This window comes from Sediminibacterium sp., assembly GCF_019264485.1.
Classification (GTDB): Bacteria; Bacteroidota; Bacteroidia; order Chitinophagales; family Chitinophagaceae; genus Sediminibacterium.
In genome coordinates, this window is record NZ_JAHVAA010000015.1 from 57,672 (window position 1) to 268,649 (window position 210,978).

Sequence of the window (210,978 nt, forward strand, 5' to 3'; positions counted from 1 at the left end):
CTGCCCTCCATCATTCCAGTATGCTTTATACCCGTTATATTCCTTCGGATTGTGGGATGCAGTACATACCACCCCGCCCTGGCAACCCAGGTGTCTGATGGCAAAACTCAACTCAGGTGTAGGCCTCAACGCTTCAAAAAGGAATACTTTTATTCCATTGGCCGCGAATACATTGGCAGTAGTTTCTGCAAAAAAACGGCTGTTGTTCCGGCTATCATGAGCAATGGCCACTTTGATCTCTGCACCTGTATAAGATTTTTTCAGGTAATTGGCAAAGCCTTGAGTGGCCATACCGATGGTATATTTATTTACCCTGTTGGTTCCAACACCCATAATACCGCGAAGTCCGCCCGTACCAAACTCAAGGTTCCTGTAAAATGCATCTGCCAGTTCATCTGGCTGGGTTTCCTGCATTTTGCGTATGGCATCTTTTGTAGCTGCATCATAATTTCCATTAAGCCAGCTATTTACTTTTTCCAATATGGCAGCATCCATAAATGATTGATTTTATAATTGCTTTGATTGAATATAATAAGTTTGGAGATATTTTGTTCATTTTCCCTGTAAACGCCTGGATAACATACCCTTTCTCAGGAAATATAAGCCCCTTCCACCTGACCTTCTCTCACTTCTACCTGAATATGGTCCTGTATGGTTGTGGCAACAGATAAGCCTACAAAATCGGGTTTTACCGGGAAGAGTTTATGCATACGTTCCACCAAAACCAATGTCTGGATGGTTTTTGGGTGAAATTCCAGCAAAGGTTTTAATGCATACAAAAGTGTTTTGCCACTATTGGTTACATCATCTGTAATAACCACATGCATGCCATTCAGATCGACTGATGTGTTAATCTCAACATCCCGGGGCATAGATTTATCCAGCGATAAAGAGGCAGTGAGTATATCATTGGAAATATATTCTTTAAGACAGGTTGCTATTTGTTCAGCGATTACGGTACCGCTGTTACGTATACCCAATATCACAACCGGTGTAAGGTCTCCGTTGAGTTGTTCGGCCAGTTCAAGGGCCATACGATGTAGTTTACGGTTAGCGGTTGCTTTATCGAGGATATAATTACGTTCAGGCATGAATCGGGTTTATCTCTCAAATGTAACAACAATAAAAGCAATCAACAATCACCCGGTCAAACAATCAAAACTATTATCTTAGCACCATCAAGCCTTGCTTATGCAGTATATCCAGCAAATTATATTCGTTGCAGTTTCGGCAGTATCAATCTGGTTGTTTGCACGGAAAGCCGGTGAAATACGCCGGAACATTTTTCTGGGGAAAGACGAAAACCTGAACGATTACCCTTCCCGGCGCTGGAAGAACCTCTTGCTGCTGGCATTTGGACAAAAAAAGATGTTTTCCAATCCATTGGTCGCCATCATGCACTTTATTATTTATGCCGGATTCATTATCATCAACCTCGAAGTATTAGAGATTGTATTAGACGGTATTTTAGGGAAGCACCGTTTATTCGCCGCACCATTAGGCAGTCTATATAACTGGTTGATCAATGCCTTTGAATTTCTTGCTGTGGGTGTGCTACTTGTTTGTATTGTTTTCCTTTGCCGCAGAAATATCATCAAACTGAAACGGTTTATTGGCAAAGACCTGAATGGTTGGCCTCGCTCAGACGCCAACTATATTCTTTTCACAGAAATAGTGCTGATGAGCCTGTTTCTTACGATGAACGTTACCGACCTTGTTTTACAGGGAAGAGGCAATAGTCATTACCCGGTAACAGGACAATTTTATTTTTCCGGCTTGCTCAGTAACTTATTCACCGGGCTAAGTGATGGAACACTGGTTACCATTGAACGTATTTGCTGGTGGCTGCATATTGTTGGCATATTTGCTTTTTTGAATTACCTCCCTTATTCCAAACACCTGCATATTATGCTGGCCTTCCCCAATGCTTATTATGCAAGACTTGAAGTACAGGGTAAGATGAAAAATATGCCCAGTGTACAGAATGAAGTATTATATGCCATGCAGCCCGAAACAGCCCCTACCGATGCTGCACCACCTGCTCGCTTTGGTGCAAAAGATATTTTCGACCTGAGCTGGAAAAACCTGATGGATGCTTATAGCTGCACAGAATGTGGCAGATGTACTGCTGCATGCCCGGCCAATACCACAGGCAAATTATTAAGCCCAAGAAAAATCATGATGGCCACCCGCGACCGCATGGAAGACGTTGGTAAAAACATCAATGCCAATAAAGCATTTGTGGACGATGGCAAATCATTATTACACGATTATATTTCTGTGGAAGAGCTGAGAGCCTGTACCACCTGTAATGCCTGCGTGGAAGAATGCCCGGTAAGCATTTCACCTTTGGAAATTATTCTCGAACTACGCCGTTCCCTGATTATGGAAGAAAGCAATGCACCACAGGAGTGGAACGGGATGTTTAGTAACATGGAAAATAATTTTGCCCCCTGGAAATTTTCACCTGATGAAAGAGACCAATGGGCAGCAGAATAAATAAGAAATGAGGAACATGGAATAAGGAATCTTGAAGTAAAGCCAGATTTCCTTTCATATTCCTTATTCCCTATTTCTTATTTCATGTTTCAATCCATTTGTATGACACTTTCTCCCTTTCCATTTTCAATTACTGATTTCAAAGATGTGGCACCTGAACTTCACCAGGGTATTACCGGTGTTGCAGAGTGGAAGATTATCCGTAGAGATGATATACGCATCAGACTGGTTATTTACTCACCCGAATACCTTGCCGATCACTGGTGCAGCAAAGGCCATATCATTTTCTGTGTTGATGGTGAAATGGAAACTGAACTGGAAAATGGAACAAAGCATGTATTAAAGAAGGGGCAGGTTTATACTGTTGGTGATCAGTCAGACGCCCATCGTACCTATTCAAAAGAGGGCTGTATTCTTTTTATTGTAGACTGAATTATATCCAGGGCTTGTATACCATCCTGTACAATTGAATCAATGCAGTAATGATAAAGATTACTCCCATGATCTGGTTTAATGTTTTATTACTGGTATTATTCTTTTTAACCAGCCAGTTACCGCCATGGATATAAAGAGCCAGTCCTCCAATAGTACCCACCCCTGCTCCTGCCGTAAACATATTAAACGCTTCAGGAGTTACCGGTAATACTTTTGTCTGAATCATGGTAGAAGTCCATAAAAACCAGAAAGGTATCTGAATCGGATTAAGTGCACTCATCATAAGTCCGAGCAGAAAACGATGTAATTTATTATCCAGTATCACTGATTTTTTTTCTGAAGCCTGTTTTCTGGCAGACAGGAAAGAAAGTACCCCAAGTACTAAAAACAAGACTACTGTTACCCAGCCCAGTGCCACAAACCAACTGCGGTGCTTCACTACCCAATCCATACCTGTAAGGGCAAAACGCAGGTAAAGCATTTCCACAATGGCCACGCCAATGGCAAACATCCAGGCCTTTTTAAAGCCTTCCTGTATACCAATCTGGGTGGAAGTGATACTCATATTGCCTAAAGGCAATTGCCCGAGAAAACTAATCAATGCAGCGATAAAAAAAATATACGTCATATGGCAACTAAACCTTGCAATAATAACAATAGCCTGTGAATATAACTATCCCTTGTGAAATTAGCGATTATAGTGCCTCTAAAAGGGCATTTTCATTTACATTCGTAAAAACTTTTGCTATGAAAGTGATGACCATGGCTGAAATGGCAATGAATGGAGAAACACCCGAAGTATTGTTTTGGGTAGGCTGTGCAGGTAGTTTTGATCAGCGTGCGCAAAAGATTACTAAAGCTTTTGCAAGTATCCTTGATAAAGTAGGATTCAGTTATGCCATACTGGGTAAAGAAGAAGCCTGCACCGGCGACCCCGCACGCAGGGCAGGTAATGAATTCCTGTTCCAGATGATGGCTTACCAGAATATTCAGGTATTGAACGGGTATGGCATCAAAAAAATCGTTACCACCTGTCCCCACTGTTTTAATACCCTGAAAAATGAATACCCCGAGCTGGGCGGAAACTATGAAGTCATTCATCATACCACCCTGTTACAGCAACTGATAGATGAAGGACGTATTAAATTAAAAGAAGGGGGCAGTTTTAAAGGAAAGAAAATTTCATTCCACGACAGTTGTTACCTGGGGCGTGCCAATAATATTTATGAAGCTCCGCGTAAAGTACTCGAAGCACTGGATGCAGAACTCGTAGAAATGAAGCGCTGCAGAAGCAAGGGACTTTGCTGTGGTGCAGGCGGCGCTCAGATGTTCAAGGAAGATGAGCCAGGTGATAAACGAATTAATATAGAAAGAACAGACGAAGCATTGGCTACTGGTGCGGGTTTTATTGCAGCAGCATGTCCATTCTGTAATACCATGATGACCGATGGTGTAAAGAACCGGGAGAAAGAGCAGGAAGTAGAAGTATTGGATATAGCAGAGATGGTAGCGCAGAGTATGATTTAATGGCAGATGTCGGATTTCTGATATCTGATGCAGGATGTCGGATATGATGGTAATCACCTATTCATTCTTAGTATGAATGCTGTTATAATTTTTTTCAAAAAGGGAACGGAGCAGTTTCGCTGGCGGTATTTTTCCTGGAAAAGAATGTGCTGGCTCAGCCTTTTTTTGTTTGTCTTTTTTATTGGCTGGCGTTTATTATTTCAAAAAGAAGCTGCTGAAGAGCTTGCTTCCCCCCGTCTGTTCAGACACTTTAGCCTTGCCATTTTCATGGGTTTCATATCCGCTTTCTCAAAACCACCTGAAACAGAGACTGACTAACCCCAAAAGAATCTGACATCAGAAATCAGCCATCTGCCATCCATAAATCAAACCTGCTATCTTTGTCCTATGGATCTGAACTACCAATCTTTTATCCCCGCCGATTTTCATCCCGGCTCACGTGTGTGGGTGTACCAGTCTTCGAGATTATTTCTCATCAGTGAAGCATTTGAAATTGAAAATATATTGAAAACGTTTACCAGCCAGTGGCTGAGTCATGGCACACCTGTAAAAGGATACGCCAATCTCCTCTTTGGCCAGTTCCTTGTTTTTATAGCCGATGAAACAGCAACAGGGGTAAGCGGTTGTAGTACCGACAGTTCTGTTCGGGTGGTAAAAACGATTGAAGAACGTTTCAAAGTAAGTATGTTCGACAGACAGCAGCTTGCCTTTGTAGTGAAAGATAAAATACAACTGATACCATTGGCGCAATTCAGTTATGCACTGGAGAATAATTTTATCAATCCCGACACGCTTTATTTCAATAACCTGGTAGCCACAAAAACAGAGTTGATGGAGAAATGGTTGGTGCCCGTGAAAGAGAGTTGGTTGAACGGGAGGATACACAAAGTGTCCAACTAATTCTGTACTTTCTTTTTCTTAAACAGCGGGCGCATCCATTCCGCAATCAAACCCACAGCTGTAGTACTGATACCAAGAGCAAGTGATTGTTTCAATTCAACACCAAAGCCCCAATAACTTAAGGCAAATAACAGAAACCCAATGATTGCCGAAGCAATTACAAGACTAATCTGGTATTTCATGTTTTTTATTTTACAGTAAAATAGAATTAATATTTTATATTATGGAGTGAATGGGATAAAAATACCTGATAGTATGAAGAATAGATTTTAAGCCACAGATTCACAGATTATATTTAACACTTATCAGGCTTTACTTGCTTTTTGCAAAGCTGCTTTTTTGTCTTTCTCACTCAGTTTCGATTTCTGTACCACCCTGTTTAGCTGGTAACTTACCGATAACCTGAAATTGCGGGTATTGCTTGAATTGAAGCTCTCCAGATTGAAATTAGCACCATAAGTATAAGTAGTATAACGCTGGGTTGTAAACGGATCTATCGCATTAAAACTTACAATCAATCTTCGTTCAAAGAAACGATGCTGTACACCCAGGTTCATGTTTACATTGCTCCTGCTTCTTCCCTGCGGATTGGCAAAGTTGCTGAAACGAATGCTTCCTTCAAATGTAAGTACGTTACTGGGCGTAAACGTATAATTGAAACTGCTGTAAAAACTATTCCCGTCGCGGTATTTATATAATGTTTTTTCTGCGGTACTGTATCGGTTCATGGTATACCCCATACTGGTATTAATACGCCACTGCCGACTGATGGTATAACCACCCCAGATACTGGCTTCATATTCTTTTCTGTCGGCAATATTCAACCAGCTTACTTCTGTTTTACCACCACCAATCAGGTTACGGATAGAGTTAAACACATCTCTGAGTTTATTATAGCCTACCGAGGTATTGATGTAATATTTCCCCTTGATCCAGCTTACTGTCCAGTCGAAATTATCAGACAAAGTAGGTCGCAGGTAGGGATTACCAAAGCGGAGATTATAGGGATCACTGTAATCCACATTCGGATTCAGTTCGCCAATACCCGGTCTGCGTATAGTTGCTCTGTATACAACAGAAGTGTTCAGTGTTTTATTAAACTCTTTGCGCAAGGTAAAATTGGGTAAGAGGTTCCAGTATCCATTGTTTACATTGGTACTATTGCCTTTAAAGAAAGTGAAACCCATGGCAGTATGTTCGGCCTGTAGTCCCATATTCAAACGCCAGCCTTTGGCCATCTGCAATCCAAAGCCAGCCCTTGCCGTAAAAATCTCCTGACGAAAGGCAAAATCATTACTCAGCAGGTCATTGGGTATAAACAGGCTGTCTGATTTCCTCAGAAAACTTGTATTTAAAGTGTTATGAAAATAAGAGCGATTATAGGTTACGCCCGTTGAAAAATTACTCCCTTTTTTCTTCAGGGGTTTATTATAATCCACCCTTGCAGAAACAGAGCGGTTATAATTATCGAAGAATTGCGACTGTGTGGAATCAATACCTGTGGGCGACAAATCGGGTTGCAGGAATTCCTGGAAAAAACCACGGTCATTATTGTTCTTATTAAAATTGGCATTTAAAATAACCCTTAAAAATTCAGCAGGATTTTTTGCCTTGTGGGTATAAGATAAAGAAGCATTGTGTCCATAACCCTCCCCTTCACTCCGGTTGGTACGGGTACTGTATCGATATACTTGTTTGTCTTTATTTATATTGGTAAAAGTGCTATGACTTTCGTTATCATAATAATTCAGGTTACCCTGGTATGTAATATTTAACTGGTTTCTTTTATTGAGTTCAAAATCGCTTTGCACCCGAAGGTTGGGTCGGATATTTCTATTTTCAAATGCACCTGTATTGTTAAAGTAATTGACAGAATCCTTGTATATATTTTCGCGTTTGGAATAGCTGTTACCCGTTAATATACTTCCGCCAATACCTGCGGTAATATTCAGTGAGAAAGGTTGTGTACGGTAGCTTGCATTCAATGCAATATTGCCCTCTCCCCTTGTACCCCCACTTATTGTTGTTCTACCCACCCATCCTATTTTTCCTTTTTTGGTCACAATATTAATCACACCACCTGTTTCTGTTGCGTATTGCGGTGGTGGATTGGTCATGATTTCTATTTTCTCGATACTGCTTCCAGGCAGACTTTCCAACAGATCCTGCAGTTGTTGTGCATTCAGCTCTGTGGGTTTATCATCGATTAATATCTTGGGTTCTTTTCCCTTGAGTAAAATTTTACCGGTAGGGTCATTATTAATCAATGGCATATTTTTCAATAACTCTGCTGTTGTAGCACCGCCACTCAATGCACTCTCGCCAACATTATAGGTAATTTTATCGTCTTTGTTTTCAATCAACGGCTTCTCTGCATAAACAATCACTTCATTCAATGCGCTTGCCGCATCACTTAGTTTAACATCTCCGAGATTAAAATCATATCGTTCGGGCCTGAGATAAATACTGTCAATCTGCGTTTCGGCAAAACCCACCATATTAACAATTAAACGGTAATATCCCAAGGCAAGTTTACTAAACTCAAATGCCCCATTCTTATCGGCAACCTTGCTCATTTTTTTTGTGGTGTCGGCTAATAACTGCAATTGTACACTGGCAAATGCCAGTGGCTTACCCGTTTTAGATTCCAATACATTACCAATAACAAGCCCCATTTGAGCACGGGGTTTATCTTCTGTTTTTTGGGCGAATAGTGATGGAGTACCCAATAGGAATACCCACAATAAGTAAATTCTCAAGGTTTATCGATTGCTTGTCAACAAAATAAAGATTATTGGGTTATAATCACCGGGAAATTAGATAATTGGTTCTATCCACCGGAAAATCGGGGAATGGGCTGTTTTACCGGCTCTTATTATATTCGCAGCCAATTAAATTCAGTAAACAAAATGTACAAGATATACGGCATCCCCAATTGCGACACCGTGAAGAAAGTGTTCACCTGGATGAAAGAACAGAAAATAAGTTTCGAGTTCCATGATTATAAAACCATGGGCATTACTGAAAAGGAGTTAAAAAACTGGTGCGAACAGGCTGGCTGGGAAACCATTTTCAATAAACGATCCACTACCTATAAAGAATTATCACCCGAAATACAAGCTTCCATTACCAGTGCAGCAAAAGCCATTCCGGTGATGCTCGTACATGCCAGTATCATTAAGCGGCCTGTTATCACTAAGGGCGATGAAGTAATATTGGTTGGATTTGATGCGAAGAAATATGCTGAAGTATTGTTAAGTAAGAGATGAATAGTGAGTAGTCAGTAGTGAGTAGTGAGTAGTGAGTAAATAAGTAGATGTTCACTACTGACCACTCACTACTCACTATTTCAATATTTCCTTTAACTTCTGTTGTAAAAACTGCTCTCTGAGATCACGTGCGATAATTTTTCCATCCGGGTCAATCAGCATATTGGCAGGGATGCCCTGTATGCGGTATAATTGTGCTGCTGCGTTGTTCCAGTATTGCAGATCACTTACATGGGTCCAGGTAAGATTATCAGCTTTAATGGCCTGTAACCAGCTACTACGTTCCTGATCGAGCGAAACCCCCAATACAGTAAAGTTTTTGTCTTTGTAAGTATTGTACGCCAACACCACATTCGGATTTTCCATTCTGCAGGGTCTACACCAACTGGCCCAGAAATCAACCAGTACATATTTACCTTTGAAGGAAGATAATTTTACCGGATTACCATCCACATCATTCTGCGTAAAATCAATCGCCTGTGTACCTACACTGCCAATTTTGGCATCAGCAATCATTTTTGCAACTGTTTCTGAATAAAAACCTTTCTGTGCAACAGGTTGCAGTTCATTGTACCGTGCTTCTAATTCATTGATACTTTCATACAGCGGACTTACGGCAAATAATACAAACGGACTTACAGGCGATTCAGGATTACTCTTTACATAACTGGCAGCATCAGCCAATACAATGGCTTTGTACTGATTGAACAGAGAAATAAGCGAATCTCTTTTTTGAGGTTGTGTAGATTGATTGATGACAGAAGCCAGGTTATTCAATTTATCTTTTGTAGGGTTAAATTTTACCCTGAAACGTTCATATTCTTTCTGAACAGCAGAGCCCATAACAACTGCTTCGCTAAGCTTAGACAACTCTCCATCCAGGGTTACCCGGTCATTGCTGATGAACAGATCGAGTTGTTCATTCCTCTTCACAAAACCTACCTGAACCAGTTCAGGATTTTTTAATCTGCCTTTTAACAGAAAAGCTCCATTCATGGCTTTGCCGGTAGTGAGCGTTTGTCCGGTTACACCATTGCTGAGAAACACAACTGTATTATCCGGAAGACCTTTAATAATACCTTTAATCTCAAAAGAATCTACCCCTATCTGTGCCAATAAACTGCATGGCAACAATAATAATAACAAAAGTTTTTTCATACTTATCTTGAATGTCTTTTTTTCAATATATCTATCACAGACCCTAAGTTATGACCTTTGACGTTAAGTAAAAGTAAATAATGGAACAGCAGGTCGGCCGCTTCATTCAGGAAGAGTTCTGTATTGTCGTCTTTGGCTTCGATCACCAGTTCTACAGCTTCTTCTCCCACTTTTTGTGCCACTTTATTGATGCCTTTTGAAAACAGTTTGGCTACATATGATTCCTCCGGAGAAACCTGTTTCCGTAAACGGATAATATCTTCGAGATAGAGTAAAAAATCTTCACTATGGTTTCTTTCACTCCAGCAGGTATCGGCACCGGTATGACAAACAGGTCCGAGCGGATGTGCCTGTATTAATAAAGTATCATTATCGCAGTCTACCGACATACTTTTCAGTTCGAGAAAATTACCACTCTCCTCTCCTTTGGTCCAGAGCCTGTTTTTGCTGCGGCTGAAAAAAGTAACTTTCCCAGACTGTTCTGTTTTTGTCAGTGCTTCCTCGTTCATGAAACCAAGCATCAATACTTTATGTGTATTAAAATCCTGTACAATCGCCGGCACCAATCCATCCACATATTTCGCAAAATCTACTTTCATACAATAATCATTAATCGGTTCTTACAATGTGAGCAACTTTTGGGGCCTGGCGGTTAGTCTTTAGCTGTTAGCTATTGGCCATTAGCAGGTATAAAGCATTTGGTAACTCTAAAAGATACCACCATCCTTTACCTTTACCTTCACCCCCTTCCTACTACTTGTGTCTTATTCCTTGTTTCTTATTTCTTATTCCTTATTTCCTCATCCTTACTCCCTGTCCTGCAAGATAATCTTTCAATTCCGGTATACCGATTTCTTTAAAGTGAAAGATGCTTGCTGCCAGTGCTGCATCAGCTTTTCCTTTTGTAAACACATCAGTAAAATGCTGCATTGTACCACCACCACCGGAAGCAATTACCGGAACAGATAAAGTACCTGCCAGGGTTGCTGTAATGTCTAAGGCAAACCCTTGCTTAGTGCCGTCATGATTCATAGATGTAAGTAATATTTCACCGGCTCCCAGATCAACGGCCTGTCTCGCCCAATCTGTGCATAAGGTATCTGTTTTTACCCTGCCCCCATTCAGGTATACATACCATTGACCATCTGTTTCCTGTTTAGTGTCAATCGCCAGTACTACACACTGTGAACCGAATTCTTTTGAGAGATCTGCAATCAATTGCGGATTTTTATAGGCAGCTGTATTAACAGATATTTTATCAGCACCATGCTGCAGCAGTACCTGTACATCTTCCACACTACTGATACCTCCTCCAACAGTAAACGGGATATTGATATTCTGAGAGATACGGTTCACCAGTTCACTCAATGTTTTTCGTTTTTCATTGGTAGCAGTTATATCAAGAAAAACCAGTTCATCGGCCCCTGTTTTAGCATACAAAGCTCCGAGCTCAACAGGATCACCGGCATCACGGATATTTTCAAAGTTGATGCCTTTTACTGTGCGGCCATCTTTAATATCGAGACATGGTATAATTCTTTTTGTCAGCATCTTATAAACTAATTTCTTACTCCTATGCGTAAACTTTGTTATCTCATGTTCTCTGCGGTCCCTTCCTTCGTCAGGATGACGTGAGGAACCCCACCGCAGAGAACGAGAGGAAGCAGAGGCTTCGCAGAGTCATTTAATTATTTTTATCTGTTGAACTTTGATAATTCTTTTAAACTGATCCTGTTTTCATAGATGGCTTTACCTACGATGGCACCTGAGCAGCCTGCTTCACGCAATACTTCAAGATCACTCATACTACTCACACCTCCACTTGCGATAAAATGAAGTGATGGAAACTTTTCAAGGATCTGTTTATATAAAACAACAGAAGGCCCTTCCAGTTTACCATCTTTACTTACGTCGGTACAAAACAGTTGTTGTATACCAAGCCCTATGTATTTTTCTATAAAATCATAAATCCATACATCAGTTGTCTCTAACCAGCCCGACACAGCGATTTTCTCATCTTTTACATCAGCACCTAAAAGAAATTTATCGGCACCATATTTTTGCATCCACTCAATAAAAACGTTTTCCTGCTTCACAGCAAGACTGCCGATAGTTGCATAAGCTGCTCCTGAATTGAACACAACAGTCAGGTCTTCTTCTTTTTTTATACCTCCTCCAAAGTCGAGGATTAAAGATGTTTTGCTTGTTAGTTGCTCTAATACTTTCCAGTTTTTTACTGCACCTGCTTTAGCGCCATCTAAATCAACCAAATGCAATCTTTTCAGCCCCGCATCCTCGAACTGCAAAGCTACTTCCAGCGGATTTTCATTGTACACTGTTTTCTGGCTATAGTCTCCCTCTGTGAGGCGAACACATTTGCCATCAATAATATCTATTGCCGGAATAATTACCATTTTGATTTAATCAGAGCTTTAAAAAATTAGTCAATATTTTTTCTCCTACCACTGCACTTTTCTCCGGATGAAATTGAACACCATAAAAATTATCCCGGTGTAAGGCTGAGCTATAGGGTTGAATATAGTCGGTAGTAGCAATCGTATGCTCACCTTTTGCTGCATAATAGCCGTGTACAAAATAGCAATAACTGTTTTCCGGCACCATATTAAACAAGGGTGTTTTTACATCTGAAATTGTATTCCATCCAATTTGCGGCACTTTTAAGCCTGTACCTTGTTGTGGTTTAAATTGTTTTACTGCTTCATCAAAAATATTCAGACAGGTGGTGTCATTCTCTTCCGAATGTCTGCACATTAGCTGCATACCCAGGCAAATACCCAATACAGGTTGCTGCAAACCTATTATAAGCTGATCGAGTTTTCTTTCCCTGAGATAGTGCATAGCTGTACTTGCTTCACCCACACCGGGAAAAATTACTTTATCGGCAGATGCAATCATCTCATGATCGTCTGTAACTGTTGCGGTGGCACCAATCCGTTCCAATGCATAACGAACCGACTGTATGTTTCCCGCATTGTATTTTATGATTACCAGGTTCATATCTTATTTTAATACCTGTTCCAGGAATTGTTTTGTTGTAGTACGAATATCTGTACCCTGTTCCAGTGCTTTGATATAAGCCGATCCAATGATGGCGCCATTGGCATATTTACAGGCTGCTTCAAATGTTGTTTTGTCTTTAATTCCAAAACCAACCAGTACCGGATTTTGCAATTGAAGCCCTCTGAGTTTTTCCAGATAAGTTTCTACAAGACTGAAATCTTTATCATTTCCCGTGGTAGCCGATGAACTTACTGCGTATAAGAAACCTGTGCTTAATGTATCCAGTTTTTTTATCCGCTCCTGGCTTGTTTCAGGTGTAACAAGGAAAATAAAATCAAGCCCATACTTTTTAATGATCGCTCCGTAAACGGTTTCATATTCATATTCTGGAAGGTCGGGTAATATCAGACCATCTACTCCAACAGCAGCAGCTTCTCTGCAAAAATTCTCAAACCCATACTGTAATACAGGATTCATATAGCCCATCAGTAGCAGGGGAATATTTGTTTTAGCGCGCAGTTCTTTTAATTGTTCAAACAGTACTGTTATTCCCATTCCATTTTGCAAAGCAATGGTACTACTTGCCTGTATTACAGGCCCGTCGGCCAGCGGGTCGCTATAGGGCATCCCAAGTTCTATTAAATCGGCTCCGCTCTCTTCAAGAGCCAATATGATATTGATTGTATCATTCAACTGCGGATAACCTGCTGTGCAATACACATTCAGTACCCTTTCTTTTTTTTGCTTGAATAAATGCTGTATCCTGCTCATTGGCTGTTAACGAATTTTATAAATGTTGCATATAAGTTGCCAGGTCCTTATCACCTCTACCACTCAAACAAATCACTATCCTGTCTGTGTTTTTTAAATTTAATTTATCGAGTACAGCAAAAGCATGTGCCGTTTCCAGTGCCGGAATAATACCTTCTGTTTTACTCACATGAAAAGCAGCTTCCAGGGCTTCTTCATCAGTAGCACTTAAAAACAAGCCTCTACCACTTTCAAACAGATAGGCATGTAAAGGGCCAATACCGGGATAATCCAACCCTGCTGAAATGCTATGTGGTTCTATTACCTGTCCGTCTTCAGTCTGCATCAGCAAACTCTTACTGCCATGTAAAATACCAGGCTTACCTAACTGAGTTGTGGCCGCACTCATTCCACTATGTACGCCATGACCTGCAGCTTCCACTGCCACCAGTTGTACAGTTGGCTCATCCAAAAAATGATAAAATGCACCAGCAGCATTGCTGCCACCACCTACACAGGCTATCACATGTGTTGGCAGCTCTGTTCCTGTTTTTTCTTTTAACTGTATCCGCGTTTCCTTACTGATGACACTTTGAAATTTCGCTACCATATCGGGGTATGGATGCGGGCCTACTACACTGCCGATAATATAATGTGTATCGTTCGGGTTATTGATCCAGTCGCGGATCGCTTCATTAGTGGCATCTTTCAGGGTTTTACTACCACTTTTTGCCGGCACTACTGTTGCCCCCAGCATTTTCATTCTAGCTACATTGGGTGCCTGACGTTCAATATCTTTCTCGCCCATGTAAACAATACACTGAATTCCTTTTAAAGCACAAACAGTAGCAGTTGCCACCCCATGCTGCCCTGCACCAGTTTCAGCTATGATCCTTGTTTTGCCCAATCGCTTAGCCAATAATATCTGACCAATGGTATTATTGATTTTGTGTGCACCGGTATGACAAAGATCTTCTCTCTTCAAAAAAATTGTAGCCCCGGTTTCTTTACTAAGTCTTTCTGCATGAAACAAAGGTGTTGGTCTGCCTACATAATCTTTCAATAATGTTTCAAACTCGGCTTTAAAATCCGGGTCATTCATTATGGCAAGGTATTGTTCCCTTAATTCTGTCACATTACGGTGTAACATTTCGGGGATATAAGCCCCTCCAAACTGTCCGTAATAGCCCTGCACATCCGGTTGCTGATAAGTAGTTGCCATTGATTATTGTTTTGGGCATAATACTATGCCTTCATTAAAATTGTTTTATTGCCTTTATAAATTTCTCTACTGCCTGCATGTCTTTCAAACCCGGTATGGTTTCAAATTTGCTGTTTACATCAATGGAAAAAAGATCTTTTGCTACCGGATCTTTGGCAAAACCTGTCAGTTCTTCCACATCATCCGGACCAATTCCACCACTCAGAAAAAAGGGTTTGTTGATGTTAATTCCCTTCAGCATAGACCAATTAAATTTCTTACCTGTTCCTCCATAGCCCGTCCCGTCGGTATCAAACAAAAACATATCCGCTATTTCCTGATAGTCTTTTATTTTCCATAATACCTGATCATCCTCACGCAGCCTGAATGCCTTGATCACACCTACATAGTCTGCCACTTTTTCACAATACTTGGGTGTTTCATCTCCATGTAGCTGAACCAGGTGTAATCCGCAATCATCTACGGCCTGTAACAATTCTTCCACAGGAGCGTTCACAAAAACACCCACTTTATTAATATGTTGTCCTTTTATTTTTTTTATTTCGGGTCTTGGCATATGCCTGAATACATATCTGGGCGATTTGGGGTAAAATATAAAACCCGCAAATTCAACTCCCAGTGCATCCAATTGCATTACTTGTTCGGTATTGGTCATACCACAGACCTTAATTCTCATGTTATTTTGCTTTTAGTTGATGTATAAAATCAGCAAAAGCAATCGAAGGTTTTGATTCTTTCATAAAGTTTTCTCCGATGAGAAAGCCCGAGAACCCGGCATTCCGTAAAGTTACGATTGTATCCACATTACTGATACCACTTTCTGCTATGGCTGGTTTTCCCGCAGGAATATGATCAATCAAGTGTAATGAGGTCTGAATGTCTACTTCAAAGGTTTTCAGGTTGCGATTGTTGACTCCCACCATGTCTACCATATCGCTGATATGCCCCAACTCTTCTTCATTATGAATTTCCAGTAATACTTCCATACCCAGCCCTTTGGCACAGGCGCCCAATTCGTTTACTTCATGAGGATTTAAACAGGCAGCTATCAGCAGTATCACATCTGCCCCCATTGCCTTGGCTTCATAAACCTGGTATTCATCAATCATAAAATCTTTTCTGAGAATAGGAATATTATTGAACCGGGCTTTCTCCAGATCGGCTGTCGTACCTCCAAAGAATTCAGTATCTGTTAGTACCGATATTCCGGCTGCATATTGTGCATAAGCACTGGTAACTTCTTCCACTGAAGCATTGGCATTGATAATACCTTTTGAAGGCGATTTTCTCTTGTATTCTGCAATAATACCTGTTTTAGTATCATCTGCGAGGAAACCGGTGAGTGAAAAAACCGGTCTTACAAAATAAGGTTGTTGCTCCAATATGTGTAATGGTGTGGTTAGCTTTCGCTCCTCTACTTCTTTTCTTTTCTGTGCAACAATGGTATCGAGTATATTCATTTTATTGCAGGTTGATTAATTTTTCCAGTGCCTTGAATGCTTTCCTGGTTTCAAGACTTTCTACAGCGGCTGAATAGGCAGTTTCATAGCTATTATATTTACCGGTACAATAAAGGGCCATAGCAGCATTGGCCAACACTACAGCGTTCTGTGCCCAGCTTCCTTCTCCTTTTATGATACGTGTAAATAATTTTGCTGCTTCTTCTACTGTATTACCTCCATAAATATCTTCTGCTGTCACCATTCGCTTACCCAGTTGCTCCGGTGTCATGATTCTTTCTCCGGTATTGGTTATTACTTTGGTATCGTTCGTCAATGATATTTCATCATACCCGTCAAGACTGTGAATGATGGTAAATGCATTTCCTGTTTCCTGAAGGAGATAATTATAAATACGGGCCATTTCAAGGTTATATACACCTACCAACTGGTATGCTGGTGTTGCGGGGTTTACCATCGGCCCCAGCATATTAAAAAAAGTGCGGACACCAAGATTTTTACGTATTGGGCCCACTACTTTTAATGCCGGGTGAAACAATGGTGCATGAAGAAAACAGATATTGGCCGCATCCAGTTCTTTTTTTAGTTCATCAGTATTATTCTTGAACCTGTACCCAAGCTGTTCCATTACATTCGACGCCCCGCTTACCGATGATGCTCCATAATTACCATGCTTGGCCACCTGCTGACCCGCGCCTGCTACAATAAAACAGGACAGGGTTGAAATATTGAATGTGTTTTTGCCATCTCCTCCGGTTCCAACAATATCCATTACTTCATGTCCGTTCATATCTACTTTCACAGACAGTTCCAGTAATGCGTCTCTGAATCCATGTAATTCCTCAATGGTAATGCTCCGCATCAGGAATACCGTAATAAATGATGCAATCTCCGATTCATTGAATTGTCCGCCAGACATCTGCAACAACACTTCTCTTGCTTTCTCACGGCTCAGTGTTTTATGTTCGAATAAATATTGTAATAATTTTTTCATATCTGCTATTTGTCATTTTGTAACCGATACTCCCTATTAATTAGCTCTTTAGCCAGTTGCGTAATATTTTTTCTCCGTCAGGTGTTAATACACTTTCAGGATGAAATTGTACTCCCTGTACATCATAGTTTTTATGTTGTAATGCCATGATATAATTGTGTTCATCTCTTGCCGTAACCTCCAGTTCAGCCGGGAAATCTTCTTCACTAATAACCCAGCTATGGTACCTGCCCACAATCAGTTCTTTGTCAAAACCCTGAAAAACATCATTAGCCTTTGGTTGGCGCTTTGCAGTCTGTAACTGAATGGGGGTTGCCACGCCATGATAAACTGTAGTAAGGTTTAGCAGTTTGCCTCCGAATGTTTCTCCTATTGCCTGGTGACCCAGACAAACCCCCAGGATTGATTTTACCGGGGCATATGCTTTAATCAATGGCAATAATAATCCTGCCTCCGCAGGTACTCCCGGACCTGGCGATAAAATAATTTTATCGAAAGCGTTCACTTCTTCCAGCGTTACCTGATCATTTCTTCTCACGGTTACCTTTGTATGAATAATCTTCTCTACCAGGTGAACCAGGTTATAAGTAAATGAATCGTAATTATCGAAAACAAGGATGTTCATTAAGTTTGATTTTCTGTCTTAAGATACTTTTCGGGGTCTCTGATTTTTGATTTAACTTTTTACAGTGCTTTTACACTGCTTTTATACAATGCTTTGAGCAATTCCGATCGCTACTTTGAGGGCATTCAGTTTATTGTTTACTTCCTGCAATTCACTTTCTGGATTTGATGCTGCTACAACACCTGCACCTGCCTGATAATAGAGTGTATTGTTTCTACTGAGAAATGAACGGATCATGATGGCATGATTGCAACTGCCATCAAAACCCATAAATCCAATGGCGCCGCCGTAATAACTTCTTGCTGTTGGCTCATAACCATCAATCAACTCCATTGCCTTGAATTTGGGAGCACCACTCAATGTTCCAGCTGGAAAAGTTTGTGCCAGAATAGCAAAAGGGTTATGCCCGGCAGGAACTTTGCCCATAACTTCACTCACCAGATGAATAACATGACTATAATATTGCACCTGTCTGTAATGACTTACTTGCACATCGGAACAGGCCCTGCTAAGGTCATTGCGGGCAAGATCCACCAGCATTACATGTTCTGCATTTTCTTTGGCATCATCTAATAGTTTGGCTGCCATTTGCTGATCTACCTCATCATCGCCGGTTCTTTTAAATGTACCTGCAATCGGGTGAACAATTGCCTTGCCTCCCTGTATTATCAATTGAGCTTCTGGTGATGACCCCATCAGTTTATATTCTCCATAATCAAAAAAGAATAAATAAGGTGAAGGATTCACTGTTCTTAATGCCCTGTACACATTAAATTCATCACCCGTAAATGATTGCTGGAAACGTCTACTTAATACAATCTGAAACACGTCGCCACGAAGACAACTTTGAATTCCTTTCTGTACCATTGACCGGTAGTCTTCATCAGTCATATTGGATGTTTCTACTCCTCTGGCTTTGAAAGGATATACAGGTACATCTTTACTTCTGATCAGCGACTCTACCATTGCCAATTCAGACTCAATACCACTGATCCTGTTCTCACAAATAAATAATTCATCCTTAAAATGATTGAATACAATCACATACTGGTATAAACGATAACGCATTAATGGTATGGCCGAATCTGCTGATACCGGTTTTTTTAACTGAATGGTATCAAAAAAACCAACTGCATCAAAACAACTGTACCCAAAGAGTCCCTGTGCAAAAGCAGCTTCTTTTTCTGGTGCAGGTTGTATTTCAAAGCGCTGCATAAAATTCCACAACTGAACAGGTACTGTTGACTTATCACTGATCGACAGTTTTTCAGGTTGCTGGGCAGGCAATTTAATTTCCATTGTTTCTGCCGAACGTATTTCAACACCGGCGATGGCATTGATACAGATAAAGGAATAACTGTTCTCTGCTGCATGGTGATCGGTACTTTCGAGTAAAACCGTATCACGAAACCTGTCGCGTATACGTAGGTAAATCCCTACCGGCGTATACACATCAGCCAGTAATTTTTTAACGCTCGTCTGAATCTGGATCTTTTTCATGTTTCTTTTTTGAACCCGGTATTATACTAACAAAAAACCCCGACAATGTCTGTCGGGGTTTCTGAATATGATTCATACAGTACTGGCTATGCCATTACAATCCCCGATCGGAGTTTGAATGCCACCACCACTGACTGTTGATTGTTCTTTTCATTGTGTTGCAAAAATGGGGTAGTTGGGTAATACAAACAAATTTTTTTTCCATCATAGTTTGTTATTTTCAGGAAAAACCAAGTCCTGTGGTCATATTTCGCCATTTTCTGATTTTTATCCTGCTCAGCGCAAGCCTCTCTGTATCAGCAACACAAACAACCGATAGTTTTTTACTCATTAAAGCCGACCATTTGTTTGATGGTGAGCAAATGCATACCGGATGGGGCATTTGGGTCCAGGGGCAGAAAATTGTAGCCGTAGGCCCGCTTTCGGGTCTGCCAACGCATTCCCCGTATAAAACTTTTGACCTGAAAGGAAAGACATTATTACCCGGATTGATAGAAGGGCATTCTCACCTGTTGCTTCATCCTTACAATGAAACGAAATGGGACAAACAGGTAATGGATGAATCTGATGCCGAAAGGGTTGCAAGGGCCGTTGTTCATGCCCGTTCTACTTTAATGGCAGGGTTTACCACTGTGCGAGATTTAGGTACCGAAGGAGCAGGTTACGCTGATGTGGGATTAAAAACAGCTATTGAAAAAGGTATTATCCCCGGCCCCAGAATGTTGATTGCTACCAGGGCAATAGTAGCCACCGGTAGTTATGGTCCGAAATTAGGCAACCTGAATCACCAGGTTATAAAAGGTGCGGCAGAAGCAGATGGTGTGGAAGGGCTTACAAAAGAAATCAGGCAACAAATGGGCAATGGTGCTGATCTGATAAAAGTATATGCCGATTACCGATGGGGCCCCGACAATACACCTGCCCCTACTTTTACACTTGAGGAATTGCGTAAAGCAGTTGAAGTTAGTGCGAGTGCAGGCAAACAGGTGGTAGCGCATGCCAGTAACATTGAAGGAATGAAAAGAGCTGCATTGGCCCGCGTAAGCACTATTGAACATGGAGACTATGGCAATCATGAAGTATTTGATTTAATGCTAAGAAACAATGTGGCACTCTGTGCTACTCTTGGTGCAACAGAAGCTACCGCTACTTATGATGGCTGGAAAAAAGGAATCATGCCTCCAACTGACCGTATAGCTGCAAAGAAAAAAAGTTTTCAACTTGCATTACAGAAATCTGTCACCATCTGTTTTGGCGGTGATGTGGGTGTATTTACTCATGGTGATAATGTTCGGGAAATGGAACTGATGGTTGAATATGGCATGAAACCTGTTGATGTCATTAAATCTGCCACCTCCATTAATGCTAAGGTGTTTGGTATTGGTGATAAAATCGGCCGGCTGCAAAAAGGTTTACTGGCAGATATGATTGCGGTTGACGGAAATCCTTTGGAAGATATTAGTGTAATGAGGAAAATAGTATTGGTGATGAAAGAAGGAAAAATTTATCTCCACCCATAAATATAAATCTTATGTACAAGATACTGAAGAGTAACCTGGTTAGTATTTGTTTTCTGCTGGTGGCTACTGTTTTTGGGAAAGACAAAGAAAACCCGGACGCCATCATTGGCACCTGGCTGAATGCTTCCGGTAAGGGTCATATACAAATTTATAAACAGGGTAATAAATTTTATGGCAAACTGGTTTGGTTAAAAGAGCCCAACGATGAAAAAGGCAACCCGCGCGTTGATTCCAAAAACCCAAATGCCGCTTTAAAAACCAAACCGCTTATTGGCGCTGTTATACTTCGTGATTTTGTGTTTGATGATAATGAATGGAACAGTGGCAGAATATATGATCCGCAAAATGGCAAGGAGTATAAATGTTTTTTACGTTTAAAAGATGACAGAACATTGAGTGTAAGAGGTTATATTGGCGTTTCCTTACTGGGCAGAACAGAAGTATGGACCCGTATCAATCAATAGTTTTTGAACAATAAAATACTGATATTACCCCCCCATCTTATAGAGCAGGTTAAATGGGATGATTGTGTACACAACCATCTCAATGGCCTTATTTATGGACAATATGATTACTTAGACAGCATCTGCGATCACTGGCATGGTATTGTTGTGGGAAATTATGAAGCTGTAATGGCTTTACCCTGGAGAAAGAAGTATGGATTCAGGTATTATTATACGCCCCCTTTTATGCAGCAACTGGGCATAATGGGCAACCTGGATGCAGTAAATCACGATACACTGGCAAGAGCTATCCGTCAATTTGCATGGTATGGCGACCTTCACCTGAACTTCAGTAATCATCAACTGGCTTCTGCGTTACAGTCGAAAAATAAAACCAATTTCATCATCAATCTCAAAAATGGTTTTGAAGCCATACAAGCCCGGTACAGCAACGATCTGAAACAAATACTTCAAAAAAACAGTCAGGGTCTTTTATACAGCAGAGACGACAATTTTCTGCCTGCTATTGAATCTTACCGTGAATACTATGCTGCACGTATGCCACATGTTAGTGAAGATGATTTTTTGAGGTTTTCGGTATTGTGTAAGCAGCTGGCCAACCGCAGCGACTGTATCGTCAGATCGGTGCGCAATCATCGAGGAATCATGCTATCTAATGTTTTGCTGTTAAAAGACAAGAAAAGAATCTACCATCTTTTTAATACAGTTACTCCGGAAGGAAGAACACAACATAGTAATCACAAACTCATCAATCAGGTCTTGCAGGAGTTTGCCGGTCAGGATTTATTATTTGATTTTGAAGGGTCGGAGCTTGAAGGCGTGAGCACTTTCAATAAAAAATTCGGCGGACATATCCAGCCTTATTTTCACTACAAGAGAAATTTGCTGAGAGGAGTTTAAAGTATTCCCTGAGAGGCAATAACCTGCTCGGCAATAATCAGGTCTGCGGGTCTGGTAATTTTTATATTGGTAAACTCTCCTTCTATGAGGTATACTTCTTTTCCTGAGGCTTCTACTACTGTTGCTTCATCTGTAAATTTTTCTTCAAAAGGTCTGTCAAATGCAGGAAGTAATAATTCACTCAAAAAAGTTTGTGGTGTCTGTATAATACGTACCTGGTTACGATCAATTACCTGGTGCTGCTGGCCGTTGACAATCCGTATACTGTCTGTTGCTGCTACTGCAGGAATAGCACTGCCTTTATTCAATGTTTGCTGATAACACCGTTTAATAAGATCATGGCTGACAAGACATCGAACACCGTCATGAACAAATACCACTGCAGGTTCTTTTACCAGTAACAGCCCATTCTTTACAGACTGAAAACGGCTATCGCCTCCTCTTGTAATTTTAACTCTTTCGGTCGCCTGCAAATCCATTATTATTTCATTACCTGCTTTAATATGCTCTTCTGGTAATACAAGGATTATTTCTAGATCAGTCCATGTTTCGAGGAAACGTTGAAGGGTATGATGCAACAATGGTTTCCCGTTCAGTAGCAGGAATTGTTTGGGTATGGTGGCCCCCATTCTCTGACCGGTTCCGCCGGCTACGATAACAGCAATTTTTTGCATAATAGTTGATCTAAAAAAAGGGAGCTACAAAAGCAGCCCCCTCCTTTTCTCATGTGTATCAGTTCTAATCAAATATAATTATTTGTAAATAAAAACTCCACTTCTTCCCTTACTATTTTTCATACCACGGTACATTCCGGCACTGTTAAAAACCATAGCGGCATTACCTTCTGCATCAACACCAATCATACCACCTTCTCCTTCCAGCTTCATGAGTTTATCGTGCACCACTACTTCCATCGCTTCCTGCAAACTCAGTCCTCTGTATTCCATCAGGCAACTCACATCGTAAGCTGCCACGGTTCTGATAAACATTTCGCCATGTCCGGTACAACTGATGGCACAGGTTTTATTATTGGCGTAGGTACCACTTCCAATCAGTGGACTATCACCAATACGTCCATATTTCTTATTGGTCATTCCGCCAGTAGAGGTTGCACCCGCAATATTTCCTTTTGTATCGCAGGCTACGGCTCCTACCGTACCAAATTTTTTATCCCGCATCAGTTCTTCCAGGTGATGATTGGTATGATCAAGTGAATAATTATCTGAATCGCGGATGGCTTTCCACTGGTCGTATCTGAACTGGGAGAAAAAGTATTCATCGGGCTCCAGTTTTATACCCTGTTTAATGGCAAAATCATTGGCCCCTTTACCGCTCAGGAATACATGGTTACTGTTACGCATTACTTCTGTAGCCAGTTCTATCGGGTTTCTTACATTCCTGATGGCTGCAACAGCACCGGCTGCAAGTGTTGAGCCATCCATAATAGCCGCATCCATTTCCTGTAACCCCTTTTTTGTGAATACTGAACCACGCCCGGCATTAAAGAGAACATTGTCTTCCAACACAACTATGGCTGCTTTTACCGCATTAACAGCCGTTCCTCCCTGTTCGAGTACTGCATAACTTATGTCTAAAGCCTGTTGCAATCCCGTCTGGTATGCCTGCTCAAGTTCCGGGGTCATGTCTTCTTTCAAAATAGTTCCCGCCCCGCCGTGTACCACAATGGTGAAATTCTCTGTCATAGTTCAATGTTAAAGCACCCGAAATTAGACATTTAGAAAAGGGAGAATATCGAATTGTTTCAAAGAAACGTTAGATATGGTTTAATGAACGGAGGAAAATGGTGAATAGTGAACAGTAAGTGGTCTGTAAAAAAAACAACTCACTTCTCACCCAACACCTCATTCTCCAAGCAGCAGTTCACATTCCTGCAACAGTCTTTCCTTATTAATAGCTGCTGTACCTACTTCTTCGCAAACAAGTCCGCCTGCAATATTGGCCATTTCAGCTGCCAGGTGCATGTCTTTCGTTACCGCATAACATAATGAAGTAACTGCAATAACCGTATCGCCCGCACCACTTACGTCGGCTATATTGCGAATATGTGTAGGTATAATTCTATGTGCTGTTTCGTCCTGATAAAATACTCCCTTTTCAGACAGTGTAATCAAAGAAATATGGTGTTGCAAATGCTGTTGTAACGTTTCGTGAATCTGTTTGAGGGATGAGAGATCAATAGTATCTGTTAATAAATTTAACCCTTCTTTTACTTCTTTCAGGTTGGGTTTAAATATGGTTACTCCGTGGTAGGCCAGAAAATTTTTTTTCTTTGGATCAACCGCTGTAATTATATTTTTTGCTTTGCACAGAGCAATCACTTCTTTTATAATCCGTGGTGTGAGTACACCTTTATTATAATCCTCGAGTATCAGTACCTGTGGCTTTTGTATTTCGATACAAAGCTTTACCTGTTCCAGTAATATGTTTTCTGTTTCCGTATCAATATCAGTGGTAATTTCTGCATCAAGACGCATCATTTGCTGATTACGGCTCATGACACGTGTTTTATTTGTGGTTACCCTGTTGGTGGCTTTTTTGATGTATTGTGTATCGATATTTTTCTCCTGTAATAACTGTATCAGTTGTTCGCCATCAGCATCTGCTCCTATCACAGCGATCATGGTTGTTTTTGCACCCAGCGAAGCTGTATTGAGGGCCACATTGGCTGCACCACCCACACGCAGTTCTTTTCGTTTCAGTGCCACAACGGGTACAGGTGCTTCGGGTGAGATACGGTCTACCGAACCCCACCAATAGGTATCAAGCATTACATCACCGAGAATGGCAACACGTGTATTGCTAAAATCTGCAAAAAGCTGTTCAAAGTTCATCAGGCTTCCTGTTTCTTATTTCGGACTGCAAGATAATACAAAGGAATACCAATCAGCGTAATGGCTAGTCCCCAAAGTGAATAAGTAGGCGAAGACCATACCAGGCCCACACAAAACAATGAGGCCAGAATGATATAGATGATGGGTAATACCGGATAACCGAATGCTTTGTAAGGTCTGGGCAGATCAGGTTGTTTTTTACGGAGTATAAAAATACCGATGATGGTGAGTACGTAGAATATCACTACCACAAAAGATACCATCGTTAACAGGTCGCCATATTTACCACTCAAACACAAGAGTGATGCTACCAGACATTGTATCCATAACGCATAGGCCGGAACAGCATTCTTATTGAGTTCTGCTGTCTTTTTAAAGAATAAGCCATCCTGTGCCATGGTATAATATACACGGGCGCCAGCCAGGATAAGACCATTGTTGCAACCAAAAGTGGAGATCATGATCATCACGGCAATTACAATGGTGCCTGCGTTACCAAATATCTGGTTGGCAGCAGTTACCGCTACCCTGTCGTTTTCAGCAAATGCAATAGATTGTAATGGCAATACATGCAGGTACATGAGGTTAGCAGTAATATAAATCAATGTTACAATCAGTGTACCCAGGAAGAGACTTAGTCCAATATTACGTTGCGGGTTTTTGATTTCGCCTGCAATAAACGTTACGTTGTTCCAGGAGTCGCTGCTGAAAATAGAGCCTACCATGGCAGCGGCTACAGCGCCAATTAATACCGCGCCCGATATAGGTTTCCAACCTGTGGCTTGTAAGGCTCCACCTGCATCTTTACTACCCATATCCTGCATGGCCGATAATCCTGTTTGCCAATTCTCCGACCAGAAACTTTGTTTAGCCAACAAGAATCCAAATACAATCAATCCGAATAAGGATACCAGTTTGGTGACCGTAAATGTACTCTGGATAATCTTACCTCCCTTTACGCCACGGGTATTGGTATAAGTGAGAAAAGCAATCATGGCAATGGCCAGTAACTGGGCCGCCGATATTTTTATAAAACCCAGATCGGCAATAATATTTTGTTCGCTCACAGAAGGTATCAGGTAAGCGGTAAACCTGCTGAATGCTACACCTACAGCAGCGATGGTAGCTGTTTGTATTACAGAGAAAAAGCTCCACCCAAATAGAAAGCCCACAAGCGAATTATATGCTTCTTTGAGGTACACATATTGTCCGCCGGCTTTAGGGTACATAGCGCTCAACTCACCATAACTAACGGCTGCAGTAATCGTCATAAAACCTGTAATCAGCCAAACCAGCACGAGCCATCCGGCACTACCCACATTTCTGGTGATATCTGCACTTACAATAAAAATACCCGATCCTATCATACCACCTGCAACAATCATGGTGGCATCAAATAAACTCAGGGTGGGTTTAAACGAAGGGTTCGTATTACTCATATGGTTGCGTAGTTAGGAGTTCAAGATAAGGAAAAAAAGATTCAGGGAACAAGTGTCAGGCTGCAAGAGATCGTGATGAATTCCGCAACATCAGGTATTACGGGCAGTGTTAATTTGCAAGGGATCAATTTGGATAAAATCCGTTTAGAAGCGGATAATTTTAGATACTGCCATTCGTTTTCCAACCTACGTTAAAACCTTTCCTTACAGTACATACTTACCCCACAAACAAAAAACGCATGAACCAAAGTCCACGCGTTTCAGATATTTCCTCCAAAAAGCTAGCAGCTAGTAGCTAACGGCTAGCAACTTTCTTCCTACTGCTTCTTCTTATACTTCTCATTCAACCCTTTAATTACATCTGTTGTAATATCATAAGCTGAATCTTTATAGTAGAATGCCAGCGACTCTGAGTTATTTCCTACAATAAAAGCATATCCTTTTGAGGTATTGTATTCTTTCAGGTAATCACTTATTTTCTGGCGCACATCGAGCATCTTTTTCATGCTCTCATCCTGCATTTCATTATTCATCATCTGCTCCTTGCTGTTATAGGTTTTCTCCATCTGCATCAGTTCCTGCTGCTTGCTGTTAACTTCGGCCTGAGTCATGGTTTGCGCAGAACGCTGCAGGTCCTGGTATTTGGCAGCAAAAGCTTCTTTTAACTGGTTCAGTTGTTTGCCGTTTTCCTGGGCTTTGGCCTGAATGGAATTACTTACTTCTTTGTAATAAGTAAAATGCGCCTCAATAGAATCAATCTCAAAATATGCGATCTTAAAATTACCCTGTGGTACTTCTTTAGTTCCACTTACCACACCTGGCTTACCATTTCCACCCGAAGAAAACTGAAGGTAAAATAACACAGCCACTGCAATCACTAAAGCAATATTTAACCCGATCGTAAAATTTTTCATGTGTCGATTTTTATTGGTTTTAGCCATATGGAATTCGCCTGCAGACAATTAAGTTGGTATCAACAACTGGGCTGGCTTATTTCATGAACTGATTTTTAGGTAATAAAATTAAACGCTTTTGTTCCCGTTTTTTTCCGGGATGACAAGATTAACAATAAATATCAGAATACAAAAACCCTGTATAAGTAACTCAATGGGTACCTGAAAAAAAGTAGGAAGTTTTCACTTCCTACTTTAACATTTATATACTTTCCTTTCGGAATCTTACTCGTCATCGTCAAAGCTCATCGCTTCGCGGGTGGTTGCTAGTACCTCGTATTCTTCCTTGCTACCAACGATCATGTTCTCGAACTCTTTCTGTCCTGAACCTGCAGGGATGAGGTGACCAGTAATCACATTCTCTTTCAGACCCAGCATTGCATCGGTCTTACCCTGTATAGCAGCCTGGCTCAATACCTTGGTTGTTTCCTGGAACGACGCGGCTGAAATCCAGCTCTGTACGCCCAATGAAGCCTTGGTAATACCCAGTAATACAGGTGTTGCAGTAGCAGGTTTGGCGTCACGTACATCAACAAGTTTCTTATCGGCTCTGCGGAGGATTGAGTTTTCTTCTCTCAACTCACGCAGGGTGATGATCTGACCCGCTTTCAGCTTAGCGCTTTCACCTGCATCGGTTACTACTTTCTTGTCATAGATCCTGTCGTTCTCTTCAATAAAGTCGAAGCGATCTTCCAGGTCCTCCTCCAAAAATTTAGTATCACCTGCATCTACGATTTCTACTTTCTTCATCATCTGACGTACAATCACTTCAATGTGTTTGTCGTTGATTTTTACACCCTGTAAACGATATACTTCCTGGATCTCATTCACTACGTACTCCTGTACGGCGAATGGACCTTTAATAGCAAGGATATCTGCAGGTGCAATTTGTCCGTCAGACATTGGCGTTCCTGCTTTCACAAAGTCGCCATCCTGTACCAGGATCTGGCGGGTCAATGGAACCAGGTATTTTTTCACCATACCGTCTTTCGATTCTACGATGATTTCTCTGTTACCACGTTTTACGTTACCAAATGCTACCACACCATCAATCTCACACACGATTGCAGGATTACCCGGGTTACGTGCTTCAAACAACTCAGTTACACGAGGCAGACCCCCTGTGATATCTCTCAGCTTACCGAGGATACGTGGAATCTTCACCATCACCTGTCCGGCTTTCACTTCATCGCCTTCTTCTACAGCAATGTGTGAGCCTACTGGCAGGTTGTATTGTTTGATTTCTTTTCCTTCCACGATAATGGTAGGAATCTTGGTTTTGTCTTTGGTTTCAATAACCACTTTTTCGCGGTGACCTGTTTGTTCATCGGCCTCATCGCGGTAAGTGATACCATCGAGTACATTTTCAAATTTGATGGTACCATTCAGTTCTGCAACGATTACGTTATTGAACGGATCCCATGTACAGATCATATCTCCCTTTTTCACCTGCTGTCCGTCTTTCACATTCAGCGTTGCACCATAAGGTACGTTATTGGTGATCATAAGACGGTCGTTTTTCACGTCCATGATCCTTACCTCACCGGTACGACCAATTACGAGTTTCACTTTATCGCCATCATTGTTCAGTGTATCTACAGTACGCAGACCATCGAACTGGATAGTACCGTCGAATTTAGCAGGCAGACCAGATTCTACTGATGCAGAACCCGCAACACCACCCACGTGGAAGGTACGCAGTGTAAGCTGTGTACCAGGCTCACCGATAGACTGTGCAGCGATGATACCTACTGCATCACCTCTCTGCGTGATATAACCTGTTGCCAGGTTTTTACCATAACATTTCACACACACACCACGTTTGCTTTCGCAAGTGAGTACAGAGCGGATCTCTACGGTTTCAATACCTGCATCTTCAATGGCTTTTGCATCTTCAGACGATATTTCTTCACCTGCAACAATAATCAGCTCTTCTGTTACCGGATGATAGACATTGTGTAATGAAGTACGTCCTTCAATTCTGTCGGCCAGTGGTTCGATCACATCTTCATTATCTTTTAATGCTGTTGTAGCAATACCACGTAATGTGCCGCAATCTTCTTCAGAAATTACCACATCCTGTGATACGTCTACCAGACGACGGGTCAGGTAACCGGCATCGGCTGTTTTAAGGGCCGTATCTGCCAGACCTTTACGCGCACCGTGGGTAGAGATAAAGTAATCCAATACGTTCAGACCGCTTTTGAAGTTCGACAGGATCGGGTTTTCAATTACCTCACTTCCTGTACTTCCACTTTTACGGGGTTTCGCCATCAGACCACGAATACCTACCAGCTGTTTTACCTGCGTTTTACTACCACGGGCACCTGAATCGAGCATCATGTAAACAGAGTTAAACCCTTGCTTATCATTCTGCATTTCGCGGATCAGGGTTTCTGTGATACGTGTATCCACACGGCTCCAGATATCGATCACCTGATTATAACGTTCGTTATTGGTGATCAGACCCATGTTATAGTTTTCCCATACTTCTTCTACTTCTGCTTTTGCATTTTCCAGCAGTTCATTCCTCATATCGGGAACGATCAGGTCGTTCACGTTGAATGACAAACCACCACGGAAGGCCATACGGAAACCGAGTGTTTTGATATCATCGAGGAACTTGGCCGTCTTAGGCACATCAGTAATCTTAATGATATCACCAATGATTTCTCTCAGGCTTTTCTTGGTCAGCAATGCATTGATATAACCCACTTCAACAGGTACATGCTGGTTGAATAATACACGACCAACAGTTGTGTCGATCAGTTTTTTTACCAGTTTACCGCTTTCGCGCACATTTACTTTCACTTTAATATTGGCATGCAGATCTATTCGCTGTTCATTATAAGCGATGATCACTTCATCCATACTATAGAAAGATTTACCCTCTCCTCTTACGATCTCTGTTTCAGTTGTTTTCTTACCCTTGGTGATATAATACAGACCCAGTACCATGTCCTGAGAAGGAAGGGTGATAGGTGTACCATTCTGTGGGTTAAGGATATTGTGTGAAGAAAGCATCAGCAACTGTGCTTCCAGTACTGCGGCATTGCTCAATGGAACGTGTACCGCCATCTGGTCACCATCGAAATCCGCGTTGAACGCTGAAGTAACGAGCGGGTGAAGTTGAATCGCTTTACCTTCTACTAATTTTGGCTGGAAGGCCTGGATCGACAAACGGTGCAGTGTTGGGGCACGGTTTAACAATACAGGGTGTCCTTTCAGGATATTTTCAAGGATATCCCAGATTACAGCTTCTTTACGGTCTACCAGTTTCTTGGCCGACTTCACTGTTTTCACGATACCTCTTTCAATCAATTTGCGGATCACAAATGGTTTGAACAGTTCTGCCGCCATATCTTTTGGCAGACCACATTCATGCATTTTCAGTTCAGGACCTACCACGATAACCGAACGACCAGAATAGTCAACACGCTTACCTAAGAGGTTCTGACGGAAACGACCTTGTTTACCTTTCAATACATCTGACAATGATTTCAGCGCACGTCCACCTTCCGCTTTTACCGCATTTGATTTACGGCTGTTATCGAAGAGTGAATCGATGGCTTCCTGCAGCATACGTTTTTCGTTACGCAGGATCACTTCCGGTGCTTTAATTTCCAACAATCTTTTCAGACGGTTATTACGAATGATCACACGACGGTACAGATCATTCAGATCTGAACTCGCAAAACGACCACCATCCAATGGAACCAACGGACGCAGTTCAGGTGGAATAACAGGAATGTATTGCATTACCATCCACTCCGGACGGTTGGTGATTCTTGTGCTTGCATCGCGGAATGATTCCACTACGCTCAGACGCTTTAAAGCATCTGCTTTACGCTGCTGAGATGTTTCAGTAGCTGCAGCATTACGCAGAGAGAAACTTAACCCATCAAGGTCAATTCTTTCCAGCAATGCATGAACTGCTTCAGCACCCATTTTAGCGATGAATTTCTGTGGATCATCATCGGGCAGGTACTGGTTATCTTTTGGCAAATTGTCCAGAATATCCAGGTATTCTTCTTCCGTCAGCAGATCACCCATGTTCAGGTTTTCTTTTACGCCACCCTGAATAACCACAAATCGCTCATAATAGATGATGGTCTCTAATTTCTTAGAACTCATACCTAAGAGATAACCGATTTTATTAGGTAAACTTTTGAAATACCAGATATGCACTACAGGAACCACCAGTTTGATGTGTCCCATGCGTTCACGACGAACTTTTTTCTCTGTTACTTCCACACCGCAGCGGTCGCACACGATGCCTTTGTAACGGATACGCTTATACTTACCACAGGCACATTCGTAATCCTTTACTGGACCGAAAATCCTTTCGCAGAACAATCCGTCGCGTTCTGGTTTGTAAGTACGGTAGTTAATGGTTTCAGGCTTTAGTACTTCGCCAAAACTTCTTTCCAGGATACTGTCTGGCGATGCCAGGCTGATCGTAATCTGGGAGAATGTTGGTCTGGGGCGATTGTCTCTTTTAATGGCCATATTTTTAAGCTTCTAGCTATTAGCTGCTAGCTACTAGCTGTATTTAAATTTTAAAAAAGATTAGTATTCGCAAAAAGCTAGCAGCTAGTAGCCAGAAGCTAGTAGCTGCTAATTTCTCTTATTCAAATTTCAAGTCAAGACCCAACCCTCTCAGTTCATGTACGAGTACATTGAACGATTCGGGTACACCTGCGCGCGGGATATTGTCTCCCTTCACGATGGCTTCATAGGTCTTCGCCCTTCCGATGATATCATCAGACTTCAGCGTCAGCAATTCCTGCAGGATGTTGGCTGCACCATATGCTTCCAGCGCCCAAACCTCCATCTCACCAAAACGCTGTCCACCAAACTGCGCCTTACCACCCAACGGTTGTTGTGTGATCAGACTGTATGGTCCGATAGAACGTGCGTGCATCTTATCATCAACCATGTGGTGCAGTTTAATCATATAGATTACACCCACAGTTGCTTTCTGGTGGAAACGTTCTCCGGTTTCACCATCAAACAGATAAGTATGTCCGTTTCTTGGAATGCTGGCGTCTTTACAATATTGCTCAATCTCATCAGTGCTTGCACCATCAAAGATTGGCGTTGCAAATTTCACACCCAGACGTTTACCGGTCCATCCTAAGATGGTTTCATAAATCTGACCCAGGTTCATCCTTGAAGGTACCCCGAGTGGATTCAGTACGATATCAACCGGTGTACCATCATCCATGAACGGCATATCTTCTGCACGTACGATTTTCGCAACGATACCTTTGTTACCGTGACGACCCGCCATCTTATCACCCACTTTCAACTTACGTTTTACAGCGAGGTACACTTTGGCCAGTTTCAATACACCTGCAGGTAACTCATCACCAATTGAAATGTTGAACTTCTCACGCTTGTAACGTCCGAGTTCTTCATTGTAACGGATGCTGTAGTTGTGCAATAAAGTATTGATCTGATCATCGGTTTTTGTATCACCAGTCCAACCCAATGGATTTACATTCTGGTAATCGATAGTGCTAAGGTTCTTTTGATTGAACTTGGCACCTTTACCAATCAGCATTTCACCAAAGTTGTTGCTTACACCTGTAGATGCTTTGTCTTTCAGCAAAGTCTGCAGTTTATCCAGTAACAATTCTTTGATAGATTCTGTATTCTGCTGGTGTACTTTTTCTACTTTCTCCAACAGCGCTTTCTCACGGATCTTGCCATTCTTATCTTTCTTCGCGCGCTGGAACAGTTTCTTATCGATCACCACACCTTCGGTACCATTTGGTGCTTTCAGTGAAGCATCTTTTGCATCACCTGCTTTATCACCAAAGATGGCACGTAAGAGTTTCTCTTCCGGAGTAGGATCTGATTCACCTTTTGGCGTGATTTTACCGATCAGGATATCACCTTCTTTAATGGTGGCACCAATACGGATAATACCATGCTCATCGAGGTCTTTGGTAGCTTCTTCCGATACGTTAGGTATATCTGGCGTCAGCTCTTCCTCACCCAATTTGGTATCACGTACTTCCAGTTCGTATTCATCAATGTGGATCGATGTAAACAAATCTTCACGTACTACTTTCTCACTGATTACAATCGCATCTTCAAAGTTGTAACCCTTCCATGGCATGAATGCCACCTGCAGGTTACGACCCAATGCCAGTTCTCCATCTTTCGTTGCATAACCTTCAGTTAAGAAGTCGCCCTTCTTCACTTTCTGTCCTTTTCTTACGGCAGGACGCAGGTTGATACAGGTTGCCTGGTTGGTTTTGATGAATTTGGTAAGCTTATATACCTGCAGATCATCATTAAAGCTGATCAGACGATCAATATCGTTTCTGTCGTAACGAACATGAATTTCGTTTGCATCTACAAACTCCACCACACCATTACCATCAGCATGAATCTGGATACGTGCATCGCGTGCTGCTTTTCCTTCCAGACCAGTACCTACGATAGGCACTTCCGGACGGATCAATGGTACAGCCTGACGTTGCATGTTTGATCCCATCAACGCACGGTTGGCATCATCATGTTCGAGGAACGGAATCAGGGAAGCACTCAAACCAACAATCTGGTTAGGCGCAACGTCCATATATTCTACATCCTCTTTATCTAAAATCGGGAAGTCGCCCGTTTGACGGGAAACTACTTTATCTTCTGCAAACTCACCTTTCTCTGTCAGCGGAGAGTTACTCTGCGCAATTCTCGCAGTGTCTTCTTCTTCTGCACTCAGGAATGTGAGTTCTTTCATGTTTACTTTACCGTTCTCTACTTTACGATAAGGCGTTTCAATAAAGCCCATATCGTTGATAGATGCGTGTACGCAAAGTGTCGAAATCAGACCAATGTTTGGTCCTTCCGGTGTTTCAATGGTACACAAACGGCCATAGTGAGAATAGTGTACGTCACGTACCTCGAAACCGGCACGCTCACGACTCAGACCGCCTGGTCCGAGTGCTGAAATACGACGTTTGTGTGTAATCTCACTCAATGGATTGGTCTGGTCGAGGAACTGCGACAACTGTGAGGTTCCAAAGAAGGAATTGATTACAGATGACAGTGTTCTTGCATTGATCAGGTCAACCGGCGTAAATACCTCGTTATCGCGAACGTTCATACGCTCACGGATGGTACGAGCCATACGGGCCAGACCTACACCAAACTGTGCATAGAGCTGCTCTCCTACGGTACGAACACGACGGTTGCTCAGGTGATCGATATCATCAATCTCTGCTTTCGCATTGGTTAAGCGAACCAGGTATTTGATGATCTCAATGATATCCTGCTTGGTCAATACTTTTTTCGTCAGCGGATATTCAAGGTTCAGCTTGCGGTTAATTTTATAACGGCCTACTTCACCCAGGTCATAACGTTTGTCTGAGAAGAACAGTTTGTCGATGATACCACGCGCTGTTTCATTATCAGGCGCATCGGCACCACGTAACTGGCGATAGATATGTTGTACCGCTTCCAGTTCACTGTTCGAAGTATCTTTATTTAAGGTATTGTATATGATGGCATAATCACCACCCACATCTTCTTTCTGGATGAATACACTTTTGATTTCCATTTCGATGATGGTTGCTATAGCTTCCTCATCTAAAACAGTATCACGTTCCATCACGATTTCGTTACGCTCAATGCTTACCACTTCACCGGTATCTTCATCCACGAAATCTTCTACCCATGTTCTTAATACGCGGGCAGCCAGTTTTTTACCAACATGGTGAGCCAGTGTTTTCTTATCGGCTTTCACCTCATCGGCCATACCAAAGAGTTCCAGGATATCCTTATCGGTTTCAAAACCAATAGAACGTAATAGGGTTGTTACCGGGAATTTCTTCTTACGGTCGATGTAGGCATACATCACATTATTGATATCGGTAGCAAACTCCATCCATGCACCTTTGAAAGGAATAACACGGGCAGAATAAATTTTGGTACCGTTAGGGTGTACAGACTGACCAAAGAATACACCGGGTGAACGGTGTAACTGAGATACTACCACACGCTCGGCTCCGTTGATTACGAAAGTACCACGGGGTGTCATGTACGGAATATTTCCGAGGAACACATCCTGAACGATGGTCTGGAAATCTACGTGCTCTTCATCATTACAACTTAAACGCAGTTTTGCTTTTAAAGGCACAGCGTAAGTAAGACCACGCTCCATACACTCATCGAGTGTGTAACGGGGCGGATCGATGAAATAATCCAGGAACTCCAGTACGAAAATGTTACGCGTGTCTGTAATAGGAAAGTTTTCCTTGAACACACGGAACAAACCCTCCACATTACGTTTATCGGGTGTTGTTTCTAACTGAAAAAATTCTCTGAATGATTCTAACTGGATGTCGAGCAGGTCAGGGGCATCAGCCAAATGTTTAGTTTTACCGAAGCCGACCCTGTTGTTCAATGTAGTTGTAGACATATTTGTGTAAAACCGGTTTAGATACGATAAAAAATTGGGGAGAATGGTGAGATTCTCTTAACGTACAATCGGCGCATTCATCATTCAAACGTCAATGATAAAAATGTCCACCCGCTAAATTGCCCAAAATTAAGGATGGCAAAGGTATGAAATGGATAAGCAATCGCAAAAACAAATTTATACGTGAATGGTCAATGGTGAATGGGGAGTGAGTAGTGAGGAGTCAGCAGTGAGTAAGTATATGATAATCAATAGATTAGATTTTCTTATTGCCGAAACAGACACAATCCCCACCCTTGCAGTGATCTTACGGTGGAATAGCAAGTTAACCACAGAGTAGCAAAGAGTAAAACACGGAGTTTCACGGAGGTAGAACTAGTAACGTTTAGCTGCTACATAGAAAACCTCCATGAAACTCCGTGCCACACTCTGTGCTACTCTGTGGTAAAAAAAATCACCAAATCCTCGCCCGCTGATCAACTGCACGGAAAAGTTTATTCTTCTCCGTTACCCCAAATGCCTGATAGAATGGCTCGAAATTGGCCAATGGGCCGTTTACCCTGAATTCTTCCGGACTATGCGGATCGGTGGTAATACGGGTACGCATACTCTCTGGTCTGTCAACCAGCCTCCAAACCTGTGCATACCCCAGGAAGAAACGTTGATAGGGAGTAAAACCATCTATTTTCTCGTTACCCTGCCCCTGTTTGGTGAGTTTGAATGCATCGAAAGCAATGGCAAGTCCGCCGATATCTGCCAGATTCTCTCCTAATGTGAGGGCGCCATTTACATGCAGACTATCTAAAACAGTGTAAGCATTGTACTGCTCTACAACCCCTTTGGCTTTTGCATTGAACTTTTCGCCATCGGTTTTGGTCCACCAGTCGGTGAGGTTACCCTGCGCATCGTACTGACGACCCTGGTCATCAAAACCATGGGTTATTTCATGACCAATCACCATACCGATGGCTCCGTAATTGATGGCATCATCTGCTTTCAGTTCAAAGAAGGGGAATTGTAAAATACCTGCAGGAAAAACAATCTCATTGAAAGTAGGATTGTAATAAGCATTTACAGTAGGTGCCGTCATCTGCCATTCTGTTTTATCAACCTGCTGACCAATTTTGGCAATGCTTTCTTTATAATCATGTTTGGCAACACTGCGCATATTATCGTAAAATGCAGTCCGGGAAATAACAACATCATCATATGTTTTCCATTTATCGGGGTAACCGATTTTTTTCATGATGGTTGATAATTTTTCCTGTGCTTTCTGTTTAGTAGTATCACTCATCCAGTCCAACGCAGTGATGCGTTTACTGAAAGCTGTCTGCAGGTTATTTACCAGTTCATCCATTCTTTTCTTTGCATCGGCCGGAAAATATTTCTGTACGAATATTTGTCCGAGTAAATCTTTCAATCCATTATCTGTCATATTCACCATTTTCTTCCAGCGGTCTTCCTGCACTTTGGCGCCGGAGAATAATTTATTGAAAGAAAAACGTTCATCAACAAAAGCCTTACTCAATAAGGAAGCATTGGATGCGATATAATCATAACGAACTTTACTTTTCCATACATCTATCGGCTCACTGGCCAGCAAAGCGCTCAAGGCTTTGTAATAACCGGGCTGACTCACATTAATACTATCTGTTTTGATACCCATTTTCTGCAGGGTATTGCTCCAACTGATATTAGGCGCTATTTTTTCCAGTTCGGCCACAGACATTTTATTGTAATTACGAATAGGGTCACGCAGTTCTACAGGAGCCAGATGCGATTTAGCAATGGCTGTTTCCAGTTTCAGGATAGCTGCAGCTTGTTGTGTTGCTGTTTCTTTAGACACACCCGTAAGCACAAAATAATTGGCAATATGTTCCAGGAATTTTTGTCTTTGTGCAACTGTAGTAGAATCTGTTTTGGTATAATAATCTTTTTCGGGCAAGCTCAACCCTGTCTGGTAAAGACTCAGGATATTTTTACTGCTGTTTCTTTCATCGGCGCCAATATAAATGCCAATCAGGTCGCCATCGCCTTCCATGTAACTTTCTGCCAGCAGGTTAATCAGTTCCTTATAATCTTTAACGGCATCTATTTTAGACAGCATGGGCTTGAGTGGATCGTAACCCGCTTTTTCAATCGCTGCCGTATCCATTCCACTGGCATAGAAATCGCCTACTTTCTGTTCGGGGCTGCCAGATGTATGATCGGTTTTGGCAGACACTTCATCTAAAATGGTTCTTAGTTTTTTCAGGTTCTCGTCGTACAGGGTATAAAAGCTACCCCACCCGCTCTGGTCATCAGGAATTACACTGTTTTTAATCCATGTGCCATTGGCATACATGAAGAAATTATCGCCGGGATGAATAGTTGTATCCATGCCGGCTTTATCGAAATAACTTGACTGATCTGTGTTGTTTTTACAGGAAGCAAATAATAAAACGGCTCCTGCAATTGCGGGTATGATTTGTTTCATAGCGATGTTTTAGTTGGATAAATATGGGTAATTATTGGGGAGGAGCAAAACCGTTTAACATTTTGAGGGCAATGGGTGGTGCAAACTTGGCATTATTATTTTGGTCAGTATTACTTCCTGTTTCCACAGTAATATCTTGATTTTCAACAGAGTGATTTCGTTGCATATGTCTTGAGGGTTGTGTATATTTATGAGTAGTCGGTTATCTTATTTCGACATCATCAACTTTAAACATAAAAGAAACAGACTATATTAATAAAACATACCATCATGAGAAAAAACAAAGCCATTTTCCTGTTGGTCGTATTAAGCATATGGCTTAATGCATGCTCCGACAGTAAAGAGAATAAAATTGCGGAGACTTCAAACGGCGATCTCACCAAAGAAACCTTTTCAATCAACAATCTGGTAAAGGAGAATAAACAGGTGCCAGACAGCATTATTGAACGACTGAATGCACAGCATCACCAGTTGAAAGTTCTGGAAAGACGTACGATACCCGGTTCATTTATTAAGGCGGGGATGAAATACTTTTCCGACCATGCCGTTAAGTTGGATAAGCTTCCCGTTATTAATCCCGGCCCCGGAGAATATGTGCATGTTATGGAAGGGCAGCACCATGGCTACAAAAATCTTACCATAGGAATTACGGAAACTTTTCCTGGTGGGGCACCGCCAATGCATTCGCATGAAGGAGAAGAATCGCATGTATTGCTGGAAGGAGATATTCTTTATGCATTAGGTGATACAATGTTTACCATCAAAGCACCTTATATGGTTAATATACCTCCGGGTGTACCGCATGCATTTAAAAACATTGGTAATAAAACAGCCAATATGGTTGTTATCTTCCCTACCAATATCTGGAAATATGATGTGCTTGACTATTTCCCTTTCGCCAAGGACACAACAAAATCAGTGTCCCGGTTTACCCAGTTTAAAAATAAACAACTTGCAATGAAACAATAATGGCTTAAAAATAACAGTTGAGTATTAACTTTTGGAAAGTTCCGAAACTTTCCAAAAGTTTCACCGAGGCTACTCAGATAAATGCAACATTCCTGTACAGAAACGATATCAAACATCAAACATTCCCCCCTATCCCACTTTTCGTTTTACCGGCTTCTTTATTTCTTTTCTACTATTCACCGGAACCACCAATGTATACGGCCGATTAAACGCCTCCTGAGAAACCTTAAAATACTCCGCCAGCTTTCTGATCACTTCTTTTGAAAACCCTTTTTTGTAGTGCAGAATATCAGATACATACCCTTTACTGATGCCCAGTATTTCAACCATATCTTTTGCTTTCAGATGATGATCGTTCATGAAAGACTGTAATAGTTGAACAGGATCAAGATCGGTAGCAGAAAGATGTGCAGCATCCCATTTTTCAATGAGCAGGGTGAGCAGTGCAATTTCATCTTTGGTGTTTCTGTCTTTTGCCCCAGAGAATACCAGTTCTTCCAGTGTATTGCAGTAGGCTGCATACTGGGTTTTGCTGGTAATAACTTTATATTTTAATGTTTCCATGGTATTTATTTTAGTAGTTACTGATAGTATATTGTTCTCCTGCTTTGTGCATTTTCTTTTTGTATGCATCAACAGTTTCTCATCTTATCAGGTGAACTTTCATAACAAAGATGATTTTTTTCTTATAGTTCACAAAATGTGAACTATAGTTTATTAACATTTACCTCTAAATATATCCATACAATATTCATTAGTGTAGGTTTATCCGATTAAAAACGGATATAGAAAAGTTGTAGTTAAGTGTACTATGTGAGAGGCGGATTCATGTGCAAATTGATTATTTTCACTTTACCATATTGCAAATCTTTAACGCTATAACCTATCGTTCAAAGTATGAGATTTGTATATTTACGCTGCATGATCAATTAAACTATGAAAACATTTTACTGCTGGACTACCATACTCCTTTTTTGTATTAGTAATACAGGTTTTACGCAAACCAAATCACTTAACGATACGGTATATCATTCCAGCCACCTCATCATCACCCGTTTGGCAAAACACAGCTATGTACATACGAGTTATCTGTACACCAACAGTTTTGGTAAAGTGCCCTGTAATGGCATGATTGTTCTTCACAAAAATGAAGCGGTAGTTTTTGATACCCCGGCCAACGATACCAGTACAGCAGAATTAATTAACTGGATTCAAAAGGATTCAAAAAGCAGGATCAATGCCATCATACCCACCCATTTTCATGACGACTGCCTGGGTGGCTTAAAAACCTTCCATCAATACCAGATTCCCTCCTATGCAAATAACCAGACCATTTCACTGGCAAAAGCACAACAGTATCCGGTTCCTGCCCATGGTTTTGCTGATGAGCTTACGCTAACTGTAGGAGGAGAAAAAATATATACCCGATTTTTTGGTGAAGGACATACAAAAGACAATGTGGTGGGCTATTTTCCTACAGATCAGATACTTTTTGGTGGTTGCCTTATTAAAGAACTCAATGCCACAAAAGGTTATCTGGGTGATGCCAATGAAAAAGCATGGTCAGCAACCGTAGAAAAAATACAAAAGAATTATCCTGATTTAAAACTGGTGATCCCTGGTCATGGCAAACCCGGTGGTACAGCACTATTGAAATACACCATACAGTTATTCCTGCAACAGTAATACCTGCCTGTATTACATCAAAGGGCTTTCCTAATTCATTTTTTATTAAATTGAATTCCGGTTCCTATCATATACCCTTTGATTATACAAGCCATGAAGAAAATCTATTGTCTGTTCATTGCAGTTGCACTAACGCCATCTCTCTTTGCCCAGGTTTCAAAAGCACCAGCCTACCCATTGGTTACCCATGATCCTTATTTCAGTATCTGGAGTTTTTCTGATCAACTGAATGAGAGTGCAACAAAACATTGGACCGGTACAGATCATTCCCTGCTTGGATATGTTTCAGTAGATGGTAAACTCTATAAATTTCTCGGTGCCGCTCCCAAAAAAATGCAAGCGCTTTTACCTAACAGCGACTTATCAGCCTATGAATGCAAATTCACAGAAACAAAACCTGATGACAACTGGCAACTGCCTTCTTTTGATGACGCTGGCTGGCAAAACGGGAAAGGTATGTTTGGTTCAAAGAATATGGATGCTACTACTGAATGGAACAGCAAAGAAATCTGGTTCAGACGTTCGTTCACAGTAACAGAAAAAAACTTTAACCAGTTGCTGCTGACTTTAAAATACGATGACAATATTAAAGTATACCTGAATGGCGAAAAAATTTATGAAGCAGGCTGCTGTTCTTCCAATAAAGAAATAATGCTGTCGAAGGAAATAGCAAACAAAATCCAGATAGGCAGGAATACACTGGCAGTATATTGTGAGAATACCGGTGGACCGGGAATTATTGATGCAGGATTATACAACCTGTTACCAGATGAGCCGGTATTACAGGCCACTCAAACATCGGTGAACATAAGCGCCACACAAACTACTTATCAGTTTACCTGTGGAGGGATAAATCTTACTGTGAAATTTTTATCTCCTCTACTGGCGAACAATCTCGATGTGTATTCGCGCCCCATCAGTTATATCAGTTCTATAGCCAACACCAATGATGGGAAACAGCATGACGTAAAAGTATTTTTTAACAGCAGTTCCGATATTACCCGTAATAAACTCAGTCAGCCAGTAAGTACCAAAACCAGTAAATACGAATCATTACTCATTCAAAAAACGGGTACGGATTCGCAGGAGGTTTTAAAAAGAAAGGGGGATGATGTTCGTATAGACTGGGGTTATTCTTATACCGTCGTAAAAGATGAAAAAGGGGTACAATTATCGCAGCCTGCTCATACCCCTTCCTCTGCGCCTGATATATCTTCCGTTTGCAACCTGAAAATGGACTATGGCAAACTGGGTGCTACGCCTGTTTCCAAAACTATTTTACTGGCTTATGATGATCTGTATTCCATTCAGTATTTCAATAAAAATTTAGAAGCCTGGTGGAAGAAGAATTTTACATCTACAGAAGATATGCTGAAAAAATCGATGGATGAATTTAAAAGTATTGAAGCCATTTGTACACGTTTCGATCAGCAGCTTTATACCGATGCATTAAAAGCGGGTGGAGATTACTATGCAAAGCTTTGTGTATTGGCCTATCGTGAATCATTAGCGGCACATAAGCTGGTGAGAGGCGCAAACAATGAAATATTATTTCCACAGAAAGAAAATTTCAGTAATGGTTCTATCTGGACAGTGGATGTTACTTATCCTTCAGCGCCGCTTACATTAATTTATAACCCTGCATTGTTAAAAGGCATGGTAGAGCCCATTATGGAATACAGTGAATCGGGAAAGTGGACCAAACCCTTCCCGGCACATGACCTGGGTACTTATCCACTGGCCAATGGGCAGACTTATGGAGAAGATATGCCGGTGGAAGAATCGGGGAATATGATTATTCTCACAGCTGCTATTTGTAAAGCAGAAAAATCATTAGCGTTTGCTAAAAAACACTGGCCATTATTAAGTCAGTGGGTTGAGTTTTTAAACAAGGATGGATTTGATCCTGCCAACCAGTTATGTACCGATGATTTTGCCGGGCATCTTGCACGTAATACCAATTTATCGATGAAAGCCATTGTAGGTATTGGAGCTTACGCACAGATGTCACAACAGTTAGGTAAAACAGAAGAAGCAGCTAAGTATCAGAAAATCGCACGCGACTATGCAGTAAAATGGATGCAGATGGCTGATGATGGCGATCATTATACGTTGGCTTTTGATCAGAAAAATACCTGGAGCCAGAAGTACAATCTTGTTTGGGATAAACTACTCAACCTAAACCTCTTCCCTGCTTCCGTATACCAAAAGGAAGTAAAGTACTACCTCACTAAACAAAACAAATACGGTTTACCCTTAGACAGCCGGAAAACCTATACCAAGAGCGACTGGATTGTATGGACCTCCGTTTTAGCTGATAAGGATAAAGACTTCCAATCACTGATTGATCCTGTTTATAAATATGCCATCGAAACGCCCAGCCGTGTACCCCTCAGCGACTGGCATGAAACGATCGATGGGAAACAGGTGGGTTTTCAGGCAAGAAGTGTGGTGGGGGGATATTTTATTAAGCTGCTGGAGCAGCAATGGAGGAGATAAGCTGCAAGCCACAAGCTACAAGCCGCAAGCTATAGGGATAAGATACAACTACGCTATCAAATACTTGTAGCTTGTAGCTTGCGGCTTGAAGCTCAAAAAAAAGCCGCCCCAAAATGGAGCGGCTATATTTTTTGCTTAACAGCTTGTGAAATTACTTCACTTCTACTTCAGCACCAGCTTCTTTCAGCTTAGCAACGATATCGTCAGCTTCAGCTTTAGAAATACCTTCTTTTACTGGTTTTGGAGCACCGTCAACCAGGTCTTTTGCTTCTTTCAGTCCAAGGCCAGTTAATTCTTTAACGATTTTAACTACACCCAGTTTGCTTGCACCACCGCTTACGAGGATAACATCAAAAGATGTTTTCTCTTCAACAGCAGCAGCTCCACCGCCGTCGCCAGCAGCAACTACAACTGCAGCAGCAGCTGGTTCAATACCGTAATCAGCTTTCAATACATCAGCTAATTCCTGAACTTCTTTTACTGTTAAGCCTACTAATGTTTCGGCTAATGATTTTACGTCTGCCATTTTGTTTCAATTTTTTCCGCCTTCATTCCCTGTAAGAGTCCGGCGGATGGTTTAAAAAAATTTGATCCTTATTAATTTGAAAATTCGGGAATTTGAAAATTTGAAAATGAGCAAACCCCTTAATTTTCAGTTAACACAATTTGTTTTGAAAGTCTGTCATTTGAAACATTGAAATGGTTCTCCATTTTCAAATTTCCAAATCTCCAAATTTTCAAATTACTCCGCGCTAGCGGTAGCCTGCTTCTCATGGTGGTGCAATAATGCAGCCAGTACACGTTTAGCGGGAGACTGCAACAATCCGATTACTTCACCGATCAGTTCATTCTTCGTCTTGATCTGTGTAAGTGTTTTCAGGTTGTTATCGCCTGTGTAAACATCACCATTGATGAACGCAGCTTTCAGCACTGGCTTATCGCCATTGCTTGATTTACGGAAAGAGCTGATGATCAATGCTGGTTCTTTTGGATTCTCTGAAAACATCAATGCAGTTACATTATTCAGAGACTCATAAACACCTGCATATTTTTCTGCATCCAAAGACTCGAGGGCCTTACGGATAAGGGTATTTTTTGCTACTTTCATCTCTACCTGCTTATCAAAGCAGGTACGACGCAAAGTAGATACTTGCGCTACAGTCAGCGATTCTGTATCGGTGATGTAGAAGTTATTGTATTGAGCGAATTTCTCTTTCAGAATTTCGATCACCTCATTTTTTTGATCTTTTGTCATATCTGATCTTTTTTAAAAACCCAGGTCATTTCCATCTCGCCTGAGGCGAGAAAGGATCACCAGGAATTAGTTCATTAATGATTTGGTGTCTAAAGCGATACCAGGGCTCATGCTGCTGGCCATACTCACACCTTTCAGGTAAATACCTTTGGCAGAAGATGGTTTCAGTTTGATGATTGCATTGATCAGTTCAGCACTGTTCTCAGCAATTTTCTCAGGAGCAAATGATACACGTCCGATAGAAGCGTGAACAATACCTGCTTTATCAACCTTGAAGGCAATCTTACCACCCTTCACCTCATTTACCGCAGCGGCAACATCATTGGTTACAGTTCCGGTTTTAGGATTGGGCATCAGGTTACGTGGACCTAATACTTTACCCAGCTTACCAATTTTTGGCATTACTGCTGGAGTTGCAATGATAACATCGATATCTGTCCAACCACCTTCAATTTTGGTGATGAATTCATCCAGCCCTACAAAATCGGCACCAGCTTCTTTGGCAGATGCTTCTTTATCAGGCGTACAAAGAACCAGTACTTTTTTAGTTTTACCGGTACCATGTGGTAATGATACAGTACCACGAACCTGCTGGTCTGCTTTCTTAGGATCTACTCCCAGACGGATATGCAGGTCAACAGAGCTATCAAATTTGGTACAGTTAATTTCTTTTACAAGTGTAGAGGCATCCTTCAGGGAATAGGCTTTATTCTTATCCACCTTGGCTGCTGCTACTTTTCTTTTTTTAGTCAGTGACATTTTTTACAGATTAAAAGGTGAATAAATTAATTGTTTTCCCATGGGGCTTTACCATCTACAGTCAATCCCATACTGCGGGCAGTACCGGCTACCATGCTCATGGCACTGTTCAGGGTGAAAGCATTCAGGTCAGACATCTTGTCTTTCGCGATTGCTTCTACCTGATCCCAGGTTACTTTACCTACTTTCTGACGATTGCTTTCTTTAGATCCTTTCTGGATCTTAGCTGCTTCCATTAACTGAACGGCAGCGGGAGCGGTTTTGATGATGAAGTCGAACGACTTATCAGCATAAACAGTGATCAAAACGGGAACTACTTTACCCATTTTGTCCTGAGTTCTGGCATTAAACTGCTTACAGAACTCCATGATGTTAACACCCTTCGAACCAAGGGCTGGACCTACGGGAGGTGCTGGATTGGCTTGTCCGCCTTTTACCTGCAACTTCACATAGCCGGTGATTTCTTTGGCCATTGCTTTTTGATTTAATTGGTTATAACGTCCAGATTTTATCGGGACTCCCAAACTCAATCATTCTTTCAAAAAAAAGAACTTTTGGGGCGGCAAAGGTAAGGAGGAGGTGCGGGATTTCAAAGAAAAAGAGCAGAAAAGCTGTCAGCCGCTAGCTACTAGCTTCTAGCTTTGAGTAAGTCAATCGGTAAATGATTGATAATCAATTAAAAAGGTGAGACATAAGAATGCCTCACCTTTTATTCGTTGTTTAACACTGCTATATTAGCTGGCAGCTAGAAGCTAGCAGCCAGCAGCTCTCCTACAGTACCAATATCCCTGCTGCCTGAATCACAATCTCCTTCTTGGGTTCGGTGATTTTGGCAATTTCGTCTTTGCTTTTACCGGCATCTTCCGCAAAATGCTTCAGTTGTTTTACTGATGTTGTGGTTTGGGTGGCTATACCGTCAATCACTATCTTCTTACCATTCAGAATCACCGGAACGGCAAATTTATGGTCCTTCATACGAACCATCATATTACCATTGGGCGACTGTACTTTGATCCAGCAACCCTCTTTCTGGCAAACTTCTGTTACTACACCTACTATTTTGGCTTCATGAGGTTTTCCCTCTTCTTTGGTCGACATCACTTTTACAAACTCTTCAATAGATACTGCATTATCGGCAGTGGTGGCTTTACCAAATTTGGCACCGGCTTCTGCGGGTACTTGTGGGGGCTGTGCGCTCAGCATATTTACGGCAAATAATGCAAAAGCCGCAATCAATAATTTTTTCATGCAATCCTTATTTGTTGTTAATGATAGTTGAGCAGTTTTTACTGTCTGCTACAAAGATACAACCATCAATAACACGTTGCAACACCGCTGGTCATAATACCTTTATTGGAAATTATTGACCCTTTAAACGCTTCTCCTGCAGTATTATTCTTCATACTTGTTTTTCCTCTCATCTGCACCAAAGCCAAGTGCCAGTTCTTTTAGCTGGTATGTAATGCGACGAATAGGTACATCTCGATAATTGGATAGCACAATTACGGTCAGATTATCGTTCCTGTAAAAATGAAAATTTGAAATAAATCCATTCATCGTACCTCCATGCCTGATGAGTTTTCCGGCATCCTCCCCTTCCTGCGAAGTTTGGTAAGGTTGTATACGGAAACCATACCCATAATAACCCCAATCCTTTCCTGTGCCATCAAACAGCTGTGAAAGACTCTCCCCATTGAGCAACGCTAACCGCCCCAAGGCTTTTCTCCAATTGAAAAGATCTGATGTAGTTGAGTAAATATCACCTGCTCCAAAAGCATAAGCAACCGAATTATGAACCCTGCGAAATATTCCATTCACCGTCCTGTACCCTATTGCCCTGTTCGCTGGTGTATTTGTCAATCTTTCCATACCAGTATACTGCATACCCGCTGGATTAAAGATAGCCGTCTGCAGGTATTGCTGATAACTGGTACCCGTTACCGATTCAATAATCATAGCCAATATGGCATAGTTGATATTGGTGTACTGGTATTTTTCACCGGGCTGAAAACTTCTTTTCGATTTATTAATAATCGCAAGCAGTTCTGCCGGAGTAATATCCATTATTTCATACTCTGTAAGGTTATCAAAACTTGATTCTAGTCCGGATTGCTGTTTCATCAGGTAATGAATGGTTAATCCATCTGCCAGTTCTTTTTTCAGACCGGGCAGATAGGTAGTTACAGGCATTTGCAGATTGAGTTTTTTTTCTTCCACAAGTTTCATCACGGCTACTGCAACAAAAGACTTGGTTAATGAACCGATTAAGAATTGCGTGCTGATCGTATTGGGTATCCCCTTCTCAACATCAAACATTCCATATGCTGCATGATGTATCACTGAATCGCCCTTTGCCACCAGAACAGTTCCCTGAAAATGTGTGCTTGTCAAAATGGATTGCATATACGACTCCATCTTGTCGTTTTTTATTTCACGAACCACATTTTTATCTTCTGGTTGGCTGTTTACAGATTCCAGATCCATTGAAAACAATACGCTGGCGATTTTCCATACCCCGTTTTGTTTAATCAATCCCCAACTCTCTTTCCCCCAGTTTCCTTTTTTACCATTCGACCAGAAGCTGTAATCAAATGTTACCGACCCGATTGTTCCATCTTCCACAATTACAGGTTGAATAAATTTCTCCTGCTTGGTTCCACCTTTCATTACCGACCTGAACCATGTTCTGAAATCAGACACACGGTATTCAGGCGCTTTTGTGTCGTTTAACAGACGTTGCCGCTGTGTGGCTGGTTTCCATACCCCTACCCATGTCACAGGAACATCAGCAAAAAAGGAAAACATCTGCGTAGAATCTCTTGTTTCAATGGCTTTCATAAAACCCTGCAATAGCATGTTAATTTCAGGATGCTGAACAGAAGTATTTTGCGAATTGGCCCTGAATACTGTTACCAGAAAAAAACAAATGACCATAGTGCTTTTACAACATTTCATAGTGTAGATATTCATTGTATTTATTTTTTGGGAATCATAAACGTCTTGGCTACAATAAAAAAGAAATATCCTGCGAATCTCTCCTTCGTTTGATTTTGAGTAACACTTATTCGACGAGTTGCCTTTTCGCAGCAACAAACAATTCTATTTCAGTTTTACACCTCCGTTTTGCTTGTTGATATGCGATTTCACTTATTTCGTCTACAAAGGATGATCCGGCTCCAACATTTTTCTATTTTTATAGATATTGCAAGTCACATGAAATTGAAAAAAGAGAACAAATATTTACTGCATATTTTATTCTGGCTGGTTATTTACATTGTGTACCTCACCCAGTACATTTTCAATGAAAGATCAGATACTCTCCGACACGAGTTCAGCACATATGACAGAGGGCTTACTGTTTTCTTTCACCTGCTGGCGGTAATAGCAGCCAGTTATTTTAGCGTTATCAGGGTTCTTCCTTTCCTGTTTGATAAGAAGCAAATCATACGTGGTGGCATTGAATTATGTGTGGGTATTTATATCATCGCAATACTCAGCAGGTTTTCGGTCGTATATATACTGGAACCCATATTGGGTGGAAACTTCGGGGAGCAGGAATCGATCCTGCAAATACTTGGTCAGCTTGCAATACTTTTCAAATATTATATCATTAGTATTGTTTCGGGCGCACTTCCTTTTATCATTTTTCATCTGTTGATAGACAGACAGCGTATCATGAGGGAACAGGCGGAGATTGAAAAAGAAAAAATCAGTGCAAGACTTGATGTACTCAAAGCCCAGATCAATCCTCATTTTTTATTCAACACACTCAATAATATTTATTCACTCGCTGTTCAGCAGTCAACTGAAACAGCACCAACCATCGACAGGCTTTCACAATTACTCGATTACCTGTTGTACAGGTGTAATGCCAACTATGTTTCATTGGATAATGAAATCCAGTTCCTCAGAAATTATCTTGACCTTGGTAAAATGAGATTTGGCAATCGCTTAAGTATACAGTTTCTACATGAAACAGACAGGCCTTATACCATTCCTCCTCTGCTATTGGTTCCTGTAATTGAAAATATGTTTAAACATGGGGCAGAACAAACAACAGGGCCTACTGCATTCAGCATTAGATTAAAAGCTGAAAACAATCAATTAACTTTAATTGCCACCAATAATTTTATACCCGGTGAAAATAAGGTTTCAGGTATTGGCCTGTCAAACCTCAAGCAAAGACTTGACATACTTTTTCCCGGCCATTATATATTGAAGGTTGTAGAGAAAAATGAAATTTTTGAAGTAAAAATGCAGGTTCCACTGGTATGAATGCAACATGTTTAATTGTAGATGACGAGCCACTGGCAATTCAATTATTGCAGAAGCATATTCATGAATCGGGTTTGCTTGAACTGAGTGGCTCCTGTGCACATGCTATGGAAGCAAGCGCTTTCCTGAGAACCAATAAAGTTGATTTGATTTTCCTTGATATTCAGATGCCAAAACTAACAGGCATAGAATTACTCAGGATGCTAAAACCTGCACCTGCCGTAATTTTCACCACCGCTTACCGTGATTATGCAATGGAAGGTTATGAACTGGACATTGTAGATTACCTGCTAAAACCAATCAGCTTTGAGCGTTTTATGGCATCTGTAGAAAAATTTTACAGAAGAAGGAACAATAACACTGTTGAAGTTGCTGCAAGCAATCATTTGTTACCACAAAAATTAATACTGCTTCAATCCGGCACAAAAACTTATCAGGTGAATGAAGCAGATATCGTTTTTATTGAGAGTTTAAAAGATTATATCCAACTGCATTTTACAGATGGAAAGAAGCTCATGATCAAATACAAAATCGGTCAGTTGGAATATGAACTCTCTTCAGATTTTTTGCGCGTGCATAAATCTTATATCGTACACAAAAACAGAATTACCGTTTTCAGCAGCCAGACAATCGAACTCGGTAGCTTTTCCGTTCCTGTTGGCAACCATTATAAAGGCTTTGTAGAAGAACTACTGAAAAAATAAGATCATCCACCTATTGGGGTAATGGCACACCAGCTTTTGCAAAAATCTCCTTTATCTCCTGTTGAATAGGCATCCTTCGCATCGGTGGTACATTGGCTCCACCAGTATTACCTACCGGCACGGTTCCTACAAATGACTTTACACCTCCTATCAGTAACCTCGGTATCTGACCTATCACTTCTTTTACACTTTTGATGCGACAGCCAAATACCAACATTTTCCAGTGTACCAAACTGTGGTGATACGGATAGCATTGTCCGATTACATGCGCCCTCTCGAGATAATTCCATGCCCCGGTAAGGTCTTTGTTCTTCATCGCCGTAGCATAGTCATTTAAAGACTGTTTGAAAAAAGGTTTCAGGGAACCTGGCATGGTTGTGTAGAATTTCATACCTTTTTTTACTAAGTTAAGACCTCTTCTCTTAACTGAGATAACGGATACAGAAAGATTTTCAGTTAATTTTATTCAACCGATAAGCTAGTATTCATGTCATCATTATTAGGTACTATCATCACCAGTACACCCGACATCAATGATCCCAACTTTGAGAATACGCCTATTCTGATTGTAGAACACAACGACAGGGGCGCTGTTGGCTTTATTGCACATTTGCCTTTGATGAAGAATTTGAATGAGCTTGCTGAATTTACACAGTATCCACCTGTTCCACTCTTTATAGGTGGCCCGGTTGATCAGGAAAATCTCTTTTTTTTACATCGCCGACCCGATTTAATTGAAGGCGGGCTGCTTATTAAAGACGGAGTTTATTATGGTGGCGATTTTCAGCAGGTGCTTGCTCATCTTAAAGACCAAACTTTAGCTGAAAAAGATATCCGCCTGCTCATTGGGTATGCGGGGTGGGATCCGCAGCAACTGGAAGAAGAGATTAAGGAAGGTAGCTGGGTCATTACTAATCAACCTGCTTTTGATGCATTTGATTAGTACATCAGGCATCAAGCAAAGTCTGTATATCAAATTTCTGCATTTTCAGGAATGCCTGAATAACCCTCGGCCCTTTTTCAGGATTGCTCATGAGTTCTGAGAGAACAGCAGGAACAATCTGCCAGGAAACACCGTACTGATCGGCCAGCCAGCCACACATATCATAGCGCCCGCCGGCTCCCAGTGTTTCCCAGAAATAATCGATCTCTTTCTGGTCATCACATTCTACCACAAATGAATTTCCCGGCGTAAAATCATACTCATGTTGCAGGGTACTGCTCATCGCATTCATGATAAAACCATTGAGTTTGAATTGTGCAAACAACAAGGTTCCGTTGCCCATTCCTGCTTCGGGTGGATAAGGCATATCCATCAGTTGCATACTATTGGCAAATGTGTTCATATAGAAATTCCTTGCCGCCGCCACCTGTGCATTTTTTTTATTCACGAACAAGAGGTTAGGCACAATTTTCTGTTCATTGTTAATCTCTTCCACATCAAGCTGCCAGTTTACTCCAAACCGGTCCTGCACCCATGCATAACGTGGGCTCCAGTCGTATTTACCAATTGGCATCAATACATTCCCTCCTTCTTTCAGTGCTTCGTATAAACGATTGATTTCTCCCTCACCATTACAATACACGAAATATGATACCGCAGGTGTAACCTTGTATTTGGGTCCGCCGTTGAGTAACATAAAAACAATACCTCCGGCTGTGAACCTGGTAACAATTGGATTTGATTCGAGTATGCTTGCCTTATTAAATATTTCACAATAAAATGCAGCAGCTTCCTGTGCATTGTTATTGAACCATATGCAAGGATAGATTGGTTTTGACATTTTATTTGACATTTAAGGGATAATGGTACCCTATCAGATTTTCAACAATTGGTAGGATTTGATATTTTTTTCAGACATTATATCAAGTACCGATACAATTTGCTGATAACCGGTTTCTTTGGTACAAACGATATTAACGACTGGCTGCTGTAACAGGTTTGTTTTGGTAGCAAGTTCCCGTCTCAGATCGGCATATGCAATTTTAATTTTCTTTCCTTCTACTACATAATACACTTCATTTTTTTCAAGAAGCAAACAATGCGCTAAATCGGCAGTTTTTGCTTCTTTCATTCCACTGAGGGTATTGTCAACGGGTTCAGATATTACACTTGTAAGAACAAAAAATGAAACAGACACAAGAAACAGAGCTATCATCACCATTACCAGCACGCGAAAAGATGTACGTGAAATTTTCATGGCAGTATGTTTTATTACGATGATGAATTTACTATTTTTTTAGCAAAAAAAAGGCCGTCCTGATTGGACGGCCTTTTAAATATCTGTATAAACTAACTGAGTTTTTCTACCTGCATATAGTTGAGTTCCACAGGTGTTGAACGACCGAAGATTTTCACGGTTACTTTCAGTTTTTTCTTTTCGTCGTTTACTTCTTCAATAACACCATTGAAGTCGTTAAATGGACCTTCAATAATTTTAATGGTTTCGCCGATAATGAATGGTTCGCTCATGGTTGCACCCTGATCGTTCATTTCATCTACCTTACCCAGCATTTTGTTTACTTCACTTTTACGCAATGAAATGATATTGCCTTTTGAGCCTTTACCATCGGTAAGGAAGTGCATAACATTGCTGATATTGCTGATATGCTGTACGATATCATCATTCAGCTTACCATTCAATACTTCCATCATTACATAACCGGGAAAATAGTTTTTTTCGCGCATTACTTTTTTACCGTTCTGCACTTTGTATACTTTCTCCATCGGAAGGAAAATCTGTTTAATAATTTCCTGCCAGCCACTGCGAATAATGTCTTTATCCAGGTATTCTTTCACCTTACGCTCTTTACCACTTACCACGCGCAGTACATACCATTTGGTATTTTCAGGCTGACTGGTTTCAGTGGTTTCAACAGCGTTATTATCTACTACTGATGCTTCCATGTTCTCTTACTTGAATAATGAGTAAATCAACTTCAGCAACTGGTTGCTGGAGAAATCCATCACCCAAACCATCGCGGTGATGATAACGGTAGCTACCAGTACAATAACGGTACTTTGCTGAAGTTGTAACCAGGTTGGCCAGGTTACTTTCTCCATCAACTCACGGTAGCTCTCTTTGAAGTATGTGGCGATTTTGTTCACTTGTACAATTTGAAAATTTGAGAATTTGAAAATTTGAAAATATTGAGTCTTTCGGTTAAAATTTGATATTGAAAACATTTCCCTTTCAATTGCGCAGCAATGGAAGGTGCTTCATTTTCAAATTTTCAAATTCTCAAATTTTCAAATTATCCAGCACGGGCACTAGGATTCGAACCCAGATCAAAGGTTTTGGAGACCTCTATACTAACCGTTGTACTATGCCCGTATACCCCTAACCCCTAAAGGGAGTAAAGGTTTTTTTATTAACTACAAAGTACTTAGTTCCCTAAGTACTTTGCAATTATAAAGGTAATAAACTTTTTCCAACATCCCCTTTAGGGGACAGAGGGGAGCTTATTTAACGATTTCAGTAACCTGACCGGCACCTACGGTACGTCCACCTTCGCGGATAGCGAATTTCAGACCTTTTTCCATAGCGATCGGCTGGATCAGTTTTACAGTAAGACCGATGTTATCACCAGGCATTACCATTTCTGTTCCTTCAGGTAAAGTACACTCACCAGTTACATCCGTAGTACGGAAGTAGAACTGAGGACGGTATTTGTTAAAGAATGGAGTGTGACGTCCACCTTCTTCTTTGCTCAATACGTAAACTTCTCCTTTGAAATCAGTGTGTGGAGTGATGGAACCTGGCTTACAGATTACCATACCACGACGGATATCTTTTTTCTCAATACCGCGGAGCAGCAGACCGGCGTTATCACCTGCCTGACCTTCATCCAACAGTTTCTTGAACATTTCAACACCAGTTACGGTAGAAGTTAATGGAGATTCCATCAGACCAACGATCTCAACACCTTCACCTACTTTAATGATACCACGCTCAATACGACCGGTTGCAACGGTACCACGACCTGTGATAGAGAATACGTCTTCCACAGACATCAGGAATGGCATATCGATTGGGCGGGGAGGCAATGGAATGTAAGTATCTACAGCTTCCATCAGCTCATCTACTTTAGCTACCCACTGTGCTTCACCAGCAAGAGCGCCGGTTGCAGAACCCTGAATAATTGGAGTATTGTCACCATCGAAACCGTATGAAGTCAGCAATTCGCGGATCTCCATTTCAACCAGTTCCAATAATTCAACGTCATCAACAAGGTCAACCTTATTCATGAACACTACAATACGAGGTACACCTACCTGGCGGGCCAGCAGGATGTGCTCTTTGGTTTGAGGCATCGGACCATCAGTCGCAGCCACAACCAGGATAGCACCGTCCATCTGAGCGGCACCGGTAATCATATTTTTCACATAGTCGGCGTGACCTGGACAGTCAACGTGCGCATAGTGACGATTAGCAGTTTGATATTCTACGTGTGCAGTATTGATAGTGATACCACGCTCTTTTTCTTCCGGAGCGCCATCGATCTCATCATACTTTTTAGCCGTTGCCAGACCTTTCTTAGATAAGATGTCCGTAATGGCAGCAGTCAGGGTGGTTTTACCGTGGTCAACGTGACCAATGGTTCCAACGTTTACGTGAGGTTTCTCCCTCTTAAAGGTCTCTTTAGACATTTTTATCGGTTTTTAGTTGTGTTTTAAAAATCTAAGGCTTTCGCCGTTTGTTTAACTGTTTATTTACCCGCTCTGCGGATCACATTTCTTTCGCTGCTTGAGCCGTTAGTGAGAATCGGACTCACGACCTCTTCCCTACCAAGGAAGTGCTCTACCACTGAGCTACAACGGCTTTTAAATCTCTTTAGCTGTTGTGTTTTTCTTTTCAAAAAAAGAACTCACGACCTTCCCGATTACATCGGGATGCTCTACCACTGAGCTACAACGGCTTTTTAATCTCTTTAGCTGTTGTTTTTAAAGAACTTAAAAATGAGCGGGAGACCAGGCTCGAACTGGCCACCTATAGCTTGGAAGGCTATCGCTCTACCAAATGAGCTACTCCCGCTTGTTAATTTGAAAATTTGAGAATTTAGAAATTTGGAAATGTTTATAAAACACTTCGTGTTTTTAAATTATCAGGTTTCAAATACTTATAAAGAACTTACTAAAATCAACAATCCGATCATTTTCAAATTTCCAAATTCTCAAATTTTCAAATTGTCCTGTGGGCAGAGTAGGGTTCGAACCTACGTACTCGTGAGAGAACAGATTTACAGTCTGTCGCCTTTAACCACTCGGCCATCTGCCCTTAATTGATCCGTTATTTTAAAGAAATAATTGTGTTATTCTATTATTCCAATCCAATAAACCACCAATTTTCTAAAGAACTGAGCCGAAGATGGGACTCGAACCCGCGACCTGCTGATTACAAATCAGCTGCTCTACCAACTGAGCTACTTCGGCTTGTTTTGCTTCATTTATTCAGTATAGATCGTTTAAAGGTCCGCGACCTCCCCGATAAAATCGGGATGCTCTACCAACTGAGCTATATCGGCTTTTATTTGTGAGAAATTCGACCATAAAAACAAGGTTTAACCCTCCATTTTTTTCAGTTGCTGATTCTGCACAATACAAAGAACTACCCGTTTTTGGGATGGCAAAGGTAATGGAAAACTTAATTCAGCAAAATTTTGGTTGGAAAATTTTCAGGTAGTTATTCACAAGAGGAAAAAAGCTGCTAGCTGCCAGCCGCTAGCTACTAGCTTTTTTTCCTACTGGAAGCTAGTAGCTAGCGGCTGGCAGCTCACAAAAAAGCCCCGGCTTTTTGGGCCAGGGCTGGGTAATTTTACGCTGCTAATTTTTCTTTTTTTCGTTTGATCTGTGAAACAATAGATTCCATGGCTGAATCGAATGACTCTTCGAATGACTTTGACGAGGCCTTCACAAAAAAATCATGCCTCGGTACGTGCACCCTGATCTCCGCAATCTTGTCTTTAATGGTGTGTACCACATTGTCAAGCTTCAGAAACACATCCACTTTCAATATCCGGTCGTGAAAAGTGTTTAGCTTGGTCAGCTTACGTGATACATACTCTACCAATTTGTCATCTGCATCGAAGTGCACGGTTTGAATGTTAACGTTCATAGCAACTCACGTTTAATCGGTGAAAAAATTATGTGAAAGATCTTATTTGCTGAGGGCTTGTTCCGGGGTTTTAACCCCGTTTCTCATAACAAACAAGTTAAACCTTTCGAATGAAAAAAAGAAATAAACAAGTGAATTTTTAGAAAGATTTAGAAGAAAAATCATCACCAAAAAAAGGGGCTTGAAAAATCACCTGCGAATCAATAAAAAACATATCAAACTCAACCACATCTATCCCCAGTTCTCACTTTCGGACTTACCCCCTACGCCTTCGGATGCGCTTTCTTAAACACTTCTTTGAGTTTTTCAATGGTATTATGGGTATATACCTGCGTAGCCGCAAGGCTGCTATGCCCCAGGAGTTCTTTTACTGCATTGAGATCGGCTCCATTATTCATTAAATGGGTGGCAAAACTATGCCGGAGTATGTGCGGACTCTTCTTTTGTATCGTGGTTACGGCAGCAAGGTGCTGTTTTACAAAACTGTATACCTGTCTTGGCTGCAGCGGTTTGCCCTTTTCGGTGAGGAATAATCGGGGGTCTCGTTCTTCCTGCTGCACAGGTTTCTCTTTTATATAAGCTCTAAGTGATTGTACCAGCACCGGAGACACAGGTATAATTCGCTCTTTATTTCCCTTTCCCAGTACTTTTACCTGTTTCAGTGAATCATCTAACTGGCTTTCTTTTAAACCTATCAACTCGCTTAAACGCATGCCTGTGCCGTAAAAGAGTTCCAGCACCAGTTTTTCAGTTCTCCCCTTCCAGTCGTCTGAAAATTCCACATAATCAAAGAGGGTCTTCATGTCTTTCTCCTCCACAAAAGCCGGCAAACGCTTATTGAGTTTGGGAGATACGATGGTTGTCATGGGCGACTGCTGTATGACCCCGTTTTTTAACTGAAATTTGAAAAAGGATTTAAGAGAAGAAATTTTCCGGTTCAGGCTCCGGCTCTCAAGTCCCTCCTCCTTCATTTCGGCCAACCAGCTCCTGATAAACATGGCCGTTATGGCAGGTACTTCAGGCGAATCGAACTGACTGGCCAGGTAGCTGAAAAACTGCTCCAGATCGGTCTGGTAGGAAATAAGGGTATGTTGGGAATATCGCTTCTCGAAGCGGAGATGATCGAGAAAGGGTTGTATGACAGGGCACCTGGGTTGGGACATAAAAAAAGTAGCCTAAAGTTACAAAACTCAGGCTACTGAATATATTCTGCTTCGATAAAAGGAATTATCCCTCGATCTTGCCGCTAGCGATCTGCTGCTTATAGATGGCTTTCAACACTTCACCACGACGTCTAACAGACGGCTTGGTGAATGCCTGACGCTCTCTTAACTGCAACAGAGTTTTACTTTTTTCAAACTTCTTTTTGTACTTCTTGAGAGCCTTGTCGATGTTTTCGCAATCTTTTGAATCAATAATAAGCATAACGATTATACCTCCTCGGGTGTTTTTTAGGATGGCAAAGATAGTAGTATCATCAGAAATACACAAATACTTTTAAAATTTTTTGATGTCAGATGTCAGATGGCAGATTTTTAAATCTGCCATCTGACATCTGACATCTGATATTTAACTTGCGTCTATGTTTACAGGCATAATAGAATCTATCGGAAAAATCGTGGGGCTGGAGAAAAATGGCAGTAATATTAGTTTTTGGGTGGAATCTTCTATTTCGGGGGAACTGAAGATCGACCAGAGCCTGAGCCATGAGGGCGTTTGCCTCACCATTGATGCCCTCGATCAGGGCCGTCACCGGGTAACTGCTATTGAAGAAACCCTGAAAAAGACCAATTTATCGGGATGGGAAACCGGTAGCATCCTCAATCTGGAAAGATGTATGCTGATGAATGGCAGGCTCGATGGACATATTGTTCAGGGTCATGTTGACTGTACCGCTACCTGTTTAGAAAGGATAGAAAGAGAAGGTAGCTGGGAATTCAAGTTTCAGATTCCCGAGCAATTTGCACACCTGATCATTGAAAAAGGGTCTATTGCCATCAATGGCACCAGCCTTACCTGTTTTGAAGTGGGTACCGATCATTTTAAAGTAGCCATTATACCCTATACGTATGCACATACCAGCATTCACCGGGTAAGCAAAGGGTCGGTGGTGAATATTGAGTTTGATATTCTGGGGAAATATATTGAGCGGATGAGGGGGTTAGGGGTTAGCTATTAGGGATGGATGTTAGCGCATTTATTGAAAAAGGGGCCGACAAGGTACTGACTACTATTGGACCGACATTGAAGAAACATTGAGAAACTATTGAGAAAACATAGGAAATACAATAGAAAACCATTGAGAAAGCATAAGGAAAACATTGAGCAACCATTGAAAAATGCCGGGTATATTTTCAAATCATCCCCGCCTTTCTGTTGCGCACAGAGGGGGTAATAGCCCGTTTCACTTTTCACCTTTCTCTTCCCAAACCAAGTAAAAGGTACAGGTATTCATTGAAAAAGAGACTGTCTACCTACTGAGTGGGTATAGACAGAGATACGAGAGGCATAAGGGAACCATAAGAGAATGATAAGAGAATGATAAGAGAATGATAGTGAAACCATAGGAAAACCATAGGGAAGTGATAGTTGCCTTGTACTGATTTTTCACTTTTCACCTTTCACTTTTCTCTTATGTCTCCCCCTTACACAGTCTTCCCTTTCAATGCCTGACCAACGGCCTTATCCATGGCACGTTCAGCAAAGGGGCGGGTTACTTCGTTTAATTCTTCTATTTTATTGTGAATCATGTTTTTATCGTCCATAGTTAAAGCTAATTGTAAGGCCTGCATGGCGTTGGCTGTCAGTAAAACCTCTTTATTTGACAAGAGCTCGGGGTTTTTCGTCATAAATTTTTCCGTCGCGTCCAAAATCTGTTCTCCCTCGGTACGGGCTTCCACAAGGGCGCGCGTAACCATATCATCTTTGGCATGAGTAATACTGTCCAGCAGCATTTGTTCCACTTCCTGATCGGTTAAACCGTATTGTGGTTTTACTTCAATACTTTGTTCTGCTCCACTACGTAACTCTTTGGCTTTCACTATTAAAATACCATCTGCATCAATTAAAAATTGCACTTCAACCTTGGGTAACCCAGCAGGCATTCCGGGGATGCCGGTTAGACTAAATTCTGCCAGTTTCCTGTTATCTTTCACCAGGTCGCGTTCTCCCTGAAATACGGAGATACGCATTCCGCTCTGGCCATCTTTCTGGGTAGTGTACTGGCGTCCCACCCGGGTTGGTATTTTGGAGTTCCTAGGGATCAAGACATCCATCAACCCTCCCATGGTTTCAATTCCCAGACTGAGGGGGGTAATATCGAGCAGCAGAAAATCGGTATTGTTTCCTGCCAGTATATCGGCCTGTACTGCTGCGCCAATTGCCACTACTTCATCGGGGTTTACCTCATCATTTACAGGTCGGCCAAAAAAAGCACTTACGGCTCCTTTTACGGCCGGAACACGTGTACTGCCACCCACCATTACCACCGTATCAATATCCTGCTGTTTTAATCCGGCATCTTTTAACGCTTGCTCACAACAGCCAATCGTTTTATCTATCAATGGCCTGATCAGTTCATTGAATTCAACTTTATTTATGGTTAACACATCGCCATTCAGGTCAGTTTCGAAACTATCATGACTGCTCAAATGCTTTTTGGCTTCTTCTGCCCTGAGCCTTAACGATTGAACCAGTTGTTTATTGATTTTCAAATCATTATCAGCTATACTTGCTTTTTTAGTCCAGTTCTGAACGATCGTTCTATCAAAATCATCGCCGCCTAAATAGGTATCTCCATTGGTACTGAGTACTTCAAAAATACCATTGGATATTCTCAGGATGGAGATATCGAAAGTACCGCCACCCAGATCGTATACGGCTATGGTTTTCTCCTCCTCTTTATTCATACCAAGTCCATAAGCCAAACTTGCCGCTGTGGGTTCATTTACAATACGGAGCACATCGAGTCCAGCCAGTTTACCGGCATCGCGTGTAGCCTGTCGCTGGGCGTCATTAAAATAGGCGGGTACCGTTATAACAGCCTTGGTTACGGGTGTCTTCAGTATATGTTCGGCTCTTTGCTTGAGCTCTTTCAGAATATAGGATGATAGCTCAATGGGTGAATAGAATTTATCGCCCACCTGTACTTTTACCAGACTTTCGGTATCATCATCAATTACTTTATAGGAGAAAAAGTCTGAATGTTCTTTAATATCCCGGTAACTCTTACCCATGAGTCTTTTGGCACTGAAAATGGTATTGGTGGGGTCTGTTTCCAGGTACTGACGGGCTCCTTCTCCTACTTCTGCGTTTCCAAAAGCATCAAAATGCACCACACTGGGTACCAGGCTGCTGGTATTAAACTCCCGTAATGCCACGGGCACTTTGCTCTCCGGGTGAATAATGGCCACCAGGCTATTGGTGGTTCCCAAATCGATACCCACTATCATCTCAGCCTGTTGTAAACTGCCGGTTGCTATATTAATGCCAATCTTTGCCATATTTATTTCAATAAGCTACAAAAATAAGCGATTACCGGGGAGGAGGATTTCGTTTTTGGAAAGAAGCGGAGAAGAAACAGAAGAACAGAGAAACATCCAACTTCGAAATTGGATATTCGATGTTTCGGCATATGTGTAGCCACGACACAAGGTAGAATGTGGATAAAAATAAATAACATAATTTAACGGGACACTAAAACTCCCGCATTATGAAATTTGACTTTTACAAAACTGTTATCGTATTATTATTGGCGGCTCTTACTTTCTATATGTTCAAGCTATCCAAAACAATAGAGTTAAATGCTAAAGAGAACGCTAAGGCAGGGAGATTTGTGCCGATTGGGAATTTAGTATTAGATACACAAACAGGGGCTACTTATAACGAAGGAAAGGTTTATTCTGACCCCATAATAAAATAGGGATAGACCGAAGCCTATCCCCTTGATCCATTAATTAGGCTGCTTTTTTTAGTTTAGCCCAGAAGTGCCAAACTGTTTTTCCCTTTGGTGGTGGTATTTTCTTACCTTTGACAGTAATAAACTTTGAAAATACCTCTACCTTGCCTTCGTGATTTACTTTTCTTAGTGCCACGTTGTTTAGGTTTAGAAGTTATTTAATGACCAACGTTTTAAGTGCAATGGTCTTTTACACTATCCCCGATTGGCGGCAACCTTTCAGGGATTTCTTTTTTATACATATAAATATGGCAAAAGCATCTAAGAAATTAACTCCAATGGAAAAACTTACCGCTGGGTATGAAAAATTCATAGAGGGTAAGAAAACAACAAGCAAAGGGAAAAAGGTCTTTGAAAAAACTATCAAAGCAGCCTCTAAGCCACATGGCTCAAAATAGTATCAAACATTATATCTTGCTTGTCCTTATTCATTAATCTGAAAGCTACCTCATCGGCATAAAGCTGAAGATATTTGACCGAAACGTGTATATGCGTTCCTTTGATAGTTCTCTTTAAATTACTCCAAGCGTTTTCTATTCCGTTGGTGTGAAACTCACCCCTTTTAAATTCGTTCTGTAAGTGATTAATAACCTCATGTTTCAGGTAATTAATGTCTAAGCCTTTATAGCCTAAATGGCTATCCGTTACAAGTATTGCGGAGGGGTCAACGTGTTTTCTTACTCTCTCTTTAAATGTTTTGGTATCGTCCATTACTTCAAAGATTACTTTCTTATCATCAGTAACAAATCCCATTACTCCGGCTTTGTTGTCGTTCCTTGTTCCATCTTCGTTGTAATATGTTGCTCTTTTCTTGCTATGCATATTATCAAACTTCATCCCAAAATAACTTTCATCTACCTGCACTTTGCCAGTCAATTTGCCGAGCCTGTTATTAGCCATAAGTATTTTAATTTGATGGCTCATTCTTAGTGCTGTTTTGTAGCAAACATTCAATTGCCTTTCCAGTTCTTTCGCAGCAACACCGTTGCGTGTTGTTGTTTGCAGAAAAATTGCATAAAACCAATAGGTTAATGGTGTAGTTGTTTTTTCAAAAACTGTGTCTTTTGTGGGATACACTTGTTGACTGCAATTAGGGCATTGATAAGACCTTCTATTCTTAACCCTTGTAAACTCTTTAGTGCTTTCACACTTAGGGCAAATAAGCCCTTTAAAACGTAACTGGAATATCTTGTCTAAGCAAGCATCATCATTAGGATAGTCGGTTCTAAATTGATCTATCGTGTAGCGTAATGTCATAGTAGTAAAATTTAACCGTCTTTTGTTGCTTTTACAGTATCTTTTACTACCTTTGTATAGTAAAAGTGTGGAGAATAACGGATTCGAACCGTTCAGGGAGGTTCTCAAAGCGCCCCTGCCGTACCCACGGATTCCCCTATTTTTATTGAACTCATAAGCCACTCACAGTCGCCGCCAAAGCAAGTGAGTGGTTTTTTTTATTTCATGCTGAACTTGGTATCAAAACCAGTTTCAACGTGCTTTTTGAATAGTGCCTTATCATCATTTTCTTTACTGTTTATACTTAATACGGTGGATATATTCTTAGCCGCTTTTACCTTATCTGCGTTCAATTTTGGGTCTAAGGCAAGTATTGCATCTATAATTTGACGCGAAGTCAACGGGTTTGGGCTATTCTTTAAGACAAAAGCTATCTTCCCGATATTAGTAGAGCCTTGCGGGTAATCGGTATTAGTTGTAGCCGGTTGCTCTACCTGTACTACCGATTTTGAGTAAACTGGCTCTTTTGGTGTTTTGCCCAATAGCTTGCTTATCATAGCTTCAATCTGTCTTTCTTTTACGTCAATCGAATTACGTTGCTCTCTTAATGCAACCAGCTTGTTATGGTAGAACTCTAACAGTTCGGGGGTTTCATTTTCGGTTACTGTAATGTCTATTGTCATATTTCTTCTTTTGTACCACGAAAATAATACCCAATTCTATACAATCCAAATTTTATAGAAACAATTTCTACTAATTCTATAATAATTTTCAACCAAGGGAATAAAAAAAGCCTCAAAAGGAGGCTTAAAAATAGCTTAAAACGTCTTGTGGTCATTTTATATCGGGGTTAATACATGTTTATATATTTAATATGTTCTATATAAACTCTATGGTATCGGGCTTATATAATTGGTCGAAGCCATAGAATTTGTATTTATCCATCAAATTACCATCAGCATTAAGCCATTCAGTTTTCACCCAATACAACCCTCTATCTGAAGTTTTAGGGCGCAATAATTTGATAGCATTGTGTTTGTTAAGGGTTCTTAGGGATTCTCGAACGCTATAAAGTGAGCCTGTCAACTCTTTATATTTATCCTGAATATCCTTTAGTTTACACGCAAACCCAATCATATCAATGATTGCAAGGATTTGAAACTTCATCTCTGCTTTGTATGGGAATATTTCAGGTTGTGGTGCTGTTAATAACTCTGCATTATTCGTATCTTCAATAACAGGCGTTTGAGTTAATGAAAAACTGTTAGATTTTATCTTTTTTATCAGCTTTTCAACCTCTGTTAGCTTACTGGATAATTCGTCTCTATCACGATATAATCCTTTGAGAATTAACTCTTTCTCTTGTGTGTCTTGTGTTGTCATAACTATGTGTTTCTATTAAGTTACAACAGCCACCTAAACAAACCAAACAGCACCTAACAATCTAAGGTGTTTAGAGGTGTGTTTGTGTTCTGACTACATATGTGCCGATGTTTCTCTGTTCTTCTGTTTCCTATTTCTCCACCACTTCCGTTCCGCTCACCCAATCGTGCAGGGGTTTACCGAGGAAAGGGATGAAAAAGAGGTCTATGATGGTTACACGGACGGCACTTCGGAGCAGTATTCTCCAAACAGCGGCTCTTCCCCCCTGTTTGTTCACCACTTTGGTATAGCTGAACCATTTGGCAGGTGTTCGCTGGAAAACAATCTCAAAAAAACTATAGTAGATAAACATCATCCCGAAAAATATCCACCCGAAATTAAGATACGGGTATCCCCAATACCGTACCTGAAACATCCAAAACTTATTAAATGCAAATGCCAGGATGAAGATGATCAGGGTGTCGATAAAGAAATTCAATATTCGGGTGCCTTCGCCTACTTTTCGCATGGGGCAAAATTAGTGAATGGTGAATCGTGAATGGTCAATAGTTGGCTGACATTTTAAAAAAAGATTCATCCTCCATCATTCACCATTGACCATTCCCCATTCACTATCTTTGCCGCAAACAAAAAGCAATGACCCTAATAGAAGAGCTGCGCTGGAGAGGGATGATTCAGGATATCATGCCCGGAACGGAAGAATTACTGAACAAGGAAATGGTTTCAGGATATATTGGTTTTGATCCTACGTCTGACAGTTTGCATATTGGCAGCCTGGTTCCTATATTATTACTGGTTCATTTACAGCGGGCCGGACATAAACCCATGGCCCTCGTGGGTGGTGCTACAGGTATGATTGGCGACCCCACCGGCAAAAGCGAAGAACGTAATCTTTTGAGTGAAGAGATACTGGCTTTTAATCAGGATGGCGTTCGCAAACAATTAGAGAAATTCCTCGATTTCGACCCTTCCAAACCCAATGCAGCAGAAATGCTGAATAATTACGACTGGTTCAAAGGCATCAGTTTCCTGAACTTTATTCGTGATGCCGGCAAACATATTACCGTGAACTATATGATGGCCAAAGACAGTGTGAAGAAAAGACTTGAGGGCGATACAGGCATGAGTTTTACCGAATTCACTTACCAGTTGATTCAGGGCTATGATTTCTACTGGCTCTACCAAAACAAAAACTGCAAACTGCAAATGGGTGGCAGCGACCAGTGGGGCAATATTACCACCGGCACCGAACTCATCCGCAGAAAAGCGGGTGGTGAGGCATTTGCCTTTACCTGTCCGTTGATCAGAAAATCGGATGGTGGTAAGTTTGGCAAGACCGAAAAGGGAAATGTATGGCTTGACCCTAAAAAAACATCCCCTTACCAGTTCTACCAGTTCTGGCTGAATGCCAGTGATGAGGATGCCAAAACCTGGATCAAAATATTTACGCTCCTACCTGTTGCAGAAATAGATGCCCTCATCAAAACACATGATGAAGCTCCCCATCAGCGAGCTTTGCAGAAAAAACTGGCCGAAGAACTCACCTGTTTTGTGCACAGCCGTGCCGACTACGATTTTGCGGTTAAAGCATCCGATATTCTCTTTGGCAATGCCACTACCGAATTATTACAAAGTTTGAGTGAGGAACAATTATTACAGGTACTGGAAGGTGTACCCACCGTTGAAATCAACAAATCACAACTGGAAGCCGGTTATGATCTTATCGGTTTTCTGGCTGAAGCAGAGATATTCCCCAGCAAAGGCGAAGCCCGTAAAATGTGGCAGTCTGGGGGCGTTGGACTGAATAAAGAAAAGATTTCTCCCGATAAAACCACCCTTACGCATACCGACCTGCTTCAGGGAAAATATTTACTGATTCAGAAGGGGAAGAAGAATTATTATTTGGTGGTGGCGAGATGAGTGAGTAGTCAGTAGTGAGTAGTGAGTGAAGAACAAGATATTTACTTGGTTTTATTGGCGGCGAGCCTGTGCTTTTTAAAAGTATGGCTTTATAAATTATTAAAATTACTCACTACTCACTACAGACTACTCACCATCTGACTATGAAAATCTATTTCCTTTCCGGTCTTGGGGCTGATGAGTCTGTTTTTAGCGCATTGCATTTGCCGGGGGTAGACAGGGTTTACCTGAACTGGATGGAGCCGCTGCCGAAAGAAACCATAGAAGCCTATGCACAACGGATGGCTGACCGGATTACAGAACCCAATCCTATTATCATTGGTCTTTCTTTTGGCGGTATGATGGCGATGGAAATTGCCAAACTTATTCCTGTTAAACAGTTGATACTTATATCGAGTGCCAAAACACGTAAAGAACTTCCAACCTATTTTGCTGCATGCATTTATATTCCGCTGCATAAATTATTGCCTTTACAGGCAGTGGCATACAGCAATACATTAATGGGTTTCTTTTTTGGGGTGAGAACTGCTACACAAAAAGAGCAGTTGAAAAATATTATCCGCAATACCACCAAAGGATTTAATCAATGGGCCATCAACGTTTTGGTAAACTGGAAGAACCAACAGATCAATGCACCCGTATTTCATATTCATGGTAATGCTGATAAGCTGCTACCCCTGTCTTTTGTACGTCCAGATATTATTATTGAAGGAGGCAATCATTTTATGATCATGCAGAAAGCAAAGGAAATTTCAGCGCATATTCAGCAGGTGCTCTTAAAGTAATGAGTCCGGGAGACCGGAAGTCGGAAAGACCGAAAGAGAATGGCCCCGATGAAATTGTCTTCCGGACTTTCGGTCTCCCGGTCTTTCGGACTATTTTGCCACTGAATGCACAGAGGAGCACAGAATTATTGTTTGTTTGAGTTAATGCTTCTCCAGAACTGACGAATGGCTCTTAGTTCAGCATCAATATTATCTGTCATAGTAGAATGACCTGCGTCCATAATCTCCACAAAAGATGAAACCGGTACGAGACTTTGATAGTACATAACCGTTGCAGGCCGTGCCGCATCGTATTCACCTGCCGTAAACAACACAGGAATTTTCAGCTTATTCAGGTCTGCTGTGCGGTCATAGTTTTTCAGGTTACCTGTTGCCACAAATTCTTCCGGCCCCCACATATGTCTGTACACGTTGAGCGCCTGATGGTGCTGAGAACTATCTACATAAGGTGAGAGTGGCTGTTTGCGGTTATAAAAACTGTTATAGTAAAGTGTCAATGCGGTGGCGAGTTGTAAAGAATCTGTCTTTGCTCCTTTAGCCATTGCTTCGAGGGTATTGCGTATACTATCGGGTAATGATTGCATGAGTATGGCAGCATCTTCTACCCAGGTTTTTGTACGTATACATGGACTTGCCAACACCACAGACCTGATGTTCTCCGGATGTTGCAAATAAAAATCCATCGCCAGCATGGTACCAAAGGAATGACCGTAGAGATCGTACTCCTTTATGTTCAGGTGTTGTAATAATGCAGTTACCTGATCAACATGGTGCTGCATATTCATCAAACTGGTATCGGTAATTTTATCGGAACGTCCGCAACCTAATTGATCGAAGATGATGACGGGACGATCTTTTGCAATAGAATCGGCCAATGCTGTAAGATAATAACTGGTAAAACCGGGACCGCCATGTAACATGAGCAGTGGTATTTCACCCCCCTTACCTACAACTCGATACCATATTTTTCCCCCTTTTACATCGAGGTAGCCGGTACGCGGGTTTAATGTTTTAAATCCTTCTGAGGTACAGCTAAATTGCAAAATCATAAGTGCTGCGAGAAAGAAGAGAATTTCTTTTTTCATGGTGTATGCGCATAAATTATACAGATCCAAAATTCCAACTCACTACTGACTACTCACCACTCACTTTCTTAATCACTTTCCACATCGCTTCCGCCACCACTTTGTTTCCTTCATCGTTCAGGTGCACGCGATCGTAGGTAAGTATTTTTGAATCCAGGTTATTGGGATTATTTGCTTTGCTGTAGTTAAGAAAGATAGAACGCAGATCAACCAGAGGCAATTGATTGTCTGTCGAGAATTTCCTGATCCAGTTACTGTAATGATTGAGTTCTCCATCCTGCGGATTACTACTGTCATGTCTTTCACCAATAACTGCCGGTGTACAGAGAATTACTTTTGCACCTGCCACCTGTAATTTCTTAACCAGTGCTGTATAGAATTTTCCAAATTTATCGAAATCAGTTCCGGTCCCCATCATACTCTTGTGCCAGATATCATTTACACCGATATACACTACAACAATATCGGGTTGTAATTTCAGTACATCTTCTTCCATACGCAGGTAGAGATCGTACACTTTATTTCCGCCAATACCTTTACCGATCAGTTCATATTGTGTAACCTTATCTTCATTACGAATCAGGTCTTCGATTACACGGATATAACCATTGGGCTTAACTCCCAACTCAGTAATGGAGTCACCAAAAAAAACTACTTTCTTTTTCTTATCAGAACGATAAGATGACAGAATAAACATCGCAGCGATGAAGAGCGTTAAGAGAATGAGTTTGTTCATTGTAATTTGAAAATTTGAAAATTTGAAAATTTGGAAATGAAGCCCCCCTTTCACTTTTCACTTTTCACTTTTTTCACCACTGAGTTACACAGAGTTTGGCACGGAGTTTCACAAAGGGTTCTTCTATCTCTCACACCCTCTCACGTTTCACGTCTCACCTCACACGATTCCTCAATACACATCCGTCATCACCGGCGTGGTTGCCGTCCCCATTTGCTCTACAAAAGTTCTTTCATTCACTAAGTATCCATTGCCTTTGGCGCAGAAATGCACTTTCAGGTTTTCAATGGTAATGGGGTTTCCTTCGGGTATATCGGCCATATTACTATGTCGTATTTCGTGACCGTCTACAATAATCACCAGACCACTGCCAATGGCTTCCATGCGGTTGCCACGGGTAATGAGCATGCCGGTATCTTCTCCCAAACCAATACCAATACAGGATGGGTTGGATGAAACCGCCTGCGCCAGACGGGCAAAACGACCCCGTTTTTCAAAGTGAGAATCGAAGATAACGTTGTCCATAAAACCGAGACCGGTAGTAATTTTTACTTCCCCCTTTAAATGGGCTCGGGTGGCATTGCCTTCATAAATCATGGTATTACTCATGGCCATGGCACCTGCTGAAGTACCTGCAATTACAAATGTTTCATGCTGGTAACGATCGTGAATGGTTTTCAGGAAACTGGTACCACCGAAGATGGCGGTGAGTCGCATCTGGTTACCTCCACTGAACATGACTGCGGCACAATTGCGAACTCGCTGTACATAATCTGGTCGCATGGCATCTTCGCGGTTGCGGATATGCATCACGCCAATATCGGTACAACCGATTTTACTGAATGCATGTACATAATTATCGCCTACTTCCTGCGGAATGGTAGATGCGGTGGTTATGACTTCTATACGGGAGTCGGTACCACCTGTTTCTTCAACGATTCTGCGGAGGATACCCAGTTCAAAAAAATTGAGGTTATTACGGTGAACTTCTCCTTTTTCCAGATCCGTCCCTTTATCTTCTGCACCGCCAATAGCGATCAGCTTGCCTTTTGGAATACTCATGCCCTTTAAGTTCGTTCCAAACAAAAATAAGTGATTTCAACGGGTATGCCTTATTTGAAAATGTACTATATTCCATATCCTGCTCAATGGGTATTTACTGTGTATAAATAGCAGCCAAATCAAAACAACTGTATGAAGATTGAAGAGATTAAAGTATTACGTGGTCCAAATTATTGGAGCGTGCGAAGACCCAAGCTGATCCAGATGAAGCTTGACCTCGAAGAACTGGAACAACGCCCTACCAATACCATCGACGGTTTTCTATCCCGTCTCGAAACCCTTTTTCCATCCATGTATTCACATCGTTGCAGTGTAGGCAAACCGGGTGGATTTTTTGAAAGGGTAAAAGAAGGTACCTGGATGGGTCATGTAATTGAACATATTGCCCTCGAATTACAAACGCTGGCGGGTATGAACTGTGGTTTTGGTAGAACACGCGGCACAGGTAAAGAAGGCGAATACTATGTGGTATTTAATTATATGGAAGAAGATGCGGGCGCTTATGCCGCAAAAGCTGCTGTAAAAATAGCACAGGCACTGGTAGATGCAACAGCTTACGATTTGTCGGCCGACATTCAACGCTTACGTGAAATCAGGGAAGACACCCGTCTGGGCCCCTCTACCGGATGTATTGTAGATGAAGCGGCCAAACGTGGTATTCCATATATCCGACTGAATAAACAAAGTCTGGTGCAATTGGGTTATGGCGTTCACCAGAAACGCATACGCGCCACTATTGCCAGTACCACTTCGAATATTGCGGTAGACATCGCCTGTGATAAGGAAGAAACCAAAAACCTGCTCGAAGCGGCTGAAATTCCGGTACCCAGAGGCACGGTCATTCGTACCGAAGCCGGACTGGAAGAAGCCGTGGCCAAATATGGTTATCCGCTTGTCATCAAACCCATTGATGGCAATCATGGTAAAGGCAATACCACCAATATCACCACCTGGGAGCAGGCTGTAAAAGCACTGGAAGCCGCCAAACAATATGGTCGCTCGGTGATTGTAGAGAAGTTTATTACGGGATTTGATTTTCGGGTGCTGGTCATCAATTACAAATTTGTATGTGCCGCCTTACGCACCCCTGCTTCTGTTGTGGGCGATGGTGAACACAATATTCAATGGCTGATTGATGAAACCAATAAAGACCCTCGCCGTGGTTATGGGCATGAGAAAGTGCTCACTCAAATTACCATCGATCAGTTTACACAAAAGATGCTGGATGAAAAAGGATATACACTGGATACCATTCCTGCCAAAAGCGAACAGGTCTTGCTTAAACCCACGGCCAATCTCAGCACCGGAGGTACTTCTACAGATGTTACGGATGAAGTGCATCCCATCAATATTGTTTTAGCAGAACGCATTGCCAAAATTATCGGACTGGATATCTGTGGTATTGATATTATGGCTCCCGATTTACGTGCCCCCATTTTTGAAAACGGTGGTGCGGTACTCGAAGTAAATGCTGCACCCGGTTTCCGTATGCATATAGAACCCGCTGAAGGTTTACCACGTAATGTGGCAGAGCCTGTCATCAATATGTTATTTCCGCAGGGCTCAGATGGCCGCATACCCATTATTGCCGTTACTGGTACCAATGGTAAAACCACTACTACCCGACTCACAGCCCATATCTGTAAAACAGCAGGTCGCAAAGTGGGTTATACTACCAGCGATGGTGTATACATCCAGAACCAGATGATGATGAAGGGTGATTGTACAGGTCCGCTGAGTGCCCAGTTTGTATTACGTGACCCGACGGTTGATTTTGCGGTGCTTGAATGTGCCAGAGGTGGCTTACTAAAAGCCGGACTTGCTTTTCAGAACTGTAATGTGAGTATTGTTACCAATGTTACGGCCGATCATTTAGGACTGGGCGGTATTGATTCACTCGAACAAATGGCCCGCGCCAAAGCCGTAATACCCGAAACCACTTTTAACCATGGTTTTGCCATTCTGAATGCCGATGACGACCTGGTGTACAATATGCACAAAGGACTCACCTGTAATGTGGCTTATTTCAGTATGGATGAAAACAACCCACGCATTCAGGAACATTGCCAGAAAGGTGGATATGCGGTGGTGTTTGAAAACGGTTATGTATCTATCCTGAAAGGCACCTGGAAGATAAGGGTGATTAAAGTGAGCGAAATTCCGATTACCTACGGTGGTAAAGCCATTCACAATATCATGAACACCCTCCCAGCCGTTTTAGCTACTTACCTGTTTAAAGATATCAGTATAGAAGATATTCGAACGGCACTCACCAGTTTTGTGCCTTCTCCTTCCCAAACACCGGGTCGTTTGAACCTGTTTGAGTTTAAACATTTCAAGTTCCTGGTCGATTTTGCCCATAATCCGGCCGGGCTCGAGCTGCTCTGCGATTTTGTGGGTAAGATGGATGGTCACCCCAAAGTGGGCATCATCAGTGGCACGGGCGACCGCCGTGATGAAGATATCCGTGAGCTGGGGCGTATTTCCGGCCGGAGTTTTGATGAAATCATTATTCGTCAGGATAAAAACCTGCGTGGCCGTACCGCCGAAGAAATTGTGAACCTGCTGGTTGAAGGCATTAATGATACCAAAGGCAAAGACATTCCCCTTACCATCATCTACAACGAGAAAGAAGCCATTATGCACGCCTACAACACCGCCAAACCCGGCTCGCTCATCACCATTATGTGCGATGTGGTGGCGGAAGCGCTGGACCTTATAAAAGCACTCAAAGAAGCGGAGGAATAGAAACAAACAGAGGAACAGAGAAACAGAGGAATATCCAATGTCCAAATTGGGAGTTGGATATTCCTCTGTTTCTCTGTTCTTCTGTTCAATGCAGCTAAAAAATTTGGAACAATTCCCCTTCCCCCTTATTTTTGCACCCCATTCAGAAATGAAGGGGTCGGATTGCCCGATAGTATAAGGGTAGTACAACTGATTTTGGTTCAGTATGTCTTGGTTCGAATCCAGGTCGGGCAACAATCCAAATTAAAAACCGCTGTAAGTCTTATACTTATGGCGGTTTTTCTTTTTAGTTCACACATAGTTGACACAAATACTTCAGAGATTTAACTTTTTTAGATAGTAAATACCAAACTAACTCAATAACCTATTTATTTAACCTCGCTTGAAAGAAAGAAATGGTAGTAAAAAAAGATTCGGTATCTCTTATAGTAATCACAAATATATTGTTACGAACAGTAGTTAACTCAACGCCATCTTCTCCTTCAAAAATATACCCTGTTCTAGAACGTGAGAATCTCAGCCCCCACCCTCCAAATTGACTCAGCGGTTTAATAGATGTCTTTTCAATTTGCTTAATATCTTCCCATAAAACTACTTCTTCCTTTCTTTGCAATCCTTTAATTTGAAAAGAAATACCACTTTCATTTACGTGTAAAATCAATTGTATAGTTTTCAAAAAAAACCAGCTAACTACACAGATAATTACTGATACAATCAAACTAGTTAATACTGCATTTTGCGATAACCCAGAAATGTATAATATCCCAGGAGCCAAAAGAGGTAAAACAACTAATAAACTTGCTTTAGTTCTGACCAAGCTCTGTTTTTCAGTAAATTCCATTTTGCTTTTTTAATAAATATATAAATAAAATAGAATAACACTACGTTCTCAAAAAGCAAATCACCGATTAAGATTTTGATTCAATTATTTTTTACACCCTATGCTTTTCTAATCGATTGATTAATAAAATATTACTCTAAAATAATCCACAAATCATGGATAAATCTCTTTGAAACTGAAACGAACGTAACTCAGTTCCGACAACGAAGAAAGCTTCACAGAAATGTGGGGCTTTTTCTTTTGAGAACAGCCCTCTATGTAAATTTTAAGAAAGTTTCGGAATCTAGAAGATAAAAGAAATCATCACTTTAAAGAAGGGAAAAATCATCTGGCTAATTCTTCTGCAACAAAATCAATTTCCTCCCTTTTAAGAAAATAACCTTTGATGCAATTGGGATTGCGGACACAAATTTGAATATGGCTTTTTGATTTCAGACCTGCTCCATCAAAAGCAGGGGCACCTTCTACATAAACACCCCTAAGAGAATCAAATATTTTATAATTACTGTATCCCTTAACATCTATATCAGCTCTTACTGCCGATTTAATTTTGCTGTGCATAAATTCAATCACTGCACAATCGAGAAAACGAACTAACAAATCATTATTAGTATCCGAAGTTGCATCTTTATTAGTAGGTATTTCTTTACCAGCTTTTTGATAAGTGTCTACCATTGCTGAATGGTAACCAGAAATCAGATGAATAAACTGCGAATCCAGAAAATCACAACAATATCCGAGGTCGATCACTGCTCCAATTACTGCCGCTTTCTTTATTCTCCCCAGCTTTTGTTTATCAAGTGCCCACTTCATCGCCCGCTGGTAATTATTTTCCCAGAAATACATGCCATTGCCTAACCAATCAAATGCTTCTTCAGATTTAGGTAATTTAGAAGGGTCTGACAATAATTCCTGTTGCCTGGACTCATCACAACCATGAAAGCCTATCATTAATCCGGGCCTGGTGTTATACATCTGGATAATTGAATTACAAGAAATTATTGCTCTGCGGCAATGAGCATTTCCTGATAAGGTTGAGCATATTTACCATCCTTCTCTAAAATACCGGCTTCTACCAATGACTGTAGAGCCTCTTCTTTAGTAAGACTTGCAATTTGTTGATTTTGAGATTCAACCAATTCGAGAAGGTTATTTATATCCTTTTCACTCATAGTTCAAAACTAAACAATTAATTGATTTGAAATATTAAAGCTAAGGAAATTAACGAATCGAGTAAAAGATGTATATCGATGATTTTCAAGCAATTGCGATCATCTAAGTGTTGATGGTGCCATAAATTTAAAAGGCATTTCCCAAAAAATACAGAACCCATTACTCCTTAACTACAACGATTCAAGTTTGTAAGCCGCTGTAAATTTTAGCTTATGGAGATATTTTTTGCAAGATGACTTTTAAACTTTTTTTATGCCTATTAATCCAGGTTTTAGCCGGCAAATGGAAGCGTAAAAATCAGCAAGTGAAAGGTGTGGTAGATGTTAGGGGTTAGAGGTTAGGCGTTAGGAGGAAAAAATATATTATTGACAAACACCTAACCTCTAACCCCTACCCCCCGATTAAGCTTTATTGATTCATGACAATATCCAGCGACACATGAATATCCGGCACCAGTTTTTCTTTGATGCCTGATAAAAAATCAGTAGAAAACGTTTGTGGTTTTGAATGAATATTCCATAACTGGCGCGCTATGTCAACTTTGGCAGTAATATGGCTGGTATTCTTTTTTGTGATAATGGTAGCCCTAAATTCGATTGGCTGAGTGATGCCTTTTATGGTAAGCTCTCCCGTTACCGTATAGTCGGTGGATGAACCAATCCGGGTGATTTTCTTTACAACCATGGTCGCTATTGGATACTGGTCCGATGCAAAAAAATCGTTTTCTCTTAACTCTGCATCCTTCTTTTTTCCCTCTGCCTCGTTGGGGTTATCCGTTGTGCGGATGCTATTCATATCCATATAGAAGGTTCCGCGTTCAGGTTCGCCTTTGGCTGAATACTCTAAATGGCCGTACTGAAAAAGGAAATAACCGTAATGACCACCCATCGTTTTTCCGGTATTCCACAAAACTTTGCTTTTTTGAACATCGAGTTGCCAGCCTGGCTGCAACTGCTGTGTACAGGCAAGGGTCTGGAATAGCATCATTAATACAAGAGTGGTAGTGACTTTATTTATCATAGCGTTTACATTTGAAAGAGCAAACTACTTTCACCTGCTGTATTCGATGCTATTAATATGGTAAATTAAAGTGTAAACATTGTAAATTCTGCGTAATGACCATTAAAGACGATACGATATATCCTGAAAAGAAGAGGCGTTACATACTGCCGCTCCTTTTTCTGCTCACAGGTACAGTCATTTGTGCAGCGTTCGGCTTTACGGGTAATGAAAATTTTGACCTTGCCAAACGGCAGATACTGTTGAGGAATATCGGGCATGAGATACTGTTGCATGCGGGCGACAGTACTTCGAGGGTATTACCCATACAGGAAATAGCACCGCATGAATACCAGATAAGGTTTGAAAATGAATTTAGTTTTGAAACAGATTCACTGGTTAAGATCATCAGGCAGTCGCTGGAGAAAGATCCGCTTGCAAAAGATTATATCGTTAATGTACTGAACTGCTCGGGTAAGGATATTTTATTCGGTTATAGCATCTTTCAGCAAAAACAGAACAATATTGTACCCTGTTTGGGCCGCAGGCAGCCGCGTGCCTGTTACCTTGTTAGTATAAAATTTCAGAACAAGGCTTTTACCCCTATCAACAAAGCATACCTGATAGGTGGATTATCTGTTTTCGCTTTTATCGGGTTACTGGCTGTGCGTCCTTTGAGAACAAGGCGGTCGAGGGGTGCAGGAGCAGATACGAACGCAGGTGTTATGAAGATCGGCGATACTTTATTTGAACCGGGAAAAAGGCAAATCACTATTTCGGGTATAACAACAGAACTTACGCCCAAGGAAAATAAACTGCTGAAAATATTTGCCGATGCTACTGGCAATCTTATTGAAAGACAGCGGCTTCAAAAAGAAATATGGGAAGATGAAGGCGTGATTGTAGGACGGAGCCTGGATGTATTCATATCGAAACTCAGAAAAAAACTGGAGGGCGATGCGTCGATACAGATTGTAAATGTACATGGTAAGGGATACCGCTTGCAGATCAATGATACCATTATATAAACAGGATCTAGCAACAAGGAATAGCATAGTTCACCTCTTCATATCCGAAAGCTGACGAAGATACTCATGGAATCGGTTAGAAAATAATGCTAGTCGGGCAACGAAAGTCGCACAGCAATGTGGGGCTTTCTTCTTTTAAGACCAGCCCTCTCATTTCAGTTCCCTACGTTCTGAAACTTTACAAAAGTTAAATCGCATTTGTTATATAAAATAAATATGGTATATTAGATGATCCCGAGTATTAATTCTTCAGATATTTATACCGTTATTATGAATTTAGAGTCTTCTAAAAGAAAATTAATGAGAGCTCTTCAGTCAATTCCTGAAAATGAGCTTACAAAGCATGGTATCATTCCCCTTCTGGAAAAATTAGAATTCAAAAGAGTAGAATTTTATGGAGGACCGACTGAACATGGTAAAGATATTATCTTTTGGGAACCACAAAAACTAGGCGGTGATCGTTTATTAGTTGCTCAAGTCAAACACTATAAATTTTCAAAAACAGCAAGCCATTCAAATAGCTTCCAAACCGTTGTTAACCAGTTAATAGCTTCATTAAAAGATAGAATCCTCGGAATTGATCAATTCAATTACCAACCAGTAGAAGCGGTACTAATTAGCACATATGACATAGATGTAGCAGTTCTACAAACCAGATTAGGCAGCTATGATGAACTTAAAAATAAAGTAAGAATAATTGATGGAAATGAATTAGTCGAATTGTTCTTAAAACATTACCCAGAATATGCTGAGAAATTATTAGGCGTTTCAATAGAAATAAAAGATAAACTTAGCGACTACTTGACTAATGATATTTTATTAAAAGCTATTGGCTTTAATAAAAGTAAGGATCTGAAAGTAATTTATACAGATATAGATTTCTCCGTGGGCAGACAATCTACTGAGCTCTTTTTTGATACCGAATTTAAACCAATTGATATCAATTTCACCTTTGATGAACCTCATTTTTTATTATTACTTGAAGACTTAGCAATTCTTTCTAAAGAATATAAACTAGACTTCATAAAAGTTAATCTCGAATTACTTAAGAGAGAGTACGATGAGTTAAAAGAACAAAATGAATTGAGTGAGATTAAGAAGAAAGAGCTAAGGAGCACTTTGTCCAAAATAAAAAATAGCAAATCCTATAGTGAATCAAAAAAGAGAAATGAAATAGATAAAATCAATTTGGAAATTACTAAAGAAAATTTAAATAAGAAAAAATTTAGCGCTACAATCCCGATTTATGGAAGTAAAATAACGAACCAAATTCTTCAAAAACGAAAATGGATAGAAGAGCAAGTATTGATTTTAAATAAAAAGAAACATTCTCGTTCTGGGTTAAAAGAATTCATTATCAAATCAAAAAAAATACTAAATAATACTTCTCTTTTCTTTACTCGTAGTTACTTTACTCAATGCACCGGTCTGGAATCAAAAAAAATTCACAGAACAAATCATGAAAAGACTAGGTTCAAATTGCCGATTGGACAAATTTTTGATACAGGAGAAAATATTATCCTTCTAGGGGAAGCAGGAGCTGGAAAATCAACAAGTGTGCAAATGTATGCTCTAAATGCAGCTGACTTAGATGACCCTTTGGTTATATGCATCCCCTTAGCAAATACAATTCTGAATTGGATTAAAAATGAGTCCAACTTAGATGATGATTATAAGATCACCAATTTCTCAGATGCAATTTCAAAGTATTTAATATTTAAAGGAATCAAAATTCAGCCTCACCAGTTTATTGAATATTTACAAACTAAGAGATTAACTTTACTATTAGACGGATTAGATGAAGCCATTAAACCAAATCCATGGCTTACAAAAGCAATAGTAACTCTTTCAGAGAACTATCCAAATTGTCAGGTAGTTGTAACTTCACGTGTTTCTGGAAAATATATTGAAGAAATCCCCTTCTTTGCAGTGACTCTATTACCATTTACTGTTCAACAAAGAAATACTTTTATAAAACAATGGTTTGAAAACGGCGAGAAAAAATTTGCTGATAAAGTAAAGAGGCACCTAAGATTAAACCCTGAATTAAGTGAAGTCGTATTAAGTCCATTATTATTAACAACTGTTTGCGTATTAGCTCGCAATGAAGTGGATTTGCCAATTACTGAAACTAAGCTCTATGACGATAGATTAAGACTATTAACAGGCTATTACGATAGAGTAAAAAATATTCAACAACGACTAGAAACTACTCCACAAGATCTAGAAATGGTTTCTAGGAAATTAGCTTTTTTCCTCCATTACAATAATAAACGCGAAGAAGATAAAGAAACATTAATGAATATGGCTGCTTCTTTACTAAGGGGTAAAATGAGCGCCAATAATGCTAAACGAGCTGTATCAGAGTTAATTGACCCTTGTAATATTCTAGTTCCAATGACGGATGATGGGAAATTTGGTTTTGGACACCTAAGGTTCCAAGAACATCTTTGTGCACGTGAAATAAGTCAACACCGTGGAATAAAAATAGCACCATTATTATTTCAAAATTGGTGGAGGGGCACGTTGCTTTTATACGCCCAAATGGATAACGATATTTCTTGGCTAATTGAAGAAGTTGGGGAAGGAGAAACTATAATTGGTTATTACGAAACCCTTAAAAGCATGATACAGGTTAGTCCAAAACATGAGCAAGAAGGTTTAATGACAATGTTAAAAACATACTTTGATGAAAATCAAAGGCACAAAGAATATTATTTATAATTGCAAAATCCCATTTTTTCTAAGCAGGGTCTACTATGTCTAAGATTCCCTGCAGATGTTTCTCGTAAAGGATTACGCGACAACTTGCACATAAGATAGTTAATAATCAGTTATCATCCTCAACTGTTAACTAAGAACTTGGCAACACTAAAAGTAAATAACACTCCGGCATGATAAAACACACAGTTCTCTTTGAGATATATCTTCGTCGAACTTCTTGTGATTCTGAATATGTTGCAAAAAAGGAAAAAAATTCGATAATAATTACTGCTAGTTCGGCAAATTATTTGTTTACTGTCTCAGTCTAACTGTTAGCTCTCTCTTCTTTTCGGATTCCCCGGGAAATCATACCCACGCTCAATCAAGAGATCCTGTAGTTTATTGATAAGGTATGCCGCCATTGCGCCATTTGCAACCCAATCGGTGATGATCTGATACATAACATTAAGCTCTGCAGCAATAAAAGCTTGTCTTGCATCAGCACCCCTGATTCCCTTTTCATCTTTGTTGTGGCCTTGAGTAAGCAGAATATTCTTCAACTCGTAGGTATAATCACGCAAGCTTTTATACTCGCTTCCCTTCGGCAAGAATTGCTTCATTAGCGATTGTATTGCGTAAAAAAGCTTATACGATAATTCCGGATTTTGCGTATCGTGGATTGCCTGGATCGTAGCTGCATCTGCTTCATCAAGTGGTTCTTCAAAAATGATGGAAGTTTGAACTGTCCTGCTCGCTTCCTCGTCAGCTCTTTTAGCCATTTCCATGATACTTTTTTGCATTTCATCGGATATAACAGCTTTTTCGTTTTGGTCTCCGTTCATATATTATATAATTAATTGTTAACAGCACTTGTATAAGCTTGTTTAACACGAGCAGCATCTTCTTTTACGTTTCCGTGCAACATCGTATTAATAGTCTTTATAGCCCTATCAGGTGATACATTTAATTGATGGTTGTAACGTGCATACCAACTGCTATGATCCGCACCCGGATGTGCATCTTCTAGTGATCGAATAAAAATGGAATAAATAATTGATGGATGCACTTTGTTCTGTTCTGCGTATTGTTCTACTACACGAGGGGAATCAATAAACTGGCGTATATAATTAACCTTGTCTGAAGAAAAGAGTATCTCCCTCGCAAACATATTTGCCTCAGGTTCCATCAGGTACAAATCATCATTGCCCGACACATGGTAACCCAATGTTTTAATTTTATCGAAATGGTAAAATACATGCGCTATCTCGTGCATCAGCGTAAACCAAAGCGTTGGGTATTTATTATAGTAGTTTGAGAGAGCTATGCATGGTTTACCATCCACAATCATGGTCATACCGTACACGTGTGTCTTCATCAAATAAGGTTGTACTATAACTGTAACCCCCAAATTGTATAATGCTTTGATGACTGTAAGCAAGCCCGCTTCAACGTCACGACTGTATGGCCGCATTTTAGGAATGAGAGCTTCCAAGCTCGCTTTATCATATGGATTAGGGTTTGCTATCTGCTGGAATTTTGCGTATGCAGATTTTACCCAATATTCCAGCATACGATCTGCGAATGGTCGCTTGCTGCGGCTAAATATGGGATAGGCGACCTCCAGAGAATATTCAAAAATAGAATTCAGCCCGAACTGTTGAACAATCTGTTCTTCGATCGCGTCATAATCGGTAACTGAATCAATAATCCCTGTTTTCTTTAAAGTTTTGAGATCAAAATGTTCGACAATATAGTTAGCCTTACGAACCTTTTCTAGACTACCGATCGATGCCGGCGGTAAGGACGAGACGTATAATTTAATAAATTCACCCACCTCCAAGTTTAGAAACTGGATGAGTTTCAATGCGGTAAGCATATCTACTTTTTGCGCCTCACCCTCTTTTAATCTTTTTAAGGATGGGCGTTCGATCCCAAGTATGGAACTTAGTTGACGTTCTGAAAGATCCAGCTCCGTCATTTTCTTGTCGATCAGAGTAGCAATATCTGCTACATGGCCAGTTTGACTCAACAGCTGGTATATTTCCGACATTAACCCATCATCTGACTTTTCATCCATCATCGGCATTTTTAGTAAAGTTATTAAATATTTAATTACTGGCATAAAATTATACCAGTAATTAAATAACAAAGGCCTTACTGAATATTTTACGTATCTAGATGGAATAAAATTATACCAACTAGGACATTTTCATTTTACAGAGTCTCAATTAAATGGAGTTTTTCCTTCTCCGTGGGTGTACTTTTCCCTTTGGCAAGGGAGGGAGACGACACGCAAAACTGCTCTACTTATCCCCTTCCCCAATCACCCTCAACATCTCCTTCACCGCCGCTTCTATCTGTGTATCCTTACCATTGATCAGCGCATCGTAAGGCAGGGTGGCGGGGATATCGGGTTCCAACTGAAAATTTTCTAAGGGTCTTTTTTCTTTTACGCCAATATTCGCAATCATGGGTATGCCAAAAACCATCGTGGGGTCTATCTGGGTTTCCCACCAAACAGAAGTGCTGGTACCCGGTACGGGCATACCAATTAATTTACCAATGTTTTTGGCACGGTAGGCATAGGGAAAAGTATGGGCATCGCTGTAATTGCTTTCACTCATGAGCACACAGCTGGGTTTAAACCATTTGCCCTGTGGCTCTCCCCCTTCGGCACTATAACCATAGGGTTTGAATGTGATATAGTTTTTGCCATCTAAGAAATTAGAAAGATCCTCATGCAGCCAGCCACCACCATTAAAACGAGTGTCTACAATCAATGCCTGCTTGTCGGCATTTCTGCCCAATACTTCTTCATACACGGTTCGGTAACTGCCATCGTTCATACCCTGTACATGTACATAACCTACTTTACCATTGCTCAGTTTGTCTACCATGGCACGCATGGTATTTACCCATCGGTTATACAAGAGGTTTTGTTCTGCACCCAGGCTAATGGGTTTTACCGTTTCTTCAAAACGGGTATTGCTGGCGGCATCAAAAACAGACAGCAATACATAACTGCCTGCTTTACGATTCAGGAGCCGGGTCCAGTCAATAGCAGCACTGATATTTTCTCCATCTATTTTCTCAATCAGCATACCTGCTTTTATCTTTGTACCCGCCACATCGAGCGGACCATTTTTTATGATTTCTGTGATCTTCAATCCATCTCCCCCGGTAAACTCATCTACAAATACACCCAGCGATGCTGTCTGGTCTGCATTCTGCGGCTGCGGACTGTACCTGCCACCTGTATGTGAAGCATTGAGTTCGCCCAGTATTTCACTCAGCAATTCCTGGAAATCATAATTGTTGTTGATGTGCGGCAGAAATTTTGCGTAAGCCTGTTTATACATGTCCCAGTTGAGTCCATGCAGGTTGGGGTCATAGAATTTTTTCTTTACCTGCCGCCAGGCATGTTCAAATATATAGGCCCTTTCACCCGCAGCATTCAATACCATTTCGCTCCTGATGCTGATGGGTGTTATTTTAGCTGATTCTGTTTCAAATTTGGCCAGCCCCTGTGCACTGTTGAGGAACAAAGATTTTCCATCGGCACTCACCACAAAACCGGCACCGGGTGCTACCCTGGTAATGATGCGGGTTTCACGGGTCCTGGTATTCATCTCCCATAAATCGGTATTTCTTTCTGTGGTGGCCGTGTACCATAATTTGCTGCCATCATTCGATAAAGTAAATGAACCAATCACCAAGGAGTTGGGTGTAAGCCTTATTTTGCGTTCGTTGACATTATCAAAATCAGGCTGCCAGTTTTGTCTGGCAATGGAGTCTTTTATTTTCCAGGCACTGTCTTTTTTAACTTTCGCATCAAGTTCCTGTAACAAAGCATAGTCTTCTTTGCTCAGCCTGAAACGGTCGTAACTATCCTGGTCAAAAAACAGGATGGAAATATCTGTTTCCCTGGCACCCTGGTATGCCAGTGGCCGCTTACCGTATTTATCGGTTGACCATACAATGGCTTTTCCGCCAAAAGCAAATACCTGTCCGCCATCCTGGAAACCGCTTTGGGTAAGATCGGTTCCGGTTTTATCGGTACCATCTGCTTTATACATTACCACTTCACTGCTGCCAAAGCGACCTTTACTGCTGCGTATGGCCAGCCATTTACTATCGGGACTCCATTCAAAATACTGGTCACCATCTGCATAAGAAAAATTCATACCTGCGGGCAGAATGGTGCGTACTGCTTTGGTGGCCAAATTCATCACACGCACCATGTTTCTGTCTTCCAGGTAGGCCAGCTCTTTTCCATCGGGTGATATGTCGGGTTGAAATTCTTCTTTATCCGTAGCAAGTACGGCTTCTTCTTTTAAGAGCGTTGAGGCATAGAAATAAGGCTCTTCTTTTCTAAGGATGCTGGTTTTATAAATATCCCAGCTACCATTGCGTTCAGTAGCATAGTACACCGTTTTACCATCGGCCCCAAACTCTACCATTCTTTCCTGTTGCGGTGTGTTGGTGATTCTTTTGGTAATACCTCCTTCTACACTGGTAACAAAAACCTCTCCCCTGAAAATAAAAGCCAGCTCTTTGCCATTGGGCGATACGGCAATATCGCCATTGGTAGCCGTTACCGGCACCATCTGTTCTGCATTGTTTTTTACATCGCTTACAATGGTAATAGTCAGTTTACGGGCATTGCCATCGTTCTTTACGGTATAGATATCGCCATTCCAGCTAAAACATAAACTGTTATTGTTTGAACGTGTTAAATGTCTTACCGGGTGATCTTTGAAATTGGTGATCTGCTTTTCTTCTTTTCCATCGAGCGAGGTTTTAAAAATATTCTGTGCCCCTTTTTTCTCACTCAGGTAATACACATGTGCATCATCACTGCTGAACAGTGGCTCACGGTCTTCTCCTTCAAATTTGCTTACTTGTGTGTAGGTATTGGCTTTTATATCGAACAACCATATATCACGGGTTAAGGATGATGTATGGTGTTTGCGCCAGGGGTCTTCGGTTCCTTTTCTGTCCTGGTACACAATAAGGTTACCTGAACGGTTGTACTGGGCATGTTCCATTCCGGTAGCAGAAACCAGTACACTTCTTCCTCCATTTACGGGTACGGTATAGGTCTGCAGAAATAAATTACCCCTCGGAAAACGCACATTCGTGTTTACCGTATGCCTTGCACTGCCATACAATACGCTTGCATTATCTGTAGAAAAATCGAAGGGATAATCATTGGCGGAATGATGGGTTAAGCGGGTGGCTTCTCCTCCGCTGGCGGGCATAACAAATACATCGAAATTGCCATAGCGGTTGCTGGCAAAAGCAATTTTCTTTCCATCCCTGCTCCATACGGGCTGGTAATCATGTGCTTCGTGTGTGGTAATGGCGGTGGCTACACCCCCTTCTGCACTCACCGTATATAAATCGCCTTTATAGCTGAATACAATGGTGCTTCCATCAGGAGATATGGAAGGATACCGCATCCACAACGCATTGTTTTGAGCAATAATGGGTTGTATACATACTAAGGCAAAACACAGATGAATGAAGCGTTTCATAAATGGATATAATTGGTCTCTTTAAAGATATTAATTCAATGGAATGATCGAATTAAAATGTATGAAGGGTTAGAAAGTGCTCGGCTGAGCTGCTCACAGGCGGTATTACCTGTAAAAACAGCAGCTATGGTCAGACCCATGTAATCAGCCTTTTACCTGTACAGTTTTTTAGTACAAGACATCGGAAACTGGAGGGAGATGGTCCGTACCATGACCGTACCATGTTCGGGGTTTCTTCGAGGTTTCTTCGGGAGTTCTTCGGGAGTTCCCGAAGAAGTTCCGAAGCGGCTTCGGGAAAATCCGAAGAAACCCGGTAGCAGGTACGAAGTAAACCCGGCCCAAATACGGCTATGATTCGACCCCGGTACGAATAAAAAACCTTGTCTTCTACTGAAAAGCTTTACTGATGCTAGGCATATTACTGCCAGGACTTTACAGTCATTTGTTCAGCATCAAGAATATCTACTTCTGTACCACTGTAAACTACCCTTGCAACTGTTCTTCTGAACATAGCAAATGACCGTTTATTGAATTCTGAAACTTACCAGCAGATGGTTCAAGTAATTTGAAGGATAAAGTTCAATGGTAAGATTATGAACAAAAAACCCTTGCTTCTTCTGGCTGGCGTCTTTATAGCCTTGGTTACTTACGCACAAAGCATTAATAAAATAAAGCTCAACACAGTTCTTGAAAAAGCGGAACAAACCCATTCTGAATCTGTTATCATTTATCAAAACAACACTTTAATTGCTGAAAAATATTTTGGTATTGGACAAGCCAACAATAAAATTGAAAGCATGTCTTGTACCAAAAGTATTGTTGGGCTAGCCGTTACATGTTTGCTTTCAGATAAATTAATCGACAGTCTTGATATTCCTGTTTCGAAATTTTATCCGGAGTGGCGTCAAGGACAAAAACAATTTATCACATTAAGACACCTGGTAAATATGACGTCGGGGTTGCAGAATAACCCAAATGCTTCCGCTGAAATTTATCCAAGCCCCAATTTTGTTCAGCTAGCGCTTGCGGCTGAACTTACCCATAAACCAGGCGAAGTATGGGCATACAATAACAAGTCGCTCAACCTAATGGCAGGCATCTTTCAAAAAATTACCGGCAAAAGAATGGATGTTTATATTGGTGAACGCCTTTTTAAACCATTGGGCATTACTGATTTTAGCTGGTCGCTCGATAGCGCAGGCAACCCGCATGTAATGTCTGGATGTCAGATTAAACCAATGGACTTTGCCAAAATCGGCATTTTAGTACTCAATAAAGGAAAGCTACATGATAAGGTGATCATTGAAGAAAAATACATCAATGAACTTGTTACACCATGTAAGCAGTATGAAGCTTATGGAATATTATGGTGGATTGACTATGAAAAAACAGTTTCAATCATAGATGATGAAATAGTAGATGAACTTAAGAAAGCTGGTGTATCGCAGCAATTTATTGAAAAGGTTATACAGGCAAAAGGAACATATCATTCAAATGATGCGTATGTCGCCAAAATTCAAAGCATTTTTGGAGAGAACCCCTGGGGCTATATCAGTGAAAACCTCGGTGCAAGCCTTCGCATCAGGAAGAAAAAGTATAGTGGAAATGTAAGTTACAGGGCTGATGGTTATTTAGGCAATTATCTTATCATAGACCCCAAAAATAAAATAGTGGCTGTTAGAATGATCAGTCATCAAAGCTTTAAGACACATACCGACAATTATGCTGATTTTGGAATGCTGTTATTAAATATAACAGAATAAGCAAGCCTGGATAATATCTCCATCTTTTAGTGTTGAATGGCTACATGAACAAAACAATATATACTGAAAGCAATTGCAACTGAGATAATTAAATAAGTCAAGTATGTTATAAAATAAATGTCATGAAATATATCTATGTTTTTATTATTTTATTTTCTATCGCTTCCCTTTCAAGTGCTCAAACAATATTGGTTAAAAAAACAGAAGTGTTGCTGCTCGGCACTTTTCATTTTGCTAATCCCGGATTAGATGTTGCAAAGTTTGAAGATGTCAATATCTTATCTGACAAAAGACAGAAAGAAGTTGAAGCCCTTATTGCAAAACTGAAAACGTTTAAACCTGATAAAATATTTATAGAAGTTCCTGTAGCTGGTCAAAAGCGTTACGATTCATTGTTAAATGCATATAAAAACGGAACCCATATTTTAAGTAAAAGTGAAAGCCAACAAATTGGCTTTCGGCTGGCAAAGGAATGTGGACTTAGTACCCTGTATTGTTCTGATTACACCAATGTGAGTTTTCCTATGGATAGTATAACGAGAATTATGGCTGCAAACCAACAAATGGGGATGCTTAAATACCTACAGGAGACAATACAAAAAGAGCAAACTGATTTTAATGAACAACTCAAAACAAAAACGATTACCGAAATACTAATTGACCAGAATACAGAAGCAGTATATAAAAAACTGGCTGGCCTGTATTATTTTTTCTTAAAAGCCGGAGATAAAAGCAATCACGTTGGTTCTTTCCTGGCCAGTGAGCAGTGGCGACGCAATACCTATATCTATGAAAATATTTTGAAAGAATTGGATGGAAAAGAACAGAGAATACTTGTTTTGTATGGAACCACTCATGTGGCCATGCTAAAAGAAATGATGAAGTATAATGACCAATTTGACATTATACCTGTTTCAAAAATATTATGATCTGCCTATCAAACAATATTACTTCTTCAATGAAATATATCTTATAACTCAAGTTACTATTATACAGTGTTGGCAAATTTCTTAAACAGAAATTACCGCACTAAAAGGAAAAAACAATCCTGAGCGAACAAGTGCTAAGGATATAACAAATACTTTTTTCTCATTTCCTTATACGCACTCAATCCCGGCTCCCAGCTTTTACGGATTTCTTCTTCTGAAACGCCGTTTATTACCTGCTGTCTGAATTCACCCACACCTATCTGTATTTCTATTGAATTCATTTCTTTACTCAGTTTCTCAAAGAATTTCTCTTTGAAAGGATGTGCTTTGTACAATTCAATGATCCAGCTGATATTGATCTTTTTACTTTTTCTAAGTTTTTCTACATCGTAATTACGAAGATCGAGCCCATAACATTCCTGATCCATAAACAGCGGTGTTTCTGCCATGCCTTTGATGCTGGTGGGTGTATAGGAAAATGAATAAATACCTTTTAACTCCGGACTGCCCAATACAGTGAACGGATACATGGTACCACGTCCATGATTCAGGTACACCCCTTCGAACATACAGGTGGATGGATATAACATAATGGCCTGTTGCGTATTCAGGTTGGGCGAAGGTTTTACAGGCAATGTGTATGGCATGTCGTGATCGTAATTGGCAACAGGTATAATACGGAGATTACATGTTGCCTTATTGGCCAGCCAGCCTTCCCCATTGGCCATCTGTGCAAATTCACCCACCGTAAGTCCGTGCGACATAGGTATCGGGAACATTCCAATACCCGATTTGTATTTCATATCCAGTACCGGACCATCCACCAGATAGGCATTCGGATTGGGGCGATCGAGAATCAGCAATTCTTTTCCATTTTCCACGCAGGCATCCATCAACCGTACCAGTGCATTGATATTGGTATAAAAACGAACACCTACATCCTGTATATCGTAGATCATGATATCCACATCTGCCAGATCTTCTTTACTGGGTTTGTTTTTCTTTCCATAGAGTGAAATGATCGGAATACCCGTTGCCATATCTTTTTCATCTGATACTTCTACCCCTGCGCTTGCATTGCCACGAAACCCGTGTTCAGGGCCAAATACTTTTACAATATTCACCCCCAGTTTCTGCAGACTGTCTACCAGATGTATTTTACCAATAATGGTGGTAGGATTGGCGAGCATGGCCACTCTTTTACCTTTCAGCAAAGGCAGGTATTTAGCTGTTTGCTCGGCACCTGTGAGAATAGGCCTGGCAGTTTTTTCATCAGCTACGCCGGAAAATGACTGTACACAAATCATCATGCATAAGCAAACAAGCTGAAATATCCATTTCTTCATATGTGGCAATTGAACGATAAATATAAGTACAATTATAAAGTAGGCTTAGAATGAAGCATTTATTTATATAGCCACAGATTCACAGATTAGTTCGCGTAATCTGTGAATCTGTGGCTAATCAAATCCTGGCTATTAAATCGCAAACATCCAACGCACATCAAACCTGTCTACAATTTCCACAAGTGGCTCGGTGCTGCTGGTTAACACTGTGGTATGTTTATAATCGTAAAGCTGCTCTATATAACGGGTTCTTTCTTCATAGCTATTGCAGGCAATCAATACAGCCATATAATTACCTACCCGCCTTCCTTCATTATACACCAGATCGGACCCCTGTATAACCAGTTTGGGAGAATATAATACCGCTCTGATGACAGGTTGTGCTGAACACCCTTCTATATGTTGCGTAAATGCATCAATGACCAATTCTCCGCCGAAACAGGAATGATAAAGCATAAATGCTTCCCTGCAATCGCCACTGAATGTGAGAAAAATACCACTTCCTTTATGCGCTGTTGACATACTCATTTACCGCCTTTTAACTCATTCTCTTTTTTCCGGAACACAACCATACGCTTGATCATCTTTTCAGGAAGGGGTTGATCATTCGGAAATTGAATAGCTGCTTTACTTAGTTTATATCCTTGTAATTCTTCCCGAAACGTATCAAGAAATGCCTGGCTAAAAGGATGCGACAAGGTAATATGCTTTGCAAATGCGGCATAATAGATCAGGTAGCCCTTGTATTTAAAACAGGGTATCTGGTAACTGATACATTCTTCCACACCGGGTACTACTGCTTTAATCAGCGACCTGATCTTTTCCATTCGTACAACAACATCGCCACTGAAAGCTGCATGGTATTGGTCGATCGTCTGGTAATCTGTTTTAGCCATGTAGCTGTTTTTTGGGTTGATAGTAATACGATACAAAAAGAATGGCGCCTACTGCTACAGGCATAAGTATGAAGCCAATGTTACCATCTACTATGATATGACTGATTACTGCAAACAGGAGGTTGAAACTAAGTCCTGCATAGGCCCACTCTCTTAGTTTGGCTGGCAGTTTTGTGATGGCAATAGCTGCTGCTCCTAACACTTTGCAAATGATAAGTGTGTAGGCAAAATAATCGGGGTAACCCAGTGGTTTAGTGCCTGCATTAACATATTCCGGCATAAACAGCACGGTTGATAAGGGCATGAGACCTTCCCATAAAAGAATGATGATGGTGGCGATCCAGAAAATGATCTTGTTGCGTTTCATAATAATAATAAATTTGAATGTTTGGTTTAGGTGTCTTAATCGCAGCGCTTCTTCATTAAAAGCATCCCCTCCGTTTTCTTTTTTGTCTTGACACCCTCCAAAGGCGGACAAGCAAAAAAGAAACCTGCCTGACGGCAGACAGGCAAAAAAAGTCAAGGCGCCAGCAATAATGAATAACGAATATCCAACTCCCAACTTCGAAATTCAATATTGGATATTTCGCTGTTCTTCTGTTTTACAAGGCCAGGCATCATCCATTGCTTAACGCTTCATTACGAAAATTTCTTAACGCTTTTTTTCTAAGGCCGGAGGGCTAAGTCAATACAAAAAATCTTTGTGTGTATTTTATTTAATTTTCTTTCTCACTATTTATTGGTAACGTATTGAACGAAATTGTTCAGAATAGCCTGCCAGCCCTGTTGCTGTAGCTCTACCGGGTTTTCAGTTTCTGCATCAAATGTGCTGGTGATGGTAACAGTATTACCTGCTTCTTCAAAAAGGGTGGTGACCATTCTACCATCAGACATGGTGTAGGTGATTTCTTTGTGTAGCACTACTTTGTCATATACGCCACCAAAATCGAATCCGAAACTACCATCTCTGGCTTCCATTCTGTGTTTGAATGAACCGCCTTCACGCAGATCGTTTTCACTGGCAGGACAATGCCAGCTGGGATCAGCCGTGTTCCACTGCTTAATATCTTCAGGATTATTCCAGGCATCCCATACCTTCTGAACAGGTGCTTCTATGCTTGCTGATACGGTAACTTTTGTGTTGGTTGACATGTTATATGTTTTTATTGATTTAGTGATACAAAGATGCAAAGGGTTTTGCTGCGGGGTAATACGTGAAAACGACAAGTTGAAGGGTGTATTACGACAATCCTTACTTTTGAATAAGAACCCAATGCCTGCAGCCATGCGTATTTCTGTTTTTGTTCCGGAATATGGTGTCATTGAAGCCATTACTCCACCATTCAGGTCATTTCATACTGCCAATGAATTTCTTACCGCTTTTGGAAAAAAGGCGGTATTTGAAGTGGAATATGTTGGACTGAACAAGTATGTTACCGCCAATAATGGCGAGTACACCATAAAGACAGACCGGTTGCTGAAAGATGTTGAAACAACAGATCTGCTCATTATTCCGCCCACTTTTGGCGATACGGGCAGAGGTATTGCGGCCAATGCAGATGCCATTCCCTATTTCAAAGCACTGCATCAGAAAGGTGCCAGTTTGGCCAGTCTTTGTATTGGTGCTTTTTTACTGGCAGAAACGGGTTTACTGAATGGTAAAAAATGTTCTACTCATTGGGCCTATATCAATGAGTTCAGGGAGAAATATCCTGAAATAGCGGTAGAAGATGGTGCCATCATTACAGAGTACGACAATATTTACAGCAGTGGCGGTGCCAGTAGCTTATGGAATCTGGTGCTGTACCTGATAGAAAAATTCTCAGACAAAGAAACAGCCGTACTGATCTCCAAATATTTTGCACTGGATATTGGTCGCGACAGCCAGGCTCAGTTTGCCATTTTCAGAGGACAGCGTAACCATACTGATACCGAGATTCAGCAAGTGCAGGACTTCATTGAAAAAAATTATGAAGAGAAAGTAACCATCGAACAATTGGCCACCATCATCAATACCGGACGCAGAACTTTTGAAAGAAGGTTCAAACAGGCCACCAATAATTCTCCCATTGAATATTTACAACGTGTACGAATTGAAGCTGCCAAAAAACATTTTGAGCACTCCCGCAAAAATGTGAATGAAGTAATGTATGATGTTGGTTATACTGATACAAAAGCCTTCCGTGATATTTTCAAGAAACTAACGGGGCTTACGCCGATTGAGTACAGGAATCGATTTGTAAAAACCACAACTGAGATATAAATGGAACACAGATTTTCATGATGATGATGATCTGTCATGATAAATCATAAGGATCATGAAAATCCGTGTTCCATTCATCGTCGATTTATTGAAAACGTATTGATGGCAATAAAATAATTAAGCCACAGATTCATTCTCACACTTCATCAATTCTATTGATTAATCTTTGTATCTTCAAAGAAAAAAAATATGCTTAGTAAAACAATGGCCGAGGCCTTAAACAAACAGGTGCTGATGGAGGCCCAGAGTTCTCAGGCATACCTTGCCATGGGTAGCTGGGCAGAAATACAACCCGGATTAAAAGGTGTTACCTCTTTCTTCTTTAAACACAGTGAAGAAGAAAGAATGCATATGCTCAAACTCATTCACTATATCAACGAAAGAGGCGGCTTTGCCATAGTACCGGAACTCAAACAACCCACCCTCACTTTCGTATCGCTCAAGCAGGCTTTTGAGGAACTGTTAAAACACGAACTCGCTGTAAGTGCCAGCATCAATGACCTCGTGGATCGTGCCTTAAGTGAAAAAGATTATGCTACCCATAATTTCTTACAATGGTATGTAATGGAACAAATGGAAGAAGAAAAACTGGCCCGCGACTGCAATGACAAACTGGAAATGGTGGGCGATGACCGTAGTGGATTGTATTTATTTGACAGGGATATTATGACGATGGATATGGAGAAATAATAGCAGGAAGAAACAAGAAAGAAAAATACAGAGGGATATTTTAGCCACAGATTCGCAGATTATTGCGCTTTGTTATTTGGTGGTATTGTAGAAAGTTGGTTACTTTTTTTACTAAAATCATTTAATATGCCATTACTGCCTTTGAAAAACAAATGGATCGGCATTTGCTGTATCGCTTTTGGTTTTTCATTTACAGGTCTGCAGCCTAAAGCTACGGATACGCTTCTTTTCACCAGTTCAAGAGATGGTAACTGGGAAGTATATACAATGGATGCCGATGGTAATAACCAACACAACCTCAGTAACCATGCTGGTGCAGATTATGGTCTTGGCTGGTCGCCCGATGGCAGCTATATTCTTTTCTATAGTAATCGCGATGGCAATGAAGATATATGGCGGATGAACGCAGATGGCAGTAATCCTGTTAATCTTACCAAACATCCTGCCGGTGAACGCGCCGCTGCCTGGTCGCCCGATGGAAAAGAAATTGCTTTTATTACCGACCGTGACGGAGCTGAAAGAGAACTCTATCTCATGAATGCCGATGGCAGTAACCCACGCAGACTTACCTACAACAAAGCATACATAGAATGTCCTGTCTGGTTGAAAGATGGATCAGGTATTGTATTTACCATGATGGTGAACGATAAAACAGACAGCACCACTGTAAGTAACGGCGACCTGCACCTCATTAGCAAGGATGGGAAAAACTTAAAAAGACTTACACATAAAAAAGGATTTGATTCCGGCGTCTGCTTCTCTCCCGATTTTAAACGGATGGCATTTTATGGTCCAACAGAAACCAAATGGTATGATATCTTCCTGATGAATGCAGACGGAAGTAATATGATCAATCTCACCAATGATGCTACAGAAGATTATTCCCCTTCTTGGTCGCCTGATGGTGAGTGGGTTGCTTTTACTTCGGGCAGCAAGGGTAAATATGATGTGTGGCTGATGAACATCAACAGTAAAGAAAAGATTCAGCTAACCACTGCCCCAAAAAGAAATGAATCTCCCATATGGAAGCCTGTTAAATAATTTTTCCCCTGCGTAAACTCCGCGTTCTCTCGTTCTCTGCGGTGGAATTCCTCACGTCACCCTGACGAAGGAAGGGACCGCAGAGAACAAGAGGGTGCAGAGATTATCCGCAGAGCGTTAGGCTTCCAGTTCGAAGAGGCTTACTTTATCGAGTTTGTAATGATCGGGTAGTGTGCTGGTGTCTTTTAATTCAACCAATCCGAGAAAGCGGAAGCCGCTGTCCTGATAATGCTGAATGAGTTTCTGGTTCTCTCCTACTGTATCTAGCCGCACATATTTTTTTCCTTGTTCTTTTGCATACTGCTTTGCCCAATTCACAATTTCTTTTACTAAATGTCTGCCCCTGAATGCCGGCACTGTTGTGATGCGGTGAATATAAATAGATGGATCAGCATCTTTTTCCTCCCATATCTCCGGATCATTAAATGTGATGGCCCAGATACAGGCCAGTTCTCCATCAATCATTATTTTCCATTGACGGCCTTCTTCTATTTCTCTTATCACCATATTCCTGTCGAATTCGGGGAAGTGTACCCAGAATCTTTCTTTCATGTACTGGGCGGCCATTCTGTATAAACCGAAAATAGTATCAATATCTGCGAGGGTACTGTTCTGTATTTGCATGTCATAAAATTACAGTTCTCTTCATCGAATAATGCAACTGAATTGACAAACGGTTTTCTCCCGGATACAATTAACTTTATACAAACCTTATCACATGTCCACAATACTTCAGAATCATTATGTATTAGCCGTTCATGATCTTGATGTACACGCTGCATTTCTTGAAAAACTGGGGTTTAGTGTTGTAGATCGTCCTGATGGGTGGGTATTTCTTCAAAAAGACAATTGCATGATGATGTTCGGTGAATGTAAAGACGCGACAGCTCCTGCCGAACTCGGCGATCATAGTTATTTTGCTTATCTGCGGGTTGATGATGTTGATGCTTATTACAATGAGATCAAGAAAAACAATGTTCCCACTTTTGATGAGCCTTCTACCAAGCCATGGATGATGCGAGAATTCGCGTTACGTCTTCCTGAGGGGCACCGGTTAACTATTGGGCAGTGGATGGGTGGTGAATAATGGCTCTCTTACTTTAAAAGAAATGATGTTAGCCACAGATTCACAGATTAGAAAAAGTAATCTGTGAATCTGTGGCTAACTTATACTACACAATTTCTATGATTTAAGTTGTAAGATACATTCCTGCAGCGCCTCTTTCCAGTCACGCATCACAATTCCATAAGCTGTGCTTATTTTACTTGTATCCATTACCGAATAAGCAGGCCGTTTGGCAGGTGTTGGATATTCTGTGGTAGTTATTCCATTCACCATACAGGAGAGTGAAGCCTGTTGAGCAATTTCTCTGGCAAAATCGCTCCAGTTGGTAACTCCGGCATTGCTGTAATGAAATATGCCGTAGTGTTTATTTCCCTTTTCTAATTGATTAATGATCTGTAAGATTGCCGTAGCGAGGTCGCGCGCGTAGGTTGGCGAACCCACCTGGTCGGCAACTACGTTCAACGTATCGCGTTCTTTCATCAAACGCATCATGGTCTTCACAAAATTATTTCCATGTGAACTATACACCCAGGAGGTGCGGATTATAATAGTGGCCGGATTATTAGCCAGGGCTAATTGCTCTCCAACCTGTTTGGTATACCCATAATAATTTACCGGTTCAGTTGCATCCTCAGTAGCATAGGGTTTTACTCCTTTGCCATTGAATACATAGTCGGTAGAGATAGTGATGAAAGTTGCGCCCAGTTTGCTACAGGCATTGGCCATTACTCCTGTAGCCACCGCATTTACCTGATAAGCCAAAGGCTGTTCTGTTTCGGCTTTATCAACAGCCGTATAAGCTGCACAGTTAATAAAATAGGCTGGCCGGTATTGCTCTATACATTTTTGTATGGACTGACTATCGGAAAGATCAAGATCAGTTCTGTCTAAAAAAACAAAATCGAATTGCTGATGCCCATCAGCCAGTTGTGTGAGTTCCCAACCCAACTGTCCCTGTTTACCTGTAACGAGAATGAGTAGCTTTGACATATAATCAGTTAAACTCTTTGGGTTGTTTAGACCATTCTTCTTTGGGCAATGATTTAAAATAGTCGTAGGTTTTTTTCAATCCTTCCGCTCTATCGACAGTGGGTTCCCAACCCAGTATTTCTCTTGCTTTGGTAATATCGGGCCGGCGTTGTTTCGGATCATCCACCGGTAATGGTTTATGAATAATTTTTACCGAAGATCCGGTCAGCTTCAACACTTCTTCTGCAAAAGCGAGTAAGGTAATTTCATTGGGGTTTCCGATGTTTACCGGCAAAGCATAATCGCTCATCAATAACCTGTAAATACCTTCTACCAGATCGTCTACATAACAAAATGAACGGGTTTGACTACCATCTCCAAAAACAGTGAGGTCCTCTCCTCTCAATGCCTGTCCGATAAACGCCGGCAGAGCTCTTCCATCATTCAAACGCATACGCGGACCATATGTATTGAATATGCGGATGATTCTTGTTTCTACACCATGATAGGTATGATAAGCCATGGTGATGGATTCCATAAAACGCTTGGCTTCATCATACACTCCTCTCGGACCAACCGGATTTACATTACCCCAATACTCTTCTGTTTGCGGATGTACCAATGGATCACCATATACTTCACTTGTTGATGCCACAAGTATTCTTGCTTTTTTCTCTCTTGCCAGTCCGAGGCAATTATGTGTACCCAATGCTCCCACTTTAAGGGTTTGTATGGGAATTTTTAAATAATCAATCGGGCTGGCCGGTGAGGCAAAATGCAGGATATAATCCAGATGCCCGGGTACATGAATAAATTTAGTAACGTCGTGATGAAAGAATTCAAAATCGGGCAGGTTCATCAGGTGTTCGATATTTTTCATATCGCCTGTAATGAGGTTATCCATTCCAATTACATGATACCCTTCACGGATAAAACGATCGGAAAGATGAGAACCGAGAAATCCGGCAGCACCAGTAATGAGTATTCTTTTCTTTGACATAGTTTGTTGTTTTGGTCCATAGTTGATGGTCCATGGACCATGGTCTATTGACTATTTCCTCCCCACACTTTCATAATGATAGCCCATATCTGCCATCTGTTTTACATCGAAGAGATTTCGTCCGTCAAAAATGGCTTTGTGTTTCATGCGGGTTTCAATAGCTTCGAAATCAGGAGTGCGGAATTCGCTCCATTCAGTCGCAATAATTAATGCATCTGCATCTGTCAATGCATCATATTGATTATCGGCATATGCTATCTGGTCGCCCAATACCTGTTTTACATTGTTCATGGCTTCCGGATCAAATGCAGTAACCGTTGCACCCTTCTCCAATAACCTGCTGATCATTTCCAATGATGGCGCTTCTCTTATATCGTCTGTATTGGGTTTAAAAGCCAGTCCCCATACTGCCAGTTTTTTCCCTTTTAGGTCTTGTTGAAAATAACGGGTTATCTTTTCTACGAGATGTAGTTTTTGTGCGGTGTTGACTTCTTCTACTGATTTTAGTATTTTGAAATCGTACCCCGCCTCTTCTGCTGAACGTATTAATGCCTGTACATCTTTAGGGAAACAACTTCCTCCATAACCGATACCCGGAAAGAGGAAACGTTTGCCAATACGATCATCACTACCAATACCTCTGCGCACCATATCTACATCGGCACCCATTCTTTCACAGAGTTGTGCAATTTCATTCATGAATGAAATTTTGGTTGCAAGAAATGAGTTGGCGGCATATTTGGTGAGTTCAGCAGAGCGCTCATCCATATAAATAATCGGATTACCCTGGCGCACAAAAGGCGCAAAGAGGTCTCCCATAATTTTTCTTGCTCTTTCTGAGTCTGTTCCCACCACTACCCTGTCGGGTTTCATAAAATCATCAACAGCCACACCTTCGCGTAGAAATTCCGGGTTACTCACTACATCAAACTCGCCTTTATAATTAGCAGCGATGGCCTGCTTTACTTTATCTGCGGTACCTACCGGTACTGTGCTCTTGTCTACAATTACTTTATAACCGGTCAGTATTTTCCCCAGTTGGTCGGCCACTCCTAAAACATATTTCAGGTCGGCTGCTCCGTCAGCTCCGGGTGGTGTAGGTAATGCGAGGAAAATAATTTCCGCCTCCTGTATACCAGACTGTAAATCTGTGGTAAACTTTAACCTGCCTTCTTTCAGGTTGCGCAAGAAAATTTTCTCCAACCCCGGTTCATATATCGTAATCTCTCCGTTTGATAAACGATCTACTTTCGACTGGTCAATATCCACGCAATACACTTTGTTACCGGTTTCTGCAAAACAGGTTCCGGTTACAAGGCCAACATATCCCGTTCCAACAACTGCAATCTTCATTCCTTACTGATTTACATAATTTAAAACATGTTGTGTAATATACTCCAATTGATCTGCATCCATTTCGGTATGCACCGGTAACGATATTACCCGCTCGGTTAACCAATCCGTTGTTTGCAGGTTATAAGCAGGCAGGTTAAATGTGTTGAACATGTCCTGTCTGTGTCCCGGAACCGGATAATAGATCATGGATGGAATTTTATGTTCAGACAAATAGGCTACAAGTCCGTCTCTGTTTACTCCATTCAATAACATCGTGTACTGGTGGTACACATGCTTGCTGTAAGGAGCTACATATGGAGTGGTAATTTTTTCATTGCCTGCAAAAGCATCATTGTAATAAGCTGCCACCGACTGGCGTGCTGCATTGTAGGTATCCAGTTTTTTGAGTTTGATGTTCAGTATGGCTGCCTGTATACTATCGAGTCTGGAATTGCATCCCACCACTTCATGATAGTATCTTTTCTGCTGTCCATGATTGGCTACCATTTTGAGTTGTTGCGCAAGTGCATCGTCATTGGTAAAAATGGCCCCGCCATCGCCGTATGCCCCTAAGTTTTTACTGGGATAAAAAGAAGTGGCGCCAATGGTTCCAATGGTACCGGCTTTTTTAACCGTACCATCGGAGAATGTATAATCGCAACCAATTGCCTGTGCGTTGTCTTCAATTACATAGAGGTTATGCTCTTTTGCTATCTGCATAATTTCTTCCATAGGCGCGGCGTGACCATACAAATGCACCGGAACAATAGCTTTTGTTTTTGGTGTGATGGCTTTACGCATTGCCTGTGGGTCCATACAGAAAGTTTTGGGATCCACTTCCACAAAAACAGGAGTTAATCGTAAAAGTGCCACTACTTCTGTGGTGGCGATATAGGTGAAAGATGGTGTAATCACTTCATCACCCGGTTGCAGCCCCAAAGCCATCATGGCTATCTGCAATGCATCGGTTCCGTTTGCACAGGGTATGGTATGTTTTACACCCATGTATTCACTTAACCCCGCAGCAAAATCCTGAACAGCTTTACCATTGATATAGGCTGCAGAATTTAATACTTCCTGGATAGCTGCATCTACTTCCGGTTTAATCTGTTCATACTGCCGTTTTGTATCTACCATCTGTATGGGTCGCATGTTTTCTAACCTTTAGGGTGCAAAATTACTGTAAAAAAGCTCATTTTATTATCCCGGCAATCAATCAATGAATTGGTTTACAAGAAGTTTAAGTTGTTATTTTGTGGTAATAAAATACTGCCATTGCGTTTACTGTACCGAATATTCGTCTGGATTTACCCCAAAGCCGCATGGTTATTGTCTTTTTATAACCCCAAGGCTAAACTTTGGGTAAATGGAAGGAAACAACAGTTTCGCAAACTCTCCATGATTTTTCATACCAACCAGCAACCTGTGGTATGGATGCATTGTTCTTCATTAGGCGAATTTGAACAGGGCAAACCTGTTCTGGAATCCATACGGCAGCAATACCCACAGTATTTTATCCTGATCAGTTTTTTTTCACCTTCGGGCTATGAGATCAGAAAACATGATACAGTGGCCGATTATGTTTGTTACCTGCCCATGGACCGCCCCTATAATGCCAGCCGTTTTTTAAATATTGTTCAGCCATCGCTGGTATTTTTTGTGAAGTATGAATTCTGGTTTTATTACCTCGATGAAATCAGGCAAAGGAATATTCCGTTACTGCTTGTGTCGGGTATTTTCAGACCTGATCAAGCTTTTTTTAAATGGTATGGAAAATTTTATCGCGGCATGCTCCAGAAATTTTCACACCTGTTTTTACAAAACAAAGAATCGTATGCGCTGCTGCAACAGCTTGAACTATCACAGGATTATTCCGTTGCGGGCGATACACGTTTTGACCGCGTATTACAAATTGCCGGAAGGTTTGAACCGCTTCCGCTGATTGCCTCTTTCTGTGGTAGTCATCCGGTGATTGTTGCGGGAAGTACCTGGACTGATGATGATGAAGCACTGGATCATTTTGCAAATACGTATACTGATATTCGCTTTATCATTGCACCGCATGATATTGATGAAGACCGACTGAAAGAGTGTGAGCATCTTTATCAGCATAGCATCCGCTATTCAGCTTTGGTGGCACAACCTGATGCAGCCATGAACAGAAATGTACTCATCATGGATAATATGGGTATGCTGAGTAAACTGTATCATTATGCCACGATAGCTTATATAGGTGGTGGTTTTGGAGACGACGGCATTCATAATGCACTTGAAGCTGCTGTATTTGGCAAGCCTGTTGTGTTCGGACCAGTTTATGATAAATACCAGGAAGCCATTGATCTTGTGGATACAGGTGCCGCTTTTAGTATAGAAGATGCTTTGGAGCTGGAAGAACAATTGAAAGAATTATTATCCAATCAAACCCTGTTAAAACAATCAGGAAGGATTGCAGGAGATTATGTAAGGGAACAGGCAGGTGCAACAGCAATGATACTCCACTATATTCAGGCAAACCGTCTTCTTACCAACTGATCGAATAATTTGGCAGTTTCGCATTGATCACCCCATCCGAGTTTTACTTTCAGTTCTCTTTCAATCCAGTATTGCGCTTCAGGATAAATGGTAAATCCATTAATGGTTTTCATACTTCTCTCATACATACTCTCATCGCCACGGAACAACTCATTTACAAAAAGATAGCGATCGTTGATGCCTACTGCTTTCTTTAAATCGCGCACCGGTGCGCTTTGTAATACAGTTGCTACTTCTACTCTTTCTTCTTTTAACCTCTCATTTAATTCGGGGTGTTCATGTTGTGCCACCAGTAGTTCATTCAATTCATACACTTCTTTCTGAACCTGTACAGGCTGGTGTACCATGGTAGGAATTTCAACAGGTATATTCATCATCCATGGAATGACTTCCTCCAGTTTTTCTGTTGGAGTGGCTTCCGGAACAGGTTCAGGTTCAACCAGGGCTGTTATAGCAGGTGTAAATTCTTTTTCAGCTTCGGCTTCATGGGGGGTAACATGACCATTAGCAAAAGAAGAGGGCATGGTAACAGAAACCTTGCTTTTTATGGGTGAGGGTTGCTGCTGCAGTACCGTTTGTAATTCGGCCAGCAATAGGCGTGTATTGACCAGCAGTTTGGCTGGATCAGCTTCCTGCTCAAACTGTTCTTTCAGTTTATTGATTAACGTGCCTACTCTTTCCATAGTATGTAATACATTTGGGGGCTTACTAAATAAGGGGCAGGGTTGTTTAAAGTTACTAACGTTTTATTTAATAATTTATTTCATTCATGTTCATTGAGCCAAATTTAACAGGTGAGCGAAGAGGCTGGATTGAAGTGATTTGCGGCAGTATGTTCAGTGGCAAGACCGAAGAACTCATCCGCAGGCTGAAAAGAGCCAAAATTGCCAACCTGAAGGTAGAGATATATAAACCTGCCATTGATGTTCGCTACGATGAAACACAGGTGGTGAGTCATGATGCCAACAGTATACAGAGTACACCCATTGAGAACTCCCAGACCATTTTGCTGATGGCACAGGATGTAGATGTGGTAGGTATTGATGAAGCCCAGTTTTTCGATGCAGAAATTATGCATGTTTGTGAAATGCTGGCCCTGAGAGGTACCCGCGTTATTGTTGCAGGTCTTGACATGGATTACCTGGGCAGACCCTTCGGACAGATGCCCAATTTACTGGCCATTGCAGATTATATTACCAAACTGCACGCCATTTGCATGAAATGCGGCAATATTGCCAATGTTTCTTACCGGAAAGTAGCAGGTGATGGACAAGTGTTACTGGGAGAAAAAGAAACTTACGAACCCCGTTGCCGTAAATGTTACCATGAAATGAGCCACAACAAAAGTTAATACAACCCGGAATGTTAAAGGGCGAATTCCATGTGACAAAAACCAATAGAAATGCACACATGAAAAGTAGCAACACCATACTTGCACTGGTTAAAAAAGACCTCCTGCTGGAAATGCGCCAGCAATACACGCTGTATGGAATACTCCTCTATGTAGCTTCTACTATTTTCGTGGTTTACTTATCCATGGGGCAACCTGATGATGCTGTATGGAACGGTTTATTCTGGGTGATTCAACTTTTTGTTTGTGTAAATGCAGTTGCCAAAAGTTTTCTTGCTGAAGGGCGTGGCAGGATGTTATATTTCTATTCGATTGCCGGACCTGTTGATTTTGTACTCGCCAAACTTATTTTCAACCTACTGCTGATGCTGGTGATGAGTTTACTTAGCCTGCTAGTATTCTCATTACTGCTTGGAAACCCTTTACAAAACTTTCTGAAGTTTACGGGTATTGTGTGTTTGGGGGGTGTTAGCCTCAGTCTTGTATTTACTTTCCTGGCCGCCATTGCCGCAAAAGCACAGCAACAATCGGCCATGATGGCCATCATGGGTTTCCCATTGATTATTCCCCAGTTATTATTGCTGATGAAAATTTCCGGAACAGGTTTCTCCGATGTAATACAAGCCGGCTGGTGGCAGATGGTATTCCTGCTTGCAGGACTGGATATACTTGTAATTGCGCTGGCAGTGATATTGTTTCCTTTTTTGTGGAAAGATTGAGATGATGGCAGACATTAGATGTCAGATAGCAGATTTATTTGAAATAAATATCTGACATCTGCGATCTGACATCTCCTATCAAAACCTCAGGTGCCTCACCGTTTGCCCTTTATTGATGAGTTGTTTGAGTGAGTCGATACCTATTTTCAGGTGTTTTTCAACATAATCAGCTGTTACTTTTTTATCACTGGCTTCTGTTTTTACTCCGTCTGGAATCATGGGCTGATCGCTTACGAGTAAGAGTGCACCGGTTGGTATTTTATTATAAAAGCCTACCGTAAAAATGGTAGCCGTTTCCATGTCGATGGCGTAGGCCCGTACTTTGGTGAGATAGGCTTTAAACTCATCATCATGTTCCCATACCCTTCTGTTGGTGGTGTATACCGTACCCGTCCAGTAATCTACTTTATAATCACGTATGGTGGTGGATATGGCTTTCTGCAATGCAAACGCCGGCATGGCCGGCACTTCCGGCGGGAAATAGTCGTTAGAAGTTCCCTCTCCCCTGATAGCAGCAATTGGCAATATAAGATCGCCTAACTTATTTCTTCTTTTCAAACCACCACATTTCCCGAGAAATAATACCGCTTCAGGAGCAATTGCCGTGAGTAAATCCATAATGGTGGCGGCACCCGGACTTCCCATTCCAAAATTAATAATGGTAATTCCGTTGGCGGTAGCGCATTGCATGGGCCTGTCGGTTCCTATCACTTTCACCTTGTTCCATTTTGCGAACATGGTTACATAGTTGCCGAAATTGGTCAGCAAAATGTATTTCCCGAAATTTTCCAGTTTCTCGCCTGTATAGCGTGGTAACCAGTTGTTCACAATTTCTGTTTTCGTCTTCATAACATAACTATTTTGGTCTGCTTGCCCGGTATCTTTGAACAAGTTAATTGGCTAAAATACAAAAAATCAATTCCGCCTGCAAGCATTATGATCAAAATAACCTACCCTTCTTACCCCTATAAAATAGAAATGAAAGATGGCAAGGAACATATTTTTGATCCGCTGCGTAAAAAATGGGTGCGACTTACCCCGGAGGAATGGGTACGTCAAAATTTCCTGCAGTACCTGCTTCAGGTAAAGCAATACCCCGCCTCACTGATTGCCGTAGAGAAAGAGATTATAGTGGGTGAATTGAAGAAGCGTTTTGATATACTGGTGTATAAAAATGACCTGCCCTGGTTATTGATAGAATGTAAAGAGATGAATATTCCTGTTGAAGAAGCTGTATTTCATCAGCTTTTAAGATACCAGTCTGCATTGCAGGCAAGCCATATTATCATCACTAACGGTAATGAAACAAAAGGCTGGACAACAAAAGAACAAGGAATTATTCACCTCGATTCGATTCCGGATTACGACAACTAATATACGATATACATAAAAAAGGGAAGCAATGCTTCCCTTTTCTTTTATCATCTTTCGGACTTTCCGACTTTGGTCTCGCGGACTATTATGGGAAAATACCCAGTTCGGCATAAGATGTACCTACTTTATTGATGGCACATACATAAGCGGCAGTTCGCATATCGGGAATATCAGGATTGTTTTTCCAAATCTCCATGATCTCGCGTGTTGCAGTAATCATGGTTTCTTCGAGACCACTGTGAACGAGGTCTACTTCTTCCGGTCCATGGAGAATAAAGGTACGCTCACTATCGGTTACTTTTTTACCGGTGAGTTCTTCAATCTGTCCGAGAATATGGTTGTTCATATTTTCAGTAAAGCGTTTTTCCATACGACCATAGCGAACATGGCTCAGGTTTTTCAACCACTCAAAATAAGATACGGTTACCCCACCTGCATTCAGGTACATATCGGGTACTACCAGTATTCCTTTGGCTGAAAATATTTCATCTGCTTCTGGCGTTAAAGGTCCGTTGGCAGCTTCCCCAATAATCTTTGCTTTTACGCGTGGTGCGTTCTCGCCATTAATAACATTTTCAAGTGCAGCAGGAATCAGGATATCACATTCCAGCTCCAGGGCATCTGTGCTTTTAGCAAGGTTGGTAGCACCTGGGAAATTCAGGATAGAACCTGTTTTCTTTCTGTGCTGAAACACTTCTTCTTCATTCAATCCAGCGGCATTAAAAATAGCGCCTTCATATTCTGCAATGGCTACTACTTTTGAACCTGCTTCACGGAAGAATTTAGCAGAATGATATCCCACATTACCTAATCCCTGTACTACTACCGTTTTACCTACAACGCCTACTGTAAGCCCCAGTTTCTGCATTACATCGGGCATATTACATACTTCACGGATACCGAAAAAAACACCCAGTCCGGTTGCTTCTTTTCTTCCACGTACACCACCCTGTGTTACTGGTTTACCTGTTACACAACCTGCAGCATCAATTTCTCCGGGTTTTAAAGAAGCATAGGTATCAACAATCCATGCCATTTCACGTTCGCCGGTTCCATAATCAGGTGCAGGGACATCGATACCAGGTCCTATAAAATTTTTCTTCACGAGTTCAGCCGTGTAACGACGCGTAATTTTCTCCAGTTCATAAGTACTATGGCTACGTGGATTGATTTTAATACCGCCCTTACCACCACCAAATGGCACATTCACAATAGCGCATTTGTAGGTCATGAGCGAAGCAAGTGCCATCACTTCATCCTGGTTCACTTCTTCACTGAAACGGATACCTCCTTTACAGGGCGACTTATGCTGCGAATGCTGCACACGGTATGCTTCAATTACTTCTATACGGCCATCATCCATTTTTACCGGGAATCGCATGCTGTATATACTGTTACAGGCTTTGATCTGTTCAAGCAAACCCTTCTCCCAGTTGGTAAATTTGGCCGCTTTATCAAAACTTCTCTCAACACTCTGAAAGAAGCTATACGGTTTGTGTTCTGACATGAGCTAATCGTTTTTGTTTTTGACGTTTATTGTATAGCAGATAGTCGATAGACCATAGTCCATGGACCATGGTCTATTGACTATTTGCTTTTCTCCAGTTTACTGATCTTACGGTCGAGGCTTGCTACATAGATGAAGAGTCCGGCAACAATGGTAATTACCACCGCCATGACTACATAAATCTTTCCGTTACTTCTCATGATATCTGTTTCTGCTGCTACTTCCTGTGCCGAAGCTGAGGTGGTAAGAAATAATGCGAACAGTATAAAACTTATTCTCTGCAGTAATTTATTCATGGGTTAATCTTTGTTCTTTAATGATTTCGTAACGAATACGCAGTGTGCTGATCCACACACCTAATAAAGTCCAGCCAATTACTGCAGGATAAAATACAGACCGCATATTAGAGTCCATATCTTTTCCATTCAATCCAGGGTTTCCCTCACTGCCTTCTCCGCCGGGGTGTAATGATTCTGTTAAACGGGGTAATATCCAGAGTGTGGGGAAGAGCATGAAAAAAGCGAAAATATTGTACACAGCACCTATTCTTGCTTTCTTCTCTTCGTCATTCATACTACCACGTAATACAAAATAGGCGAGATAGATAAGCATTGCAATAGCGGCTCCATTTTGTTTGGGATCTCCACTCCATGGACTCCCCCATTGGTAATTGGCCCAGATGGCACCGGTAGCCAGACCAAGAAAACCAAAAATAGTACCCGTAATAGCAAAAGCTACTGAATAATGATCATGAATGGGTTTACTGCCCCTCAGGTATTTAATGGCATATACCACTGATACGCCAAGAAGAATCATCATGGCAAACCACATGGGTACATGAAAAAAGAAATTGCGGATCGATTCCTGTAACCTGTCGTCCAGTTTTGGTATTTCTACCAGGAATCCATACGAGCAGACATACATCAGTAACAGAAAGGATAATATCTTCCACCAGGCTTTTCGAATCATGATCGGTTTTTTACAGTTTCCATACACACCAGCCAAACTAACAACTGTTTGGCGCAAAATTAGGTGAAAGCCCTTCAATAAATGCCAGTATCTGCTAAAATAATCTATGCACAACAATTGGTGAATTTTGTGGGCCAGCGGCAGAATCGATAAATCAAACTTATCTTGTGACTGCCTATGCCTTCACCCGTTTTATCTATCCGCAATCTTTGTGTAGATTTTACATCTTCCTCCGGTAATCAGCGGGCTATTGACAGTTTGAATCTCGATTTAAATAAAAGTGAAATATTGGCCATTGTGGGTGAATCGGGTTCAGGGAAATCGGTTACAGCCCTTTCTATATTGCGGCTATTATCCGGTTCCGGGGTCAGTTATCCATCTGGCCAGCTTCTTTTTTATGACGAAAACAAAGAAACAGACCTGCTTAGGCTGCCGGAAGAAGAGCTGCAACAGATTCGTGGACAAAAGATTGCCATGATCTTTCAGGAGCCCATGACGGCACTGAATCCGGTATTTACCTGTGGCGACCAGGTAGCAGAAGCCATTCGCCAGCACTATGATCTGGATGAAAAAGCGGTCAGGGAGAAAGTAGTGGCACTTTTTAAACAGGTGCAATTACCCCATCCTGAAAAAATTGGTTTGAGGTACCCCCATCAGCTTAGCGGCGGACAAAAACAAAGGGTGATGATTGCTATGGCCATGAGTTGTAATCCATCATTACTCATTTGCGATGAACCTACCACCGCATTGGATGTTACGGTTCAGAAAAACATACTCCGACTCATTAAAGAATTGCAGTTAGCGCACCAGATGGCTGTTATTTTTATTACACATGACCTGGGTGTGGTAGCAGAAATAGCAGACCGTGTAGCTGTTTTATACCGTGGTAAATTATTGGAAGAAGGAAAGGTTCAACAAATATTTCAACAGCCGGCACATCCATATACAAAAGCATTACTGGCCTGCAGACCTTTATTGCATCCAAAAGGAAAAAGATTACCCGTAGTGAGTGATTTTATGGATGAACATCTCGCAGAGAAAAAATGGGCTCCACCCGAACAGCCTGTCAGTAAACCTGTTTCATCAACAATGAATCAACCCCTGCTCGAAGTAAAAGATCTCTGTGTATGGTATCCGGTGAGGAAAAATTTTCTCGGCAAACCAGTTGAATTCATGAAAGCGGTTGACAGGGTAAGTTTTACAGTTCAGGAAGGTGAAACTTTAGGGCTGGTGGGTGAATCGGGCTGCGGGAAAACCACCATTGGCAGAGCCATACTCGGACTTAACCCAGTAACATCGGGCACCATTCATTATAAAGGACATGATCTTACGCATGCTACTACCAGACAAAGAATGCCCTTTCGCCGCGATATGCAGTTGATTTTCCAGGACCCCTATTCTTCGCTTAATCCACGCATAACCATTGGCGAAGCCATTGGGGAACCTTTGCTGGTGCATGGGCTGGTAAAAAATCAGCAGGAGAAAAAAGACTGTGTAATTGATTTACTTGAAAAAGTACAACTGGGTGCTGCTCATTATCATCGATACCCTCATGAATTCAGTGGCGGACAAAGACAAAGGATCGTAATTGCCCGTGCACTGGCGCTGAAGCCTTCGTTTATTGTATGCGATGAAAGCGTTTCGGCACTGGATGTAAGTGTTCAGGCACAGGTGTTGAATTTATTAAACGACCTGAAACAGGCTTTTTCGTTTACTGCTATTTTTATTTCGCATGACCTGTCTGTGGTAAAATATATCAGCGACCGGATTATGGTAATGAAAGCCGGAAAGATTGAGGAAAGCGGGCCCGCAGAAACTGTTTATTATCAACCCAAAAAAGAATATACCCGGCAACTGATAGCTGCTATTCCGGGTATAAGCACCAGTACCTAGGTCGTTTCTTGCTTATTGCACCAAAAACGGCAAAAAATCCGTACCTTTGCCGACTTCATAAAAAATCATGCCGTAACATGAAATTATCTCAATTTAAGTTCGATTTACCCCTTAACCTTATTGCACAAAACCCTACCAAAAGAAGAGAAGACAGTCGACTGATGGTAGTTGACCGTAAAAGCGGTCACATGGAAAACAAACATTTTCGTGATATCCTCGAATATTACGATGACAAAGATGTGTTTGTAGTAAATAACACCAAAGTGTTTCCTGCCCGTATGTATGGAAGGAAAGAAAAAACAGGTGCCAAGATTGAAGTGTTTTTGTTGCGTGAGCTGAACAAGCCCAATCGTTTATGGGATGTAATTGTTGATCCCGCAAGAAAAATTCGTGTAGGAAACAAACTCTATTTTGGCGACAACGAGGAACTGGTAGCAGAAGTAATTGACAATACCACCAGCCGCGGTCGTACCATTCGTTTTTTATGGGATGATGATGATGAGAGTTTCAAAAAAATGCTGGAATTTCTGGGCGAAACACCTCTTCCCAAATACATTAAACGTAAACCAGATGAGGAAGACAAAGAACGTTACCAGACTGTTTATGCCAAGCATGAAGGTGCTGTAGCAGCTCCTACTGCCGGTTTGCATTTCAGCAAGGAACTTATTAAACGTTGCGAAATACTGGGTATTCGTTTTGCAGAAGTAACACTGCATACAGGTTTGGGTACTTTCCGTCCTATTGAAGTGGAAGACCTGAGCAAACATAAAATGGATGCAGAATACTATGCCATTTCTGAAGAAGCCTGTAAAATTGTAAACAAAGCCAAAGAAGGCGGTCATCGCATCTGTTCCATCGGTACTACTACCATGCGTGCCATGGAAAGCAGTTTTACTGCCCAGAAATTACTGAAGCCAAGTGAAGGATGGACCAACCATTTTATTCACCCACCTTATAATTTTAATGTGGCCGATAGCCTGGTTACCAATTTCCACCTGCCAAAAACAAGTCTGTTGATTATGACCTGTGCTTTTGCCGGTTATGACCTGGCCATGGAAGCTTATAAGAAAGCCATTAAAGACAAGTATCGTTTCTTCAGTTATGGTGATGCATTACTGATCATCTGATGAAGAAATAACAATAGCTTTTAAATGAGAAAGCCATCCCACCTTAGGCGGGATGGCTTTTTTCATTTAACAACCAACAACTCCCATATACCCTATAAGAAGTTGTCAAAACTGAATCTAACGTTCACCTAAACTAACAAACATTAGTTGTAATACAGGTATAAAACTGCAACTATTTTTTTAAAAACGCAAATAACCGCAGTTATTTTTTAAATAATAGGGATAAAATGGCAAAATAACTCTACAAATTGCCTGTTTGAGCCTCTACGTATTGGCGGAGTTTCTCCAGATTCTTCTCCATCATGGGTCCGAGTATCTTATCATTCATCATCGTTCCCAGCTTTTCCCAGGGTAACCAGCCTACAGATTGTTCAAACTGCCACTGTACAATGGTCAGGTTTTCACTTTGCCCACCAATGAGTTGTATGGTGCTTACCTGCTTTTTATTCCTCTGGCTGATCCATTCACTCACTACCATGGTATCAGTTAGTTTTACAATACGCACTTCACTCTTTCCTATCGAAGCCTCATTTGCTGAACGTATATGTACAGAGGCGTCATTCATACCTTCCACCCAGTTTTTCCAGTGTGCTAAACTGTTTAATTCGGTCATTATTTTTCCGGCAGGGGCTTTTATATTCACTGCTCTCGATACCAATACCTTTGGTGGCAATAAAGCACCAATACCGGTAGCCAGTGCAAAAAGACAGACCAGACTTATCGCTGCAAGTTTCAGCAACTTCATATTATTCCCATTTAAAGGTTTTAAACGCTACTGCATAAACAACTACGGTCCATGCACCCAATATCATCAGTTCTTTTCCACAGGCAGATAAAGCCGCTCCCTCAAAAGCAATACTACGCATGGCATTATTGAAATGCGTAAGAGGCAATATTCTGCACAAAGGCTGTAACCAGGAAGGGAAAGCATCAATAGAAAAAAAAGTGCCTGCCAGCAAAAACTGGGGTAATGTAATAAGATTGGCTAATGGAGGAATACTGCTTTCGTTTTTTGCCAGACTGCTTACAATAAAACCAAAACCCATAAACAATATCAGCGCAATAAAACTGAGCAACATAATGGTTAGAAAAGTTTCAACACCATTAACCAGTGTAAACTTAAAAGCATAATGCCCTACCCCGATGATGATGATAGCTGTCATCATCTGAAAGATCACACGACTCAGTGCTTCGCCCAGAACAATATAAGGTCTGCGTATAGGTGTAGCATAAAACCGTTTGAGTACGAGTTGCTGGCGCAGATTAAAAAACAAAAATGCCACACCAAATACACCAGCGCTTAATAAAGAAAAACCCAATTGTCCGGGTAAAATAAAATCAATGGTCCGGTAAATACGCCCCGGAATTTTTTCTATCCGGCTATTCACCATTGCAATGGTTGGCGTATTACTGTATGTCTGCTGGTTGATTCCTGCTATAACAGCATTCAGTATGGATTGCAAGACCTGCAGGTTCTGCGGATTTACCGCCTCCGAGCTGGAGATATCAATGCTGTATGGTGGATTTTCAACCCCCGATTTCCGGATATTAATCATAGCAGTTACCCTGCCTTTTTCCAGGTCTTCTTTTAAAGCCTGTCCAGATTTGTCGACGATGCGTATGCCTGCAATTTTTTTAAGTGCAGGGTAAACAGGATTGAGCGTATCTGTATTGGCCGCAAAAGCAATACTCAGCGATACCCGGCTCCCTCCCCCAATAAAACCAAAAACAAGGATAAAAATCAAAGGGAATGCAATGCTGAAAAGAACTGCCGATGGACTGCGAAAAACGGCTTTAAGGCTCCCTTTGGTTATGGCCAGCATGGCGCGTAACTGGCTGTATTGTACAGGCATACGATTTTACTTGTAAAACAAAGCTATCCTATTCTACAGGAAGATAAAAGGAATAATTTTTTATTCAAAGACAGAAGTCGTATATTTGGGTGACAAATGTTACTTAATGGCAAAAGCTAAAAAAATACCACCGGCACCTCATCCTCCCCTTGCGGAAGAACCTGTTGCTTCCTATTTGCCTGCAGTTGCAGAATTTACCTATCGCAAGTTTAAAAAAATTGCCGACCTGGTTCCTTTTACGCAGGCCGAGTGGGCAGGTATTTTACATCTCTCCGAAAGAACGCTTCAGCGATATGCCAAAAACAATGGGTCGTTTGAAGGCATTTATACTGACCGCATTCTTCAGTTACAGGAACTCATTGAAACTGGTCTTGTTACTTTTTCTTCTCCTGAAGCTTTTTACCAATGGCTAAAAAAAGATAAACATGTAATGGGGCATGTGCTCAATTTTAATTCTTTGTCTGCCGGTCGTGGTATCCAGGAAACACTCAACCAATTGGTTCGTATACAACAAGGTGTGTACGCATGATTTTGTATCGTTTTGCACACCACAAATTTGCGGACGACTTATCCGGTACAGGTGCCAAACTGAAAGGTGGGAGATGGAACATGGTTGGTACACCTGTATTGTACACCAGCAGTTCTATTTCACTGGCCCTTCTCGAAATATTAGTGAACACAGGAAGTTTTGAGGAACTGCAACTATTTAAACTGATGCAACTCACTTTGCCTGCAGATGCAGCTGTATATCATATAGAGACAAAAAATTTGAAGAAAAACTGGCACCACGATTTTGAATATACACAGTGGATGGGCAGTGAAATTATGCAGGATAAAAATTCACTCGCCGTTGCCTGCCCTTCTGCCGTAGTTCAGCAGGAACAAAACTTCTTACTGAATCCTACCCACAAAGATTATGGTAAGATTCGTTTAAAAGAAGTAAGTGGTTTTTATTTTGATGAACGTTTATTTCTCTCAGTGTATCGTTAAGAAATAAGGCATTCGTGCCTGTGGTTCTCCTACCATCTGTTTTACCTGTTTGAACTGCTGCATCAATTGCCACTGCTCTACCCCTATTTCATCTTTTATCAGCGTGGTTTTGATGGAACGCTTATAATCGCCCATAATCTGTTCGAGGAAATTTTTCTTCTCGGGATATTCGCGCAAACGATAATCGTCTTCAATTTTAGCGAGTTTGGCCGCATGTTTTACTGCATCCTGCAATGTTCCAATCTTATCTACCAGCCCTGCTTCCAATGCCCGTTTACCTGTCCATACCCTGCCTTGCGCGATACTGTCTACATATTCCATGCCCTTATTACGGCCTTCCGCTACCCGGCTTTTGAAAGTATTATAAATTGAATCTGTTGCCGCCTGAAAGAATCGTTTTTCAGTTGCTGTTAATGCACGGTCACCTGCCCCCATATCGGCATAAGGAGCCGTTCTTACCCGGTCTGTAGTAATACCCAGCTTATTTTTCAGGAAAGATTCGAAATTGGGAACAATACTGAATACACCGATAGAGCCGGTGATAGTTGTTTCATTGGCGAATACGGCATCTGCATTACAGGCAATATAATAACCACCAGATGCAGCAACATCGCCCATACTTACCACTACAGGTTTTTCTTTCCGGGCCAATGAAATTTCTCTCCATATTACATCACTCGCAAGCGCGCTGCCACCGGGTGAATTTACACGAAGCACTATTGCTTTGATATCTTTATCAAGTCTGGCCTTGCGAATTACATTTTTATATACATCACTACTCACCTGTTCTTCATCGCCTTCCTGGCTTACAATATCGCCCTGTGCATAGATGATGGCGATTCTGCCACTACCCGAATAATCACTCAATGTAGTTGCAGCAGCATATTCATTGATGGTGACAAAATTGATACTTGATCGCGAACCTTTTTTCAGTCGCTGTAAAATCTCTCCCTTTATTTCATCATCATATTTCAGTCCATCTACCAACTGGTATTTTTCTGCATCAACTGCTGTTTGAATATCTCCATCATTGGCCAACTGGTGTAATACCGCTGTATCGATCTTACGAGCCGTACTGGTTGCTTTTAAAAAAGCACTGTACAAATCGCCCAGCCATACCGATGTTTGTAACCGATTGGCTTCGGTCATTTTTGTTTCGCGCAATGGCTCTGTTGCGCTTTTAAATTTACCCGCATAAAATATCTGCGGTTCAATCTCAAGCTTATCCAACATTCCTTTCAGAAAAAACAAATTCGATGAAAATCCAGACCACTCCAATCCGCCCTGTGGATGTACATATACACGTTCTGCTGCGTTGGCCACGTAATAAGCTTTCTGGGTCATGGTTTCGCCATAGGCTATCACAAACTTTCCCGATTTTTTAAAATCAAGGACCGCTTTCCGCAATTCTTCACTTGATGAGAACCCATTTGCATTATCGCTGGCTAATATATAAATTCCTTTCACTGCCGAATCTGATTTTGCCTCTCCGATCAATCTTACTACATCGAACAGGGATGGTGTATTGGCTTCTGCGGAAGAAATGAGTCCACCAAAAGGATCTTCTTCTGCCTGTTCTTTGAAATTAACAGACAGGTCAAGTACCAGCACTGCTTTTGAACCCACAACCGGCACTTCTGAAGTAGTGGCTGTTGATATAAACCCGATCAAAATAAACAGGCCGATTACCGTAAACACGATTAATGCCAGTAATGAGGCGAAAAATATTTTAAAAAATGTCTTCATATGCTTTTTTTACGGCCTCTTACAAGGTACCATTCTTCTTTCTGAGAATAATCTCCACAGCTACGTGAATTTAAAGATATTTGAAGCCGCAAATATCTCCAATTTATGAATACAGCGTATTTGCTGACAGGCGGTAATATGGGTAACCGGGCTTTTCACCTGCAACAGGCCGAACAATATATTCAACAATATTGTGGCGAAATCGTTTGCAGTTCTTCTATTTATGAAACCGAAGCCTGGGGTTTTACAGATCAACCCGCATTTTATAACCAGGCCCTGGAACTGAAAACGGCACTTTCCCCTGATCAGCTTATGCGTAAATTACTGGAAATAGAACTGGAGATGGGGCGTATCAGGACACAGAAAATGGGGCCTCGTATTATTGATCTGGATATATTACTGATCGATGACCTGATTATTGAATCTGAATTACTTTCCGTACCACATCCGGCCCTTACTGAAAGACGGTTTGCTTTACTGCCGCTGGCAGAAATTGCACCCCTACTCATACACCCTATTGAGGGTAAAACCATTACCGCTTTGCTTGATAGCTGCACCGATACATTAAATGTGCAAAAAAAATAGCATACTGCTTGGTTACTGCGGTTAATTTTGACGGTATTGCATCGAATCAATATGAAGTATCAATATATTACCGTAGAAGGAAACATAGGAGCAGGTAAAACCACTTTAGCGCATTTACTATCGAAAAAACTCAATTCCAGGTTGATATTGGAAGAGTTTGCAGACAATCCTTTCCTGCCAAAGTTTTATGAGAACCCCCAGCAATATGCTTTTCCGCTTGAACTGTTTTTTATGGCTGAGCGATATAAACAGTTAAAAGATATGCTGCATACCAAAGATATGTTTCAGCACGTGACCGTTTCTGATTACCTGTTTACCAAATGTTTGCTCTTTGCCAAAGTGAATCTGCCTGAGGAAGAATTCAGGCTTTATCAGAAATTATTTGATATTATTCACCAGCAACTCATGTTTCCCGATATTCTTATTTACCTGCATGCGCCTGTTCAGAAATTGCAACAGAACATCAAGCGGAGAAACAGAGAATACGAACAAGCTATTCCTGATGAATATTTATTCAACATACAGGAAACCTATACCAGTTATATCAAACAACACAATATCAAAACCATTTTTATTGATGCCAGTAATGCTGATTTTCTGGGTAATGAAAAGCATTTAAATATTGTATTGGAAGCATTGGAAAAAGATTACGACGGAGGACAGCATTATTTCAGTTTACCCTGAAATAAATAAGGCACTCAAAAAAAATACAGATGACCCAGCAGCCTACTACATACGACGCTTTCGCAGCCATGCGTATTCCTGAATACCGCAACCTGATGATGGGACGCTTTCTGTTTATCATGGGTTTGCGTATGATGGGAACACTGGTTGGCTGGTGGATTTATGAACTTACCAATGACCCGTTTGCTATTGGGTTAATTGGCTTATCGGAAGTAATACCTGCTGTTTCCCTTTCCTTATATGCGGGGCATGTAATTGATATCAGTGAGAAAAGAAAACTCTTATTACGTGGTGTGAGTTTGTATTTTACCTGTGCCATTTTTCTGCTACTCTTATCCAGCAACTATACTTCCACTCAATTAAGTAATCACTGGATTGCTTTCAGCATTTATGTAATCATCTTTTTTACTGGTATCATCCGTGCTTTTACCGGGCCCACATTTGGCACGATGGTGGCTTCTATTGTACCCAGAGAACAATTACAAAATGCCACTACCTGGAACCAGGGCATCTGGCTTACGGCTTCTGTAACAGGCCATGCCACCGTTGGTTTTATGATTGCTTTACTGGGTAATACAGGCTCCCTGATTATTATCTGCAGTCTTGTAGCTATTGGTTTTTTATTTATGTACCAGCTAAAACCCAAACCTTCCCTGAACGAACCCGGTGAGAAAAAAACCATGGATAGTGTAAAAGAAGGTCTGCGTTTCGTCTTTAAGACAAAAGAAGTTTTGGGAGCACTCAGCCTCGATTTATTTGCCGTTCTTTTTGGCGGTGCTGTTGCCATGATTCCTGTATTTGCAAAAGATATTTTAAAAACCGGACCCATTGGTTTTGGATGGCTCAATGCGGCTTCCGACATTGGGGCCATTCTTGTAGTTATTTTACTGACACTGTTCCCGCTTCGAAAACAGCAGGGTAAAAAATTATTATTTGCCGTAGGTGGTTTTGGTGTCTGTATCATCATATTTGCCTTATCAGAGTGGTTCTGGCTATCGTTTTTTGTACTGATGTTAAGCGGCATACTTGATGGCATCAGCGTGGTAGTAAGAGGCACCATTCTTCAACTCAAAACACCCGACCAGATGCGAGGAAGGGTAATGAGTGTAAACTCCATGTTTATTAACAGCAGTAATGAGCTCGGACAATTTGAAAGTGGTGTTGCCGCCAAATTATTGGGGGTAGTGCCGTCTGTAGTTTTTGGCGGATGTATGACCCTGCTGGTAGTAGTAGGCACCTGGTTTAAAGCACCCAGTTTAAGAAAGATGGAATATTAAAAAAGCATCCCGGAGGATGCTTTTTATGCTGGTTAGTCAGGTATTACAAGTTTATTATTGTTGCGGTTTATATCTGCCATTCGCATGGATGGATCAATTTCAACCGATTTAATTTCCTGTATCCCCTTTGCAATAGCGAATTTGTATTCGGGGTGTGTCCAACGCCAGGGCGTATGATTGGTGCGGGGTATTTCATTTTCCGCAGGTTTTGTTCCATACATCAGGTCTAGGGCAATTACATGCATTTCCTTTGAGCCGTCTTTATAGGTTACCAGTACATCAATAGGCATGGGCATTTTTCCGATGCGTTTTACCGAGAGCATGGTCTTACCATTTTCTACGTTGATATCTCCTACTGCGTAATCAATGGTTTTGGTTGAATTGATCCAGTATTCTTTATACCAGTCGAGTTCCATACCACTTCTTTTTTCTGCCACACGGATGAGATCATTTGGATTGGGATGTTTGAATCTCCATTGATAATAATAGTCGAGCAAAATCTGGTCGCGTACTTTTTCACCTACTATATAACCTAATTGCGCCATAAACACAGCTCCTTTGCTATACGCTGCAGCGCTATAGGCAAAATTGGTATTGAAATGATCGGCATGTGTACTGGCAGGTTCTTCCAGACCACTTTTTGCGAGATTAAAATAACTTCTGTAAGAACCTTCTGCTGCAAATCCGCTTCTACCGCGCATTTCAGCCATGACACGTGATGTGGCATAATCTGTAAATCCTTCATCCATCCATGGATAGAGTGCTTCGTTACTGCCCAGCATCATCTGGTACCAGCTATGCATCCATTCATGAATAGCGGTGCCGATGCTGGCATTTTTCAGCAAAGTGGCCATCGGATATTCCATTCCACCATCTCCACCCTGTATAAAAGTGTAGGTTTTATACGGATAGGGACCAAATGTTTTGGCGATAATCGGATAAGCCAGCGCAGTTGAATCTGCTACACGCTGCCAGCGGCTGTCAACAGAATCCACCGCTTTATATACTACCCGGATCAAGGGGCCGTTTACAGTTGTGCGAGTAATCATTTTATAATTCGGATCAGCGGCCCACATAAAATCATGAACATTATACGCCTGCCATTTCCAGGTAACGGTATTTCCTGCAGGTGTTGAGGGTTTAGTACCTGCAACTTCATACCCTCTGCCTATTTCATTGGCATTCATGAGATCGCCACCGGCTGTTACAAAATAATTTTTATCGATGGTGATGTTTACATCAAAATCGCCCCATACGCCATAAAATTCCCGGGCAATATAGGGATTGGCATTCCATCCCTGGTAATCGTATTCTACTACTTTGGGATACCACTGGCTCATGCTGTAGCGGATACCTTCCGCATTATCGCGACCGCTTCTGCGGATCTGCTGGGGCACTTGTGCTTCAAACTGAACATCGAGTTGCACTTTCGATTTGGGCATGATAGGTTTTGCCAGCACTACTTCCAAAATCGTTTCGTGCATTTTCAATTCCTGGGCCACTCCTGCAATTTTTACCGATGCCACTTGCTGAAAACCGATTTGTTCGGGTGTAAGTTTACTGATCCGGTCTTTTACGCGCGCATCCCAATCGAGGCCATCACTCATACGGGATGGTTCTCTTAACACGGTTTTACCCAATTCACGGCTGCGCACGTCCATGCTGCTGTTGGGCTGAAATGCATTCCAGTATAAATGAAAGAAAATACGGGTTAAGGTATCGGGCGAATTGTTCCAGTAATCAATTTTCTCTGTGCCTGTAAAACGGTTTGTGTTCACATTCATGTTTACATTGATCTGGTATTTGATACGCTGCTGCCAGCGATCGGGCTGTGCTTCAACAAACAATGAACTAATCATTGCAGATGTGAGCAGAACAGAAAATAGAAATAGTTTTTTCATATGCCTTGGAAACATTTTATGTTTAATTTCAGAAAAAAAATATGGAAACTCCAAATATAATCAATGGTTATCCTTTTATAATCTATCGTAAAGAAACGTATAATGATGATCAAATAAAGCAAAGATCAGCTGATTTTTATGGGTGGATGAATGAAAGACGCACTGTTCGTGAGTTTTCTGACCGAAATATTGACAAATCTGTTATTGAAAATATTCTAATGACCGCTTCCACAGCACCTTCGGGGGCCCATAAACAGCCTTGGACATTCTGTGTTGTAAGCGACCCCGACATTAAGCAACAAATAAGAGTAGCTGCTGAAGCAGAGGAAAAAGAAAGTTATACAAACAGAATGAGTGAGGAATGGCTGGAAGATCTGGCCCCTTTTCAAACAGATTGGCAAAAACCATTTCTTGAGATAGCTCCTTACCTGATTGTTGTTTTCAGAAGAAGTTATGAAATTGATTCGAATGGAAAAAAAAGGCAGAATTATTATGTTACGGAGAGTTGTGGAATTGCCTGTGGTTTTTTATTAACTGCTATCCATAATGCAGGTCTCGTTGCGCTTACCCATACACCTTCACCTATGAATTTTCTGTCAACACTCTTACACCGACCGGAAAATGAAAAGCCCTATTTATTAATACCAGTTGGATACCCGACTGATACTTGTCTGGTTCCACAATTGTCAAGAAAAAAAATAAATGAAATTTCAAACTGGTATTAAGCAGGATTTCCGGCTACAACAATCACGATTTCCCCTTTCACTGTTTTTGCACGAAAATGATCGGCTACTTCTTTTATGGTACCACGGAAATTTTCTTCAAAGAGTTTGGTGAGTTCGCGACTCACAGAACAGGGTCTGTTTTCTCCAAAATATCCAGCCATTTCATCCAGTGTCTTTACCAGTCGAACAGGACTCTCATAAAACACCATGGTTCTCTCTTCGGTTACCAGTTGTTTGAATAGTGTCTGGCGACCTTTTTTGAGCGGCAAAAAACCTTCAAATACAAAACGGTTAGACGGAATTCCGCTGTTTACCAGTGCCGGTACAAAAGCGGTAGCGCCGGGCAGACATTCTACTTTAATTCCTTCCTGCACGCAGGCCCTGACGAGTAAAAAAGCCGGATCTGAAATACCGGGAGTACCTGCATCTGTTATCAATGCAAATTGTTTACCGGCTTTCATCTGGTCAACCAGGTGTGCCACCACTTTATGTTCATTATGCTGGTGATAGGGAGAAAGCGGTTTCTGTATCTGATAATGATTCAGGAAGCGGGATGATGTGCGCGTATCCTCACATAAAATCACATCTACCTGTTGCAATACTTCTAATGAACGAAGTGTTACATCTTTTAAATTCCCGAGGGGTGTAGGGACGAGGTAGAGCATATAGCAGATATGAGATATCAGATAGCAGATGTATTTCAAATCAGACATCTGCCATCTGACATCATCAAATATTATTGTATCATTTCAATCTCATAAAACTCCATCACCGGGTTGGCGAGTAGTTTTTTACTGGCTTCTTCGGCTATTTGTCTGGCTTCTGTTTCTGAGGCGGCATCGATCTGTAAAGTAATATGTTTCCCTACTCTTACATCGGCAATTGATCCGAGTCCGAGGTTCTTCAATCCACCCAACACTGCTTTACCCTGGGGATCGAGCAGGTCTTTTAATGGCATTACTTTGATCTGCACGTTATAGGTCATGATTCTGTTTGTTTAAGGAGCAAAGATAAAACTACATAAGCAATAAAACTAAGCGGAACTGCCAGCCAGCCAAATAAGACTGCACCGATCAGTGCTATTACAGCTATGATAAGGAAAGGAGCGATTTTTTTTACACTTATATTTTTAAATTTCAGGGCCATCATGGGTAATGTAGATACCATGAGGTAACTCACACCCAGTACTATCGCATACCAGAACCATTTGTTGAGTAATAGGGTAATAACCCATGTTTCGGAAGTAGTCCAATAGATCAGCGGAAATGATGCAAATAATAAACCCGCTGCTGGAATGGGTACCCCTTTAAAACCATGAGACTGTTGTGTATCGATATTAAACCTGGCCAGCCGGTAAGCACCTGCGCAGGGCACAAGTACGGCCGGTAATAACCATGCTACGGGGGCATCAAGACCATCGGGCTCCTGTGCCAGGCATAAACGCAGGAACTGGTATACAATAAGACCCGGCGCCACGCCAAAACTCACTACATCGGCGAGTGAATCGAGTTGTTTGCCCATTTCGGATGGTACTTTTAATAACCTTGCCATGAAACCATCACAGAAATCAATAATGGCTGCCAGTGCAAGAAAAAGGCTGGCCCATTGCATCTGTTCAGGTATTTCTACAATGGGCTCCCCGGCAGAAGAACTGGTTATCTCCAACCCTGTTTGCATAATACAAATAATGGCCAGACAACCGAATACCAGATTAAGGAGTGTAAAAAGGTTGGGAATTTGTTTCATGGGGAGGGTTTATAGTCCATGGTCGATAGTCCATAGTTTATGGACTATCGACCATGGACCATTCGCTTATTTTTTCTTCATCAATGCTTCAATCTCTTCTACAGTAATGGGGATGTTTTTCATCAGGTCTGTATTTCCATTACGGGTGATCCAGAAATTATTTTCGATACGTATACCCATTTGTTCTTCTTCAATATAAATACCCGGTTCTATGGTAAAAACCATTCCTGCTTTAACAGGTTGTGTTTTAGTGCCCAAATCATGGACATCAATACCCAGGTGGTGTGATATACCATGATAGAGATATTTTCGATAGGCGCGGTTTTCGGGTGTTTCGTTCTTTACATCCGATTTTTTCAGCAACCCTATCTTTAAAAACTGCTGTGTGGCTTCCTCTCCTACTTTCTCTGTGTAATCAACAATGGTAATTCCAGGTTTTAAAATGCTTTTGGCATAGTTGTGCAAATGTAAACAGGCATTGTAAACTGTTTTTTGCCGGCGTGTGAACTTACCATTAACTGGTACAGTTCTGGTAAGATCGGCACAATAACCGCCATATTCTGCTCCGAAATCCATTAACACCATCTCTCCATCCTTACACTCCTGGTTATTTGATACATAGTGAAGAATACGGGCACGGTCGCCACCGGCAATAATACTTCCGTAGGCAGGACCTGTTGCACGCTGACTATAAAAATCATGGTAGATTTCTGCTTCAATTTCATATTCCATTACACCGGGTTTAATAAAACCCAGCAGGCGACGGAATGTATGATCTGTAATATCAATGGCTTTCTGTAATACGGCTACTTCATCTTTGGTTTTGATGGCCCGCAATGAACGCATGATTTTTGCTGCACGATGGTAGGTATGCAGTGGGTATCTCTCACGCATTTCATCTACAAAACGGTAGTCGCGGCTCCTGATCTGTGAGGCTTTACGGTCGTTTTCGTTGGTATCGAGGTAAATATGATCGGCCAGGTGAACCCAGGTTTGTAATAAAGCATCAATACTATCTACCCATACAATGGTTTGTATGCCGGAGATGGCTGTTGCCTCGTTGGTGCGTAATCTTTTTCCATCCCATTTCTCTTTCAATTCGTTGGGACGAACCAATACCAGCACTTCACGGAATTTGGGGTCTGGACAATCGGGAAACAGCACTACCATTGAATCTTCCTGTGTAATACCACTGAGCCAGAAAAGATTGCTGTTTTGTTTGAATTTATGAAGGGCGTCGCCATTCATCGGCCATTCGTCGTTGCTCACAAAAATGGCGATGCTGTTGGGAACCATCTCTTTTACAAATCGTTCCCTATTGGTTATGAAGATGTTAGCATCTAAAGGAAGATATTTCATGTGTTTATTTTCACTGATTTTAGTTACATGTAATTCGCCAATTAATATTCAGGGTTTATAACAACCATTGTTAAGGCTTATTTCATATGGGTCATTTTGGAGTGGCTGCAATATAAAACATAAAGTTTTGCGAGCCTGCTACAATTCAACCCACCCTCCTGCCGCAAATGTTAAAAAATAGCCGGTTATCCAGATTGATGATCCATTTACGAATATAATCGTATGTTTACTACGAAATAATTCGTCAATCAATAAAACAATCAACATGAAAACGATTTTAATCAACAAATGGATAGCTGGTATTGTACTCGCCCTGGCAACGATCAGCTTTACTGCCTGGAAAGTGGCCGATAAGAAAACCGAGCAACAGGAACCTTCTTTCGAAAATTTCTACCAGGATACAACCAAAACAAAAAAGAAATACAAGTACAGGTATAATGATGACAGAGAATACAAAATTCATGATCTGGAAAGAGCCATGAAAGAACTGGATAAAGCTTCCATTGAACTGGACCAGGAGATAAAAATTGATCTCGGCAAAATGGAAAAGGAAATGAAAAAAGCGATGGAGGAGATTAAAAAAATTGATGTAGATAAAATTCAGGCAGAAGTTCGTAAAGCCATGAAAGAAGTGGAACTGGCGCTGAAAGAAATTGATTTCAAAGAGATAGACAAAGAAATGGCAAAAGTAAAAACAGAATTAAAGTCGGAGAAATTCAAACACAATATTGATTTTGATAAAATACGCAGCGATGTGGAGAAGGGACTGAATGAAGCAAGGGCGGGTATTGCCACTGCAAAAAAACAACTCACAAAAATCAAGGCTTTTGTTGATGAGCTGGATAAAGACGGACTGATTGACAAGGATAAAAATTATAAGATACAGGTGAAAAGCCATAAGCTGTATATAAATGGCAAAGCCCAGTCTGATGATGTAAATAAAAAATACAGCAAATACCTGGATGAAGACGACTACAGCATAAGCAAAGATGCAGATGATGAAGACATTGAAATCTAAGCGCTGGATAATAGACCATGGCCCATGGACCATGGACCATGGTCTATTATCTTATTTTAAAATCTCACCGTCGGACATTTTACCCCGTTTCCGCCATTCGAGAAGATTCCGCTTTTGATAATCGATATTTCATAAGCCCCTCTTGCCCCATTGATACTGCCGAGGTTAGATGTTGTGGCATCATAATTAAATGTAAAGCGGGTATCATTTACCTGATAACCCACCATGGGTATTACCGCATCTTTATGACGATAATACAAACCTAAGATCATTTGTTGTTCTCCATCGCCACTCAGGTTACGGTTGGCATTAAAACCAACTACTGTTTCCCATGCATTACCCATTTTACTTACATAGATATTCGGATTCACGATCCACAAATCCTGTAATTTGATACTGGCATTTACAAAACCTGTATACCTCCTGTTTACCCTCGCATCGGCAACATTGGGTGCAAAAAAACTTTCCTGTGGACTATTGATATGCATGGCACTTACACCTGCATTAAAATAAAAATTATCAGAAGCAAAATACGCATAGTTCATCCCCACGTGCAGGTCTAGATAAGAAGTCTGGCTATACGCAAATGGTTCATTCGAGGGGATATTGATATCAAAAAACTGTCCGTTCCACTGGTTATCGAAATTTAGTTTACTGATATCAATTCTTTTGGTAACAAGTCCTACGCTAAAACCCCCACTCAATAAACTGTTATACCCGAGCATCTGGTGGTATGCCACACTTGCATAGGCATTGGTAGAAACGAGGTTACCACTTCCTGCTTTATCGCTGTACAAGGAGGCACCTGCGCCCATCCAGCCATTTTCAAAACGATTGGTAAATAATTTGGTGTCGCCCCACAGGCTCATGGTGCGGAAAGGATTGCCTACACTGGCCCACTGGTTCCGGTAATTACCTCCGATACGATAATCATAGTCGGGATTAAATCCTGTATTGGCCGGATTCACCAACATGGGTGCATTATAGTATTGCGAGAAATGCAAACCCTGCCCGCTCACTGTAATTCCAATGAACAGTAATAATACAAACGCTCCTGTTTTCAACACGCTACGCATATCTGGCATTTATCGAAGTAATGTAATATCGCCCTTCTTTGACACTTTATCGCCGTTGGTAAATTCTATCTGTAAAGTATAATGGTACACATCCTGTGGCTGTATCCTGCCTTTGTACCTGCCATCCCAACCCTCATCCTGGTTATTACTCACATATACCTGTACGCCCCATCTGTTGTAAATACGCCAGGTCATTTTATCTATTCCATAACCACGTACAAAAATGCGGTCATTGGTTCCGTCGCCATTAGGCGAAAATGCATTAGGCACAACAGCCGTTGCATTCACGGTTACACTGATTGACTGACAGGTAGTATCACTACAGCCCGATGCATTGAATGCAATGAGACAGGCATTATAGGTACCGGTTCTGTTGTATAAATGTGGTACGGGAGAATCCGGATCGGTTGTAATGGTACTGTCCCCATCTCCAAATAACCATTTAAATGAAACAGCGCCTATTGATCCGTTATTAAAGTTTACGGCTGTATTGGGTTCAGTTGGATTGGGTGTGTATGTGAAAGCTGCTGTAGGGCTACCACTCACTGTTATAACCTGGGTCGTGGTATCCCGTATATTACAGGTGGCATTGTCTATCGCAATCAGGGTTACGGTATAAGTTCCCGGTGTAGGATATAAATGTGTCGGGCTGGTTACTGTTGATGTTGTTCCATCACCAAAATTCCAGAAGAATTGTTGTCCGGCCAGTGAAGTATTATTAAACACGGCATTGTATGGTGCACAACCCACCGAAGGAGTGGAAAACCTTGCTTCTACATTGGGTGCAATGCGTATTTGTTGTACGATACTGTCTGCATGGTTACAATAATTGGTATCAATTAGTACAAGTTTCACATCATAAGTACCGCCTGCTGCATAGCTATGTGTTACCAGACCGGGACCAGCAATTCTTGTATTGCCATCACCAAAATCCCAGCGGAAGCTTTGGTTGGTAAAGGGCTTACCGGCGGGTGCTACTGATGTGTTATTAAACTCAAATACCAGTGACTCGCAGGGAGGAATTTTGGTAGATGTAAATGATAATAAAGCTTCATCTCCACGTACCCGCATATTGATATAGGCAGTATCGGTAAAATTACAGGTAGTGGAATCAACTGCTACCAGCATTACCCTGTATAATCCGATATTATTGAATGTATGCGAAATAGAAGGTGTTGTTGTTCTCACTGCTGGTGAACCATCCCCAAAATGCCACCAGTAAGCTTGACCCTGTGCCAAGGTATCCCTGAAATCAACTGTTAATGGTACACAACCGGCGGTATCTCTGGCAACACCATTAATGGATGCTTGCAGACCAGCTCCTACGCCTGCGAGGTCGAAGGAGAATTTGATGGCGAGTAAGTTACACCTTGCACCTCCGCCCGGAGTAGCTAAATTATTTCTGGACCAGACTCCCGCTGTACCAGGTAATGACTGCGATGAACTATTACCTAAACATGAACAAATTGACTGATAAATGGTACCATTTCTATCAAAACGACTGGTTCCGCCATCCACATGATCGCCCAAAGGGACATTGCTTATTGAAGTGGCACCAAAAAAAGTAGCATACAAAACAGATCTGGCATCCCTTTCAATCACATAGAAATAGACATCCTTTCCATCTGTTTGTGGTTTAAACTGGTCTGTTCCGGCTGTAAGCAAACCAGTGGTGCCTGATGATGGAAAGTCCTCAGTAATTTCTCCACCCCATCCGGAAACATACACATTCTCACAACGATCTACTAAGAATGCGGTGGGCGAAATATTGGGTGTACTTCCAGTTATTGTACCAAAGTTTGTTGAAAAAATAAATGCAGATAAATCTGGCTGTAATTTGGAAATAAACTGCTTCCCTGTAGCCTGACTTCCATTTGCATTGATTGGTGCATTTACAACAGGCCAGGCAACTGTTGAGGTTCCCATTATGTAGGGGAATCCGTTCCTATCAAACTGAATACCGTAAATAAGATCAATACCTGTAGTAGCGAAATAACTTGTTTTAATAATCTGAGAGCCGTCAGGACTTATAATTGATACAAATCCATCAGTAGTACCTCCTCTGAATGCAGGAAAGACAACCCCTGTTTTGTCTCCGGGGAAATTATTACTAGCTGTTCCTCCTGCCACATAAATATTTCCATTAAGCGGATGCGTTGCCAGTACAAATGCAGCATCATCTCCATTGCCCCCTAAAAAAGAACTGAACAGAACAGTATTTAAATCGGAAGTAAGTTTAATAACCACTCCATCCTGAAAACGTGTTTGTGTTGCAGTACCCGGCGTGGTTTGAAATGCATTATTCGTTACCTGAAAGTTTGGCGACTGTGTAACAGATGCCAGAATTGGATTTCCTCCTTCATCTAATATAATTTCACTTCTTGCATCATCGCCATAATTTCGGCGTGTTGTTTCCGGAGCAATAGGATTTAAATAATTAGCTCTAACATTAATACCATCGTCACGATTTCCACCAATTCTCAATGAACTAATAATATCAGTACCAGTAGGATTCAATTTTGTAATAATAATATCTGCACCGCCTCCACTTCCATATAAACCAAGCCCCCGGGTTGGATATGAATTGCCAGATGTAGTTCTGCCAGCAATAAATAAATTTCCCTGACTATCAACAACTAAACTATGTGGTTGTTCATTTCCAGTTCCTCCCAAATAAGTAGCATATATTCTATTTGCTCCCGAAGGATCAAATTTTATAATTGCTATATCATTCGGGTTTAATTGTCCTTCACTTATTCCACCCTGAAACGTTCTTTGAAACGCACCATTACTAACGGGGAAAGTACCAGGTTGGAATACTATCCCCCCTCCATAGAAATTACCCATAGCATCATATGTTGCTGTAAAGCCCCAATTCTCAGCCGTACTCCCCGAATATCCATAGAACACAATCGACGGATCTACTATCAATGTTGCATCTTTATTATATGCTCCATTTACTTTAAATCGAACAATATTTCCCTTCACCTCAAAACTACAGGGTATTTCTGTGCGGGTATTACGTGCCAGTTGATAGGTATAGGGTGCCATTTCCTTCACCTCAATAACCGATGTTTTAATAACCAGTTGCTGATCCTTCACCTTTAACCCATCTACTCCTTCAAAATAAAGATTTACATCATTGATATTTCCACCCGGATTCACAATCAGGTCATATTTCAAAGTGCCATTAGCAGTGTAATAGCGAATATCAATATTGGGATAAATATTCCTGAAAGTTACGCCCTGGTATATCTTGCAGTTGGATGCCCATTTAGATGGGTCATTGCCCAATATATAGTTGTTATAAGAAGCCTGGGCCTTATCTGGAATCACCTGTGCATTTGGATTGGCATTCAGGAATTTCACCTGGTAGGCATGCCCCCTCAAAATAAGATTATCTGTTGAACCACCGCCTCCCCCTCTTGAAGGTTCACCTGCGGCGGATTTTTTTACGGATGTTGCTGTAGTGGTTGTATGTTGGTGACCTCGCGGATGCGGATTCAGTTTTTCCAGGTCTTCTTCATTGTGCAATAATACCCGGTAACCGTCTGCCTGCAGCGCTACCGAACCGATGCCTGTATTGGCTAGGTATAATATTTTTTTATCCCACTGTCCTTTGTTCTCCACAAACTCCAGGTAGTTCTGCGCATAAGTTACCAGTCCCGTCACAAGCAATAGTACCGTTCCTGCTATTTTCTTCAGTGCTGCCAATCCTCAATTTTTTAATAAGTTACTATAATATACGTTTCCGGCCCTGTTAAAGTTGTCGTCAGGAAATACGGCTCCATGCATTTTTACCTTTCTGTGACCTGAGGTAGTTTTTTAACAGCAAATTCTTTGCCATATCCAGTGTTGGATCCTCGTCCACTATCTGCTCGGCCATTGTTTTTGCCAGCTCGAGTAATTCCTTATCATTAACAATACTCGCTACTTTAAAGTTCAATGCACCGCTCTGTCTGGTACCTGCAATGTCGCCCGGGCCACGCAATTCAAGGTCTTTTTCTGCAATTTTAAACCCGTCATTGGTGGCGCACATAGTATTGATCCGTTCTCTGCCTTCTTTGCTTACTTTGGCACCCGTTAATAAAATGCAAAAACTTTTCTCGCTGCCCCTTCCCACCCTTCCACGGAGCTGGTGCAACTGCGATAAGCCGAATTTTTCTGAGCTTTCTATAACCATAACCGTTGCATTGGGCACATTTACGCCCACTTCTATCACGGTTGTACTCACCATTATCTGTGTATCACCACTTACAAAACGTTGCATATTGGTTTCCTTCTGCTCTGCCGGTTGGCGTCCGTGTAGCATACTGATGAGGTACCTGGGTTCGGGGAAAAAGCTTTTTACCTGCTCATAGCCCTGCATCAGGTCCTCATAACTCAGTTTTTCACTTTCTTCAATCAATGGATATATAAAATAAGCCTGACGACCTTTTTGTATCTCGGTTTTTACGAAATCCATCACACTGGCCCTTGCCGATTCATTACGGTGAACTGTGGTAATGGGTTGTCTGCCTGGCGGTAATTCATCCATTACACTATAATCCAGGTCACCATAGGCAGTCATGGCAAGTGTTCTTGGAATGGGAGTTGCCGTCATCACCAATACATGCGGCGGAACAGCAGCTTTTTCCCATAATTTGGCCCTTTGTGCCACACCAAAACGGTGTTGTTCATCTACAATTACAATCCCCAGGTTTTTAAACTGTACCACGTCTTCTATTACCGCATGTGTGCCCACCACAAAATGAATGGTATCGTCCTGTAAGCCGGCCAATATTCTCTTTCTTTCTTTGCCTTTTACGGTACCCGTTAATAAAGCTATTTCAACAGGCATTTCTTTCAATAATGCTTTCAGCCCATTGTAATGCTGCTGTGCAAGAATTTCTGTAGGAGCCATCAGACAACTCTGGTAGCCATTGTCTGCTGCCAGTAACATACTCAGCAAAGCCACAATGGTTTTACCACTGCCTACATCGCCCTGTAACAAACGATTCATCTGGTGTCCGCGGCCGGTATCGGTTCTGATTTCCCTGATTACCCTTTTCTGTGCACCTGTTAATTCAAAAGGCAGGTAATTGTTGTAAAAATTGTTGAACAGCTCACCCACTTTTTCAAATACTACACCCCTGCTGTTTTTATGTCGTTCAAGTCGAATCAGGTTCAGTCTTACCTGCGCGATAAAGAGTTCTTCAAATTTGAGTCTTTTGAGTGATCGCTCATATGCCTCCTGTGATACAGGAAAATGAATATTGCAATAAGCTTCATAGCGGTTAATCAACTGCTGTTGCGCTATTATATGTTCCGGCAGGTTTTCCGGAATATCCGTTGGTTTAATTTGTGAGAACAACTGAAAACTAAGTTTGGCCAGTTGCCGCCCATTGAGTCCCCTGGCTTTTAATTTTTCTGTGGCAGGATATACGGGTTCGAGGTATTCTTTCCCATCGGCTTTAGCCGCTACAAAAGGTTCTATTTCCGGATGCACCATTTGCGGTCTGCCACTAAAAAAACCGGTGCGACCAAAGACCAGGTATTTTTGTCCGGGTACCAGGTTTTTCTGCACCCAGCTAATTCCCTGGAACCAGGTGAGTTCGAGGCTGCCTGTTTCATCTTTTAATTGAGCCACCAATCTTTTGGCCCTGCCTGCACCTAATATTTCAAACTGTTGTAAAACACCTGCTACCTGTACAAAATCGGTTTGATAATTAATGCTGCTTATCTTATTTACCTTGGTCTTATCAATATGCCGATGTGGAAAATGATCCAACAAATCGCCGAAAGTAAAAATCTCCAGCTCCTTACGCAGCATATCGCCCCGCAAAGGGCCCACACCCTTGAGGTATTCTATCGGCGTAGATAATATGTTCGATGTAGAGTGGTTGATGTGGGGTTTGATTTTTTGATCTTTGATTTTTGATTTACAAAGGAACTTACAGTATACAATAATTTCCTTCCTTACAAATATCCTTTCTGGGAGGGATATAGAAAATTCAATCTTCAGAAAACAAGGGTTAGGGAACAGGCTAGAGGCAATAAGCAGCAAGAGACAAGATGGTTGACTCCTGTTTAATCCTATCACTCCTACCTGTCTCATGTGCCCTGTTCCCTGAGTCTTGCTTCTTGTGTCTTGTTCCTTGCTCCTTGCCGCTTATAGCTTCTCTTCCTTATCTTCGCCCAATGGAAAAAGAGGTTGTTTTAAGTGGTATACGACCCACTGGTTTTTTGCACCTGGGTAATTATTTTGGTGCCATGCGTAATTATGTGCGTATGCAGGATGAGTTTAACTGCTATTTTTTTGTGGCCAACTGGCACAGCCTTACCACCCACCCCGATACACGCGAACTTAAAAACAGCGTTCTGCGTGTGATTGCAGAGAATGTAGCATGCGGACTCGACCCTGATAAAGTGGCCTTATACGTACAAAGCGATGTACCGGAAATAGCTGAACTCTACCTTTACCTCAATATGATGGCTTATAAAGGTGAACTGGAAAAAACAGTAACTTTTAAAGATAAGGTTCGCTTACAACCCGATAATGTAAATGCGGGTTTACTTACTTATCCCGTTTTGCAGGCTGCTGATATTCTGATACACAGGGCTGTAAAAGTACCGGTAGGCAAAGACCAGGAACAGCACCTCGAAATGGCCCGCAATTATGCAGAAAGATTTAACCATCGTTATGGTGATGTATTGCCGCTGCCATATGCTTTTAATTATGGCGGTGAACTGGTTAAAATTTTAAGTCTGGATGGTGAGGGTAAGATGAGCAAAAGTGAAAACCAGATGAATACCCTTTACCTGGCCGATGAAGATGACAGCATCCGTAAAAAAATCATGAAAGCCAAAACCGATCAGGGTCCTGCTGAACCCAATGCTGTAAAACCAGATTATATAGAGAATCTTTTTACTTTAATGAAGCTTGTAAGTACAGCAGATACCGTTCAGAAATTTGAGGATGATTTTAATAACAGCAGTTCAGGTAATTGTGTAATACGTTATGGGGATATGAAGAAACAGCTTGCCGAAGATATGATCCGTTTTATTCAACCCATTCGTGCCAAAGCCGCAGATATTCAACATAATCAGGAACTGCTCCAGAAAATTATTCGTCAGGGTGCCGATAAGGCCCGTGCCAGCGCCAGTGAAACGCTGAAACTGGTCAGGACTGCGGTGGGGATGGATTATTAGCGTCTGAAAGACCGGAGCAGGAAAGTTGGAAGAAATGGGCTGAATACCTGTTATGACAATAGTGTAATTCAACTCTTTCCTCACGGACTTCCCGACTCCCCTACTTTTTTCTCCCATTTCTCTCAACTTTCGTATTTTCATTTTTATGGCGAAAACCAAGAAACCAAAACATGTGGCCGTGGCCGGTAATATAGGAGCCGGAAAGACCACGCTCACAGAGATGTTAAGTAAGCATTATCGCTGGATTCCTCAGTTTGAAGATGTGGACCATAACCCTTACCTCATGGATTTCTATGAGGATATGCCACGCTGGAGTTTTAACCTGCAGATATACTTCCTGAACAGCCGTTTGAATCAGCTGCTTGATATACATCATGGTACGGAAACCGTAATACAGGACCGTACTATTTATGAGGATGCAAATATTTTTGCGCCCAACCTGCATGAAATGGGGTTGATGAGCAAACGCGATTTTGATAACTATTACCAGTTTTTTCAGACCCTGAAAACCATGGTACAGCCTCCTGATTTACTCATTTACCTGAAAGCCTCTGTACCTACATTGGTGGCCCAGATTCAGAAAAGAGGGCGTGAATATGAAGAAAATATCAGGCTCGATTATTTGAAGCGCCTCAATGAATATTATAATAAGTGGATCGATGGTTACAAAGAAGGTCAGTTACTGGTGATCGACTGCGATAAGAATAAATTTGCAGAGAGTGAGGAACATTTTGGGGAGATCATCAGCAAGGTAGACGGTATGTTATTCGGCTTATTCTAAATTTACCTGTTTGTAATACTGTGGCGACTGTTTTATTGCCACTGAAAGCACAGAAGTACACAGAATTAGTTCAGTGTGTTTCAGTGTCTTCAGTGGCAATACCCTTTATAAAACAATCTGTCCTATTTTTAAAAATAAATTTTGCGAAACCAGATAGTTGCATATATATTTGCAACCGAACGGTTTCTTATAAATTATTTTACCATGAACACCATTGCATTATTGGTACTTGCTTCAGGAACAGTATCCTTATTGGCTTTCCTGACACTCCATTTTGTAAGCCGTGAATTTCACCCCGGCTGGCGTATGATCAGCGAATATGCGCTGGGATCACACAAATGGCTGCTCACTGTTTTCTTTGTATGCTGGGGTATTTGCTCTATATCGGCTTCTATTTTATTATGGAACCTGGTACATGGCTTTTGGCCTTCTGTTGGTATTGTATGCTTGTTCCTAACCGGTATTGGTGCTATCATGGGAGGTTTGTTTGATGTGAAACACAAACTGCATGGAATGGCTTTTGGCATTGGTATACCTTTTCTCCCGCTCGGGGTATTATTGATCAGTTATACATTGATAAAAGAAGATTTCTGGTCGCATGAACGATTGAGCATTTTATTATCCGCACATGCTATATGGCTATCAGTGGTGCTAATGGCCGTATCAATGGTTTTATTGTTTTCAGGTTTTAAAAAAGCGGGTATTCCATTCGGACCAGCTATTGCGCCGCCAGAAAAATTACCGGCAGGCGTAATTGGCATCAATGGATACTTCAACCGTTTACTGGTTATTTGTTACCTCTTATGGCCCATGCTGCTTGCATGGTTATATTATAACGCAAAGATTTGAGCCGTTAACCAATCGAAATATCAACTCGGCTGTAACAGGTCCCACAAATTTCCATACAGGTCTTTAAATACTGCTACAGTGCCATACGATTCTGTTTTAGGTTCCCGTACAAATTCAATACCATTGTTCATCATATGCCGATAGTCTCGCCAGAAATCATCTGTCTGCAGAAAGAGAAACACACGTCCGCCTGTCTGGTTACCGATACATTTCTCCTGTTCTTCTCCGGAGGCTTTAGCGAGTAAAATTTGTGTGCCATCAGAGCCGGGCGGGGCTATCAATACCCATCGTTTATTTTGTTCTGGCTGGTACATATCTTCTACCAGTGTAAAGTTGAGCTTACCTGTATAGAAATCGATGGCTTCGTCGTAGTCTTTTACCAATAATGAGATATGTATGATGGATTGTTTCATGATTCCGGTTATATGGCATGCTATTAAAAATACAGGATTTAGAGAAGTAATAGTATAAAAGTCACACCCCATTTTTTGATAATAATTATCTTGCAAACTGATAAATTAAACTCATGTACCAACTTAGAAAAGCAGTAGCGGCAGATTATCCTGAACTCTTAGTTCTCTGGGAGGCTTCTGTAAGAGCTACGCATCATTTTCTTGATCCGGATGATATTTTATTTTTCAAAAATATTATTCAGGAACATCATGCTTTTTCACTGGTAGCAATTACCTGCATTGTTGATGAACAAAACAAGGTACTTGGTTTTATGGGTATTGCAGAAGATAAAATGGAGATGCTTTTCCTCGACCCTGATCAAAGGGGAAAAGGTTTAGGCAAACAGCTGATGCAATATGCATTGAAAGAATACCATATTACCAAAGTAGATGTGAATGAACAGAATGAAACTGCCAGAAGGTTTTATGAAAATTTTGGATTTACTGTAAAAAGCCGTTCCCCTTTTGATGGAACAGATAAGCCTTACCCCATTTTACATATGGAACTAAAATAGTTTATCCATTTACCGTTCCCGCCACTCCGCCTACCATTTATTGTTATTTTTCAAAATCACTTCGCCTCACACGTATTCTATAATCCAGGTCGTAGTCGACTATCATCAGTCATCAATTCTGTTAACAATTACGAACATTTCAATTATTTTCATTTTTATCTTTACACCACAATCAATCAAAAATGGGTTTAGTTTATGCAACTATTACATTGATCAATGGCGAGGAGCTGATTCTTGCGAAAAGGCATCTGATTGGTACAGATGAAATAAAGCAGATGAATGCATCGATGTTCGTGAACAGTGGTGCATATATGATGGCCATTAATGAAACTATCTGCGAACAACTTAGCCTGTCAATTAAGGAAAAAAGAAAGGTTCAGTTAGCCAATGGTGAGATTGCCGAGTACAATGTGGCAGGGCCAATAGAAGTACGTTTTAAAAACCGAAGGTCAAATATGGATGCCCTGGTTTTACCTGGTAACAATGAACCATTACTGGGAGCCATCCCGATGGAAGATATGGATGTATTGATTCACCCGCAAAGACAGGAATTGGTGGTGAATCCGGAACACCCCTATTTTGTCCAGATGGTGATGAAATAAAAAGCGATTCTCAGCCTAAGATATTATAGAAGCTTATTTAGTTTTTACAGCTACCAATATTTTACCCCCCTCAGAAAGAAAGTGCTACAGCATTTTAAAGTTGTAGCCTTAAACACGTAATGCATTTCAATGATGCAGTAGCCCGTGCGTATGCTACAACCTACTCATTCAGTAGCTACGAATTGCGGGATATTACACCTTTATTGACCCAAAGAAAAAACAATAAAGAACGTTGGTTGCCACGAAACAACCTGGGGGTTCGTAATAGACAGCCCAGCCAAAAGCAAAACTGAAAAAACCGAGTTCACGGTAGCGGGAATTTTGCGTGACGCTGAATAAACAAACTCCGAACCATGGCGAAAGACAGGTGAGGGTAAAAATACTGCAGATGCAACTACCAGAATTTAAAATGATGAATCTGGACGATCTTGACAACTCCGAAATGCAAGAGATATCCGGAGGCGCATGGCCAAAGTGGTTAAAGGGTATTACCTGGGCCGCTGTAGGCAAAGAAATCATCGATCACTGGGATGAGATCAAAAAAGGCCTGGTGGATGGATGGAATTCAGTAAAATAAAAAATCGTATTACTATGACTCAATCAATTGATCTTTTAAAGTATGAAGGACTCTGCGAGTTATCTTCAGAACAAATGCTGGCAATTGAAGGTGGAGGGTTTTGGCGCGATGTAGCCTACCTCATTGGTGCAACAACCCATGCCATCTGGCAATTTTCAAAACAGGCAATGGAGTACCAGCACTCCCTGCCGGCAAATTTAAAAAAGTAATTAACCATGCAAGAACTGAGTTCGCAACAGAACTCAGTTCTTTTATTTCTAACAACTATGAAAAAGAAACTGTCAACTTTCCAATGGTTTGTTTTCTTTCTTGCGCTCTTTTTACTTTCTGCATCCATTTTAAAATGCCATTAATATGTGTATCCATACAGCTAATAGATATTATAATAATTTTATCAACAGATTAGGCAGACAGAAAACAACCATGCTTATATTGTACACTGTTGGTATAGATGTATTAATTACACTTATCTTTTCTCTTATCCTCTTCCCGTCTCATACTGCAGGACCAGTTCATACATCAATAATTGAAGGTTTTTTTATTGCGGTTTTACTTAGTCCATTTATTGAAACTTTATTGTTCCAGCACCTGGTCATAAAATTTATCCTGAATAAGAAAGCGACTGCAACATTAGTATCCTGTATGGTTTCAGCTACACTTTTCGCCATCTCACATTACTATTCATGGCAATACATACTCAAAACATTTATATCCGGACTACTGTTTGCCTCACTATACCTTGCCATAAGGCACAAACGTCAAAACCCGGTAATCATCGTTTTTATAGCCCATGCTATCTATAACTGTATTGGTTTGATAGTTGATATTGTAAGTGCCTACTTATAAATACCAATAATGAACAATTTATATAGTATACATACTTCCAGAAAAAACACGCATATACTTTACATAGTAATACTATTACTTATTCTTTCCACTCTATCTGCTCTCCCATTTATCAAAACAAGTATTTCTGTTATTTCACCAGGCATCATCCGGCCACTTAATGAAAGAACAGAACTCAAACCGGCTGTTTCGGGCATCATTGATACTTTACTGGTAAAAGAAGGAGATACCATCATGCAGGGGCAATTGGTAGCAAGAATTAAGGACAATGTTTCCGGCCCTCAAATAGTCTTGAACGATATTGAAGTCAGACAGCGGCTAAACTTCATCAGTGATCTTGAATTACTGATTACTGCGAAGAATTATCACAGCTTACTACTGAAAACACCGCTTTACCGTCTTCAGTTAAGCAGGTTTTTATTCCAGCTAACCGATCAGCAAGCTGCTATAAAAAAAGTCAGTCATGAACAGGAAATCAATACGCTTTTGTTGAATGACAAAGTTATTGCACGCAAAGAGCATTTTGACAAGGAAATTGAATCAGAGCGTTTAATTGCTTTATTCAATGCTTTTAAGCAGGAGCAGATTACCAATTGGCAAAACGAATTAGAGCGATACAAAACAGAAACATCTCAGTTTATTGCTCAGCGAAAACAAATAGAAAGCCATCAGAAAACCCATTTTTTATATGCTCCAGTTTCCGGAGAGATTCAACATGTCAATACCCGTTATGCAGGAGGTTTTATTACCGCAGGAGAACCGCTCTGCATTATTTCACCGCAATCTGATTTAATTGGTGAATGTTATATCAGCACAAGAGATATGGGGTTGTTGAAAATCAATCAACCTGTCCGATTTCAGATAGATGCTTTTGATTACAATTATTTTGGAATACTAACAGGCAAAATTACATCCATCGACAATGACTTTACATTATTAGACAATAAACCCGTTTTCAAAGTTCGCTGCACCTTCGATGATACCCAACTATTATTAAAAAACGGTTATAGGGGCATACTTAAAAAAGGACTCAGTTTCCAGGCCAGGTTTACGGTAACTGAACGTACCCTTTGGCAATTATTGTTTGACAAAGTGGACGATTGGCTGAATCCTACCGCGCCTGCTGGGCAGCTTACTAAAAAACAGCCATGAAAAAAAAGATACGCATTCAACAAAGAGACATTACAGATTGTGGCGCAGCTTGTCTGGCTTCTGTAGCCATACATTACAATTTACAATTGCCCGTGAGCCGCATTCGCCAATATTCAGGAACAGATAAACAGGGTACGAATGTACTTGGACTTATTGAAGCAGCAGAAAGATTGGGTTTTCAGATCAAAGCTGCCAAAGGTCAATTAGAAAGTTTAGCGAAAATTCCACTTCCTGCTATTGCACATGTCGTATTAAAAAATGGTTTACACCATTATGTGGTTATTTATAAGGTTATTAAAAAGTATATTACTTATATGGATCCCGGTGATGGAGCTTTTCATAAAGTAACCTTTCCAAAGTTTAAAGAAATTTGGAGTGGCGTGATTGTGCTATTAGTTCCAAATGATGATTTTGTAGCTGGTAAACAAAAAATCGCTAATACAGTACGATTCTGGCAGTTAATTCGTCCCCACTCTGCAATCATAATACAGGCTTTACTAGGGGCATTACTATATAGCATTCTTGGCTTATCGACCTCTCTTTATATCCAAAAAATTGTTGACTTTGTACTGATAGAAGGGAACATACGCCTGCTGAACCTGCTGAGCATTGTGATGGTTGTAATATTGATTTTTCAACTCTTTATTAGCGGCTTAAAAACAGTATTTGCGCTCCGTACCGGACAAATGATTGATGCACGTTTAATACTAAGCTACTATAAACATCTGTTGAAATTACCCCAACGTTTTTTTGACACCATGCGGGTAGGCGAAATCATCAGTCGCGTAAATGATGCAGTAAAAATCAGGGACTTTATTAATAGTGTTGCCCTGAATATCATTGTAAATACACTGATCATTTGTTTCAGTCTGGCTGTCATGTTTCTATACTACTGGAAGCTCGCTTTACTGATGCTGATGATCGTTCCGATTTACCTTGTTTTATACTGGATCAGTAATAGTGTTAATAAAAAATGGCAAAGGAAACTGATGGAAGAATCTGCAGAACTGGAAACACAACTGGTAGAAAGCCTCAATGCTGTTGGTACGATCAAAAGATTCGGACTCGAAAACTATGCCAATGAAAAAACAGAAACCCGGTTTTTCAATTTGTTACACAGCGTATATAAAAGCAGTATTTATTCACTCTATATAGGAACGGGGGCAGAATTTTTTACCCGCATATTCACTATCGGTCTGTTATGGGCCGGAAGTTATTTTGTGATCAACAGAGAACTATCTCCCGGCGAGCTCCTTTCATTTTATGCCTTGATTGGTTATTTCACAGGTCCTGCCTCATCGCTAATCAACGCCAATAAACAAATACAGGATGCATTGATAGCTGCTGACCGGTTATTTGAAATTATTGACCTGGAAACAGAAAATAACCAGCAGCACAGCATTCATCTCAAACCTGAACAGGTTGGTAATATACTTTTAAACAATATCCATTTTCGCTATGGAACAAGAGCCATGGTATTTGAAGGATTAACACTACAGATAAAAAAAGGGTGCAGTACTGCTATTGTGGGTGAAAGCGGTAGTGGTAAATCAACCTTATTATCCTTATTACAAAATCTTTACGCACTCAAAGAAGGAAGTATCAGTATCGGCGGAATCGACATGCAGCATATCAGTCATAAAAGTCTGAGAGAAAGGATTGCAGTAGTGCCACAACATATCGATCTATTCAGCGGAACCATTATTGAAAATATTGCCATTGGCGATCCGGAGCCCGACCTTCAACAGATTATTAGCCTATCGCAAATGCTGGGAATACACGGTTTTATTGAACAGCTACCCAATACTTATAACAGCCTGCTAAGCGAACAGGGTACCAATCTTTCCGGTGGGCAAAGACAACGCATTGCCATTGCCAGGGCACTGTATCGAAATCCGGAAGTGCTGGTACTTGATGAAGCCACCAGCAGTCTCGACCCAGTTAGCGAGCAACAGGTTCAGCAAACCCTTCAGTGGTTTCAGCAACAGGGTAAAACCATTATCATCATAGCGCACAGGTTGTCTACTGTGAGGCATTGCGATACAATACTAGTTCTACAAAAAGGGAAATTAGTTGAAGAAGGAAATCATGAAATGCTTCTTATGAATAAAGGGCCATACTGTGAGCTTTGGTGCCATTATAAGTGAGTAAAGTTGCTGTATTGAGGTTTATTGCTTATTCTTATTTTTTAATTTATGATTCACTTCTGAAAAGAATCTTTACGACTTTTACCTTTCACATCATATCTCTTCTTTCTTAAAAAAAGAAATCCCGCCACAAGTGACGGGATCCCATTCAAACAGACAAAGCAATCGAAGAGACCGAGTTTATACCGCCTGAGGCGATACCGTAATCAGTTATACATTAGGGGCTGCCTGAAGAATTTCTTCGCTGACACCCGCAGCATATTTTGAGAAATTATTAATAAACTGTTGTGCCAGGTCTTTTGCTTTTGCATCGTATGCAGCAGCATCGGCCCAGGTATTTCTGGGGTTCAGTATTTCTGCCGGCGCACCAGGGCAACTCAATGGCATCATCATACCAAACACAGGGTGTTGTTCAAACTGTACAGCATCAAGTTCACCCTTTAATGCAGCAGTAATCATAGCACGTGTATAGCTTAATTTCATCCTGCTTCCCACACCATACGATCCTCCACTCCAACCTGTATTGATCATCCATACTTTCACATCATGTTCTTTCATTTTCTGTCCAAGCATCTCTGCATATTTACCCGGATGCAGTGGCAGGAAAGGCGCACCAAAACAGGCACTGAAAGTTGATTTAGGTTCTGTTACTCCTGCTTCTGTACCGGCAACTTTGGCTGTGTAACCACTGATAAACTGGTACATGGCCTGTCCGGGTGTTAAACGGCTGATGGGTGGTAATACACCATATGCATCGCAGGTAAGAAAGAAAATATTTTTAGGAAGTCCGCCAATACTGGGCTCAGCTGCATTACTGATAAAATGCAAAGGATAGCTTACACGTGTATTCTCAGTAATTTTTTTAGAAGAAAAATCAATCTGGTTAGTTCCAGTAATAAATCCAATGTTCTCTACCAATGCTCCGGGGCGGATGGCATGAAATATCTCAGGTTCTTTTTCTTCACTCAAGTCAATGGTTTTGGCATAACAACCGCCTTCAAAATTAAATACGCTGTTACCCGTCCAGCCATGTTCATCATCACCAATGAGTTTACGGTTAGGGTCGGCACTCAGTGTTGTTTTACCTGTACCACTCAGTCCAAAGAAAATAGCTACGTCACCAGCATCACCCATATTGGCACTGCAGTGCATGCTGAGTACATTTTTCTGTTGAGGTAATACATAATTGAGGATGGTGAAAATACCTTTCTTCATCTCACCTGTATAACCGGTGCCACCAATGAGAATGGTTTTGTGTGTAAAGGAAACCACTGCAAAATTATGCTGACGTGTACCATCTACTGAAGGATCGGCTTTAAAACCCGGAGCCTGAATAATATGCCATTCAGGTGTAAAGTTTTCCAGTTCCTGTTCCGTTGGGCGCAGGAACATATTATAGGCAAATAAATTGCTCCATGGATTTTCATTGATCACACGGATATTCATCCGGTAAACCGGATCGGCACAAGCATAAGCATCACGTACCCAAATCTCTTCTTTACCATTCAGGTAATTAAGCATCTTATCCCTAAGCTGGAAGAAATATTTTTCTTCGATGGCAATGTTAAAATTGTTCCAATGAACAGTGTCGGCCGTAATGGCGTCTTTTACTATAAACTTGTCCTGCGGAGAACGACCGGTAAATTCACCTGTCTCAATACAGAGGGCACCTGTATTGTTTAATACTCCCTGACCACGAAATACGGTCTGCTCGGTTAATGCTTCCTGACTTAGTTGATAATGAACATGATGCATTGGTTTTAGTCCCAATGCCGTCAATTGCTGAAGGTTTAGCTGGGTCATAGATTCAATCATATACGAACAATCGTTAGTTAGTTGGGCAAAATTAATTGTTTAACGCTTTCGATGATTTTTTTATGTAGTATCTACACATTGGTATTCATCAATCGTTTGCGGAGAATCTTTTAAGATATTCAAGGAATTTTATGAGATAGTAGTGTTTCCTTAATATCTCCTCCCAAAAATTGAAGTTTTTATAAAAAAATGGGTGCAAAAGCGCAAAATCCTGCAAGCATCTCCTCGTCAAGAAGTATTTTTACCAAAATTATCTAAAACATGGCGGCTACGGCAGTTAAGGGAACACTCACCCACGAACATATTCAAGCATTCAAATCCATACTGGGTGATGCTTTTGTATTTGCAGATGAAGAAAACCTGAATCATTACGGTCATGACGAAACCGAGCATTTATTATACCTGCCTGAAGTAGTGGTAAAACCCCGGACTGCTGAAGAAATTTCCGCTATTCTGAAAATTTGCAATAAAGACCTGATTCCGGTTACTCCCCGTGGGGCAGGAACGGGTTTAAGTGGTGGTGCATTACCTCACCTGGGTGGTGTATTGCTATCTACAGAAAGAATGAACAGCATTCTTACTATTGATGAACGTAACCTGCAAGTCATTACCGAGCCAGGTGTTATTACAGAAGTTTTACAAAATGCTGTAAAAGAAAAAGGACTTTTCTATCCCCCCGATCCCAGCAGCCGTGGCAGTTGTTTTATTGGTGGCAACATTGCCGAGAACAGTGGTGGACCTAAAGCAGTAAAATATGGTGTGGTAAAAGATTATGTACTGAACCTTGAGGTGGTATTACCCAACGGAGAAATTATATGGACAGGTGCCAATGTACTGAAAAACTCTACTGGCTATAATCTTACTCAACTGGTGGTAGGCAGTGAAGGCACATTGGGTATTGTTACCAAGATTGTGCTGAAACTTATTCCCTTTCCTAAATATGATCTGTTAATGCTGGTGCCTTTTGCTTCACTCGAAAAAGCCAGTGAAGCTGTAAGCGCCATCTTCCGTGCCGGTTTTGTGCCAAGTGCATTGGAACTGGTTGAAATAGATGCATTAAAGATTGTAAGCAAAATGGTAGACAGCACAGCTGTTCCTGTTGATGATTCTATTGCCGCTCACCTGATCATAGAAGTAGATGGCAATAATATGGAAGTGCTGATGAGTCAAATGGAATCAATTGCTGAATTACTTACGCAGTTTGATGCAGGTGAAGTATTTTTTGCCGACGATGCACAACAAAAAGCAGAGCTCTGGAAATTACGCCGTCGTGTGGCAGAAGCCGTAAAAACAAGTGGTTATACCATCGAAGAAGATACTGTGGTACCCCGTGCAGAATTGCCTGTGCTGATTAAAGGTGTAAAAGAACTCGGCAAACAATATGGCTTCCATGCTGTTTGTTATGGACATGCCGGCGATGGCAACCTGCATATACGCATCAATCATCCTACCATCAAAAACAGTCATGGCAATGCTGAAATGACCCATGCCCTGCGTGCCTTGTTTGAACTGGTAAAAAGCCTGGGAGGAACCATCAGTGGAGAACATGGTATCGGACTGATACAGAAACCATATATGGCAACTGTATTCCGCGATGCCAATCTGCACATCATGAGAGAAATAAAAAAAGCATTTGATCCTAACAATATTTTAAATGCAGGTAAAATCTTTGACCTGAACTGAGCCGTACATTTGCATAAATACCAATGACCATGAAAAAAAGCGTATTGTTTACCTGTCTTTTGTTGCTTTGCACCAGTGTATTTGCACAACAAAATGAAAGTGATGAACAACCCAAAGGTTTTAAAAGAGAAAACATGTTCTTTGGTTCAAGTTTGAACCTCTCACTGGGTAATCGTTTCTTTAATGTAGGGGTAAATCCGGAGCTGGGTTATAGTCTTAACAAATGGCTGGATGCCGGCGTATCGCTGAACATCAATTATTTCTCCCAGAATGCATCTGATTTCAGCAATACCCGTTTTCGTAATTTCAACTACGGTGCCGGTACTTTTTTACGCATCTGGCCGGTAAACTTTTTACACCTGCAGGTTCAGCCGGAATATAACTGGATCAGCTCTTCTCAAAAGAATGTCATCACCGGACAATCAGCCAGGTATAACTATAATGCAGAAAGTTTATTAGTAGGTATTGGCTATGGCAGCAGGGTTGTTGGCAATCAGTATTCCTATGTTACACTTATGATTGATGTGTTACAGAATATCAACTCGCCTTATCGTGATCAGTTTAATGATCCATTACCGGTTTTCAGAGCGGGCTTTGGCGTGTACCTTAACCGAAAAAAGCAATAGCTTCATCGGCATTATTGGCTACAACCAGACGTTCGCGCCAGTCTTCATATAAAAAACCTTCTGCGGCCATCTGCTCAATATGTGCCACAAGATGCTGATAATATCCTGCTGCATTCAGCAGGATTATTTTTTTATTGTGGATATTCAGTGTGTTCCAGGTAAGCATTTCGAATAATTCATCCAATGTTCCGTTACCACCGGGTAATACAATGGCTGCATCACACAATTCATACATCATCTTCTTGCGAATATGCATATCCTTCACCACATGTAATTCTGTAATGCCTTCATGCTGGTGCTCCCATTCAAGCAATACTTCGGGTATTACACCGATAGCTTTACCTCCATTTTCCATAATAGCATTGGCCACTGCTCCCATCAGCCCTTTATTACCGCCGCCATAAATAAGCGTAATTCCCTTCTCTGCCATCAGCTTACCTAACTTTGAAGCATCGGCCTGAAAAACCGGGTTGTTCCCATTCTTTGAACCGCAAAAAACTGCAATACGCTTTGTCTGCATGCATCTCATTTTACGCCACAATGTAAGCAGCTTTATCATTCCAAGCCAAAAGGGCCTGTTTTTTATTTGTAAAACTTAGGGTTTCAATTCCCGCAATAAACCGCAAACAACCCCTATCTTTACCCTGAACGATTGTTATTCAGCTTTAAATAATAACGCTATGTCGCCACTGCTTTTGTTTTCTTTTGTCATCATTTACTTCCTGATTTTACTGGCTGTAGCCTGGTATACCGGCAGAAACAGTACAAATGACTCTTTCTTTATCGGTAACAGAAACAGTAACTGGATGCTGGTGGCATTTGGTATGATTGGTACTTCATTAAGTGGGGTAACATTTGTAAGTGTACCCGGTGCAGTGGCAAAAGAATCTTTTGCGTATATGCAGATAACATTGGGGTACCTGATCGGTTATATGGTGATTGCTTTTGTATTACTGCCGCTTTATTACAAACTCAACCTTACTTCCATTTACAATTACCTTAGTTCGCGACTGGGTTTTGCATCTTATAAAACAGGTGCTTCATTTTTTATCCTGTCACGTACACTGGGCGCCACTGCCCGTTTGTATCTGGTAGTACGCATACTGCAGGATGCCATCCTCGAAAGTTTTCATATTCCTTTCTGGGCTACAACACTCATCATTTTGCTGATGATCTTACTATATACCTATGAAGGTGGTGTAAAAACCATTGTATGGACCGATACTTTACAGACTTCCTGCATGCTGATTGGTCTGGTAATATGCGTAGTCTATATTTTGAGTCAGTTAGATATGGGTATTGGTCAAAGTCTTTCTGCCATGGGCGATAAAGGTTATTCAAAAATATTTTTCACTGAACCTGAAAGCCGTTTCTTTTTTCTGAAACAGATACTGGCAGGTGCTTTTGTAACCATTACCATGACAGGCATGGACCAGGAAATGATGCAGAAAAATATTTCTGTTAAAACATTGAAAGACTCTCAGAAGAATGTGGTAACCCTTGGTTTTATTATGCTGGCTGTAATAGGATTGTTCCTCTTCCTTGGTGGTTTATTACATCTTTATGCCGATGCACAGGGAATCGCGGCAACAGGTGATAAACTATTCCCCACTATTGCATTACAACACATGCCAAGCATGGTATCGGTAATATTCATCATTGCTTTGATCTCTGCTCTCTTTCCCAGTGCAGATGGGGCCATTACGGCACTTACTTCTTCATTCTGCATTGATATCATTGGCTTACAGCGACGTGATGACTGGACCGATGCACAAAAGAAAAAAATCAGACAGCGCGTACACCTGGTATTTGCATTTATCTTTCTCTTATTTGTGATGATATATAAATGGATCGACAGCAGCAGTATGATTGGTGTAATTCTGAAAGTAGCAGCTTATACCTATGGCCCATTACTTGGCCTCTTTACATTTGGAATCCTGCTAAAACGTGCTGTAAATGATAAATTGGTACCTGTTATTTGTATAGCATCTCCATTGTTATGCCTGGTATTGGATAAATTTCAGAAACAGATTTTTGGTTCTTTTGAAATTGGACTGGAGCTGTTAATTATTAATGGTACAATTACTTTTCTGGGATTGTTGTTAATTTCTAAAAAAGCAGTTACAAGCAACTAAAGTTAATACGCATCAGTAAGGATAGATAATCGGGATTGAAAATAATAATTACCTGTGAGTGTATTCTTTCATTTTTTTAACCCTCATGGCCAGTACTGCAGAATCCCGGCCAACAGTATCTATCCTGCTTTTGTTTAACTGCAACAAGAAAAACTGGTCATGATTTTCAGGATAATCATCTGGTTCTTCATCCAGACTATGATCATGGCTGTTATTTTGATGAATGAGAATATTCAACTTGCCTCCATTTGTAAATATCCACGATTCTTTTTCAAATGAATCTCCTGCATCACCAAATGATTCAGCGAGTTCAATGTAGGAGGGGTTTATTTTTTTTGTTTGTTCATTATATATAAACAGTTTAATTGAAGACGGATAATAAACAGAAGGGCTTCTTGTTATCAGCCCCCAGTAATTTTCTCCTACTTTTATCCGCTTGCTTGCAAAAAGACCTGGTGGATCATTAAAATGTGAGGCTGCGATTTCTTGGGGAAATACTAAAATCTGTAAGCTATCCAAGACTTTCCCATGATAGAAATAGTTTTCGTTAAAATCATCCTTTGCCGGAAATACAAAAACAGTATCCGCTGCAATAGTTTCATAAGCAAGGAGCAAGTTATCCTCATTCGAACTTGTTCTATCTTTACAACCACATACAAGAAGCATTACTGCCAGTAATTTCTTCATTTCGATTAAGTGAATAATACCATCACAATCTTCTCTTATAATTGTAATCTGGCATAGGATTTTTAAAATATTTCTTTGTCATATCTCCTGTTACAAGACTTAGTACGACTACTCCTCCTTTCTCACCTCAGCCCATACAAATTCCTCAATCTCATCAAAAAGGCTCCGTGTTCTGGTTTTGCCTTTCGCTTGTTCTTCATACTTATTGGTAAGGGTAAGCGCAAGCTGGTACATTTCTTCCGTTGCCGTCTGGTCTGCCATTTCCGCAAAACTTTTGGGTTGCTCACTTGTTTCCAGTTCCCTGATATAACACAATACTTCCACCACTTCAAAATGTGTTTTTTGCCAGGAATCAAATCCATTGGGGAAATCAGGCATAGCCATAGCAAATCATTTTTGTGAGTAATCTTATCTCTTTAAAAATACTCATTTTTCATCTCAAAAAGTCACTGCCCCATCAATATCAAAATCTTAGCAATGTCTTAACCATCACATCCATAAATTTTATAACCTCCGAAATAGCTATTGCACTATTAATTATCTGTAAGCAAGTCTCCCCAACTAATTTTGACTTTTGAATTTTGAATTTTGCCCGAAGAACTCCTTTGGAGAATTATGTATTCCCCAATCCACCCCTCAGTTTCGTATCTTCGCCCTATGACCCCCCCCCCGATTCTTTCCCCAAAAGCTGAAGCCTATGCCATGGCATTTACATCATCTGAAGATGCTCTTTTGGAGGAAATTGCCGGTTATACCGCCCAAGAACACCCTCAGGCACATATGCTGAGTGGACAGGTCCAGGGAAAATTTTTATCCTTCCTGAGCACTATTCAGCGTCCAAAATACGTTTTAGAGATAGGTACTTTTACCGGGTACAGCGCCCTTTGTCTGGCTGAAGGTCTTCAACCAGACGGAGAGCTCCATACCATTGAATGTCGCGAGGAAGATGCCAGCACAGCCAGGAACTATTTTAGCAAAAGCAAAAGAAATCATCAGATACATTTGCACGTAGGCAATGCCGCAGAGATTATACCAGCATTGGAATATCAATGGGATCTGGTTTTTATAGATGCGGATAAAACCGGCTATATCGGTTATTATGAGCAACTGGTACCACGTCTTAATAAGGATGGACTGATTATTGCAGATAATGTGTTGTTTCATGGACAGGTATTGGAAGACCCGATCAGCGGAAAAAATGGGAAAGCCATCCATGCATTCAATGAACATGTGCAGCAGGATGAAAGAACGGAACAGGTATTATTAACCATCAGGGATGGGCTCTTACTGATTAAAAAGAAAGAAGCATGAAAAAATGGATCTTATTACTGACAGTTTATTGTTGTGCCTGTACAATCGGCAGGGCGCAGACGCTTTCAGTGAAAGAAAAAACAGAAGCCTATATCAATAGTTATAAAGAACTGGCTATCGAAGAAATGCTGCGTACAGGTGTACCCGCATCTATTAAACTGGCGCAGGGTATTTTAGAATCGCAGTTCGGAGAGAGTCCGCTGGCCAAAAATGCCAATAATCATTTTGGTATTAAATGTAAAACTGAATGGACAGGTGAAAAAACCTATCATGACGATGATGCCAAAGGAGAATGCTTTCGTGTATACCCTACTGCTGAACAATCGTACCGCGACCATTCTGATTTTTTGAAAAACAGACCACATTATTCTTTTCTTTTTAAACTGGAACCTACTGATATTACCGGTTGGGCCTATGGACTTAAACGTGCAGGTTATGCCACCAGCTCTACCTATCCTGAAAAATTACTGAAGGTTATTGAAGATTATAAACTGCACCAGTATACCATGCTGGCCATTGCTATTAAAGACAATAGAAATGCTCCTGTAGTGGCGCCCGCTCAGCAGGTTACAGCTACTATAGACATTTCAAAAACACCTGTTCACTGGGCAAAAGAGGAACAGGATAAAACAAAAGAAGACAAGACTCCAGAAATTGACAAGAACAAAGAAAATAAGGTACAGGAGAACAAGATAAAAGAAGAAGTAAAAACTGCTCCGGTTCAGGCTTCTGCAGAAGATATTGCCGATAAAACTGAAGACACTATAGTTCCTGAAAAGAAAGTAGAACCTGCTGTAGAGAAAAAAACCGCTCCCTATCCCGATGGTGTATTTACCATTAACCACACAAAAGCCATTTATGCCAAAGAAGGTACATCTCTCCTCGCATTGGCACACCGGTACGATATCAGCCTGAGTAAATTATTTGATTTCAATGAGTTGCCGGAAACCGATATACTGGAAACAGACCAGTTATTATTTATCGAGAAAAAACAAAAAAGAGGTGCATCCGATCTGCATGAAGTGGTAACTGGTGAAACCATACATGCAATTGGTCAGAAAGAAGGTATTCGTCTCGAAAGCCTGCTCGAATACAATAAGCTTAAAAAAGACAGCCAGCTTTCAGCAGGTCAAAAACTATATCTCCGTTCTCCGGCTGAAATTAAAAGTGCCGCTGCAAAAGCAAAACCCAAAAACACAAAATAATTCAAGATGAATGTGATCACTGTTCACGATAAAGATTTTGTTCCCTATTTACCCGAAGACCTGATTCGTGAAAAAGTTAAAGAACTGGCGAAACAGCTCGATACAGATTATGCGGGCAAAAAACCATTATTCATCGCTATCCTGAACGGTTCTTTCATGTTTGCAGCTGATCTGTTCAAAGAATTATCCATTGAAGCAGAAATTTGTTTTATCAAATTGGCTTCTTACAAAGGAACCAAGTCTACCGGTCAGGTGATTACCGCTATCGGACTTGACACAGAGATCAATAATCGTCATGTGGTTATACTGGAAGATATTATTGATACCGGTAAAACCATGAGCGAATTTTTACCACAACTTTTCAATCAACAGCCCTTATCACTTAAAGTAGCCGTGCTTTTACACAAGCCCGATGCCATGAAATACCCTATACAGATGGATTACTGCTGTTTTACCATCCCCAACCGTTTTGTACTGGGTTATGGGCTTGATTACGATGGATTGGGCAGAAATATCAAAGAAATCTACCAGCTTAAAACCGAAGCATAACAAGGCTTTAACAGCAACATCCATACCTGGGTATCTTGATTTAGCGTTATATTGTAATTGAAACCCCTTCGCCAAATGAATAAACGCATTTGGATATTACTGTGCTGTCTTGCCTGTTGTCTTTTCTCCACTGCGCAATATTATATTCGTGGTGAGGTAAGAAACGAACATGGGGTATTACTCGAAGGTGTTAAAATAAAGCTCAAATCAAAACCACGACAATTGTTTTCAAGTGGTAGTTCCGGAGCATTCGGCATTTCAGTAACACAAATCAAAGACTCCTTATCACTTCATTTAGAAGGTTATGAAAAACTTTCTGTACTGGCTGACAGCAGACAGTTTCAACGGCTTCAGCTAAAAACATTACCAGGCACTTTAAAATTATACAGGAATAACAGGGCTTCTATTGTTTCCAACGCTAACACCAATGCTTACCTTCCATATGCAAAACAGGGAGAAAGTTACAGTGGCCTGATTGAAAATGATTTTATCAAAGCAGCCGCATTCCCCGAAACAGGCTTTTCACTCAATATTGATAATGCTGCTTACAGTAATATCAGGCGTTTTATTTCGAACCAGATGTTTGTACCGGCAGATGCTGTTCGTATTGAAGAGATGCTGAATTATTTCAGCCTTCCGATTATTGAAAACCTATCCCAAAAAAACATAGACCAGTTCAATTTTAATTTTAAACACACAGGTTGTCCATGGAACCAGACTAATCAGTTATTGTTTCTTCAGATAGAAGCACCCACCATACCATTGGAAAATGTACCTCCATCGAATCTGGTATTCCTGATCGATATATCGGGATCAATGGACAAACCCAATCGTTTACCTCTATTACAATCTGCTTTCAAATTATTGGTGAATAACCTGCGCGATTGCGACACTATTACTATTGCCACTTATGGAGGCGGTGTGGGTATTGTACTTCCGCCAACCAGTGGAGCCTTTAAGCAAACCATTAAAAACGCAATAGATTCATTATCTGCTGGTGGAGACACACCCGGATCTGGCGCTATTGAACTGGCCTACCAGTTGGCCAAAGACAATTTTATACCCCAAGGCAATAACCGTGTAATACTTGCTACTGATGGAGATTTTAACGTGGGACAGTCCTCCGAAAAGGAATTGGAAGAATTGATAGTACGCTATCAGCAAACAGGTATTTACCTTACCTGTCTGGGTGTTGGCATGGGTAATTATAAAGACAGTAAACTGGAATCATTATCGAAAAAAGGAAATGGCAATTTCGCCTATATAGACCAGGCAAGGGAAGCTGAAAAAGTTTTAGTAAAGGAATTCACCAAAACCATTTTTGCGGTTGCCGATGATGCCGCCATCACAGTTCGTTTTAACCCTGCTACTGTAGCAGATTACAGGTTGATTGGTTTTGACAATAAAAAAACTGCCCTGGAAGACAGCAGCAGCGTATTGGAAGGTGGTGAAATCGGTAGTGGCCATAGCATCATGGCCATTTTTGAAATAACACCTGCCAAAGACAGTGCCGCATCCGTTCAACAATTGCTGGCTGCTATACAGCTCAGTTATAAAAAGCCTGGTACCAATAATATTGTTCAGCAGTTTTTTTCAGCTAATTATCAGGGAGTAAGTATTCAGCAGACAGATAGTATGTATCGTTTTGCGGCAGCAGTTGCCATGTTTGGCTCCGTATTACGAAACTCGAAATACACAAAAGATTATCAGTTAGAAGATGTGCTAACACTTGCAAAATCAGGTATCCGCCGGAACGATCTTCTCCAAAATGAATTTGGCAGATTAATAGAGCAGGCCATCCTGCTCTATCATCCGCCAAAGAAAAAAAGAAAATAAGTTGGTATTAACTGAAAGCTTCCTTCACCCTTTCAAAGAAACTTTTATCGCTCTTATTGGGATTGGGTTTGAAATTAGGACTCTCACTTAATTTTTCCAGTATACGCTTTTCTTCATCGCTTACCTGCTGGGGTGTCCATACATTTACATAAATCAATTGATCGCCTTTATTGTAACCCTGTACTTCCGGGAAACCCTTCCCTTTCAGTCTGAATATTTTTCCACTCTGTGTACCGGGAGGTATTTTAATTTTTGCCCTGCCATCAATAGTAGGCACTTCTACCTGTGTACCAAAAACGGCATCAGAGAATGATAAATAAAGATCGTATGCCACATTCAATCCATCGCGTTGTAATTCAGGATGTGCTTCTTCTTCAATCTGAATAATAAGATCACCTGCAAACCCACCACGTTCTCCTGCATTCCCTTTACCATTCATGCTCAGTTGCATGCCTTCCTGCACTCCTGCCGGGATATCTATACTGATGGTTTCTTCTCCATATACCCTTCCCTCTCCCTTACAACTACCACATTTCGCTGTTACAGTAGAGCCCTCTCCATTACAGGTTGGACAGGTGCTTACTGTTTGCATTTGTCCGAGGAAAGTATTGGTTACCCTTCTTACCTGACCAGAGCCGCCGCAGGTTCCACAATTCTGTACACTGTTTTTATCTTTCGCACCATTGCCGTTACAGGTATTACATAAAACATGTTTCTTCACTTTCACATTCTTCGTAACCCCTTTTGCAATCTCTTCAAAATTCAGTTTGAGTTTAATACGAAGATTACTACCTCTTTGTCCGCGAGCCCTGCCTCCACCACCACTGCTTCTTCTGCTTCCGCCACCAAAGAATCCGCCAAACATATCGTCACCAAAAATATCTCCAAACTGACTGAAGATATCATCCATATTACTGTATCCTCCTCCGCCGCCACTTGTACCCGGACCAAACGCAGCATGGCCATAACGGTCGTATTTGGCTTTTTTATCCGCGTCACTGAGAATTTCATATGCTTCAGCAGCTTCTTTAAACTTTTCCTCGGCCTCTTTATCACCTGGGTTACGGTCGGGGTGGTATTGCATAGCCACTTTCCGATAAGCTTTTTTAATCTCATCGGCAGAAGCTGATTTACTCACACCCAATATTTCGTAGAAATCTCTTTTAGCCATTGTGTTTTATTTGTTGATGTCGGATGTCAGATGTCTGATTTATTTTTCAAATCAGACATCTGATATCCGACATCTGACATCTCCAAATTATTTCCCTACCACCACTTTCGCGAAGCGAATGATTTTATCATTTAAAAAATATCCTTTCATTACTTCATCCAATACCTTTCCTTTCAGGTCTTCGGTTGGGGCAGGAATTTCCGTAATGGCTTCATGTTTCTCCACGTCGAAATCTGCATGAATACTTTCCATGGCTTTTACCCCTTTGGATTGCAGATTGGAACGAAGTTTATTGAAAACGAGTTGAATACCTTCCCGCTGAACGGTAATATCATCACTGCTTTGTAATTGCTTCTCTGCACGATCGCAGTCATCCAACACATCAAGCAGAGAAACGATTACGTCTTTACCCGCAGTCTGTATCAGTTCAATACGTTCTTTAGCTGTTCGGCGTCTGAAATTGTCGAATTCGGCCATGAGGCGCAGGTATTTATCTTTTTGCTCCTGTAATTCGGCCTGTAATTTATCCAGCTGGCTGTCATCCGTCACAGGTTCATTCAGGTGTGAGGTACCTGCGGCATTTTCATCTGTATTGATATCAATACCCTGATTCAGCTCTTCATTTACGTTTGAGGTAGTTGTTGCCTGTTCTTCCATGGTTATTTTACTTAATACTTATTGTGGCATTACCTGTCAAAAATTTTGCCGATGCAAAGAAACGGGAAAAAATGGCAGTTTGTAGGGCTAAAAAGCGGGTCTTGTCAGTTGAAATACAGCTATTTCCCGATTTACAGGTCGCTTTAACAGCATGGGCTCTGGGGGCTATGGATTATCTTCGCGCCATGACAAATGTGTATCTCAGGAAAAAGATCGCTCCCAGGATCGCCAATGGCCATCCCTGGATATTCGGGAATGAAGTGGAAAGGGTATCAGGACCAGTGGAAGCAGGCGATATTGTTGATGTTTTTTATGCCGACGGAAAATTTGCCGGCCGGGGATATGTGAACCCCAAATCGCAGATCATGGTGCGTTTGTTAAGCCGTAAAAAAGAAGAAATCGATGAGCAGTTCTTTTATAACCGGATAGCTGAAGCATGGAGCTATCGCCAGAAAATTGGTTATACCGAAAACTGCCGGCTCATTTTTGGCGAAGCCGATTATATGCCGGCACTAATCATTGATAAATTCAATGACTATTTTGTATTACAAACCCTTTCGCTGGGTATGGATAAATGGAAACCTGCTATTGTAAAAGCACTCGAATCCCTATTCTCCCCCAAAGGTATTTATGAGCGTAATGATGTACCCGTTCGTGAACTGGAAGGCTTGCCACAACACAAAGGTTTTTTATCTGCCCCTTTCGATACCAATATCATCATCAATGAAAATGGATTGAAGTTTCATGTTGATATTGAAAATGGACAGAAAACAGGTTATTTTCTCGACCAGCAGGATAACCGGCGCGCTATTCAGCATATAGTAAAAGGAGCCGAAGTATTGGGCGCATTTACCTATACGGGTACTTTTGAAATTCATGCGGCGCATTATGGCGCTAAATCTGTTTTAGGTTTGGACATTTCTGAAAATGCAGTGGCACAGGCAAACCGCAATGCGGCTTTAAACGGACTTGAAAATATCTGTCGTTTTGAAGCCATGAATGCATTTGATGTGTTGAAACAGTGGGGTAAAGATGGAAGACAATATGATGTTGTCATGTTAGACCCACCCGCTTTCACCAAAAGCAGGGAAAATATTCAAAAAGCAATTACAGGTTATAAGGAAATTAACCTGAGAGGAATGAAGCTCATACGCAATGGAGGTTTCCTTGTAACCTCTAGTTGTACCAATCTGGTACAGCCCGATCTCTTTTTACAAACCATTGAAATGGCTGCTAAAGATGCACGCAAAAAAATAAGACAGGTTACCTTTCAGGCACAGGCCAGCGATCATCCGATTATCTGGGGAATGGAGAATACGAATTATTTGAAGTTTTTGATTGTAGAAGTTTCTGATAAATAAAAATTTAAAAGCCAAAATTCAAAAAAATGAGTAGATAAATGATCTTCGCTTTTTGAATTTTGGCTTTTGAATTTTGAATTAATCTCCTCACTTCCAATCCGGCCATCTGCCGGGTGTATATGGGGCCTTGTTCAGTTCCAATTGTTTTTCGAGCGCCAATATTTCTTCATCCAGTTTACGCATAGCTGTCAATACACTGCTTAGACCTTTGGATGCAATGGCATAGTCGTTACGATAAGTTGTGGTGATAGCAGATGTTGAGTTCCACACACCTCCTTCCACATCTCCTACTCTGGCTGCTACAGATGGTGGCGTTTCAAATTCGCGACGCGATTTAGTAGCATCACCTGTCAGTTGTATTCCGATTTCGTTCAGTTTAAGTGTAAGTGCATATGCTTTCTCCACCACTGCTTTGGGCGATGCTGCTATATCCTGTGCCGCTGCATTTATATTTGCTAACCTGGTGCGCATGGTCGCATAAATATCAGTTGTAGCACTCACTGCTTTTCTCAATGAAGCTACCTGCTTGTAGAACGACAGGTTATCTTCCATATTTACCGGCAGGCTGCTTTGTTGCAACAGTTTACAGGTGAAACTAACAGGGCCGGCTATTTCGGTGAGTTGGCCATCTTCATATTTCGATAATGAAACAGTGTATTCACCCGGCATGGCCAGGTGTCCTTTTTCTTCTCCACCAAATAATTGATCAGGTGCAGGTATTGTTCTGCCAACCACAGGCGCAGGTGTGGCATACCTGAAATCCCATACAATTTTTTGCAGCCCTTTTTTAGCTGGTGCTTTTAGATGCCGCACCACATCTCCTGCTTTATCGCGAATGGTAAATAATAAATAAGGGTCGGGCTGATTATCTTCCAATCTTAAACTGTCGATAGAAGGATAATACACTTTTTCTCCTTTTTCATTCTTCGCTTTTTCATTTTCTGTCCGGATATCTTTCAGTTTTTTACTCTCGCTTTTAATATAGTAATTAAACACGGCACCAACTGGTGGATTGGGTGTACTGAAATAGCTACTACCCAAATGACCTTTATCCCTTAAACCCAGTGGAAACCTTTCAATATACATCAGGCTTTCTTTCACAGGAAAAATCACTGCATCTTTAGCCATCGTTTCTTTTTTGAAGGAACGTAATACGCTATAATCATCGAGAATATAAAAACCTCTTCCGAAAGTAGCCAGTACCAGGTCATTCTCTCTTCTCTGAATCTCAATATCGCGAACAGCAGCAACGGGTAGACCTGCTTTTAACTGAATCCATTCCTGTCCGCCATTATTGGAGAAGAAAACACCAAATTCTGTTCCTGCAAATAGCAGATCGCGATCTACATGATCTTCCGCAATACTGTACACACTTCCTCTCTGTGGCAGGTTAGACTGTATAGGTTTCCATGTTTTACCGGCATCGGTTGTTTTTAACACATAAGGCTTGAAATCTCCATAACGATGATGATTGAAACATACATAAGCTGTATTTACATCATGCAGCGATGCAATAATCTGATGTACATAACTCATTTCAGGAACACCGGGCAGTTTATCGAACTTCGTCCAGTTTTTTCCTCCGTCGGTGGTTAATTGTATAAGGCCATCATCAGTACCTACCCAAAGCATTTCAGGGTTGAGTTTTGATTCGGCTATCGATGTAAGCTGACCAAAAATATCTGTACTCCCATTTTTTGCGATGGCATCTACAGACCATACTTTACCCATCACTTCAAATTTATTCCGATCAATCTGTCTGGTCAGGTCCGGGCTGATTACTTTCCAGCTATTGCCGCGGTCATCTGTTCTGAATACTTTATTGGCACCAAAATATAAGCGTGCATTATCATGCTGACTAATCAGCAATGGTGCATCCCAGTTCCAGCGGTAGGCAGCTTCATTTTCTCCTTCTGATGGTTTAATGCCATAGTACTCGCCGCTTTTTCTGTCGAAGCGAACCAAGCCTCCATACTGGCTTTGTGCATAGATGATATCGGGGTTTGACTGATCTACCTGTGTTTCAAAACCATCACCAATGGATGTGATATACCAGTCGCTGTTAACAATACCATTTCCAGATGTTGTTCTGCTGGGTCCGCCCAAACTCAGGTTATCCTGAGTTCCACCATGTACGCTATAAAATGGATAGGCATTATCGGTAGCCACTTTATAAAATTGTGTTACAGGCAGGTTCGATTTAAAATCCCAGCTCTTTGCAAAATCCCATGTTTCATAGATACCACCATCGCAACCCACCAGCAGGTGATCTGTATCATTGGGATCTATCCAGACAGCATGGTTATCGATGTGTTTATTGATTTCTCCTAAATTGTATACTGTTTTACCTGCATCATCACTTACTTTATAATACACATCGGTAATAAAAATGCGGTTAACATTTTGGGGATCGCAAACAATTTCCTGGTAATAATTTCCTGATGTTGCAAAACCACTTCGCTTTTCCCAGCTCTGTCCTTTGTCTTTGGAAAGATAGATTCCTCCTTTGTTGTCTTTTCCTTCCACCACCGTATACAATACATCCGGATTTACAGGACTGATGGCCAGTCCAATCCTCCCCAGTTCACCACCAGGAAAACCGCCTTCTACTTTTTTCCAGGTATCGCCCCCATCTGTTGTTTTATATAAAGCAGATTCAGGTCCGCCGCCGATATAAGTAAATACCTTTCTCATACGTTGGTGAAAGGATGCGTATAATACATTCGGATTACGTGGATCCATTACCAGGTCGTTACATCCCGTATAACTGCTCACTGTTTTAATGGCATTCCAGGTTAAACCACCATCGGTAGATTTATATACGCCCCGTTCTCCACCTTCACTCCATACCGGACCATAAGCAGCTACATAAATAATATTGGAATTGGTTGGGTCTACGATGATTTCCGCAATATGCTCTGAATTTTTCAGTCCCATATTTTTCCAGGTTTTTCCAGCATCTTCCGATTTATAGATACCATCACCATAGGAAAGTGAACGCTGGTTATTATTTTCACCTGAACCTACCCAGATTACATTACTGTTATTCGGATCAATTGTTACACAACCAATCGAGTACGAACCCTGTGCATCGAATATGGGTTGAAACGTAACTCCATGATTTGTTGTTTTCCATACACCACCTGCAGAACTGGCAACATAGTATTCACTATGATTAGCTGGGTTTACCGCAAAATCTGAAATACGCCCTGAAGTTACTGCAGGACCGATAGACCGAAAACGCAGGTTGGAAAATGTGGCTGTATTAAATTCCGGAGAACCGGCAGCTTTATTTTGTGCCACACTCATTACCGGTAATAGCATTACCAGTATCCTTACAATGGATTGAATAATCAGTTTCATATGATTAGCATTAGCTTGGTTAATCATCCCGTTACAAACGGGACAGCATTAAATATAAGGAAAAAAATTACGGAAGGAAGCCTGAAATGACGAATGAATAATAATGCAGGAACTGTCTGTTATTTCACTACCTGAAACTTACCAGACTCCACAATACGATTACGCTGATCGCGTAATTGGTAAATATAAAGACCACGGTAATACTGGTCATCGAGGTTGATGACTACTTTGGGTTCAGTGATACGAACTTCTGTCATACGCTTGCCGAGGAAATTACAGATTAAGAGGCTGTAAGTTTTATCAACCGATTTGTCAAACTCAAAGTTAATAACGGTGGTAGCAGGGTTGGGATAGAAACGGGTTACTTTAGATTGCAGTTCGGGGAACTCCGTGAGCTTACCCACATTAAACACCGGGTCGGATGCAAAGCTGCTTCCGAGGGTCATGCATACCAGTAAAAGTATTGTGTACCTTTTTCCCATGGGTTTAATAATACTCTAAATTAGTTAAATGATGTGATTTTTACAAAAAGGACTGTTAAAACCCGGGGAATAATGAATATTGAATGTAGAATATTGAATGTAGAAGTGGTGAATTGGGCTTTTTTGTGTTCCTCTACTCTTTTTTTGCTTAACTGCTATAGATAAATAGGGGGCTTGAAAAAGACAGGAAGAATAATGAATATCGAATATCCAACTTCGAAATTCGATATTGGATATTCGATATTATACTGTTCTTACAGACTATTAAGTGTTTGCTGGATAGCTGCAAAATTCGGTAGATCACCGGGTGTCGGACATACTTCTGCATATCTAACCACTCCTGCAGCATCAATTACAAAAGCAGCACGTTTGCTTACACCCTGCATTTCAAAAGCCGGGAAAGTATCGTATAAAACGCCAAATGCTTTGGCTGCTTCTTTATTAAAATCGCTCAGCAACTGAAAATTCAGTTTCTGTTCGTCGCGGAATTTACCCAATGAAAAAAGTGAATCTACCGATACACCAAACACCACTGCATTGGTATTATTATACAATGAGATATTATCGCGAACATTACATAACTCGGTTGTACATACACCTGTAAATGCCAAAGGGAAAAAAAGTACTACTACATTTTTTCCTTTTTGGTCTGCCAATGATACTTTGTTCTTGTCTGTGTCGAAAAGAGAAAAATCGGGTGCCACTGCACCGGCCTGAATACTCATATGATTTGATTTAATTGTTGAACGATACTATAAAAAACAATAATAGGTGAAAAAAGTTGAATGCAATTTACAATTGCATTTCAGGAACGTGATCGGGTATGATCAGCTTACCTGCTGTTTTGGCCCTTATTTCCTCCACACTAACACCGGGAGCGCGTTGCAGTAATACAAACCCTTCTGCAGTAATATCAAGTGCGGCTAATTCTGTCACTACTTTTTTTACACAACCCACACCTGTGAGTGGCAAACTGCATTTAGGTAATAATTTACTTTCTCCTTTCGGATTGGTATGCATCATGGCTACGATGATATTTCTGGCACTGGCTACCAGATCCATGGCACCGCCCATGCCTTTTACCATTTTACCCGGTATTTTCCAGTTGGCTATATCGCCTGTTTCACTTACTTCCATAGCACCTAATACTGTCAGGTCAATTTTTCCGGCCCTGATCATGCCGAAACTTTCAGCACTGTCGAAGAATGCACCACCGGGTATTACTGTTACGGTTTCTTTACCTGCATTAATCAGATCAGCATCTATTGCTTCTTCTGTGGGGTATGGACCCATTCCCAAAATACCATTCTCACTCTGAAAAATAACCGTCATACCATCAGGAATAAAATTAGACACAAGCGTGGGTATGCCGATGCCAAGATTTACATACATGCCATCCCGCAGTTCCTGTGCAATTCTTTTTGCGATACCAAATTTATCTAAAGCCATGAGATAAGTTATTTTAATATTTTGTTAGGGTAGATCAAAGTGAGTAGTCAGTAGTGAGTAATTTGTTTCTCCTAACTCCTAACTTACTACTGACTACTCACTACTCACTAACTTCACTGTCTTCCGCTCAATTCTTTTTGCATAATTCTTTCCTTCAAATATGCGATGTACATATACACCGGCAACATGAATTTCATCGGGATCGAGTTCTCCCGGCTGCACCAGGTGTTCTACTTCTGCAATCGTAATATTGCCGGCCTTTGCCATTGATGTAGAGAAATTGCGTGTTGTTTTTCTGAAGACCAGGTTACCCAATGTATCGCCTTTCCAAGCTTTCACCATTGCAAAATCTGCATGAAGTGCCATTTCCATCAGGTGTGGTTTATTATTGAATACACGTACTTCTTTTCCTTGTGCTATTTCGGTACCGTAACCTGCGGGTGTAAAAAATGCAGGGATACCCATACCGGCCATTTGTATACGCGTAGCCAGCGTTCCCTGAGGAATAAGATCAACTTCCAGTTCTCCACTCAGCAACTGTCTTTCAAACTCCGCATTCTCTCCCACATAGCTGCTGATCATTTTTTTGATCTGTCTTGTCTTGAGTAATAAGCCCAGTCCGAAATCATCCACACCTGCATTATTCGAAATACAGGTAAGTCCTTTTATTCCTTTCTCTACCAATGCTGCTATAGAATTTTCCGGTATACCATTCAGGCCAAATCCACCTAACATCAGTGTAGCGCCATCCTGTATATCATTAATAGCTTCCGCAGCATTCCTGTATACTTTATTCATAGATCAGTTGCATTTATTTTTTGGGTTGCCCTCTTTCAATTTCATACCGCTTTAAACGTTCTCTGTTTGAGAGTGCATCAAGTGAATCGAGAAGGCGTTTAAAAGAAACAGGCCGGCCTTCATAATAGCGGTAACTGGCAAAATATCTTTCCCGCGAAACACCATGTATTTTGAAAACCATTTCATACAATTTCACGTCTTCCTTGTTCCGGATGGCATTGGTATCCTGTATGATCTTTCTGTTGAACCATTCGTCGGCTTTCATCATATCCCACATAATCAGTTTCATACTATCAACGGGTATAATAGCTGTTTTCGTTTCATTCCTACAGCTCATCTGCATTAGGAACAGGAAGACTATACATGCACCGGTCATTACTCTCATCGCAGTTCTTCTTTATATTTTGATGCGTTGATCACATCCAGTTCACTCAGTAATTCAACCGCTTTGGCTTTTTCTCCGGCAGGCGCCTTTTTAAATACACCCACCAACTCCTGGTACTTACCCTGCATAAAGAATTGCTGAATCATGGTATTCGGATTTTCCTTACCAAATGTTTGCAACTGTATCAGCGCATTGATAATACCCGCCCTAGCTTCAGCTTCTTTATCGTATAAATTATCAAGCCCCTTTCTGTAATAACCGTAAATGATATCGTGTATGGTATTATACCTTGTATTAATCAGGTTTTCGTTGAGCCAGTATCGGTTTCTCAACCCGTCAAAAATTCTCCAGCCCGAAATACCCCTTCCTTCCGGTGCATTGTTTACAATATTCTGTGCTCTCCTGAAATAGGCTTCTCCTGCTTTGGGTGCAAAAGAATCGTAATCGAGTCCGAGAATGGTATACGCATAAAAAGCAAAAATGGCCGTTAAATTGGCTACAGTTGCATCGGTACCCTGTACCCTGTTTTCATTAAACTCTACTGGCTGGAATTCTACATATTTAAATGCCACATCTGCATCCTGAAAATTAATCATGGCTGCCTGGTACGATGAATGATACACGGGTCTTGCTGCCTGAATATTTAAAGAAGCTTTATAAATATTCGGCTCCAGAACACTTTCAATATTGAGGATAAAACTGCACTCTATCTTTTCATTTTGTTTATAGTTATCATTCGTCCATTTTCTGTTGTTCAGCAAATTAGTCAACTGATTCTGCAGGGTGGTAAATATTTTTCTGTCGATATTGGTCGTTACCCTGTTCGATAATACGGTTACCCTTGCCTGCAGTTCCTGGGCACCCGCTTCGCATACAATGCATGCAAGCAATAATAGACTGATGATTTTTTTATACATGCAGGTGCTTTATGATAAATGAAACAATATCTGTCGCTACTTCTTTCTTTGATTTCAAGGCCACTTTCATTTCTTCTCCCGACTGATGAAAGATGGTTACCGTATTGGTATCAACACCAAAGCCCGCATCTTTATCGTTCAGTGAATTTAATACAATACCATCCGCATTTTTTGCCTTGAGTTTACTGAGCGCATTCTCTTTTTCATTATTGGTTTCCAATGCAAAACCCAGCAGAAACTGACCCTTCTTTTTTTGCTGACCCAATTGATGTAAAATGTCTTTGTTCTTTACCAATTCAATGCTCCATTCATCCTGCTTTTTCTTGATCTTCTCCTGTGAAGCCAGTACAGGCTTATAATCTGCTACAGCTGCCGACATTACTGCAATAGCCGCACCATCGAATGCTGCCACGGCTGCGTTATACATATCATCTGCCGATACTACGGGCTTTATAGTAATCCCTTTATAATTTGTTTGCTGACTTGTTGGACCTGTAATCAAGGTTACATCTGCGCCACGCAGGTATAATTCTTCTGCAATGGCAAAACCCATTTTACCCGATGAATGATTGCCGATAAAACGAACGGGGTCAATGGCTTCATAAGTGGGGCCCGCGGTAACCATTGCTTTCTGTCCTTTCAGTTCATCGGTTCTGAAAAAATTTTCTATCAGGTACTGGCCTATTTCTTCCGGCTCGGCCATTCTTCCATCACCAAATAAACCACTTGCCAATTCACCTTTGCCTACTTCTATCAGGTGATTGCCATCTTTTACCAGTTGCACCAGGTTTCTTTTAGTGGAGGGATGATGCCACATGTCTTCATCCATGGCGGGCGCTATTACCACCGGACAGGTAGCAGAGAGATATACAGCCAGTAATACATTATCACATAAACCATTGGCCATTTTAGCCAATGTATTACAACTAAGCGGAGCTATCAGCATTACATCGGCCCAACGACCCAGCATTACATGGTTCGACCAGGCATCGCCTTCTACCAGGTCATGTATCACTGTGTTTTTAGATAATGTGGAGAGTACAACAGGTGAGGCAAATTCACGGGCTGCAGGTGTCATCACTACTTTTACTTCAGCACCCGCTTTTATTAGCAGGCGAACCAGTGTAATGGTTTTATAAGCAGCAATGCTTCCTGTGATGCCGATGAGTATTTTTTTTCCTTTTAGCATGGTCGTTGAATAGTGAGTAGTGAGTAGTCAGTAGTGAGTAAAGAAGGCTGACGACACTTGGGTCTTAACCTTACATTGAATCAGCCTACCTCACTACTCACCACTCACTACTGACTACTCACTACCCTTCCTCAAAGTAACAAAAAAACGACAGTCATAATAACTGTCGTTTTCATAAAATTATTTCAGGATAAGCGCCTTATCTGAAAAGGTCGTTATCGTTGTTTCTTCTGTGGTAGATTTTACCTTCCATGAATTCCTGTGTTGCGAGAATGGCCGGATTGGGCATTTTCTCATAGGCACGTGAAATTTCAATCTGCTCTTTGTTCTCATGAATCTCTTCCAGGCTGTCTGTATGACTGGCAAACTCTTCCAGTTTATTGTGCAGCTCTTCTCTCAGCGACACATTGATCTGGTTGGCTCTGCGCGCAATGATAGCGATAGATTCGTAGAGGTTACCTGTTTTCGCTTTAATCGATATCAGGCTTTTTGTTTCAACCACACTAGCGGTATTAGCGCTCATTTGCCTTCTTAGCTTGCTCATTTTTCTGGTTTTTAATATAATTTGTTGATTGTAATTTGAATTTATTTACTTCATCCAGGTACTTACTGTCTGCATAGCGATCCTGGAAATCCACACATTCTGAAATCACTTTTTCAAAACGTTCTTTCTGTTTCTCTTCATAACTCATCTCCGCATAACGGAAATAAGCTTTTATCACCTGCAGCTTGTATTCATCTGCTCTTTTTGAATCGGGGAAATTATCCGATACATTGGCGAATGCTATGGCTGCTGCTTTATAGAAACCGAGGTTATAATAGAGCTCTGCTCCTTTAAACTCTTTGGCTTCCAGTTTCTCTCTGCACTTATCAATAATATCAGTTGCATCCTGCACCCTTTTCGAACTCGGGTGTGTATTAATAAATACCTGCATCAACTGCATGGTTTTATTGGTATTGGTCTGATCAAGATCTACCTTGGGCGACTGTTTGAAATAACAGTAGGCACGCATATAATCGCACTCCTCTCCCTTGGTACTGTTCGGGAAGTTTTCTACAAAACTCTTAAACAGGTTCTCCGCATTCAGGTAATCGGCCTGGTAATAATATGAGTAGGCGAACTTGTAATACATGTCCTCATACCTTGCTGTTCCTTTTACATATGGAAAGATGTCTTCAAAGAGCACTTGTGCCTTGGTATAATCTTTCTTTGCGTAATACTGTTCCGCCATCTTATACTTATACTCATAATCCTTACTCTTTAAGGTCTTAGAGAACTTATTGGAGCAGGAAACCAATATAACAGATGCCAGTAAAATGAGTCCGATCCTATTCATACAAGTTGGCAAAATTAGTTAATTACCGGCAATTTAGAAACTTGAATTGGAGAATTGATTATCAGGGAGTTAAGAAAAAGGTAAAAAACAGGACAACAGAACAACAGAAGAACAGAGAAACAGAGAAATGTCCAATTTCCATTGATTCCCTACGCTTCGACGTTGGAAATTCTTCTGTTTCTCTGTTCTTCTGTTAAAAGAAAAAGCTGCTCTGCACAGCAGAACAGCCTTTTTCTTTACCTATTCAAACGAAGACGATTAGTTATCGCCTTCTCCTTCCTTCAGTTTGGCCTTGATTTCGGCTAAAGCGCCCAGGTCGCCCAGGGTGGCTTTTTCTACTTTCGCCTGGATGTTTTTCACTGCTTTCTTGGTATTGTCAGACTCAGCTTTCGCTTCTTTCTTGGCAATTTCCTTTTCTTCAGCTACTACTTTCTCCCAGATACGGGCATGGCTCAACACGATACGCTTCTCATTGCGATCGAATTCGATCACCATGAACTGTGCAGTTTCGTCGGCTTTCACCTGCGTACCATCTTCCTTGTTCAGGTGACGGTTAGGCGCAAAACCTTCTAAACCATAAGGCAGTTGCACAAGGGCACCTTTATCGTCCTTACGGGTAACGGTACCTTCATGCAGGGTTCCAACAGCGAAAGTGTCTTCCAGGGCATTCCAGGGATCTTCTTCCAGTTGTTTGTGACCCAACTGCAGTTTACGGTTTTCTTTATCGATGCTGAGGATGATGATATCGATATGTTCTCCCACTTTGGTATAATCACTTGGGTGGTTGAAACGCTTCAGCCAGCTCAGGTCGCTGATGTGGATCATACCGCCGATTCCTGGCTCCAGTTCAACAAACACACCATACGGCGTGATGTTTTTCACCAGACCTTTGTGTTTGCTGCTTTCAGGGAACTTGGTTTCGATAGTGCTCCATGGATCATCGCTCATCTGCTTAATACTGAGACTCATCTTACGGGCATCTTTATCGAGGGTAACCACTTTGGCTGCATACTCATCGCCCAGTTTGAAGAATTCCTTCGCATTGATCGGAGTATTGGCCCAGGTAATTTCAGATACGTGTACCAGACCTTCAACACCAGGCTGAATTTCTAAGAATGCACCGTAATCTTCTATATTTACCACTTTACCTTTTACTACTGAACCTTCAGACAAACCTTCAGGCAGCACATCCCATGGGTGTGGAGTTAACTGCTTCAGACCTAAGCTGATACGCTTTTTGTCGTCGTCGAAATCCAGTACCACCACCTGTAATTTCTGGTCCATCTTCACCACTTCGCTTGGGTGAGAGATACGGCCCCATGAAATATCGGTGATGTACAACAAACCATCCAAACCACCGAGGTCCATAAATGCACCGAAATCTGTGATGTTTTTCACCACACCTTCCAATACCTGGCCTTTTTCGAGTTTGCTCATGATCTCTGCACGCTGTGCTTCGATATCGCTTTCGATCAGTGCCTTATGTGATACAACGGCATTCTTGATCGCTTCATTAATCTTAACTACTTTAAACTCCATGGTCTTACCCACAAACTGATCGTAATCAGTTACAGGTTTTACATCGATCTGAGAACCTGGTAAGAATGTTTCCATACCAAATACATCAACGATCAATCCACCTTTGGTTTTGCTGGTTACGGTACCGGTAATTACTTCACCTGTTTTGTGAACTTCAACGATACGCTCCCATGCACGGAAGATACGGGCAGACTTACGGCTGAGGTGCAGATTACCCTGACGGTCTTCTTTCTCTACCACCATAACTTCTACTTCGTCACCAATTTTCAGACCCTGAACATCGCGGAATTCGTTCAGTGATACGAGACCATCACTTTTAAAACCGATGTTTACAACCACATCTGTTTTAGTAAGGGCCACTACACCACCTCTTACGATTTCGCCATCTTCAATCTGTACGAAAGTGTCGTCATACACTTTATCGTATTTAACTCTTTCAGACTCGGCATAATGACTCACATTACGTTTGTCGATGCTCCAGTCAAAATCATCGTGCGCTGTTTCTACTACTACAGGCGCCGCTGCTACAGGTGCATTTGTTGTCGCAGTAGTAACTTCTGCTGCCTCTGGGGCGCCAGTGTTCTCCTGAGCATCTGCGTTTAATTGTTTACGGAAAATGTTCATAAAATAGTCCCGATGGTTTAATAAATCGGGGGTGCAAAAGTAGGGAAAAAGTCCGAAAGTCTGGTGGTCGGAAAGTCCGAAAGTTGGGGTTTGGGAGGTGGATGGGTGGTTTTTGAGGGGGATTTTCAGGAGATATAGGAGTATTTTTGTATATTTATTAAGTGTCGCCATTTCGTAAATCGTTGTATTAAAATGGGATTTGCATAATGGGTACGGAAATGACAAGTTGTAAACAATTTAATCGATTACCAAACATTAAATAAATATGAGTTTAAGTTCAAGCACCTTAATTCACTTAACTACTCAAAAGGCGTACTTAGTTGGAATTCTGAAAGAAGGATTTAAAGTAAAATATTGTCAAGAAGATATTAAAACTAAGGGAGGTTCTATCAATGGAGCTTTTCCAATGGTTAGTTTGAGCGATCTCCCATTATCTGAACTTGACTATCACTTAGAATCCTATGGTAATTACGGAATAGGACTAAAAAAGGAATGGGCGAAGAAAAATGGTTTAAACCCGGTTTTATATTTCGATGGGAATTCTACTATTAGTCATAATATTAGAAAGGACTTTGAAGACATATACAAAAAAGTATTAGAAGGTAAACTTGAAAATAAACTATTTCAACTAGTTACTGAGATAATGAGTTATATGAAGAATTATGAAGGCACATTAAAAACAAAAAAGATAACAAGAGAAAATTATCGGTTTTCAGATGAAAGAGAATGGAGATATATACCGTCTCTTGATATTCTAGGTTCAGCCTTTCCATATATTGTCCCAAAAAATGCGGAAGAAAAAGCAAAGGCAAATAAAAAGCTAGAGCACATAAGATTAGAATTTACTCCAGATGACATAAACTATATCTTTGTGCAAAAAGAGAGCGAAATTCAAGAAATTATCGACATAATTAGGAATGCAAATGCAACAATGCCATATTCAAGTGTTGAACGATTAATGACTAGAATATTGACGACGGAGCAAATTATGACTGATATTTAATTGTTTACAACAAAGGGGTCCTTCTCCACAGCATATTCATCGCCTGTGTCTCTCGTAGAGGCCCAAAGGACTTCCTTGGAGACTTGGCGCCAGTTACACAGCTATAGAATAACATTTAGTTTTACTTCTCCCCTGTTCATCTGCCAAATGCTACTCACAGCATGAAGTAAAATAGAAAATTCATAGCACACAGATTATTGTGATATAAGTAATAATTTTAAGAAAAGCCGCATATGTCCTCATTTTATATCATACTACTTTTAGTCGGCTCTCTTACCTTATCCAAAAAAATAGCGGAGCTACGCAAATCGATTAAAACGGGTAATAAAGAAAAGATGAAAGCAGATATTTTCTTTCTGCTTCTTACCATTACAATCATTGCTGCGCTAATTGCAATAAAAAAAAATTTATCTCTCTACTGATTCTTAATATAGAAAACTTATAGAACTCGGATGATCATGATAGATCATCACAATCATGAAAATCCGTGTTCCATTTCCCGCTTCATCAGTTTCTCAAACTTCCTGAATAGTAAAGCAATTCGGCTGAGGCGTATTCAAAATACCGACTATAAAATTTGCGGGAAATACGCTTACATTCTTCACGATGTTGGTTCTATGAAAAAGAAAACCAACATCGAGGTAAAAGGCATTGCCATATCCATGTTTAAAGAACAGGATGCCGATTATATCTCGCTAACAGACATGCTGAAAGCAAAAGATGGCGATTTTTTTATTTCCGACTGGTTAAGAAACCGGAATACCATTGAGTTTCTGGGCATCTGGGAAAGCGTAAATAACCCGGATTTTAATTATGGCGAATTCGCCCTAATTAGAACACAGGCCGGTTTAAACAGTTATAGACTGAGTGCCAAAGAATGGATGGAAAAAACCAATGCCATCGGTATCAGATCAACCGCCGGGCGATATGGTGGCACATTTGCCCATGCAGATATTGCCCTTGAATTTGGCATGTGGATTTCGCCTGAGTTTAAAGTCTACCTCATCAAAGAATTTCAGCGGCTGAAGGCAGCAGAAAGCAAACAGTTACAATCTGGGTGGAGCCTGCAACGCACTTTATCGAAACTGAATTACCATATTCTTACCGATGCCATTAAAGAAAAGCTGGTACCGAAACTACTGTCTGCAAAAGAAAGTGCATATGTATATGCTTCAGAAGCCGACTTACTGAATATGGCTTTGTTTGGCAAAACGGCTGCTCAATGGAGAAAAGAAAATAGTAATACAATCGGAAATATCAGAGACCAGGCTTCGCTGGAGCAATTGGTCATACTCTCCAACCTGGAAAGCCTGAATGCGGTTTTGATTCACCAGGGTATAGCGCAACCTGAGCGTTTACTACTCTTGAATAAAACTGCGATTCAACAAATGAAAACACTGTTGAACAGACCATCGCTTACGCGTTTGAGTAAATGAGCTGGCTACCTATAAACTTCCGAGCAACTTGTACAGGAGAAAATTTAAATCCAATATGTTCATAATCTGATCATATTATAGATTTCCTAAGTACGTTTTATCTTCTTTAATTGCCTACTTTTACGGTAGTTCTCAAGTGTAAAATACCGCCGTAACAACAAAACAATGGAAAACATACTATTCGACTTTATTTCAAAATACATTACACTGACAGAAGATGAAAAGAACGTACTCGTTTCTTTGAACCTGTTTCGCTCGGCTAAGAAAGGAACGATTTTACTGAAAGAAGGACAACATTCGAAAGAAAGTTACTTTGTTTTAAAAGGCTGTATCCGCTCTTATTACCTGATAGACGGGGAAGAAAAAACAACTGCTTTCTACACAGAAATGGATGCTTTAACACCTCATTTTGTGATCAATAAAACCCCTTCTGAATATTTTATCAGTTGTGTAGAAGACAGCATTCTTACCGTTTCAAATTCTGATATGGAAGCAGAAGTAAACAGTAAGTTTCCAAAGTTTGAATTAATGTGTAGAAAATTGTCGGAAGAATTGTTGGCTCAGCAGCGTATTGACTTTGATGAGTTTAAAACCTCCTCCCCTGAACAACGATATTTGAATTTACTGCAATCAAGACCAGACCTTATTCAGCGTGTTCCCCAACACCAGTTAGCCAGCTATTTAGGCATCAAACCACAGTCTTTAAGCAGACTCAGAGCAAGAATTCTGGAGAAAAAGAGCTAATCCTCATTTCTTAACTTAAGTGAACGTACCTACGCTACCGACCAATCTACTTTTGCATCATCACTTAACACTAAAAAGAGATGCAGAAGAAAATTGTATGGATGGGACTTGCCTTTCTGTGGGCAAGTAGTCTACAACTGAAGGCACAGGATGCCAGAAAAGACAGTGCGCATAAAAAATGGTTTGTTGGAAGTTCGCTATTGATGTTAGGGAATTTCGATCAGGTAAACAATCCGGAGTATGTACAATTAAATGTTGGATACAGGATTACCCCCAAAGATGTTGTTTCATTCAGGTTTAAAAGATCCATTTATTCCTGGCCATTAGGCATCCCCTTTAGTTCACCATCATTTGATGCACCGGGAGAAAATTATCCGGGTCACGCACGCATACTTGCACCTACCGTAGGATACCAGCGGTTTTGGTGGAAAGGCGCTTATACATCCGTTTATGCATTGAATGCTTTTGAAAAATATATTGATGCCAATAAGAAAAAGATCGGAAATGGTTACTCGCTTTACCTGGACTTTTACCTGGGTTATCAGTTTAAGTTTTTCAAAAACCGCTTCTTTTTTGAGCCCGCTATTGGAATTAGTTATTGGCCTCTAAGAACAAATGTTCCAGCAGCTTTTAAAGCAGTAGAAAATAAATGGAATAACTATTTTATTCAACCGGGGCTCGACTTTGGCTTTAACTTTTAAATGAAAATTTATGAGCACAGAAAAACTAATGCAAAAAAAATTGCAAGACATCACAGTAAGTGTGAAACTAAAGCTGGCTTCACTGTGGGCTAGTTTTATGTTTCTCTACATCTATGTAGATTATTTTCACTTATACATGCCGAATAAGATAGAAGATATACAAAAAGGAAAAGTGTTTGTATTTGATATTACACAGGGGTTTATTTTCACTGCACTTTCGCTGGCTACCATTCCGATATTGATGATTTTTCTTTCTGTTACACTCACTGCCAGAGCAAATCGTTTAACAAATATCATTGTGGCAACAGTTCTTATTCCTTATATGCTATTTAACCTGGCTGGAGAAGCCTGGATACACATGATTTTTGCGGCGGCTGTAGAAGTAGTGCTGCTTTGTCTGATCATCCACCTTGCATGGAAGTGGCCAAGTGATGAAACTTTACATCCCAACTAACAATAAAATAATATGCTGCTGTGGCAGGAAATGGTTGTAATACAAGTAGACAAGTTTCCGTAGACTTAAATGGTGAGTTTATAGATGAAACCGTTCTATCGCAAGCGGGGATTGCATTTAAGAATATATTTGAAATTCTAACAAAAGCCAGCTTTAAAAAAACTGACATCGCTTTTATAGATCTCACATTTTCCAACTTAACGGATTTAGAGATCTTACCCCCCCTATTATGATTCACTTTTAGAAAAAGATAAAAAACCGGCAAGAACAGTTTATCAAGCCGCGGCTTAAAAAAAGAGGTTTGACATTACTATAAATCAATTTTTCAAATTTAAACTATCGAAATATACATACATCAATTTAACAGTATCTCCATCTATAAACAAAGTCAAACAAAAACGGGATTTACATAAGTAATATAAATTATGAAACTAAGAAAATCAATCAACGCACTGTTACTATTTTTATTATTAAGTTCAATCCAAAAAGGTTTTGGGCAAAAAAATTATACCATTAGCGGTAGTGTTAAAAGCAAAAATACTGGTGAGTACATTATTGGCGCAAGTGTTAAAGTGTTAAACAGCAATGCGGGCACAACCTCAAATGAATATGGCTTTTACAGCATTTCACTAGCGCCCAACAGCTACCAGATTGTGTTTAGTTCGTTGGGCAAATCGCCAGATACATTAAGCATTCATTTAGTAAGTAATATCGAGAAAAATATTAGCCTTTTAGAAGCGAATTATGAGTTAACCAGTGTTACAGTTACCAGCAGTAAATCTTCTGGTCGTTCTGTTACCGGCTCACAAATGGGTATTGAAAAAATATCGGTGCAAGAAGCCAAAAACATTCCGGTAATTTTTGGTGAAAAAGATCTATTAAAAACCATTCAGTTGCTGCCTGGCATTAAAACTGCCGGTGAAGGTAATAGCGGGATTTTTGTAAGAGGTGGCAGTACCGACCAAAATCAAATAATCCTTGATGAGGCCAACATTTACAACGCCGCTCACCTGTTTGGGTTCTTCTCCACTTTTAACAGCGATGCTATAAAAGATATTGCAGTGTATAAAGGAGGAATGCCGGCACAATACGGAGGAAGATTAAGCAGCGTGCTGGATGTAAGAATGAATGAAGGAAACAATCAAAACACCAGTGTTAGTGGTAGCTTGGGGCTTATCAGTGCTAAACTGAATGTTGAAGGGCCTATTCAAAAAAATAAATCTTCTTTCCTGATTACCGGCAGAAGAACCTATGCCGATGTATTCTTACAACTTGACGAAAAATCGAAAGAAAATCAACTATACTTTTACGATTTAAACGCCAAGTTGAACTATGAACTAGGTAAAAAGGACAAGCTCTACTTAAGTGGTTATTTCGGTAAAGATCTTTTAGGATTTAACAACCAATTTAAAACCAATTGGGGTAATGGAACCGGAACTTTTCGTTGGAACCACATTTTTAACAGTCGTTTATTTTTAAACAGTTCCTTAATATTCAGTAATTATAACTATGAGTTTAAAGTTAAAAATGGCACCAACGATATTAGAATCTTTTCCCAGATCAGGGATTGGAATGTAAAGCAGGATTACCAATACAGCATTAACAACAATAACAATTTACGCTTTGGATGGTCCAGTATTTATCATATTATTCGTCCCGGAGAAATTACAGGCAATGCAACTTCGAGCATCAACGATAATATTCAGGACAAAAGATATTCTTTTGAAAATGCTGTTTATGCAAGCAACACATTAAAGCCCAGCAAAAATCTGAACATCACAATTGGCGCAAGGCTTAGTGCTTTTAACGTCATGGGGGGAGGCGATTTTTTTGATATAGATGACAAGGGTAATATTAAAGACACGATTGCATATGCAAAAGGGGCGGTGGTAAAAACATATTACAACCTTGAGCCCAGGGTCTCTCTTGGTTATATGTTAAATGCCAATACATCCATCAAAGCAGCATATACGCGTAATGCGCAGTATATGCACCAAATAACCAATTCAAATGGTTCAAACCCCTTGGATAAGTGGGCCAGCACCAGTAATATCATTCAACCACAAATCAGCAACCAGTTTAGCGTAGGTTATTATACAAACATTCTGCAAAACGCCTATGAGTTTACCGCTGAGGCTTACTATAAAGAAATGGAAAATGTTTTAGACTATAGAAATGGGGCTGACCTGTTTTTGAATGAAACCGTTGAGGCACAACTATTATTTGGCAAAGGCCGGGCTTATGGTGTAGAGTTTATGTTAAAGAAAAAAACAGGTAAACTTACCGGATGGGTTAGTTATACTTTAAGTAAGTCGGAAAGAAAAATTACCGGCATCAATAACAATAAATGGTACAATGCAACACAAGATAGACCACACGATATCTCAATTGTTGGAATATACCAGATAAGCAAAAAATGGACACTTAGCGGAAACTTTGTTTTCTACACCGGCAATGCTGTTACATTTCCTTCGGGTAAATACCAGGTTAATGGACAAACGGCTTATTACTACAACAGCAGAAATGCCGACAGAATGCCGAATTACCATCGTTTAGATTTTGGTGCTACCATGCAACTAAAGAAAACAAAAAAATGGAGCAAAGAATTGGTATTTGGTTTATACAATGCATATGGCAGAGAAAATGCCTATGCCATTAATTTTAAAGACAATAAGGATAACCCCAATATTACAGAAATAAGGCAAACCACCTTATTCCGCTGGGTTCCATCAATATCTTACAATTTCAAATTTTAATAAATTAACACCAACATAAATGGAAAAGAAACATTCAATATTATATTTAGCACTACTTCTGTTTTCAGTAACAAGTTGCGAAAAAACAATAGACCTGGATTTAGACACTACTACTCCATTAATAGTGGTTGATGGTGAGGTAACAAATAGTGTAACGCTGGGCAGCACAGTTAAACTATCTTATACTAATAAAGTAAAATCTGATAACAGCATAGTGCCATTAACAGGTGCAACTGTTACCATACAGGAAGATAACGGTACAGTGTATTCATTACCAGAAACAGCCACTGGCATTTACCAAAACCCCGGTTTAGTAGGCATTACAGGTAAAACCTATCATCTGAAAGTGATAACAAATGGCGTTACACTCACATCAAGTTCAAAGATGCCGGTAATGGTAAATTTAGATTCTTTAGTGGTAGAGGATTTCCCATTCTTTGACAAAACAGTAAAAGTGGTAACACCTTTTTACAACGACCCAAAAGGATTCGGCAATAATTACAATTTGTTTATGTTTAAAAATGGAAGATTAATAAAAGACATTTTTGCCTATGACGATTCATTCATTGATGGTAAAAAAATTACCTTTCCGCTGATTTATTCAAGAGAAAGTGATGAATTCAAAAAAGGTGATGTGATTGAAGTTGTCATGAATTGTATTGACTATGCCAATTATAAATATTGGTTTAGTTTTTCTCAATCTTCCACTGGCAGTCCACTTGCTGTTCCAGACAACCCAATAAGTAATATTACCGGCAATGCCATTGGTATTTTCGGGGCTAATACTTATCAAAAAAAGAATATAGTAATCCCATAAAAAAATAATTAAACATTTAACCAGCTCAACTTATAAACAAGGTGGCAGGAGAATATCCTTGTCACCTTGTTTATCTAACACACTCTACTGCCCTATATGTTGAAAATAGAAAATTCCTGGAACCAGGATGTTTCATAATAATCTGTGTTCCATTTACCTCATCATCGACCCTCAAACTTCCCGACTAGTAAATGAGTTCATCTGAGGCGTATTCAAAATACCACCTATAAAAATTGCGGGAAATACGATTGATTTATTGCGGATGTTGGTTGTATGAAAAAAATTGTGCTTAACGATATTTCCGATTCTATGTTCGAAAAACCGTTAGTCGATAGCACTTCACGAACAGATACACCCAATGAGTAAGCCGAAAACAAAGGTAGAATTTGAGCAGGTGGCCCTGCTGATTGAAGAAGCCAGGAACAGGGCTTTTCAAAAAGTGAATGAAGAACTGGTGCTTTTATACTTCAAAGTGGGAAATATTGTTTCCGGAAAAGTATCAGCAGGCGCCTGGGGCGATAATACTGTTGAAGAACTGGCGGGCTACATCGCTTCCAAATATCCGGGCTTACAAGGTTTCAACCGAAGAGGTCTTTACCGGATGAGGCAGTTTTTTGAAACTTATACCGCGCCCGAATTTGTGTCACCAGTGGTGACACAAATAGAACAATCTGAAAATGAAGCACTTAGATTTGTGTCAGCAGTGCTGACACAAATTAGCTGGACGCATCATTTATTGATTCTGTCAAAAACCAGAACTACTGAAGAAAAGTTGTTTTACATACATGCCTGCATTAATGAGCATTGGTCTACACGGGAACTGGAACGTCAACTCAATTCGGCAGTTTTTGAGAGAACTGTACTGGCCAACAAGAAAGTGCCTGCATTAATGAAACAATTGCCTCAAAATCTTTTTAAAGACCCTTATATATTTGAGTTTCTTGATTTGCCTGACGGACACTCTGAAACTGACCTTGAGAAAGCACTAATGCTGAATTTACAAAAGATCATTCTCGAAATAGGGAAAGGTTTTACCTATATGGGGCATCAATATCGTCTGCAGGTGGGTAACAAAGATTATTATACGGATCTGCTTTTTTATCAACGCGATTTGCAATGTCTCGTTTTATTTGAACTAAAAATCCAGGAATTTGAACCCGAGTTTTTAGGTAAACTCAATTTTTACCTGGAAGCCCTTGACAGGGATGTTAAACGGCCTTTTGAGAACAGCAGCATTGGCGTATTACTTTGCAAAGGAAAAGATACAGCTGTAGTAGAATATGCAATGGCCCGAAATACTTCCCCGGCTATAATTGCCGATTATGAAACAAAGCTGATACCCAAGAAATTACTGGCCAATAAATTGCATCAGTTAATAGAGCAGTTATCAAAAAGATGAAAGCAAACGATGACCAGTAAGTTTTCGCAAACATGAAACTTGTATCAAAACAGTTCCTCATCGTGTTCATCTCTCGGTCTTTCCGACTATCCGTCTTTCGGTCTTCCCAACTTCCCACCCAATCATCATACTACGACTGTATATAACTCTGCAACTGATTAATTGTTTCTGCCTGTGTAAGAATGGTTTCTGTTACCAGGTCATTGATGGAGATAATACCTACCAGTTGTTCATCTTCTATCACCGGTAAATAACGGAGTCTATGTGAGGTCATTAACTGCATACAGGCATCTACACTGTCATTTCCACTTACATAAGGAAAATCGGTGGTCATAATATCTCCTACCGGAGTATCGCTGGAATGGCGGCCTTTCAGGATCACTTTGCGGGAATAATCGCGCTCCGTCATGATTCCGGCAAATTTTTCCTCTTTCATCACCACTACCGATCCAATATTCTGTTCAGACATAATACGGAGTGCATCAATAACAGTCATTTCGGGTGGTACAATGGTTACCCGGTTTCCTTTTCGCTGAAGAACATTACTAACTTTTCGCATGGCAAGTGTTTTACAGCTTTAATATAAAGGAATGATTTGACATTTGCAAGCCCGGAGAGGGGTAATAAACGTAGAACAGAGAAACAGAGGAATATTCAATAACCAGATAAGTTTTACTTGGATATTGAATATTCCTCTGTTTCTCTGTTCTTCGGTTTCTCTGTTCTCTTAGTCTGTCTTCAACGCTTTATCAATCAAAAAGATCAGATTGGCTCTATGGGCCTTTGTTTCTTCATTGGTTGATACTGCTGCGGCCAGTTTGGTACGGAGTTTTCTTAAAGTGTATAAGGTTGCTGCTTTCGATACATCATCAATCGGTGCCTGTGGTGTAAGGAAATTACCGGCTCCTTTTACAAAAGAAGTTTGGAGGTATTGTCTGTACACATTTACATTACCATTGATATCTGCATCAAAAATACCTTTTACCAGGTCGTTCATTACATCTGCCACACTATACTGGTTACCATACAAACGTGTATTGTTGATACGCTGTAAAGTAGCAGGGTTTAATATATGTGCCAGTGTACCTCCTACCTGGATGGCAGTGATGTTGTTGGTTACTTTATAATCTTCACCATTGTTTGGCTGGTTAAATCCGCGACGCTGTATTTGCAGGTAAGGAAATACCTGTGCATCTGCATCAAAAGCATTGGGTGCAAATACATATTTAGTCAATACTTCCATCGCTTTTTTCTGTGTAGCCAGTGGTGTTGGCGTGTATGGTTTATTGGCCGAATTCTGTTCAGGGAAACTTCTGTCAATATATACACCTCCCACATAACGGCTTACCGCATTAATCATACTGTTACGCTGCCCGAGTAATGCGCCATAACGTGCACGAAGTTCTGCGTATGACTGTCCGGGTTTGCTGTATTTCTGCACCAACTTACCCATCAGGTTATTCACCAGTTTAAAGCGGTCTTCGGCATATGCTATCGCATCGCTGGTAAGGTCGTTTACGTTTACACGTGGGTCCATGGCTTTACCGGGTGCACGCATATCATCACCATCATTGCCGAATGCCAGTTTAGGATCGGTACTGCGTGATAATATTTTTGTGATACCCGCTTCTTCTCCTGCTGCTGATAATGGTGTATACCCAAATTCAATAGCCCATAAATCATAAGGGCCAGCTTTGGTAGTATAATAATCACCCTGTTTGCTTCTGTCTAAAGAAACGTTGATGGCAGGATAATCCATTACAGAACCAATTAAACCAATCTGGCGGGTGATAGCTGTATTGTTGATATCTGCAGGTGATAACATCTGACTCGCTTTCATGTTATGGTTCAAACCAAGTGTATGACCCATTTCATGCATAATCAGGTAAATGAGGAATTGCTTATGCATTTCTTTGATCTCTGCTTCAGGAGCATCCATGGCCTGTAAAGTGGTCTGACCGGTCATAAACTGCGCTTTCAGCTCACCGGCCAGTGTACAGGTTGCATAGTGCTGCATATTCATGCCGGGCAAATGCATTTTAGATTCCATTGATGGTCCGTTGTATAACTCATCAGAAATAGGTGTAGCACTTCCTGAGAACCACTCAACAGTAATATCGGCTCCGAGGATTTGTCCGGTACGCGGATTTACAAAGCTGGGTCCGATGGCACCATAAGGTGGTTGTGCTGATGACACCCAACGAATAACATTATAACGAATATCGGCAGGATCCCAGGTAGCATCATCGGGCATGATTTTCATTTGTACTGCATTTTTGAAACCTGCTTTCTCAAAAGCTTCATTCCATTTCAGCCCCGCTTCCATAATTGTCTGGCGGTATTCATACGGAGTGGTATTCTCAATCCAGTATACCAATGGTTCAACCGGCTCGCTCAATGCAGCAGAAGGATCTTTTTTAACCAGTCCCCATCTGTTGATCATGTCTTTGTATGGAGTTGGACTGATACTTGTTTGATCGTTACGTTGTTGTGTAAAATAACCAACACGGGGATCATCTCTTCTCGCACGGAAATCGTTCTTAGGCATTTCAATAAAACTGTGCTGCATACGTACACGTACATAACGGGCATCTGTAATATCCGGTCCGGTTGCGGCGATGGTGCTTGGATTATCGTAAGAAAGATCCACGACTACATCTGTATTATTGGGGAATGAGCGGATATTGGCGTATTTCGATTTGGTGGGGTTTAATCCTCCGAGGTTAAAAGTGAAAGGTGTAGCCTGTCCGGGTCCAAAAATAGGTTTCACCGGGTCCATTTTCTCACTCAGGAAAAGCTGGTCTGCATTTATCAGGTAGCCTAATGAATCTTCGATACTGAACTTGTCGTTGTAAAAAACCGCCTCGGGTTTATCTACATCTTCGGTTTTACTTACAGGGTTTGATTTATCGTAAAAGAATCCTGTATTCACCACCTGAAATTCAATCTTGTCGAATGCTTTTTTCATGGTAAAAACACCTGTGTTTCTGTGCATACTCTGGTGCAGGAACAAAGAAGTGGGTCCATTGATAGAGAAACTCTGGTAAATGAACTCTTTGTTTAACTGGTCCTTTCTTATATACATCTGAATACTACCTGTAGTTGTATCCTGGTATAAGGTAAATAAGCCTTCGATTTTTTTATTGCCTTTTGTTCTGTCGGCTACAGATGGCTTTTTGGGTGCCGCTGCGGGTTTTGTGGTATCACCTGCAGGTCTTGCTCCTGGTGGAACGGCTGGGGGCTGCTGTGCATTGGCATTCATGCTCAGTATTCCCGCACATAATAATGTGCCTATCAAAGGTCTTCTCATAGCGAGTGTTTTAGTTGAATTCAAAATAATCAAACCTGTCTAATTATTACCATTGCTTTGGATAAGTGGTAAAATTTAACAATAAGTGTAGGATCAAAGTGATAATCAAAACCCGTGAAAGCAATTTCACAAATTTAATTTAGTAAAATACATATGTATTTATCTACATGCGTAATATATCTTCCTAATAATTCAATCTGTTTTCTCTGTCTTACCTGTCAACCATCCATTCAGAACTTTCATAGCAGTTGCATCAGCAGCAGGATTTACAGTTACTGCATAGGAACGTTCCTCTTTTTCACCTAATACAAATTTTACCATTATACTTTCATTACCTGTAATTACATGTATCCGTATTTCATCACCTGTTTTCATTCCGGCGATGATTTTATTGTATTCAGCCGCTGTTTTTACCGGCTGGTTATTTACTGAAAGTATTTTCGCCTGTCTTCTTAATCCTGCATTCCAGGCCGGTGACTGCCAGTCTACCGCATTCACCAGCACAGTGTCTCTTCTTTCCGATACTGTAAGGCCTGAATAGGCAGGTACTGTCTTAGGCGTCTGATCCACCAATAATCCGGCATGGGCAAAATAACGCGCATAGTCCAGTGGTTTTAGGGTATAGATGTATTCAAAAAAATCATCCATCTTTTCTCCACTCACTGTTTCAATTTCCTGTTTCAATTCAGCTTCGGTAAAACCCCTGCCTTTCTTCTTATAATAGTCATAATAAAGTTTCCGCATCACATCATCCAGTGAACGTTTATTTCCTGTAACATACCTGATCCTGAAGTCAAGCATCACTCCCACAACTGGCCCCTTGTCATAATAAGAGATGGTTTTATTTACCTCATCACCTGTTCTGCCAAACGGACCGTCGGACCATGTCTGAAAACTTGATTCTGCCAGGGTTTGAAAAAGCCTTCCCGGTTTAGCTTCATACGAAGCCAGTTGCTGCTGTACGGTTGCTAAAGCTTCTTCATCCGTTTTTAAACCGGCTCTTCTGAGTATCAGGTTTTCATAATAAACATTCAATCCTTCCGATACCCATAGCGAATTGGTTCGGCTTCCTTTGTTATAATCAAAAGGGCCTAATTCAATGGGTCTGATTCTTTTTACATTATAGTGATGAAAATATTCATGGGCCAGAAAATGGTACATACGATTTCGCGCAGAGCGGTTGGTTGATAAACCTTGCCCACTGAAAGCAATAGATGTAGAATTGAGGTGCTCTATTCCACCGCCGCCCGGACCAATAGCCAGAAAACTATAATGTCCGTAAGGAATTTCGCCAATGATACCTGATGCGGTGCTCACAATTTTTTTAAGATCATTCATGAAAATAGCACGATCAAACTCGCCGGGTTTATACGCCACGAAATAATGTGGCTTATTATTTACAGTAAAAGAAGGCAGGTCTTCCAGCTTACTTCCTAAGAGAAACGGGCTGTCGTAAAGAATATCAAAATCGGGCGAACGATAGGTAAATGGTTCTCCCTGCACGAGAGCAAGCCCGGTAGCTACGCGGTTCCAGTTGGTATAGGGTTGAATACGTATAACGGATGGGTAAGTGATACCTCCTACAGGGTATAAAAAAATACCAGCTGGTGAGAGGTAGGCAAATTCTTCATCAATATAATTGGATGCAACAAATCGCCTGTTACCGTAAATGCGGTAGTTAATAGTGAATGGTTTTCCATCTCCATTTATCATCCAGTGATTGGGTGCTTTCTGCTGCCATACCAGTGTATCGCCCTTACTATTTTTTACTTTGAAATCTTTCAGGTCTTTTGAAAAATACATCAACTGGTAATAACCGGTAGTCCAGTTCGGCAATTCAAACGCAATATTTTTCTTCCCTTTCGGATCATATTTCATTTCAACAGATGCAAAATGCGTTGCTGCTTCTGGAAAAGATACTGTGAACTGAATAGACGGTGTTTGTGCTATAGTAAACAACGCTGTACATACGCTTACTATTAAAAGAAAAACTCTCCCGAACTGAGTTTTGAAAGCAGGTGATTGCATAAAAGGGTTTTAGTCCTTACAAATTATTCATCAGCTCCGGAAATAACCTGCTATGAATTAACCATCACTTCTTGTATTTTAGCCCAGACTGGCTTCTCCTATCTTTTTTGCGGCTAAAAAGCCACTTGTCCATGCGTTCTGGAAATTAAAGCCTCCGGTTATACCATCTATATCCATTACTTCGCCTGCAAAAAACAATCCTTCCATTTTCTTACTTTGCATGGTATTCGGGTCTATCTCCGCTAATTTTATACCCCCGCAGGTTACAAATTCTTCTTTGAAAGTTGTTTTACCTTTTACATGAAAGTCATGTGTGGTAAGAAATTGTATCAGTTTATTCTGCAGTCTGGCTGGAAGATCGGCCCACCGCATTTCTGCAGTTATACCAGACTCTTCCAGCAGGTATAACCACAAACGATTGGGTAGCTGAAAAGGATTTTTATTCCCGATTTTTTGAGCTGCATTCGTCTCTCTTATTTCCTGCCATCTTTCACGCAACTGGCTTTCCGTTTCTGTACCGAGCCAATTGATCAGGATATAAAATTCGTATTGTCTTGATGCCAATTCTCTGGCGCCCCATGCAGATAAACGAAGTATGGCAGGGCCGCTCATACCCCAGTGAGTAATTAATACGGGGCCTGTTTCAACCAATTTGGTTCCAGTTACTTTTACAGTTGTATTTGCTATACTTACTCCCATCAGTGATGTGATGCGATGCCCCGGCATATTAAAGGTAAAAAGTGAAGGAACAGGTTCTTCAATACTATGTCCGGTTTGTTGTAACCATTGAAACATAACAGATTTCGGATAACCGCCAGTTGCCACACAGATATAATTGGCAACTATTTTAGTATCATTCGGTAAATGAACAATAAATCCAGTTTCATTTTTTTCTATTGCTTTTACTTCACGGCCAAGTTGTACTTCTACCCTGAATTTATCCGCATCACGCAACAGACAATCAATAATAGTTTGTGAATCGTTTGTAGAAGGAAACATTCTTCCATCAACTTCTGTCTTTAATATCACGCCTCTCTCTGCAAACCATTCAATCGTATCATTGGTATTGAACCAGTGAAAAGATTTTTTGAGAAAATTTTGTCCGCGGGGATATCGTTTCGCCAGTTCTGGTATCTCAAAACAGGCATGTGTTGTATTACATCTTCCGCCGCCACTTATCTTTACTTTGGAAAGCAGTTTCCCTGTTTTTTCCAACAGTATTACTTTCAACTGAGGGTTTATTCTCGCTGCATTGACGGCACAAAAAAAACCGGCCGCTCCTCCTCCTATCACTACAAGTGTTTTTTGCATTGGCTTATTTCATCAGCATGATTGCAGCCATTGTTTCTACACCGTTCCACAAATTTTTGATACGGATATTTTCATTCTCTGCATGCTGGTTATTATCATGATTGGCGATGGGTACACTAATGGTATTGGCTTTCAGGTATTTTTCAAACTTATACAAAGGCAGACTTCCTCCTAATGAAGGAACGATCACCAATGTTCCGTTTGCAGTAGTTCTTACCGCTTCTACTACTTCTTTGGCTATGGGCAGATCCATTGGTGTACGCTGTGCATTGTACCCATCATACTTTATCACTTTCGCTATTTTCGGATACTGTTTTCTTTCTTCTGCTGTCGGGTCTTTATCTGTTACGTAATATCCCTGTGCCTTTATATGATCTGTTACACGCTGCTGCTGTACTTCATAATCATTCCCTTTTACCAGCCGAAGATCAAGTGTTACCATTGCAATTGTGGGAATAACATTAGCAGCCAGTTTTCCGGCATTGGCGCTTTGCATACCATTTATATTCAGCGATGGCAACATCAGTGATTCCTGCAGGGAATAACCATCCATTTCAGGTTTGATAAATCCGAGTTCATTTTTCATCTGCTCATCTACTTTCGGCATATTGGCAATAGCTGCTTTTTCTGCAGGTGATAATGGTGTTACATCATCATAAAAACCTTTGATGGTTACTTTACCTTTTTCATCTTTCATCGATGCCAGTAGTTTGGCCATCATCAATGCAGGATTGGGTACCCAGTTACCGTAATGCCCACTATGTAAGGGTCTTGTGGGGCCATATACAGTTATGTCCATATTGGCATCGCCCCTCACACCAAAACAAATAAGTTTGTTTCCCGACTGATGCACAGGTCCATCACTGATGACCCAGATATCTGATTTTAATTCGTTGGGGTATTTTAAGAGTATTTCCTGTAAGTGTCCGGAGCCGGCTTCCTCCTCACCTTCGAAAAAGAATTTCACATTACAGTTGGGTAACTGACCTGATTTGACAATAGCTTCATAAGCCCATAAGATAGACATTACGCCACCCTTATCATCTGATGCTCCTCTGGCAAAAATGCGCCAGTCTTCATTTACAGGACTTCCTGCCGGAGGGAGAGGAATGATCTTTTCTGCATCCGCAGTTTTCCCGTTAACCAGTACAGGCGTAAATGGTTGAAAACCCTTTGCCCACTTCGTTGGGTCTACGGGTTGCCCGTCGTAATGCGCATAAAAAATTATTGTCTTAACGGCACCAGGTACTTTTATTTCTCCATATACGGCCGGTGGTGCATCTTTTGTGGCAGGACTGAGTAATTTGACATCCTGGATATTGCGTTTCCGCATCATATCCATGATCAATGATGCATTGCGTTGTATGTTGTATGCATCTGATGCTTCATTGGGGATTGCCAACAACTGAATGAATTCATTCAGCCATTCATGCTCCTTCTCCTGTCTTAGTTTTCTGACTTTTTCAATAGCGGGTGGTTGTGCTAGTATTTGCAATGAATACAGGCATAGAGAGAAAAGGAAGCATAGTTTTTTCATATACAGCAGTTTTATTCAAGACTTGATCGTCTAATAATAAGCTGCATTGAGGTTTGGATTTGCCTTTTCAGCAGCTTCAATAATACTATAGTCAGACAGTATCAATGCCTGACCGCGTTTAATGCAAACATCATGTTCAAAGTGGCAGGATGCTTTCCCGTCCTGTGTACGAATAGTCCAGCCGTCGTCTTCAGTGTATACTTCTCTGGTACCCAGGTTAATCATGGGTTCGATGGCGAGTACCAGGTTCTCCTTCATTTTGGGTCCATTGCCTCTTTTACCATAGTTAGGTACCTGTGGATCTTCATGCAGGCTTCTTCCCAATCCGTGTCCTACCAGCTCTCTTACCACACCATAACCATGTTTCTTTTCGGCATGTTCTTGTATTGCATAAGAGATATCTCCCACCCTGTTGTTCACGGTTGCTTTTTCAATGCCTTTGTATAATGACTCTTTTGTTACTTTCACCAATTGCATTACTTCTGGTGCTACTTCACCCAAAATAAAAGTATATGCATGGTCGCCATGCCATCCGTTGAGGATAACGCCCATATCAATGGTAACAATATCGCCATCTTTTAAAGCTTCTTCGTTAGGAAAACCATGTACCACCACATCATTCACCGATGCACAAACATTATAGGGATAGCCGCGATAATTATAAAAAGAGGGTACTGCTTTATGATCTTTTACAAAATCGCCACAAAGCTTATCAATCTGCATAGTCGTCATGCCCGGTTTTAAAACCCTGGCCACTTCTGTCAATGTTTTACTGACAAGAAGTGCTGCTTCTTTCATCAACGCTATTTCCGCTTCTGTTTTGTAGATGATCATATTTATTCGTCTCGACATGATAAAAAAAGAAACCTGCCATCCAGCCTAAGGCGGGACAACAGGTTTGCAAATATCGTATTTTATTTTTTAAGACCATAGTCCATAGACCATGGTCTTAAAAACTATATTGTTGTAGTAGATACAGTTTGTCTGCCCTGTACACGGCCGCTTTTCATCAAACCATCGTACTGACGCATCAGCAGGTAGGTTTCAATTTGCTGCAGTGTATCCAATACCACACCCACCATAATCAGCAGTGATGTACCACCGAAGAAAGTGCTGAAGCCTTGTGTAACACCCAAACGCTGTGCAAAGCCGGGCATGATACCTACCAGGGCCAGGAAAATGGCGCCGGGTAAAGTAATCTTATCCATCACAGATCCGATATAATCAGCAGTGGGCTGACCAGGTTTTACGCCAGGAATGAAACCGTTATTACGTTTCAGGTCTTCTGCAATCTGCTTGGGGTTAAAGATCAATGCTGTATACAGGAAGGTAAATCCAATTACCATGATTGAATACACCACCATGTACCATGTGTTACTATGGTCATTGAATATTTTAACGATACCCTGAGCAGAATCTAAATTGGTAAATGATACGAGTGTAGGCAGGAACATGATTGCCTGGGCAAAGATGATCGGCATTACACCTGCACTGTTTACTTTAATAGGCAGGAACTGACGCGCACCACCAAACTGACGGTTACCTATGATTTGTTTTGCATAGTTTACAGGTATCTTACGAACACCCTGTACCAGTACAATCAAACCAAGTATTACGGCAATAAGGATAGCAATTTCAATCAGGAAAATCAGTAAACCACCACCTGCTCTTTCGCCTTTGGCGCTGAACTCCTGAATTAACGATTGTGGTAAACGTGCAAGGATACCTACCATGATGATGATAGATGTACCATTGCCTAACCCTTTATCCTGAATTTTTTCTCCGAGCCACATTACAAACATGGTACCTGCAGTTAAGGTAATAACTGTAGAGAACCAGAAGAATGGTGCATATGCGGGGATGATTGCTTCAGCATAACCCGGGCTGTTCAGGTAAGCCACATAGGCACCTGCCTGGAATGCGGTTACAATAACAGTGAGGTAACGGGTCCACTGATTGATTTTTTTACGGCCGCTGTCTCCTTCTTTCTGTACTTTCTGTAATTGAGGTACCAGGATGGTCATCAATTGCATAAAGATAGATGCGGAGATATAGGGCATGATACCCAGTGCCAGAATAGATGCCTGAGAAAAAGCTCCACCGGCAAACATATCGAAGATACCGAGCAGGCCGCCATTGCTTTGAGCGGATGCCTGTGCAGCTTCTATTTTAGCAGGATCGATACCTGGTAAAACAATCTGTGTACCGATACGATAAGTAAGAACCAGTGCAAGTGTTACAATAATCTTGTTACGAAGCTCCTCTATCGTCCAAATATTCCTTAATGTCTGAACTAATTTTTTCACTTGAATGCAATTGTAAGCGTTAATAGTCTTAAACCAAAAAAAGACGCACTTTGTGCGTCTGGCAAGTTACGGTAAAATTACTTGATAATTTCAACGCTACCACCTGCAGTTTCAATAGCAGTTTTTGCTTTTTCACTGATCGCATTCACCTTGAAAGATACATTTGCTTTCAATTCACCGTTGGCCAATATTTTTACTTTATCGGTACGGCTGATTAAACCATTGATGTAGAGGTTTTCAAGGCTGAATTCAGTGAAACCATATTTTTCAACCAGTTGGTCGATCTGACCCAGGTTAAATACTACGAACTCAATACGGTTATTATTCTTAAAGCCACGTTTTGGTACGCGACGCTGAATAGGCATCTGACCACCTTCGTGAGCCATTTTACTTTTGTAACCGGCGCGGCTCTGACCACCCTTATTACCTTTTGTAGATGTACCACCCTTACCGGATGCTTCACCACGACCTAAACGTTTTTCTTTGTGTGTAGAACCTGCTGCAGGTTGGAGATTGTGTAGTTTCATGTTTATCTGATTTTGAACTTTCGGGGAATCACCCCTCGCGTGTTAATTTGGAAATTTGGAAATGTGCTAATTTGAAAATGAAAGATTCAGAGTAATATAAATGGAAAATGAATCAAATACATGACTCATTTTCTCCGAAGGAGTCCTGCGGACAAATTTCCAAATCTTCAAATTTTCAAATTAATTAAGCTCCTCTACTTTCACCAGGTGGCTCACTTTATTCACCATACCCAGGATCTGAGGAGTAGCTTCTACTTCTTTTGAAGCATGCATTTTCTTCAAACCTAAGGCAATCAGTGTTTGCTTCTGACGCTCTGGTCTGTCGATACCGCTTTTAATCTGTGTGATTTTAATTTTTTTCATAACTACTTTATTGAGTTAGTCCATAGTCGATAGACCATGGACCATGGGCTATGGACTATCTACCAATGATTATCCATTAAATACTTTACTCAGCTTTACTGTACGGCTTTTTGCCACCTGAATAGGCTCACGCAACAGGCTCAGGGCCTTGATGGTTGCTTTTACCACGTTATGTGGGTTAGCAGAACCGAGGCTTTTTGCCAGTACGTCTGTTACACCAGCACTTTCCAGTACTGCACGCATGCTACCACCGGCGATCACACCCGCACCATGAGCGGCTGGTTTGATCAACACTTTAGCAGCACCTTCTTTCGCCCACTGATCGTGAGGAATGGTTCCATGCATTACAGGAACTTTTACCAGGTTTTTCTTGGCATCTTCGATACCCTTGGTAATGGCTTCCTGAACTTCTTTGGCTTTACCCAGACCTTGTCCAACAACACCACTTTCATTACCCACTACTACCAGTGCTGAGAAGCTGAAGGTACGACCACCTTTAGTGGTTTTCACCACACGGTTAATGGCAACTACTTTTTCTTTCAGTTCCATGTCGCCACCGGCTTTTACCTTATTTACGTTTACTTTAGACATTTATCTAACGATTAATTGTGTTAGCAGATTAGAATTGAAGACCACCTTCTCTTGCACCATCAGCTACGGATTTAACGCGGCCATGGTAAAGATTACCACCACGATCGAATACAACTGTATTCAATCCAAGTTCAGTGGCTTTGCGTGCGATTGTGGCACCTACCAGTTTCGACTTTTCGATTTTGGTTACTTTCTGAGCAGCAATATCTTTATCACGAGATGATGCTGATGCCAGTGTAAGACCATTTACGTCATCGATCAGTTGAGCATAGATATCAGCATTGCTTCTGAATACAGATAAGCGGGGCTTTGTAGCCGTACCTGCCACTTTCTTGCGAATGCGGTACCTGATTTTTTGCCTTTGAATTAATTTACCCATTGTTTGCTATTTGTTACTTCCGATTCGGCCGGAAGCTTGTTTTACATTTTATTGAAGTCCATTGACTATGATCCATTGACCATAAACTATTTGTTATTTACCGGCTGCTTTACCTGCTTTTCTTCTGAGGATCTCACCAGCATATTTCACACCTTTACCTTTGTATGGTTCAGGCTTACGTAAGCTTCTCAGTTTAGCTGCTACCTGACCAATCAGTTGCTTATCGATACCTTCTAACAGGATCTTGGGGTTCTGACCTTTTTCAGTAACAGTAGCTACTTTCAGTTCTTTTGGAACTTCGAAAATGATATTGTGAGAATAACCCAAAGCAAGATCTAACAGGTTACCGGTATTGGCTGCTTTAAAACCCACACCCACCAGTTCCAGTTCTCTTTTAATACCCTCGGTTACACCTTTTACCATGTTGCTTACCAATGCGCGGTATAAACCATGCATAGCGCGATGACGAATCTGATCTGTAGGACGGGCAAAGATTACTTCGTTATCTTTTACAGTAACAATAATATCTCTGTCGATGTTTTCGCTTAATTCACCTTTAGGTCCTTTTACAGTTACCACATTATCCTTGCTTACCGAAATGGTAACACCAGCCGGGATAACTACGGGTTGCTTTCCAATACGTGACATAGTCGTTTAAATTTTATTGTTCAACTAAAATCCTGACCGTGTTCAGCTCCGACTAAAAAGCTTAATTGTCAGACAGGACAATTTCAAATTCAATTAAGAAATGTAGCAAAGAACCTCTCCACCTACATTCTGTGCTTTTGCCTGCTTATCTGTTAATACACCTTTAGATGTACTGAGGATAGCCACACCCAGACCATTGATTACTCTTTTGATCTCGGCAGGTTTAGCATATTGACGCAGACCCGGACGGCTTACTCTTTCCAGAGAGCGGATCGCAGGTTGTTTGGTGGATGGATCGTATTTCAGCGCGATCTTGATAAGACCTTGCTTATTATCATCTTCAAATTTGTATTTCAGGATATAACCCTGTTCGTACAGGATCTCTGTCATACGTTTTTTCAGATTAGAAGCAGGAATTTCTACCAGTCTGTGACCAGCCATCTGTGCATTACGAATCCTGGTTAAGAAGTCTGCTATTGGATCAGTTACCATTTTTATTAGAATTATTCGTGTTCAAAATTTTGTACCAATTTCCCGATCTTGATCGGGACAGGGTAGTATTACCAGCTTGCTTTTTTTACACCTGGTATTTTACCATTCAGGGCCATATCGCGGAAGATTACCCTTGAGAGACCGAAGTATCTCATATAACCTTTCGGACGTCCTGTAAGCTGACAACGGTTCTTTAGACGAACAGGTGAAGCATTTTTTGGCAGTTTATCCAATCCTGCATAGTCACCTGCTGCTTTTAAAGCGGCACGTTTTTCTGCATACTGGGCTACCATTGCCTCGCGCTTTCTTTGTCTGGCTTTTACTGATTCTTTTGCCATTTTTTTATGTTTAGATTTGAGTAGGTTCCGGATTTGCTTTTTACAAACCGGCTGCTACCAGTTACTTTTTAATTATTGTCTTTTTTTGCTCCTTTGAATGGCATACCCAGTTCTTTCAGTAACTCATATGCTTCTTCATTTGTTTGGGCAGTGGTTACGAAAGTGATATCCATACCGGTAATTTTATTTACTTTATCGATATCGATTTCAGGGAAGATGATTTGCTCGGTAACACCTAATGTGTAGTTACCACGACCATCGAACGCTTTATCGCTGATACCTTTAAAGTCACGCACACGTGGCAGCGCAACAGATACCAGACGGTCCAGGAATTCATACATTTTCTCACCTCTCAGTGTAACGCGTGCGCCGATGGGCATACCTTTACGCAGTTTAAAGTTAGAAATGTCTTTCTTAGACATGGTAGGAACTGCTTTCTGACCAGTGATCATGTTCAGCTCATCTACTGCGATATCAACCAGTTTTTTATCTGTAACCGCACCATTAACGCCACGGTTAATACAGATTTTTTCCAGTTTAGGAGCCTGCATTACAGTTTTGTAAGCAAACTTTTTCATTAAAGCAGGTACAACTTCTTTGCTGTACTTATCTGCTAATCTCGGAGTGTATTTTGTAGTACTCATTACTTGATTACCTCCCCTGATTTTTTAGATATACGAACTAATTTTCCATTCTCGCGGGTACGTTTTGCCTTTGTAGGCGCACTTGTTTTAGCATCCCATAACATTACATTGCTGATGTTGATCGGAGCTTCTACTTTTACAATACCACCCTTTGTATTCTGTGCAGAAGGTTTGGTATGTTTGGTAACGATATTCACGCCTTCTACCACCACACGGCCTTTATCCACAATAACTTCCAACACCTTGCGGGGCTTTTTCAAGTCCTTATCATCACCGGTGATCACCACTACGGTATCTCCTTTTTTGATGTTGAATTTGGGTTTAAATCTTGTACTCATCTTTTTTGAGCTTTTAGCTTTTAGCGGTTAGCAATTGCCAACCAAAATTATTATGTCGATCGCCAGTAGCTAACAGCTAATAGCTAACGGCTTGTTTATTATTAAAGAACTTCCGGAGCCAGTGAAATAATCTTCATGTATCCTTTATCACGTAACTCTCTCGCTACTGGTCCGAAAATACGTGTACCACGTGGCTCATCTGAGTTATTCAGTAATACCACCGCATTGTCATCGAAACGGATATATGAACCATCCTTACGACGTAATTTATTTTTGGTACGAACGATAACTGCTTTTGATACAGTACCTTTTTTGATACCACCGGCAGGGATCGCATCTTTTACAGTTACTACAATCTTATCACCAATCTTGGCGTAATCCTGTCCACTGTTACCCAGTACTTTGATACAAAGTACTTCCTTGGCACCACTGTTATCAGCTACATTCAATCTACTTTCTTGCTGAATCATTGTTTTTGCTTTTAGCTTTCAGTTTCGGTTTAACCCTATGCTGAACTTTTATCAATTTTATCAGAGGCTACAGCTCAAATTCTTGCAGCTTGCAGCTTGAAGCTTGTGGCTTTAGCCACTGCTATTTTATTTTGCTTTCTCAACTACTTCAACCAGTCTCCAACGCTTTGTTTTGCTCAGCGGACGGGTTTCCATAATTTTTACTACGTCGCCAACACCACACTCGCTTTTTTCGTCGTGTGCATGGAACTTAGTGGTTTTCTTTACGAACTTTCCGTAGATAGGGTGTTTTACTTTTCTTTCCACCGCAACAGTAATGGTCTTATCCATTTTATCGCTGGTTACAACCCCGATCCTTGTTTTGCGTAAATTTCTTACTTCAGCCATTGTTATTTTTTTTTTAGCTATGAGCTCTGATCAGCCCAAGGCTGATTCGAGCATTTTGATTTTGTACAAGCCCGCAGCTCGTGGCTCGCAGCTCGCAGCTGTTTTTTATATGCCTAATTCTTTTTTCTTCAGTTCTGTCTTCAGACGTGCAATATCTCTACGCAAACCACGAACAGTCATCGGGTTTTCGAGTGGAGAAATTGCATGTGCAAATTCCAGCTTCTTCAGACGGAGCTGATCTTCCTGGATCCTTGCTTTCAGGTCTGTAACATTCATATCTTTCAGACCTTTATTGAATTCAACTTTTTTGTGTGCCATTTTGGTCAATTTGAAAATTTGAAAATTTGAAAATTTAGAAATTACTTTCTCTGCTTGGGCAACCTGAAAACATTTTCTCCAAAAGAGTCTTTAGAGACAAATTTTCAAATTACCTGATTTTCAAATTAAGCTTGCAAGTCTCTCCTTACAATGAATTTGGTTTTAATTGGCAGTTTCTGAGCAGCCAGTTCCATAGCTTCCTGAGCAACCTGCTGTGATACACCGTCGCATTCGAAAATGATGCGTCCTGGTTCTACAACAGCAGCCCAGAATTCAGGGTTACCTTTACCTTTACCCATTCTCACTTCAAGTGGCTTACGGGTAATGATTTTATCAGGAAATACGCGGATCCACACATTACCTTCACGTTTCATGGCACGGGTCATAGCCTGACGTGCAGATTCGATCTGGCGGTTGGTTAACCAAATAGGCTCCAACGCTTTGAGTGCGAATGAACCAAATGATATGGAAGTACCACGCTTAGCCACTTCACGAATGCGGCCTTTCTGCTGTTTCCTGTGTTTACTTCTTTTAGGCTGTAACATTTATTACAATTTGAAAATTTGAAAATTTGAAAATTTGAAAATGGTTGGATTATTCCTGGCTCATTGAAATTTGATTTTCAAATTGCCACATTTTCAAATTATCTTCTATTGTCTCTTCCGCCTCCGCCACGGTTATCTCTTCTGTCTCCACCGCCGCTACGTCCACCGCGGTCATCTCTTCTGTCGCCACCACGTCCGCCACGGTCATCACCACTTCTTCTTTCGCTCATATCATTCTTTCCACCTACGAAGTTGGGGTTCAGTTCACGTTTACCGAGTACTTCGCCTTTACAGATCCATACTTTGATACCGATTTTACCATATACGGTTTGAGCATATACGTTTGCATAATCGATATCCATACGGAAAGTATGCAGGGGCACACGACCTTGTTTGAATTCTTCGCTACGCGCAATCTCAGCACCGCCCAAACGACCACTCAGTTTAATTTTGATACCTTCAGCACCCATACGGAGTGTAGAAGCAATCGCCATTTTGGTAGCACGTTTGAAATTGATACGGTTTTCGATCTGACGAGCGATGGTATCACCAACAATATTTGCATCCAGTTCCGGACGACGGATCTCAAGAATATTGATCTGCACATCTTCCTTACCGGTTAATTTCTTCAATTCTTCTTTGATACGGTCTACTTCTCCACCACCTTTACCGATAATAATACCTGGTTTAGATGTGTGAATAGTAACGATCAGCTTACCCAGGGTACGCTCTATTACAATTTTGGCAATACCGCCCTTGTTGATACGGGCGTTCAGGTAAGTACGGATTTTATGATCCTCAATTAACTTGGAGGCATAATCTTTCTTGCTGCCATACCAGTTACTTTCCCATCCGCGGATGATACCTAACCTGTTACCAATTGGATTTGCTTTCTGACCCATATAGTGGTTTTACAATTAGTTTTTAGAATCTACGATTAATGTTACATGGTTACTGCGTTTACGTACCCTGTAGCCACGGCCCTGGGGTGCAGGACGCATACGCTTAAGTACACGGCCACCGTCAACGAATACAGTTTTTACCACCAGGCTGCTGTCTGCTGCGCTGGCGCCATTGTTTTTCTGCTCCCAGTTGCTGATAGCACTCTTCAGCAATTTTGCCAGGGGCACAGCATTGTGCTGTGGGTGGTGTTCGAGAATGGCCAAGGCCTTCTCTACTTCCATTCCACGGATCACATCAGCCAGCAAACGCATTTTGCGCGGCCCTGTAGGATAATTGTTCAGTTTAGCTACTGCTTCCATTTCTTTATTGGTTTCTGATCCTGACCCGGTTCTGCTATCCGCTATCAACCATTGGCCCCGGACCTAATTATTACTTTTTAGTTCCTGCGTGTCCTCTGAAGTTGCGTGTAGGAGCAAATTCACCTAATTTATGTCCAACCATGAACTCGGTTACATAAACAGGGATGAACTTATTTCCATTGTGCACTGCAAAAGTGTGCCCAACGAAATCTGGCGTAATGGTACTGCGACGGCTCCAGGTTTTAATAACACCCTTCTTTGTTTTACCATCATTCATACCTTCTACTTTGCCTTCTAAGTTGGCATCTACGTAAGGACCTTTTTTAATCGAACGACCCATAGTAATGAGTTAATTTGAAAATTTGAAAATTTGAAAATTTGAAAATGGTTTTGTGTGAACTGAAAATCCGGATCTTTCATTTCCAAATTTTCAAATCAGCACATTTTCAAATTATTTTGCTAATTTTTTTCCGTCTCTTCTCTGGATAATCAGTTTATCGCTTGATTTTCCTTTGGTACGTGTTTTCTCACCTTTTGCATACTTACCTGTTCTGCTGCGTGGGTGACCACCTGAAGCCTTACCTTCACCACCACCCATCGGGTGATCTACCGGGTTCATCGCAACACCACGTACACGTGGGCGGATACCTTTCCAACGGTTTTTACCCGCTTTACCTGCAGTTTCGAGGTTATGATCGCTATTTGATACCACACCTACAGTTGCATAACAGTTGATTAATACTTTACGCAATTCGCCAGAAGGCATTTTTAATACTGCGTATTTCTCTTCTTTGTTCGCTAACTGTGCAGAAGCACCAGCACTTCTTACCATTTTACCACCCTGACCAGGCTGTAATTCGATGTTGTGAATCATGGTACCCAGTGGCATATTTTTCATAGCCAGTGCATTACCAATTTCAGGAGCCACTTCATCACCTGCAATTACATTTGCACCCACCTGTAAACCTTGTGGAGCAATGATGTATCTTTTCTCACCATCTGTATATTGCAACAGGGCGATAAATGCAGTACGGTTTGGATCGTATTCAATTGATACTACTGTAGCAGCAATATCTCTTTTGTTTCTTTTGAAATCGATGATACGGTAGTGTTGTTTGCTACCACCACCCATATAACGCATTGCGCGGCGACCCTGGAAATTACGTCCAGCAGTCTTTTTTTGAGGCTCCAATAAGCTCTTTTCAGGCTTGTTGGTAGTGATCTCAGCATAAGCGTTTCCGATTCTCCAGCGTGTGCCGGCTGTCATCGGTTTGTACTTCTTAAGTGCCATTTTTCTTTCTTTTTCCCCGACCCCTAAAGGGGACCAGATTTTGTTTTTAAATCAACTTTTGCGGTAGTTGAACTACCATACTTTATCATTCTACCTCATGCCCCCTTCAGGGCTGGGTTAAATGTTTGCGTACAGATCAATTGCTTCTCCTTCGGCTACGGTTACGAATGCTTTTTTATAAGCAGGTTTCGCACCCTGGATAAAACCGGCTTTGGTATAGCGGGTTTTATTTTTGCCCGGAGCAACTGCAGTATTCACATCAATTACATTCACACCATAGAATTCTTCTACTGCTTTTTTGATCTCGAGTTTGTTCGCCTTACGGTTTACTTTGAAAGCATATCTTCTCAGCTTTTCCTGCTGTGCATTGGCTTTCTCGGTTAAAATAGGCTTTACTAATACTTCACTCAGTTTCATTGTATTTCGGTTGAAACGTTTCTAATTGATTAAGCTACTGCCTCTTCTTCTGCGAAGATTTTGGCGGTATTTTCTGTGATTACCAGTACATCTGCATTCATGATTTCATAAGTGTTGATGTCGGCCAACAAAGTGCTGGCAACATTTGGCACATTACGGGTGCTCAGGTACAGGTTATCATTGTATTCTGGCAATACTACCAGTGTTTTTTTATCTGCAATATTCAGGTTCTTCATCACTTCAACCAGTTGCTTGGTTTTTGGTGCTTCCATCTGAATATCTTCTACTACTACGATAGCACTTTCTTTTGCTTTGTAGCTCAGTGCAGAAATCTTCGCCAGATCTTTCACCTTACGGTTCAATTTGAAATCGTAAGCGTGGGGCTTTGGTCCGAAAATGGTACCACCACCTTTATACAAGGGGTTACGGATATTACCTTTTCGTGAACCACCGGTACCTTTTTGTTTGTGCAGCTTACGGCTGGCACCCTGTACTTCAGCACGGGTTTTTACTTTATGGGTACCCTGACGGCCTGCAGCCAGGTATTGTTTTACAGCCAGGTAGATCACATGATCATTTGGCTCGATACCGAAAACCTCTGCCGGTAATTCTACCGTTCTGCCTGTTTTCTGTCCTTTTATATTTAATACATCTACTTGCATGTCAATTCAATTAAGGTGTGATTACTTCTGGATTAAAACGATTGAACCGTTATGACCAGGAACAGATCCGCTGATCAGGATATAGTTCTTTTCAGGGAAAATCTTTACGACTTTCAGACCCTTCATTTTCACCCTGTCTCCACCCATACGACCGGCCATTCTCATGCCCTTGAATACGCGTGAAGGATATGATGATCCACCGATAGAACCTGGAGCACGCTGACGATCGTGCTGGCCGTGTGATTGCTCACCCACACCAGAGAAGCCATGACGTTTTACAACACCCTGGAAACCTTTACCCTTGGTAGTACCCACTACTTCAACGCTTTCGCCTTCAGCGAAAATGTCTACAGTAACAGTTTCTCCCAATGCTTTTTCTATGGAATAATTACGGAATTCTTTTACGAATTTTTTGGCGGCGGTCTGAGCTTTTGCGAAGTGATTCAACTCAGCTTTAGTGGAGTGCTTTTCTTTTTTGTCGCCAAATGCCAACTGAAGAGCGGTGTAACCATCAGCATCCTGGGTTTTCACCTGTGTTACGGTACATGGACCAGCTTCAATGATGGTACAAGCTGTTTGCTTGCCATCGGCCGAGAAGATGCTGGTCATCCCGATTTTTTTACCAATAATACCTTTCATCGTTTTTGCGGTTTATGCCCCGCAAGGTTAAAGAGGACATCCCACCGATGAAGCGGGATTCAATCCTTGTTTGCTGCCGACCTTTTCCGTTGTTTCCCGATATAATCGGGAGAGGAAGTACCGGAAGTAAACAAACCTCGAAGGGCCTGTTTATATGTATGATCGCTGATGTCAGATGTCTGATTTGAAATCAGTCTCCAACTCTTTGACCGTTTATTTATTCAGAGCTGCTTTCTTCCCTACTTAAAGTGGGAGTTGGCAGATGATTAATTTTTAAGAACTAATGCTCGTGGCTCAAAGCCCGTAGCTTGCTGCTTTTATCAAGCTTTGATCTCAACTTCAACACCAGAAGGCAGATCCAGTTTACTCAGTGCATCTACAGTTCTTGAAGAAGAAGTATAGATGTCGAGCAAACGCTTGTGAGTAGCCAGTTGAAACTGCTCACGGCTCTTCTTATTTACGTGTGGTGAACGTAGCACAGTAAAAATTCTCTTGTGTGTAGGCAAGGGAATTGGACCAGTTACTACGGCACCTGTACTGCGTACAGTTTTTACGATCTTCTCAGCAGATTTATCTACCAGATTATGATCGTAAGATTGTAATTTGATTCTGATTCGTTGAGACATAGTCGAAACCCAATTTTCGTATTGGGGTTGCAAAGGTAGGGGTCTGTGTTGGAATGGTCAAGAAATTTGAAAAGATTTTTAATAAAAAGAGGTTTTTTGTCGTTTCATAGACTGGAAAGTACGCCAGATGGGTAGTGAGTAGTCAGTAGTGAGTACATTCACCCACTCACTACTGACTGTATCACTTTCCTAAATTCATTAATTTCACGGTATTCAATTGTAACTATGGCCCGGAAGAAACCTGCCTACCCTACCCAGGTTCAGCAAACTGCTGAAAAAAATGCGACTACACATCTGAAAAATACTACTAAGATCGCCTGGATTCCTTTCCTGATCCTTGTTTTATACATGGGGGTCCATTTTGTTCCGAATATGGATGCCATAGATGTAATGGGCCCACAATGGCTATACCTGTCTTTACTGGATATTCTGGCATGCGGCTATATTTTAGCCAGAAAGGACCTGTATTTTGATAAAATACAGGTAATATTCAAACAGTTATTCTCAAAATTATTACTGGCTCTTTTTATTTTGGCTGGATTTTCCATCTTCTTTGCCATTAACCAGATTGAGAGCTGGGTTTGTTATGTTCGATTTATTGTTACCGTTATTGCTTTTTTTAATATTTCGGTGCTTTTTCAAGGTAATCAAAACCTGTTCAAGACAATTGCACAGATTTTGTCTGTTTTCCTGATGATTGAATCTGTTCAGTATTTTAATAAATTTTTCAACGGTCTGTCAGATACCCCCCTAGGGACACTCATTTACAACTTAAGCGGAAATACAGGTAATAAAAACATTTTTGCTGCAAGCATAGCCATCAAAATCCCTTTTGTACTATATGTATTGTATTATTCGAAACTTGCCGAAAGAGTATTTCACCTGATAGCACTAACCTTGGGTATTGCCACGCTTTTTATGGCGAGTGCACGTGCATCTTATGTAAGTCTGATACTTGTTACCATTGCTTACGCTGGGTTTAGCGTGTTGCAATACATTAAAAATAGGGAGACCGAAAAATTGCTGTACAGAATCGCTTATCTCCTTATACCCATATTGGCAGCGTATTTTATTGCACAAATAACATATACGCAAGCCACCACAATACAGGATAATAATAATAATAATAATAATAATAATGCAAGCAGGTATGGTAATGTAGTGAGCAACTTCAGCTCTATTGCTCTGACTAACGATGCGTCGAGTTATCGTTTTAAATTATGGGAACATGCGGCAGACTATATACTCAAAAACCCGATCATGGGTTGTGGCTATGGCAACTGGAAACTGGCTTCCATTCCCTATGAAAAAGAATATATTAATGATTTAAACGTGCCTGCGCATGCCCACAATGATTTTCTTGAGCATGCTGCCGAACTGGGATTGCCCGGCGGGCTTCTATACCTCTCACTATACTTCTGTTTATTCATTTTTACTTTGAGAACATGGCGATCGGCTGCAAGAGAAGAAACTAAACTAATTTCCCTGTTCTCCTTTTTTGCTTTATTGGTTTATGCGGTTGACGCAGGTTTGAACTTCCCCATTGAAAGAGCCATCATGCAGGTTTTCTTTGCCACGGTTTGCGCTTTTAATGTGGGAGCTTATATAATGGCAAAAAAACAAGTAGAAACAGCGGAAGTAAAAACCCCGGTCAGTTTATGGCATCCGCTGTATGGCATCATTACTATTTTAATGCTACTCCCGGCAACTTATGTTACCTACCTTACTTATGTTTCTTTAAAGGCACAAATGAAAGTGGTGCCCGATCTTAAAAATGAACCCATGACCCTGCCACTCTCAGAAGTGACAAAACTATTCCCCCCTATTCCCAATCTTACTTCGTCTTCGCAACCCATCGAAGCCATTATTGGGAGATATTATTCAGAGAATAAAAAATACGATGAAGCATTGCGTTTATTAAGAAAAGCAATACCCTATAATCCGTATGTTTACTATAGTCATTTCTTGATGGCAAATGTTTTTTTCCTTACTGACAAACTCGACAGCGCAAAATATTATGCTGAAACAGCTTATTATAACCGCCCAAGGGCCAATACCTATTATCAGACACTGATTGCTGTGCAGGCCAAAAGAAAAGATACTGCGGCTATAGGAAAAGCTTTTAGAACGTATACACATTATAGAAATGAAGAGTTCCCCTGGCAAATATATCTACTGGGTATGCTCAATGCCTTACAAAGAGGTACACCGGAGCTTTTAAAGATGGCAGACAGCGCCCTCATTAAGTTTAAGCCACCTGCCAACAGCATACCCAATGCTGATTATCAGGCATTACTGAAAAGAAAAGAAGAGATTCAAAACAACATGAATACAGTTGTCACCGGCAACACTTCACAAGATGACATCAACAGGGCTACAGCCGTTTACAATGAAGCGGTGGCTGCTTTTGGCAAAGGCGACAATGCAACTGCAGCCAGAAAATTTGTAGCAGCCATTAATATCAGTCCTTTCAGCTATAGCATGTTCGAAAATGCAGGCATCTGTTACTATAACCTGAAAGAGTATAAAAAAGCTGTTTATTATTTCGACAAAGTAATTGCCATGAAAGTTACCAATGATGGTAAATCTGAATTTTTTAAAGGTGCCAGTCTTATTAACTCTGGCGATAAAGAAAATGGCTGTAGAGCCATGCAGGTAGCTGTTGCTAAGAAATATCCTGGTGCTGCTGATATATTGGCGCAGTATTGTAAATAGCGTAATGGTCAATGGTCAATGGTCAATGGTCAATGGTCAATGGTCAATGGTCAATGTTCAATGGTCAATTGTCAATGGTCAATAAGGGAAACTTTGCTTTGATTGACGGTATTGTATACTTGCAAAGTATTTTTTCATTCACCATTCACCATTTCACAAAAAAAAGCCCCGACAAAATAAATTGCGGGGCTTTAAATTTATTGAACAAGGATTACTCCTCGATCTTCACTTTTCCTTTGCTCTTTGCCATTACTTCTTCTGCAATATTGTTTGGCGCAGGAGAATAATGTGAGAACTCCATTGTTGAAGTGGCGCGGCCAGATGACAATGAACGGAGCTGGGTTACATAACCAAACATTTCGCTCAATGGCACTTTCGCCTTAATTACCTGGAGGTTGGCACGGCTGTCCATACCTTCCAGCATACCACGACGACGGTTCAGGTCACCTGTTACATCACCCATGTACTGATCTGGGGTTAACACCTCTACTTTCATGATTGGCTCAAGCAGTGTTGGTTTGGCTTTACGACCAGCTTCACGGAAACCAGATTTTGCACACAATTCAAATGACATTGAATCAGAATCCACGTCATGGTAACTTCCGTCAAACACACGCACTTTCATGTTGTTTACAGGATAACCTGCCAACACACCGGTAGTCATTGCGGTTTCAAAACCTTTCTGAATGGCAGGGATAAATTCTTTTGGAATAGATCCACCAAAAATATCATTCACAAACTGGAAATGTTTGCCTTCGTTTTCTTTCAGCCACTCTTCATCAGCAGGTCCGATGGCAAACTGGATATCAGCGAATTTACCGCGACCACCCGACTGCTTCTTCAGCACTTCACGGTGTTCGATGGTATTTCCGAAAGATTCTTTATAAGCAACCTGGGGAGCACCCTGGTTTACTTCTACTTTAAACTCACGACGCATACGATCAATAATGATCTCCAGGTGTAATTCACCCATACCGCGAAGGATGGTCTGACCGGTATCTTCATCAGTATTAACACGTAATGTTGGATCTTCTTCTACCAGTTTGGCAATAGCCATACCCATTTTATCAACGTCGGCCTGTGTTTTAGGCTCAACCGCTACTGCGATTACAGGCTCAGGAATGAACATGTTTTCGAGTGTGATCGGATGGTTTTCATCGCAAAGGGTATCTCCGGTTTTGATTTCTTTAAAACCTACTGCTGCTGCAATATCACCTGCTTCGATAAAATCGATCGGATTTTGTTTGTTGGCAAACATCTTCATGATACGGCTGATACGCTCTTTCTTTCCACTTCTTACGTTTAATACATAAGAACCGGCATCGAGGTGACCGCTATAACAACGGAAGAATGCCAGACGACCTACGAAAGGATCGGTCATAATTTTGAATGCCAGTGCAGAAAATGGTTCTTTTGCATTTGGCTTACGGGTAATGGTTTCACCTGTATCAGGATCAGTACCTACGGTATCTTCAATATCTACCGGAGAAGGCAGGTAACGACAAACAGCATCCAATGCAGTTTGTACACCTTTGTTTTTGAAAGATGAACCACACATCATTGGAACGATGCTCAGATCGATACAGGCTTTACGGATAGCTTCGTGTACTTCGTCTTCAGAGATACTGTTTGGATCATCAAAGAATTTCTCCATCAGCGTATCATCATACTCAGCAACAGCTTCAATCAGGTTCTGTCTCCAGAATTCTACATCTTCTTTCATATCGGCAGGTACGTCAATCTCATCGAAAGTCATACCTTCTGTTTCCATGTGCCAGATGATCCCTTTCATTTTGATCAGGTCAACTACACCGGTAAAATTGTCTTCAGCACCAATGGGTAACTGCAGGGGAACTGCTTTTGCACCCAACATTTCCTTCACCTGATTTACCACCATGAGGAAGTCGGCACCGGCACGGTCCATTTTATTTACGAAACCGATACGTGGAACTTTGTAACGGTTAGCCTGACGCCATACAGTTTCAGACTGGGGCTCAACGCCATCCACAGCAGAGAAAAGGGCAATCAGACCATCCAGTACACGCATTGAACGTTCTACCTCAACGGTAAAGTCTACGTGACCCGGAGTATCAATGATATTAAAATAATAGTTTTTTGTGTTGGCATCTGCCTTACCTTTTACAGTAGGGAAGTTCCACTGACAGCTTACAGCAGCCGAAGTAATGGTGATACCTCTTTCTTTCTCCTGTTCCATCCAGTCTGTGGTAGCGGCACCATCGTGTACCTCTCCAATTTTATGAATCATACCTGTATAGCGCAGGATACGCTCGGTAGTGGTGGTTTTACCGGCATCAATGTGTGCGGCAATACCGAAGTTGCGTTGAAATTTCAAGTCAGCCATAAAAGTGCTTGTTTAAATATTTTTTTAACGGGAACACAGGCTCCCATTTTCGAGGCGGCAAAGGTAGGAATAATACCAATTCGCTGAATGGCTCTTGCGGATTAAATTATCCCCTAAAAAAAAGCTCCGGAATAAATTCCGGAGTAGAGATATTTTATTGAAAATGAATGAGTTGTATTAAACTCTACTCAAATCGCCTATTTTTAATGGCTGAGTAAGTGAATATCAGCTTATTTTTTTGCTGCCCTTACCGATACCAGCGCAATATCATAAATAAGTGGTGTATTAGGCGGAACAGTGTTACCATTACCCGTTGCCCCAAAACCAAGATTTGCAGGAATAAATACCCTCCAGATAGAGCCTGCTTTCATTCTTAATACCGCATCCTGTAAACCTGGTACCAGTTGACTCACTGTCAGCAGAAACGATTCCTGGTTTGTTTGTGAGTTAACAAAAACGGTACCATCGGGTGTTGTACCTGTTACATTTACCACCACTGAATCTTCAGGCTCTGGTGTAACGCCTGTACCACGGGTAATCACTGCATAACGAACTCCGCTAGGCATGGTAATTACACCTTTTTGTTTAGCCAATTCTGCAAACAGAGACTGTTCCATCATTACACCTTTTACACCAGCTACATCAGCATCCAGTACATTGATCATTTTTTCAGCACTGGCTTCGCTGATCATTAATTTCTTTTTAGTCAGAACATCATCTACCGCTTTCTGGAACATGGCTCCTTTAATGAGTACACCTTTCTTTTCGAGCGATTTAATCATATAAACCCCCAGTGCATACTGAAGTGAGTCCTGAGTTGCTTTTTCTTTGGCAATCTCGGCTGCAGTTTTTGTTTGAGCACCTGCTGAACCCGCTATAAAAGCTCCTAATATGAGCGTAGAGACTATTTTTTTCATGTTTGAATAGTTTATTAATACCGAAAATATAAAGAATTTAGACAATATAAATAAAATCTAGCTTAAAATTTGCTTTTACTTCTTTGCTGATCGTATTTCAATTAATTCCACTTCATAGGTAAGTGCGCTTCCTGGCGGAATTAGATAAGCACCGTTATTACCAGACACTCCTTTTTCACCATGTGCCAAAACGGAAGGTATATACAACTGCCATTTTGCTCCCACAGCCATCTGCTGAATCGCTTCAGAAAGACCTGGAATCAGTTGTGACAATAATACCGACTGTGGAATTTTATTATTATAGGTATCTTCAAAAACCGTTCCATCTGCAAGTGAGCCTTTTAAATTTACTACAACAGAATCGGCAGACACAGGCCGGGGCCCCTGCCCTGACCGCAGAATAAAGTAATGAACACCATTTGGAAAAATACCCAGCCCAGGTCTTTGCTTGATATTAGTGAACAATTGCTGTTCAAGTTTATATGCTCTATCTTTCTGGGTAATGCGCTGGTAGGCTGTAATAAGAGGACTGATGATGGAATCCGGGAGCATCCTCGGCTTATTTTGGAAAATATCATCCATTCCTTTAATAAATAAAGTGGGATTTTCAATAAGAAAGCCCTGATTATTTACCCATTGAGCGAGAAATGCACCAATAGCATACTGAAGAGAGTCTTTGATATTAGTCAATCTTATTGCAGTATTAGCAGGAACAGTTTTAGGTGTGTTTTTTTGGGCATTTCCAAATACTAAAAACAGAGAAAACAGAAGGGTTAAAATTATTTTCATCTTATGACCGTAAATGAAAATACAAGATAAACAATCAGTTGCAGATATTATTAACCCGATACTTAAATTAACAGTTTAATACACCTAAAACATAAACAAAGGCATATTGGTTCTATAGCAGTAAAAACTTACAATAGCTGTTCTTGTAGCATCATTTCCATTGGCTGTTTGTTGTTTTGATACATTCCCTGTTGCCCCTGAAGTTGTGCGAATAAGATGTGCAAATGTTGCACTCTGATCAGTCCCTTGCCTGTTCCTGTATTGAGCATTTCCGGTAACAGCCCATCCGGTTCCGCTAATATCATTTAAATTACCCCAGGAATTATCGTCAGCGGTAAACCATGAAGCAAGTGTAACAGTGTTTGCATTGTCGGTTGTAACACCTGTTCTTGTTATGGTTGCAGCAGCAGCCGATCCGGTTTGTACCTGATCTACATCCAGTTTCCATGCATAACCTCGACTGGGGGGTCTGAATACGTGCATTGTAATGGTGTTCCCTCCTGTTCCACTCATACTGATAGAAGGGTTTGCTGTCCACGTACCATTAAAGCGGCACCAGAAAATACGTGCCGAAACATTCGCAGTTCCGGTAAGTGCGGGTAAAGCGTTCCAGTCCTGCCCACCCGTTGCACTGATAGTGAAGGTAATATTGGAAACTCTTCTTTGACCAATAAGTAATATCAGATCTCCGTCTTCCATATCTGCCGGTGGTGTAACAGCAGGAGTTGCATTGTTTAATGACCCATTATCAGCAGGATTAGAATTACTGTCGTGATACTCAATCTGTGCATATCCGATAAATGGAAGTAATAAAAAAAATGATAGTAAAAATTTCATGCAGTAGTTTTTATTTGTAACTACATGCACAGGGTATAGCTTTTAACAAAAATTATATCATGTTCAGAATGATATAGGAAATTGAATTCATTTAAAAAACTAAAACAAAATTATACTCCACTAATTAGAGGCTCGTTAGTAATAAATTAAAATCGTATTAGGAAATAAACAGCTGAGAAAAGTTATCAGCAGATGTTGTATGAGATATTTATTCCAACATATAGGCTGGCATATTTGTACGGTAAGGATAAAACGTTACGATTGCAGATCGGGTAGCATCATTACCATTAGCAGTTTGACTTTTTGCTACATCGCCTGTTGCCCCTGCGGTGGTTCTAATCTGATAAGCATACGTAGAACTCTGGTCAGTACCTGCCGTGTTTCTATATTGTCCAGAACCTGCTGTTGTCCATCCTCCGGAAGGTGCACCCCAGGAATTATCATCAGCAGTAAACCATGCAGCGAGTGTAACCGTGTTAGGTCTGATAGTTGTTACACCTGTTCTTGTAATACTGGCTGCAGCTGCATGAGCTGTTGTTGCCTGAGCCACATCAATTGCCCATGAATAATTTCTTCCGGGTGGTCTGAATATATGCATTACTACTGTGTTGGTAGATGATGCTGTCATACCAACTGAAGGGTTGGCAGTCCATGTACCATTAAACCTGCACCAAAAAATTCTTGGTGAAACATTGGTTGTTCCTGTTAATACTGGTAATGCATTCCAAGTCTGCCCACCCGTTTCGACTACAGTAAGTGTAATATTAGAAGCTCTTCTCTGACCAATCATAATTACCAGATCACCTTGCTGCATTGATGCGGGTGGGGTAACAGCCACTGTTGCTGAGGCCAATGAAGCAGCAGCAGCATCAGTTGGATTAGCTGAACTATTGAAATACGTGATTTGTCCTGATGCTGTTAGTGAAAAAAATAGCAGTATGAAAAAAATCGTCTTGATAATCTCCCTGAGTTTAGCAACTGCAAGTTGCTAATGCCTCATTAAAGAGAGATTAGAATAACATTATATATAGGTTAGAGTAAAAAATTAAGATTCATCAATCCAAAACCATCCTTGGCATATTATGCCCTATCTCATAAAAAGTAATAATCATTGCAGTTCCGAGATCGCCTCCTAAAGTTGCCTGATTTTTGCTCACGTTATTGGTTGCACTTGCAGTTGATTTAATATTATGAGCAAAAGTTCCACTTATATCAGTACCATTAGTATTCCTGTACTGTGCCGTTCCTGTAACTGTCCAGCCTGTACCTGATAAACTTCCCCATGTATTATCATCGGCTGTAAACCATGCAGCAATGGTTACAGAGTTTGGAATTCTTGTAGTTCTTCCTGGTATGGAAACAGTAAAAGGTGAAGCAGGTGCAGTAAAGTCGGTTTCAACCCTGTTGGCTTCGATAGCCCATCTCAATGAGGCTTTTGTGGGTCTGAAGACATGCATCACCACTGTTGTAGATGTTGAGTTTGAAAAAGCAACTGAAGGGTTGGCTGCCCATGTGCCATTATACTTGCACCAGAAGAGTCTTGCCCCAACATTGGTATTGCTAATGGCAGCTTCTGCATTCCACGTTTGTCCACCTGTAACCGAAATATTCATGGTAGCAGTTGTATTTCTTACATAGGCAATCATTAATACCAAATCGCCTGTTTGCATAGTAGGGGGTGTAACAGCTACCGTTGCTGCTCCTAAGGTACCATTATCTGCCGGGTTAGAAGCACTGTTTATATAAGATATCTGGGAATAAACAATATTACTCAAGAAAATCATTACAGCTGCCATGTATAGGCGCAATGAGGTTATGGACAAGAGTCTTTTCACTTTGCCGGATTTAGTCAATGTAATATTGACTCACGACCATTAAGTAGAGATTAGAATAAGATTAGAATTAAATTAGAATAGTGTTAGATGACTATTATTACAATTAACGAATTATAACTAAACTATAAACAGTTTAATCTAAAATCAATGCAGACATTCCATGAGCCATTTCGAAGAAAGTAATGATCATTGCCGTACCCAGATCACCACCATTTACTGTCTGATTTTTACTTACATTATTTGTAGCTCCAGCAGTTGTTTTGATATTATGTGCAAAGGTCCCACTAACATCGGTGCCATTCAAATTTCTGTACTGCGCGGCACCAGTAACAACCCAACCTGTTCCTGCTAAAGTTCCCCAGGAATTATCATCAGCTGTAAACCATGCAGCAATGGTTACCGAACTGGGTATGCGTGTTGTTCTGCCTGTAATAGTTACCGTAAATGGATTTGCTGGTGCTACAAAATCTGTTTCAACTTGATTTGCTTCAATTGCCCATCTTAGTGAAGGTTTTGTGGGTCGAAAAACATGCATAACTACCGTTGTAGAAGTTGCATTAGAAAAAGCAACAGAAGGGTTAGCTGCCCAGGTACCATTATACCTGCACCAAAATAGTTTGGCACCGATATTTGTATTACTTAATGCGGTTTGTTCACTCCAGACCTGTCCACCTGTAACTGATATTGTCATGGTGGCTGTTGTATTTCTTACATAGGCAAACATTAACACAAGGTCGCCTGCTTGCATTGTTGGTGGCGTAACGGCTACGGGAGTAACACCTAATGTTCCGTTATCAGCAGGATTAGATGCACTATTTATATAAGTGATTTGACAAAAACTTATATAAGGAACTATTAAGAATATTATAATTGGCAGTTTCTTCATTTAGTTGAGACGAGAGACTTTAGTCTCATGACTCAAAAATACATTAGAATAACATTAGAATAGCATTAAAACGAGATTAAAACACAATGTAAGAAGTTAATACTAACAGCCCTTCAATGAAATATCGAAGGGCTGTTAGTATAATGATTATATCGAACTTTAGTTAAGATTATCTACCCTTGAAACCAGATCCCATCTGCTATCAGTGGTATTGTAAATAAAGCCAAGATACATGGTAGTGTTGATTACAGTTGTTGTGGGGAAAGGTATATCAGTACTTGCCCTGAAACCACCTGCACCACCTGTAAATGTAAGTGCGCGTGCCGTGCCATTATCCTGTATCCTGATAATCAGCGTTTGCCCCTGTGTAGGTGTACCTGAAGGAACAGCAAATGTTAATGCACCAGTTGCACCTTCAACGATATAAATATCGGTGTTATCACTTGCAACAGTTAAAGATCCGGTTACTCCTCCAGTTACTGCTCGCTTGGTGATACGCTTATTGGTTAAAGTTTCTGTACCCGCTAATGTTGCCAGCGTACCAGTTGTTGGTAAAGTGATATCTGTAGCAGCAGTAGTATTTAAAATAACTGCATCAGCACCTACTGTAGAGAATGCACCTGAAAGATTCACGTTACCGGCAACTGTAATAGTATTCGCTCCGTTATTAACGCCGGTACCACCATAGGTTGGATTGATTACCGTTGCGTTCCATGTACCTGTTGTTATCGTTCCAACTGATGTTAAAGAAGACGACACCACATTCGAAGCCAGTGTAGTTCCTGAAAGTGATCCGGCAGGAACATTACTGATTGTATTGTTTGAGCCATCAATGGTTTTATTCGTTAGGGTTTCAGTACCAGCCAGTGTAGCCAAAGTACCGGTTGTTGGTAATGTTACGTTGGTAGCACCCGTTGCAGTTAATGTAGTATTAAATGCACCACTGGTTGTAAGGTTACCACCTAATGTAATGGTTCTTGAACCATTGTTTACACCTGTACCACCATAGGTTGGGTTAATCACATTACCATTCCAGGTACCAGTTGCAATGGTACCCAATGTGGTAATATTGGTACTACCGGCCCAGGTTGAAAGAGCAGTGTTCTCCACATTTCCTAATCCAACATCTGTTTTACTGAGTGACAGCATTGATTTTGCAATTGCAGGAGAAAGCTCTTCAATTACACCTGATCCTGCCGTATTTCTACCCAGGAAAGTTGCGGTAGCAATATTCTGGATCTTCGATAATGTAACATTTGAGTTCAATATCTTACTGGTAGTCACCGCATCATTTGCAAGTGTGGTAGCCAGTGATCCTGCAGAAGTTGTTACATCACCCGTTAATGCCGGGAATCTTGCAGCAGCGAGTGTGCCTGTAACATTTGTACCAGACAGGTTGATAGCGTTAGCAGTAATCTGTTGATTACTTAATGACAGGTAGTTTTCACCTGCAAGTGTAACGTTACCTGTATTGGTACCTGTAAGGTTAGAGCCGGTTATAGTTCCACTTGCATTTACAGAGCTTGGTGTAATAGCTCCTAACGACAAGCTAATGGTTCCGCTCGTTGTAATTGGTGATCCTGATACTCCTATTCCGTTGGCACCACTCACTGTTACTGATGTTACGGTTCCACCTCCGCCTCCGCCAGACGCACTTAATGTACCTCCTGCCAATGTTAAGCCGGCCCCAATAGAAATGGATTCAACATTACCCGTACCAGCCGTACTCCTTCCTAACAAAGTGGTTGTAGTAATCTGCTGGAAATTACCGAACGTAATAGTATTTGCAGATATCGATGACCCTGTAATATTGGTCAGCGTATTATTGGATGCATTAATTGTTTTATTGGTCAGCGTTTCCGTTCCCGACAATGTAGCCAATGTACCTGCTGTTGGCAATGTTACATTGGTTGTACCCGTTGTAGTAAAGGTAGTATTAAACGCACCTGCGGTTGTAAGGTTACCTCCCAGCGTAATGGTTCGCGATCCGTTATTCACACCCGTACCACCTTTCGAAGGATCAATAATCGTTGCACTCCATGTACCTGTTGTTATGGTACCAACTGTTATTAATGCGCTCGACCCTGCCAGCGGTGATTTGGTTTGTATCCTGCTTTGTACGGCCGGGAATGAATCTGCTTCAAAAATATTCAACCGGTCGAGATAAGGAGTAAGCATCAGGCTTGTATCTGAAATTTTCAGGTAGATCGGCGACATTACAGAATCTACATCCTTATACTTAATTACATGACCATAACGGGCATAACCTGTTCTTGGTATTTCTGAGGCAAATTCTGCACCATTCAGCATTTGAGCTGTATCGGTTGTTTTGATACGACTATTAAAGATGATTGTATCGGCCACATTGAATTTACGCATCGCCAAGCTATCCATTCTGGCCCTTGTACCGATAATACTTGTATCAACTTTCAGTGTAACTGCTGCAGAGCCATTATAGATAGTGCTTGTTGCATTATTCGCAAGTAAGCCGTTCGATACACTCAGCGCATTATTTAATGCACCACTCAAAGTAGCTGCACTGATCGTACCGGTTGCATTTACAGTATTGAAATTACCTGTAGTAGCACTTACAGTTGTACCCTGTATAGTACCGGTTACTGCTAAAGTAGTAAGACCAGTAATGGCACCTGTATTTATGGTAGAGAAATTACCATTGGTTGCGCTTACAGTTCCTGCCTGTAAAGTATTAGAAACACTCAGGTTAGTAAGCCCTGTAAGGTTGGTAATATTCGCATTGGTAATACTGGCCGTAGTTGTAGTTATCGCTGAAACATTAGCCAGGTTTGTAATGCTGTTCTGTGCACTGGTACTTAATGAAGCACTCAATACTCCTCCTGAAATAGTGCCAGTTGTATTCACATTTGTGAAATTACCTGTAGTAGCACTAACCGTTCCTGCACTGATCGTTCCGCTGATAGCAATCGTAGTAAGACCGGTAAGGTTCGTAATATTCGCAGTTGTGATATTGGCATTCGTAGCAGTCAGACTATTTACGTTCGCAAGGTTCGTAATGCTGTTCTGTGCTGATGTACTTAAACTGCCACTTAAGGTTCCTGCACTGATCG

At 41.0% G+C, this 210,978-nt stretch carries 205 protein-coding genes and 6 tRNA genes (1 of these 211 cut by a window edge); 69 read left to right on the forward strand and 142 right to left on the reverse strand.

Features of this window, described 5'->3' with window-relative positions:
* Nucleotides 1-495: the 5' portion of a phospho-sugar mutase gene (locus tag KXJ59_RS14910; RefSeq protein ID WP_295206400.1), read on the reverse strand. Its footprint begins 1,233 nt before the window's first position; 495 of the gene's 1,728 nt are visible here — the first part of the coding sequence; the start codon lies at nt 493-495; its stop codon lies off the left edge, out of view.
* Between the two features lie 95 nt (nt 496-590).
* Entirely contained in the window at nt 591-1,091 is a 501-nt protein-coding gene (locus KXJ59_RS14915; protein ID WP_295206402.1) for a phosphoribosyltransferase family protein, read from the reverse strand.
* A gap of 100 nt (nt 1,092-1,191) precedes the next feature.
* Here KXJ59_RS14915 and KXJ59_RS14920 point away from each other — a divergent pair, with 100 nt between their 5' ends.
* Both KXJ59_RS14920 and KXJ59_RS14925 read left to right on the forward strand, forming a co-directional pair.
* Nucleotides 1,192-2,499: a (Fe-S)-binding protein gene (locus KXJ59_RS14920; RefSeq protein ID WP_295206405.1), complete on the forward strand. Its 1,308-nt coding sequence runs from the start codon at nt 1,192-1,194 to the stop codon at nt 2,497-2,499.
* Nucleotides 2,500-2,601: 102 nt separating this feature from the next.
* Nucleotides 2,602-2,931 (forward strand): DHCW motif cupin fold protein, encoded by a 330-nt coding sequence (locus KXJ59_RS14925; RefSeq protein WP_295206408.1) that lies wholly within the window; start codon nt 2,602-2,604, stop codon nt 2,929-2,931.
* A 1-nt stretch (nt 2,932) separates the two neighbouring features.
* On the opposite strand, the gene KXJ59_RS14930 is transcribed toward KXJ59_RS14925, so the two are convergent.
* Nucleotides 2,933-3,562 carry a LysE family transporter gene (locus tag KXJ59_RS14930; protein WP_295206411.1) on the reverse strand — a complete coding sequence of 210 codons (630 nt, stop codon included), beginning with the start codon at nt 3,560-3,562 and terminating at the stop codon, nt 2,933-2,935.
* Between the two features lie 119 nt (nt 3,563-3,681).
* Here KXJ59_RS14930 and KXJ59_RS14935 point away from each other — a divergent pair, with 119 nt between their 5' ends.
* Together KXJ59_RS14935 and KXJ59_RS14940 are read left to right on the forward strand one after the other, a co-directional pair.
* Nucleotides 3,682-4,461 carry a (Fe-S)-binding protein gene (locus KXJ59_RS14935; protein ID WP_295206414.1) on the forward strand — a complete coding sequence of 260 codons (780 nt, stop codon included), beginning with the start codon at nt 3,682-3,684 and terminating at the stop codon, nt 4,459-4,461.
* Between the two features lie 387 nt (nt 4,462-4,848).
* The gene (locus KXJ59_RS14940) at nt 4,849-5,361 is read left to right on the forward strand and encodes a hypothetical protein (RefSeq protein WP_295206417.1); all 513 of its coding nucleotides are present in this window, start codon (nt 4,849-4,851) and stop codon (nt 5,359-5,361) included.
* Here the strand turns inward: KXJ59_RS14940 and KXJ59_RS14945 are convergent.
* Both KXJ59_RS14945 and KXJ59_RS14950 read right to left on the reverse strand, forming a co-directional pair.
* Entirely contained in the window at nt 5,358-5,543 is a 186-nt protein-coding gene (locus KXJ59_RS14945) for a hypothetical protein (RefSeq protein ID WP_295206421.1), read from the reverse strand. The two genes, KXJ59_RS14940 and KXJ59_RS14945, sit on opposite strands and share 4 nt — an antisense overlap.
* Nucleotides 5,544-5,666: 123 nt before the next feature.
* Nucleotides 5,667-8,120 (reverse strand): TonB-dependent receptor, encoded by a 2,454-nt coding sequence (locus KXJ59_RS14950; RefSeq protein WP_295206424.1) that lies wholly within the window; start codon nt 8,118-8,120, stop codon nt 5,667-5,669.
* A gap of 150 nt (nt 8,121-8,270) precedes the next feature.
* On the opposite strand from KXJ59_RS14950, the gene KXJ59_RS14955 reads away from it, so the two are divergent.
* Entirely contained in the window at nt 8,271-8,630 is a 360-nt protein-coding gene (locus KXJ59_RS14955; RefSeq protein ID WP_295206427.1) for a Spx/MgsR family RNA polymerase-binding regulatory protein, read from the forward strand.
* A 75-nt stretch (nt 8,631-8,705) separates the two neighbouring features.
* Here KXJ59_RS14955 and KXJ59_RS14960 read toward each other — a convergent pair whose 3' ends face one another.
* The 12 genes from KXJ59_RS14960 to KXJ59_RS15015 form a co-directional block, all read right to left on the reverse strand.
* Nucleotides 8,706-9,788, reverse strand: a complete 1,083-nt coding sequence (locus KXJ59_RS14960; protein ID WP_295206430.1) for a TlpA disulfide reductase family protein — start codon at nt 9,786-9,788, stop codon at nt 8,706-8,708.
* 2 nt (nt 9,789-9,790) lie between these two features.
* On the reverse strand, nt 9,791-10,387 hold the full coding sequence (gene hisIE, locus KXJ59_RS14965; RefSeq protein ID WP_295206434.1) for a bifunctional phosphoribosyl-AMP cyclohydrolase/phosphoribosyl-ATP diphosphatase HisIE: 597 nt from the start codon (nt 10,385-10,387) through the stop codon (nt 9,791-9,793).
* A gap of 193 nt (nt 10,388-10,580) precedes the next feature.
* Nucleotides 10,581-11,339 (reverse strand): imidazole glycerol phosphate synthase subunit HisF, encoded by a 759-nt coding sequence (gene hisF, locus KXJ59_RS14970; protein ID WP_295206436.1) that lies wholly within the window; start codon nt 11,337-11,339, stop codon nt 10,581-10,583.
* A gap of 143 nt (nt 11,340-11,482) precedes the next feature.
* Complete coding sequence (gene hisA / locus KXJ59_RS14975; RefSeq protein WP_295206439.1) at nt 11,483-12,202, reverse strand: 1-(5-phosphoribosyl)-5-[(5-phosphoribosylamino)methylideneamino]imidazole-4-carboxamide isomerase; 720 nt, start codon at nt 12,200-12,202, stop codon at nt 11,483-11,485.
* A gap of 10 nt (nt 12,203-12,212) precedes the next feature.
* Nucleotides 12,213-12,806: an imidazole glycerol phosphate synthase subunit HisH gene (gene hisH, locus KXJ59_RS14980; protein ID WP_295206442.1), complete on the reverse strand. Its 594-nt coding sequence runs from the start codon at nt 12,804-12,806 to the stop codon at nt 12,213-12,215.
* A 3-nt stretch (nt 12,807-12,809) separates the two neighbouring features.
* Nucleotides 12,810-13,580 carry a tryptophan synthase subunit alpha gene (gene trpA, locus KXJ59_RS14985; RefSeq protein ID WP_295206445.1) on the reverse strand — a complete coding sequence of 257 codons (771 nt, stop codon included), beginning with the start codon at nt 13,578-13,580 and terminating at the stop codon, nt 12,810-12,812.
* A gap of 16 nt (nt 13,581-13,596) precedes the next feature.
* Nucleotides 13,597-14,781, reverse strand: a complete 1,185-nt coding sequence (trpB, locus tag KXJ59_RS14990; protein ID WP_295206448.1) for a tryptophan synthase subunit beta — start codon at nt 14,779-14,781, stop codon at nt 13,597-13,599.
* 34 nt (nt 14,782-14,815) lie between these two features.
* Nucleotides 14,816-15,457, reverse strand: a complete 642-nt coding sequence (locus KXJ59_RS14995) for a phosphoribosylanthranilate isomerase (protein WP_295206451.1) — start codon at nt 15,455-15,457, stop codon at nt 14,816-14,818.
* A 1-nt stretch (nt 15,458) separates the two neighbouring features.
* Nucleotides 15,459-16,241 carry an indole-3-glycerol phosphate synthase TrpC gene (trpC, locus tag KXJ59_RS15000; RefSeq protein ID WP_295206454.1) on the reverse strand — a complete coding sequence of 261 codons (783 nt, stop codon included), beginning with the start codon at nt 16,239-16,241 and terminating at the stop codon, nt 15,459-15,461.
* 1 nt (nt 16,242) lies between these two features.
* The gene (gene trpD, locus KXJ59_RS15005) at nt 16,243-17,235 is read right to left on the reverse strand and encodes an anthranilate phosphoribosyltransferase (protein ID WP_295206456.1); all 993 of its coding nucleotides are present in this window, start codon (nt 17,233-17,235) and stop codon (nt 16,243-16,245) included.
* 40 nt (nt 17,236-17,275) lie between these two features.
* Nucleotides 17,276-17,860, reverse strand: a complete 585-nt coding sequence (locus KXJ59_RS15010) for an aminodeoxychorismate/anthranilate synthase component II (RefSeq protein WP_295206458.1) — start codon at nt 17,858-17,860, stop codon at nt 17,276-17,278.
* Nucleotides 17,861-17,941: 81 nt separating this feature from the next.
* On the reverse strand, nt 17,942-19,360 hold the full coding sequence (locus tag KXJ59_RS15015) for an anthranilate synthase component I family protein (protein WP_295206460.1): 1,419 nt from the start codon (nt 19,358-19,360) through the stop codon (nt 17,942-17,944).
* Nucleotides 19,361-19,599: 239 nt separating this feature from the next.
* Here KXJ59_RS15015 and KXJ59_RS15020 point away from each other — a divergent pair, with 239 nt between their 5' ends.
* Genes KXJ59_RS15020 through KXJ59_RS15030 form a run of 3 tightly spaced genes read left to right on the forward strand, consistent with a single transcriptional unit; the run spans nt 19,600 to nt 22,244 of the window.
* Nucleotides 19,600-20,880, forward strand: coding sequence for an amidohydrolase family protein (locus KXJ59_RS15020; RefSeq protein ID WP_295206462.1), 1,281 nt, complete (start codon nt 19,600-19,602; stop codon nt 20,878-20,880).
* A gap of 11 nt (nt 20,881-20,891) precedes the next feature.
* Nucleotides 20,892-21,344 (forward strand): DUF2147 domain-containing protein, encoded by a 453-nt coding sequence (locus tag KXJ59_RS15025; protein WP_295206465.1) that lies wholly within the window; start codon nt 20,892-20,894, stop codon nt 21,342-21,344.
* A 3-nt stretch (nt 21,345-21,347) separates the two neighbouring features.
* Entirely contained in the window at nt 21,348-22,244 is an 897-nt protein-coding gene (locus KXJ59_RS15030) for a hypothetical protein (protein ID WP_295206468.1), read from the forward strand.
* Here the strand turns inward: KXJ59_RS15030 and KXJ59_RS15035 are convergent.
* The 8 genes from KXJ59_RS15035 to KXJ59_RS15070 form a co-directional block, all read right to left on the reverse strand.
* Nucleotides 22,241-22,918, reverse strand: a complete 678-nt coding sequence (locus tag KXJ59_RS15035) for a 2-C-methyl-D-erythritol 4-phosphate cytidylyltransferase (RefSeq protein ID WP_295206471.1) — start codon at nt 22,916-22,918, stop codon at nt 22,241-22,243. The two genes, KXJ59_RS15030 and KXJ59_RS15035, sit on opposite strands and share 4 nt — an antisense overlap.
* A 78-nt stretch (nt 22,919-22,996) precedes the next feature.
* A complete protein-coding gene (locus KXJ59_RS15040) occupies nt 22,997-23,947 on the reverse strand; it encodes an isoaspartyl peptidase/L-asparaginase (RefSeq protein ID WP_295206474.1) in 951 nt (316 codons plus the stop codon).
* Nucleotides 23,948-24,106: 159 nt separating this feature from the next.
* Nucleotides 24,107-25,096 (reverse strand): bifunctional ADP-heptose synthase, encoded by a 990-nt coding sequence (locus KXJ59_RS15045; RefSeq protein ID WP_295206476.1) that lies wholly within the window; start codon nt 25,094-25,096, stop codon nt 24,107-24,109.
* A complete protein-coding gene (locus KXJ59_RS15050) occupies nt 25,096-26,535 on the reverse strand; it encodes an amino acid permease (protein ID WP_295206479.1) in 1,440 nt (479 codons plus the stop codon). Before KXJ59_RS15050 ends, KXJ59_RS15045 begins: the two co-directional genes overlap by 1 nt.
* Nucleotides 26,536-26,852: 317 nt before the next feature.
* Nucleotides 26,853-27,449, reverse strand: a complete 597-nt coding sequence (locus KXJ59_RS15055; RefSeq protein ID WP_295206482.1) for an OmpH family outer membrane protein — start codon at nt 27,447-27,449, stop codon at nt 26,853-26,855.
* A 264-nt stretch (nt 27,450-27,713) separates the two neighbouring features.
* Nucleotides 27,714-31,997, reverse strand: a complete 4,284-nt coding sequence (rpoC, locus tag KXJ59_RS15060) for a DNA-directed RNA polymerase subunit beta' (protein ID WP_295206485.1) — start codon at nt 31,995-31,997, stop codon at nt 27,714-27,716.
* A 118-nt stretch (nt 31,998-32,115) separates the two neighbouring features.
* Entirely contained in the window at nt 32,116-35,919 is a 3,804-nt protein-coding gene (gene rpoB, locus KXJ59_RS15065; RefSeq protein WP_295206488.1) for a DNA-directed RNA polymerase subunit beta, read from the reverse strand.
* A gap of 454 nt (nt 35,920-36,373) precedes the next feature.
* Nucleotides 36,374-38,395 (reverse strand): M13 family metallopeptidase, encoded by a 2,022-nt coding sequence (locus tag KXJ59_RS15070; protein WP_295206490.1) that lies wholly within the window; start codon nt 38,393-38,395, stop codon nt 36,374-36,376.
* A gap of 270 nt (nt 38,396-38,665) precedes the next feature.
* On the opposite strand from KXJ59_RS15070, the gene KXJ59_RS15075 reads away from it, so the two are divergent.
* A complete protein-coding gene (locus KXJ59_RS15075; protein ID WP_295206493.1) occupies nt 38,666-39,364 on the forward strand; it encodes a cupin domain-containing protein in 699 nt (232 codons plus the stop codon).
* Nucleotides 39,365-39,493: 129 nt separating this feature from the next.
* Here the strand turns inward: KXJ59_RS15075 and KXJ59_RS15080 are convergent, their stop codons facing one another.
* The gene (locus tag KXJ59_RS15080; RefSeq protein WP_295206496.1) at nt 39,494-39,928 is read right to left on the reverse strand and encodes a helix-turn-helix domain-containing protein; all 435 of its coding nucleotides are present in this window, start codon (nt 39,926-39,928) and stop codon (nt 39,494-39,496) included.
* A gap of 372 nt (nt 39,929-40,300) precedes the next feature.
* Between KXJ59_RS15080 and bla the strand changes: the two genes are divergently transcribed.
* A complete protein-coding gene (gene bla, locus KXJ59_RS15085) occupies nt 40,301-41,050 on the forward strand; it encodes a subclass B1 metallo-beta-lactamase (protein ID WP_295206499.1) in 750 nt (249 codons plus the stop codon).
* A gap of 93 nt (nt 41,051-41,143) precedes the next feature.
* A complete protein-coding gene (locus KXJ59_RS15090; protein ID WP_295206501.1) occupies nt 41,144-43,549 on the forward strand; it encodes a glutaminase family protein in 2,406 nt (801 codons plus the stop codon).
* A gap of 151 nt (nt 43,550-43,700) precedes the next feature.
* Here KXJ59_RS15090 and rplL read toward each other — a convergent pair whose 3' ends face one another.
* The 6 genes from rplL to KXJ59_RS15120 all read right to left on the reverse strand — a co-directional run bounded on the left by rplL (nt 43,701) and on the right by KXJ59_RS15120 (nt 48,533).
* Nucleotides 43,701-44,075 carry a 50S ribosomal protein L7/L12 gene (gene rplL / locus KXJ59_RS15095; RefSeq protein ID WP_295206504.1) on the reverse strand — a complete coding sequence of 125 codons (375 nt, stop codon included), beginning with the start codon at nt 44,073-44,075 and terminating at the stop codon, nt 43,701-43,703.
* Between the two features lie 216 nt (nt 44,076-44,291).
* Entirely contained in the window at nt 44,292-44,804 is a 513-nt protein-coding gene (rplJ, locus tag KXJ59_RS15100; RefSeq protein WP_295206506.1) for a 50S ribosomal protein L10, read from the reverse strand.
* 66 nt (nt 44,805-44,870) lie between these two features.
* Nucleotides 44,871-45,563 carry a 50S ribosomal protein L1 gene (rplA, locus tag KXJ59_RS15105; RefSeq protein ID WP_295206508.1) on the reverse strand — a complete coding sequence of 231 codons (693 nt, stop codon included), beginning with the start codon at nt 45,561-45,563 and terminating at the stop codon, nt 44,871-44,873.
* A 26-nt stretch (nt 45,564-45,589) separates the two neighbouring features.
* Nucleotides 45,590-46,036, reverse strand: a complete 447-nt coding sequence (rplK, locus tag KXJ59_RS15110) for a 50S ribosomal protein L11 (RefSeq protein WP_295206509.1) — start codon at nt 46,034-46,036, stop codon at nt 45,590-45,592.
* 298 nt (nt 46,037-46,334) lie between these two features.
* A complete protein-coding gene (locus KXJ59_RS15115; protein WP_295206510.1) occupies nt 46,335-46,811 on the reverse strand; it encodes a DUF4920 domain-containing protein in 477 nt (158 codons plus the stop codon).
* A gap of 144 nt (nt 46,812-46,955) precedes the next feature.
* Nucleotides 46,956-48,533: a serine hydrolase gene (locus KXJ59_RS15120; protein ID WP_295206513.1), complete on the reverse strand. Its 1,578-nt coding sequence runs from the start codon at nt 48,531-48,533 to the stop codon at nt 46,956-46,958.
* Nucleotides 48,534-48,776: 243 nt separating this feature from the next.
* Here KXJ59_RS15120 and KXJ59_RS15125 point away from each other — a divergent pair, with 243 nt between their 5' ends.
* Together KXJ59_RS15125 and KXJ59_RS15130 are read left to right on the forward strand one after the other, a co-directional pair.
* A complete protein-coding gene (locus tag KXJ59_RS15125; RefSeq protein WP_295206516.1) occupies nt 48,777-49,838 on the forward strand; it encodes a sensor histidine kinase in 1,062 nt (353 codons plus the stop codon).
* Nucleotides 49,835-50,542, forward strand: coding sequence for a response regulator transcription factor (locus KXJ59_RS15130; protein ID WP_295206519.1), 708 nt, complete (start codon nt 49,835-49,837; stop codon nt 50,540-50,542). Before KXJ59_RS15125 ends, KXJ59_RS15130 begins: the two co-directional genes overlap by 4 nt.
* A 10-nt stretch (nt 50,543-50,552) precedes the next feature.
* Here KXJ59_RS15130 and KXJ59_RS15135 read toward each other — a convergent pair whose 3' ends face one another.
* On the reverse strand, nt 50,553-50,933 hold the full coding sequence (locus KXJ59_RS15135) for a DUF3703 domain-containing protein (protein WP_295206521.1): 381 nt from the start codon (nt 50,931-50,933) through the stop codon (nt 50,553-50,555).
* A gap of 96 nt (nt 50,934-51,029) precedes the next feature.
* Between KXJ59_RS15135 and KXJ59_RS15140 the strand changes: the two genes are divergently transcribed.
* The gene (locus KXJ59_RS15140) at nt 51,030-51,485 is read left to right on the forward strand and encodes a YqgE/AlgH family protein (RefSeq protein WP_295206524.1); all 456 of its coding nucleotides are present in this window, start codon (nt 51,030-51,032) and stop codon (nt 51,483-51,485) included.
* Nucleotides 51,486-51,489: 4 nt separating this feature from the next.
* On the opposite strand, the gene KXJ59_RS15145 is transcribed toward KXJ59_RS15140, so the two are convergent.
* The 13 genes from KXJ59_RS15145 to rpsU form a co-directional block, all read right to left on the reverse strand.
* A complete protein-coding gene (locus tag KXJ59_RS15145) occupies nt 51,490-52,326 on the reverse strand; it encodes a VOC family protein (RefSeq protein ID WP_295206527.1) in 837 nt (278 codons plus the stop codon).
* A gap of 33 nt (nt 52,327-52,359) precedes the next feature.
* Nucleotides 52,360-52,743 (reverse strand): biopolymer transporter ExbD, encoded by a 384-nt coding sequence (locus KXJ59_RS15150; protein ID WP_295206529.1) that lies wholly within the window; start codon nt 52,741-52,743, stop codon nt 52,360-52,362.
* Between the two features lie 92 nt (nt 52,744-52,835).
* Nucleotides 52,836-53,450 carry a transcription termination/antitermination protein NusG gene (gene nusG, locus KXJ59_RS15155; RefSeq protein WP_295206532.1) on the reverse strand — a complete coding sequence of 205 codons (615 nt, stop codon included), beginning with the start codon at nt 53,448-53,450 and terminating at the stop codon, nt 52,836-52,838.
* Between the two features lie 6 nt (nt 53,451-53,456).
* Nucleotides 53,457-53,651: a preprotein translocase subunit SecE gene (gene secE, locus KXJ59_RS15160; protein WP_295206534.1), complete on the reverse strand. Its 195-nt coding sequence runs from the start codon at nt 53,649-53,651 to the stop codon at nt 53,457-53,459.
* Between the two features lie 154 nt (nt 53,652-53,805).
* Nucleotides 53,806-53,877: transfer RNA gene (locus tag KXJ59_RS15165), tRNA-Trp, on the reverse strand.
* 128 nt (nt 53,878-54,005) lie between these two features.
* On the reverse strand, nt 54,006-55,193 hold the full coding sequence (gene tuf, locus KXJ59_RS15170; RefSeq protein ID WP_295206535.1) for an elongation factor Tu: 1,188 nt from the start codon (nt 55,191-55,193) through the stop codon (nt 54,006-54,008).
* 100 nt (nt 55,194-55,293) lie between these two features.
* A tRNA-Thr gene (locus tag KXJ59_RS15175) sits at nt 55,294-55,365 on the reverse strand.
* A gap of 140 nt (nt 55,366-55,505) precedes the next feature.
* A tRNA-Gly gene (locus tag KXJ59_RS15180) sits at nt 55,506-55,578 on the reverse strand.
* Between the two features lie 160 nt (nt 55,579-55,738).
* Nucleotides 55,739-55,821 (reverse strand) — tRNA-Tyr (locus KXJ59_RS15185).
* 82 nt (nt 55,822-55,903) lie between these two features.
* Nucleotides 55,904-55,976: transfer RNA gene (locus KXJ59_RS15190), tRNA-Thr, on the reverse strand.
* 382 nt (nt 55,977-56,358) lie between these two features.
* Complete coding sequence (gene raiA / locus KXJ59_RS15195; protein WP_295206538.1) at nt 56,359-56,658, reverse strand: ribosome-associated translation inhibitor RaiA; 300 nt, start codon at nt 56,656-56,658, stop codon at nt 56,359-56,361.
* Nucleotides 56,659-56,921: 263 nt separating this feature from the next.
* Entirely contained in the window at nt 56,922-57,821 is a 900-nt protein-coding gene (locus KXJ59_RS15200; RefSeq protein WP_295206541.1) for a tyrosine-type recombinase/integrase, read from the reverse strand.
* Nucleotides 57,822-57,885: 64 nt separating this feature from the next.
* A complete protein-coding gene (gene rpsU / locus KXJ59_RS15205; RefSeq protein WP_295206544.1) occupies nt 57,886-58,083 on the reverse strand; it encodes a 30S ribosomal protein S21 in 198 nt (65 codons plus the stop codon).
* 157 nt (nt 58,084-58,240) lie between these two features.
* Here rpsU and KXJ59_RS15210 point away from each other — a divergent pair, with 157 nt between their 5' ends.
* Nucleotides 58,241-58,837 (forward strand): riboflavin synthase, encoded by a 597-nt coding sequence (locus KXJ59_RS15210; RefSeq protein WP_295206546.1) that lies wholly within the window; start codon nt 58,241-58,243, stop codon nt 58,835-58,837.
* A gap of 466 nt (nt 58,838-59,303) precedes the next feature.
* Here KXJ59_RS15210 and hscA read toward each other — a convergent pair whose 3' ends face one another.
* Complete coding sequence (hscA, locus tag KXJ59_RS15215) at nt 59,304-61,160, reverse strand: Fe-S protein assembly chaperone HscA (protein ID WP_295206548.1); 1,857 nt, start codon at nt 61,158-61,160, stop codon at nt 59,304-59,306.
* Between the two features lie 209 nt (nt 61,161-61,369).
* Here hscA and KXJ59_RS15220 point away from each other — a divergent pair, with 209 nt between their 5' ends.
* A complete protein-coding gene (locus KXJ59_RS15220; protein WP_295206551.1) occupies nt 61,370-61,579 on the forward strand; it encodes a hypothetical protein in 210 nt (69 codons plus the stop codon).
* Between the two features lie 34 nt (nt 61,580-61,613).
* On the opposite strand, the gene KXJ59_RS15225 is transcribed toward KXJ59_RS15220, so the two are convergent.
* Nucleotides 61,614-61,751 (reverse strand): hypothetical protein, encoded by a 138-nt coding sequence (locus tag KXJ59_RS15225; protein WP_295206554.1) that lies wholly within the window; start codon nt 61,749-61,751, stop codon nt 61,614-61,616.
* Nucleotides 61,752-61,863: 112 nt separating this feature from the next.
* Between KXJ59_RS15225 and KXJ59_RS15230 the strand changes: the two genes are divergently transcribed.
* A complete protein-coding gene (locus KXJ59_RS15230; protein WP_295206557.1) occupies nt 61,864-62,013 on the forward strand; it encodes a hypothetical protein in 150 nt (49 codons plus the stop codon).
* On the opposite strand, the gene KXJ59_RS15235 is transcribed toward KXJ59_RS15230, so the two are convergent.
* The 4 genes from KXJ59_RS15235 to KXJ59_RS15250 form a co-directional block, all read right to left on the reverse strand.
* Complete coding sequence (locus KXJ59_RS15235; protein ID WP_295206559.1) at nt 61,991-62,872, reverse strand: IS1595 family transposase; 882 nt, start codon at nt 62,870-62,872, stop codon at nt 61,991-61,993. The two genes, KXJ59_RS15230 and KXJ59_RS15235, sit on opposite strands and share 23 nt — an antisense overlap.
* 197 nt (nt 62,873-63,069) lie before the next feature.
* Entirely contained in the window at nt 63,070-63,534 is a 465-nt protein-coding gene (locus KXJ59_RS15240) for a hypothetical protein (RefSeq protein WP_295206562.1), read from the reverse strand.
* 196 nt (nt 63,535-63,730) lie between these two features.
* Nucleotides 63,731-64,234: a hypothetical protein gene (locus KXJ59_RS15245; protein WP_295206564.1), complete on the reverse strand. Its 504-nt coding sequence runs from the start codon at nt 64,232-64,234 to the stop codon at nt 63,731-63,733.
* Nucleotides 64,235-64,364: 130 nt separating this feature from the next.
* Complete coding sequence (locus KXJ59_RS15250; protein ID WP_295206566.1) at nt 64,365-64,742, reverse strand: RDD family protein; 378 nt, start codon at nt 64,740-64,742, stop codon at nt 64,365-64,367.
* 128 nt (nt 64,743-64,870) lie between these two features.
* Between KXJ59_RS15250 and tyrS the strand changes: the two genes are divergently transcribed.
* The gene (gene tyrS / locus KXJ59_RS15255; protein WP_295206568.1) at nt 64,871-66,154 is read left to right on the forward strand and encodes a tyrosine--tRNA ligase; all 1,284 of its coding nucleotides are present in this window, start codon (nt 64,871-64,873) and stop codon (nt 66,152-66,154) included.
* Nucleotides 66,155-66,297: 143 nt separating this feature from the next.
* Complete coding sequence (locus KXJ59_RS15260; protein ID WP_295206571.1) at nt 66,298-66,939, forward strand: alpha/beta hydrolase; 642 nt, start codon at nt 66,298-66,300, stop codon at nt 66,937-66,939.
* Nucleotides 66,940-67,064: 125 nt separating this feature from the next.
* Here the strand turns inward: KXJ59_RS15260 and KXJ59_RS15265 are convergent, their stop codons facing one another.
* The 3 genes from KXJ59_RS15265 to KXJ59_RS15275 all read right to left on the reverse strand — a co-directional run bounded on the left by KXJ59_RS15265 (nt 67,065) and on the right by KXJ59_RS15275 (nt 69,822).
* Nucleotides 67,065-68,024, reverse strand: coding sequence for a proline iminopeptidase-family hydrolase (locus tag KXJ59_RS15265; protein WP_295206575.1), 960 nt, complete (start codon nt 68,022-68,024; stop codon nt 67,065-67,067).
* Between the two features lie 49 nt (nt 68,025-68,073).
* Entirely contained in the window at nt 68,074-68,760 is a 687-nt protein-coding gene (locus KXJ59_RS15270) for a GDSL-type esterase/lipase family protein (protein ID WP_295206578.1), read from the reverse strand.
* 171 nt (nt 68,761-68,931) lie between these two features.
* The gene (locus tag KXJ59_RS15275) at nt 68,932-69,822 is read right to left on the reverse strand and encodes a cyanophycinase (protein WP_295206582.1); all 891 of its coding nucleotides are present in this window, start codon (nt 69,820-69,822) and stop codon (nt 68,932-68,934) included.
* 132 nt (nt 69,823-69,954) lie between these two features.
* Here KXJ59_RS15275 and cphA point away from each other — a divergent pair, with 132 nt between their 5' ends.
* Both cphA and KXJ59_RS15285 read left to right on the forward strand, forming a co-directional pair.
* Complete coding sequence (gene cphA, locus KXJ59_RS15280) at nt 69,955-72,570, forward strand: cyanophycin synthetase (RefSeq protein WP_295206584.1); 2,616 nt, start codon at nt 69,955-69,957, stop codon at nt 72,568-72,570.
* 163 nt (nt 72,571-72,733) lie between these two features.
* A tRNA-Gln gene (locus tag KXJ59_RS15285) sits at nt 72,734-72,804 on the forward strand.
* Nucleotides 72,805-72,934: 130 nt separating this feature from the next.
* Here the strand turns inward: KXJ59_RS15285 and KXJ59_RS15290 are convergent.
* The 4 genes from KXJ59_RS15290 to KXJ59_RS15305 form a co-directional block, all read right to left on the reverse strand.
* Nucleotides 72,935-73,411: a hypothetical protein gene (locus tag KXJ59_RS15290; protein WP_295206586.1), complete on the reverse strand. Its 477-nt coding sequence runs from the start codon at nt 73,409-73,411 to the stop codon at nt 72,935-72,937.
* 324 nt (nt 73,412-73,735) lie between these two features.
* Nucleotides 73,736-74,362, reverse strand: a complete 627-nt coding sequence (locus KXJ59_RS15295) for a hypothetical protein (protein ID WP_295206589.1) — start codon at nt 74,360-74,362, stop codon at nt 73,736-73,738.
* A 47-nt stretch (nt 74,363-74,409) separates the two neighbouring features.
* On the reverse strand, nt 74,410-74,583 hold the full coding sequence (locus KXJ59_RS15300) for a hypothetical protein (RefSeq protein WP_295206592.1): 174 nt from the start codon (nt 74,581-74,583) through the stop codon (nt 74,410-74,412).
* Nucleotides 74,584-74,992: 409 nt separating this feature from the next.
* Complete coding sequence (locus tag KXJ59_RS15305; protein WP_295206594.1) at nt 74,993-75,604, reverse strand: YceI family protein; 612 nt, start codon at nt 75,602-75,604, stop codon at nt 74,993-74,995.
* A gap of 95 nt (nt 75,605-75,699) precedes the next feature.
* On the opposite strand from KXJ59_RS15305, the gene KXJ59_RS15310 reads away from it, so the two are divergent.
* Nucleotides 75,700-76,611, forward strand: a complete 912-nt coding sequence (locus KXJ59_RS15310; RefSeq protein ID WP_295206597.1) for a winged helix-turn-helix domain-containing protein — start codon at nt 75,700-75,702, stop codon at nt 76,609-76,611.
* A gap of 270 nt (nt 76,612-76,881) precedes the next feature.
* Entirely contained in the window at nt 76,882-79,335 is a 2,454-nt protein-coding gene (locus tag KXJ59_RS15315; RefSeq protein WP_295206600.1) for a hypothetical protein, read from the forward strand.
* Between the two features lie 311 nt (nt 79,336-79,646).
* On the opposite strand, the gene KXJ59_RS15320 is transcribed toward KXJ59_RS15315, so the two are convergent.
* The 3 genes from KXJ59_RS15320 to KXJ59_RS15330 form a co-directional block, all read right to left on the reverse strand.
* Nucleotides 79,647-80,156, reverse strand: coding sequence for a hypothetical protein (locus KXJ59_RS15320; protein WP_295206602.1), 510 nt, complete (start codon nt 80,154-80,156; stop codon nt 79,647-79,649).
* Between the two features lie 11 nt (nt 80,157-80,167).
* Nucleotides 80,168-81,436 carry an XRE family transcriptional regulator gene (locus tag KXJ59_RS15325; RefSeq protein ID WP_295206605.1) on the reverse strand — a complete coding sequence of 423 codons (1,269 nt, stop codon included), beginning with the start codon at nt 81,434-81,436 and terminating at the stop codon, nt 80,168-80,170.
* 181 nt (nt 81,437-81,617) lie between these two features.
* Complete coding sequence (locus tag KXJ59_RS15330; RefSeq protein ID WP_295206607.1) at nt 81,618-84,851, reverse strand: S41 family peptidase; 3,234 nt, start codon at nt 84,849-84,851, stop codon at nt 81,618-81,620.
* Between the two features lie 593 nt (nt 84,852-85,444).
* Here KXJ59_RS15330 and KXJ59_RS15335 point away from each other — a divergent pair.
* The gene (locus KXJ59_RS15335) at nt 85,445-86,614 is read left to right on the forward strand and encodes a serine hydrolase domain-containing protein (protein ID WP_295206610.1); all 1,170 of its coding nucleotides are present in this window, start codon (nt 85,445-85,447) and stop codon (nt 86,612-86,614) included.
* A 122-nt stretch (nt 86,615-86,736) separates the two neighbouring features.
* Nucleotides 86,737-87,543 (forward strand): DUF5694 domain-containing protein, encoded by an 807-nt coding sequence (locus KXJ59_RS15340; RefSeq protein WP_295206613.1) that lies wholly within the window; start codon nt 86,737-86,739, stop codon nt 87,541-87,543.
* 134 nt (nt 87,544-87,677) lie between these two features.
* Here the strand turns inward: KXJ59_RS15340 and KXJ59_RS15345 are convergent, their stop codons facing one another.
* The 5 genes from KXJ59_RS15345 to KXJ59_RS15365 all read right to left on the reverse strand — a co-directional run bounded on the left by KXJ59_RS15345 (nt 87,678) and on the right by KXJ59_RS15365 (nt 90,937).
* Nucleotides 87,678-88,889 carry a DUF1343 domain-containing protein gene (locus tag KXJ59_RS15345; RefSeq protein ID WP_295206616.1) on the reverse strand — a complete coding sequence of 404 codons (1,212 nt, stop codon included), beginning with the start codon at nt 88,887-88,889 and terminating at the stop codon, nt 87,678-87,680.
* A gap of 132 nt (nt 88,890-89,021) precedes the next feature.
* The gene (locus KXJ59_RS15350) at nt 89,022-89,417 is read right to left on the reverse strand and encodes a hypothetical protein (protein ID WP_295206619.1); all 396 of its coding nucleotides are present in this window, start codon (nt 89,415-89,417) and stop codon (nt 89,022-89,024) included.
* Nucleotides 89,414-89,785 (reverse strand): DUF1801 domain-containing protein, encoded by a 372-nt coding sequence (locus KXJ59_RS15355; protein WP_295206621.1) that lies wholly within the window; start codon nt 89,783-89,785, stop codon nt 89,414-89,416. Before KXJ59_RS15355 ends, KXJ59_RS15350 begins: the two co-directional genes overlap by 4 nt.
* On the reverse strand, nt 89,778-90,152 hold the full coding sequence (locus KXJ59_RS15360) for a DoxX family protein (RefSeq protein WP_295206624.1): 375 nt from the start codon (nt 90,150-90,152) through the stop codon (nt 89,778-89,780). The genes KXJ59_RS15355 and KXJ59_RS15360 overlap by 8 nt, the downstream gene beginning before the upstream one ends.
* A 365-nt stretch (nt 90,153-90,517) precedes the next feature.
* A complete protein-coding gene (locus KXJ59_RS15365) occupies nt 90,518-90,937 on the reverse strand; it encodes an SRPBCC family protein (protein WP_295206627.1) in 420 nt (139 codons plus the stop codon).
* Between the two features lie 106 nt (nt 90,938-91,043).
* Between KXJ59_RS15365 and KXJ59_RS15370 the strand changes: the two genes are divergently transcribed.
* The 3 genes from KXJ59_RS15370 (at nt 91,044) to KXJ59_RS15380 (ending at nt 93,779) form a co-directional block, all read left to right on the forward strand.
* Nucleotides 91,044-92,048 carry a helix-turn-helix domain-containing protein gene (locus tag KXJ59_RS15370; protein ID WP_295206630.1) on the forward strand — a complete coding sequence of 335 codons (1,005 nt, stop codon included), beginning with the start codon at nt 91,044-91,046 and terminating at the stop codon, nt 92,046-92,048.
* A gap of 189 nt (nt 92,049-92,237) precedes the next feature.
* Nucleotides 92,238-92,738 (forward strand): ferritin, encoded by a 501-nt coding sequence (locus tag KXJ59_RS15375; RefSeq protein WP_295206632.1) that lies wholly within the window; start codon nt 92,238-92,240, stop codon nt 92,736-92,738.
* 126 nt (nt 92,739-92,864) lie between these two features.
* Nucleotides 92,865-93,779 carry a hypothetical protein gene (locus tag KXJ59_RS15380; protein ID WP_295206635.1) on the forward strand — a complete coding sequence of 305 codons (915 nt, stop codon included), beginning with the start codon at nt 92,865-92,867 and terminating at the stop codon, nt 93,777-93,779.
* Between the two features lie 117 nt (nt 93,780-93,896).
* Here the strand turns inward: KXJ59_RS15380 and KXJ59_RS15385 are convergent, their stop codons facing one another.
* Nucleotides 93,897-94,403: a GNAT family N-acetyltransferase gene (locus KXJ59_RS15385; RefSeq protein ID WP_295206638.1), complete on the reverse strand. Its 507-nt coding sequence runs from the start codon at nt 94,401-94,403 to the stop codon at nt 93,897-93,899.
* A 94-nt stretch (nt 94,404-94,497) separates the two neighbouring features.
* On the opposite strand from KXJ59_RS15385, the gene KXJ59_RS15390 reads away from it, so the two are divergent.
* Nucleotides 94,498-94,866, forward strand: a complete 369-nt coding sequence (locus tag KXJ59_RS15390; RefSeq protein WP_295206641.1) for a VOC family protein — start codon at nt 94,498-94,500, stop codon at nt 94,864-94,866.
* A gap of 96 nt (nt 94,867-94,962) precedes the next feature.
* On the opposite strand, the gene rfbD is transcribed toward KXJ59_RS15390, so the two are convergent.
* The 4 genes from rfbD to KXJ59_RS15410 are packed head-to-tail and all read right to left on the reverse strand — an operon-like array spanning nt 94,963 to nt 99,301.
* The gene (rfbD, locus tag KXJ59_RS15395; RefSeq protein WP_295206644.1) at nt 94,963-95,835 is read right to left on the reverse strand and encodes a dTDP-4-dehydrorhamnose reductase; all 873 of its coding nucleotides are present in this window, start codon (nt 95,833-95,835) and stop codon (nt 94,963-94,965) included.
* Nucleotides 95,836-95,839: 4 nt separating this feature from the next.
* Nucleotides 95,840-96,814, reverse strand: coding sequence for a UDP-glucuronic acid decarboxylase family protein (locus tag KXJ59_RS15400; protein WP_295206647.1), 975 nt, complete (start codon nt 96,812-96,814; stop codon nt 95,840-95,842).
* Nucleotides 96,815-96,865: 51 nt separating this feature from the next.
* Nucleotides 96,866-98,167: a UDP-glucose/GDP-mannose dehydrogenase family protein gene (locus KXJ59_RS15405; RefSeq protein ID WP_295206650.1), complete on the reverse strand. Its 1,302-nt coding sequence runs from the start codon at nt 98,165-98,167 to the stop codon at nt 96,866-96,868.
* Nucleotides 98,168-98,170: 3 nt separating this feature from the next.
* Entirely contained in the window at nt 98,171-99,301 is a 1,131-nt protein-coding gene (locus tag KXJ59_RS15410; RefSeq protein WP_295206653.1) for a DegT/DnrJ/EryC1/StrS family aminotransferase, read from the reverse strand.
* A 123-nt stretch (nt 99,302-99,424) separates the two neighbouring features.
* Here KXJ59_RS15410 and KXJ59_RS15415 point away from each other — a divergent pair, with 123 nt between their 5' ends.
* Nucleotides 99,425-100,681, forward strand: a complete 1,257-nt coding sequence (locus KXJ59_RS15415; RefSeq protein WP_295206655.1) for a glycosyltransferase N-terminal domain-containing protein — start codon at nt 99,425-99,427, stop codon at nt 100,679-100,681.
* Here the strand turns inward: KXJ59_RS15415 and KXJ59_RS15420 are convergent.
* A complete protein-coding gene (locus tag KXJ59_RS15420; protein ID WP_295206659.1) occupies nt 100,654-101,364 on the reverse strand; it encodes a hypothetical protein in 711 nt (236 codons plus the stop codon). The two genes, KXJ59_RS15415 and KXJ59_RS15420, sit on opposite strands and share 28 nt — an antisense overlap.
* Before the next feature lie 86 nt (nt 101,365-101,450).
* Here KXJ59_RS15420 and KXJ59_RS15425 point away from each other — a divergent pair, with 86 nt between their 5' ends.
* Complete coding sequence (locus KXJ59_RS15425) at nt 101,451-102,032, forward strand: thymidine kinase (RefSeq protein WP_295206662.1); 582 nt, start codon at nt 101,451-101,453, stop codon at nt 102,030-102,032.
* A 59-nt stretch (nt 102,033-102,091) separates the two neighbouring features.
* The gene (locus KXJ59_RS15430; protein ID WP_295206664.1) at nt 102,092-102,751 is read left to right on the forward strand and encodes a heme exporter protein CcmB; all 660 of its coding nucleotides are present in this window, start codon (nt 102,092-102,094) and stop codon (nt 102,749-102,751) included.
* 78 nt (nt 102,752-102,829) lie between these two features.
* Here the strand turns inward: KXJ59_RS15430 and KXJ59_RS15435 are convergent, their stop codons facing one another.
* The gene (locus KXJ59_RS15435; protein WP_295206667.1) at nt 102,830-103,600 is read right to left on the reverse strand and encodes an AMP nucleosidase; all 771 of its coding nucleotides are present in this window, start codon (nt 103,598-103,600) and stop codon (nt 102,830-102,832) included.
* Between the two features lie 87 nt (nt 103,601-103,687).
* Between KXJ59_RS15435 and KXJ59_RS15440 the strand changes: the two genes are divergently transcribed.
* A complete protein-coding gene (locus KXJ59_RS15440; RefSeq protein WP_295206669.1) occupies nt 103,688-104,125 on the forward strand; it encodes a type I restriction enzyme HsdR N-terminal domain-containing protein in 438 nt (145 codons plus the stop codon).
* 85 nt (nt 104,126-104,210) lie between these two features.
* On the opposite strand, the gene KXJ59_RS15445 is transcribed toward KXJ59_RS15440, so the two are convergent.
* The 3 genes from KXJ59_RS15445 to ccsA form a co-directional block, all read right to left on the reverse strand.
* Nucleotides 104,211-105,632, reverse strand: coding sequence for a Glu/Leu/Phe/Val dehydrogenase (locus tag KXJ59_RS15445; protein WP_295206672.1), 1,422 nt, complete (start codon nt 105,630-105,632; stop codon nt 104,211-104,213).
* A gap of 80 nt (nt 105,633-105,712) precedes the next feature.
* A complete protein-coding gene (locus tag KXJ59_RS15450; protein ID WP_295206675.1) occupies nt 105,713-105,928 on the reverse strand; it encodes a CcmD family protein in 216 nt (71 codons plus the stop codon).
* Nucleotides 105,921-106,601: a cytochrome c biogenesis protein CcsA gene (ccsA, locus tag KXJ59_RS15455; RefSeq protein ID WP_295206679.1), complete on the reverse strand. Its 681-nt coding sequence runs from the start codon at nt 106,599-106,601 to the stop codon at nt 105,921-105,923. The genes KXJ59_RS15450 and ccsA overlap by 8 nt, the downstream gene beginning before the upstream one ends.
* 177 nt (nt 106,602-106,778) lie before the next feature.
* On the opposite strand from ccsA, the gene KXJ59_RS15460 reads away from it, so the two are divergent.
* Nucleotides 106,779-108,494, forward strand: coding sequence for an ABC transporter ATP-binding protein (locus KXJ59_RS15460; protein WP_295206682.1), 1,716 nt, complete (start codon nt 106,779-106,781; stop codon nt 108,492-108,494).
* A gap of 77 nt (nt 108,495-108,571) precedes the next feature.
* Entirely contained in the window at nt 108,572-109,621 is a 1,050-nt protein-coding gene (queA, locus tag KXJ59_RS15465) for a tRNA preQ1(34) S-adenosylmethionine ribosyltransferase-isomerase QueA (protein ID WP_133475510.1), read from the forward strand.
* A 241-nt stretch (nt 109,622-109,862) separates the two neighbouring features.
* Here the strand turns inward: queA and KXJ59_RS15470 are convergent, their stop codons facing one another.
* Nucleotides 109,863-110,366, reverse strand: a complete 504-nt coding sequence (locus KXJ59_RS15470) for a hypothetical protein (RefSeq protein WP_295206685.1) — start codon at nt 110,364-110,366, stop codon at nt 109,863-109,865.
* A gap of 1 nt (nt 110,367) precedes the next feature.
* The gene (locus KXJ59_RS15475; RefSeq protein WP_295206688.1) at nt 110,368-111,474 is read right to left on the reverse strand and encodes an ABC transporter permease; all 1,107 of its coding nucleotides are present in this window, start codon (nt 111,472-111,474) and stop codon (nt 110,368-110,370) included.
* Between the two features lie 106 nt (nt 111,475-111,580).
* Between KXJ59_RS15475 and KXJ59_RS15480 the strand changes: the two genes are divergently transcribed.
* A complete protein-coding gene (locus KXJ59_RS15480; RefSeq protein ID WP_295206690.1) occupies nt 111,581-112,003 on the forward strand; it encodes an antitoxin Xre-like helix-turn-helix domain-containing protein in 423 nt (140 codons plus the stop codon).
* Entirely contained in the window at nt 112,000-112,464 is a 465-nt protein-coding gene (locus KXJ59_RS15485) for an RES family NAD+ phosphorylase (protein WP_295206693.1), read from the forward strand. The genes KXJ59_RS15480 and KXJ59_RS15485 overlap by 4 nt, the downstream gene beginning before the upstream one ends.
* Here KXJ59_RS15485 and sppA read toward each other — a convergent pair.
* Entirely contained in the window at nt 112,450-114,210 is a 1,761-nt protein-coding gene (sppA, locus tag KXJ59_RS15490) for a signal peptide peptidase SppA (RefSeq protein WP_295206696.1), read from the reverse strand. The genes KXJ59_RS15485 and sppA overlap by 15 nt on opposite strands.
* A gap of 105 nt (nt 114,211-114,315) precedes the next feature.
* Between sppA and folK the strand changes: the two genes are divergently transcribed.
* From folK to KXJ59_RS15505, 3 genes are read left to right on the forward strand one after another with little or no spacing between them, the layout of a single operon-like run.
* Nucleotides 114,316-114,795 (forward strand): 2-amino-4-hydroxy-6-hydroxymethyldihydropteridine diphosphokinase, encoded by a 480-nt coding sequence (gene folK / locus KXJ59_RS15495; RefSeq protein WP_295206699.1) that lies wholly within the window; start codon nt 114,316-114,318, stop codon nt 114,793-114,795.
* 51 nt (nt 114,796-114,846) lie between these two features.
* Nucleotides 114,847-115,479 carry a deoxynucleoside kinase gene (locus tag KXJ59_RS15500; protein ID WP_295206701.1) on the forward strand — a complete coding sequence of 211 codons (633 nt, stop codon included), beginning with the start codon at nt 114,847-114,849 and terminating at the stop codon, nt 115,477-115,479.
* A 29-nt stretch (nt 115,480-115,508) separates the two neighbouring features.
* Entirely contained in the window at nt 115,509-116,756 is a 1,248-nt protein-coding gene (locus tag KXJ59_RS15505) for an MFS transporter (RefSeq protein ID WP_295206704.1), read from the forward strand.
* A gap of 32 nt (nt 116,757-116,788) precedes the next feature.
* On the opposite strand, the gene KXJ59_RS15510 is transcribed toward KXJ59_RS15505, so the two are convergent.
* Nucleotides 116,789-118,657, reverse strand: a complete 1,869-nt coding sequence (locus KXJ59_RS15510; RefSeq protein WP_295206707.1) for a M1 family metallopeptidase — start codon at nt 118,655-118,657, stop codon at nt 116,789-116,791.
* Between the two features lie 41 nt (nt 118,658-118,698).
* Here KXJ59_RS15510 and KXJ59_RS15515 point away from each other — a divergent pair, with 41 nt between their 5' ends.
* Entirely contained in the window at nt 118,699-119,382 is a 684-nt protein-coding gene (locus tag KXJ59_RS15515) for a nitroreductase family protein (RefSeq protein ID WP_295206709.1), read from the forward strand.
* Here KXJ59_RS15515 and rsmI read toward each other — a convergent pair.
* The 4 genes from rsmI to KXJ59_RS15535 form a co-directional block, all read right to left on the reverse strand.
* Nucleotides 119,379-120,047, reverse strand: coding sequence for a 16S rRNA (cytidine(1402)-2'-O)-methyltransferase (rsmI, locus tag KXJ59_RS15520; RefSeq protein ID WP_295206711.1), 669 nt, complete (start codon nt 120,045-120,047; stop codon nt 119,379-119,381). The genes KXJ59_RS15515 and rsmI overlap by 4 nt on opposite strands.
* A gap of 71 nt (nt 120,048-120,118) precedes the next feature.
* Nucleotides 120,119-120,367 (reverse strand): phosphoribosylformylglycinamidine synthase subunit PurS, encoded by a 249-nt coding sequence (gene purS, locus KXJ59_RS15525; protein WP_295206713.1) that lies wholly within the window; start codon nt 120,365-120,367, stop codon nt 120,119-120,121.
* A complete protein-coding gene (locus KXJ59_RS15530) occupies nt 120,364-121,128 on the reverse strand; it encodes a CDP-alcohol phosphatidyltransferase family protein (protein WP_295206715.1) in 765 nt (254 codons plus the stop codon). The genes purS and KXJ59_RS15530 overlap by 4 nt, the downstream gene beginning before the upstream one ends.
* Nucleotides 121,129-121,194: 66 nt before the next feature.
* Nucleotides 121,195-122,487, reverse strand: a complete 1,293-nt coding sequence (locus KXJ59_RS15535) for an aminopeptidase P family protein (RefSeq protein ID WP_295206717.1) — start codon at nt 122,485-122,487, stop codon at nt 121,195-121,197.
* A 265-nt stretch (nt 122,488-122,752) separates the two neighbouring features.
* Between KXJ59_RS15535 and KXJ59_RS15540 the strand changes: the two genes are divergently transcribed.
* A complete protein-coding gene (locus tag KXJ59_RS15540) occupies nt 122,753-123,505 on the forward strand; it encodes a hypothetical protein (RefSeq protein WP_295206719.1) in 753 nt (250 codons plus the stop codon).
* Between the two features lie 56 nt (nt 123,506-123,561).
* Here the strand turns inward: KXJ59_RS15540 and KXJ59_RS15545 are convergent, their stop codons facing one another.
* Genes KXJ59_RS15545 through recG form a run of 3 tightly spaced genes read right to left on the reverse strand, consistent with a single transcriptional unit; the run spans nt 123,562 to nt 130,528 of the window.
* Nucleotides 123,562-124,581 carry a PorP/SprF family type IX secretion system membrane protein gene (locus tag KXJ59_RS15545; RefSeq protein WP_295206721.1) on the reverse strand — a complete coding sequence of 340 codons (1,020 nt, stop codon included), beginning with the start codon at nt 124,579-124,581 and terminating at the stop codon, nt 123,562-123,564.
* Nucleotides 124,582-124,590: 9 nt separating this feature from the next.
* Nucleotides 124,591-128,295 carry a PKD domain-containing protein gene (locus tag KXJ59_RS15550; RefSeq protein WP_295206723.1) on the reverse strand — a complete coding sequence of 1,235 codons (3,705 nt, stop codon included), beginning with the start codon at nt 128,293-128,295 and terminating at the stop codon, nt 124,591-124,593.
* Nucleotides 128,296-128,353: 58 nt separating this feature from the next.
* The gene (recG, locus tag KXJ59_RS15555) at nt 128,354-130,528 is read right to left on the reverse strand and encodes an ATP-dependent DNA helicase RecG (RefSeq protein ID WP_363266307.1); all 2,175 of its coding nucleotides are present in this window, start codon (nt 130,526-130,528) and stop codon (nt 128,354-128,356) included.
* Between the two features lie 233 nt (nt 130,529-130,761).
* Here recG and trpS point away from each other — a divergent pair, with 233 nt between their 5' ends.
* The 3 genes from trpS (at nt 130,762) to KXJ59_RS15570 (ending at nt 133,402) form a co-directional block, all read left to right on the forward strand.
* Nucleotides 130,762-131,772 carry a tryptophan--tRNA ligase gene (gene trpS, locus KXJ59_RS15560; RefSeq protein ID WP_295206725.1) on the forward strand — a complete coding sequence of 337 codons (1,011 nt, stop codon included), beginning with the start codon at nt 130,762-130,764 and terminating at the stop codon, nt 131,770-131,772.
* A 145-nt stretch (nt 131,773-131,917) separates the two neighbouring features.
* Complete coding sequence (locus KXJ59_RS15565) at nt 131,918-132,553, forward strand: deoxynucleoside kinase (protein WP_295206727.1); 636 nt, start codon at nt 131,918-131,920, stop codon at nt 132,551-132,553.
* Nucleotides 132,554-132,757: 204 nt separating this feature from the next.
* Nucleotides 132,758-133,402 carry a DUF998 domain-containing protein gene (locus tag KXJ59_RS15570; protein ID WP_295206729.1) on the forward strand — a complete coding sequence of 215 codons (645 nt, stop codon included), beginning with the start codon at nt 132,758-132,760 and terminating at the stop codon, nt 133,400-133,402.
* Between the two features lie 20 nt (nt 133,403-133,422).
* On the opposite strand, the gene KXJ59_RS15575 is transcribed toward KXJ59_RS15570, so the two are convergent.
* Entirely contained in the window at nt 133,423-133,815 is a 393-nt protein-coding gene (locus KXJ59_RS15575) for a VOC family protein (protein ID WP_295206731.1), read from the reverse strand.
* Between the two features lie 113 nt (nt 133,816-133,928).
* Here KXJ59_RS15575 and KXJ59_RS15580 point away from each other — a divergent pair, with 113 nt between their 5' ends.
* The 7 genes from KXJ59_RS15580 to KXJ59_RS15610 all read left to right on the forward strand — a co-directional run bounded on the left by KXJ59_RS15580 (nt 133,929) and on the right by KXJ59_RS15610 (nt 139,693).
* Nucleotides 133,929-134,369, forward strand: a complete 441-nt coding sequence (locus KXJ59_RS15580) for a GNAT family N-acetyltransferase (RefSeq protein WP_295206732.1) — start codon at nt 133,929-133,931, stop codon at nt 134,367-134,369.
* A 182-nt stretch (nt 134,370-134,551) separates the two neighbouring features.
* A complete protein-coding gene (locus tag KXJ59_RS15585; protein WP_295206734.1) occupies nt 134,552-134,971 on the forward strand; it encodes a retroviral-like aspartic protease family protein in 420 nt (139 codons plus the stop codon).
* A gap of 388 nt (nt 134,972-135,359) precedes the next feature.
* Nucleotides 135,360-135,548, forward strand: coding sequence for a hypothetical protein (locus KXJ59_RS15590; RefSeq protein ID WP_295206736.1), 189 nt, complete (start codon nt 135,360-135,362; stop codon nt 135,546-135,548).
* Nucleotides 135,549-135,562: 14 nt separating this feature from the next.
* Nucleotides 135,563-135,757, forward strand: coding sequence for a hypothetical protein (locus KXJ59_RS15595; RefSeq protein ID WP_295206738.1), 195 nt, complete (start codon nt 135,563-135,565; stop codon nt 135,755-135,757).
* Nucleotides 135,758-135,971: 214 nt separating this feature from the next.
* Nucleotides 135,972-136,394 (forward strand): CPBP family glutamic-type intramembrane protease, encoded by a 423-nt coding sequence (locus KXJ59_RS15600; RefSeq protein WP_295206739.1) that lies wholly within the window; start codon nt 135,972-135,974, stop codon nt 136,392-136,394.
* Nucleotides 136,395-136,403: 9 nt separating this feature from the next.
* Nucleotides 136,404-137,546, forward strand: a complete 1,143-nt coding sequence (locus KXJ59_RS15605) for an HlyD family efflux transporter periplasmic adaptor subunit (RefSeq protein ID WP_295206740.1) — start codon at nt 136,404-136,406, stop codon at nt 137,544-137,546.
* Nucleotides 137,543-139,693 carry a peptidase domain-containing ABC transporter gene (locus KXJ59_RS15610; protein ID WP_295206742.1) on the forward strand — a complete coding sequence of 717 codons (2,151 nt, stop codon included), beginning with the start codon at nt 137,543-137,545 and terminating at the stop codon, nt 139,691-139,693. Before KXJ59_RS15605 ends, KXJ59_RS15610 begins: the two co-directional genes overlap by 4 nt.
* Nucleotides 139,694-139,903: 210 nt before the next feature.
* On the opposite strand, the gene pckA is transcribed toward KXJ59_RS15610, so the two are convergent.
* The gene (gene pckA, locus KXJ59_RS15615) at nt 139,904-141,496 is read right to left on the reverse strand and encodes a phosphoenolpyruvate carboxykinase (ATP) (RefSeq protein WP_295206744.1); all 1,593 of its coding nucleotides are present in this window, start codon (nt 141,494-141,496) and stop codon (nt 139,904-139,906) included.
* Between the two features lie 273 nt (nt 141,497-141,769).
* On the opposite strand from pckA, the gene KXJ59_RS15620 reads away from it, so the two are divergent.
* Together KXJ59_RS15620 and KXJ59_RS15625 are read left to right on the forward strand one after the other, a co-directional pair.
* Nucleotides 141,770-143,191 carry an FAD-linked oxidase C-terminal domain-containing protein gene (locus KXJ59_RS15620; protein WP_295206745.1) on the forward strand — a complete coding sequence of 474 codons (1,422 nt, stop codon included), beginning with the start codon at nt 141,770-141,772 and terminating at the stop codon, nt 143,189-143,191.
* Nucleotides 143,192-143,220: 29 nt separating this feature from the next.
* Nucleotides 143,221-143,817, forward strand: a complete 597-nt coding sequence (locus KXJ59_RS15625) for a hypothetical protein (RefSeq protein WP_295206746.1) — start codon at nt 143,221-143,223, stop codon at nt 143,815-143,817.
* On the opposite strand, the gene KXJ59_RS15630 is transcribed toward KXJ59_RS15625, so the two are convergent.
* On the reverse strand, nt 143,798-144,337 hold the full coding sequence (locus KXJ59_RS15630) for a TIGR00730 family Rossman fold protein (protein ID WP_295206748.1): 540 nt from the start codon (nt 144,335-144,337) through the stop codon (nt 143,798-143,800). The genes KXJ59_RS15625 and KXJ59_RS15630 overlap by 20 nt on opposite strands.
* Nucleotides 144,338-144,497: 160 nt before the next feature.
* On the opposite strand from KXJ59_RS15630, the gene KXJ59_RS15635 reads away from it, so the two are divergent.
* The gene (locus tag KXJ59_RS15635; RefSeq protein WP_295206750.1) at nt 144,498-145,952 is read left to right on the forward strand and encodes a sodium:solute symporter; all 1,455 of its coding nucleotides are present in this window, start codon (nt 144,498-144,500) and stop codon (nt 145,950-145,952) included.
* A 48-nt stretch (nt 145,953-146,000) separates the two neighbouring features.
* On the opposite strand, the gene KXJ59_RS15640 is transcribed toward KXJ59_RS15635, so the two are convergent.
* Together KXJ59_RS15640 and KXJ59_RS15645 are read right to left on the reverse strand one after the other, a co-directional pair.
* The gene (locus KXJ59_RS15640; protein ID WP_295206752.1) at nt 146,001-146,639 is read right to left on the reverse strand and encodes a hypothetical protein; all 639 of its coding nucleotides are present in this window, start codon (nt 146,637-146,639) and stop codon (nt 146,001-146,003) included.
* 108 nt (nt 146,640-146,747) lie between these two features.
* Nucleotides 146,748-147,023, reverse strand: a complete 276-nt coding sequence (locus KXJ59_RS15645; protein ID WP_295206754.1) for a hypothetical protein — start codon at nt 147,021-147,023, stop codon at nt 146,748-146,750.
* A gap of 273 nt (nt 147,024-147,296) precedes the next feature.
* Here KXJ59_RS15645 and KXJ59_RS15650 point away from each other — a divergent pair, with 273 nt between their 5' ends.
* The 4 genes from KXJ59_RS15650 (at nt 147,297) to KXJ59_RS15665 (ending at nt 151,540) form a co-directional block, all read left to right on the forward strand.
* A complete protein-coding gene (locus KXJ59_RS15650) occupies nt 147,297-147,950 on the forward strand; it encodes an O-methyltransferase (protein ID WP_295206755.1) in 654 nt (217 codons plus the stop codon).
* On the forward strand, nt 147,947-149,155 hold the full coding sequence (locus tag KXJ59_RS15655) for a glucosaminidase domain-containing protein (protein WP_295206757.1): 1,209 nt from the start codon (nt 147,947-147,949) through the stop codon (nt 149,153-149,155). The genes KXJ59_RS15650 and KXJ59_RS15655 overlap by 4 nt, the downstream gene beginning before the upstream one ends.
* 6 nt (nt 149,156-149,161) lie before the next feature.
* Entirely contained in the window at nt 149,162-149,704 is a 543-nt protein-coding gene (gene hpt, locus KXJ59_RS15660) for a hypoxanthine phosphoribosyltransferase (RefSeq protein ID WP_295206759.1), read from the forward strand.
* Between the two features lie 75 nt (nt 149,705-149,779).
* Nucleotides 149,780-151,540, forward strand: a complete 1,761-nt coding sequence (locus KXJ59_RS15665) for a VWA domain-containing protein (RefSeq protein WP_295206761.1) — start codon at nt 149,780-149,782, stop codon at nt 151,538-151,540.
* Nucleotides 151,541-151,547: 7 nt separating this feature from the next.
* Here the strand turns inward: KXJ59_RS15665 and dnaJ are convergent, their stop codons facing one another.
* Entirely contained in the window at nt 151,548-152,711 is a 1,164-nt protein-coding gene (dnaJ, locus tag KXJ59_RS15670) for a molecular chaperone DnaJ (RefSeq protein ID WP_295206763.1), read from the reverse strand.
* 87 nt (nt 152,712-152,798) lie between these two features.
* On the reverse strand, nt 152,799-153,368 hold the full coding sequence (locus KXJ59_RS15675; protein ID WP_295206765.1) for a nucleotide exchange factor GrpE: 570 nt from the start codon (nt 153,366-153,368) through the stop codon (nt 152,799-152,801).
* A 101-nt stretch (nt 153,369-153,469) separates the two neighbouring features.
* On the opposite strand from KXJ59_RS15675, the gene KXJ59_RS15680 reads away from it, so the two are divergent.
* Nucleotides 153,470-154,729, forward strand: coding sequence for a class I SAM-dependent rRNA methyltransferase (locus KXJ59_RS15680; RefSeq protein ID WP_295206767.1), 1,260 nt, complete (start codon nt 153,470-153,472; stop codon nt 154,727-154,729).
* An 87-nt stretch (nt 154,730-154,816) separates the two neighbouring features.
* On the opposite strand, the gene KXJ59_RS15685 is transcribed toward KXJ59_RS15680, so the two are convergent.
* The 11 genes from KXJ59_RS15685 to rpsA all read right to left on the reverse strand — a co-directional run bounded on the left by KXJ59_RS15685 (nt 154,817) and on the right by rpsA (nt 166,812).
* Complete coding sequence (locus KXJ59_RS15685) at nt 154,817-158,092, reverse strand: hypothetical protein (RefSeq protein WP_295206768.1); 3,276 nt, start codon at nt 158,090-158,092, stop codon at nt 154,817-154,819.
* 119 nt (nt 158,093-158,211) lie between these two features.
* On the reverse strand, nt 158,212-158,574 hold the full coding sequence (locus tag KXJ59_RS15690; RefSeq protein WP_295206770.1) for a T9SS type A sorting domain-containing protein: 363 nt from the start codon (nt 158,572-158,574) through the stop codon (nt 158,212-158,214).
* A gap of 254 nt (nt 158,575-158,828) precedes the next feature.
* Nucleotides 158,829-159,299 (reverse strand): peroxiredoxin, encoded by a 471-nt coding sequence (locus tag KXJ59_RS15695; RefSeq protein ID WP_295206772.1) that lies wholly within the window; start codon nt 159,297-159,299, stop codon nt 158,829-158,831.
* Between the two features lie 67 nt (nt 159,300-159,366).
* On the reverse strand, nt 159,367-160,023 hold the full coding sequence (locus tag KXJ59_RS15700) for a 3-oxoacid CoA-transferase subunit B (RefSeq protein ID WP_295206774.1): 657 nt from the start codon (nt 160,021-160,023) through the stop codon (nt 159,367-159,369).
* A 93-nt stretch (nt 160,024-160,116) separates the two neighbouring features.
* Nucleotides 160,117-160,821 (reverse strand): CoA transferase subunit A, encoded by a 705-nt coding sequence (locus KXJ59_RS15705; protein ID WP_295206775.1) that lies wholly within the window; start codon nt 160,819-160,821, stop codon nt 160,117-160,119.
* A 13-nt stretch (nt 160,822-160,834) separates the two neighbouring features.
* Nucleotides 160,835-161,206, reverse strand: a complete 372-nt coding sequence (locus KXJ59_RS15710) for a DUF4296 domain-containing protein (RefSeq protein ID WP_363266291.1) — start codon at nt 161,204-161,206, stop codon at nt 160,835-160,837.
* Entirely contained in the window at nt 161,203-162,123 is a 921-nt protein-coding gene (locus tag KXJ59_RS15715; RefSeq protein WP_295206779.1) for a DUF4835 family protein, read from the reverse strand. Before KXJ59_RS15715 ends, KXJ59_RS15710 begins: the two co-directional genes overlap by 4 nt.
* A complete protein-coding gene (gene coaBC, locus KXJ59_RS15720) occupies nt 162,116-163,312 on the reverse strand; it encodes a bifunctional phosphopantothenoylcysteine decarboxylase/phosphopantothenate--cysteine ligase CoaBC (RefSeq protein WP_295206781.1) in 1,197 nt (398 codons plus the stop codon). The genes KXJ59_RS15715 and coaBC overlap by 8 nt, the downstream gene beginning before the upstream one ends.
* 199 nt (nt 163,313-163,511) lie before the next feature.
* Nucleotides 163,512-163,856, reverse strand: coding sequence for a DNA-directed RNA polymerase subunit omega (locus KXJ59_RS15725; protein ID WP_295206782.1), 345 nt, complete (start codon nt 163,854-163,856; stop codon nt 163,512-163,514).
* Entirely contained in the window at nt 163,825-164,649 is an 825-nt protein-coding gene (gene bamD, locus KXJ59_RS15730) for an outer membrane protein assembly factor BamD (protein ID WP_295206784.1), read from the reverse strand. The genes KXJ59_RS15725 and bamD overlap by 32 nt, the downstream gene beginning before the upstream one ends.
* Nucleotides 164,650-164,907: 258 nt before the next feature.
* Nucleotides 164,908-166,812, reverse strand: coding sequence for a 30S ribosomal protein S1 (gene rpsA, locus KXJ59_RS15735; protein WP_295206786.1), 1,905 nt, complete (start codon nt 166,810-166,812; stop codon nt 164,908-164,910).
* A gap of 265 nt (nt 166,813-167,077) precedes the next feature.
* Between rpsA and KXJ59_RS15740 the strand changes: the two genes are divergently transcribed.
* From KXJ59_RS15740 to KXJ59_RS15775, 8 genes are all read left to right on the forward strand, one after another.
* The gene (locus KXJ59_RS15740; protein WP_295206788.1) at nt 167,078-167,815 is read left to right on the forward strand and encodes an abortive infection system antitoxin AbiGi family protein; all 738 of its coding nucleotides are present in this window, start codon (nt 167,078-167,080) and stop codon (nt 167,813-167,815) included.
* Between the two features lie 617 nt (nt 167,816-168,432).
* Nucleotides 168,433-169,251, forward strand: coding sequence for a KilA-N domain-containing protein (locus tag KXJ59_RS15745; protein ID WP_295206790.1), 819 nt, complete (start codon nt 168,433-168,435; stop codon nt 169,249-169,251).
* Nucleotides 169,252-169,416: 165 nt separating this feature from the next.
* On the forward strand, nt 169,417-169,995 hold the full coding sequence (locus tag KXJ59_RS15750) for a cyclic nucleotide-binding domain-containing protein (protein WP_295206792.1): 579 nt from the start codon (nt 169,417-169,419) through the stop codon (nt 169,993-169,995).
* Nucleotides 169,996-170,075: 80 nt separating this feature from the next.
* Nucleotides 170,076-170,696, forward strand: a complete 621-nt coding sequence (locus KXJ59_RS15755; RefSeq protein WP_295206794.1) for a hypothetical protein — start codon at nt 170,076-170,078, stop codon at nt 170,694-170,696.
* 10 nt (nt 170,697-170,706) lie between these two features.
* A complete protein-coding gene (locus KXJ59_RS15760; protein ID WP_295206796.1) occupies nt 170,707-171,150 on the forward strand; it encodes a DUF6326 family protein in 444 nt (147 codons plus the stop codon).
* 425 nt (nt 171,151-171,575) lie between these two features.
* Complete coding sequence (locus tag KXJ59_RS15765; RefSeq protein WP_295206798.1) at nt 171,576-173,906, forward strand: TonB-dependent receptor; 2,331 nt, start codon at nt 171,576-171,578, stop codon at nt 173,904-173,906.
* Nucleotides 173,907-173,925: 19 nt separating this feature from the next.
* The gene (locus tag KXJ59_RS15770) at nt 173,926-174,723 is read left to right on the forward strand and encodes a hypothetical protein (RefSeq protein ID WP_295206800.1); all 798 of its coding nucleotides are present in this window, start codon (nt 173,926-173,928) and stop codon (nt 174,721-174,723) included.
* A gap of 358 nt (nt 174,724-175,081) precedes the next feature.
* The gene (locus KXJ59_RS15775) at nt 175,082-176,122 is read left to right on the forward strand and encodes a PDDEXK nuclease domain-containing protein (protein ID WP_295206802.1); all 1,041 of its coding nucleotides are present in this window, start codon (nt 175,082-175,084) and stop codon (nt 176,120-176,122) included.
* A gap of 130 nt (nt 176,123-176,252) precedes the next feature.
* Here the strand turns inward: KXJ59_RS15775 and KXJ59_RS15780 are convergent, their stop codons facing one another.
* The 28 genes from KXJ59_RS15780 to rpsJ form a co-directional block, all read right to left on the reverse strand.
* Nucleotides 176,253-176,681, reverse strand: a complete 429-nt coding sequence (locus tag KXJ59_RS15780) for a CBS domain-containing protein (RefSeq protein ID WP_295206804.1) — start codon at nt 176,679-176,681, stop codon at nt 176,253-176,255.
* A 168-nt stretch (nt 176,682-176,849) separates the two neighbouring features.
* Nucleotides 176,850-179,432, reverse strand: coding sequence for a zinc-dependent metalloprotease (locus KXJ59_RS15785; RefSeq protein WP_295206806.1), 2,583 nt, complete (start codon nt 179,430-179,432; stop codon nt 176,850-176,852).
* A gap of 192 nt (nt 179,433-179,624) precedes the next feature.
* Nucleotides 179,625-181,460 carry a PDZ domain-containing protein gene (locus tag KXJ59_RS15790; RefSeq protein ID WP_295206808.1) on the reverse strand — a complete coding sequence of 612 codons (1,836 nt, stop codon included), beginning with the start codon at nt 181,458-181,460 and terminating at the stop codon, nt 179,625-179,627.
* A gap of 78 nt (nt 181,461-181,538) precedes the next feature.
* Nucleotides 181,539-182,771, reverse strand: a complete 1,233-nt coding sequence (locus tag KXJ59_RS15795) for an NAD(P)/FAD-dependent oxidoreductase (RefSeq protein WP_295206809.1) — start codon at nt 182,769-182,771, stop codon at nt 181,539-181,541.
* A gap of 4 nt (nt 182,772-182,775) precedes the next feature.
* Nucleotides 182,776-184,308, reverse strand: coding sequence for a M20/M25/M40 family metallo-hydrolase (locus KXJ59_RS15800; protein ID WP_295206810.1), 1,533 nt, complete (start codon nt 184,306-184,308; stop codon nt 182,776-182,778).
* A gap of 30 nt (nt 184,309-184,338) precedes the next feature.
* The gene (gene map, locus KXJ59_RS15805) at nt 184,339-185,142 is read right to left on the reverse strand and encodes a type I methionyl aminopeptidase (RefSeq protein ID WP_295206812.1); all 804 of its coding nucleotides are present in this window, start codon (nt 185,140-185,142) and stop codon (nt 184,339-184,341) included.
* Between the two features lie 122 nt (nt 185,143-185,264).
* Nucleotides 185,265-186,614, reverse strand: coding sequence for a preprotein translocase subunit SecY (gene secY, locus KXJ59_RS15810; RefSeq protein WP_295206814.1), 1,350 nt, complete (start codon nt 186,612-186,614; stop codon nt 185,265-185,267).
* A 77-nt stretch (nt 186,615-186,691) separates the two neighbouring features.
* A complete protein-coding gene (gene rplO, locus KXJ59_RS15815; RefSeq protein WP_295206815.1) occupies nt 186,692-187,141 on the reverse strand; it encodes a 50S ribosomal protein L15 in 450 nt (149 codons plus the stop codon).
* 180 nt (nt 187,142-187,321) lie between these two features.
* Nucleotides 187,322-187,504, reverse strand: coding sequence for a 50S ribosomal protein L30 (gene rpmD, locus KXJ59_RS15820; RefSeq protein WP_295206817.1), 183 nt, complete (start codon nt 187,502-187,504; stop codon nt 187,322-187,324).
* A 69-nt stretch (nt 187,505-187,573) separates the two neighbouring features.
* Nucleotides 187,574-188,095, reverse strand: a complete 522-nt coding sequence (rpsE, locus tag KXJ59_RS15825) for a 30S ribosomal protein S5 (protein WP_295206819.1) — start codon at nt 188,093-188,095, stop codon at nt 187,574-187,576.
* Between the two features lie 28 nt (nt 188,096-188,123).
* Nucleotides 188,124-188,474: a 50S ribosomal protein L18 gene (gene rplR, locus KXJ59_RS15830; protein WP_295206821.1), complete on the reverse strand. Its 351-nt coding sequence runs from the start codon at nt 188,472-188,474 to the stop codon at nt 188,124-188,126.
* Nucleotides 188,475-188,567: 93 nt separating this feature from the next.
* Entirely contained in the window at nt 188,568-189,122 is a 555-nt protein-coding gene (rplF, locus tag KXJ59_RS15835) for a 50S ribosomal protein L6 (protein WP_295206822.1), read from the reverse strand.
* A 93-nt stretch (nt 189,123-189,215) separates the two neighbouring features.
* Nucleotides 189,216-189,614 (reverse strand): 30S ribosomal protein S8, encoded by a 399-nt coding sequence (rpsH, locus tag KXJ59_RS15840; protein ID WP_178889642.1) that lies wholly within the window; start codon nt 189,612-189,614, stop codon nt 189,216-189,218.
* Between the two features lie 68 nt (nt 189,615-189,682).
* The gene (rpsN, locus tag KXJ59_RS15845) at nt 189,683-189,952 is read right to left on the reverse strand and encodes a 30S ribosomal protein S14 (RefSeq protein ID WP_295206823.1); all 270 of its coding nucleotides are present in this window, start codon (nt 189,950-189,952) and stop codon (nt 189,683-189,685) included.
* Nucleotides 189,953-190,020: 68 nt separating this feature from the next.
* Nucleotides 190,021-190,596, reverse strand: a complete 576-nt coding sequence (gene rplE, locus KXJ59_RS15850) for a 50S ribosomal protein L5 (RefSeq protein ID WP_294990789.1) — start codon at nt 190,594-190,596, stop codon at nt 190,021-190,023.
* The gene (gene rplX, locus KXJ59_RS15855; protein WP_295206825.1) at nt 190,596-190,934 is read right to left on the reverse strand and encodes a 50S ribosomal protein L24; all 339 of its coding nucleotides are present in this window, start codon (nt 190,932-190,934) and stop codon (nt 190,596-190,598) included. Before rplX ends, rplE begins: the two co-directional genes overlap by 1 nt.
* A gap of 101 nt (nt 190,935-191,035) precedes the next feature.
* Nucleotides 191,036-191,404: a 50S ribosomal protein L14 gene (gene rplN / locus KXJ59_RS15860; protein WP_133475583.1), complete on the reverse strand. Its 369-nt coding sequence runs from the start codon at nt 191,402-191,404 to the stop codon at nt 191,036-191,038.
* Nucleotides 191,405-191,530: 126 nt separating this feature from the next.
* Nucleotides 191,531-191,791, reverse strand: a complete 261-nt coding sequence (gene rpsQ / locus KXJ59_RS15865; RefSeq protein ID WP_295206827.1) for a 30S ribosomal protein S17 — start codon at nt 191,789-191,791, stop codon at nt 191,531-191,533.
* Between the two features lie 105 nt (nt 191,792-191,896).
* Entirely contained in the window at nt 191,897-192,109 is a 213-nt protein-coding gene (rpmC, locus tag KXJ59_RS15870) for a 50S ribosomal protein L29 (RefSeq protein WP_295206829.1), read from the reverse strand.
* A 125-nt stretch (nt 192,110-192,234) separates the two neighbouring features.
* Complete coding sequence (gene rplP, locus KXJ59_RS15875; RefSeq protein WP_294990801.1) at nt 192,235-192,654, reverse strand: 50S ribosomal protein L16; 420 nt, start codon at nt 192,652-192,654, stop codon at nt 192,235-192,237.
* Between the two features lie 98 nt (nt 192,655-192,752).
* Nucleotides 192,753-193,556: a 30S ribosomal protein S3 gene (gene rpsC, locus KXJ59_RS15880; RefSeq protein ID WP_295206831.1), complete on the reverse strand. Its 804-nt coding sequence runs from the start codon at nt 193,554-193,556 to the stop codon at nt 192,753-192,755.
* 15 nt (nt 193,557-193,571) lie between these two features.
* Nucleotides 193,572-193,916: a 50S ribosomal protein L22 gene (gene rplV / locus KXJ59_RS15885; RefSeq protein ID WP_133475588.1), complete on the reverse strand. Its 345-nt coding sequence runs from the start codon at nt 193,914-193,916 to the stop codon at nt 193,572-193,574.
* Nucleotides 193,917-193,986: 70 nt separating this feature from the next.
* A complete protein-coding gene (rpsS, locus tag KXJ59_RS15890) occupies nt 193,987-194,256 on the reverse strand; it encodes a 30S ribosomal protein S19 (protein ID WP_133475589.1) in 270 nt (89 codons plus the stop codon).
* Between the two features lie 111 nt (nt 194,257-194,367).
* Nucleotides 194,368-195,207, reverse strand: a complete 840-nt coding sequence (gene rplB / locus KXJ59_RS15895; protein WP_295206833.1) for a 50S ribosomal protein L2 — start codon at nt 195,205-195,207, stop codon at nt 194,368-194,370.
* Between the two features lie 117 nt (nt 195,208-195,324).
* Nucleotides 195,325-195,624 carry a 50S ribosomal protein L23 gene (gene rplW, locus KXJ59_RS15900; protein WP_133475591.1) on the reverse strand — a complete coding sequence of 100 codons (300 nt, stop codon included), beginning with the start codon at nt 195,622-195,624 and terminating at the stop codon, nt 195,325-195,327.
* Between the two features lie 29 nt (nt 195,625-195,653).
* On the reverse strand, nt 195,654-196,286 hold the full coding sequence (gene rplD, locus KXJ59_RS15905; RefSeq protein ID WP_295206835.1) for a 50S ribosomal protein L4: 633 nt from the start codon (nt 196,284-196,286) through the stop codon (nt 195,654-195,656).
* Nucleotides 196,287-196,307: 21 nt separating this feature from the next.
* Nucleotides 196,308-196,925 (reverse strand): 50S ribosomal protein L3, encoded by a 618-nt coding sequence (rplC, locus tag KXJ59_RS15910; protein WP_295206837.1) that lies wholly within the window; start codon nt 196,923-196,925, stop codon nt 196,308-196,310.
* A 320-nt stretch (nt 196,926-197,245) separates the two neighbouring features.
* Nucleotides 197,246-197,551, reverse strand: a complete 306-nt coding sequence (gene rpsJ, locus KXJ59_RS15915; protein WP_026770720.1) for a 30S ribosomal protein S10 — start codon at nt 197,549-197,551, stop codon at nt 197,246-197,248.
* Nucleotides 197,552-197,776: 225 nt separating this feature from the next.
* Between rpsJ and KXJ59_RS15920 the strand changes: the two genes are divergently transcribed.
* Nucleotides 197,777-200,266, forward strand: a complete 2,490-nt coding sequence (locus KXJ59_RS15920) for an O-antigen ligase family protein (protein ID WP_295206839.1) — start codon at nt 197,777-197,779, stop codon at nt 200,264-200,266.
* A 211-nt stretch (nt 200,267-200,477) separates the two neighbouring features.
* Here the strand turns inward: KXJ59_RS15920 and fusA are convergent, their stop codons facing one another.
* The 8 genes from fusA to KXJ59_RS15960 form a co-directional block, all read right to left on the reverse strand.
* On the reverse strand, nt 200,478-202,628 hold the full coding sequence (gene fusA / locus KXJ59_RS15925) for an elongation factor G (protein WP_295206841.1): 2,151 nt from the start codon (nt 202,626-202,628) through the stop codon (nt 200,478-200,480).
* A 230-nt stretch (nt 202,629-202,858) separates the two neighbouring features.
* Nucleotides 202,859-203,545 carry an FKBP-type peptidyl-prolyl cis-trans isomerase gene (locus tag KXJ59_RS15930; RefSeq protein ID WP_295206843.1) on the reverse strand — a complete coding sequence of 229 codons (687 nt, stop codon included), beginning with the start codon at nt 203,543-203,545 and terminating at the stop codon, nt 202,859-202,861.
* A gap of 75 nt (nt 203,546-203,620) precedes the next feature.
* Nucleotides 203,621-204,334 carry an FKBP-type peptidyl-prolyl cis-trans isomerase gene (locus tag KXJ59_RS15935; RefSeq protein WP_295206845.1) on the reverse strand — a complete coding sequence of 238 codons (714 nt, stop codon included), beginning with the start codon at nt 204,332-204,334 and terminating at the stop codon, nt 203,621-203,623.
* A gap of 84 nt (nt 204,335-204,418) precedes the next feature.
* Nucleotides 204,419-205,171: a hypothetical protein gene (locus KXJ59_RS15940; protein WP_295206847.1), complete on the reverse strand. Its 753-nt coding sequence runs from the start codon at nt 205,169-205,171 to the stop codon at nt 204,419-204,421.
* A 208-nt stretch (nt 205,172-205,379) separates the two neighbouring features.
* Nucleotides 205,380-205,985 (reverse strand): hypothetical protein, encoded by a 606-nt coding sequence (locus tag KXJ59_RS15945; protein ID WP_295206848.1) that lies wholly within the window; start codon nt 205,983-205,985, stop codon nt 205,380-205,382.
* A 241-nt stretch (nt 205,986-206,226) separates the two neighbouring features.
* A complete protein-coding gene (locus KXJ59_RS15950; protein ID WP_295206849.1) occupies nt 206,227-206,967 on the reverse strand; it encodes a hypothetical protein in 741 nt (246 codons plus the stop codon).
* 172 nt (nt 206,968-207,139) lie between these two features.
* Nucleotides 207,140-207,892, reverse strand: a complete 753-nt coding sequence (locus KXJ59_RS15955; RefSeq protein WP_295206851.1) for a hypothetical protein — start codon at nt 207,890-207,892, stop codon at nt 207,140-207,142.
* Between the two features lie 159 nt (nt 207,893-208,051).
* Nucleotides 208,052-210,978, reverse strand: a 2,927-nt coding sequence (locus tag KXJ59_RS15960) for a hypothetical protein (protein WP_295206852.1), incomplete at its 5' end; no start/stop codon positions are given.

Bases quoted from the DNA above. Each gene is read 5' to 3' on its own strand.
- KXJ59_RS14915 (WP_295206402.1), bottom strand. From the start codon at position 1,091: ATGCCTGAACGTAATTATATCCTCGATAAAGCAACCGCTAACCGTAAA.
- KXJ59_RS14920 (WP_295206405.1), top strand. From the start codon at position 1,192: ATGCAGTATATCCAGCAAATTATATTCGTTGCAGTTTCGGCAGTATCA.
- KXJ59_RS14925 (WP_295206408.1), top strand. From the start codon at position 2,602: ATGACACTTTCTCCCTTTCCATTTTCAATTACTGATTTCAAAGATGTG.
- KXJ59_RS14930 (WP_295206411.1), bottom strand. From the start codon at position 3,562: ATGACGTATATTTTTTTTATCGCTGCATTGATTAGTTTTCTCGGGCAA.
- KXJ59_RS14935 (WP_295206414.1), top strand. From the start codon at position 3,682: ATGAAAGTGATGACCATGGCTGAAATGGCAATGAATGGAGAAACACCC.
- KXJ59_RS14940 (WP_295206417.1), top strand. From the start codon at position 4,849: ATGGATCTGAACTACCAATCTTTTATCCCCGCCGATTTTCATCCCGGC.
- KXJ59_RS14945 (WP_295206421.1), bottom strand. From the start codon at position 5,543: ATGAAATACCAGATTAGTCTTGTAATTGCTTCGGCAATCATTGGGTTT.
- KXJ59_RS14955 (WP_295206427.1), top strand. From the start codon at position 8,271: ATGTACAAGATATACGGCATCCCCAATTGCGACACCGTGAAGAAAGTG.
- KXJ59_RS14960 (WP_295206430.1), bottom strand. From the start codon at position 9,788: ATGAAAAAACTTTTGTTATTATTATTGTTGCCATGCAGTTTATTGGCA.
- hisIE (WP_295206434.1), bottom strand. From the start codon at position 10,387: ATGAAAGTAGATTTTGCGAAATATGTGGATGGATTGGTGCCGGCGATT.
- hisF (WP_295206436.1), bottom strand. From the start codon at position 11,339: ATGCTGACAAAAAGAATTATACCATGTCTCGATATTAAAGATGGCCGC.
- hisA (WP_295206439.1), bottom strand. From the start codon at position 12,202: ATGGTAATTATTCCGGCAATAGATATTATTGATGGCAAATGTGTTCGC.
- hisH (WP_295206442.1), bottom strand. From the start codon at position 12,806: ATGAACCTGGTAATCATAAAATACAATGCGGGAAACATACAGTCGGTT.
- trpA (WP_295206445.1), bottom strand. From the start codon at position 13,580: ATGAGCAGGATACAGCATTTATTCAAGCAAAAAAAAGAAAGGGTACTG.
- trpB (WP_295206448.1), bottom strand. From the start codon at position 14,781: ATGGCAACTACTTATCAGCAACCGGATGTGCAGGGCTATTACGGACAG.
- KXJ59_RS14995 (WP_295206451.1), bottom strand. From the start codon at position 15,457: ATGAGAATTAAGGTCTGTGGTATGACCAATACCGAACAAGTAATGCAA.
- trpC (WP_295206454.1), bottom strand. From the start codon at position 16,241: ATGAATATACTCGATACCATTGTTGCACAGAAAAGAAAAGAAGTAGAG.
- trpD (WP_295206456.1), bottom strand. From the start codon at position 17,235: ATGAAAAAATTATTACAATATTTATTCGAACATAAAACACTGAGCCGT.
- KXJ59_RS15010 (WP_295206458.1), bottom strand. From the start codon at position 17,860: ATGAACATCCTTGTTTTCGATAATTACGATTCATTTACTTATAACCTG.
- KXJ59_RS15015 (WP_295206460.1), bottom strand. From the start codon at position 19,360: ATGAAAAAGATCCAGATTCAGACGAGCGTTAAAAAATTACTGGCTGAT.
- KXJ59_RS15025 (WP_295206465.1), top strand. From the start codon at position 20,892: ATGTACAAGATACTGAAGAGTAACCTGGTTAGTATTTGTTTTCTGCTG.
- KXJ59_RS15035 (WP_295206471.1), bottom strand. From the start codon at position 22,918: ATGCAAAAAATTGCTGTTATCGTAGCCGGCGGAACCGGTCAGAGAATG.
- KXJ59_RS15040 (WP_295206474.1), bottom strand. From the start codon at position 23,947: ATGACAGAGAATTTCACCATTGTGGTACACGGCGGGGCGGGAACTATT.
- KXJ59_RS15045 (WP_295206476.1), bottom strand. From the start codon at position 25,096: ATGAACTTTGAACAGCTTTTTGCAGATTTTAGCAATACACGTGTTGCC.
- KXJ59_RS15050 (WP_295206479.1), bottom strand. From the start codon at position 26,535: ATGAGTAATACGAACCCTTCGTTTAAACCCACCCTGAGTTTATTTGAT.
- KXJ59_RS15055 (WP_295206482.1), bottom strand. From the start codon at position 27,449: ATGAAAAATTTTACGATCGGGTTAAATATTGCTTTAGTGATTGCAGTG.
- rpoC (WP_295206485.1), bottom strand. From the start codon at position 31,997: ATGGCCATTAAAAGAGACAATCGCCCCAGACCAACATTCTCCCAGATT.
- rpoB (WP_295206488.1), bottom strand. From the start codon at position 35,919: ATGTCTACAACTACATTGAACAACAGGGTCGGCTTCGGTAAAACTAAA.
- KXJ59_RS15070 (WP_295206490.1), bottom strand. From the start codon at position 38,395: ATGAAACAAATCATACCCGCAATTGCAGGAGCCGTTTTATTATTTGCT.
- KXJ59_RS15075 (WP_295206493.1), top strand. From the start codon at position 38,666: ATGAGAAAAAACAAAGCCATTTTCCTGTTGGTCGTATTAAGCATATGG.
- KXJ59_RS15080 (WP_295206496.1), bottom strand. From the start codon at position 39,928: ATGGAAACATTAAAATATAAAGTTATTACCAGCAAAACCCAGTATGCA.
- bla (WP_295206499.1), top strand. From the start codon at position 40,301: ATGAAAACATTTTACTGCTGGACTACCATACTCCTTTTTTGTATTAGT.
- KXJ59_RS15090 (WP_295206501.1), top strand. From the start codon at position 41,144: ATGAAGAAAATCTATTGTCTGTTCATTGCAGTTGCACTAACGCCATCT.
- rplL (WP_295206504.1), bottom strand. From the start codon at position 44,075: ATGGCAGACGTAAAATCATTAGCCGAAACATTAGTAGGCTTAACAGTA.
- rplJ (WP_295206506.1), bottom strand. From the start codon at position 44,804: ATGACAAAAGATCAAAAAAATGAGGTGATCGAAATTCTGAAAGAGAAA.
- rplA (WP_295206508.1), bottom strand. From the start codon at position 45,563: ATGTCACTGACTAAAAAAAGAAAAGTAGCAGCAGCCAAGGTGGATAAG.
- rplK (WP_295206509.1), bottom strand. From the start codon at position 46,036: ATGGCCAAAGAAATCACCGGCTATGTGAAGTTGCAGGTAAAAGGCGGA.
- KXJ59_RS15115 (WP_295206510.1), bottom strand. From the start codon at position 46,811: ATGAAAAAATTATTGATTGCGGCTTTTGCATTATTTGCCGTAAATATG.
- KXJ59_RS15120 (WP_295206513.1), bottom strand. From the start codon at position 48,533: ATGAATATCTACACTATGAAATGTTGTAAAAGCACTATGGTCATTTGT.
- KXJ59_RS15125 (WP_295206516.1), top strand. From the start codon at position 48,777: ATGAAATTGAAAAAAGAGAACAAATATTTACTGCATATTTTATTCTGG.
- KXJ59_RS15130 (WP_295206519.1), top strand. From the start codon at position 49,835: ATGAATGCAACATGTTTAATTGTAGATGACGAGCCACTGGCAATTCAA.
- KXJ59_RS15135 (WP_295206521.1), bottom strand. From the start codon at position 50,933: ATGAAATTCTACACAACCATGCCAGGTTCCCTGAAACCTTTTTTCAAA.
- KXJ59_RS15140 (WP_295206524.1), top strand. From the start codon at position 51,030: ATGTCATCATTATTAGGTACTATCATCACCAGTACACCCGACATCAAT.
- KXJ59_RS15145 (WP_295206527.1), bottom strand. From the start codon at position 52,326: ATGTCAAAACCAATCTATCCTTGCATATGGTTCAATAACAATGCACAG.
- KXJ59_RS15150 (WP_295206529.1), bottom strand. From the start codon at position 52,743: ATGAAAATTTCACGTACATCTTTTCGCGTGCTGGTAATGGTGATGATA.
- nusG (WP_295206532.1), bottom strand. From the start codon at position 53,450: ATGGAAGCATCAGTAGTAGATAATAACGCTGTTGAAACCACTGAAACC.
- tuf (WP_295206535.1), bottom strand. From the start codon at position 55,193: ATGTCTAAAGAGACCTTTAAGAGGGAGAAACCTCACGTAAACGTTGGA.
- raiA (WP_295206538.1), bottom strand. From the start codon at position 56,658: ATGAACGTTAACATTCAAACCGTGCACTTCGATGCAGATGACAAATTG.
- KXJ59_RS15200 (WP_295206541.1), bottom strand. From the start codon at position 57,821: ATGTCCCAACCCAGGTGCCCTGTCATACAACCCTTTCTCGATCATCTC.
- rpsU (WP_295206544.1), bottom strand. From the start codon at position 58,083: ATGCTTATTATTGATTCAAAAGATTGCGAAAACATCGACAAGGCTCTC.
- KXJ59_RS15210 (WP_295206546.1), top strand. From the start codon at position 58,241: ATGTTTACAGGCATAATAGAATCTATCGGAAAAATCGTGGGGCTGGAG.
- hscA (WP_295206548.1), bottom strand. From the start codon at position 61,160: ATGGCAAAGATTGGCATTAATATAGCAACCGGCAGTTTACAACAGGCT.
- KXJ59_RS15220 (WP_295206551.1), top strand. From the start codon at position 61,370: ATGAAATTTGACTTTTACAAAACTGTTATCGTATTATTATTGGCGGCT.
- KXJ59_RS15230 (WP_295206557.1), top strand. From the start codon at position 61,864: ATGGCAAAAGCATCTAAGAAATTAACTCCAATGGAAAAACTTACCGCT.
- KXJ59_RS15235 (WP_295206559.1), bottom strand. From the start codon at position 62,872: ATGACATTACGCTACACGATAGATCAATTTAGAACCGACTATCCTAAT.
- KXJ59_RS15240 (WP_295206562.1), bottom strand. From the start codon at position 63,534: ATGACAATAGACATTACAGTAACCGAAAATGAAACCCCCGAACTGTTA.
- KXJ59_RS15245 (WP_295206564.1), bottom strand. From the start codon at position 64,234: ATGACAACACAAGACACACAAGAGAAAGAGTTAATTCTCAAAGGATTA.
- KXJ59_RS15250 (WP_295206566.1), bottom strand. From the start codon at position 64,742: ATGCGAAAAGTAGGCGAAGGCACCCGAATATTGAATTTCTTTATCGAC.
- tyrS (WP_295206568.1), top strand. From the start codon at position 64,871: ATGACCCTAATAGAAGAGCTGCGCTGGAGAGGGATGATTCAGGATATC.
- KXJ59_RS15260 (WP_295206571.1), top strand. From the start codon at position 66,298: ATGAAAATCTATTTCCTTTCCGGTCTTGGGGCTGATGAGTCTGTTTTT.
- KXJ59_RS15265 (WP_295206575.1), bottom strand. From the start codon at position 68,024: ATGAAAAAAGAAATTCTCTTCTTTCTCGCAGCACTTATGATTTTGCAA.
- KXJ59_RS15270 (WP_295206578.1), bottom strand. From the start codon at position 68,760: ATGAACAAACTCATTCTCTTAACGCTCTTCATCGCTGCGATGTTTATT.
- KXJ59_RS15275 (WP_295206582.1), bottom strand. From the start codon at position 69,822: ATGAGTATTCCAAAAGGCAAGCTGATCGCTATTGGCGGTGCAGAAGAT.
- cphA (WP_295206584.1), top strand. From the start codon at position 69,955: ATGAAGATTGAAGAGATTAAAGTATTACGTGGTCCAAATTATTGGAGC.
- KXJ59_RS15290 (WP_295206586.1), bottom strand. From the start codon at position 73,411: ATGGAATTTACTGAAAAACAGAGCTTGGTCAGAACTAAAGCAAGTTTA.
- KXJ59_RS15295 (WP_295206589.1), bottom strand. From the start codon at position 74,362: ATGATAGGCTTTCATGGTTGTGATGAGTCCAGGCAACAGGAATTATTG.
- KXJ59_RS15300 (WP_295206592.1), bottom strand. From the start codon at position 74,583: ATGAGTGAAAAGGATATAAATAACCTTCTCGAATTGGTTGAATCTCAA.
- KXJ59_RS15305 (WP_295206594.1), bottom strand. From the start codon at position 75,604: ATGATAAATAAAGTCACTACCACTCTTGTATTAATGATGCTATTCCAG.
- KXJ59_RS15310 (WP_295206597.1), top strand. From the start codon at position 75,700: ATGACCATTAAAGACGATACGATATATCCTGAAAAGAAGAGGCGTTAC.
- KXJ59_RS15315 (WP_295206600.1), top strand. From the start codon at position 76,882: ATGAATTTAGAGTCTTCTAAAAGAAAATTAATGAGAGCTCTTCAGTCA.
- KXJ59_RS15320 (WP_295206602.1), bottom strand. From the start codon at position 80,156: ATGAACGGAGACCAAAACGAAAAAGCTGTTATATCCGATGAAATGCAA.
- KXJ59_RS15325 (WP_295206605.1), bottom strand. From the start codon at position 81,436: ATGCCAGTAATTAAATATTTAATAACTTTACTAAAAATGCCGATGATG.
- KXJ59_RS15330 (WP_295206607.1), bottom strand. From the start codon at position 84,851: ATGAAACGCTTCATTCATCTGTGTTTTGCCTTAGTATGTATACAACCC.
- KXJ59_RS15335 (WP_295206610.1), top strand. From the start codon at position 85,445: ATGAACAAAAAACCCTTGCTTCTTCTGGCTGGCGTCTTTATAGCCTTG.
- KXJ59_RS15340 (WP_295206613.1), top strand. From the start codon at position 86,737: ATGAAATATATCTATGTTTTTATTATTTTATTTTCTATCGCTTCCCTT.
- KXJ59_RS15345 (WP_295206616.1), bottom strand. From the start codon at position 88,889: ATGAAGAAATGGATATTTCAGCTTGTTTGCTTATGCATGATGATTTGT.
- KXJ59_RS15350 (WP_295206619.1), bottom strand. From the start codon at position 89,417: ATGAGTATGTCAACAGCGCATAAAGGAAGTGGTATTTTTCTCACATTC.
- KXJ59_RS15355 (WP_295206621.1), bottom strand. From the start codon at position 89,785: ATGGCTAAAACAGATTACCAGACGATCGACCAATACCATGCAGCTTTC.
- KXJ59_RS15360 (WP_295206624.1), bottom strand. From the start codon at position 90,152: ATGAAACGCAACAAGATCATTTTCTGGATCGCCACCATCATCATTCTT.
- KXJ59_RS15365 (WP_295206627.1), bottom strand. From the start codon at position 90,937: ATGTCAACCAACACAAAAGTTACCGTATCAGCAAGCATAGAAGCACCT.
- KXJ59_RS15375 (WP_295206632.1), top strand. From the start codon at position 92,238: ATGCTTAGTAAAACAATGGCCGAGGCCTTAAACAAACAGGTGCTGATG.
- KXJ59_RS15380 (WP_295206635.1), top strand. From the start codon at position 92,865: ATGCCATTACTGCCTTTGAAAAACAAATGGATCGGCATTTGCTGTATC.
- KXJ59_RS15385 (WP_295206638.1), bottom strand. From the start codon at position 94,403: ATGCAAATACAGAACAGTACCCTCGCAGATATTGATACTATTTTCGGT.
- KXJ59_RS15390 (WP_295206641.1), top strand. From the start codon at position 94,498: ATGTCCACAATACTTCAGAATCATTATGTATTAGCCGTTCATGATCTT.
- rfbD (WP_295206644.1), bottom strand. From the start codon at position 95,835: ATGTCAAAGCTACTCATTCTCGTTACAGGTAAACAGGGACAGTTGGGT.
- KXJ59_RS15400 (WP_295206647.1), bottom strand. From the start codon at position 96,814: ATGTCAAAGAAAAGAATACTCATTACTGGTGCTGCCGGATTTCTCGGT.
- KXJ59_RS15405 (WP_295206650.1), bottom strand. From the start codon at position 98,167: ATGAAGATTGCAGTTGTTGGAACGGGATATGTTGGCCTTGTAACCGGA.
- KXJ59_RS15410 (WP_295206653.1), bottom strand. From the start codon at position 99,301: ATGCGACCCATACAGATGGTAGATACAAAACGGCAGTATGAACAGATT.
- KXJ59_RS15420 (WP_295206659.1), bottom strand. From the start codon at position 101,364: ATGGAAAGAGTAGGCACGTTAATCAATAAACTGAAAGAACAGTTTGAG.
- KXJ59_RS15425 (WP_295206662.1), top strand. From the start codon at position 101,451: ATGTTCATTGAGCCAAATTTAACAGGTGAGCGAAGAGGCTGGATTGAA.
- KXJ59_RS15430 (WP_295206664.1), top strand. From the start codon at position 102,092: ATGAAAAGTAGCAACACCATACTTGCACTGGTTAAAAAAGACCTCCTG.
- KXJ59_RS15435 (WP_295206667.1), bottom strand. From the start codon at position 103,600: ATGAAGACGAAAACAGAAATTGTGAACAACTGGTTACCACGCTATACA.
- KXJ59_RS15440 (WP_295206669.1), top strand. From the start codon at position 103,688: ATGATCAAAATAACCTACCCTTCTTACCCCTATAAAATAGAAATGAAA.
- KXJ59_RS15445 (WP_295206672.1), bottom strand. From the start codon at position 105,632: ATGTCAGAACACAAACCGTATAGCTTCTTTCAGAGTGTTGAGAGAAGT.
- KXJ59_RS15450 (WP_295206675.1), bottom strand. From the start codon at position 105,928: ATGAATAAATTACTGCAGAGAATAAGTTTTATACTGTTCGCATTATTT.
- ccsA (WP_295206679.1), bottom strand. From the start codon at position 106,601: ATGATTCGAAAAGCCTGGTGGAAGATATTATCCTTTCTGTTACTGATG.
- KXJ59_RS15460 (WP_295206682.1), top strand. From the start codon at position 106,779: ATGCCTTCACCCGTTTTATCTATCCGCAATCTTTGTGTAGATTTTACA.
- queA (WP_133475510.1), top strand. From the start codon at position 108,572: ATGAAATTATCTCAATTTAAGTTCGATTTACCCCTTAACCTTATTGCA.
- KXJ59_RS15470 (WP_295206685.1), bottom strand. From the start codon at position 110,366: ATGAAGTTGCTGAAACTTGCAGCGATAAGTCTGGTCTGTCTTTTTGCA.
- KXJ59_RS15475 (WP_295206688.1), bottom strand. From the start codon at position 111,474: ATGCCTGTACAATACAGCCAGTTACGCGCCATGCTGGCCATAACCAAA.
- KXJ59_RS15480 (WP_295206690.1), top strand. From the start codon at position 111,581: ATGGCAAAAGCTAAAAAAATACCACCGGCACCTCATCCTCCCCTTGCG.
- KXJ59_RS15485 (WP_295206693.1), top strand. From the start codon at position 112,000: ATGATTTTGTATCGTTTTGCACACCACAAATTTGCGGACGACTTATCC.
- sppA (WP_295206696.1), bottom strand. From the start codon at position 114,210: ATGAAGACATTTTTTAAAATATTTTTCGCCTCATTACTGGCATTAATC.
- folK (WP_295206699.1), top strand. From the start codon at position 114,316: ATGAATACAGCGTATTTGCTGACAGGCGGTAATATGGGTAACCGGGCT.
- KXJ59_RS15500 (WP_295206701.1), top strand. From the start codon at position 114,847: ATGAAGTATCAATATATTACCGTAGAAGGAAACATAGGAGCAGGTAAA.
- KXJ59_RS15505 (WP_295206704.1), top strand. From the start codon at position 115,509: ATGACCCAGCAGCCTACTACATACGACGCTTTCGCAGCCATGCGTATT.
- KXJ59_RS15510 (WP_295206707.1), bottom strand. From the start codon at position 118,657: ATGAAAAAACTATTTCTATTTTCTGTTCTGCTCACATCTGCAATGATT.
- KXJ59_RS15515 (WP_295206709.1), top strand. From the start codon at position 118,699: ATGGAAACTCCAAATATAATCAATGGTTATCCTTTTATAATCTATCGT.
- rsmI (WP_295206711.1), bottom strand. From the start codon at position 120,047: ATGCTCTACCTCGTCCCTACACCCCTCGGGAATTTAAAAGATGTAACA.
- purS (WP_295206713.1), bottom strand. From the start codon at position 120,367: ATGACCTATAACGTGCAGATCAAAGTAATGCCATTAAAAGACCTGCTC.
- KXJ59_RS15530 (WP_295206715.1), bottom strand. From the start codon at position 121,128: ATGAAACAAATTCCCAACCTTTTTACACTCCTTAATCTGGTATTCGGT.
- KXJ59_RS15535 (WP_295206717.1), bottom strand. From the start codon at position 122,487: ATGAAATATCTTCCTTTAGATGCTAACATCTTCATAACCAATAGGGAA.
- KXJ59_RS15540 (WP_295206719.1), top strand. From the start codon at position 122,753: ATGAAAACGATTTTAATCAACAAATGGATAGCTGGTATTGTACTCGCC.
- KXJ59_RS15545 (WP_295206721.1), bottom strand. From the start codon at position 124,581: ATGCGTAGCGTGTTGAAAACAGGAGCGTTTGTATTATTACTGTTCATT.
- trpS (WP_295206725.1), top strand. From the start codon at position 130,762: ATGGAAAAAGAGGTTGTTTTAAGTGGTATACGACCCACTGGTTTTTTG.
- KXJ59_RS15565 (WP_295206727.1), top strand. From the start codon at position 131,918: ATGGCGAAAACCAAGAAACCAAAACATGTGGCCGTGGCCGGTAATATA.
- KXJ59_RS15570 (WP_295206729.1), top strand. From the start codon at position 132,758: ATGAACACCATTGCATTATTGGTACTTGCTTCAGGAACAGTATCCTTA.
- KXJ59_RS15575 (WP_295206731.1), bottom strand. From the start codon at position 133,815: ATGAAACAATCCATCATACATATCTCATTATTGGTAAAAGACTACGAC.
- KXJ59_RS15580 (WP_295206732.1), top strand. From the start codon at position 133,929: ATGTACCAACTTAGAAAAGCAGTAGCGGCAGATTATCCTGAACTCTTA.
- KXJ59_RS15585 (WP_295206734.1), top strand. From the start codon at position 134,552: ATGGGTTTAGTTTATGCAACTATTACATTGATCAATGGCGAGGAGCTG.
- KXJ59_RS15590 (WP_295206736.1), top strand. From the start codon at position 135,360: ATGCAACTACCAGAATTTAAAATGATGAATCTGGACGATCTTGACAAC.
- KXJ59_RS15595 (WP_295206738.1), top strand. From the start codon at position 135,563: ATGACTCAATCAATTGATCTTTTAAAGTATGAAGGACTCTGCGAGTTA.
- KXJ59_RS15600 (WP_295206739.1), top strand. From the start codon at position 135,972: ATGCTTATATTGTACACTGTTGGTATAGATGTATTAATTACACTTATC.
- KXJ59_RS15605 (WP_295206740.1), top strand. From the start codon at position 136,404: ATGAACAATTTATATAGTATACATACTTCCAGAAAAAACACGCATATA.
- KXJ59_RS15610 (WP_295206742.1), top strand. From the start codon at position 137,543: ATGAAAAAAAAGATACGCATTCAACAAAGAGACATTACAGATTGTGGC.
- pckA (WP_295206744.1), bottom strand. From the start codon at position 141,496: ATGACCCAGCTAAACCTTCAGCAATTGACGGCATTGGGACTAAAACCA.
- KXJ59_RS15620 (WP_295206745.1), top strand. From the start codon at position 141,770: ATGGCGGCTACGGCAGTTAAGGGAACACTCACCCACGAACATATTCAA.
- KXJ59_RS15625 (WP_295206746.1), top strand. From the start codon at position 143,221: ATGAAAAAAAGCGTATTGTTTACCTGTCTTTTGTTGCTTTGCACCAGT.
- KXJ59_RS15630 (WP_295206748.1), bottom strand. From the start codon at position 144,337: ATGCAGACAAAGCGTATTGCAGTTTTTTGCGGTTCAAAGAATGGGAAC.
- KXJ59_RS15635 (WP_295206750.1), top strand. From the start codon at position 144,498: ATGTCGCCACTGCTTTTGTTTTCTTTTGTCATCATTTACTTCCTGATT.
- KXJ59_RS15640 (WP_295206752.1), bottom strand. From the start codon at position 146,639: ATGAAGAAATTACTGGCAGTAATGCTTCTTGTATGTGGTTGTAAAGAT.
- KXJ59_RS15645 (WP_295206754.1), bottom strand. From the start codon at position 147,023: ATGGCTATGCCTGATTTCCCCAATGGATTTGATTCCTGGCAAAAAACA.
- KXJ59_RS15650 (WP_295206755.1), top strand. From the start codon at position 147,297: ATGACCCCCCCCCCGATTCTTTCCCCAAAAGCTGAAGCCTATGCCATG.
- KXJ59_RS15655 (WP_295206757.1), top strand. From the start codon at position 147,947: ATGAAAAAATGGATCTTATTACTGACAGTTTATTGTTGTGCCTGTACA.
- hpt (WP_295206759.1), top strand. From the start codon at position 149,162: ATGAATGTGATCACTGTTCACGATAAAGATTTTGTTCCCTATTTACCC.
- KXJ59_RS15665 (WP_295206761.1), top strand. From the start codon at position 149,780: ATGAATAAACGCATTTGGATATTACTGTGCTGTCTTGCCTGTTGTCTT.
- dnaJ (WP_295206763.1), bottom strand. From the start codon at position 152,711: ATGGCTAAAAGAGATTTCTACGAAATATTGGGTGTGAGTAAATCAGCT.
- KXJ59_RS15675 (WP_295206765.1), bottom strand. From the start codon at position 153,368: ATGGAAGAACAGGCAACAACTACCTCAAACGTAAATGAAGAGCTGAAT.
- KXJ59_RS15685 (WP_295206768.1), bottom strand. From the start codon at position 158,092: ATGAAACTGATTATTCAATCCATTGTAAGGATACTGGTAATGCTATTA.
- KXJ59_RS15690 (WP_295206770.1), bottom strand. From the start codon at position 158,574: ATGGGAAAAAGGTACACAATACTTTTACTGGTATGCATGACCCTCGGA.
- KXJ59_RS15695 (WP_295206772.1), bottom strand. From the start codon at position 159,299: ATGAGTATTCAGGCCGGTGCAGTGGCACCCGATTTTTCTCTTTTCGAC.
- KXJ59_RS15700 (WP_295206774.1), bottom strand. From the start codon at position 160,023: ATGGCTTTAGATAAATTTGGTATCGCAAAAAGAATTGCACAGGAACTG.
- KXJ59_RS15705 (WP_295206775.1), bottom strand. From the start codon at position 160,821: ATGAATAAAGTATACAGGAATGCTGCGGAAGCTATTAATGATATACAG.
- KXJ59_RS15710 (WP_363266291.1), bottom strand. From the start codon at position 161,206: ATGAGAGTAATGACCGGTGCATGTATAGTCTTCCTGTTCCTAATGCAG.
- KXJ59_RS15715 (WP_295206779.1), bottom strand. From the start codon at position 162,123: ATGTATAAAAAAATCATCAGTCTATTATTGCTTGCATGCATTGTATGC.
- coaBC (WP_295206781.1), bottom strand. From the start codon at position 163,312: ATGCTAAAAGGAAAAAAAATACTCATCGGCATCACAGGAAGCATTGCT.
- KXJ59_RS15725 (WP_295206782.1), bottom strand. From the start codon at position 163,856: ATGAGCAAGCTAAGAAGGCAAATGAGCGCTAATACCGCTAGTGTGGTT.
- bamD (WP_295206784.1), bottom strand. From the start codon at position 164,649: ATGAATAGGATCGGACTCATTTTACTGGCATCTGTTATATTGGTTTCC.
- rpsA (WP_295206786.1), bottom strand. From the start codon at position 166,812: ATGAACATTTTCCGTAAACAATTAAACGCAGATGCTCAGGAGAACACT.
- KXJ59_RS15740 (WP_295206788.1), top strand. From the start codon at position 167,078: ATGAGTTTAAGTTCAAGCACCTTAATTCACTTAACTACTCAAAAGGCG.
- KXJ59_RS15745 (WP_295206790.1), top strand. From the start codon at position 168,433: ATGAAAAAGAAAACCAACATCGAGGTAAAAGGCATTGCCATATCCATG.
- KXJ59_RS15750 (WP_295206792.1), top strand. From the start codon at position 169,417: ATGGAAAACATACTATTCGACTTTATTTCAAAATACATTACACTGACA.
- KXJ59_RS15755 (WP_295206794.1), top strand. From the start codon at position 170,076: ATGCAGAAGAAAATTGTATGGATGGGACTTGCCTTTCTGTGGGCAAGT.
- KXJ59_RS15760 (WP_295206796.1), top strand. From the start codon at position 170,707: ATGAGCACAGAAAAACTAATGCAAAAAAAATTGCAAGACATCACAGTA.
- KXJ59_RS15765 (WP_295206798.1), top strand. From the start codon at position 171,576: ATGAAACTAAGAAAATCAATCAACGCACTGTTACTATTTTTATTATTA.
- KXJ59_RS15770 (WP_295206800.1), top strand. From the start codon at position 173,926: ATGGAAAAGAAACATTCAATATTATATTTAGCACTACTTCTGTTTTCA.
- KXJ59_RS15775 (WP_295206802.1), top strand. From the start codon at position 175,082: ATGAGTAAGCCGAAAACAAAGGTAGAATTTGAGCAGGTGGCCCTGCTG.
- KXJ59_RS15780 (WP_295206804.1), bottom strand. From the start codon at position 176,681: ATGCGAAAAGTTAGTAATGTTCTTCAGCGAAAAGGAAACCGGGTAACC.
- KXJ59_RS15785 (WP_295206806.1), bottom strand. From the start codon at position 179,432: ATGAGAAGACCTTTGATAGGCACATTATTATGTGCGGGAATACTGAGC.
- KXJ59_RS15790 (WP_295206808.1), bottom strand. From the start codon at position 181,460: ATGCAATCACCTGCTTTCAAAACTCAGTTCGGGAGAGTTTTTCTTTTA.
- KXJ59_RS15795 (WP_295206809.1), bottom strand. From the start codon at position 182,771: ATGCAAAAAACACTTGTAGTGATAGGAGGAGGAGCGGCCGGTTTTTTT.
- KXJ59_RS15800 (WP_295206810.1), bottom strand. From the start codon at position 184,308: ATGAAAAAACTATGCTTCCTTTTCTCTCTATGCCTGTATTCATTGCAA.
- map (WP_295206812.1), bottom strand. From the start codon at position 185,142: ATGATCATCTACAAAACAGAAGCGGAAATAGCGTTGATGAAAGAAGCA.
- rplO (WP_295206815.1), bottom strand. From the start codon at position 187,141: ATGAAACTACACAATCTCCAACCTGCAGCAGGTTCTACACACAAAGAA.
- rpmD (WP_295206817.1), bottom strand. From the start codon at position 187,504: ATGAAAAAAATTAAAATCACACAGATTAAAAGCGGTATCGACAGACCA.
- rpsE (WP_295206819.1), bottom strand. From the start codon at position 188,095: ATGTCTAAAGTAAACGTAAATAAGGTAAAAGCCGGTGGCGACATGGAA.
- rplR (WP_295206821.1), bottom strand. From the start codon at position 188,474: ATGGGTAAATTAATTCAAAGGCAAAAAATCAGGTACCGCATTCGCAAG.
- rplF (WP_295206822.1), bottom strand. From the start codon at position 189,122: ATGTCACGTATTGGAAAGCAACCCGTAGTTATCCCGGCTGGTGTTACC.
- rpsH (WP_178889642.1), bottom strand. From the start codon at position 189,614: ATGGTAACTGATCCAATAGCAGACTTCTTAACCAGGATTCGTAATGCA.
- rpsN (WP_295206823.1), bottom strand. From the start codon at position 189,952: ATGGCAAAAGAATCAGTAAAAGCCAGACAAAGAAAGCGCGAGGCAATG.
- rplE (WP_294990789.1), bottom strand. From the start codon at position 190,596: ATGAGTACTACAAAATACACTCCGAGATTAGCAGATAAGTACAGCAAA.
- rplX (WP_295206825.1), bottom strand. From the start codon at position 190,934: ATGAGTACAAGATTTAAACCCAAATTCAACATCAAAAAAGGAGATACC.
- rplN (WP_133475583.1), bottom strand. From the start codon at position 191,404: ATGATTCAGCAAGAAAGTAGATTGAATGTAGCTGATAACAGTGGTGCC.
- rpsQ (WP_295206827.1), bottom strand. From the start codon at position 191,791: ATGGCTGAAGTAAGAAATTTACGCAAAACAAGGATCGGGGTTGTAACC.
- rpmC (WP_295206829.1), bottom strand. From the start codon at position 192,109: ATGGCACACAAAAAAGTTGAATTCAATAAAGGTCTGAAAGATATGAAT.
- rplP (WP_294990801.1), bottom strand. From the start codon at position 192,654: ATGTTACAGCCTAAAAGAAGTAAACACAGGAAACAGCAGAAAGGCCGC.
- rpsC (WP_295206831.1), bottom strand. From the start codon at position 193,556: ATGGGTCAGAAAGCAAATCCAATTGGTAACAGGTTAGGTATCATCCGC.
- rplV (WP_133475588.1), bottom strand. From the start codon at position 193,916: ATGGAAGCAGTAGCTAAACTGAACAATTATCCTACAGGGCCGCGCAAA.
- rpsS (WP_133475589.1), bottom strand. From the start codon at position 194,256: ATGGGTCGTTCGATTAAAAAAGGTCCTTACGTAGATGCCAACTTAGAA.
- rplB (WP_295206833.1), bottom strand. From the start codon at position 195,207: ATGGCACTTAAGAAGTACAAACCGATGACAGCCGGCACACGCTGGAGA.
- rplW (WP_133475591.1), bottom strand. From the start codon at position 195,624: ATGAAACTGAGTGAAGTATTAGTAAAGCCTATTTTAACCGAGAAAGCC.
- rplD (WP_295206835.1), bottom strand. From the start codon at position 196,286: ATGCAAGTAGATGTATTAAATATAAAAGGACAGAAAACAGGCAGAACG.
- rplC (WP_295206837.1), bottom strand. From the start codon at position 196,925: ATGAAAGGTATTATTGGTAAAAAAATCGGGATGACCAGCATCTTCTCG.
- rpsJ (WP_026770720.1), bottom strand. From the start codon at position 197,551: ATGTCTCAACGAATCAGAATCAAATTACAATCTTACGATCATAATCTG.
- KXJ59_RS15920 (WP_295206839.1), top strand. From the start codon at position 197,777: ATGGCCCGGAAGAAACCTGCCTACCCTACCCAGGTTCAGCAAACTGCT.
- fusA (WP_295206841.1), bottom strand. From the start codon at position 202,628: ATGGCTGACTTGAAATTTCAACGCAACTTCGGTATTGCCGCACACATT.
- KXJ59_RS15930 (WP_295206843.1), bottom strand. From the start codon at position 203,545: ATGAAAAAAATAGTCTCTACGCTCATATTAGGAGCTTTTATAGCGGGT.
- KXJ59_RS15935 (WP_295206845.1), bottom strand. From the start codon at position 204,334: ATGAAAATAATTTTAACCCTTCTGTTTTCTCTGTTTTTAGTATTTGGA.
- KXJ59_RS15940 (WP_295206847.1), bottom strand. From the start codon at position 205,171: ATGAAATTTTTACTATCATTTTTTTTATTACTTCCATTTATCGGATAT.
- KXJ59_RS15945 (WP_295206848.1), bottom strand. From the start codon at position 205,985: ATGCAGCAAGGTGATCTGGTAATTATGATTGGTCAGAGAAGAGCTTCT.
- KXJ59_RS15950 (WP_295206849.1), bottom strand. From the start codon at position 206,967: ATGGCAGCTGTAATGATTTTCTTGAGTAATATTGTTTATTCCCAGATA.
- KXJ59_RS15955 (WP_295206851.1), bottom strand. From the start codon at position 207,892: ATGAAGAAACTGCCAATTATAATATTCTTAATAGTTCCTTATATAAGT.